Consider the following 230,686-nt stretch of genomic DNA (forward strand, 5'->3'; position numbering starts at 1 on the left):
TCCTGCTTGCTCTTTCCACCGCCAGCGCCGACTGGCCGACCTACCTGCACGACGCCTCACGCGTCGGAGCGACCACGGAAAACATCCGGCTCCCGCTGCAGTCCGCATGGACCTTTGAATCCGCCTCCTCACCGCAGATGGCCTGGGCCGGTGAGGATGGCAGAGTCTTTGAAAGTCACGTGACCCTGAACCGCATCCGCTTTGATGAGGTGTTTCATGTCGCCATCAGCGCGGGGAAGATCTTTTTTGGCTCATCCGTGGATGGCCGCGTGATCTGCCGCGATCTCGCGACTGGCAAGGACCTGTGGTCGTTCTTCACCAATGGCCCCGTGCGTCTGGCACCAGCCATCGCAGATGGAAAAGTCTATGTGGGCTCCGATGACGGCTACGCCTACTGCCTCGACGCCCAAACTGGCAGCCTTGTGTGGAAGCTCCGCGCCGGACCGCACGACGAGCGCATCCTCGCCCGTGGCCGCATGATCTCACGCTGGCCGGTGCGCACGGGATTGCTGGTCGATGACGGCATCGCCTATTTCGGTGCGGGCGTGTTTCCGCATGAGAAAGTCTTCATCTACGCCGTCGAGGCGGCCACCGGGAAGATCATCTGGAAAAACGACGCGATCAGCGAGAAGGACGCCGGTCGCAACGACCTCTCTCCCCAGGGCTACCTGCTCGCGACGAAGGACATTCTTTTTGTTCCTTCCGGCAGATCACTCGCGGTGTCGATTGATCGCAAAACAGGCGAACTCATCGCCAAACCCGAACCCGGCTGGCGTGGCGATGCAGGCGGCCCCATCGGCGGCACGCAGGCCTTTCTGGCCGACGATCAAATCTACGCCGTGGGCGAGCATCACATCCTCGCCTTGGATCAGGAGAAGCAAAAATCAGGCTATGCCTGGTTTGCTGGCACTCAGATGACCTTGGCCGGCGACATGGGCTACATGGCCAACGGCACCAAAATCATCGCGGTGGACCGCACCAAGCACGCCGAAGGCACCCGCATCCGCCACGCCCATGAAGTGGCCATTTCCAAGCTCAGCGCCGATTTGAAAAAACATCCTGCGGTCGCCGCAGCAAAGAAGTTCCAGGCAGCCGAAGCCGCTGCGCGCAAGGTGAAGGACGATCCTGCGGCCTTTGCCACGGCCCAGGCGGATCTCGCCGCCATCGCCGAGAAATACGAACCGCTGCGCATTGCCTACAAAGCAAAGCAGGACGAGATCGCGAAACACAAGGCCGACCTGGCCGCATCCACGGATGCCGGTGTCAAATGGTCGCTCGATACACCTCATCAATCCGCACTGATCATCGCGGGCAAAACCGTCATAGCAGGCGGAAAAGGTGAAGTGATCGCGATTGATGCCGAAACCGGCAAGCAGGCATGGAAAGCAACCTTGGATGGCGAAGCGCGTGGTCTGGCTGCCTCAGACGGTCATCTCGTCGTCAGCACCACCACGGGCCGCATTTACGTCTTTGGCACCAAAGCAGCAGACATGATCGCTGAGAAGAAGCCGAATGATTTCCCTTCGGACAAAGCCCATGCAGAAGCAGCAGAAGCCATCTTGAAACAAACCGGTATCACCAAAGGCTTCTGCATCGTGCTAGGCAACGATCAAGGAAAGCTCGCCTATGAACTCGCCAAACGCAGCGAACTCGTGATCTTCGGTGTCGATGCCGATGAGAAAAAAGTCGCCGCCGCACGCCGGGAACTCCTCGCCACGGGCCTCTACGGCACCCGCATCACGGTGGATCACCTCGATCTCGCGGTGATGCCGTATTCAAGCTACTGCGCGAATTTGATCGTGAGCGACAGCTCAGAGCCGCTGGGTGTACCTGCAGATGTCGCACGGCACTTGAAGCCCATTGGCGGCAAGTTCTGCTTCAAGGCGACACCCCAAACCGCAACCTGGCTCGCCGCAACAAAACTGACGGATGAAAAAGCCACCGTTTCGAGCAACGATGGCTGGAGCGTGCTCACGCGTTCCTCCCTTCCTGGCGCGAGCTCCTGGTCTCACCAGTATGGCAATGCAGCGAACACTTCGAGCACCGACGACCACCGCATCAAAGGCGGCCTGAGCGTGCTCTGGTACGGCGATCCCGGCCCCGGCAAAGTGGTCAATCGTCACGACGGAGCCGTGGGGCCGCTCTCGGTGAACGGCCGCCTGTTTGTGCAGGGAGAAGACAGCGTGATGGCCTACGACGCCTACAACGGCCAGCTGCTCTGGGAGACCAAGAACCCGGGTGCCATGCGCATCGGCGTGTACAACGCCCGCGAACCCGGCAACATGGCCGCGAGCGACGACTACCTCTTCATGCTCATGGAGGATGAGTGCATCCAGTTTGATGCGGCCACGGGCAAGATCGTGCGCACCCTGAAAATCCCCGGCGCAGGCACCAAAAAAGATCTGCAGTGGGGCTACATCGCCTATCAGGATGGCCTGCTCTATGGCACCGAAACCGAGCGCGTCGAAAAGGCTGCCGAAGTGGCACGCCGCGGCAAGAGCGGATCAATCTCGACCGACCGCATCTTTGCCTTCGACGTAAAGACCGGCGCGCTGAAATGGACTCATCAGGGCAAGCACATCTCCCACGTCAGCATCGCCATTGGAGACGGCCGCCTGTTCTTCATCGATGCCTCACTCACCCCCGAACAGCGTGCCCTCATGCTGGCAGAGGACAAGACCGCCCTTGCCAAACTCACCGGCAAAGAGCGCGAACTGGCCGAGGACCGCGTGAAAAACAACGACCTGCGCATGGCCGTGGCGCTCGATGCCGCCACCGGCGTCCAGCAATGGGCCAAACCCGTCGATGTGACGGACTGCAGCGAGATCGGCATCGGCGGCGGTGCCCTGACCCTCATGTATCACAACGGCCACCTCGTGCTCGGTGGTGCCAACGCCAACGGCCACTACTGGGAGCAGTTTTTGAGCGGTGAGTTCAAACGCCGTCGCCTCGTCGTGCTGGATGCGAACAAAGGCGACAAAGTCTGGGCCAAGGACGCGAACTACCGCCACCGCCCGGTGGTGATCGACAACGAAATCATCGCCGAACCCTGGAGCTACGATCTTTACACCGGAACACAGAAAACGCGCAAACATCCCATCACAGGCGAGGAGTCCGCATGGATGTTCGCCCGCCCCGGCCACCACTGCGGCGCGATTTCGGCCACCCCCAACATGATGTTCTTCCGCTCCAAGTTCACCGCGTTCTATGATCGCGACAGCGACAGCGGCACCGAGCATTTTGCCGGCCATCGTCTCGGCTGCTGGATCAACACCATCCCCGCCAACGGTCTCGTCATGATCCCCGAGGCCAGCGCAGGCTGCGTCTGCCTCTTCTCCATCGCCAGCACCGTGGTGTTTGAACCGCGTGAAGACCGCATGAACTGGGGCGTCTACAGCGCCGACGGCCCTTCCCTGCCTGTGCAGCACATGGCTTTGAATCTCGGAGCACCAGGAGACCGCCGCGATGCACACGGCAAGCTCTGGCTCGGCTACCCACGCCCCAGCAGCCGTGCGGGCATCGATCTGCCGCTGGACTTCAAACCGCAATACTCCAGCAAAACCGGCGGCGCGTATGCCTTCAACTCCGAAAGCCCTTCCATCGCAGGCCACGACACTCCCTGGATCTTCACCAGCGGTCTGCGCGAACTGACGAAGCTCGACATCCCGCTTCTCGCCAAAGGCCAGCCGCCCGCGACCTACACCGTGAAACTCATGTTTGCAGCGCTGCCAGACGATAAGCCCGGAGAGCGCGTCTTCGACGTCAAGCTCGGTGACAAGATCGTGCTCAAAGCCTTTGACCCCACCACCCGCAAGGGAGCCATCGTGGAGCAGTTTGAAAACATTCCAGTGACCGACAACCTCATGCTGGAGCTGATTCCCGCATCTCCCACCAGCGCCCCCATCCTCAATGGCATCGAAATCCTGCGCACCAACGCCAAGGAAATCACCGCAGGAGTGGCGCAAAGGTAAGGCGTCCCCCATGAAGCACTTCATCCTTCCTCTCATCCTCTGCGCGTCGTCCTTCGCCGCAGACACCCGCGACGCCATCTTCCAAAAGAGCATCGCAGAGATGTTTCCGCAGCTCGTGCAAATCAGGCGGGACATTCACATGCACCCGGAATTGTCGAACGAGGAGGTGCGCACCTCAAAGCTGGTGGCGGATCGCTTGAAGGAGCTCGGCTTCACCGACATCAAGACCGGCGTGGCCAAGCATGGCGTGGTGGCGCTTCTCAAAGGCGCCAAGGACGGCCCTTGCGTGGCCGTGCGTGCGGACATGGATGCCCTGCCCATCAAGGAACTGCGCAGCGTGCCCTACCGCTCACAAAACCCCGGCGTCATGCATGCCTGCGGTCATGACGTGCACGTGACCTGCGCTCTCGGCGTGGCAGAGCTCCTTTCCAAGCATCGCGATCAAATCAAAGGCAGCGTGAAGTTCCTCTTTCAGCCCGCTGAAGAAGCCATGCCCGCCACTTTCAAAGGCGACTGGGGTGCCAAGCTCATGGTGGCTGAGGGCGCGATGGAAAATCCAAAGCCTGCGGCGGTTTTCGGCCTCCACACCACAGCCGTGGTGCAGCCTGCGGGAGTCACGGATGATGCCGTGCATTATCTGAAGGCCGGACAGATCGGCTACACACCCGGCATCGACAATGCGAACAGCGACCGCTTCCACATCACCATTCATGGCAAGATGGCGCACGGTTCCGCGCCGCACAAAGGCGTGGATGCCATCGCCGTGGCCGCAGAGGCCATCATGGCGCTGCAGATGATCAAAAGCCGCCAGACCAACACCCGCCAGCCGCTCGTCATCAGCATCGGCACCATCAGCGGTGGTGACCGCGAGAACATCGTCGCGGAGAAAGTCGAACTCGGCGGCACCGTGCGCACTTACGATGCAGCTTTTCGTGACGGCATCATCGAGCAGATGGAGCGCATCCTCAAAGGCATCACTTCAGCCCACGGCGCCACCTACGAGATGGAGTATCGCAAAACCTACCCCAGCATTCTGAATGACCGCAAGCTCATCGATGCCACGCTGCCAGCCTTCAAACGAATCGTCGGTGAGCAGAACGTCGTTGAACTCATCCCCGGCATGGGCGGTGAAGACTTCAGCTACTTCGCGCAGGTCGTGCCCGGCTTCTACTTCCGCCTCGGTGTCGCGAATGAGGAGAAAGGCATGACCTACGGCGGCCACACGCCCATGTACGACTGCGATGAAGAGAGTCTCAAAACCGGCGTGGCCGTGATGGCGGCGGCAGTGTGTGATTTTCTGGATGCAAGCAAATGACCATCGCGGCGTTTCAGCATGACCATGCAGGCCAACCACCTCCACCGCCTCATAGTCTGTATCATCGCACTGTGCGACTGATTACAACTCACCCTACAAGGTCGAATTCACCTTCAAAGAGGAGGAGTTGATCGGCGACCTGCTCCAAGGACCACGCGGCGAATGGAAGGAAGAGGTTAGCATGCCGTACCTCGACTGGCAGGACGTCGCAAATTAGAAGCGCATCGAGCTTCCTGCCCGCTACGCGGATTTTGAAACAACGCTCCTCACCGGCGACCTGCTGTTCGTGAAAAACAACAGCGGCGAAGTTTCACACGTGGTGCTTTGGGTCGGCAAGATCAGCCGCAGCCCCGACGGCGTGCCGCTGATTCTCGACAGCACAGGCACCGGAACCAAAGTCTGCAACGGTGTGGTCATCCCCAACGGCATCCAACTGCGCCCCTTCAAACGCGGCTGCTGGTGCGCCAGCAAAGCCAGCCATGTCCTGCGCATCATTCCAGAAGGAAAGTAAAGCTGGAGAGCGGTTAACAAGCCTGGCCTTGATTGCTCAAACAGGTGGTTGTTCCCAAGCATCTCGCGAGCAGCAACCCTTTTCACTTCACCCTGCCTTTCAAGCTCGTGGTAATTGACGTGGCAGGCGCTGATTTCTGAGCACGGACGCATCAGCGGCAAACGGAAGGCAAGTAGGGTTTCACCCCATGGCAGCGCGATCACGATTCACCTATGCAGCCCCGAACGCGCGGAATGAAACCCGCACGCTCAATGCGAAAGAAACCAAACAAACATCAAATACGTGATCATGAACAAACTCACATTGAAGAAAAATAAATGGCGAAACAAGGGCTCCTGCAGTGGCCTTTCCGCCGCAGCACTGCTGGCCCTCAGCAGCCTTTGCCAGCAGGTAAAAGCGGACCAAGTCTGGGATGGTGGTGGCGGGAACGCCTTGTGGTCAAATAACGTAAACTGGGGCGCTGACACGGTGCCGAATTATGCCATTGGCCTTCAGTTTGGGGGGCTTGTGAACCTTACCCCGTCGAATGACGCCACGGCCACCGCTGCTGGCCTCACCTTCAATCTAGGTGCGGGCGCTTTCAATCTTATTGGGAATGCCATTACTCTCACGGGAAGTATCATCAACAATTCGGCCAACGTGCAGACAATTGGCTTTGGTGGTACGGGCATCACTCTGGGCGCAGGACAGGCGTGGGATTCAGGGGCTGTCCCATTGGGGGGGCTGAATGTGGGCTCTGCGGTCAATCTGTCAGGCCAGGCACTGACGGTCGATGGCACCAACAATACGACCATTTCGGGCGCGATCTCTGACACGGGTGTCGGCGGCTCACTGGTCAAAAATGGTGCAGGAACGCTTCTTTTGAGCGGCACGAACACTTTCACTGGTCCAACCACCGTCAATCTGGGCGTTCTGCAGCTTCAAAACGGCTCAGCCATTGCAGATACTGCTGCAGTGACCGTGACGGCACCGGGTTCACTCGAGCTGCTCAATGATGAAACCATCGGCAGCCTTGCGGGCAGCGGCAACACCACCCTCAACGCCAACACACTGACAACAGGCGGTGACGGCACTTCGACCACCTACAGCGGTGTTCTGAGTGGTGTCGGCGGCTCACTTGCCAAAAATGGTGCTGGAACGTTCACGACATCGAACCTCCTCCCCAACACCTATACGGGCACCACGGCAGTCAACGCGGGAACTCTCAACGTTCTGGGGACTCACCTCGGTGGCGGAGATTACACGATTGCCGCAGGCGCCACGCTTGCAGGCACGGGAACCATCACAGAGGCACCGGGTGCTTCCATCAACAACAACGGGGCGATCATTGTGGGCGATGCCACTTTGGTGATTCCTGTCGCATCCACGCTCACGATCTCCACCTCAGGTTTAGGCGCGATCAACATGGGCCTCGGCAGCTCTTTGGCCGTCGATCTCTTCACTGGGGCTGGTCTTGGTAACAACACCCTCGTTCTGGGTGCTTCTGACACGTTCATCCTGGGCGGCAATCTGAATTCTATTGCAGGCGGCACCTTGGTCATTGGCAACCCAACGGCCCTGACGGGCTTCACGGGTGGAGACAGCTGGCAGGTGGTGACTCTCCTTCCAGGTGCCACCATTACGGGCAATCTGGGTCTCACCGGCAATCTCAACACCACCGCTCTGAATCTCACGGCGACTCAGGTGGGTAATTTCAACCAGAATTCCGGTGTCTTTACGGTCATCGACACCATCACCGGTTTGCAAATGGCCAACGCCATGGGGCAGGCCGTGCTCGCAAGCACTCAGAGTGTCCTTACGGATGTGAATGGACGCCTCTTCTTCCTCCGCGCTGGCCAGGGTGACCTGTCCGAAGACAATGAATACAACGGCGGCGTGGTCGAAGGTCAGGGCGACGGTCCCGGCAAGAACCCGGCTCCGAACCCGGTGGCACAGCGCCGCACTCCTACCAACCAATGGGAGGTTTTTGCCTCGATGAATTACAACAACGCCCGGCTCGGTGCTCTCGGCAATCAGGCGGGAGTCCAGTCTGACAGTTGGAGCCCAGGAGTCGGCGCTGAGATTCATGTCACCCCGAACGTGGCCATCGGTTTCGCCCTCAACTGGCTGGAGTCCAATCAAACCTTCGCCAACGGCGTCGGCAACATGGACATGAATGGTTATGCTTTGAGCGCCTACACTTCCTACGTGAAGAAGGCCTTTTGGGCTGATTTGCTTTACAACTTCGGCAGCTATGACATCGAAACGAACCGCAACCCCATCGGCTTCGGCAATGCTCGCGGCGACACAGACGCCTACACCAACACGGTGCAGTTTAACTCGGGCTGGAACTTCCGTTTCCAGAACAACAGCCTGGTGACCGGTCCGTTCATCGGCCTCGACTACACCCACGTCTCCATTGACGCCTTTGGAGAGTCCAGCGGTGGCCTCGCAGCCCTGGCCTACAACAAAAGTACCGCCGAGTCCCTCATCTCCCGCATTGGCTGGTCGGTGAGCAAGTATGTCAAAACAGACTTCGCAGTCATTACGGCACAGGCCCGTCTGAGCTACGAGCGCCAGAATTTGAGCAACAACAACGGCACCACCGTTGGCCTCATCAACCAGCCATTCGTGGTAAGCGGCGGCAGTCAGAGCTATGGCCAGGATTACATGGTCGCAGGAGCTGGCCTGAACTTCCAGTTCACGCCAAACCTCGGTTTGCTGCTCAACTACCAGGGGCAGTTCTTCCGTCAGTCAGTGGAGGCTCATTACGTGGGCCTGCGCCTCAGCTACAAGTTCTAAGTCATTAACGTTCACCGTTAAATCCCGGGAGGCATTGCTGAAAAGCAATGCCTCCTTTTTTGCGGATCTAAAGTACGGCGCGTTTCGCCCGCAGCACTTCCTCCACCTCACCCAGCGGAAGACAGTTGATCACGTCTTTGCGCGTGAGCCAGCCTTTGCGCGCGGCTTTGATACCATAGATCACCGCCTGCAATCCGTGCGTGCTGTGGGCGTCAGGGTTGATGCTGCATTTCACGCCCTTGGCCTTCGCGAGCTTCCACCAGCGCCAGTCCATGTCGAGGCGCCAGGCACTGGCATTGAGCTCAATGATCGTGCCGGTTTCCGCTGCGGCATCGATCACCGCAGCCACGTTGACATTGTAAGCCGGGCGCTGCAGCAGCAGCCTGCCCGTGAGATGCCCCAGCATGGTGACATGTGGATTTTCAATCGCGCGAATGATGCGCTTCGTCATCTCCGCCTCGGGCAAATTGAAGACGTTGTGCACGGAGGCGACCACATAATCGAGCTGGCCCATAATCTCGTCACTGAAATCGAGGCTGCCATCCTTGAGAATGTCCACCTCGCTGCCGGCGAAGACGCGGAAGCCCTCTTCGGCCATCTCCTCATTCAGCGCCTTGATTTCTTCGATCTGTTTCAGCAGGCGCTTTTCATCAAGCCCATTCGCCTGGAAGGACGACTTGCTGTGATCGGCGATGCCGAGGTACTGCAGACCCAGCTCATGCGCCGCCTCCGCCATCTCGCGCAAGGTCGCGCCCCCGTCGCTGGCGGTAGTGTGGTTGTGGAAAACACCGCGCAGATTTTCAAGCAAGACGAGGCGCGGCAGGCCGCCGTGTTCGGCCGCGTCGATCTCGCCCGTGTTCTCACGCAACTCAGGATCGATGAAGTCGAGATCCAGTGCTCGGTAAAGCTCCGCCTCATCATGAACCGGTGGAATGACCGGCGCATCCGCATGATCCGGCACTGGAGTGAAAGCATACTCATTGAGCGACCAGCCACGCGCCAGCGCACGCTGGCGGATGGCCACATTGTGCTCCTTGCTTCCGGTGAAGTAGGCGAGTGCAAAGGGGAACTCCTTGCTCGATACGGCACGCAGATCACACTGCACCCCGTGAGTCACATGCACACTCGCCTTCGTTGGCCCTTTGGCAATGACATCCACCACCAGCGGCAGTTGCACAAAAGACTCGATCACCAGCTCCGGCTTCCGTGTGGCCACAAGGAAATCGAGATCATGCACCGTCTCCTTGCCACGGCGGAAACTGCCGCACACCTCGGCGTGCGAAACGTTCGGGTGCTGACGCAGCGCCTCTAAAATCTCCTGTACCAATGGCTGCACCAGATCCAGACGAAACTCCGCCGCATGCTGCTCACGGAAGGCGATGCTTTCGAGAATCTTCTCCACCGTTTTACCACCAAACCCGGAAAGCTTTGCCGCCTCGCCGCTCTCGCAGGCTCGCTTCAAATCGGCGATGGATGACACACCAAGCTCCGCATGCAACGCGGCCACCTTCTTCGGCCCGAGCCCCTGCACATCGAACAACTCAAACAGCGTGTCAGGAAATTCGGCCTTGAGCTTCTCGTAGAATTCCAGCTTCCCCGTCGTGGCCATTTCATGCAGCTTGTCACGCAGCGCTTCCCCCAGTCCCTTGATGCCTGCCAGCTGGTTCTCCGCCGCCAGCTTCATGATGTCCCCGCTGTAGCTTTCCACGATCTCCGCGCCGGTTCGGTAGGCGCGTACTTTAAAGCTGTTCTCCCCCTTCAGCTCCAGCAGCAGGGCGATGCGTTCGAAAATAGTGGCGGCGTCTTCGCGGGTCATGCCCCCATCATGGCGTGAGTTGCCACGAGGTGAAGCGCGAAAAAGGCCATTAAGCCTCTTTGCTGCCGTTCATCCGTTTTTCCAATGTTTTCAGCCGCCGCAAAGCTTCCGGCATCTTGGAAACGGCAATCCACTGGCGCTTCGCCTGCTTGTCCGATGCTGAAGGATACCCCAGCACGGTGTCACCCGCCGCAACGTCGCGCATCACACCCGATTTCGCACCAATGGTGGACTGCGCTCCAAGCTTGAGGTGTCCACCAATACCCGACTGCGAGGCGATAACGACATAGTCAGAGAGATGCGTGCTCCCGGCAAAGCCCACCTGGCCCATGATGAGGCAGTGGCACCCCATGACCACATTGTGTGCCACGTGCACCAGATTGTCGATCTTCGTTCCCTGCCCGATCACCGTGGAGCCCAGCGCACCGCGATCAATCGAGGTGTTGGAGCCGATCTCCACATCGTCATGAATCACGACGTTCCCCACCTGCAGCATTTTGCGGTGGTGGCCCTGGTCAAAAACATACCCGTACCCATCCGAGCCGATGGTGGTGCCCGCATGAATGTTCACGCGGTTGCCGATCTGCGTCCTGGCATACAGCACCACATTGGGATGTAGGCAGACATCCTCTCCCACCTGACTGTCCCGGCCGATGTGGTTGCCACCCATGAGCACCGAGTTCTTCCCCAGCTTGACACCGGCCCCCACGACGCAATGAGGACCGACGCTCGCAGTCACATCAATTTGCGCCGTGGCATCGACCACCGCGCTCGCATGGATGCCCGCGGCAATCCTTTCTGGCGGAAAGAACAGTGGCAGCACTTTGGCGATGGCAATTCGCGCATCCTTCACCCGGATCAGGACTTTCGTCGCAGACTCAAACCCTCGGGGCACCAAGATGGCGCTGGCCATGCCGGCTTCGGCCGCAGCCAGGTAGCTGGGCTTCTCAGCAAACGTGAGATCCCCACTTGCAGCGACATCCGCAGGAGCGATGCCCGTGAGAATGACAGATCCATCCCCCACCACTTCACCACCGATCAGCTCTGCAAGATTTGATGCGGTAAACATGTGGGGATCGGTGAGCCGGAGTCTGTTACCGTGTAGGCAGCGGCACCATGCGTTGCAGTTCTGTGTCCCAGACCTTGAGTCGCAGGCAGCGCAGGATGTCGCGCGGGCTCAGGGTGGTGACCTTCGGCTTCTGCAGTTCAGGCATGGCCTTCAGCACCTCAGGCAGGCGGTAGAAGGGAATGCGTGCGTTCAGATGATGAATATGATGGTAGCCAATGTTGGCGGAGAACCAAGCCATGAGCTTGCTGGTCTTCATGTAGCTGGAAGAATCCAGTGCGGCGCGCTCATAGGTCCAGCCCGCCTTGTCATAGAAGGCCACATCTGGAAAGTTGTGCTGCGCATAGAAGAGGTAGGACCCGATGGCATACGTGATGAAATGCGGGATCACCTGCACCAGCAGCCACATCTGCCAGCCAAAGAAATAAATCAGTGCCGCAGCGATGCCTCCGTGCACCAGCAGGGCCAGCAGGCAGTCCAGATGCTGCCGGGGCTTCATGACAAACGGCCGAAGGCACATGCCGTGCAGAAACACAAACACGTAGCCAAAGAGAATCGTCAGCGGATGACGCATGAAGAGGTAGATCAACCTCGCGGACTTGGATGCCTTCAGGTAGTGCTCCTTCGTCATGATCGGGAAGGACCCGATGTGCGACCCCTTGATCTTGGAGTTGTGATTGTGATGATGATTGTGAGAACTGCGCCAGATGCTGCTGGGACTGAGGGCGAGAATGCCAAAGCCACGCATCATCCATTCTGCGAGCTTGGAATTCGGCAGGATCGCGTTGTGCTGCTGGTCATGATAGATGACAAACAAACGCAGCAGCAGCAGTCCTGAAAGCACGCTCAGCGCCAGCTTCGCGGCAAGGTACGGAATCCACAGCGTGCCGGCGATCACAGCCAGCCAAAGCGCGGCCGTAGAAAGGATGTACCACCAGCTTTTGACGGGGTCGTCCACGGTGAAAGGCTTGGTGGCCAGGATAAGCTCGGTGCCCGTCCTGTTTCTGCCGCCAAGATTGATGGTATCGGCTAAAGCCAGGCCACTAGTCATGTGAGTTATACATGACCATCACTATGGTTCAAAAGCAAGCCTTCTTTCCTGCCTTCTAAGCAGAATGCAGGCCAAAATAAGGTGCATCAAACCCAGCCAGCGATGCGATAAGCCCACCAACCAATCATTTCGTGCATCCAGGTCTCAAAATGACACAGGTTCGTGGCATTTGGGACATTCAGCCATTTCACTTGGTGCTCACGCAAGGACTCGCTGTTGTAGTTGCAGGGCACAGCCACAACCGAGGTGCCAGCGGCTTCAAAAACAGCTCTGGCGCGGGTCATGTGGTAGGCGGATGTCACCAGCGCAACCTTCTGCCAGCCATGTTTGACCGCCAAAGCAGAGACTTTGACGGCCTCATCATGAGTATCCAGGCAGTGGCCCAGACTTTGCACCGGAATAGGTGAGATCTGCCACTCCTCCAGCCAGAGTTTGACGGCATCCGCCTCAGACTCTGTGCCACAAGACGTCTTCAGACTCCCCCCGCCAAGGACCAGCAGCTTTCCTTTGCCCTTTTTCGCAAGCATCAAGCCGGTAAACAATCGGTCCGCTCCTCCCTTCAAATGAATGCCCGCCGGCTCGTTGTGGGAGGGCTCCATGCCGCCACCAAGGACAATGACTGCGTCGCACACAGGCAGGGCGGCCACATCCACCGGAGCCCACTGAGACTCCAAGACTGCCAGCAATGAATGTGATAAGCCGGTGGCGGATGTGAGCGTCAGCAGCAGCCACGCGGTGCCCGGCAGGATCAGTGCCCGCCATCGGCGACGACGGATCATGACCCCCACCCATGCAGAAAGCATGAGCCAGATGAGTCCGGTGGGTTCCAGGAAATCAGCCAGGGATCTGAAGAAGGAGGTCATAAGCGGCGTTGAAGGCGAGAACTGCACACGGCAATCAGGAAGGTGCTGGCAATGAGCAGCGTGCTGAGCGCGTTGATCATGGGAAGACTGCGGCTGGTTTTCATCATGCTGGCGACGCGCAATGGCAGCGTGGTCGTACCGGGGCCGGAGACAAAGAAGGTGATGACATAGTCATCGATCGAAAGCGTGAAGGCCAGCAACCCGCCGGCCAGCACACCAGGCAGCAGGAGAGGCACCAGCACTTTTTTCACGGCCTTGGCCTGGGTCGCACCCAGATCACGGGCGGCATCCAGCAGGGTGAAATCGAAATCCTGCAGACGGCCCAGCACCACCATCGTCACGAAACTCAGGCAAAAGGTGACATGCGCAATCCAGATGGTGAGCATCCCGGTTTCAACGCCCGTGAGCACAAACAAGGCCAGCAGAGACATGCCCATGAGAATGTCCGGCATCACCAGCGGCAGCGTGATCAGCATGTGGTGCACGTTTTGCAGCCAGGAGCGGAACCGATGCAAAGCATAGGCCGCCAATGTGCCAAGGACCATCGCCGCCAGCGAGGCGGAGACGGCGATCTTGAGCGTGATCCAGAGCGATTCCCAGACCTCTCCCGCAGCCCAGAGCTTCTCGTACCAGTTCCAGGTGAAGCCTTCCCACTCACCGCCAAAACGCGAAGCATTGAATGAATTCACCACCAGAACTCCCAGTGGCGCGAACAGAAACAGGATCACACCAATGGTGATCACTGCAGGCAGCCAGGAGCGCTTCATTCCGCCTCCTTTCTGCCAAACTGCTGCCAGAGCACGATCACGACCATGGGCACCAGCACCGCAAGCATCAGCCCGCCCGCCAGGGCGCTCGCATGCGGCAGATTGCGGTCTGAAAACACGCGTTGGGCGATCTTGCTGCCGAGCATTTCATCCGAGGTGCCGCCCACCATCTGCGGGATGACGTACTGCCCCAGGCAGCACACAAACACCATGCCCGCCGCAGAGATGATGCCGCGGCGCACACCAGGAACGAACACCTTGGAAAACGCACGCCACGGCCCGGCTCCGAGATCCCTCGCCGCATCCAGCAGCCCAAAGTCAAACTTCTCCGCCGCAGCATAGAGCGGCAGGATCGCGAACGGCAGCTGCGTGTAGACGAGCACCAGCAGCACCGTCCCCCCATGGTTCAGCAGCACGGCATTCTCTGGAATAAGATGCAGCCCGATCAGCAGCTTCGTCAGCGGTCCTTCGGGATGCAGCAGGGATTTCCACGCAAAGATGCGGATCAGAAAATTCGAGAGAAACGGGATGACCACCAGCAGCAGCAGCACCTGCCGCATGCGCTGCCCGGCACGCGCCATTTGAAAAGCCATCGGCAGCGCCAGAGCCAGACAGACCACCGTGGTCGCCCCGCTGAGCCAGAAAGTTCGCCACAGGATGGGCAGGTAGGCAGGATCCTCCACTTCTCGCAGCGTGGCCAGCGTCCAGCCAGGCCCGACTCCTCCCTGCAAATCAGCCGGTCGAAAAGCGGTGATGATCACAAGGATGGCAGGGATCACAAAAAACACGGCAAGCCATGTGAGTGAGGGCAGTGAAATCATCCACTGCCTGGCAGTCCGGGATTCGATGCTCATGCCGCCTCCTCCAGCCGTACGACGCGGCCTTCATCCGGATGAAAACTCATCCACACTTCCGCACCGCGCGCGGGATCAATCTCTCCGCCGCTGAAGCGGCTGCGCTGCAGCTGGGCCAGGATGCTGTGCTCGCCTGCACGAATGCGGTAGCGGGTGTGTGATCCGAAATAGGCCATGTCCTCCACCACCCCAATGAAGGCATTCACCCTCTCGCCACTCGGCGGGCGGGTGAGTGTGAGGCTTATTTTTTCCGGCCTCACCATGAGCCGCAGTGTTTGGTTCGCCGAGACCGCTCCATGGCTCAGCACTAGCGGACTGCCCAATCCGTCCACCAGCACACGCACGTAGCCTTCGTGCTGCACTTCGACTGCGACCCCCGTGAAAAAATTGGCATCCCCAATGAAGGAGGCCACAAAGCTGCTGCGCGGTGTTTCATACAGATTCTCCGGCGAATCCACCTGCTCCACCTTGCCCGCATTCATCACGGCGATGCGGTCGCTCAGGCTCATCGCCTCGCCCTGATCATGGGTCACATAGATGAAGGTGGTGCCGACCTGCTCGTGAATCGTGTTCAGTTCCATGAGCATGTGCTGGCGCAGTTTGAGATCCAGCGCCGCCAGCGGCTCGTCCAGCAGCAGCACCTGGGGTCGGTTCACCAAAGCGCGCGCTATGGCCACCCGCTGCCGCTGCCCACCGCTGAGCTGGGCAGGGCGCTTTCTCGCGTGCTCGCCGAGTCGCACCAGTTCGAGCATGCGCTCCACTCCACTGCGAATTTCCTCACGCGGACGGCGGCTCATGCGCAGCCCGAAGGCGATGTTTTCCCACACGCTTAAATGCGGAAAAAGCGCGTAGTTTTGAAACACCGTGTTCACCGGACGCTGTTCGGGAGGCAGCTCGGTGATGTCCCTCCCCCCCACTAAAATCCGCCCATGGTCAGGCCGCTCGAATCCCGCAATCATCCGCAGCAGCGTGGTTTTGCCGCAGCCGCTGGGCCCGAGAAGTGAAAACGATTCCCCCTGCGCCACGGTTAACGCCACATCATCCACGGCACGCTGGGTGCCGAAGGTTTTGGAAACGTGATCAATAACGAGAAAATCTTCCATGCAGGGATGGGTCGGCACTTTAGCGTGGAAATAATGGATGTGGCAAGAAGCTTGCGGGATTCGCTGGAACGGGCCAGCTTTATCGGATGTCCTCCCGCTTTGAAATTCTGCGTCCTCTGGAAGAGGACACCGCCAGCAAGCTATTGCTCGTCCGCGACAACAAACGCGGCGATGAATTGCGGCTCAGACGCTTCAAAACCAACAAACCAGAGGAAATCGAGGGCCTGCAGGAATTGTTCCGCCAGCTTGCCCCCCTGCAAAACCCGCACCTCGACCATTTGATCGATTTCGGTGCCGATAAAGACGGCTTTTACACCATTGTGGCAGGGATGCTGCCGGGAGAAACCTTGACCGAAGTGCTGGAACGCGGACCTCTCACCGAAAAGGAGTTTGAAACCGTCGCTCGGCAGCTCCTGGAGGCGGTTTCCGCCCTTCACGAGGAGGCCATTGTCCACGGCAGCCTGCGGCCTGATTATGTACGCATCTCCGGCAAATCCGCTGCAGACTGGCAGGTGACACTGCACGGCTTTGGCCAGGGCTTCGCCGCTCGGAATGACAGCAAGGAGGAACAAATCCGCTCCTACCGCTGCACCGCCCCCGAACAGTGGCAGGACGGCACCACCCGCCGCCGCACCGATGTCTACGCTCTTGGCTGCATCCTGTATGAAGCACTCACCGCAAGACCTCCCTTTGACGGTCGCGTTCTGAAGGAACTGCGGCTGAAGCACCTCGGCCACGATCTGGCCCCCCTGCAAAAACTCGCCTCACATGTCCCGAGCTGGATGTGTGCTTGGGTGATGCACCTCATGGCGGCAGACCCTGAGCAGCGTCCGCGCAAGGCGGGTGCGGCCATGGAGTTGTTCGAGCGCCGTGAAGCGCCCAACCTGCCGGAACTGCCATCAACCCGCGCCGAACTCGCAGAGAGCGCCCCTCCCCCGCCGCCAGTCAATCTCGTCCAGCCGCAGGTTTCCGCGCCTGTGGTTCTGCCCAATCCCCAGCAAGGCGCGCGCAATGCCACTTCAAGCACGATCCCCATTTCCCCTGGAATGCACGTGGCGGCCAACAGGTCCCAGCGCCCCACCGCTGCTTTAATGCCCGCACAGCGCAAAATCTCAGCGCCTATGCCCCGCAAGCCGACGCCTCCAGCAGCCCAATCCACGGCTCTGGCAGACGCACTGGCCAAAATCAAAAGCCACAAGCCCATCGCCATCGCCGCTGCGGCTTTAGTACTCCTGCTGGCCATCTTTGTTCTGCCGCGCTGCGGCCAGAAGACCACCCCGGCGAAAAGCGGTGCGACACAGAAACAGCGTTGAGCTGAGCTTGTCATCTTTACTTAGAGGCGAATGCAGGTGTCGTCTTTGTGCCTATTTGTGCCCAGTCAATGACAACGAATGAAGCAGGCATTGCTGCCTGCTTCACACATTCCAACCCTCACACAGACACACTCCATCAAATGGACATGAGGAAATCGATAAGCTGCTGCACCTGCTGCTTGTTAAGCTTCATGTAACGGTCCTTGGAAGCCTTCGCTTCGCCATCGTGGGCTTTGATCGCTTCGTCGGTCGTCGCAGCACGGCCATCATGGAGATAAGGGGCGCTGGCGCGCAGGCCCCAGAGCGGCGCGGTCTTCATGTCACGCACATCCGCTGTGCCCTGGGCGATGCCGTCTCCCAGAGAGCCCATGTCATGCAGCAGCAGATCGGAGAAAAGCCAGACCTCCTGCTGATTCAGCGCAGTCACTTTGTTCGGCCCGGTGATCATCAGCGGCACATGACAGACAGCGCATCCGGTGTTTTGAAACACGCTGCGTCCGGCAGCCGCAGAATGGGTCGGAGGCAGGCGCGGTGGCGCACCGAGGAAGCGCATGAAGTCGGCCACGCGATCAATGTCTCCCCTTCCCGTGGCCCGATCGACCACATCTTCAGGATCGACCACCGTATCATACTGCGCGAGAAGCAGGGCGTTGCCGTTCGGGGCGTTTTCCACCGGAAAAAGGCGGCTGGTGATGCCCATTTCATTCAGGTAAGCATCACCCGCAAAGCTCAGCAGCGTGGCCTGCTGGGCCTTCCAGCCGAAGCGCCCGATGAGGGTCTTGCCAGTGGCCGCGTCCGCCACCTTGGCCACCTTCCCCAGCACGCCATCAAGCGGCGTGCGCCGCACATTGCGCAGGATTTCCTGGTCAGGGATCGCCTCGATCAGTCCAAGGCCGAAGAGAGGGGTTGAGTTGCGATGCGCCACCACATTGGCCTCCGGCGGGACCATCTCGTGCAACGCAGAATTGATCTCCACCTCCTGCTGCAACGAACCACCGAGCGAGGCGAGTGGATTGAACACGCCGTTTTCCGTGCGGCCAAAGCGCGTGACATTGATGGGGCCCGCGCCGCCTGTGGCCGGCGCGTTGTGGCAGGTCACACAGGAGGAGCGGTTGAAGATGGGACCCAGCCCGCCAGCCTCGGTTTCCGTGTCTTCGAAATCATCTTTGCCATCGAGGAAGGTCGCCACCTGCGCCTTCGTGAGTCCCGGCAGCGGATCCCCAAACTGCGGTGGCTTCATGCCGTTCGGTGGCGATCCTGGCGGATGAGGCGGATGCTGCGGGCGGTTTGGTGGATGCTTGGGTGGCTGTGCCATGACATGCAGCGCGAAGGAAGACGCCAGGGCAAGTGCGAGATAAGAGGTGATGCGGATCGCTTTCATGACAAGATTGGGTTGGCTGCTGTCACGCTTGTGCGTGATCTCGTTGACCGGAGTAATCCCGCGCACCGAAAATCGTTACTCACATTTTTATTACCCACCCACCGCAATGACTCTGAACATCATCCTCAAATACCTGCTCAGCGCGGGCATCATCACCCTGGTGAGCGAGATGGTGAAACGCAGCGACAAGCTCGGCGCGCTGCTGGCCGCTCTGCCGTTCGTCAGCCTCATCACTCTCTTCTGGGTGCACTACGAAAGCGCGCCCGAAGTGCGGGCGCAGAAGACAGCAGACCACATGTACTACATCTTCTGGTATGTACTTCCCACGCTGCCCATGTTTCTGCTCTTTCCGCTGTTCCAACGCTGGTGGGGCTTTCACGGTGCCCTCGGCGGCAGCGCGGTGCTGACGCTTCTGCTCTTTGCAGTGCTGCGTGCCATCACCGCACGTTTTGGTTTGATGCTGTGAGCCGCTTGACTGGACATGAAGGCGCATGCTTGATCCGGCATGAACAATCACAACCACTGCCGCTGGGGCATCCTCGGTGCCGCTTTCATCGCCCGTAAAAACTGGCAGGCCATTCGTGATGCCGGCAATGCCACGCTCATCGCGGTGGCCAGCCGTGACCTCTCACGCGCACAGGCCTTCATTGCGGAATGCCAGAGCAGCGCGCCACATGCTGCCCTGCCGGACGCGATGGACGACTACGCGGCGCTCCTGGCACGCACGGACATCGATGCCGTGTACATCCCCCTCCCCACGGGCCTGCGCAAAGAGTGGGTGATCCGCGCCGCACAGGCCGGCAAGCATGTGCTGGTGGAAAAACCAGTGGGCGTGACAGCGTCAGATGTGGCGGAAATCATCGCCGCCTGTGAACAGCACGGAGTGCAGTTCATGGACGGAGTGATGTTCATGCACGGAAAACGTCTCAAGCGCCTGCGCGAAGTGATGGACCGCGACGTCGGCAAGGTGCGCAACATCGCCACGCAGTTCAGCTTCATGAGCGATGACGAATTCCAGCGCAGCAACATCCGCGCACATGGCAAACTGGAGCCGCTGGGCTGCCTGGGTGATCTCGGCTGGTACTGCCTGCGTTTCACCCTCTGGGCCATGAACTACGCCACGCCCTTTCAGGTGACGGGCCGCATCCACACGGAAACTCAGCAGACGGCCGATTCACCTGCCGTGCCGCTGGAATTCTCCGGCACGCTGAGCTTTGCAGACGGCGCGAACGCCTCCTTCTACTGCTCCTTCACCACAACCAATGCACAATGGGCCATCGTCAGCGGTGACAAGGGACTGCTGCAGGTCTCCGACTTTGTGCTGCCCTTCTCCGGCCCGCAAACAAAGTACAGCCTCACGCGCTCCGAGTTCGCACTCGATCGCTGCCAGGCCCACATGCACGAAGGCCGGCAAATCGAAGCCCTCGATGAACCCAGCAACAACGCGCCCGGCTCGCAGGAGGCAGGTCTGTTTCACACGTTTTCCCAGCTCGTGATCGATGGTAAAATCGACTCGCACTGGCCCAAGATCAGTCTGCTGACCCAACGCGTGCTGGATGCATGCCTGGTTTCAGCCAGAGAAGGCTCGCGCGTGATCTCTCTGAACGACTGATCAAAGATCAATCACGGTCCCTTCACTGGGTGACCTCGGTGGGCAGCATCAGCCACCAGCTTCATGCAGGAAAAAACGTCATTCAGTTGAGGTGGCGCAGGCATGATGCCACCGGCGAGCGCGCGCAATGTCTACATCCAAAGTGCGGAGTACATTTCACCTCATCTTGGTGACATCCTCAGCCAACCAACTCCCGCATCACTCCTTCGCACGCTTCAGGCAAGTCGGCTCAGACCAGCTCCAAAACTGCGGCTCCAGCAGCTTCTCATAGTTGGCGGGACTGGAGTCGAGATGGCTGTGGGCACCGTCCTTGTCGGGCTTGACGCTGCCTTTGAGCTGGCCCGCTTTGATGGCTGCGGCGACGGCATCGTGATTGATTCCCCAAGTGTAGATCACACCGCTCTCAGCAGTACGCATGAGAAACAGTGAAGCGGCACCAGGCTTTTTGGCATCCCTCTCTTGGGCGACGGCAAAGCACAGCTTGATCTTGGAGTCAGTGCTGGCGCGGCGAATGCGGAACTCGATGGGCTTGGCGTCCTTTTTGCCAGGCTCGGTCAGCACGAGGAGCCCTTGGTCCGCGTTGGCAACGTTGAACTGCACTGCGTCGTCATCGCCCTCATCCACCGGCGTCCAGCTGCCATTCCAGTCTGCAGCTTTGAGCACGGCGGGCTTCAGTCCGAAGTCCTCGTTAACGGTGGTCTCCGGGCAGGCGGTGAGTACGCAGGCGAGCAGTGCAGCGGCAAGGCCACGAAACAATGTCTTCATCGCGGTGGTGGTGCAGGTGAATTTCCCCCAGGGAGCTGATCGCGCAGTTGGTTCGTAGCCCCTGACGGTAAAGTGAGTGAGACGCCGCTGCCGCGTGGCACACTGCTTTCCGGTGGTGCGGTGACTTCCAGCGGAGGCGTGGGCACAGGGACCGGAATCGCCTTGGGCACATTAGGCTCGACAGCAATAGCCTTTGGCGCTGGCGCAGGCTTGGCGACCGCAGCAGCGCTGGCGGGCTGGCTTGGGGCGGTGGCCTCCACCGGGGCTGGCGTGTGCTTTTTCTGCCAGAGCGCGGAGCCGGAAAGATGCGCGCACATGGCACCAATGACCATGGAGCCGCTGAGAAACACCGCAGCCTTCAGCCAGATGGGCACTTCCTCACGCACGACGAGATGCGCGGGCAGAGTAGGTGACGCGCTGGCGGCAGCGAGCGCCCAGTCGGGCGCTTCAGGAGGTGAGGGTTCGCCTCCATTGCGGAAGAGCAACTCAGCAAAGCCGATCGTGGGCTCGTCCCCGCCTCTGGCCGCACCACCTGAGGTGAGTGCAACCGGCGATGGACGGGAGGAATCGATTCCCAAGGGCGCGGAAACTTCACGCTTTACCGGTGCCTGTGCTTTGGAGACAGGAACTGTCTGGGGACGTGACTTCAAGCCAGGGCTCACCGCAGGTTCCGTGCCCCCTATGCGCACAGGTTCGCTGGGTTTGGCGAGGTCATAATGCTGGATGATGCGCGCATAGCGGGCCAGGAAGTCGCTGCGCTGGGCCGGCTTGGTCTCGGCCACTTTGGCGATCTCATCATCCAGCAGACGCGCCACAGTTTCGCGCTCGCGCGCACCTCCTGTGTTTTCCACGTGAATACCGAGCGGGGGCTCAAAACCAAGGAGGAATTTGCACAAGGCCGCAAGCCATCCGCCATGCCATGCCGTGGTAGTCTCTCCATCGCGTGCAGGCGGCAGGAGCACCGCAGGATCGGTGCCGCGCCCGGACATGGAGGCGAGCGTGGGATGAGCACGCACGATGATGTTAAAAGCAGGCCATTCATTAAGCTTTGAAACGAGCAGCTTGGTGCTGCGCGAATCTTCGCGGGCAAATCCAGTGAGCAGGAAAATATCCTCCAGCCGCAGCTTGTTGGTGGGCAGCGTGGATTTGTCCAGCTGCGTGAGTGCGGTGTCCAGCCCTGCCAGAACGAGGTAAGCCTCCTGCACTTCCAGGCAGTGACGTTCCCGCATGAGCTCGGCAAGGCTGATACCCTCGGCGATTTCTTCCGCAAGGCACGTGATGTCTTCCGACTCATTGACCAGCGCGAGGGTGATGAGGCTCGGATTGTCGCGCTGCTTAGTGATCTTGAAGGCAGCATCATCCGCCTCCTTCACGCGCGTATGCGAAATACGCGCGGGCGGCACCTGCTCGATGAGCACGGATCGCCCCGTCTTCGTCAGCGTCCCGCGCATGCTGTAGGGATTGGCCATGTCCAGGCGCTGGCTTTGAATGCGCACCAGATTGACCAGCCCGCGTGCCACATCCTGATACCCGGCCAGCAGCGGGGCCAGCAGCGCGCGCGGTTTCTGCGCCGTGGGGATCTCCCCGGAAAGCTGCGCTGGCGCGAGCTTTTGCAAACTGGTGCGCAGCTCGCGCATGGCGGCGATGACACCCACCCCCGCGCTGGAAAGGCAGGCGCCCAGAAGTTCGGCAAAATCCGCCACCGCCAGGGCGTGGTCCGGCAGTGTGCCACCCTGCTCCACGAGGAAGGTGCGCAGAAATTTGGCCTGCTTTTCAAAGCTGGTCTTCAAAGACCGCTTTTTCCCGGCAGGGGTCTCGATGACATGATAATCCGCCGCCAGCACCTGCACGGCCTGCGGCGCGGTCTGCACAATGCGCAGTCCATCCAGCGGAGACTCAGAGAGAAACTCGCCTCGCTCACACAGCGCCACGGCAGTCTCCATCGCACGCGTGGCGATCATGATGGCAAGCCATCCTGGAATGTCCTGCAGCCGGGCGAGATAGGGCCGCAGAGCCTCGCCGTCCACATTGCTGGTGATGTAAAATGGATTCCCCTCGTCTTCGCCAAACTCAATCATGCGCGCCAGCGCGGGGTGGCCGCGCTTCTGCAGCAGTTTGCAGGACTCCTCAAATACAGCACGGTTTGCCAGGGGCTCCAGCAGCACGTGGCAGTGCACGTATTCCAGCCGTTCTAGGTCAAATGCCAGCACCGCCACCTGTTCGGAATTCCGAACGAGCTCGACGTTGTTGCCGTCGGCGTCTTGAACGATTTGATAATGTCTGAATAGACTCGGCTCCGACATGGGGGGCGCTGTGTAGGGGAAGGATGCTGGACTATCCTGCCATGCGACAGATGTTCAAGCCAGCGTTTACTCTGGAGAATGAATAACATACCCCGTGCCAATACTTGTCAGTTCGGACTGTTTCTGGCACATTTTTTGGCAATGCGCCGCTCATTCACCGCCCTGCTTGCAGGCCTGGCCCTCTTCTTCCACCCTGCCATTGTCGCGCAAACGCCCCCTGCGGGCGAAGCTCCGGCCAAAATCCGTGTGTCCCTGCTGTCGGGTGTTCCCACCATCGATGCCGCCACGCAGGGCGACTTGGTGAAGTGGCTGTCCCAATTCCAAAACGTGGTTTACCAGATGCGCATCCGTGACTATCTGCAGATGGTCAATTGGGACGCCCTGATCGAGGCCACTTACTCCGGGGCATCGGAACAGCCATCCGATGCCAAGAAGCTCCGGCTGAAAAATGCCATGCTGCTGACCAGCGAACGCATGTTCCCCATCATGCGCCCGTTTTTTCTGTTCCTTGATGCCGAAATACGCCGCATCGATCTCACCGGCGACAAGGCCGTGATCATCGCAAGAACTCACGATGAGGACGGCGTCGAATTCAAGCTGCGCTGGTGGCTGTTGCGCCGCGACGGACAATGGCAGCTGACAGACTTCGAAAACATCACAGTCAACACGCGCTTTTCCGCACTCTTGCTGATGGGCTTTCAGGCAGCCTCATCGCAGGAAGGAATGAGCAAGGAGCAGTCTGCGAAATTCATCCAGCTGGGCGTCGCTGTTCAGGATGGTGAAACCGACAAAGCCTATGCGCTCATCAAAGAGCTCGAAGCCTCCGGGCTGCCATCAGTGCTCTCCGAAGTATTCCTGGCGACCAAGCTGGGAGTACTTTCTCAGATGGATGACAAAAAGGAGGAACTGGAAACCTCATTGAACGATCTGGAAAAAATCGCCCCGACCAATCCCGTTCTCTACTTGATGCGTGCAGCCAGCAGTTACGACGCATCCGACTACCAGAAAACCATCGTGTGGGCCAAAAAGATCGGCGCATCTGTGGGCCATGACGAGGACTCCTGGTCCATGCTGGTAGACTCCCACCGCGAACTCAAACAGGACAAGGAATACCTGGCCGCCGTCGAAGGCTGGGCTGCAGATTATCCCAACTCGGTCGCCGCTCTCTGGATCCTCTGGCAGGCCCTGCCAGAAGAGCAGCGCGACACCAGAGTCAAACCTCTGCTTGAGCAACTCACCCCTGCTGAAGAAAAACTGACAAGTTTTGCTGAGTACGCATCCGATGAAGATGCTGTAGGAGCTTTAAAACTCGTACTCGACGTCATGAAGGCACGCAAGGTGCCAAAGGAAACTTTGAAGGATTACCAATCGGCACTTCAAGACGCCTTGGAGGTCCAGAAAAGTGCTTCGAAGGACAAGAAGTAAGCATGCTCACGACGGCGGCTTCCATGCCGCGATGGCGTCTGGAGATCGTGATTTCATCCCGAGACGCTGTGTGGTGAACTCATCAGGCAGGAGGATTTCGGTGTTCGAACCGTAATTGAGCGAGCCCAGAAAGTGAGTCTCCGTGCGTTCCGCAGATTCCGCCAGCCAGGAAAAGGCGCGATGGTAGTGACTTAGAAAGGCTTCCACATAGGGGGCGATGGATTCGGAGGCCCGCGAAGCCATTTGCTCGCCGATGCCGCGCATGCTGGCGGCATCCATCAGAGTCATCGAAACCCCCGGCATCTCAGGCAGCGGCCCAGGCATGAGATGCTGGTTCAGGGTGACTGTTTTTCCATTGTCCGTGAAGGGAAACGGCGCACCGTCCATGGTGGCGGAGATCTGCCGCAGGAGATTGAGCATCTTCGGCACCACGGACTGCAGCGCGGTGAGGAAGGCGCTGGGATCATCCACGGTGGCAAACTTCGCATTCAGAGTCTGGAAGGCAAAAAAGGTGGTGAGCAGCTCACGAAAGGACGGCAGCGCCCCGCTCATTGCCTCATAGATCGTCACCCAGGCAGGGAGGTCACGGCGCCGCACGCGCAGCCATTCACTGAGGTCTGCGGGATCACTCCACCAGAGCATGCCGAGTGCGGCGGCAAAGCGGCGCTCCAGCACTCGCTCGCGCTCCTGCAGCGGGCCCTCCATGTGCTCCATGACCATGCGCTGGCAGTAGGCCTCGTCGCGCAGGGACCCGGGGGTGGAGTCACGCGTGCCAAACTGCATGCGCGAGACGGTGAAGCCCGCGATGCTGAGCGTGGCCGCAGCTTCGAGATCTCGCCGGCGCTGCCACGCATGGTTCCACTCCTGCAATGCCACTTTGAACTGTGGCCCCCAGGCAATGATTTCTTCGCGCACCTGCAGGATCTCGCGCTGCAATTCCGGCAATGCGGTGGAACTCGTGGGCGTGCTGCCCAGACCGCACATCGCCCGCTCCGGATGCGCCAGCCCGCCAAAATAACGACGGATGACGAGCAGCGCCTCTTCCTCGCCCCTGTTTTCATGAATGGCCTCCTCGTCCCCCACCATGCGGTGCTCATGCAGGTTCAAGCCCAGCCCGTGCTGGTAGTAGAAACAGCTGACCTGCCGCGAGAGATCAACGAACTGCCTCAGCAACGAGGCAGCCGGCTGCGAGTGAGATAAATGGGCGACAATGGCCGCGCCCTTGACGACTTCACCTGATCCCTTCATGAATTCGCCAGCAGGTTTCGGTTCGCCGCCCGCAGCCGCCTCCGCTTCCGCACGAGCAGAGGCGCGCTCCTTGGCTTCATTGGCCACGTGACGCGCCATGAGCAATGAAAGATTCTCCGGCAGCCGATGCTGGGTGATGCCTTCCTGGATCTCCTGCTGCGCTGCCTCCCACGCTCCGCTGAGCAGCGCGAACTTGTGCTGCATGCGCCGGCATATGTCCTTGCCGATGACATTGGCCCCGCAGCGTTCCGCCGATCGTCTGACAAGCCATAGCGTGGGCGCGCTGACCACCCGGGAGACAATCGCAAAAACCATGAACGGCACTTTGGCCGCCCACATCCATCCGCGCATGAGCCTGCGGCCCAGATGGTGCCACTCGGCCTCGCGCTGCGGCTTCAGGTGCGCGTAGATTTCCCACGGATCACGCTCCAGCGCGGCACGGAAAAACCAGGCGTTCATCTCCCGCACAACATGTACAAAAGGGGTGCCGATTCCGCCGGCATTGCAGCTAAGTTCCTGCGCCAGCAGGCCACCGAGCTCACGCGAGGTGATGACGGACACCACCGGCAGGCCCAGATGCAGCACCGTCTGCCCGCTGAGGATGCCGCTCAAACCACCCAGCATGGCGCTGCGCACCCGGATGGTGGAGTCCAGCCAAACCTGCACCGGTGCCTGCGCGCGGAGGTGCCAGCAAAGCAGGTGGATGATCTCAAAGAGCTGCGGCTGTGTGGCTTGGCTGACCTGCACCGCCACCTGCGCGCGCTTGGGCCTGGGCAGCAGGGGCCGGACCATGAACCCCCAGGTGACCCCCATGAAGAGGAACTTGAACAGCACCGGAACCATGCGCCACTGCAGCAGATCACTCCACGCCTTGTGCCCGGTCATCAGCCACGCCTCCCTGCCCATCCATACCAGCAAACCCACCACCAGTGAAAGATAGCAGAGCAGCAAAGCCAGCGTGCAGGCGGCGGTGAAAACCAGAAGCCCAAAATGCAACGGCCCCCGCCACGGTGCGATGCGCACTGGCTTGTCGGGTAATTGCTGGGAAACTGGGGGGGCGGGCATGAAAAATCCGAAGTACCTGAAAACGGCACAGACGAGCATAATAAACCCTGTTTAATATGGTAATTCTAGTTAATTATTGGTGTTTAGGGATGCTTTAGAAAAAGAGCTAAACACAGGTTCAGCATTCAGTGCCCATTTCCCTTCCATGCATTCCCATCGGGATCGGGAGGGAAAGAAACGAAACTCTCCCTTGAACGGGAGAAGGAATAAACCACCGCCATAATCAAAAGGGTGATCCGCTCACCTTTGAACCCTGAGCATTTTTTACATCAGCGTTTTATGCAAGTAGCTTGAATTGAGCACGTCATTTGCTTTATCATATTACAAAATTTGATTGACACACCACCCCGAATTCGTGCAGTATCACCGCACTATGGCAGACACACCCCTCAAAAATGTTTGGGACTCCATCAAGGAAGTGGCCGTTGATCTCGTGACCCTCGATGTGACGACTTTCAGTGCGCCGAGTGTGACGCTTGATCTCAGCGGCGGAAAGGCTTTCAAACTCGACGAGCTTTTCAAAGAAATGCAGGCCAAGGTGAATGATGGCAGTTCTCTGACGCTGGTGGCCCACACTCATGTCGATTTTGATCTGGACTCGGTCATGATCGCCAAGGAGGACGCCAATGCGGGATTGATGGAGGCTCATAACAAAGCCGTGCAAACGGCGGTCGAGGCCAGGCAGTCCTTCATCAAGGCACTGAAGGGCCTGTTCTAAAGCCCCACCGCCACGCATGACGCGGGATCTGGCAGTGGCGGGAAAGGATCTTTGGGCGGATCTTGACAGGACGCTTTCGAGATCTGCCGCAGGTGAATCCGAGGTCTTTTCCCCGGATTTCTGCGACCTCAGGGAGGAACTCAAAGATCCGGAAAGCGATCCGCTTCGGGAAGTGGTGCAGCACCTGCGTGATTTGGGCTACCTCAAGCCCCTGCTGGATGAGAATGGAAACGAGATCATGCCTGGTCCGGAGGACGAGGAGAAACTGGCCAGGGCGCTGGAGCTCTGCTACGCTGATCTGGACAGTTTTGAAATTCTGTTTCGCTACCATCTCAGCCCCGGAGAATCCGGCGAGCCGAAAAACGTCTTTCGCGACGCGGTGCTGGAAAATCGGCTCAAAGAGCCGCTGGTGGTGAAGTTCTCCACCATTGTTCGACTCCGGGCGCTGACATCGCTGGATGGGAAGGTCGAGTTCCTCGGCGAACCCAAAATGGGAGAGACGAGCCTCCGGACTCGCGTCCTTCACTATCTGCTGCGGATCTATGGCGTGCTGCCGGACGATTTCGATGCCTCCTCTGCCTACACCGGGAGTTCGCTGCGCGCCCTGCGGAGCCTGCGTTCACTGCGGGGGGTGAAGGCCGACGAGACAACCCTCCTCAATGTCATGAACGAACTGAACCAGTTCGATGCGGTGGTTGAGACGTTTGCGAAGCAGTTTGAGGACGCGAGCATTTGGATTCCTGCGCCCAAAACAGGAGATGATTGGAGCGATTCCCTCAAAACTCAGATGGAACAATGGAAAGCCATCAGGGAAAAACCGCTGCCGACCCGTGTCGTGGAGGTCGGCGCATTTGAGACAAACGACGGGGCCGCGTGGTCGCCGCCGAACTGGAATCTGTTCGGGATCCGTTTTCTCCAGGTCTATCTCTGGCACCGGGGCCACTATTTTGGAGAAATCGACGGGCTGTGGGGCCCCCTCAGTCAGGCGGCTTTCATAAGCGCGCTGGAAGCCCACCATCTGCCGGCCGAACCTTTGAAGAAATGGCGGGACAGTAACCACGAAGGCTACTGGATGGCCTCACGGGACTACTACTACCTGGACGGGTCCTCCTTCATACGTGCCTCCAGTCAAACCACGGCACCCCAGAATGCGAAATCCCCGGACGACATCTTCAAGATGCAGGAGGCGATCGATGATCGCCTGGACAAGCTTGGGGCAACCGAGGCGGAGCGGCGAAAGGCCTGGGAGCAGGTGTTTGCCAAAGTGGCTGAAGATGAGGACAGCAGTAGTGGGCGGCGCAGGTGGAACTTCTCGCTGGGCATGATCGGCCGGGGCATCCAGCGGATACTGAACGTGGTGCAGCGCGCTTGGAAATATGTGGAAAATTTCGTCAAGACCGTGTTGGAAACGATCCGGGGTGCCGTGCGGCAAGCCTTCCGGTTTTTGCAGCGCATCCTCGAGCCTGCCCTCAACATAGCGAAGCTGACTGCTCAGCGGGTGATCCGCATGTTCACCGGGGCGCCCTACGTGCATGCCGCATCAGGCTCGCGCTGGGTGTTGACGAAGTTTTCCTTGGATCAGGACGCGATGACGCTGGGAGGCCCGGCTCTGCTGGCTGAGGATGTGGAGGCGCATTTTGCCCTGATCCAAGATGAGAACCGTGCACTTGAGGTGGTGGTGCGGCTGGGGGTGAAGGTGCTGGAAATGGTGAGCTTGTTCACACCTCCGCTGACGGGGCTGGCAGCCATGGCACTGGTATGGAAGGTGCTCCGGACCGTCTGGGACATCTTCAGGGATCTACAGGCACCGTTTGAGAGAGAGTCCGCGCCGTGGCGCACGGGAATGCTGATGGCCACATGATCAAGGGGCCTTCCAGAACCGTGGAGGTGACGCTGGACGCCGCGAGCGAGGCTCTGCTGATGGCGCGCGGTCCGGCGTTCCGACTGACTGGAGTAAAAGAAAGCTTCCTGCAGCACTTCAAGCCGCCAATTGCAGCAGAGCTAGCCGCCAGCCCCGGTGTCAAATGGCTCAAATTTGCAGCCTCCGTGGTGGGCGGGGTGCTCCGGTTGCTTCGCCGCTGAAGCCTTCCGCAACCCTCTGCATCATACAGGCCGCTGCTTCAGCACGCCGCGTGGCGGTGCCTCTGCCTGGCGTTTTCTCCGGCATTTGATCCGGCCGGGGCAAGTTCGCCCCGCATGACCCGTTTTGCATGCATGTCTGCCGCTGTAAAGACATGCTGTCTGCTTGCCCTGGGAACTCTATGCATGGCCTCCGCCGCAGCGCCGCGTCCCCCCAATCTCGTCTTCATCCTGACGGACAACCAAGGAGCCTGGACGCTGGGCTGCTATGGGAATCCGGACATCCGCACGCCGAACATCGACCGCCTCGCGGCGGAGGGCGTGCGCTTCACCCATGCGCTGAGCAGCAACCCGGTGTGCTCGCCCACGCGGGCGACGTTTCTGACGGGGCTGATCCCCTCCCAGCACGGCATGCATTCCTTTCTCGATCCCAAGTTCATGATGGGGCCGGAGGCCTACAACACGCTTCAGGAATTCACCTCGTTGGGCGAGGTATTGCGGGATGCGGGCTACACCTGCGGTCTCAGCGGCAAATGGCACCTGGGCGCAAACATGACGCCAAGCGAGGGCTTCACCACCTGGACCACCAAGCCCGATGGCAGCACCATGGAGTTCTACGACCAAAAGGTCATCGAACACGGCCAGCTCCGCGTGGAACCCGGCTACACCACGGATTTCTGGACTCGCAAAGGGGTGGAGTTCATCACCGCGAACAAGGACAGGCCCTTCTTCCTCTATCTCGCCTACAACGGCCCTTATTCACTCGGCAAGCTCATGCTCAATGAGTCCAAAAACCGCCACGCAGCCTACTACGCAGACAAGCCGCTGCACTCCTTCCCGCGCGATGCCATGCACCCCTGGCAACATGACAACAAAGCCTTCCATAACACCGACGCCGCTCGCCGCCGCATGGCCAGCGAAGTCAGCGGTGTGGACGACGGCGTGGGTGAGATCATGGCCGCGCTGAAGGCGAACGGCCTGGAGGAAAACACCCTTGTCGTCTATTCCAGCGATCAAGGCTGGATGGGCGGCCAAAACGGCATGTGGGGCATGGGCGATCACTTCCGTCCCATCGGCGCGCATGAGCTCATGATGCAGATCCCCCTCATCTTCCGCCAGCCCGGCACCATCCCGCCCGGGCAGACCTGCGATGCCCTCGTGAGCAATTACGACTTCATGCCCAGCGTGCTCTCCCATCTAGGCCAGGGCGACAAGATGCCGCAACAGCCGAAGTCCCCCGGTCGCGACTTCTCCCCTGCCCTGCGCGGCCAGCCCCTCCCGAACTGGGACAACACCGTCTTCTACGAAATGGAAACCACCCGCGCCATCCGCACCGCCCGCTGGAAATACGTCGCCCGCTTTCCCTCCGGCCCCTACGAACTCTACGACATGCAGACCGACCCGCAGGAACGCTTCAACCAGTACGGCCAGCCCGGCACGGAAGAGATCAAAGCAGATCTGGCCAGGCAGCTCGATGCGTTCTTCAACCGCTATGGCGACCCGAAGTACGACATCTGGAAAGGCGGCGGCTCGAAAGCGAAGCGGCACGTGCCGTGAGGCGAGATGCAGCTCTGGAGCGCATGACTGCGCTCACTTCCCCTCAAACCGCTTCCGCAATTCGTTGAAGTAACGCCGCACCTGCTCGCGGCGTGCGGGTGGCAGGGCCGCTTCATCCAGAGCAGCTTCTTCGGCTTGAATCGCATCAAGCGCAGTCTGCGTGGATGTGCGGGTGGACTGTTCATTGCGCGCACCACCTTCGACGCTACGCACGGTGCTCTGGCCCTCGCTGTTCTGCTGAGCGCGCACCACGCTTTGTTTGTCGGTCGTTTGTTTGGCGGTGGGCGTGTTGTTGAGATCGGCTTTGCCTTTGCCGGGCGGCAGCCCATTGCCGGGCATGCTCAGCATGGGGCTGTTGGGATCAGGCGGCGGGCCGTCCCCGGTGATGATGATCGTGGGGGCCTTGTCATCAGGCTTGGGTCCGCCGGGGATGGGGGCCAGCAGCATCGGCTGGCCATCGCTGGGCTGCCCCTGCTTGCCAGCCTGTCCCGGCTGCCCCTGGCCCATGCTCATCATGGGCTGCTGTTGCTGGCCCTGCCCTTGTCCGTCCTGAGGCTGCTGCATTTGGTTTTGCTGCGCACCTTGCCCCATGCCTGGAGGATTCATCTGCTGCCCATTCTGCGCCTGCCCTGTCTGCGGTGCACTCTGCTGCCCCTGCTGCCCCTGCTGCTGGGAGGACTCCCCCTGCCCCGCCTGGCTCATCTGCTGCATCGCCCCATTGCTGCTGTCCTGTTGTCCGGCGATGTTGCTGCCAGAATCACGCAACTGCTGGGCCAGCTGCTGCAGCTCCTTGCGCGACTGCTCACGCAGCGCGAGTTCGCGCAGCTTGTCGGCGAGTTTTTGAAATTCTTCCCCTGCACCGGCCGCTTTGCCCTGCTGCATCTGATCTCCCGCCGCGAGAACGTTCTGGCCCACGGCGCGTTTGCGATCATCCTGATCCGCCTGCTGCTGCGCATCCTTGAGCGTTTCGTTCATGCGCTCCTTCGCTTCCGCCGCGAGCTGGGGTGATTTAAGCTGGCTCGCAAGCGCCTCGGCCGCCTGCGATGAGGCTTGGGCATTCTTCGCGGCCACGGCATCGCCGAGGTCCGCCGTGTCGGCATGCTGGCGCAGTGCATCGATGAGTTTTTCGGAAGCCCAGGCTTCCTTGCCGTTGCCGAGTTCATCCGCCAGCTTCTCAGCCTCACGCGCACGCTTTTCCAACTCGGCCAGCACATCACGTGCGTCCTTGCCTCCTGCCTGGGCGAGATCTGCGGCGGTCTTCTGCAGCTTCTGTTTCAGGTCTTCCACCTGCTTGGATTCTTCCTCCTTAAGCCCCGCGAGCTTTTTCTTTTCCCAGTCGGTCTGCGCCAGTTTCTTCGCCTCTTCGGCGGCCTTCCGCGTCATGTCCTGATCCATTACCACCACATCGGATGGCGGAGCCGTGATGATGCTGATGAAGCTGCCGAGAATGGCAATGAGCAGCGGCAAGGCAAGCCAGCGGTCCGGCCGCAAGGGTAGGTCTCGTTTCAACGATGCGGGCCATGCCTGCGCCAAAACTTCACGCTGCGCGTCGATGTGTGCACGTGCCTTCTCACCTTCCTCAGCGTGCTTCTCAAACCACCAGGCGGAGGCGAAGGCCTCCCGCCGTCCTGCCGCCTGGTCCCACAAGGCCAGTGCGCTGAACTCACCTGGGCGCTGCCACCACACATAGCCAAGACAGCCCACCAGCCACACAACCAGCCCAAACCACGGTGAAAACACCGCACCCGAACCACGCAACGCAGCCAGCATCAGGAGCACCAGCACTAACGACGCAGGAATCAGCGTCATGCGCAGCACCGCCAGCCAGCGCCGCAGCGCCACCCACACCTGGACACGCTGTGCCACGAGGGCAAAGGCCGGGTTTTGGTTAGCAGTCTGGCTCATGCCTGGCATTACACCTCAAAACGCAGAGGAGGCCAAGTCTTTTGACAGCATCCAATTGAATTCCGCAACGGTTGGATCAACGCCGATCAATCACTATTTGATTTCTGCATCCCCCGCACTCAGGTGATTAAGCTGCAGCACATGCGTCACCACCTAGTCCGCATCCGGCAGTTCATCGGCACGTTCTGCGCAGGTTAAGCAGCAGCAGATCTCCGGCTTTGATGAGTAGATGGCCGCCACGTCGATGCCGGATTCCGCGAGCTGGCGTGCGCGCATCATGCTGGTGCGGGCCTGCTGCATTTCGCTATGCTCCCGTGACATGGCTGCTGTGGTGATGATCAGAAAGGAAAGCACAGCGAGCAGACACAGCACCGCGAGCAGCACCGAACCGGAAGCCTCGGCTTGCTATTGAAATTGACCGGCACTTTTCAAGAGCCTGAATGGGCATGCATAGCGTGAGATGCTCAAGTTACGGAATCTTCGCATTCAAACGATGGCCGTGGTGTCCGGCAACCTGGCTGCGATCTATGTCCGCCCGAGGATCGGCAGCGGTTTCGTTACATTTACACTCAATCCCTCGCCTTCAGGACGCCGACCATGTCCAGCTTGCGCAGCATGCGGCTGACAACGATGAAGGAGGCGCTGGAGGCCGCTGCGACCACGAGGACGGCCATGGTGTAGGTGTTCAGGCTGATGACCAGAGGCATGCGGATGGTTTCAGTGCTTACTTTGGCAATGATGAAGGTGGCCAGGCCTTTGCCAAACAGGAGGCCCACGGGGATGGCGGTGGAGATGAGCAGCAGCAGTTCGCCCAGCAGCACACCAGCGACTTCGCGCTGGGTGAAGCCGATGACGCGCAGGGTGGCCAGATCACGGCTGCGTTCGGAGAGCGCGATGCGGGCGCTGTTGTAGACCACGCCAAAAGCCACCACGATGGCGAGCACGAGGTAGAGCTTGCGCAGGATGCCGATGCTCTGCCCGGTGGTGCTGCGAAAGGAATCGAGCTGGTCCTGTTTCACCAAGGTGATGGCGATTCGCGGCGTGTCTTTCACGGCGCGCATGAAGTCACTCCAGCGAGCCTGGTCCACGGTCATGTAGGCTCCGCTCACGGTGCCCCCTTCACGCATGAGGCGATGAAGCGCCTGGATGTCCATGAAGGCGGAGATGCCGGCGAAGTCCTGCATGAAACCACGGATAGGGACGCCCACCGTTTCGCGCCGGCCTTCGAGCGCTTCCACCTGAACGACATCGCCAATGCGTGCGCCGAGGATTTTGCCCAGCTGTGCGGACATCACGATGCCTTCCTCCGGCAGTACGATGAGCCGCCGTTCCGCATCCAGCAGGCGATTCAGGTCTGCATCACGCGGCAGTCCGGTCACAGCGATCTTGCGTGAATGGTGGCCGTAGTGGATGCGCGCCTGCACGGCACGCACGGGCTCGGCGCGCTGCACGCCCGGCAGTTGCTCCAGATTGTGCAGCGAATCGGCCGATCCGGGCTCGGCGAAAAAGGCCACTACATCCTGCCGCTGTACGTCGTTCCATTGATAGGTGAGCATGTAGTCAATGCTGTCCGCCATGGAGCCGGGCAGCACCATCAGCCCCGTGGCCAGGGCGAGACCGAAAACCGTGAACAGAGCCTGCACCGGGCGACGCTCGATGTTTCTTAAGGCCATGCGCAGCGCAGGACTGCTGCCACGGGTGAGACCCATGCGCTCGAGCGCCGAAGGCTTGAAGTCCGCCGGTGGCTCTGGCCGCATGGCCTCGGCAGGCGGCAGCTTGACCGCCATCCAGACGACACTGATGACGCCAAGAAACGAGGCGGCTGTGCTGACGACCAGTGCAATGACCAGCGCACTGTAATCCATGCGAAAGTTCAATGAGGGGAAGCGGAAAAAGATGTCGTAGATTCTTATCAGAGCGCCCCCCATCCAGCGTCCCACCACGCTTCCAATCAGGGTGCCCAGCACGACAATGACGAGGGCATAGTTCAGGTAGTGCCGGCCCACCTGCCAGGAGGAATAGCCCAGTGCCTTGAGCTGCGCGATCTGCTCCCGCTGCAAGCGCACCAGCCGTGCGAGCACCGCATTGACCATGAACGCCGCCACGCTGAGAAAGACCAGGGGGTAGGCCACAGAGAGAGCACGCACCACGCGCAGTTCGTCATCCAGCCGTTGCGCGCTGTTGTGCTCACGCCGCGTGTAGGCCCCCTGCGCGCCATAGTCCAGCAGAAGGCGGTCGATTTCCGCCATCACCGGCCCGGCCTGGGCACCTGGGGAAAGATCAATGCAGAGATCGTTGAACGCGCCGTCAAGATCGTAAGGCACGGCGATGGCCTCATAATTCATCCAGAAGACGCCATAGCGTTTGTTGTCAGGCAGAGTCTGCCCGGGCCGGGCCTCAAAGACAAATTCAGGCGACAGGCCGATGCCGCAAATGATGATGATGTCGCGGTGGCCGTTGATGATAGCCACGAGGCTGTCGCCAATCTGCAGCTTGTTCGCCAGTGCGAAGGATTCACTCACCACCGCCTGCCGCCGTTCATCGGGCTGCGGCAGCCGGCCCTGCCGGATGAAGGTCTTGTTGAGTATCTGCGGCCGTCCTTCCGGAAGTGACACCAGATGCGCCGATGCAGGCTCGGTCATGCCCACGAGATCGAGCGTGGCATCGACCACGACGCGCGCCTCCACCGCAGCCACGCCGGGGATTTCTGCCACGCGCTCGGCCAGCGAAAGCGGCGCCCGTTTCAGGGAGGCAAAGACATCCGCAAGGCGATAGCGCTGGTAGTAGGCATCCCGCGTGCCTTCCAAAGTGAGCACGATGCTGCGCGTCATGATCATCATCGCCAGTCCGCAGGCCATGACGAGGCTGACCGCAACGATCTGCCCCTTCATGCGACCGAGGTCGCGGAAGAGTTTCAGATCGAGAGGCGTGAGCATGCGGCAGTATGAATACGTTCATGCGCGTGCTTTGCAAAAATAGATGCGATTATGCAGCGCATGAACGGGACCAAGCATGGCTTCACCTCAGCCCGGCGCGTAGTGCGCTGCCGCGCGGCATACCAGGCCGCGCTCATCAAACCAGAAAAACTCGGCGGCGGTGAGGTTCTGCACGGACTGGTAAAGGAGGCACAGGGAGTGCGCGCCTGCGAGCACGTGGAGCAGCTCAAAGCGCAGGTCCGGGTAGTGTGTCAGCGCCTGGCTCCAGTAGCCCGCCACGGCGGTCTTTCCCACCAGGTGGTTCGGGATCTGTGTGGCCCCCTCTCCCAACACGCGGGAGATGAAGGGCGACTCAAACTCCAGGTCATCCGCGTAATGCGAAAGGATGCGGGGCAGGTCATGGGCATTCCATGCGGCAATCCATTCCTGGGCGAAAGCATGCGGATCGGGGGGCTGTGACATGGCAGACGATGACTCAGCCGCTGGAAAATGACAACGGGCAGGTGTCGTGATCCGATGAGAAAACACACGCAAAAAATATTGAATGTCTGGTATGAATGGCACTCAGTTAAGGGTGTTGATCGTGAATTTTGAGCTGGCGACGCGCAGTCCGCGCGGCGGAGCTTATGGCAGACGCTGCTGGTTGCCGTATTGTGTGGCGAAGACGCTGGATTTGCTTTCCTGTCGTGTGGTGCCATACCCAGAGTCGCCTCGCTCAGGCTCGGCTGACACTGGGCTGTAATCCGCAGCCCCTTTGGGGCTGGTGTGGGCAAGGTGGCGAAAAGATGAAAGAGCAAGTCTTCCCTGCAAGAACGCGCAGAGTGTCCAGCATCCCGGACCGACGACAACTCGCCTTAACTGAGTGCCATTCATGCCTGGTATTATTTTGGATAGCGGCTGAGGCCGGAAAACGTTCTTCACTACGCGAAAGCGGTGGCTTCGATGCAGGCTTGCGCCGTGCATCTGCGCGACAGCAGTCCAAAAACTGTCGCGTGGCCTTGTGTAGCGAATCGAAAACCCACGATGCATGCGCTTAACTGAGTGCCGTTCCAGCCGGACATCAGATCCAAAGTTCAAGAGGTGACTGAGTGACGTGGCTTGGGGATGTTCGTCCGGAACCGCCTAAAGGCGGGACTACAATACGTGCGCTGGGTTTGCGATGTCGTGGAGCAACGGGGAAGAGATTGTGTGCGGCTGATAGGGAGGGGCTTTGTTCAGTCGCGTGCTTTGAGAACGCTTACGAGATCGAGCTTGTTGAGCATGAAGCCGACCATGGCGAAGGAGGCGCCTGAGGCTGCGAGGACGACGAGCACGGATTTGGCATAGGTGATGGTGCTGATGTACTGCGGCAGACGCACGGTTTCATTGCTCACGGCACTGATCACGTAGGAGGCCAGGACGCTGCCAAACACGAGGCCCAGCGGGAGCGCCACGAGCACGAGCAGGGTCAGCTCACCCAGCAGCACGCCGGCCACTTCGCGTTTCGTCAGGCCGACCACCCGCAGGGTGGCGAGGTCACGCCCGCGCTCGGAGAGGGCGATGCGCGCGCTGTTGTACACCACCCCGAAGGCGACGATGACCGCCATCCACAGAAACAACTGGCGCAGGGTGCCGATGCTCTGACCTGTGGAGGCACGAAACGCGGCCAGCTCATTTTTCTTCACACTGGCGAATTCGATCTTCGGCTGTTTTTTGACCTCGCGCATGAAGTCGTCCCAGCGATTGGTGTCCACGGTGAGGAAGGCTCCTGTCATGGTGTCGCTCTCCCGCAGCAGCTGGCGCACCGCATCGATGTCCATGTACGCGGCCATGCCATAGAAGTCCGCCATGAAGCCGCGCACGGTGACCTCCCGGTGTTCGCAGCGTCCTTCCAGCACCTGGACATGCAGACGGTCCCCGATCTTGACCCCGAGGACCTCCGCCAGTTTCTGCGAAACGACCAGCCCCTCACCCGGCAGCACGAGGGGCCGTCCCTGCGCGTCCCGTGGATTGATGAGCTTGTGCCCCTTGGCGAAGCCGAGGATGAACAGCCGGCGCTCGTGGTGCGCATTGCTCACAGTGGCCACAAAGCCGCGCAGCGGCTCCACCCGAATGGCCCCAGGCAGATGCTCCAGATCATGCATTGTATTGCGGGAGACGGGATCCCGCATGTGGATCACCACGTTCTGCCGGAACTGGTCATTCCACTGATAGGTGAGCAGCTGGTCCACGCTGTCCGCGAGGGCGCCCGGCAGCACCAGCAGGCCGGTGGCCAGCGCCAGCCCCGCCACGGTGAAGCCGGCCTGCACCGGGCGACGTTCGATGTTTCTCAAGGCCATGCGAAACACGAGCCCCGTGCCCCGCGTGACGCCAAGGCGCTCCAGCAGCGATGGCTTGAAATCCGCCGGGGGTTCCGGCCGCATGGCCTCCGCCGGGGAGAGCTTGACCGCCAGCCATACGGCCCCAGCCACCCCCAGGACTGCCGCCGCGATGCTGATGACCAGGGCCATGACCATGGCGCTCTGATCCAGCTGGAAGTGCAGCTCAGGGAAATGAAACAGCAGGGTGTACACCGCCAGCATGGTGTGGCCCAGACGCCAGCTGGCAAAAATGCCCACTGCGGTGCCTGCGGCCACGATCACCAAGGCATAGTTCAGGTAGTGCCGGCCCACCTGCCAGGAGGTGTAGCCGAGCGCCTTGAGCTGGGCGATCTGCTCCCGCTGCAGACGCACAAGCCGGGAGGTGACGGAATTTACCATGAAGGCCGCCACGCACAGAAACACCAAGGGATACGCGAGGGAGAGCGCTCGAACGATCCGCAGTTCGTCACCCAGCCGCTTTGAGCTGGAGTGATCGCTCAACGCATACGCGCCGGGGGCACCGTAGGTGACCAGCATCTGGTCCACCTCCTCGATCACCTCCTTGGGCGGTGTTCCGGGAGACAGATCCATGCAGAAGTCATTGAAAGCGCCATCCAGATCAAAGGCGGAGGCCAGGGACTGGTAGCGCAGCCAGAAGATGCCGTAGTGCTTGTTGTCCGGCAGGGTCTGCCCCGGAGGCGCTTCAAACACGAACTCCGGCGACAGCCCGATGCCGCAGATGTCCAGGTGGTCGCGATGCCCATTGAGGATGGCGGTGATGCGGTCACCTATCTGAAGCCCGTTTGCCTGCGCGAAGGCCTCGCTCACCACGGCCTCCCGCTGGGCCCCCACTGCGGGGAGCCTGCCCCGCCGCAGAAAGATCTGGTTGAGATTGAGCTTGCCGTCATCCGGCAGGGAAACCAGCCGCCCCCTGACCGGCTCCTGCACGCCTTCCATGTCCAGCAGAGCGCCTTCCACCACGCGGAGCTCCACCGCCGCCACACCGGGGATGTGGCTAAGCCGGTCCCGCAGGGACAGCGGCGCGCTCTTCACCTGACCGAACACATCCGGCATGTGGTAACGCTGGTAGTAGCTGTCCCGTGTTCTTTCCAGGCTCAGAATCACGCTTTGGGACACGATCATCATGGCCACGCCGCAGGCCATGACGAGGCTCACCACCAGTACCTGCCCTTTCATGCCGCCGAGGTCGCGGAGCAGTTTGCGGTCAAGTGTGGTGATCATTCAGAATGAATATGCAACGGCGGCCATGAAAAAGGGTCACACACTTTTCAAGCCCCAGCTTGATGAGTTTGCAACGCCAGAGAACATGCTATTTCCAAGCCGGTTTGTTGACAAGCCGCACCGTGAGCAAGTAAGCAAGTAAAACCCATGCCAGAACCAACCTCTGCCGCCCCCATCGCCATCATTGGAATCGGATGCCGCCTACCCGGAGGAGCCACCAACGCCCAAACTTTCTGGCAGATGCTCATGGGCGGGGTGGATGCCATCCGCGAAGTACCGCAGGACCGCTGGGACCACCTCTTTTACTACGACCCCGAACCTGGCAAGCCGGGCAAGACCTATTCCAAGTGGGCGGGGCTGATCGATGAGATCGACACTTTTGACCCGGGCTTCTTCGGCATCACGCAGCGTGAGGCTCCTTTCGTCGACCCGCAGCAGCGACTGCTGCTTGAGGCCACCTGGGAGGCTCTGATGGATGCGGGCCAGCAGGTGGACATCGTCAAAGGTGAAGACACCGGTGTCTTTGTGGGCATCTCCACGCATGATTACGGGGACATTCAGCAGAATTCCGCAGGTCGTGGCCTGGCCTATCCGCATTCCGCCACGGGAGTCGCGGCCAGCATCGCGGCCAACCGCATCTCCTACGCGCTGAATTTCCAAGGACCCAGCGTGGCGGTGGACACGGCCTGCTCCTCCTCCATGGTGGCGGTGCACATGGCCTGCCAGGCGCTGTGGAACAAGGAATGCTCACGTGCCATCGCCGCCGGGGTGAACTGCATCATCACCCCCTTCCCCTTTGTTGCCTTCTCCAGCATGGGCATGCTGTCTGCGGACGGGCGCTGCAAAGCCTTTGATGCCAGCGCCAACGGCTTCGTCAGGGGTGAAGGCGTGGGTGCGGTGTGCCTGAAACCGCTCTCTGCCGCGCTGGCGGATGGCGATCCCATTTATGCCGTCATCCGCAGCACCGCCGTCAATCAAGACGGACGTACGTCCGGGATGACGGTGCCAAGCCGAGGCTCCCAGCAGGAGCTCATCGCCACGGCCTGCCGTCTCGCAGGCGTATCTCCGAATGAAATTCAGTATGCCGAAGCCCACGGCACAGGCACCACCATCGGCGATCTCATCGAAGGCAGCGCTCTGGGCACGATCCTTGGCGTCGGGCGTCAGCCCGGAGATGACTGCCTGCTCGGATCGGTGAAGACGAACATCGGCCATCTGGAGGCGGGCTCAGGCATCGCGGGGCTGATCAAAGTGGCCCTGTGCCTGAAGCACGGCATGGTGCCGCCGAATCTGCATTTCAACACGCCGAATCCCTCGCTCAACTTTGAGCGTCTGCGGCTGAAGGTGCCGGTGACCGCCACGCCGCTGAAGCAGGACGCGAAGCACCGCCTGCTGGCCTGCATCAATTCCTTTGGCTTTGGCGGAACCAATGCCCATGCCGTGCTGGAGGCTGCACCGCCACGTCCAGCGCCGGCTCCCGTCCCGGCACCCGCTGGCGATGAGCTGGAGCTCATCCTGCCAATCTCCGCACGCGGCACGGATGCCTCACTGGTGGCCGTGGCCAAGTCCTTCCACGATTTCCTGGAGTCTGCGGATGAATCCCTCTCTCTGAGCGACATCTGCGCCGCGGCGAGCCGCAGGCGCACGCACCATGAATTTCGTCTCGCAGCGGTGGCAAGCACACGTGCCGGGATGAGCGCCGCACTGTCCGCCTATTTGAGCGGAGAGCAGACCCCCGGACTCAACGTTGGGCAGCCAGTCAAAAACGCCCGCCTCGTCTTTGTCTTCAGCGGTCAGGGGCCGCAGTGGTGGGCGATGGGGCGTGAACTTCTGGAGCAGGAGCCGGTGTTCCGCGAGATCATCCAGACCTGCCATGAAGAACTGCTCAAGCTCGGCGGCTGCTCGCTGCTGGATGAGCTGCGTCGTGATGAAACGACCACGCGGCTGAACGAAACGCAGATCGCGCAGACGGCGCTCTTTGCCCTGCAGGTGGGACTGGCGGCGCTGTGGCAATCGTGGGGCGTGCGACCGTATGCTGTAGTAGGACATAGCATGGGAGAAGTCGCCGCGGCGCATGTATGCGGTGCGCTGTCTCTGCCCGAGGCGGTGCGTGTCATCCACCATCGAGGACGCTGCATGGAGAAGACACCGCTGCGCGGCAAGATGATCGCCGCCGCGCTGACGCGAGAGGAGGCCGAAGCCCTCATCGCCCCGTATGGCGACAGAGCCTCGCTCGCGGCTGTGAACGGGCCGAAGATGGTCTCCATCTCGGGTGACAGCGATGCGGTGGATGAGATTTTCCAGGTGGTGGAGCAGCGCGCGCTTTTTGTGCGGTACGTGCCGGTGAACTATGCGTTTCACAGCGCCCACATGGACCCGGTGAGGGAAGAACTGGCCGAGTCACTGGCTGGTCTGCAGCCCCAGACGGGCAGCGTCAAAATCTTCTCCACCGTCACCGGAAAGCTGGCCGAAGGCACGGACTATGACGCGGAGTACTGGTGGCACAATGTGCGGCAGAGCGTGCTCTTTGCTCCGGCGATTGATGCGGTGATCGCCGCAGGACAGACGCATTTTCTTGAGATCAGCCCGCACCCCGTGCTGTCCAATTCGATGTCCGAATGCCTCACCACGGCGGAAGCCATCGGGCTGGTGCTGCCATCCCTGCGACGCCAGAAGCCGGAGCGCGCCACGCTGCTGGGCACACTGGGGGCACTGCATGTGAATGGTCATGAGGTGGACTGGCAGGGACTCTACACGCAGGCGAGCTCCGCGATTCGCCTGCCGGAATACCCCTGGCAGAAGGAGCACTTCTGGCATGAGCCCGCGTATTCGATGAATTTGCGGACGCGTCCGCAGCTGAATCCGCTGCTCAAGCTGGCACTGCAAAACTTTCAGCCCACCTGGGAAACTGCGCTGAACAAAAACGTACTGACCTGGCTGAAGGACCACCGAGTGGGCCAGCACCTCATCTTCCCCGGTGCAGGCTATGTGGAGATGGCGCTGGCCGCCGGCCGTGAGCTGCACCTGGAAAAGCCGGTGCTCGTTGAAGAACTCGAAATCCATCGCGGCTGCATCCTGCCTGCAGGGGATGATGTGCCGCTGGTGCAGATCTCCTGCCAGCCGGAGGAAAACACCTTCGTCATCAAGAGCACCCTCACCGAGGACCCGCCGAACTGGACGCAGCACGTCACCGGACGCATGCGCGCCGAGCCCGAGCGCCGACAGCCTGCGCCGTTTGATCTTGCCGCGATCCAAAAGCGCTGCGTGTCGGAACTCGATGGCAAAACTTTTTATCAATCTGCCGCCACTGCGGAGCTGCACTACGGCCCGCAGTTTCAGGCGCTGACGCATGTCTGGGCGGGCCAGGATGAAGCCCTCGGCCGAATCGAACTGCCTGCCGCTGTGGTGGCGGAGATGGACCGCTACATCGTCCATCCCGCACTGCTGGACGCGTGCATCCATCCCACGATCGCGATTCCTGCGGATGGACTTTACCTCCCGGCGCGCATGGAGCGCATCCGCTGCTACTCCAGGCCCGGTGCCAAGGTGTGGGCCTATGTGCGCAGGACGCAGGCGATCGCGAAGAAGATCATCGTCATCGATCTTTTCATCCTCGACGACGAGGGCAATGTGCAGTTGGAGATCACCGATTTTCTTTGCAAGCACACCGCCATGAACAGCGCACCCGGCTCCGGCGCACAGGCAGACTGGCTGTACCAGTCCGAGTGGCAGCTGAAGCCGCTCTCTGCAGTGCCTAGCGTGCGCACGCCTGCTGACTACCTGCCAGACAACGCCAAGCTGGCCGCAAAGCTGCGAGAGAGCGCTGCTGATTTCAGCACGGCGCTGGGCATGAACGTGCGCTATCAGGAATGGGAGCCGCGCTTTCTGCAGCTGTGCCGCAGCTCGATTCTCGCGGTGTTCAAGCAGCTCGGCTGGCGCCCCAAACCGGGCGAGACTTTCACGCTGCCCGCCTTGCTGAAACGCACGAAGGTGCAGCCCGCGCATGAGCGCTTTGTACACCGCCTGCTCATCTTGCTGGAGCCGGACGGCTGGCTGCAAGCTGTGCCATCTGCTGAAGCACCTGCATGGACGGTCACGGCAAAACCGGCATCACTGAATCGCGACAAGCCCTGGCAGGACTTCGTCTTCCATTTCCCGGCCTTCCATCCCGAGCTCATCCTGCTGGACCGCAGCACCGACGGACTGGCTGATTTACTGCGCGGCAAGAGCGATGCCGCAGGCGTGCTTTCCGCGAACATGCTGGAGCACTTTGAGGCGGCGTCCGTCTTCACGCGAGTTTACAACCATGTCATTGGTGAAGCGGTCAGCGCAGCGCTGGCGAATCTTCCCGAGGGACGGCGCGCGCGCATCCTGGAGATCGGCGCACGCACCGGCGGAGTGACCGCCAGCGTGCTGCCATGCCTGCCGCAGTCGGGTGTGGAGTACTGCTTCACGGATGTCTCGGACCGCCACTTTGATCAGGCCGGGAAAAAATTCAGCGACTACCATTCGGTGCAGTACCGCGTGCTGGATCTAGATCTCGCGCCGGCTGAACAGGGTTTTGCTGACGAGCGTTTTGACATCGTCCTCATTTCCAATGCGCTGTCATTGACACAGAACGTGCAGCAGTCGCTGGGACATGTGCGCCAGCTGCTGGCCTCCGGCGGACTGCTCATGGTCCTGGAGCTCGAGCGAGCCACACCCTGGCATGATCTGGTATGCGGCACGGACGCACGCTGGTGGAACTTCCAGGACTCGGCGCTGCGCGCGCATCATCCTGTGCTGCCTGCCATCGACTGGCTTCAGATCATCGCCGCAGCAGGCTTTGCCAGCGTGGAAGCGGTGGCTGATGCCTCCAACCAAAGCCAGAGCGGGCAGGTCGTCCTGCTCGCGCGTGGTCCGGAACTGCCGCAACTTGCCGGCGTCGTGGATGAAGCGCCTGCGGAGGCTGGCCACTGGCTGATCCTAGCCGATCAGCAGGGCCTTGCACCATCACTCGCGGAGGAGTTGCGTCAGCGAGGCAACACCTGCCGCGTGGTCACCGCTGCGGACACCTTCGAGCGAATTTCTGCTGATGACGTCAAGCTCCGCGCATCCGCAGCCGAAGACTACACACGCCTGCTTTCCGACCTGCCGCCAACCGCGCCCCTGCGAGGCGTCATCCATCTCTGGAGTCTCGACGCACCGGCGGGTGCGGACATCACGACGGATGAGATTGTGCAGTCTCAGGCACTCGTCTGCCACAGTGCGCTCCATCTGGTGCAGGCGCTGATTGCAGCAGGCCATGTGACGCTGCCCGGCCTGTGGTTCGTCACGCGTGGAGCGCAGCCTGCTGGTGTGAAAACGTCTGCGCTCTCGCTCACGCAATCGCCGCTGCACGGCATGGCCCGCGTGATTATGAGCGAGCATCCGGACCTGCACTGCCGCAGCATTGATCTCGATGCCGCTGCTGGCGCGCAGGACCGTGCGATTTTGCTCAACGAACTACTCCATGCCGATGAGGAAACCGAGATCGCCTGGCGCGGTGAGGCGCGGTATGCCCACCGTCTGGTGCATGGCTCGCTGGATCATCTTGCGCAAAGCAGCACGTCCACGCTCAACGCTGAGCAGTGCTTCCGTCTTGAGTCTGCCAAACCTGGCTCCTTGGACAAGCTAGTGTTCCGCGCCAAGGCGCGCCGCGCGCCGGGCCCGAATGAGGTGGAGATCGAAATCTGCGCCGCTGCACTGAACTTCCGCGATGTGATGAAGGCGTTGGGCATTTATCCCGCCGAAGCTGCGGATGCGATGCTGCTTGGCGATGAGTGTGCCGGACGTATTGTACGCGTGGGCAGCCATGTGACGCAGTTCAAACCGGGAGACGAGGTCATGGCGCTCGCGGCCGGGTGCTTCGGCACGCACGTCACCACGGTCGAGTATGCGGTATTGATCAAGCCCGCGCACCTCACGATGGAAGAGGCGGCCACGATGATGGTGACGTATTTGACCGCCTCCTATGCGCTCACGCATCAGGGGCGCATGGCGAAGGGTGAACGTGTGCTCATCCATGCCGCCACGGGCGGTGTCGGTCAGGCGGCGGTGCGCATCGCCAAGGCCACTGGGGCGGAGATTTTTGCCACTGCCGGCAGCGCGGAGAAGCGTGCGTTCTTGAAGAAGATCGGCGTGGAGCATGTGCTGGATTCACGCACGCTGGCCTTTGCGGGCGAGGTCATGCGCATCACGAATAATGAGGGCGTGGATCTTGTGCTGAATTCGCTGGCGGGCGAGGCCATTCATCAGAGCCTCTCGCTGCTGCGCCAGTACGGGCGCTTCCTTGAAATCGGCAAACGGGACATCTATGGCAACACGAAGGTGGGGCTCTTCCCCTTCCGCCATAATCTTTCGTATCACGCGATCGACCTTGGTCATGCGCTCGATCCGCGGAATTCGAAGTCCATCATGGGCAGCCTGAAAAAGCTGTTTGGTTCGCACAAGCTTCCTGCACTCCCCTATCGCTCGTTTGCGCTGGCGGATGCGGCGCATGCGTTCCGCTACATCACGCAGGCAAGGCAGATCGGCAAAGTGGTGCTCACCATGGCGGATGCCAAGGTCTCGCTCAGCGCCGACACAGCGGATGGGGCGCTCCAGTTGAATCCTGATGCCACCTACCTCGTGGCGGGCGGACTTGGGGGCTTTGGCCTGGCCATGTCGCAGTGGCTTGTGAAGCAAGGCGCGCGACATCTTGTTCTCTCCAGCCGCAGTGGTGCCTCCAGTGATGAAGCCCGTGCCGGCGTGGCCGCCATGCAGGCCGCGGGTGCCGAAGTGACGGTGATCAAGTCCGACGTGAGCGATCCTGCCAGCGTGACCGCGCTGCTGCAGGAGATCGCGCAGTCTCACCCGCCGCTGCGGGGTGTTTTCCACGTTGCGATGGTGCTGGATGACGGGCTGATCTCGCAACTGAATGCGGAGCGATTCACCAAGGTCACCACGCCGAAGATCAACGGCGCGTGGAATCTGCATTTGCAGACGCAGGGACTGGAGCTCGATCATTTTGTGATGTTCTCCTCGGTGGCGTCCATCATTGGCAGTCCCGGCCAGGCGAACTACGCTGCGGCGAACGCCTTCCTGGATGCCCTGGCAAACCATCGGCGCATGCAGGGCCTGCCGGGTCTCACCATCAACTGGGGCGTCATGGCGGGTGTCGGTTACGTGGCGCGTCACAAGAAGCTTGAGGAGCACTTTGCCCGCATCGGCTGGTCTGGCATCACACCTGTGGAGAGCCTGCCCATTCTGGGCCGTCTCATGCAGCAGCCTGCCATCTGCCAGATGATGGTCTCGCGCATTGACTGGTCCAAGTGGGCCTCCGTCACACCAGCCATCATCGCGACGCCGCGCTATGCGCTGCTGACCACGGAAGATGCGCTCAGGCAACATCAGTCCGACGATTCCAACTGGCTGCGCGAGGCCGTGCTTGCCGCCGCGCCCGCAGAGCAGCTGGGCATTTTGGACACCTTTTTGCGCGAGCAGGTGGCCAAGATCCTCCGCACCACTCCCGGCAAGATCGACTCCAAGCGTCCGCTCAATGAGATCGGCATCGACTCGCTCATGGCGGTCGAGCTCATCCATCAGATCGAAGGTCAGACCGGCATCGCCATCCCCACCGGGCAGCTCATGGGTGGTGCGCCAACGGTGCAAAAACTCGCCGAGATCCTGCTCAACTTGATGACCGGCGGCAAAGCCGAGCCTGCCGCGGCCACGTCGGAATCTGCGGCGCTTGTCCCTGCTGAAAATGACATGGTGCAGGATGCAGACCTCGCCCGTTGGAACATTCCTTTCGCCACGGGGCATGTCTCGGCAGCACAGATCCAGCAGCCGCAGTGCCTCTTCCTTACGGGAGCGCTGGAATTCCTCGGCGCCTATCTGCTGCGTGATCTTTTGCTGAAGACCCATGCCAAGGTGTACTGCCTCATTGGCGCAGCAGACACTGCCGACGCCGTGCAGCAGATCGAGGCGCATTTGCAAAAGCATGGCTGCTGGGAGGAGTCCTTCCGCGCCCGCATTATCCCGGTCCTGGGAGACCTCGCGCTGCCCTTGCTCGGTCTTGAACCCGCCGCCTTTGATGAACTCGCCACCACGGTGGACAGCATTTATCATACAGCGTCACACATCAACCACATTGCCGCCTATGCACAGCTCAGGACGATCAATGTGAGCGGTTCGGTGGAGATCATCCGTCTGGCCGCCCAGGGCAGGCTCAAGCCCGTGCACTACCTCTCCAGTGTCAGCATTTTCGCCGCCGGTGAAGCCATGGATGGACAGCCGCTGCGCGAAGATTCGCCGCTCCCGCTGCATGAGAAACTCGTCGTAGGTTACAGCCAGAGCCGCTGGGTTTCCGAGCAGCTGTTTGCGCAAGCCCGTGAGCACGGCCTCCCGGTCCATGTGTACCGCCCTGGCCTGCTCGTGGGTGATGACCGCACCGGCATCTGCCCCGCTGACAATATCATCTGGACCTTCCTCAAAACCTGCCTGGCCGCAGGCGTGGGGCCAGACTCAGGAAACAGCACCCTTCTAACACCCGTCGATTTCGTGGCCGCAGCCATCGTGCGGCTCTCGCTCAATCTCACCGGTACCGGACGCAACTACCACCTCATCAATCCCGCCGCCCCGGGCTTCCGTGAGGTGCTGAAACTCACGCGTGACTTCGGCTACTCCATCCAGGAAGTGCCAGAGGCGCAATGGGAGGCAACACTTGCCGGCGGCCTGGGCGTACAACAAAACCCCATTGCCGTGTACCAGCTCTTCATTCCGCGCCAGGTGCTCTTCAATCTGACTCAAGAGCGCTCCTCCGAATTCTGCCACAATGCGCTGCAGGATCTTGAGGGCAGCGGAATCACCTGCCCGCCGATCAATCAGGCCCGCATGAACCTCTACCTCCAGCACCTCTCAAGCATCGGCTTCCTGCCACCCGCCGGGACCTGAAGTGCTCCAATTGCGACTACCGCTCCGTAAAGCGGCGCCTATTGAACCTTGCGCAATGGACTGACAAGCAGAGCATTTCTGCTGGAAGTGGACTCAGTGCCTGAATGCGGCAAACTCGCAGCGGGGCTCATTGCAGACGCTGCTGGCGGGATAAAAGTGTGGCGGAGTACTGGGTTTGCTTCCCAGAGTGGCTGCCGGAACCCAGGGGAGCACTCGCTAAAGCTCGCCCCCCCTAGGCTATATGACGGAAGGCCGTTGGCCTTCAAGGCAAGGAAGTCAGTCTATCGCACAAGCCTCAAATAGGTCCGCCTTGATAGTTGGAACGCGAAGTGCGACACAGCGCCGGCATGAACGAGATCACCAAGCGCAAAAACTTCATCCCCGTCACCGATGAGCTGATCGAGTACCTCGATCAGTTCGGGCGCTGCTACTCGCTGCCCACGCAGTATGATGAACTGCGCAACTTCTCCGAAAGCTACCCTCTCTTCGACAAGGAGGGCAATGCCACCTACTGGAGCAGCGTACTTTATCCGCGCGAGCTGCAGAAGGAGCTCTATCCCAAGCTCACCAGCATCTACTCGCAGCTCCGCACGGGGGACTTCCATGCGGTGCCGCACCTCTTCGTGGAGCGTGTAGACTACTGCGAATTTGGCAACTCCCGCCCCTTCCGAGTCCGGGTGGTGAACCAGTACAATGACAACTACGACCACTTCTACGTGAAAACTGCGGACGCCTCCCGCGTCTATGGTCTGGAGCTGGAGCACCTGCTCTCCCCGAACCGCATCAACTATCTGATGCACCGGGGCGGCACCCTGGTGGAGGAGCACATCGCCGGTGTGCCGGGAGACGCCTTCATCCGCGACTACCTGCAGCGTCCTGACTTCAACGGTGTCCGTCTGGCCAAGGAGTTCGTGAAATTCAGCGAACGCTGCTTCATCCGCCTTCTGGGCGACATGCGCAGCTACAATTACGTGGTGGACATGACGCCTGACTTTGAGGAGGTGCAGTACCGCGTGCGTGCCATCGACTTCGACCAGCAGAGCTATGAAGGGCGCAAAAGCCTGTACCTCCCGCAGTTCTTCAAAGAGAACAACCCGGTGGTGCAGCTCTGCTCCTCCTGCCTGAACTACCCCACGATGAAGCAGTACCAGGAGGAGGAGCGCAGCCTCATCTCCCGCCGCTACCTCTCCGAGCACCAGCGCATCACCTCCCTGCTGCACTGCATGAAGAACAATGCGGTGGAGCCCTTCGAAAAGGTCGTGCAGCTCCGCTCCGAACTGGGTGAATACCACAACTCCCATCTGTTTGATTCCTGCAAATCCATGGGTGAAATCGTGGAACGCAATCTGGACCTGATGCTGGGACGGCACCTGGAATAAAGCGAGATCGTGCTTGCCGTAGACGCAGTCCTGATTTCTTCTGAACGTTCCATGGCTTTCAAACTTGTCATCATCACCGGCGCTCAGATGGGCGTCGAACGCGCCGCTCTGGAGTGGGCGTTGAAATACGAATGTCCCCACGGCGGCTGGTGCCCGAAGGGCCTGCTCGGATCTGCGGAAACGCTGGACCCGCGCTACAAGCTCAAGGAAGGCGAGACGGAAAACGTGCTGGAGGCTGTCAGTTCCAACGTGCGTGATGCGGAAGCCACCCTGGTCTTTACCCTCGCCGCCAAGGCCGCAGGCACCGCCCAGAAGGCCGTCAGCACCGCCCGAAAGTTGAAAAAGCCCGTCCTTCACGTGCACCGCGGCATCCTCGGTGTTTCTGAGAAGATCGTGGCGTTCATGGACAAGTATTACATCCGGCGCATGCACATCACCGGGTCCGCAGACACCGATGAACCCGGCATCAGCGACTGGGCGATCGGCGAACTTGAGAAAGCCAAGGGCATGCTGGACCGTCGTCCGGAGTAAGCTCTCCCCAGCCTCTTTCCCGAGGATTTTACAGCTTTCGGCCCACCGATTGCGTCTATCCACCTGTACATATCTCCAGCCATTCCCTGCTGCATGTTCATCCTCGCCAATGCCCCCGCCCACGCCGCACTGCCCCCCATGGGCATGCTGGCACCATTTGCCATCCTGCTGCTCTGCATCGCCCTGATGCCGCTCTTTGCGGCGCACTTTTGGGAGCATCACTACCCAAAGGTCGCCGTGGGGCTGGGCCTGGTCACCACCGCCTACTACGCCTTTGTCCAGAACGACTGGCACCCGCTGCACCATGCCGCGCATGAATACGTCAGCTTCATGGCCCTGGTGGGCTCCCTCTTCGTCATCTCGGGAGGCATCAACATCCGAGTCAAGGGCGAAGCCACCCCGTTCGTCAACACCCTCTACCTCCTCATCGGAGCCGTGCTGGCCAACTTCATCGGAACCACCGGAGCCTCGATGCTCCTGATCCGTCCGTGGATCAAGATGAACAAGTTCCGCATCACCCATTTCCACATCGTCTTCTTCATCTTCATCATCAGCAACGTCGGCGGCTGCCTCACACCCATCGGCGATCCGCCGCTCTTCCTTGGCTTTTTGCGTGGCGTTTCCTTCTTCTGGGTGCTGCAGCACTGCTGGCAGGCCTGGGCGCTTGCCGTCACCCTGCTGCTCGTCGTCTTCTTCATCTTCGACACGCGCAACTTCTCCCGCATCCCCAAGGAAATTCGTGAAATGGAAACAGCGCATGAAGACTGGCTCTTCCGCGGCCTGCTGAACATCCTGTGGCTCGGTGTGGTGCTTGCGGCGGTCTTCCTGCCCAAGAGCGTTCAGGAGACCACCCTGCTCGGTGTCTTCTCCATCCCCGCCCTGATCATGTTTGGCGCGGCCGTGGCCTCCTACTACACGACCAAGCCGGAGGTGCATGACGCAAATGACTTCAATTTCGGCCCGGTCAAGGAAGTCGGTTTTCTCTTCGTCGGCATCTTCCTCACCATGATCCCCGCGCTGCAGATCCTGCAGAGCGGCGAGGCGCTGCAGATCAACTCGCCCATGCAGTATTATTTCACCACGGGTGCGCTTTCCGCCTTCCTGGACAACGCCCCCACCTACCTTTCCTTCCTCGCCGCCTCGATGGGCCAGGAGCATCTCTCCGTCGATTCCCCCGCCGACGTGATAAAGTTCGCGGCCGAGCATGCGGCGCATCTCATCGCCATCTCACTGGGCGCGGTGTTCTTCGGAGCGGGCAGCTACATCGGCAACGGTCCCAATTTCATGGTGAAAGCGATCGCGGACAAATCCAAGGTCCATGCGCCCTCTTTCCTGGCCTACATGTTCCGCTTCTCGATTCCCATCCTGCTGCCCATTCTGATCTTGGTGGGATGGGTCATGGTGAAGTGAACCGAAGTTCCAAGGTAACTATCCAGGTCCCTGAGGAGCCAAGGTGAGCTCCCGAAATTTCTCCCCTCACCCAGCCTCTCCCCGAAAGAGATATGGAGCAACGGAGCCGTGGGCGGGGAGAGGAGATTCGCGCTGGAGCACTTGGAAACTTCATCGGAGCCGCAATGCGTCCCCTTCTCCCCGTCGAGGGTATGGCTTGGGGCATGTCTTCTTCAGGGAACCATAGCGAAGCGAAGATAGACGAAGTCAAAGGCTGGGTGAGGGGCAACAGAAAACGTCGGGAGCGCACCTCGGCCTCCCCGCTAGCGAATCCACCCCCCTTCCCCTTGCCGACTTTTGAGGGGGACTGAATAGTCACCTACCATTTCGGTTCCCGCTCACCGAACTTGGAAGTTCGGTTTACGTTCCGGATTCGAAGGGGCTACTCGTTCAAATAGATCGTGGCACCGCGTGGGGGTCTGCGAGTCCATTTGAACCATGAAGGCTTGCTGGCATCCACAATCGCCCGGCGCACCGTTGTTTGGGGCTTTGCTGCTGACTTCGGCTTCGATTCTGCAGCCGCTGCAACTTTCGCCTTTTTGGCAGGACGTTTGGGCTCCACCGTAGCTACATCGGGAATCGTGTCGACGCCGATAGGGATCGCGCTTTCGGTGGCGGCGAGCGAGCTTTCACCAATGATTTGGACTGGTGTTCCCGGCGGCGTTTCCTTGAAGAAGATGGCGGCCATTTTGGTGGGCAGGCGAATGCAGCCGTGAGAGGCCGGATACCCCGGGAGATACCCCTCATGCATGCCGATGCCGCCGACGATGCGCATGAAGTAGCGCATGTTGGCTCCGATGTATTTAGTCCCCGGGGGCGCAGGGTCGGTGCGGGTGTCCACATCTCCCTGCACAACATTACCTTCCTTGTCCACGTAGGAGCCGAAGAGCGAGGAACGATGGTCGATGTCTTTGTCCAGAATGCTGTATGAGCCGGTCACCGTACCATGGCTCTCACGACCTGAGGAGATCGGCGAGACTCCGACGAGTTCCTTGCCCTTGTAATACTGCACGCGCTGGGTGCTGAGATTGATGACGATCCGGGGACTGCCCACGACGCCATCGCCCTTCCACCAGGCGCGGCTGCTGAGTGGATTCTCCGCGACGGGCTTCGAGCTTGAACAGCTGAGAGCGGTCAGGGACCATCCCAGCAGCAGCAGCCATCTGCAGCAGCGGGCGAATGGAGTCTTCTGATTCATTCTGGGGGGGGACTTGCATTTAGCGCGCCATCTTCCAACCGGAATTTGGCGCAGCGATCGCGACCTCATGCATAGGTGACCGGAGTGCCGGTGCTGTTTGCCAGCGCCTTGAAGCGCTTGGTCAGCTCCTGTGTCAGCTTGCCGGGGGTGCCGTCGCCAATGGGGCGGCGGTCATACTTCACGGCGGGGATGACTTCAGCGGCGGTGCCGGTGAGGAAGCATTCGTCGGCGGTATAAATGTCAAAGCGGGTCATGACGGCCTCGGTGCAGGGCTGGCCCATTTCCGCGAGGATTTCCATGACAGCACGGCGGGTGATGCCATCCAGGGCGCCGGAGGAGATCGGCGGGGTGGTGACCTTGCCGTTTTTCACGATGAAGACGTTGTCGCCAGTGCATTCGGAGACGAAGCCCTGATCGTTGAGCATGATGCCCTCATCGCAGCCGGCCTGGAGACATTCGATCTTGGCCATGATGTTGTTGAGGTAGTTCAGGCTCTTGACCTGGGGGCTGAGTGCGGCGGAATTCGGACGGCGGGTGCCGCAGGTGATGAGCTCCAGACCCTTCTCATAGCGCTCTGCCGGATACAGCGTGATGCTGCTGGCGATGATGAACACGCTGGCCTTCGGGCACTGGTAGGGATTCAAACCAAGGGAGCCCACGCCGCGTGTGATGACGAGGCGGATGTAGCCGTCTCGCAGATTGTTGGCGGCCACGGTGTCGAGCGTGGCTTTTTCCATTTCCTCAAACGGGATGGGCACGGTGAGGCAGATGGCCTTGGCGCAGTCGTAGAGACGGTGCAGATGCTCGGTCAGGCGGAACACGCGGCCATTGTAAATACGGATACCCTCGAATACGCCATCCCCATAAAGCAGGCCGTGGTCGAAGACGGAGATCTTCGCCTCGGATTCAGGAACAAGCTTGCCATCAAGGTAAATGAGTAGATTCGCGGACATGGGGCGCGTAGAATCCACAGGCAGAAGGGTTTTGCAAGCTCTGGCAATGTGCTTGCGCAGGACCGATTCGCGCTCATCCTGAGCGCCCCGTTTAACCCGTACCCCTGAAATTACCATGGCCGACATCCAAACCAGCGCTGCAGACAAGAAGGAAAAGGAATTCTTCACCGACGTCCCCCAGGAGGCCCCCGGCTTCTTCCTCAAGGGCTGCCACCAGTACGACTGGGGCCTCAAAAACCGCCTCGCCAAGGTCTTCAACCCCAAGGACGGCCGCACCGTCATGCTCGCCTTTGACCACGGCTACTTCCAGGGCCCGACCACCGGCCTGGAGCGCGTGGACCAGACCATCCTCCCCCTGGCCCCCTACGCTGACTGCCTGATGCTCACCCGTGGCATCCAGCGTTCCGTGATTCCTGCCTCCACGACGAAAGCAATCGCCCTGCGCGCCTCCGGCGGCACCTCGATGATCAGCCCCATGGAAGAGTGGGAAGGCGAAATCGACGGCAAGAAGGCCAAGTTTGTCCGCCCCGGCTTTGAGCCCCTCTCCAACGAAAGCACCGCTCTCAACATCGAAGAAGCCATCCGCCTCAATGCCAGCATCCTCGCTGTGCAGGTGTTCATCGGCAGCGCGTATGAGCGCCAGTCCCTCAAGAACCTCACCGACCTCGTCGATGCCGCCAGCCGCTACGGCATCGCCGTCATGGGCGTGACCGCCGTGGGTCGTGCGATGGCACGCACCCCGCAGTATTTCCGTCTGGCCACCCGCATCATGGCGGAACTGGGCGCGAACGTGGTGAAGTGCTACTACACGGAGAAGGAATTCGACACGGTGACGAGCTGCTGCCCGGTGCCAATCGTGATCGCCGGTGGCAAGAAGCTGCCGGAGCTCGATGCGCTGAAGATGTGCGCCAATGCCATCAAGCAGGGTGCGAGCGGCGTGGACATGGGCCGTAATATTTTCCAGAGCGATGCTCCTGTCTCCATGATGCAGGCCGTGCAAGGTGTGGTGCACGGCGGGCTGAATGCGAACAAGGCCTTCGAATTGTACAACGACCTGAAGAAGAAGGAGCTGCGCAAGAAGTAAGCTGTCTTCGAATTCGTTTCAAAACTCCGATCGTCGCAAGGCGGTCGGAGTTTTTGCTTTCGAGAAATTGAGAACCCGTGCTACAGCCCCCTTGATGAAACACCCTGTCTCCTTTCTGCGCAGCGTCGGCCTGCTCGAAGCCATTTCGTATTTGATTCTGCTCTTTGTCGCCATGCCGTTGAAGTATGCCTGGGGGATGCCACTAGCGGTCAAGATCGCGGGTTCGGTGCATGGCGGGCTGTTTGTGCTTTTCTGCATCGCGCTGTGGCGGGTGCTGATGCACACGGGGTGGCCGTTTAGCCGGGCTGTGCTGGTGTTCATCGCCTCGCTGCTGCCGTTTGTGCCCTTTTTCATCGACCGCCGCATGCGTGCATGGGCGGCGGCGGACTCCACCCAGACGCCGGCGTGAAGAAGGTGCTCATTCATTCCGACGGCGGCTGCCATGGCAACCCCGGCCCCGGTGGCTGGGCGGCTGTGCTGGCCTATGGCAAGCATGTGCGCGAGCTCAAAGGGGGCGTGCCTGCCACCACGAACAACCGCATGGAGCTGCAGGCTGCGATCGAGGCGCTGCGCATTCTCAAAGAGCCATGCCAGATCGATTTTCACACCGACTCGCAGTATGTGCGCCAGGGCATCAGCCAGTGGATCTCCGGGTGGAAGCGCAACGGCTGGCGCACCAGCAACAAGCAAGCGGTGAAAAACGCCGACCTCTGGCGCGAACTCGATGCTGCAACCGCCATGCACAAAATCGAGTGGCACTGGGTCAAGGGCCATGCGGGACATACGGAAAACGAACGCTGCGACGAACTGGCGAACGAGGCCATCGCGGCTGTCAAAGCACGTTACACATCGCAGCAATTGAAGGCTCTGCTTGAGAAATTTAAGGCGGAGACAGAAGCGCAGCTGCTCTGACGGCTGCTTGCACTGCGGTGGGCATGAACTAAACACTCACACGCATGTCCGCCATCACTCCAGAACATGAACGCCTGCGCGCTGACCGCGAACGTCAGGGCAACTGGAAGCGCTGGGGGCCGTATCTGGCCGAGCGGCAGTGGTCCACCGTGCGCGAGGACTACTCGGCGGATGGGGATGCGTGGGCTTCTTTTCCGCATGAGCAGGCACGTTCGCGCGCCTATCGCTGGGGCGAGGACGGACTGCTGGGCATCACGGATCGCCAGTGCCGACTGTGCTTTGCGCTGGCGCTGTGGAATCACCGCGACCCCATTCTCAAAGAGCGTCTGTACGGCCTGACCGGGCCGCAGGGGAATCACGGCGAGGATGTGAAGGAGCTGTACTACTACCTCGACTCCACGCCGACGCACTCTTACATGAAGGCGTTGTACAAGTATCCGCAGGGTGAGTTTCCCTACCAGCAACTGGTAGATGAAAATGCGCGGCGCGGGCTGGCGGATCCTGAGTTTGAAATCACCGACACGGCGGCGTTCGCCGAAGAGCGCTACTTTGATGTCTTCGTGGAGTATGCCAAGGCAGCGGCTGAGGACATCTGCATCCGCATCACGGTGCACAATCGCGGTCCGGAGGCTGCGGCGCTGGACGTGCTGCCCACGCTTTGGTATCGCAACACGTGGTCCTGGGAAGAAGGCTCGGCCCGGCCGCAGCTTGCTCTCGTGAACGGCGTGGTGGAAGCGACGCATGTTGGCATGAAATCTCCGATGGCGAATGATCTCGGCCAGCATCGTTTGCAGGCGTTGACCTCGAGTGACGGTGTGCAGCCGCAGTGGCTTTTCACTGAGAACGAGACGAATCAGAAGCTGCTGTTTGATTCGCCCAATGCATCGCCCTACACCAAGGATGCGTTTCATCGTTATGTGATCGGGGGCGAAGCTGGTGCGGTGAATCCGGCGCAAACGGGAACTAAGGCCGCCGCATTGTACCGGCTGAACATTCCTGCGGGTGGAAGTGTGACGCTGCAGCTGCGCCTGTGTGAGCGAGCGATGACAACGGCCACGGAGTTTGATGCTGTCTTTGCGCAGCGCATTCTGGAGGCGGATGCGTTTTACCAGACGATCATCGCTTTGAATCCGGTGCAGGCGCAGATCCAGCGACAGGCGCTGGCGGGGCTGCTGTGGTCGAAGCAATTTTATTATTACGTGGTGTCGGAGTGGCTGCAGGGAGACCCAGCGTTTCCGCCGCCACCCGAGGAACGGCTGTCTGGGCGCAACCAACACTGGCAGCATTTGTATGCGCGCGATGTGCTGTCCATGCCGGACAAGTGGGAGTATCCGTGGTTTGCGGCATGGGACGCCGCCTTTCACATGCTGCCGTTTGCGGAGCTGGACCCGGACTTTGCCAAGGAGCAGCTGCTGCTCTTTCTGCGCGAGTGGTACATGCACCCGAACGGCCAGATCCCGGCCTATGAGTGGAAGTTCAGCGATGTGAATCCGCCGGTGCATGCGTGGGCCTGCTGGCGTGTGTATAAAATCGCAGCACCTGCCGGGGAGCGTGACCGCGAGTTTTTGGAGCGCTGTTTTCAGAAGCTGCTGCTCAACTTCACGTGGTGGGTGAACCGCAAGGACAGCGAAGGGCACAACCTTTTTGCCGGTGGTTTTCTAGGTCTGGACAACATCGGCATCTTTGACCGATCGCAGCCGCTGCCGGACGGGCAGCGGCTGGAGCAGGCGGACGGCACGGCGTGGATGGCCTTCTACGCGCTGACCATGCTGAACATGGCGCTGGAACTCGCGCAGCGGCCCGACGGCACGGTGAACACGGCGTATGAGGACATGGCCTCGAAATTCTTCGAGCACTTTGTGCAGATCGTCGATGCCATCAACAGCATCGGTGACGAGGGGCTGTGGGATGAGACTGACGGCTTTTATTACGATGTGCTGCATGATGATGGCAGGCCCACGATCCCGCTGCGCACACGCTCGCTGGTGGGCCTGCTGCCGCTCATCGCGGTGGAGCTGCTGGATGAAGGACGCATCGCCAAACTGCCGGGATTCAAGAAGCGCATGGACTGGTTTTTGCATCATCGCGCGGATCTTGCCCATCACGTGAGCTATTGTATGAAGGGTGGTACGCATGGGCACCGACTGCTGGCGATTCCTTCGCGTGAGCGTCTGGAGCGACTGCTTGGCTACCTGCTGGATGAGAAGGAGTTTCTGTCACCTTTCGGCATTCGGTCCCTCTCCAAATATCATGAAGCGCATCCTTACACGCTGCGCCTCAATGGTGGCGATCTGACTGTGAGCTATGTGCCAGGGGAAAGCGATAGTCACATGTTTGGCGGTAACTCCAACTGGCGCGGTCCGGTGTGGTTTCCCATCGCTTATCTGATTGTTGAGGCCTTGGAACGTTACCATCATTTCTATGGCAGCGACTTCACCGTGGAACTGCCGACTGGCAGTGGTAAACGGGTGACACTGCAGGGTGCGGCCAATGAGATCTCGCGGCGTTTATGCCGCCTCTTTGAGCCGGACGCCAACGGCCACCGCCCCTGCCACAATGGCGATGCCCGCTACGCCAGCGATCCCGCCTGGAAGGACCTGCTCCTGTTCCATGAATTTTTCCACGCGGATAGTGGACGTGGCTGCGGGGCCTCGCATCAGACGGGATGGACGGCGCTGGTGGCGCGATTGGTGAGGAAGAGCTAGAGTCGCTTGTCTCCGCAGACCGCACGCACATGAGTGCGCAGCCAGCGATGAGCAGCGTCCGCATCGAGCCGGGGGTGCCAGAGCATCGAGACTGTGAACTCAGGCGTGGCGACCGGCAAGGGGAAGGCATGCATGCCAGTGCGCAGGCTTGCGGTGTGGCGTTCAGGAACACTGGCGATCAAATCGCTGTCCCGGGCCAGGGCCACTGCGGTCGCAAAGCCGCTGACAATCGTGGCGATCTCCCGCTGCAATCCGAGTGGTTTCAATGCGTCGTCTATCGGGCCGGTTTCGTGTCCTTCGCGGGATACCAGAATGTGCTTTCCGGCAGCGTAGCGGGAGGAAGTGATCCGCCCTTTGCATAGCGCGTGTCCCATGCGAACGACGCCCACGAGGCGGTCACGGAACAAGGCCTGTGTGCGCAGCTCGGGCCCCGTGGTTTCGTCCACCACGCCTGTTTCCAAATCTACCGCCCCTTCGCGCAGGGGTGCGCTGTCTTTGTCTGGCTTTGGCACAAAGCGTAGGCGCACACCGGGGGCTTCTGCTCCGCAGCGGGCAATGAGGGCGGGGCCGAAATTTTCCACCCATCCCTCGCTGGTCCGAAGGGTGAACGTGCGGACCAGACGTTTGAAGTCCAGTTTCGCGGCGGGGCGCAGGACTGCGGCTGCATCTTCCACGAGCTGCCGGACTCGTTCGCGGAGTTCGAGTGCGCGAGGAGTGGGGACCAAACCGCGTCCAGCGCGGACCAGCAGAGGGTCGCTCGTTGCATCACGCAATCTTCCCAGCGCACGGCTCATCGCTGAGGGGCTCAGCCGCAGCCGCTTTGCCGCCCGCGCAACGCTGCCTTCTGCAAGCAGCGCATCGAGGGTGAAGAGCAGATTGAGATCGGGGTTCGACATGGACGATGCCATCATGCCTTGATTATGACATGGCGTCAAACGCACGAATAAAGTGCAAACCGTGCGTCTTCCGCATGTCTGGCCAAGGGCTATCCGTCTCGTGCCTCTCAGAAATCACGAACCCTATGAAGACGTTGATTGAATCCCAAGATTTGAAAATCGCTGCAACCGCAAAACAGCGGCCGTCCGTGCGTTGGGCGCTCACCGGCCTTTCGTTGAGCATGCTGCTGTCATCGCTTGGGACGAGCATCGCCAATGTTGCGCTGCCGTCGTTGACCCGGGCGTTCAGTGCATCGTTACAAGAAGTCCAGTGGGTGGTCCTGGCCTATCTGCTCGCCATCACCACGCTGATCGTCAGCGCCGGGCGTCTTGGAGACCTCGTGGGTCGGCGGCGTCTGCTGCAGGCGGGCATCTTGATTTTCACCTTGGCGTCCATCGCAGGAGGAGTGTCCACCACACTCTGGATGTTGATCGCCGCCCGTGCGGTGCAGGGGCTTGGTGCAGCCATCATGATGGCGCTGACGATGGCGTTTGTCGGTGAGATTGTACCGAAGGAAAAAACCGGCCGTGCCATGGGGCTGCTGGGCACCATGTCCGCGATTGGCACGGCTCTTGGCCCGTCGCTCGGTGGTGTTCTGATTGCTGGGTGGAGCTGGCGTGCGCTTTTCGTCATCAATGTCCCGCTTGGTATCGTGGCCTTGCTGCTGGTGAGCCAGCACCTGCCAGGGGAGCGCCGAGGGCCGGAAAAGAAACTCCCTCGTCTGGACCCTCTGGGCACGCTGCTGCTGGCGATGACTCTCACGGCCTACGCGCTCGCCATGACACTTGGGCGTGGTCAATTTGGAACGATCAACATTGCCCTGCTGCTGGGGGCGGCGGTGGGATTTGCTCTATTCCTGCGTGTGGAGTCGAGAGCGACTTCGCCTTTGATCCAGTTGTCTCTATTTCGTGATCCACAGCTGAGTGCCAATCTGGCCATGAGCGGGATTGTCTCCACGGTGGTGATGACGACACTTGTGGTCGGGCCGTTTTATCTTTCACGCGCACTGGGGCTCGACTCGGCCGTGGTGGGCATGGTGATGTCTGTCGGGCCGCTGGTCGCAGCGCTGACGGGGGCGCCCGCTGGTCGCATCGTGGACAGGTTTGGGACCCAACGGATGACTCTCGTTGGGCTCATCGGCATGACGGGTGGTTGTTTGATTCAATCCTTGCTTCCCATGGCGGCTGGGAGCAGCGGCTACATCACGGCCATCAGCATCATCACCGCAGGATACGCCTTGTTTCAAACGGCGAACAACACGACCGTCATGAGCACGATCTCTGCGGAGAATCGAGGTGTCATTTCCGGCATGCTCAATCTTTCGCGCAATCTGGGGCTCATCACCGGGGCCTCCGTCATGGGGGCGCTGTTCGCATTTGCAGCGGGAAGCATTCACCTCACGCAGGTGCCTCCCGCCGACGTTGCCTCGGGCATGCGGTTTACCTTCGCCGTTGCGGCAGAGCTGACCATCCTCTCACTCGCCATCGATATTGGCAGCCGAATCATCGCAAGACGCACCAAGGGTTCAGAAAGCTGTGGGCAGCGGAGGGACCAAGAGGATGCCTCCTGCCTTCCAATCATCTCCCAAAAATATCGGCCTCTGCGCCCCTCCTCACATCAAGCTCCATGGCTTGACGAGTTTGTTACCTGCGTCTTCAGGCATCACCAAACATCCTCTCCAGCCTGCGCCAGACCCGTCAATATTTCCCACTCACCAGACGGCGGTTCCGCATGATCAGAAAGAGACCGCTCGCGGCAACGATCAAGACGGCGCTGCCAGGCTCGGGAATGGCAGCGGTGTAGCCTTCATAGGCGTAGGCCATGGTGCTGTTGCTGTCCGGAAGATGCACTTCAGCAGAGGTGGTCAGGCTGTTCGCCACCACAAGTCCGTCGATGTTTGAGGAGGTCGTGATGGATGCGTAGGGAGCTAGGATGGCGCCATTGAAGTTGTGAGCATTGAAGTTGATGGTGGTGGCCTCGTAGAAGTTCCACAGGATGTGCCCCTGCCAGTAGTTGCTGTTAAAGTTGCCCACCATGTTGCCGTTGCTCCAGTTCACGGAGGTGCCGCTCACATTGATGATGATGTTGAAGGTATTGGCATCCACGTTCAGATCGAATTGCTGGCCATTGGGATTGTCAAAAATGGAGGCCGCAGTCACAGCGAAGACCGCCACACCGTCGGCACCTGCCGTGGCATTGAACGTCGTGGGGCCGGGGGAGCCTGAAGGCAGGGTAACGGTGCTGTCCACCAGCATGGTGCTGAGGGCCTGTGACTCCGCGATGGAGTAACCCCGAATCTCGTTCAGCGACGCATCAATGCTGTGGTCTGCCACCACGGAGCCACCGCCGTTGAAGTTGATGGCGCGACCATTGGTGCTGCCGTCAATGTAGAGGCTGCCGCGCTGCAAATTCAGCGGGTTGCCACTGACGAGATTGTTCCCCACTACGAATGAGCGGTCGCTGGACAGCACCGTGTTTTTGAGGTGGATGCCCAGATTGGCAGAATTCATTCCCGTGAAGTCATTGCCCACAAACGTCCGTCCCTCGATGTCAGAGGTGGTATAGAGGTTGTTAAAGATTATCGCGTTGTAGTTCCGGTAATCCAGACTCTGAGCTTGAACCGAAACCCCTGCCAGCGCAGCAAAGAGGAGGCTAACGATTGAGGCCGTGTGACGATAGATATTTTTCATACAATTCACAAATTAATCACAAAGATGATAATTTGTGATGATTCGATAGTAGTAATAAGTAATATCCTTCGGCAATCAACCGCATTTTGATAATTTTTTCATATTTGAATATTAAATATGATAATTTATTACAATACAAGAGCCCTAAAGAATCATTTACCTCCAAATGGAGGTAGCGGCCCACCTCAAAGTCTGGAGGAGAATCACCTAGATACCCTTGGTTCGGGGGCAGTGATTGAAGGCAGAGCGGGTGGGATCAGGAGGCCCCATCCCCTGTTCAAATCATCCCACGAAACTCAGCCTCGCTCACGATCTTCACGCCGAGCTTTGTGGCTTTGTCGAGTTTGCTGCCGGCGTCTTCACCCGCTAGGAGATAGGTTGTTTTGCCGCTGACGCTGCCGCTGACTTTGCCGCCGTTGGCGCGGATGGTGTCGGCGATGGTTTCGCGGTCTTCGCTCAAGGTGCCGGTGATGACCCAGGTGGTGCCGTTGAGTTTTTCGGAGGCGGCGGTGACGGTCTTTTGAGTGAAGTTAAGACCTGCGGCGCGCAGGCGGTTGAGGAGGGTGACGTTGTGCTCCTCGCGGAACCAGGCGTGAATGCTCGGCGCGACGATGGCACCGATGTCGGGGCATTGGGTGAGGTCTTCCACGCTGGCATTGGCGACAGCGTCGATGCTGCTGAAGTGTTCGATGAGCTTGCGAGCGCCACCGGCGCCGACATGCAGGATGCCGAGGCCGAAGACGAGCCGCCAAGGGTCCTGCTGCTTGCTGGAGGCGATGGCTTTGAGGTAGTTGTCGATGCTCTTGGTGCCGACGCGTTCGAGGCGGGCGAGCAGCAGTTCGTTGAGGTCGTAGAGATCGGCGACATCTTTGACGAGCTTGAGCTCGACCAACTGAGCGATGACGGATTCGCCGAGGCCGCTGATGTCCATGGCACCGCGGCTGACGAAGTGCTCGATGCGGCGTTTAACGACTTCGGGGCAGTGCGGATTGGGGCAGCGGATGACGACCTGCTCTTCATCGCGATGCACGGCGGTGCCGCAGACGGGGCAGTGCGTGGGCACGGGCACGGCGGTTTCAGTTCCAGTGCGCAGCTCCTTTTTCACGGAGACGACGGCGGGGATGATCTCGCCAGCTTTTTCGATGATGACGGTGTCGCCGACGCGGATGTCCTTGCGCTCGATCTCCTCGTAGTTGTGCAGGGTGGCGTTGCTGACGGTGCTGCCGCTGACGAGGACGGGCTCCAGGCGAGCCACGGGTGTGAGAGCGCCGGTGCGTCCCACCTGGATGTCGATGGCGGTGATTTTGGTTTCCGCCTGCTCGGGCTGATACTTGTAGGCGATGGCCCAGCGGGGAGCTTTGCTGGTGGCACCGAGTTCGCGCTGATCGGCGAAGCTGTTGACCTTGATCACTGCGCCGTCCGTTTCGTAGGGCAGTAATTTGCGTTTTTCGTCGAGCTCACGGATCGCGTGCAGCAAACCTTCGGCGCTGTCAGCATGCCAGATGAGATCGGCTTTGCGCAGTCCGGCGGCATCAAGCAGTGCATAGACGTCTGTCTGCGAGTCCACCGCGCTGGCTTCGACTAGGCCGTAAAAGACAATGTCGAGCGGCCGCTTCGCGACGATCTTTGGGTCCAGCAGCTTCAAGGTGCCAGCGGTGGAGTTGCGGGGGTTGGCAAACAGGGCCTCGCCGGCTTCTTCGCGTTCCTGATTGAGTTTGGCAAAGCCTGCCTTGGGCATGAAGACCTCGCCACGCACTTCGAAACTCTGCGGGCCGTCTTTGGGGAGTCGCAGCGGCAGGCGGCCGATGGTTTTGAGATTGTTGGTCACATCATCGCCGGTTTGGCCATCGCCGCGCGTCGCGCCGTATTTCAGAATGCCGTTTTCGTAGCGGATGGTGATGGCGACGCCGTCCACCTTGGGCTCGATGACGCAGTCCACTTTTTCGCGGCCCAGGCCTTTCTGCACGCGGGCGAAGAAGGCGCTGAGCTCCTCCTCCGAATAGGTGTTGTCCAGGCTCATCATGCGCACAGTGTGCGTGATCTGCGTGAAGCCTTCGAGGGGCGCGCCACCGACGCGCTGGGTGGGAGAATCGGGCGTCTGGAGATCGGGGAATTTCGCCTCGATGTCCTGGAGTTCGCGCAGGAGGGCATCGAACTGCTGATCGCTGATTTCAGGACGTGCCTCGACGTAGTAGAGGCGGTTGTGGCGGTGAAGTTCGGCGCTGAGAAAGGCGGCGCGGCTGGCGGCTTCGGCGTGGGTCATGGTATCGCTTTGAATAGCCGCAAAGCAGCGCAGGGAAACGAAAAAACGATCAGAGAGATTGTGTGAGCTTTGGGCTGGCGCAGATAATTAATTCAAATCGCCCTCTGAGCGGCACAAGCGTGCATGAACTGGCTGATCAGCTTGGTTCGGAGTAGCAGGGGATTGCGGAGCGCCGCACAGAGGATTGCCTTCGGCGCGCTTCGCGAGGTGCGGACCACTTTGCTGGCGCCTGATGCGGCGTTCCAGACATTGCGGCTGTGCTATCCTGACTCTCTGCTTTACTCTGGCTGCGCCACCCAGGGGGTGTCGCGCATGAGGTATTTCATGAGGACGGTGGCTCCGAGCATCACCAGGGCTTCCAGAGCGAGGAAGATGGCGAAATGGCCGATGTGCCACATCCAGCTTGAGAGACCGCCGATGATGCCGGCGGCGGCCATGGAGGCCCCCATCATGAGGCAGCCGGCGCTGGTGTTCTTGACGTCTTCGGATGGTTTTGAAAATGGCAGCCACTGGCCCATGAGGCCGGTCACGAGGGAGAAGGTGGGCAGAAACATCATGGCTGGCAGGCTGAGCGCCAGTGGTGTCCATGAGCGCTGCAGGCCGCAGATGAGGGCGGTTTGCAGGATGAGCACGGGGAAGCTCAGCCAGCAGAGCACGGCCTTGCGTGAGCCATGAAAGAGCGGGCTCCAGTGCCGCAGCGGTGCCACATAGAAAAAGGCCGCCGCACGCCAGTGCTCGGAGCAGCCGAGGAACATCATGGCCTGCAGGGATACCATGCCGAGAAAGCAGGTGGCAAAGCCCTGCACCATCATCGCGCCATCAGCGCCGCCCTTGCCGCCGGAGAAGAGCATGACCAGCGGCATGATGAGCATGGGCGCGATGCCGGGGTAGAGCCGCAGCTTGATCTCACGATCACGAAAGAGATAGGCCGTGGTGAGCTTGAACGACTCGCGCTCCACGGGATCCCGCAGCCACCAGTGCAGCAGCGGAAGTTTGACGATGGCCGCCAGCCAAACGCCGCGTGGCTTGGTGCGCTCTTTGGTCGTGCCGGCAGACTCATTCAAATTCATCAATCCCTGGCCGTAGGCGCTGCCGAGCTTTTCCAGCGCCAGCCAGCTCGTCAGCGCCGTCACGGCCACTGCGAGCCCGGCAGGCAGCCACATGGTGGAAGTATTGAGCGTGGTGCCGCTGAGCAATGCATCCAACGCACCGAACCAGATCGGCGGCAGCGCCAGCATCCAGCCGGTGATGTGGTCGAAATGCTTGAATGCCTCCAGCTGCATCACCCGAGGCATGATCTGCCCGCCCAGGATCATGACCACCGTGAGGAGTGACTGGACGGTGGCGAGCAAATTGTCCAGACGCTCGCGCCCGAACCATTTGAGACAGGCATTGTACACCAGCACGATGCTGGCGGCGGAGAAGAGCATGAGCAGCGCGGTGGAAAACAGATGCGCAGGGAGGAAGCGCCACGTCCCGCCTTTGCTCCATGGGCCGGCGACGAGTCCGGCGAGATTCAGCGCCAGGGCGAGCAAGAAGGCAAAGCCCGCAAGGACCGCACATTTGGCGCGCAGCATCTCCTGCGGAGTCACGGGGCGGTGCAGCAGGATCTCCGCCTCCTCTTTCATGAAGAGCATGGTGCCCGCGCTGGAGGCCAGCGTGAGCGAGGCAAACATCAGCGTGAAGCCATGCAGCGTGCACGCAAAAACAAAGGTGTCCGTGAATTTTGAGAGCATCGCGGGCATGAGGCCGACCAGCGCGTAAATGAACAGGGTCAGGCCCAGGCTCATCTGCCGCCGCGTTTTCTGCATGCCTGCCTGCTGCGCCGCACGGCCACGGAAGAGCAGCTTCCAGAACAGGCTGCGCAGCACCTTCGCCGGCGAGGGGGGCCGGCGGCCATGAGTGTGCGGCATGTTTTCGGCGGCGGTGCTCATGACAGCATGCTTTTGGCAAAGGTCTCGGCGCGTGCCTCCAGACCACTGAGGCCGGTGAGCTGGGTGAAGAGCTGCTCCAGCGTGTCCGCCCCGTGCTGGTGCTGCAGGTCGTGCGGCGAGCCTTCCACGAGCAGTTTTCCCTGCGCCATGATGGCCACGCGATTGCACACACGCTCCACGACATCCAGCACATGGGAGCTGTAAACGATCGTCTTGCCTTCGCGCGCGAGGGTTTCCAGCAGGGCTTTGAAGCCGACAGCGGCATTTGCATCCAAGCCGTCCAGGGGCTCGTCCAGCAGAACGACCTTGGGATTGTGCAGCAGCGCGGCGGTGATGACGACCTTGCGCCGCATGCCCTTGGAGTATGCGCCCAGGAGCTTGGTGGTGAGCGTCTGCTCATCGAGCTCAAAGAAATCCAGGAACTGCCGGATGCGCGGCCGGGCCTCGTCCTCGTAGATGCCGTAGAGAGCCCCGATCATGAGGAGAAATTCCAGCCCGGTGAGAGATTCATAGACCGCGCCGGAGTCCGGCACGAAGCCGAGCAGGCGCTTGGCCTCCACGGGATGGGTGGAGACGTTCACGCCGCAGATCAGCGCCGTGCCTTCGTCAGGCTGCAGCATGCCGGTGACCATTTTCAGGGTGGTGGTCTTCCCTGCCCCGTTTGGCCCTAGCAGACCCACGATCATGCCCGGCGGTACCTCCCAGGTCAGATGATCGACGGCGGTTTGAGCGCCGAAGCGCTTGGTGAGACCCTGAATGGAGATCATGGGAGGCGATCATCCATGGCCTGCGGGCGCTTGCAAGGCAGCAATGAGCCCCCCGCGAGAAGCATGAATTTTAATAGATATTAACTAAAACCCTTGCCGCTAAGGCTAAATTCAATATACTGACTGTAATTTCAATAATATGTCGCAATTCCCTTCCCAGCTCCCGACACGCCTGCGCTTCGCCGTGTTGTTGGTGCTTTTGATTCTCGGCATGCGCCAAGCCACGAAGGCTCAGGCCCCTGCCGCGCCGCTGCCTGCGGCCGGAACTTACGTCCCGGTGGGTGAAGGTGCCAGCATCAAGGTCAACTTTCCCAGCGCGCCCATCCAGGCGATCATTCCCTTTTACACCCAGCTCACGGGCAAAAAGCTCATCCTCGACTCCGCCCTCCAGGGTGAGATGCTGCGCATCATTTCCCCGCAGATGCTCACCAAGAAGGACGCCATCGCCTTCATCGAAGCCACCCTGCTGCTCAATGGCTACGCCATCATCAATGTGGATGCGACCACGGCGAAGCTGATCAACCAGGCCGGAGGCAAAAGTCCCACGGCCGATGGCTTGAAGGTGTACAATTCCCTGCGCGACCTGCCGCTGAACGAGGAGATCTGCCACTATGTGCTGCCCCTGCAGTTCGTCTCGGCGGATGAAGCCTCCAAGGCTTTTCAGCAGGTGATCAAACTTCACGGTTACGGAGCCATGACGGGTGTCTCCAATGACACCGCTCTCATCATCACGGAAAACAGCACCACCATCCGCAGCATCTGCGAGATCGCCCAGATCATCGACGTCCCGCCGACGGAGACCTCGAATGAAATGATCAAGCTGGAGCGGTCCGACGTGGAGCTGGTGGCTGAGATCATCAATGAAATCTTTGAGCAGGAGGAAAAGGCGAAGAGCTCCACGACCGCTCCTGCCGCCGCCATGCCGAATGCGGCAGCACGCCCCGGAGTGCCTGCCGTGCCTACCAGCCCTGCAGGAAACGCCAGCACCACCGCGACGAATCCCGCCGCTGCACGCGTCAAAGTTTTCCCGTACCGCCGCACGAATGAACTGCTGGTCATTGGCCGCCCGGTGGACATCACCTACATCAAGGGACTGGTCGAAAAACTCGACAAGCAGAGCGACGGCTCCAATTTTCTCAAGCGCCGCCTGAAGTACCTCGACGTGCTGGACTTTCTCACCGTGGCCTACAATGCGCTGGCGAAAGACACCGACATTCAAGGCAACAACGACGGTGCCATCGCAGGATCTCCGGGTGGGGGAGGAAGCCCACGCCGCAAATCCGGCGCCTCATCTGACTCCTCAGATGACAGCAGCCGGAACAACTCCAACGGCTTCGGCAGCAGCAACAACTCGGCCTATGGTGCGAACACCGGCCTGGGTGGCAGCTTCGGCAACTCCTCCGGGAATTCCAATTCGAACCGCAGCCTGCTCGACAATCCGGAAGACGTGGGCGCCCCCGAGTCCATGGTCGTCGGGAAAACGCTGCTCATCGGCGATCCTCAGTCCAACAGCCTCATTGTTTCGGGCTCCCCTGAGCACATTGCGCGCATCGATCAGCTGCTGGAGGAGATGGATATCCGCCCCCAGCAGATCTATATTTCCGCCATCATCGGCCAGTTGAGCCTGGGCAAGAACTTCAACTACGGCGTCGATTTCCTGCAACTGCTGTCGGATTTCAGCATGAACCGCAACGGGGCGCATGGTTCGTCCACATCGGGAAGTTCCACCACGACGACCGCGTCCAACATCATCGAGTTTCCTGCGAAATTCGGGCAGCTGAATTTCTACGGCCAGATCGGCGCGCTGAGCAACTACATCAAGGTCATCGACAGCAACAACAACTTCAAGGTGCTGGCCACGCCAAGCATCTACGCCAAGAACGCCGCCAAGTCTGTGATCTCCTCGGGTCAGAGCATCGCGGTGCCGGCCAACATCCTGACCAACGGCGCCTTCACCGGCGGTGTTGCGAGCAACAGCGTGAGCGTGACTTATCGGGATGTGCTGCTCAAGCTGGAGGTGATTCCCCTGATCAACTCGGATGACGAAGTGACCCTGAAAATCGCCCAGGTGAATGACAACATCGTCGGTTCGCAGTCCATCGGCGGCAACACCGTGCCCACCATCGGCACGCAGAAGCTGCTCACGGAAGTGGCGGTGAAAAACGGAGCCACGGTCGTTCTTGGCGGGCTGATCACCGAGCGAGTCACCAAAGGTAAAAACGGAGTCATCGGTCTTCGGCGCATTCCGATTCTGGGCAATCTCTTCGGCACCACGCAGAATCAAACCACCCGCGAAGAGCTGCTTATTTTTATCCAGCCCCGCATTGTGCGCTCGGATGATCCGCTCGACACGCCTAATAACATCGAAAGCGGTCGCAGCAAAGTGTATGACGAAGCCATGCAGTTTGGCTCACCTGGACTGGAAAACATTCCACGGGCGCTGCCTGCGCGGTGAGTGAAGGTGGGCGGACTTGGGAGAGGCTTTTTGCATAGGCGTGTCCAAGACGGTCTGCGTGCGGCGATTTGCGGAACTGATTTGTGAAAAGAGAACCAAGGAGACGCTCGGCGGCGGTTGGAGGACCAACCGCCCTACCTAAGCGCAGGAAGTCTGACATGCCTGGGTGAGGCGGGGCTTGCTGCTCGTGGAGGTGAGGCCCCGATTATCGAGCCACATCGGTCCCATGGTTGATGAAGACAGGTCTGCGGACGCAGGGGAATCCTCAACGTGCGGGAACGCTGAGCGATGTGGAAGCGTGAGGGATCGGGACGATCACTCTCCTTCAGCACAAGCTCCGAGCAGGCCGCTCAATTCTTGATGGCTTCAGTACGACTCTGGGTGTAGGCGCTGCGAGCGGAGAGATATGGATCCACGGCATCTTTTGTGATCGTGTCATACCGGTCCAGCTGACCAGGAATGGAGCGCAGAGTGTTGGACAGAGGGGGAACGATGACCCAGTCATGCTTGGAGCGGCTGCCGAACCAGTAGAGGTAGGGCCAGTTGACCGGATTGAGGGCATAGTCTCCGGCGAGGCCCACGGTGTCGCGCACGCTGCTGGGTCCCAGCAGCGGCAGCACCAGGTAAGGGCCGTTTGGAATGCCCCACTTGCCCAGAGTCTGAGCCGTGTCTTCATCCGGCACATTGGCAAGAGCCGGGATATTTTCCGCAGGACGGAAGATGCCGACGACACCACCCACGGTGTTGACGACGAATTTGCCAGTCTCCTGCCCAGCACGCTTGAACTTGCCCTGGAGCGTGCAGTTCACGAACCGCACTGGGTACTTCGCATTCTCAAAGGCGTTGTCGATGCCCTTGCGCACCGGCCTTGGCAGGATGAGTTCATAGCCCTTTGAGATCGGACGGAAGAGGAAGGTGTAAAACTGGTCGTTCACCCAGAAGGTGCCGCGATTGAGCTTTTCAAGCGGGTCGGAGATGTCAGACGCCGTGGCATATTCATCCACTTCGTCATCGCTCTTCGCGGGTTTGTCGGCGGCCTTGCCCTTGACGGCGGCTTCGGTGGTGGGTTTTGCAGCGGTCTTAGTCGCTGGGGTACTGCAATCAGTCAGCAGCGGAGTGGCTGCCAGCAACAACAGACGGAGTGTGAAGACGTGGTATTTCATTGAGGGCGGGAGACAGACTGCGTAAGAGAGCTGATGACGGCATTCGCGCCACCTTTTTTAAATTGCGCATCCAACTGGCTGCGGTAGTTGGCGATGAGGCTCACGCCTTCGATCACCACATCGGTGATGAGCATCTGCTCCATGCGATAAATCACGTTATAATGGCTGCCTTTGTAGACCATGCTCGTGGGCACATCCACACGTCCTGATGCCGGCTCTGTGGCCGCGTGGTAAGTGATGTCCGGATGCTCTCCCGGTGTGAACTTGCTGCTGTAGCTGCGGATGATGAGCGTGGAAAAGAGCTTGGAGGCCTGCTGCTGTTGCGCGGGTGTGAACTGTCTCCAGCCCGGACCCACGGCACGCTTGGTCATGGTTTCAAAGCTGACGTACTTTTGCAGCACAGGGCGCAGTTTCTCCGGCAGGGCGTTGCGGTTTCCGGTGCGGTCGGCCACGGCCAGCACCTCAGTCACGGCGGTTTTCAGGCGGGTCTGGGCTTCGGCGAGCTGAGCGGACACGGCCAGTGGCGCGGCGGCCAAGAAAAGCGGGAACAGAAAACGTAGGGTCATGGGGCGGGGGGTGGGGAGTCTTTGCCTTTTTCAACACTGCCAAAAGCCATTTTGCCAATTAACGACTCCAGATCGACCGAGGACTCAGTCATCGTGATCCGGGAACCAGCAGAAAGGTAAGTTTCATCCGCTCCAGGTGCAAGCGCCACGTATTTGTCTCCGATGAGTCCGGTGGTTTTGATGGAAGCCATCGTGTCGGTGGGCAGTTTCAGCCCGGCCTCCACGCGGAGGGTCACCATGGCAGTGTAGTCGGTGCCATCCACACGGATGCCTTCAACCCGTCCCACGGGGACGCCCGCCACCAGCACACTGCTGCCAGCATTGAGCCCCCCTGCATTGGTGAAGCGTGCCTCCATGACATAGGTGTCTCCACCGAGCATCGATTTTGAGCCGAGCTTCACCGTCAGGTAGACGATGGCGGCGATCCCCAGGAGGACGAAGAGACCAACGTAAAGTTCCAGCTTGGATTGTTTCATGAGTCTTCAGATTGCAGGGCTTCGCCACGCCGTATAGCAGCAAGTGTACGGCCAAGTGCTTCCGCGCTGTCGCGGAAATCCTCCACCATGGCGACGGTGGAGGACGAGAATTCAGCAGGGGTGCCTTCAAAGCACATGCGCCCTTTGTCAAGGAGGGCCACGCGGTCGCTGGCGATCAGCGCTTCGGTCAGATCATGCGTGACCACCAAGGCAGTGAAGCCAAACTGACGTTGATATTTCGCGATCATGGCGAAGACCGCGTTGCGTCGCAGGGGGTCCAGGCCGGCGGTGGGTTCATCAAACAGCACGAGTTCCGGCCGCGTGACGATGGCGCGTGCCAGGGCCAGGCGCTTCTGCATGCCGCCGGAAAGCTGGCTGGGATAGCGGTCCTGATGCGCTTCGAGCTCGATCTGCCGCAGCGCCTCGAGACTGCGTTCGCGGATTTCCTTGTCGGAAAGATCCGTGGTCTGCTCCAGCGGCAGGGCCACGTTTTCCAGGGCGGTCAGGGAGTCGAACAAGGCATTGCTTTGAAAAAGGAAACTGCAGCGACGGCGGAAATCGGCCCGTGCCGCCGCATCGCCGATGCTGAGCAGTCTGCCGTCAAAGTGAATGCTGCCTGAGTCCGGACGAATGACATCGGCCAGGCATTTCAAGAGCACCGATTTACCAGCGCCACTGCGGCCCAGGACGGTCACGAGACTGCCGCGCGGCACATTGAGGCTGGCGCCATCCAGCACGACGTTCTCTCCAAAGCACTTGTTCAAGCCCTCGATGCGCAGCAGCATTGGATTGGAATCAGCACCCATGATCAGACGAGGAAGGAGGTGATGATGTAATCCGCGGCCAGCACAATGATGCTGGACTGCACCACGGCACGGGTGGTCGAGGCACTGACGGCACGCGCGCCGGTGGCGGAACTGCAACGGTGCGCGTTAAAGCCATGGTAGGCGCACAATGAGATGGTCAGCAGGCCAAAAGTGACCGCCTTGATGATGCACTCCCGCACATCCTGGGCTTTGACCGCGTGCTCCACGGAGGACCAGTAAACGCCTGGCTCCAAGCCCAGCAGCAGTGAACCTGAAAGGCTGCCGCCCCACAAACCCACCGTGACAAACAGGGCCGTCTGCATGGGATAGACGACCAGCGCGGCGAGCAATCTCGGGGTGACGAGGTAGGCATGGCTACTCACACCCATTGTTTCAAGTGCGGCGATCTGCTCTGTGTTGCGCTGAATGCCCAGCTCTGCCGCCAGGGCGGACCCTGCCTGCCCAACCAGCATCAGCGCCGCCAGGGCGGGCCCCAGTTCACGTATCAGACTGAGGGAGACGAGGGTGCCCAGCAAACTTTCGGAGCCGAAGCGGTTCAGGACGTAATACCCCTGCAGGCCGAGCACCAAGCCGGTGAACATGCCCACGATGAGGATCACCGGCAGGCAGCGCACGCCCTGCTCAAAACCGGCGCGCGCAATGCGCCTGCCAAGCCGCCGCGCACCCACTGCGGAACGAAAAGACTGCCCTGTAAAGAGAGCAAAGTCGCCCAGTTCATGAACAATGGAGAGTGAGTAACGACCTATGGCGCGCAACATTCGGTGCGGGAACCTTCACCCACGCACCGGAGTTGCGCAACGCCGTAGCGCCTTCCGCCTCAAGATTCTTTCGGGCGCATCCTCAAAGATCGCCAACCGGCAGCCACTTGCGCTGCTCCCAGCTTTGCAGGCCGAGCTCAGCGAGTTGCACGCCTTTGGCACCTTCACGAAGGGTCCAGGGGAAGGGTGTGTCCAGCACCACGTGCTTGAGAAATTCCTCCCACTGGATCTTGAAGGCGTTGTCATAGGTCGTCGTGTCAGGCACCTCCTGCCAGCCGCCGAAGAAATCGATCGGCTGGTCGATGTCTGGATTCCACGTGGGCCGTGGCGTGGTGCCGATGCTCTGCACCCAGCATTTGCGCAAACCTACCACAGCGCTTCCGTGCGTGCCGTCCACCTGCATGGTGAGCAGGTCATCGCGCCGCACGCGCACCGTCCAGGAACTGTTGAACTGGCAGATGACACCGCCTTCGCACTCAAAGGTGGCGTAGCATGCGTCATCGCTGGTACAGGCGTAGGGCTTGCCGCGCTCGTCGATGCGCTTCGGCAGATGCGTGGCGCCTATGCAACTCACGGCTTTCACCTTGCCAAAGAGATTGTCCACGACGTAGCGCCAGTGGCAGAGCATGTCGACAATGATGCCGCCGCCGTCTTCCTTGCGGTAATTCCATGAGGGACGCTGCGCGGGCTGGTCCCCTTCCTCGCCGGTGAAGACCCAGTAACCGAACTCACCGCGCACGCTGAGGATGCGGCCAAAGTAACCCTGATCCCGCAGTGTGCGGAACTTGCGAATGCCGCTGAGCCAGAGCTTGTCCTGCACGACGCCGTTTTTCACACCGGCATCTTCGCAGAGCTTGGCCAAACGTAACGCCTCGCTCGTTTCCACGGCGGTCGGTTTCTCGCAGTAGATCGCCTTGCCTGCCTTCACCGCCTTTTCCACAAAACCTGCACGCTGCAAAGTGCCGGAGGCATCAAAGAAGATCTCGTCCTCCTTTTTGGCCAGCGCCGCATCGATGTCTGTGGTGTAGCGCGTCACCCCCGTGCGCTCTGCCAGGGCCTTGAGCTTGTCATGATTCCGCCCCGTGAGAATCGGGTCGGGCATCAGCGTGAGATCATCGCTCACCTTGAGTCCGCCTTGATCGCGGATGGCCTTGATCGAGCGAATCAGGTGCTGGTTGGTACCCATGCGTCCCGTGACGCCGTTCATGATGATGCCGATTCGTTTGGTTTCCATTGTTACTGAGTTCCAAGTTTAAGGTTTAAAGTTTGTTATTTGCTCGTGGCGTCTGGATAAAGCGCCGCATAGCTCTGGCTGATTTTTTCAAGAAACACCTGCTGGTCCATGGCCCAAAGGCGGTTCGAAAAGATCTCCACCTCGCGATAACCCGCGAAGCCGGTGGCATCCACCCAGTCGCTGATTTCTTTGATGTTGATGCAGCCTTCGCCCATGAGGCCGCGATCATTCAAGAGATCAATGGTCGGAGTCCTCCAGTCACAGATGTGAAAGGCCTGCAGGCGGCCGGTCTGACCTGCGAGATCAATCTGCGACTTCAGCTCGGGATCCCACCAGACATGGTACACATCCAGCGCGATTCCGACCGATTTCGGCGAGCCCAGCACATCGCAAATCTCGTGGGCCTGGCGCATGGTGTTCACGGCGCTGCGATCATCCGCATACATGGGGTGAAGAGGTTCAATGGCAAGTTTTACGCCCGCCTGCTCAGCTGCCGGCAGCACCGCAGCGATGCCATCGGCGATCTGCTTGCGCGACTCCACCAGCGACTGCCCGGGCACGGCACCGCAGACCAAGACGATGAGTGGAGCGCCAATGGCGTGCGCCTGCTCGATGGCCTTCAGATTGTCATCAATGGCCGTCTGCCGCCCTGCTGTGGTCGCGGCTGGAAAAAAACCGCCACGGCACAGGCTCACGACTTCCAGCCCTGCGTCCTGCGTCTGACGCGCCACAGAACCCAGATCACGCCCTTCCAGGGCCTGCCGCCAGATGGTGATGCCGCTGACGCCGCGCTGCGGGAACTGCACGAGGCATTCTTCAAGGCTGAGCGGTTTGGTGGTGATGGTGTGGACGCAAAGTCGGCGCATGAGAAAGATCATGGCAGCGCCTGCTCATAAGAAAAAGATGATTTTACGATACCCTGGATCAGAAATATCAATGACGGGTCATGGAACTCTACCAACTCGGCTACTTCATCGAAATCGCCCGCCAACGCAGTTTCACCCGGGCGGCCGGGCGGCTGCACATGGCGCAGCCTGCGCTGAGCCAGCAGATGAAAAATCTCGAGGCGGAGCTGGGCACGCCCCTTTTCAACCGCAGCCGCAAAGAAGTGCAGCTCACCGCCGCCGGCAAAGCTTTCCTGCCGCGTGCCGAAGGTCTCCTCACGCAGGCTGAAGCCGCCAAAGCGATCGTCTCCGATGTGGCCCACCTGCGGGGCGGCAAGCTGACCATCGCCGCCATCCCCAGTGTGAGCGCATGCTTGCTGCCGGAGGTGATTGAAACCTTCAGCCAGCAGCACGATCAGGTGGCCCTGCATTTGATCGAGGACAGTTCTGAAAGTGTGGCCGACTGTGTGGAATCCGGGCGAGCCGACATTGGCTTTCTGCAACTCCCGGCGAGCAAGGCGGCTTTCAAGTCACAAACTCTCCTTATCGAGCCTTTCGTACTTCTGGTGGGCAAAAGGCATGCGCTTGCCGGACAGAAAACTGTGCTGCTGCGGCAGTTGTCCGCTGAATCCTTCATCTTCTACAAAGGCCGCGCCCGCGACACCGCGTTGGAGGCCTGCCGCAAGGCCGGTTTTGAACCCCACATCGTGTGCGAGAGCGGAGAACTGGGAACGGTGCGTGCGCTCGTCTCCGCAGGGCTGGGACTCGCCATTGTCCCACGGCTGGCGGCAGGAAACCTGCCCGCGACCATTCTTACCGTGGCCATTCGGGAACCCAAAATGCAACGCCAGATCGCCGCCGTCTGGCAGAAGGGCAGTGAGCTCTCTCCTGCGGCGGCATCACTTCTGGAGCTGGCCAACGAGCTGCTTTCACATGGGAACCACAACTCAAACGCGTGACTAACATACCTTCGCGGGCGGCATTGTGCCCTGCCCCGTTAGCGGCTTAAAGAATCATGCAGCACCGGCTCGAGCTGCATCAAATCAGGACTTCGCGGCGGCAGGTTCAGCAGCCTGCTGCGGATTGGTCTTGGTGGGCGCGTAGTAGTAGCTGGCGTAATTGTAATAGGTGTACTCTTTCAGGTTCGAGCTGGAGCGGTTGAGAATGACACCCCCGATGTTGACCTGGCGCTCATAGAGCAGATCCAGAGCCTTGCCTGAGAGACGGGCCATGGTGGAGGACATGCGCACCACGAAGAGCACCGAATCAAGTTTCGGCGCGAAGCTGGCGGTGTCATCCGCCACGAGGACAGGAGCACTGTCGAAGATGACGTAATCGTATTCCTCACCCATCTCACGCAGCATCTCTTCGGCTGTTTTGGAGAGCAGCATTTCCGAGGTCTGATCAAAGACGTCACCGCGGGCGAGCAGGTCCAGGTTTCGTGTGCTGGTTTCCTGAACGGCATCACGCCAGTGCAGTTTGCCACGCAGGGCTTCGCTCAAGCCTGGAGTGGAGGGAAGCTTGAAAAGCTCGCTCACACCACCACGGCGCAAGTCGCAATCTGCCAGCAGGACACGCGCTCCGGCCAAGGCCATGGTAACAGCCAGATTGGAGGTGACGGTGGTCTTGCCTTCATTGGGAACCGCACTGGTGATGAGAATGGTCTTCGGCGGCTTGCCCTGCCAGTTTTTGAAGAGAATGGAGGAACGAATATTGCGGAAGGCCTCGGCGTAGAGATGGCGGTCGTCATTTGGACGAAGCAGGGCCACATCACCGCGATTTCTCTGTTCCGGCACCTGCCCAAGAACCGCTTCCCCGGGGAACAAGGTCTGGAACTCACTGTAGGAATTCATCCGGTCGTCCAGACGGTCGAACAACAGCAGGATCACAATGCCAATCCCCATGCCGCCAATGAGACCGACAACGATGGGCATCACCCAGTCTTCCACATTTTCATAGGCTGGGATGGCACGCTCTTGAATGGCCACAAAGTCTGCCTGGGAATTGAAGACGCTCTGAATGCTCTCCACTTTTTCAAAGAGCTTGTCGTAAGTCAACTTGGCCGACTCGGCGGCTTTCTCCAGTTTGTCGTGCTCTGCGATTTTACCGCCGAGATCGAGGGCCTCTTTCTGCTTCTCAAGAATCTGAGCGTCCAAGACCTGCACGCGACGCTGAATATCCGCCATCTGAGTCACCATCTCCTGCTGAATCTGCTCTGCATAGGAAGCCAGCAGCGCCTTCTGCGCCGCCAGTTCTTCGGTAACATCCTGCACCATCGGGTGCTGCTGTTTGAACTGGATCAGAAGAGAGTCCAGCTTGGTCTTGAGTTCAGTGATTTTCGATTTGGTGCGCAGGTAATCCTGCTCCGCCATGGTCATGCCATTGCGCCCGGGCGAGGTCTCAGTTGCCTTGATTGCGCCTGATGGCTGGGTGGTTTCGGCACCTTTGGAACCTGGAGCACCAGGCGTTGCCGCGGCTCCGCTCAGCATGCGTTCACGCGCCTCCATGGCGGCATTGACGTTGGCGATTGCGAGCTTCAAATCGTCAAGTGTCGTGCGTTGTGCTATCCGCTGCGCTTCCAGGTTTCCAAGGTACTGTGCGGCAAGATTGTTGCCATTGGTGATCGTGAGGATGTTGTTGGCGGCCTTGAATTTGGTGAGACGCTCAAGGCTGTCCTCCATGAGCTTCTGCTTGTTCACCACCTCGGTGAGGAACTGCTGGAGCACCTTGCCCTGAGCCTGCTCGCGGATGCTCTGACGAAACGCGATGAACTCGTCCAGCAGGGCGTCCAAAAAGATCTTCGTGTACTTAGGCTCAGAGCCTGTCGCAAGGATGTTGAAAATGGCCGAACCCTTGGTCTGAGCCACGCGGATTTCCACGTCCGAATCCTTCACATCCGGGTTCAATGCTCTGACGCGATCCAGCGCGCGTCGTTTCATTTCGGCGCTCTCGATCGTTTCGATGATCGTTCCGTAGAAGTCCGCCTGCTGTTCACGCCAGGTCACGTTGTCGTTGAACGCCAGCTGACCGCCGGCCACGAGTTTAGCCAAGGAGCGAAACTCCTGAGGGCGCCCGGTAATGCGCAAGGCCTGAACACAAACACCAATGCTGGCCGTCAGGAGCAGGAACCACCAGCGGCGGCGGAGCAGGATCTTGTAACGCTGGAATTTGGCGGATGCCTCGTGAATGCGACTCAGCGTGCTGGATTGCGCCGGGCCTGGGAGGGTGAGGTTTTGTTCCATGATTTCAAAAATCCAAATTTGTTCTGTCGGGCTGCCAAAGGCTGCTGCTGTCTCCCGTCATTTTTTGGGCAGGCAGAATCGCTCAAAAACACAACTTAAGCCATTGGATTTATTTGGCCGCGCCTCTGTTCGATTTTAAATCAAATTTCACCTCATTTGATTCCGAAATGCCTGTGAGAAACCCGGGTATTTTAGAAATTAACAGTCTTTTCTTCGACGATGATGACGTCATCCTTGCGAATGAACACGTCACGCTCGAGGTCTCCCTGACGCATGATCCCGTCCACATTGACCAAAATGGTTTTGTTTCCCTGAGGGGTTTTGCGGATGATTTTCACTTTTTCCTTGTTGGCGAACTGGGCAAAGCCACCTGCACGAAGAATGGCCTGGCTGATGGAAATGTCTTCATTGGCCGGCAGATCGTATTTTCCCTGTCTGGCCACGATGCCGAACATGACGTAGAACTCCAGGTCCACCTCCCGCTCCTCCATCTGAGTTTTTTCGTTCAGTTTGTCGATCGCGATGACCACGGTGGCATTTTGGAAAAAATTCTTTTCCAGCTCCCGCTTGATGGTGAAAGCCAGATCACGGCAGGTTTTTCCCCGGGCATTCACCAAACCCACGTAAGGGGCCTGGACCTCCCCTGTCACTGCAACAACCTGCTGCAGCGCATCACGGCGGTCTTCCAAAATGCGGATACTGATGGTATCCCCTACCGAGATGGGACGATTGTTGTCCAATACGTCCATCGAGTTCAAGACTGCCGCACCAGCGTTGGCCGGACCACCAGTGGAAACAGCTGCCTGGCGCGATGACCTTGAGGACTCAGGGATGCGAAAGCCAGGATCTTGAGCTTTCAAAGCCGGGAGAGCAAAGGCAAGCAGAAGCAGCGACAGTGATATCTTTTTCATGATGATAGTGAATGAATTTTGAATCCCTCATGCGCCAATGCCGATCACGGCCAGGCTGAGATCAAAAGTCATAGACCAATTACGATCCGTTTCGTTAGAAATTGTAATTGAAGCCCAAAATCACGCGTGTCTGCGTGGAATCCGCATTGGATTGCTTATAATTGGTAACGAAATAGCGGTAGCCCAAGTTAAGCCCTGCCTTGGCGGTCAGGTTGTAGTTCAGGTCAAAGGAGAAGCCGCTCTGGTCCGCATCTCTTCCGGCCACCCCCAAGTAGTCGGCACGCCCAAAGTGATAGCCGGTTCCTGCCCGCAGCTTTGAGGTCAACTGGTGAGTGTAATAGAGATCCACACCGAACTGAGTCAGCTTGTACCCAGTGCCTGGAAAAGCAGGGTCGGTAAGCGAGGGCTTTGCGTTTTCATAGTATCCTGAGATGGAGAAGCGACCGCCCTTCCAGGCAACCATCGAGACCCCATAGTTGACGAAGTCGGCGGTAATGTAGTTCGAAGCCAGGTTGATGGAGGATTCATGCCCAACGGTCAGCGTGTGGCTGAAGCGAGCATTGAGCTGGTTGGTAATGCTGAGGTTGTAGTAATAGCTGTTCAGGTCGGAACTGTCTCCTGGACCATTCGGGGCGAAAACCGTTGGCGAGTCGAAATTGAAGGCCTGCAGACCGCCAGCCAGTTTGATAATGGTTGATTTGCCCAGAGGCACACTGACAAACGCGCCCCAGTTGAAGAGAACGCCGTCGTTCAAAGTAGGATTCACGTAGTTCAGGAACGAAACCCCGCCTTCCGTGCCCAAAATCCAAGTCGCCGTCGGGCTGTATGTGAGGGAGGCATGCAGGGTGTTCATCGTCCGACTGAACTGCTTGTTGTTGCTGCCCAATGCCTCGGAGATGGTGTTTGTGTAGTTGACAGCCAGAGCCCAGGCCGAATTGATCTGCCAGTTGGCGGCGACACCAAAATCGTTCTGGAAGACACCGAAGCTCGAATTATTCGCAGCACCGACAAAGGCATTGTTCAGCGCAGGACGCATGGACATGCGGTCATAAATGGTGAAATTCACAGGGCCGGCCTTGATATCAAAAGCAAGCGTCGTTCCTGGCAAGACGTTGATCAGGTAATTGCCGTTTCCGTAAGCTGCCAGTTCTGGATGATTGAAATAATGATCCACGCCGAGACCGCCGGTGAAACTCAGGACATTGTTTTGTGAAACGCGATAGTTGGCGCTGACGTTGAGCAGCGTGCTGCTGATGACGTCTGACACCGGAACGGCGGTGCGGCGAATGTTGCTGTTGTATTCAAACCCCTGGTAAAGGCCAAAACCAATGTTCACAGGACCAACCTTCAGATTGCGCTTGCCCGTAAGGAAGGGATCTGAGGTGTAGGTGGGAGCAAAATAGCTCAGTGACTGTGAATACTGGCCGGAGTAGGTGGTGTAATCACCCACAGCACGAGCGGCGAATGCGGAACTGCCGCTGCGCACGGAAGGCTGTGAAATTTGACGGTCAGAACGCAGCAATTGCTGAAGACTTTGATACCCCTCCTGGTCTTCCTGGCTGACGTATGCCCCTTTTTCGTAGTCGTACACCACGTCTCCACTGCGTGCGGACGACTGGGTCGTCTTTTTCATCTGACCGGTGCGGGACCGAAGGTCATTGAAAAAGTTGCTGGTTTGTGAAGGTGAAACACCAAATTGAGCGTTGGAACGTTGCGGCAACAAACAGCCGGTCGTGAGGGTAATCACCATCAGGAGAGCACTGATGGGGATGGGGCGAGAGTTGTTGATCAGCATGACGGGAGAGAGTGGGTCGGGAATTAAAACAACGATACAAGCAATTCTACTTGGTTTTGTCTATACCAAATTTCTCTCGATTTCGCCACATACTCTCCCTTGATTCACAATAATTTGGCGTTCGCCGCTACACGCGGCCAGCCAATTCCCCCCCTTCAGTTCTTGAAGGCGACCACTGAAACGGCATTCCGCGTTTCACGAACGCGTTTTCTGTGTTCAAAATCAAACTCGAGCTGGATTTCTCTCGAGGATGCCCTGTCCCACGATCTGTGAGGACTGTTGGAAGGGGGAGCCAGGGCGATCAAACTGCGTAATTTGCCGAACAATTTACCGATCGGAAGCCGCTTGGAATTGAAAGAGTTCATGGTTTGAGTTTGATAATTAGGACAACTTTCCGAAAGCTATATAGTGTTCATTGTAACATGTTCAAATGAATTTTAAGGCGGCTGAAAAATGCATGCCTTCACCGCTCCTGTTTGACTCAGCAGGTTTAAAAGTTCATGTGCGGCCATGTCCATTGAAGCCCATCCTGCCCCGGCAGCGCGGTTGACCATCCCAGAATACGCCATGGCGCTTGCCCACGTGGCCAGCCTGCGTTCAGAGGATCCCTTTCGGAAGGTTGGGGCGGTGGCCATTGACTTTGACAACCGGGTGATCGGAACCGCCTACAATGGCCTTGCGCCCGGCTACGATGCAGGTCCTGATTTTTGGGCAGATCGGGATGCACGACGTAAATACATGCTGCATGCCGAGGTGAACCTTTGCAGCCTGTTCACCCGTGGCAATGTGAAGCTCGTCGCCTGCACCACGAAACCCTGCACCAGCTGCATGCAGATGCTCTGCGCCTATGGCGTCAAAGAAGTCTATTTCCGCGACGATTACCCTGAGTCGGAGGCAGATGCCATCGCCGGGCGTTATGGCATCCCGCTGATCCAGCTTGCCGATTACCCGCAGATCGTTTCTACCGCAGCCAAGTAGAACACTACGTAGAGGCTTGCTGACGCGGCACCAAAGCGCGTGAAGAGCATGCAGCTTGTGTGAAGCGAAGCCCGTCTCGAATTCTCCCAGGTTGCATAGCAGACCGGTCCGCCCGCAATGTGACTTCGTGCGCACCAGCGCACGAAATCACCCATTTTATCCCGGCCGGGCTCCAGCCAATCAGGCAGCTTTGACGTTCTTCACCGCCAGTTCATGCTTCGCGAGCTGCAGATCAGCCTCCACCATGATCTTCACCAGTTCCTTAAATTTCACCTTCGGCTCCCAGCCCAGCTTCTTGCGGGCCTTGGCCGGATCCCCGATGAGGAGTTCCACCTCCGCCGGGCGTTCATAGCGGGCGTCATATTTGACGTGCTGCTCCCAGTCGAGATCCAGCGCGCCGAAGGCCTCCTGGACGAATTCCTTCACACTGTGCGTCTCGTTCGTGGCGATCACATAGTCATCCGGCTGATCCTGCTGGAGCATCATCCACATCATTTCCACATAGTCCTTCGCGTAGCCCCAGTCGCGCTTCGCATCCATGTTTCCTAGGAAAAGCTTGTCCTGCAACCCCATTTTGATGCGGGTGGCAGCGCGGGTGATCTTGCGGGTCACAAAGGTCTCCCCACGGCGTGGCGACTCATGATTGAAAAGAATGCCGCTGCTGGCATGCAGGCCGTAGCTTTCGCGGTAGTTCACCGTCAGCCAGTGGCCATAAACTTTCGCACAGGCGTAGGGCGAACGGGGCCAAAAAGGCGTGGTCTCCACCTGTGGAACCTCCTGCACCTTGCCAAACATCTCTGAGGAGGAGGCCTGATAGAAGCGGACTTTGCCCACCAGGCCAGTTTCGCGAATGGCTTCCAGAATGCGCTGTGTACCAAGGCCCACGATGTCTCCGGTGCTCTCCGGCACGTCAAACGACACACGTACATGGCTCTGTGCCCCGAGATTGTACACTTCGTCCGGTTTCAGATCATAGAGCAGCTTTACCAGTGCCACTGAGTCCATCAAATCCCCGTAATGCAGGTGCAGATTCTTTGACGGCAGGTGGGATTCCGGCTCAAACAGGTGCTGAAGACGCCCGGTGTTGAAACTGGAAGCCCGGCGGATGATCCCGTGCACTTCATAGCCTTTTTCGAGCAGCAATTCCGTGAGATACGAGCCGTCCTGTCCTGTGATTCCGGTAATGAGAGCTTTCTTCATGAGTCAAATCGAGCGCCGATGAGACAATACCGCCCCCCATTCCGCAAGGGGAAAAGCAGGAACATAACAGTTGCACCCCACGAGTCTCCCCTTATTCTCTGCCCCCCCAATCCCAGCCCCGATTTCAATTTATGAGAGCTGACCTCGTCGAACAAGCCGCGCTAATCGTCAAAGATCACCCCATCCTGATCAACATGGTCTCCAAGCGAGTCCGTCAGATCGCCGCGGGCCATGCGGTTCTCGTCGAGCGCCGCCCCGGCCTCCGTGAAGCCGACCTCGCCCTCCTTGAAATCATTCAGGGCAAGATCACCATCGCCACCATCGACAAGAGCTAGGCCACCCTGCCCTTCCCGGCAGAACCGCCAGTTTTTCGTTAACATCTGCGGTTCCCCGCGCGACCCATGTCCGAGATCGCCACGAACCGCAAAGCCCCGCGCGACTACCACATCCTCGAAAAATACGAGGCTGGCGTCGAACTCCGCGGCACCGAGGTGAAATCCATCCGCCTCGGCAAGCTCAACATCTCAGACGCCTTTGCCCGCGTGGATCGCGGTCAGGTCTGGCTCTACGGCTGTGACATTCAGACCTACGAGAAGGCCAGCCACACCACTCACGAGCCCCGCCGCACGCGCCGGCTCCTGCTGCACAAGAACGAGATCATGAAGCTGCTGGCCCAGACGCAGCAAAAGGGGCTCGCCCTGCCCATCCTGCGGGCCTACTGGAAAGGACACCACATCAAGATCGAGATCGGTGTCGGCAAAGGCAAAACCCATGGGGATCAAAGACAGGATCTGAAGGAGAAGGCCGAAAACCGCGAAGCAGCCCGGACGGTGGCGAATTTTAATCAGAAGAACAAGCGGTAGAAACGGAGCATGCATCCGGTAGCTGGGGGCGATCCGCTATGCGGTGAGTGTAAGGAGTCCAACTAGCGTGTGACTGAACCCGCGTAAAAACTGTACAAACACTCTTGAAGAAATCCCAGGCAATAACCGCCCGCTTTTTTGGGCCCTGATACCTCATCGTCCTCAGAACTGGAAGCACGGCTCTGAGTCGAGGCACAGCTTGTGCATAACAGAAGCGAGCAATAGAAGCAGAGAATGCGCATGGTTTTCAGCGTGTAATTATCTGACAGGAAAGCGGAGAATGTTTGCTGTGCAGGTATGCCACGATTGTGCTGATCCTGTCGAGATGAGTTCGAGCAAGACGTGAGCAGCTGGGCTGGCCGCGCCAGCATTCAGTGCCGGGTGTTCAATTCGATCTGGCGCTGGCAGAGCGCCATTTGGGCTTGAACACGCAGCGAGAATGCACGCGACTGACCGATGAGGTAACCCACGATGCTCCCGAGCACGACGCCAATGATGGCCCCGGTTGCAGACTGGTGCGAGGCGGACAAACCGAATAATCCACCGGCCACGAAACCGATGAGCGTTCCAAGCACGATGGAGGTGTTCGCCTGGCTATAAAGCTTGTCCGCCAGTTTTTGAATTAATTCGGGATTGTATTCGGTTGCCATGGGATGGAGGCGGGTGGTGTCTTGGATGTTTGGGTGCGTTGCTTGAGAAAGTTGGCAGACCTGCCCAACTCGCTGATGGAAAACAATTCCATCTTAAATGTCTGATCTACACGACAGACTCTTGTTTTGTCGAGCACCAAGAAAGCCTGGCCATGTGATCTCTTCTTTTTCCAGGAAGGAACGAGGCATTCACGTGACGCTTTCGTGTTTGCCCATCAGGCCTCCTGCTTTAGCATCCGCCCCATATGAATCGCAAACGCCTTGGCCGCACGGGTATCGTTGTCACTGACATCTGCATGGGAACCATGACCTTTGGTCTGCAGGCGGACGAGAAAACGTCGTTTGAAATCATGGACCGCGCGCTTGAAGCGGGAATCGACTTCTTCGACACCGCCGAGCTCTATCCCGTGCCGCCGAGTGCGGAGCTGTTTGGGGTGACGGAGCAGATCGTCGGGAAATGGCTCAAGGGGCAGAAGCGTGGGGAGATCATCATTGCCTCGAAGGTCACGGGGCCGGGGCATGGCTGGTTCCGGCCGCCGGTGCGTGGTGGGTTCACGGCGCTGGACCGCCGCCAAATTTTCCAAGCCTGCGAGGACAGTCTGCGCCGACTCCAGACGGATTACATCGACCTCTACCAGACTCATTGGCCGGACCACGGCATGCAGCAGGAGGAAACGCTGGGAGCGCTGACCGATCTCATCGATCAGGGCAAGATCCGCGCGTGGGGCAGCAGCAATGAAACCTGCTGGGGTGTGATGAAAAATCTGTGGGAGGCCGAGAAGCATGGACTGGCCCGCATGGCCACGGTGCAGAACAATTTCTCCCTCATCAACCGCCGCTGCGAGAGCGAGCTGGCCCAGATCTGCCGCAAGGAAGGCGTGAGCCTGCTGCCCTACTCACCGCTGGGTGGCGGTGTCCTGTGCGGCAAATACAACGGCGGCGCCCTGCCGAAAGGGGCGCGCTTCACCGACTACATCCAGAACGGCGGCCCGCGTCAGAAGAAGATGGCGGCGCGCTTCGTCAATGAGCGCAGTCTTGAGACCACCGCGCGCCTGCAGGTCATCGCCGCCGACCTCGGAGTCAGCGTCACCGCGCTCGCGCTGGCCTGGAGCAAGCAGCACAACTTCGTGGCCTCCACCATCGTCGGTGCCACGACGGTGGCGCAGTTGAATGAGAGCCTGGCCGCTGCGGATCTGGTGCTGAGTGCTGAAACGCTGGCCCGCATCAATGAGATCGATGAAGCGATCCCGTGCGCGATGACGGAGGATGGGTTGCGGAGGTTGTAGGGGCTCTGCGGTGCAAACTGAGATTCCCACTCAAGAGGATTATGAGGTTATTTTTCGAACCGGGAAAAAGACGTTGCGCTGTGAGGCGGCTTTTGCTGGAATCGCGCACTCCCTGACCGATCCCCTCCCACGCCATGACTCAGACCACCTCCGGCAAAGCCGACATGAAACTCTTCTGGGCGTGCTTCATCGCCCTGGTCGCCACCTCGTTTGTATTTGGGGTGAGAGCCAACACGATTGGTGAGTTGCAGAACAGCTTCAATCTGTCTGAGTCACAGAAGGGAGCCATCAATGGCGCGGGTATGTGGCCGTTTGCGCTGAGCATCATCTTCTTCAGCCTGATCATTGACCGCATTGGCTACAAAACGGTCGCGCTGTTTGCCGCAGGTTGCCATGTCGTTTCGCTGGTGCTCACCCTGCGCGCCTCCGGGTATGAAGACTTTTACTGGAGCTCGCTGCTCGTTGCCGTGGCGAATGGGACGGTGGAGTCGTTCATCAATCCGGTCGTCGCCACGATCTTCAGCAAGAACAAATCAAAGTGGCTGAACATCCTGCATGCAGGCTGGCCCGCAGGACTGGCGCTGGGCGCGCTGTTTTGTGCGCTGCTGCCAGAAACGAAACTGTTCTTCAATGCCGTGTGGCAGTTCCGCTTTGCGCTGTGCTTCATCCCCGTGGTACTTTACACGCTGCTGATCCTCCCACGGACATTCCCAGTGAATGAGCGCGTGGCCGCCGGTGTGAGCTACCGCGACATGCTCAAGGAAGTGGGTGCGGTGGGCTCCTTCATCATTGGTTCCCTTGTTTACTGCGCGGTCATGCAGATGATCGGCTACGAGGCCTCCCTGCGGGACTCGCTCGTTGCCGGGCTGGTGCTGGGGGCTGCCACTGGTTTTTACACCCATTCACTGGGCAACTGGCTCTTCATCGTCGTTCTCATCACCATTGGACCTCTCGCCACGACCGAACTCGGCACCGATGGGTGGATGCCGGAACTGCTCAAGCTCAGCGGCCCGGATTTCCCGAACTTCGCCACGTGGATCTTTGTGTATGTCTCCGTCATCATGACGGTGCTGCGCTTTTACGCCGGCCCCATCGTGCACAGATTCTCCCCCATCGGCCTGCTGGTCATCAGCGGGGCCATTGCCATCACCGGGCTGATCCTCCTCTCCCATGCCACTGGCTGGGTTATCCTCGCGGCAGCGACGGTGTATGCTCTGGGCAAGACCTTCCTGTGGAGCACCACGCTGGGCCTCACCGCCGAGCAGTTCCCCAAAGGCGGGGCCCTCACCCTCAATGGCGTCTCCGCTGTGGGCGTACTCTTCCTGGGCGTGCTGGGCAGCCCCTACATCGGTCACAAGCAGGATCTCGACATGGCCGATCGTCTCTCCGCGACTGAGCACAGCGCTCTGTACTCCCAGATCAAAGGCGAGCCCAAGGCTGGCATCTTCGGCAATGCGCCAACGCTGAACCAGGAAAAAATCAAGGCCCTCCCTGCCCCTCAGCATCAGGAACTCGAGAGCGTGCAGGCCGCGAGCAAGCGCAGCGTCTTCACCACCATCGCTATTCTCCCCAGCTTCATGCTGGCCTGCTACCTGGGCATGTTCTTCTGGTTCAGGTCCCGCGGCGGCTACCAACCTGTCGTCATTTCCGAAGGAGATGCCGGCCCGGCCCACTGACCCGCACGCAGAATCGAGAGCCCCTGCATTCACTGCAAGATCGTCTGACTTTGCAGCGATAACAGGTCCGCCCGCCCGAAAGCGCTCACAGCAAAGGTCTTTTTCTGGACGCGACTTGCGGACCTTTCCGCTGCGTGTTCTGGCAACTTCTCAGTCTTGAGAACACTTTTTCCTTGTCGCTCAGAGGCGTGGCACCTAAAACACGCCCGTTCCCGCAACCATCACTCCAACCAACACACACTCCACTCCCTCCTCTATGAGCGAAAACAATCGAATGAGACTTCTCTGGGCCGGCTTCATGGCCATTCTCGCGGCCGGCGTCGGCTTCGCCATCCGCGGCGGCATCTTTGACAACTGGGCGAAGGAGTTCGGCTTCACGGGCGCGCAGCTCGGAGCCATCGGCGGCATGGGCTTCAACGGCTTCTGCTTTGGCATCATCCTTGGCGGTGTCGTGGTGGACAAGATCGGCTACGGCAAGCTCGTCGTGGTGGCCTTCCTGCTGCACATCGTCTCCGCGCTCGTCACCTTCACCGCCAGCGGCAGCAGCGCCTTCATGGTGCTCTCTCTGGGCATGTTCATCTTCGCCTTCGCGAATGGCACTCTGGAAGCCGTGGCCAATCCTCTCGTCGCCACGCTGTTCCCGGAAAACCGCACGCATTACCTCAACATCCTGCACGCCTCCTGGCCTGCCGGCATGGTGATCGGTGTGATCATCGGCTGGTTCCTTGACGACAAGATGGAGATCAACTGGCGCATCCAGCTCGCGCTGTATCTCATCCCGACCATCATCTACGGCCTCATGTTCATGGGCCAGAAGTTCCCCCAGTCCGCCGCTGCGGCCAAGGGCGTCAGCTTTGGCAACATGCTCAAGGACGTCGGCATTCTCGGCGGTGCCGTGGCCTGCTTCCTCCTTTCCTTCTTTGCGGAAGGCTTCTTCAAGGACGTGCTCAGCGTTGAGCCTGCTCTGGCCAAGAACCTCGGCTACGCCACGGGCGGCATTGTGCTGATCGCCGTGGGTGTGCTCACCAAGTTCTCGCTTGGATCGCTTGTGCTTTTCATCCTCTTCGTCACTCACGCCCTCGTCGGTGCGGTCGAGCTGGGCACGGACGGCTGGATCCAGAACATCACCGGTAACCTGTTCACCCCTGAGCAGGGCAAGGCCCTCTTCCTCTGGACCTCCGCCATCATGTTCGGCCTGCGTTTCTGCGCTCATTGGATCGAAAAGACGCTCAAGCTCTCCCCTGTCGGCCTGCTCTGCATTTGCGCAGCCCTTGCCTGCGGCGGTCTCACACTGGCCTCCGGCATGAACACCTTCGGCACTGCGCTCGTCGCTCTGGGCGTGTATGCCTTTGGCAAGACCTTCTTCTGGCCCACGATGCTGGCCGTTGCTTCTGACCGCTTTCCAAGCACGGGCGCTGTGGCCATCTCCATCATGGGTGGCATCGGGATGCTCTCCGCTGGTATCATCGGTGGTCCTGGCCTCGGCTATACGAAGGACCGCTTCGCTGGTGAGTCCCTGAAGGCCTCCAACCCCGCCCTCTACGAAACCTACAAGGCGGAAGCTCCGAGCAAGTTCCTCAATCTGGAAGCGACCGCTGCCATCGGTCTTGATGGCAAGAAGCTCTCCGAAGCCAAGGAAGCCAAGGAAAAGACTGCTGATCAGAAGGCCGTGGTGCTGGCCGATCAGCAGGGCGACCGCAAGACGCTGAAGTTTGACTCCTACATCCCCGGTACGATGGCCGTGATCTACCTTCTCCTGCTGGTCTACTTCAAGTCCATCGGCGGCTACAAGCCTCTGACCATTGAGGAGGAGATGGCTGCGAAAGCCTGATCTATCCATCCATTACTCCCACGCGGCGTCCCTTTACGGGGACGCCGTTTTTATTTCCTGCCTTGCGCAGCTTCATTCATTCGGCATTCGTATTTCGAAAATTCGACATTTCTGATCATGCCCACCTACGTTTACGAAACCATCCCCCAGTTTGAAGGTGAACCCACCAAGCGCTTTGAAATCCGCCAGAGCATGAAGGATGCCGCCCTCACGCAGCACCCGGACAGCGGACAGCCGGTCCGTCGCGTGCCGATTGGTGGCACCGGATTGATGGGCGGCAGCAGCGGCGGCTCCCAGGCATCAAGCGGGGGTGGCTCCTGCGGTACGGGGTGTGGCTGCCATTAGTGAATGACGAATGGAATCCCGAGCTCGAAGGCCGAGCGCGTTTTAAGGTATTTTGCAGCCCTCTTGGCCCATGCCATCGTGCGGGAACAAAGCCTTCCCCCTCACCCCACCCCTCTCCCCGAAGAAAAAGATTCGATGCCGTCGCGTGTCAGGGGCGGGGAGAGGGAGAACCGCTTTGGCTGCCCGCGATTCAGCGGACACGTCATTATTTAAACCGCTCTAAACGGCTGGAGCAGCCGGAACAGCTTCGTCATTCGGAGCTTCTTCGGCATTCGCCACTTGGGGTTCTTCATTCTTTACGGCCGTTTTTCGCTGCAAGCGTGCCGCATAGAATCCGTCAAATGCGCCGGTCTCTGGCGTGCGGTGGAGTTCCTCTTCGAGGGTCCATTCCTCACCGTGTTTGGCCAGGAAAGCCTGGACCTGGAGTTCGTTTTCGCTGGGCAGGATGCTGCAGGTGGCATAGACGAGTTTGCCGCCGGGGGCGACCATGCGGCTGTAGCTTTCGAGAATCTCGGCCTGGAGGGCGATGAGACGATCGATCTCGGTATCGCTGAGTTTCCACTTCGCATCCGGATTGCGGCGCAGCACGCCCATGCCGGAGCATGGCACGTCTAGGAGGACACGATCCGCTTTTTGCGCCAGACGCTTCACGGTCTTGGAGCCTTCGATCTCGCGTGCTTCGATGATGTCCACCCCGGCACGTGAGGCGCGCTTGCGCAGCTCCGCCAGCTTCCAGGCATGAATGTCCAGCGCCAGCAGGCGGCCCTTGTTGCGCATGATAGCCGCGAGGTGCAGCGCCTTGCCACCGCCACCAGCACAGGCATCGATGACCCGCATGCCGGGTTCAGGCTGCAAAAACGGTGCGATGAGCTGAGAGGCGGCATCCTGCACCTCAAACAAGCCGGCTTTGTAGGAATCGGTGCCAAACAAATTCGCCCGCTGCTTCAGACGCAGGGCGCTGGGCACCTGATCCACGGCTTCGGTTTCATAGCCTTCCTGGCCGAGACGCTCGCGCAGGGCACGGCGGTCGTTTTTGAGCGTGTTCACGCGCATGAAGACATCCGCAGGCAGATTCAGCGACTCACGCAGGGCGGGCCATGCAGCACCGAGTTCACGAGTGCCGCGTGCTTCCAGCCAGTCCGGGATTGCGGCACGGATCGCAGGAGACGCGCCTGCTTTGGCACGTTTCATCACATCCTCCGGCTTCACCTCGGGCGCGGTTTCATCCTTGGGCAGATCACGGCCATTGGAAATCCAATAGGCGGCCCATACACGCCAGAGACGCTCCGGGGTAATGTTCTCCGGCTGCGTGTGCTCTTCGTCCGGCAGACCGGCGAGATACCAGAACCAGCGCCACCAGCGCACGCATTCATAGATGGACTCGGCGAAGATGCGCCGGTCCCGGCTGCCCCACTTGCGGTGTCGTTTGAAGGTGAACTCGATCACCTTGTCCGCATAGCGTTTGCCCACAAAGACCTCTCCGAGTGAGAGGATGATTTCGTCGAGCAGGTGGGGCGGGAGCTTCATCCTACGTCGATAGTCCGCCCGCAGTCACGTTGCAAGCTGACAAGCCATGGTGGAATGAATCAACTCAGCGCCGCCGGCGCAGCCCCAAACCCAGCAGGCCGAACAGCAGCAGGCAGGCACGCCCCGGCTCAGGCACCACGACAATGATGCCGTAGGTCTGAAAGGCGCTCACATCCCAGCCGAAGCCGGCGCCGAGCGCCGCCAGATCCAGATCTCCTGCAATGGCATTGCCGCTGGCATCCACAAAGGTCAGACCACCCACGTCGAAATTCCCGCTGATCGCCGCACCGTTCCAGTCGATCAAATTGAAGACCTGGCCGACCACCACTGAGCCCAGGCTGGAATTCACCACCACCGATCCCTGTCCCCAGGCACTGCCGGTACGGTTGCCGATGCTCAGGGTGCCCGTGGCATCCGTGAGTTTGATGAAGTCGTGATTGCTGACGCTGCTGGTGCCGGTATTCCAGGTGGTGAGCGCACCCGACTCACCGCTGAACAGAGAGAGCGCACTGCTGTAGTCATGGCCATTGTAATGGAACAGTCCGTTCGAGAAGGAGATCACGTTGGAGGTCAGCGTGGGGCTGGAAATGCCGAGGCGGATCTGCGCTCCGTCATTCACGGTGAGGGCTGTATTCGCTGCGGTGAAGGTGAGCGTGTTGTTGCTGGTCACCGTCGTGCTTGTGGTGCCGCCCGTTGTCACATCTCCCGGCTGCAGCACTGATCCGGCGTTCATCACCGTGGCCCCCTGCACGACGCCAGAGCCCGCGAGCGTGGCACCGCTGGCCACCTTTACCGCGCCGGTGCCCGAAGTGCCCGTGCCATTGGCACCCACCTGGAGCGTGCTGCCATTCACCTGGGTGACACCGGTGTAGGTGCTGGTGCCAGACAGCACCACTGCACTGGGGCCGCTGCCCGCGATGGTCAGGCCGAGATTGTTGCCACCATCGCCAATGCTGCCGGAAAAGACGGTGTTGGCACCCGAGCTCTGAGTGAGGGTGCGTGCGCCTCCCGCCAGCGTCACATTCCCGGTGAACGTGAGCGTCTTGTCGTTGCTGGCAGCGCCGCTGCTCACAAACGTGGTGTCCGCATTGAACTGAATGTTGTTGCCGATGGTGATCGCATAAGAGGAGGTGGCGCGGATGGAGGAGCCGTTGAAAATCACCGTCCCCTGCCCAAACGGACCGCTCGAGGGCGCACCCGCCGGCCCCATGGAACTCGACTGCGGAATCACCAGCGCGACCTGCAGCATCGTGTCACCTGTGTACGTGTTCTGCTGTGTCGCCAGCACCAGGGTGCCTGTGCCATAATAACTGACCCCGGCGCTGCCTGTGACCACGGAACTGATGAAGGTGTTGCCCACGGAATTGATTGTGATCAAGCCTTCGCGGGCGCCAAAGTCGAGCGTGCCGCCATTGATTCCCACACCATTGCCTGAGGCGAACAAGATGGCTCCGCTGCTCACCGTCAGTTTCTGCCCGCTGGCAATCGTTGCGCTGGCACCGTCGAGAATGAGCGAATTGATCGCAGCCGTAGTGCTGATGGGCGTGTCTGTGGTAAGGCGCGTGTTGTTCCCGGCCACGATCGCGTTCTGCGTGAACTCATCCGAGGGATTCAGCGGGCGCAGACCGGTCGTCGCATTGTAAGTCATGAAGGTGTTGGGCGTGGTGCTGGCGGTTCCCACACCGCCGCTTGTCACCGTGGCCGCACCGAGCAGATAGGGGACGATTTTGGTGTTCTGCGCCGCGGCATTGATGCCCGTCGAGAGCGCATCCGCACCGCCCACCAAGTCTGGAACGACCGTGAAAAAGACCCGCGCCACACTGGCCGTGCTGAGTGAGTCCATGCCGAGGTTCACGCCATTGACCAGGAGAAGGCCGCCCTGCGCCGGGCGCGTGATCTGGTTGGCCGTCAGCGTCGCCGTATTGGTGCCGCCGAAGATCACGCTGAGTGTTTTCAATCCTGAGTTCAGGGTGAGATTATGAATGGTCTCGCTGGAGTTCGTGGCCGCTTGATCGGAGCCTTTGTAGATGAAAGAGCCGCCTTTGAAGGCAAAGTCCGCCGAGTCCGCCAGGCGGTTGGCGTTGTTGTTGCTAGCACCGGTGTTGTCGATGGAGAAAGTCCCACCATTCAAGATGAAGCTGGTGGAGGCCAGGGAACCACTGGCACCATAGGTGGACACCGCAAAGCCCACCTGCAAGATGCCGGAATTGACGGTGGTGGAGCCGGTGTATGTATTGGCGCCAATGAGCACCTGAGTGCTGATGCCGCTCTTCACCAGAGACAATCCCCCCGCCCCGCTGGTGCCATCCTTCAGGATGCCGGCAAAGTAGGTGGTGTTGGCGGCGGGATCCGAGATTGTGAGCACGGAGGCTGCGGTGGTCGAGTTGTTGGCCACAAACAGGAACGCGCCAGTGGCATGATTGCCGGACGTGTCCAGGCCGCGCAGCGTGAGCACATGACCGTTGAGATCCAAGGTGCTCGCCTTGGTGGCGGCGGTGGCGATGACGGACAGGCGGCTCGCGGCATTGATCGCATTGTCCACGCCGATGATGAGGTAGGAACTGGTGAGTGAGCCGCTGCTGTACATCTGGGTGTCGCCCGTGTAGGTGTTCACGGCTTTCAGGATGGTGGTGGCGTTGTCCGCCCGGTTGAACAAAATCGTTGAGCTGCCGCTGATGACGCCGGACACGATCAGAGTGCCGCCGACGCCGCCGCCAAGACGGGCGCCGCCGCCTGTAACGATGATGTTTCCAGCCCACTCTGCCGTGGCACCAGAGGCGGTTTGCAGTGCCCCATTGTTGTTTCCACCATTGTCCGTGATGGTGATGGTCTCACCCGTCACGACAACACCATTTGCCAGCACCACGCGAGCGCCAGCATTCACGGTCGTGCCGCCCGCCGTGCCGCCCAGCGCGGTGTTGCTGGCCACCACGAGCGCGGTATTCGCAGCCGAAAGAGTTGTGAACCCCGTGTAAGTGTTGGCACCAGAGAGAGTGAGACTGCCGCCACCGCTCAGCGCCAGATTCACCACCCCGAGACCATCCTGAATGACGCCGCTGTAGGTCGTGGTGCTGGTGGAGGACGCGGTGAGAGTTGCCCCCGTGCTACTGCTGTTGGTGATGTAACTGCTGCCGGTGCCAAAACCCGCACCAGTGCGCTGCAATGCGGCGATCGTTTGATTGAATCCGTTCAAGTCAAAGGTCGCGTCATCGTTCACTCCAGCCGAGCCCAGGGAGTCCACATCCAGCACCGTGGCCGTCGGCAGGGCATTGGTGGAGCCCAGCTTTAAAATGCCGCGAATGATCTGCGTGACTCCCGTGTAGGTGTTGCCCGTGCCGCTGATGAGCACCGTGCCGGTGCCAACCTCACCGGAGATGGCCAGATTATTTGACGCGCCATTTTGAATGCCACCGCTCACGGTCAGCACGCCGCCCGCCTGAGCGCCCAACCGCGTGCCGCCAGCCTCGATCGTCACCACACCGGCCCATTCCGCCGCACCACCGGCCACTGTTTGCAGGGCACCCATGCTGTTGGCACCGCTGCCGATGATGCCCACAGTCTCTCCTGTCACCTTGACGCCGTTGGCCAGCACCAGGGTACCGCCTGAGGCCACGCTCGTTCCGCCGACGGTGCCACCCAGCGCGGTATTGCTGCCCACCACGAGAAAACCGGCACTCACCGTGGTGAGCCCCGTGTAGCTGTTTGCGCCTGACAGAGTGAGAGTGCCTGTGCCCGTCTTGATCAAGGCACCGCCAGCGCCGCTGATGATGCCAGCAAACGCCGTGCTGGCATTGCTCCCGCCCAGAGTCAGCGTCGCACTGCCCAGCGTCACCTGCCCGCCTGTGCTGCCACCGCCAGCCAGCGAACCCACCGTTTGATTGAAACCGTTCAAGTCAAGCACGACGCCCGCTGCATCAGCCAGAGAGATGGCCGAATTCACACCAAACACGGAGCCCCCGCCCGCAGCTCCAGCCTGGAGCGTGCCGGCCAGAATGCTCGTCGCCCCGGTGTAGGTATTGGTGCCGGAAAGCGTCAGCACGCCTGCGCCTGTTTTCGTCAGGCCGAAGTTGTTTTCATTCGTACCCGTTCCCCCCAGCACTCCGGCAAAGATGTCCGACACATCAATGCTGAGCGTGAGCGTGGCGGCAGTGGCGTTGCCATTGACCACGCTGTTGCCGGTCCCCGTTCCTGACGTCAGCAGTCCGGCGAGCCGCTGGCTGTTTGAGTCGAGTTTCAGCACGCCGCTGTCATTGGTCGTGCCATCGCCGAGAGTGACCACTGTCCCCGTGGGCAGGCGGTCATTGCCAGCACTCAAGATGAGCTTTCCATTTTTGATGAAGGTGCCGCCGGTGTAGGTGCTGGCACCGGCCAGTGTCAGGGCACCCGTGCCCACTTTTGTCAGTCCGCCATCCACGGTGGCTCCCAGCGCCGTGTCATGCACCAGAGGTGCTGCGATGGTGACATTGAAGGCCTGTGTGTCGATCACCGCCCCACCCGCCTGCACATTGGCGGTGAATTGTGCGAGATTCGCCAGAAACGTGGTGCTGTCCTGCCGTGCCTGCAGCGTGCCGCCATTGAAGTTCAGCGCTGCATCGATGCCTGCTGAAACCACGCTTCGAACGATGGTGCCCACGGACAAAGTGCCGCCGTCGAGATTGACGACCGATTCATAAACTCCAGCGGCCTGGGTGGAACTCCCGACATTGTTCTGCAGATCCAGCGTCGTCACTTCAAACGAGCCGCTGTTGATGTCGAGCGTTGACTGAGTATTGCCCGTGCCGCCGTAGAACAAGGCAAAGGTGGATGCGGCACCGGCGCCGGTGATCTTCCTGTAGGTGCCGCCGTCAATGCTCAGCAATCCCACGGCATTGGCACCGTTGACCATGCCGTCTGCCGCCGAACTCGTGCTTTCGAAAATGCCGCCGGTGATGGACATCGAGCCGTTGGCACCGTTCGCGATGAAGAGGGACCGGCCCAAGCTGCCGCCGCTCAGCACTGTGTGCCCCTGGGCGTCGGCGTAAACCAGCGTGCGCGATCCCGTTACATTGAGCCGCCAAGCCACCGGAGAGGACACATCACCGCCTGTGGGCGCAGGTGCTGTGCCACCCGTCCAGTTCGTGCCAACGGCAAAGTCCGAACTGGTCGTACCCGTCCAGGTGAAATCCGTCGCATGCAGAGGACCTGCCAGCAACACGGCCAGCAGACAGAGCGATAAATTACGGAGATCACGCTGACGAGCGCTGAGGGAAGGCGCTGAGTCGCTAATCATAAGGTTGGTTTTAGTTAAATAGAGCCCAGCCAAGTCCTGTCAACCTGCATGCCCTTCCGACAAAAATGCTTACTTTCGAGTCATTTCAGCATAGGCATGACAAGTCACCCGAATCTCCCGTTAAGCAGGTTTCTGATTATCCAGCTTATCTGGCACACGCGATCCCGCCATGGGCGGGCTTCCCAAAAGCTCAGCCTGCTTTTCGGCGGAATCCGGCCAGTTCCTGTCATCTCCGAGACCCCAAGAAATCACTGGCCCCTGCGTGGAAGCAGCTTAGTCTCAGCCACCCCCAAATCATGCCCACCGAGTTCGATATTCAATACGCCCTGGAAAACACCCAGGTGCTCCATGAGCCGGACCGCCGCATCGACACCTTTGGCAGCACCCATTTCGAGTTTCAGATCGTCACCGAACTCATGGATACCGTCGGTGCCGTGCGCGTGCGTGAAGGCCGGATCGAGGCCGAGAAGCCTCTCATCCTGCGCCCGGAACTGCCCGGCCAGTTTGACTTTGAAGGCTTTGGCCCCGAAGTGGCCGGGTTTGGCGAATTCCTGCGGGACAACCTGCATAAGCTGGCCATCCTCAAATACGGCTTCAAATTTCGCAAAGGCGACATCAGCGAGCAGATCATCCATGAATCCATGGAAGAAGTCACTGGCAAGCTGCTCGCCAACATCCGCTCCTCGGGCAATCCGATGCGTGCGGTCATTCAAGGCGTGGACGACACCTGGGAGATCTGCCTGCTGAAGTTCACCGTCGAGATGATCGAGAAGTCCCAGAACATCAACCTCTTCGATTTCAAACGCCGCGGCCTGCTGGGCTGAGTGGTAGTTTGCAGGTTCACGCAATGGCCAAGACCCAGATCAAACTGCTGATTTTCCTCATCACCGTGGGCTTGGTGGCAGGCACTCTGGCGATGGGGTACTGGGTTTACATGAACATCCTGCTCAAGGAGAGCCAGGTGGAGCAGGACATCGCCTCCATGAAGGCGAAGGACCGCCCGCGTGTGGACCCCGGCATCCGGCGCTTCGAAGCCGCCGTGGAGCTCATTCACCAGGGCAAAATCGACGACGGTCGTGATGCGCTCTACAAGCTCTGCCAGCAGTTTCCCGAATCCAAGACCTGCGCCGAGGCCATGCGCATCATTGGTGAAATCAACATGGACCAGCTCTACTCGGCAAACTCCACCGCCGGGAAGAAGGACTACATCGTGCAGCCGGGCAATTCGCTGAACTCCATCGCCACCAAGTTCGACACCACCGTGGACTCCATCATCCGCTCCAGCGGTTTGATGAGCTTCAATCTGCACCCCGGCGACCATCTCACCATCATCCCGATGGACTTCCATCTGGGGGTCAGCATCTCCAAAAAGCAGGTCATGCTGCTGCGCAAAGTGGGTGAAAAAGAATACCTCTTTAAAGTTTACAATGCGAAAGACATCCGCCTGCCCCCCGGCATGCGCCTGCCGGTGGAAATGACGATCGCGGGAAAAAACTCCATCTTTGACGGCAAGCCCGTGGTCTCCACCGACCCCAACTACGTCGATGCAGAGAAATGGTTTGCCGGCACAAAATCCGGCATCAGCCTCCGCACTCCCCCGGTGGCCCGAGCCCTAACTGTTGAGGAACCAAAAGTTCCGGCACCTGCTCCAAAAAAATCTGGCGCTCCTGCCGCCATGCCCGCTCCAGCACCCGCCCCAACGGCGGAAACCGGCATCTTCCTCGCCCGTGAAGACATCGAAGAACTCTTTGCGCTCGTTCGCAAAGGGTCAAAGTTGAGCCTCGTGAGATAATCCCTCCCACCCCTTTCCCAACCAGACCGCCATGAAACAAGTTTTGGAATTCGAAAAGCCCATCGTCAAAATCCGCGAAGAAATCGAGGAGGCCAAAAAGAAGCTGGCCGCCAAGCCCAGCGACAAGCTGGCCCAGCAGATCGCCGATCTCGAAACGAAGGCCGAAAACTTGCAGCGTGACATTCACGCCAATCTCTCCCCCTGGCAGCGCGTGCAGATCTCCCGCCACATTGGCCGGCCCTTCATGCTCGACTATGTGAAGCACATCACGGATGAATTCGTGGAACTGCATGGTGACCGCCACATCGGCGATGACAACGCGATGCCCGCCGGATTTGCCACCATCGGTGGTCAGCGCGTGGCGATCCTCGGCCACCAGAAAGGCCGCGACACCAAGGAAAACCTGCTGCGCAACTTCGGCAGCGCCCATCCCGAAGGCTACCGCAAAGCCCTCCGCCTCATGCGCATGGCCGAGAAATTCAGCCTGCCTATCATCACTCTGATCGACACCCCCGGAGCCTTCCCTGGCATCGGCGCGGAAGAGCGCAACATCGCCGAGGCCATCGCTTTCAACCTGCGTGAGATGATGACCCTGCGCACGCCGGTCATCGCCATCGTCATCGGTGAAGGTGGCAGCGGTGGTGCTCTCGGGATTGGCATCGCGGACCGCGTGCTCATGATGGAGAACGCTTATTACTCCGTCATCAGTCCAGAAGGCTGCGCCGCCATTCTGTGGAAACACCGCGAGCATGCCCCTGAAGCCGCATCTGCGCTGAAGCTCAGCGCCCAGGATCTCTCCAAACTCGGCATCATCGACGGCATCATCCCCGAGCCTCTCGGTGGTGCGCACAACGACCACTTCGCCGCTGCGAATTCACTCAAAGACGCGGTGCTGGCCACGCTCAAGGAGCTCAACACCCTGCCGACCGCCCAGCTGCTGGAGCAGCGCTATCAGAAGTTCCGCGCCCTGGGTCAGTTCACGGAAGGCTGAGGTCCAGCCTCAGGCCGCACCCCGCCACTGCGGAAGAAGCCAGTTTTGAAGCTTTACAGCGCCTGATCCCCCGGGAAAGCTCGCGGCCTATGAAGTGGCTCATCCGCATTGTCGTTGTTCTCGTTTTAATCATTGGTGCCGGACTTTGGTTTGGCTGGTCACAGCTTGGCAATCTGGTCAAGTTTGGCATTGAGCAAGGCACGCCTCCGGTGGTTCAGACCAGCGTGTCTGTCCGGCATGTGAACGTCTCCCCATTCTCCGGCAGCGGCGTTATTGAGGACTTCCAGATCGGCAATCCCAAGGGCTTCACGGGGCCCTATGCCGTTCGCATTGGTCGTGCGGAGGTGGGTTTGGACTTGAACAGCGTCAGCGCGGACAAGGTGGTCATTCAGCACATCCGCATCACGGACCCAGAGATCAATCTCGAAGCGGGCCTTGGTGGCACCAATCTCAAGCACATCGCGGACAACGCGATGAACTTTGTCTCCCAGCAAACCGCGCGTGCTGGCAATGCCGCCCCGAATGCAGCCGCGCCCCCCGCCGACGGCAAGCCGAAGAAGTCCGTCAAACTCCAGGTGAATGAACTGCTCATCACCGGGGCCAAACTCAGCGCCAGTGCAGCGGGTGTTGTTCCAGGCGCAGACGCCAGGATGGCGCTGCCTGAGATCCGCCTCACCAATCTCGGCACTGGTGCCGCCGGCATCAGTCCTGCGGAGTTGACGGCACTGATTCTCCGACAGCTCAATACCGAGGCCGTCAAAGCCAGCGCCAGCGGTGCCCTCAAAAACATGCTTCAAGGTGGCACCGACAAACTCAAGACCGATGGCATCAAGGGCCTGTTTGGGAAATAGGAGCCATTGAGTCATGGGCGGCGGGTGAAACTTGCTCAGCCTCCAGCGTGGACTTCCTTTCGGACGAGTTTGCACCTTCGTGCCTTCCGATTCCGTCTCGATGCCAAAATGGACACTATTTGTCCATTCATCAATTCATCGGCAGCCCGTGGATGACAAAAAATTAGCTGATGTTTGGTTGGCATTCCGCCTATCAAACCCATGCGCCGATTCTCCCTCCCACTTCTGCTCGTCTTCTCCACTGCCAGCTTCGCCGCCGAGGTAGCGGAAGATAAAAAGAAAAAGCCCACCAAGACCGCTGACCTGCCCGAGGTGGTGATCACGGCAACGCGCAGCGCGACTCCGCTGTCCCAAGTGCCTGCTGCGGTGAAGACACTGGATAAAAAGCAGATGGAGGAGCGCCTGACACGCACCTTCCCCGAGGCACTGCAGGAAACTCCCGGCGTTTCGATTCAGAAGACCTCCAACGGGCAGGGCTCCCCTTTCATCCGCGGCTTCACCGGTTTCCGCAACCTGATGATGGTCGACGGCATTCGCTTCAACAACTCCACCTTCCGTGACGGACCGAACCAGTACTGGAACACGATCGATCAGTATGGCATCGACCGCGTGGAAGTGCTGCCTTCGCAAGGTTCCGTGCTGTATGGCAGCGACGCCATCGGCGGTACGGTGAACGCCTTCACCAAGGGATCGGGCTTTCTCAGCGAAGCTGAAGGCAGCTTCTTCTCCCATGGCCGGGCGGATTATCGTTACTCCACGTCGGAGCACAGCAATGTGGAGCACCTCGAAACCAGCATCGGCGAGGGGCAGAAGTGGGGTCTGCATGCCGGTGTCACCTTGAGCCAGTTTGGCGATGTCACCGATGGCAGCGGACGGCGGCAGCGACACACCGGTTACGATCAATGGGCCTTTGATGTGAGGCTGGACATAGCGCTGGACGACCAGTGGACCTTCACCGCCGCGCATCAGCAGGTGCGCCAGAACGATGTGTGGCGCACGCACTCCACCAACTCAGGCGTTTCCTTTGAAGGCACCGCCGTTGGCACCGACCGCGTGCGACTCTTCGACCAGGAGCGCAGCCTGACGTATGCCCGCCTCGCCGGGAAGGACCTGAACAGCTTCATCGACAACGCCAGCCTCACCGTCTCCGTGCAAACCGCAGGCGAAAACCAGTTCCGTGTCACCGGAGGCGGCACGAGATCCTATAACATTGTGGATGTGGACACCCTCGGTGCAGATCTCCAGTTCACCAGCGAGTCACCCATCGGCACCTTGGTCTATGGCGTCGATTTTTATGAGGACTTTGTGCAATCACACGCCTCGGACAATCCTTTTCAGGGAGCCGTCGCGGACAACTCTACCTACAGCCTGCTGGGGGTTCACATTCAGGACGCCATCGACTTCGGCGAACGCGTGCATCTCTTCCTCGGAGAGCGTTACACGCATGCCACGGCCAGGCTCGGCAGCTTCCAGAATCCCACCACCCTCGCGCAGCAGTCTTTTACCAACAGCTGGGACAACTTCTCCGGCAGCGTGCGTTTCGTGATCGATCTCGATGAAAGGGACCGCTATTCGCTGTATGGCGGCGTGTCGCAGGCCTTCCGTGCGCCCAACCTCTCCGACCTTTCCCGTTTTGATGTGGCTCTGTCAGGTCGCAAAGAAACACCGGCCACCGACCTGTCCCCGGAAAAATACCTGACCTATGAGATCGGTCTCAAAGCAAACACCGAAAGCCTCACCGCCAGCCTGGCCTACTTCTACACCAAGCTGGACAATCTGATCATCCGGCGCTCCACCTCCGTGCCACTGCAGGACACCAAGGCGAATGGCGGCGACGGTTACATGCAGGGCTTCGAGTTCGCCGCACGCTGGCGGATCGACAAGCACTGGAGCCTCTTCGGCCATCTGGCATGGGTGGAAGGTGAGGCGGATCAGTTCATCGGCACCACCACGCAGAAACGCCGCGAGCCGCTGGGCAAAATCTCCCCTCTCGTGGGCTACGGTGGCGTGCGCTGGCAGACCACGGATCAACGGTTTTGGACAGAGTTCGTCTGTCTCACCTATGGCGAGGCCGGGCGCTTGAACACCTCTGACCAGCTCGACACCCAGCGAGTCCCGCCCAACGGCACGCCTTCTTTCTGGCTGCTCACGCTGCGCGGTGGCTACTCCGTCACCGAGAACCTCATCCTAACCGCCTCTCTCGACAATCTGCTGAACAAAACCTACCGCTACCACGGCTCCGGCTCCAACGAGCCCGGTTTCGGTGCGAACCTTGGTGTGACGGTGAAGTTTTAGCAGTGACGCGTTGATTTGCAAAGACGCCGGAATTCACGCATCCACCACCCGCAGCGCGGACTCGCTTGAGGCATCGCTCATGATGCGGCTCGTGATTCCGGCGATGCTGAACTTTCCGGCGTAGGGCACATGCAGATGCGAATCACGCGCCGCCATGTCCCATTCCAGCCGCAGGTATTCGGCGATGACATTGGTGAGGCTGAGCTGGAAAAAATGCCCGACCGCCGCCCACACGATGGCGATGTGGCTGTCGCATCTCCCCTGCTCCACCGCCTCACGCAGCCGACCCAGCACACCTTGATAACGCGCATGTTTCGTGGATTTGAGCAGCACCGCGCCCGCCTGAAGGCTGCGCTGGCAGGCAGCGGGTGAAAGCTGGGAAGAGAGTCTGGAAGAAGCCGCGATGAGACCAGCCAGATCATTCGCATGCGCGCTCTGCCACGCGGACTTGAGCGCCGGACCGCTGGCTTCACGCAGCACACTTTCAGCCGCGGCATTCCAGTCGCCCACATCTTCCACCAGCAGGACCTCCACGCGGGCGCGCACGCTGCCCAGCAGCCACTTCACCCAGTCCAGTCCACGGGACCAGTCCTCGATGACCCGCTGATCATCCGCCGTGTCTTGCGGCGCGGGCAGCAGAGTGATGGTGGGAAGCAGATGCAGTTTCATCGCGACAGCCACTGACGCCGCAGCCATGGGCGGCGATTTTCAAACCTTCGTTGCATAGACCCGTTCATCGCACGAACTATGCCTCCAGCGCAGCAATGCGCGAACAGAATACTTTTCATGAGCGAAGCCTCCCCACTTGACACCTCCACGCCGTGGTATGCCTGCCAGCGCTGCGGCAACTGCTGCCGCTGGCCCGGAGATGTGCGCGTCACGGACGATGAGATCACGCGCATCGCCGCGTATCTGGACATGCCGCGCATCGAGTTCGTGGAGCAATGCACGCGGCTGAATGCCAACCGCACCGGCCTGAGCATCATCGACAAGGCCAATGGCGAGTGCCTCTTCCTTGAAGGCGTGAATGTGTGCCGCATCCAGCCGGTGAAGCCGGTGCAGTGCGAAGGCTTTCCCAACACCTGGAATTTTCCCGGCTGGCGCGAGAAGTGCGAGGCGGTGGAGGCACCGCGCCCTGCATCCCACTAGGCTGCTTCCGGCACCGATTTGTCCCAAAGCACGGACTTCGTGTAGGCGTAGGGTTTGCACAGCACGACCTTGCTCACATCCGTGCGGATGACGGCAAATTTGTGATAGTCCTCCGTCTCGCAGTACTTGCGGTAGTAGGCCTTGGATTTGCCGGGCATCTGATCCCAGTAGCGCTTTGCTGCATCTCCCTCGATCAGCCGCGTGCGTCCGGAAAGATACACGATGGTCTCCATCGAGGGTGAGGCAAACATCCACTCCGCCTGCGGATTGGCACGTAGGATGTCGGCCTTCAGCGAGTTCGGCGCGGTGATGGAAATGATCTCCTCCATGTCCGTGGTGACCTGCGTGGTCATCCAGGCCGAATGCGGATGCCCCTCGGCGTCTGACGTGGCCAGTACGGCATTGCGGCAGTTCGTCACCAGCTGGGCGGCATTTCGAGTGACTTCGTTTTCGATTTTCATGTTCAAACAAACGCCAAATTTTCGACAGCGTCTCCGCGTGGCTTGCCCGCATGTGCGCCTTTTTTGAAGATCGCTGCTTTACTGGAGGAGCGGCCCGTGCATGACATCTCCCCACATGAAGCAGCAGACCATCGTCACCCTCGACCTCGAAGGCGTTCTCGTCCCCGAAATCTGGATCGCCTTTGCCGAGAAGACCGGCATCCCCGAACTGCGCCGCACCACGCGGGATGAACCTGACTACGATGTGCTCATGAAGGGCCGCCTCAAAATCCTCGATGAGCACGGCCTGAAGCTGCCGGACATCCAGCAGGTCATCGGCACGCTTTCCCCCATGGAAGGTGCCAAGGCTTTCCTCGATGAACTGCGCTCCATCACCCAGGTGATCATCCTGAGCGACACCTTCGCCGAATTTGCCCAGCCGCTGATGCGCCAGCTCGCATGGCCGACGATTTTCTGCCACCAGCTCGATGTCGCCCCAGACGGTCGCATCGTGGACTACAAGCTGCGCCAGCCGAACCAGAAGCAGAAGTCCGTGGCTGCGTTCAAGGCGCTGAACTACCGCGTCATCGCCGCAGGTGATTCGTTCAACGACACCACGATGCTCGGCGAGGCCGATGTCGGTTTCTTCTTCCACGCCCCGGCCAGCATTCAGGCGCAGTTTCCGCAGTTCAAGCCCTTCGACGACTATGGCGAGCTCCTGGCCGCCATGCGCGCGGTGCTTTGAAGCATCATTGCCACAACGCGATTCCGCGTCCAGAATGCGTGCTCGTTTCACGCCCCGCATGCCACAGCTCCATCTTCAGCCCGACTTCGCCACCTTTCAGACGCTCGCGCAGCAGGGCAATCTCGTACCGGTGATGGCGGAACTCGCCGCCGACTACGAAACCCCGCTCTCTGCATTCCAAAAGATCCATGATGGCCGCTGCGCCTTCCTGCTGGAATCCGCAGAGCTCACTCAGCACTCCGGGCGCTACTCGCTGCTCGGCAGTTCACCGCGCATCATCTTCACCGCGCGCGGTCGTGAGATTGAAATCGAGGAGCGCGGCAAGAAGCGCAGCTACACCACTACCGGCGATCCGCTGACGGAACTGCAGGAGCTGATGAAGCCCTTCACCCCGCTGGAAACGCAGCCGCTGCCGGTCTTCCACGGCGGTGCGGTTGGCTACCTGGCGTATGACATGGTGCGCTTCTTTGAGCCAACGCTGCCGCCACCGCCGAAGGACGAACTGGGTCTGCCGGATATGGTCTTCATGGTCACTGACACTGTGCTGGTTTTTGATCACCGCACCCGCCGCCTGTCCATCGTGGCCAATGTCCACACTGATGAGCATGCCACGCTGGAGGCTGCCTATGATTGGGCTCGGGAGCAGATCGCGGATGTCATTGCCAAACTGGAGAAGCCGCTGGCTGCCCGACCGCTGCAAACCTTTGCCCCAGTGGGGCAGTTGCCACCGCCGGTGAGCAACACCACGCAGGAAGAATACGAGGCGATGGTGCTCAAGATGAAGGAGTACATCGGCGCCGGTGACATCTTCCAAGGCGTGCCCTCCCAGCGTTTTGAAACGGACTATCAGGGCACCACGCTGGATCTCTTCCGCGCACTGCGGCATGTGAATCCGAGCCCCTACATGTTCTGCATCGACTTCCCGCAGGGCTTCGCGCTCGTCGGCAGTTCGCCGGAGGTGCATGTAAAGTGCATGAACGGCCGCATCGACATCCGCCCCATCGCCGGCACACGCTGGAGAGGCAAAACTCCCGCCGAAGACGATGCTCTGGCCCAGGAGCTGCTGAATGATCCCAAAGAACGCGCCGAGCACATCATGCTCGTCGATCTCGCACGCAATGATGTCGGACGTGTGGCCGACTATGGTACCGTCCGCGTCAGTGATCTGATGATCATCGAGCGCTACTCGCACGTCATGCACATCGTCTCCAATGTGGACGGCCATCTGCGTGAGGACAAGACTGCATACGACGTCATGCGCGCCACCTTCCCCGCCGGCACCGTCAGCGGCTCGCCCAAGGTGCGCGCCATGGAGATCATCAACGAGTGTGAGAAGAGCAAGCGCTGCGCTTATGCCGGCGCGGTGGGTTACTTCGGCTTTGATGGCAACCTTGATTCGTGCATCGCGCTGCGCACCTGCGTTGTGAAGGATGGCAAAGCCTATGTGCAGGCTGGTGCGGGTGTTGTGGCTGACTCTGTTCCTGCCGCCGAGTATCAAGAAACGATCAACAAGGCCACCGGCATGCTGCGTGCGATTCAATGGGCGCGTCAGTTGAGTGCACCGTGAGCTGATTGAGTTGCTCACACACTAATCACAGCGAGCTAACAAGCTAATCACACAGTTGCTCACAATGCGCGAATGCATCACCCAGAAACAGAGAACCCCCCGGCATGCGAAGCCGGGGGGTTCCATTGGCGATCCAGCAACCAACAACGATAGAGGACCGATTGGCACGAAATGCTTTAGCTGAGGAAGCTTGCAAACGTGGCCCGCAGGTTGCCCCACAGACGACCGCATGTTAAAAAGTTTTGCCCCTCCCGTCAACCTGCCCACCCTTCTTTTGCAAAAAGAAACCGCTGAGTCGCAATCCTGAGAGCCTAAAACGCCCAATTGTTATCAAAATTTTAGCAAAACGCGTCTTGACACCTGATCTGTCACTTTCGACCAACCACTACTCAACCGAACACACCCCATCATGCCCACCTCCCAAGACCTCGGCCAGCTCCTCCTCATGGGTGTCCCCGGTGCCGAACTGACTCCAGAAACCGCAGCACGGCTCAAAAAACTTCAGCCCGGTGGCTTCATTTTATTCGGGCGCAACATCCAGACCCCCGAACAGGTCCGCAAACTCATCGATGACCTGCGCGACATTTCCAACGTCGAACCATTCATCACGATTGATCAAGAAGGTGGCCGCGTCTCGCGTCTCCGCCTGATTGGTGAAGAACCACCGAATGCTCAAGCGCTGCGTGACAAGGGCGATCCCGCGCTGATCAAACGTCATGGCAAGCTCACCGGGCAGATTTTGCGCCTCTTCGGTTTCAATCTCGATCTCTGCCCTGTGCTGGACATCTCATATGATGATGCGGCGGACAATTCTCTCAAAGGCCGCACCTATGGCAAAGATCCACAGCAGGTGATCGACAACGCCGGTGTGTTCAATCGTGCCATGCGCGCAGAAGGCATCCTGAGCTGCGGCAAACACTTCCCTGGCTATGGGCCTGCGGAATGTGATCCGCATGAGTTCCTGCCCGTCATCACCAAAAGCCGTGAAGAAATGGAGCGCAGTGAACTGCTGCCCTACTCCGCGCTGCTGCCGGAACTCGACAGCGTGATGACCTGCCACAGCAACTACACCGCGTACGATCCGGACCGTGGCCGCTGGCCTGCCAGCCTTAGCCATAACATCGTGACGAAGCTGCTGCGCCATCAGTACGCCTTCGACGGCCTGGCCATGACTGATGACCTCGACATGGGTGCGATCCTGAATGAAGTCACCTTTGAGCAGGCCATTCAGGAAGCCGTGCGCGCCGGCAATGACCTCGTCATGATCTGCCACCGCGTGGAAATGGTGGAGCTGGCCCGTCAGCACCTTGAGGGTGTCGAAGCCCCGGCCCTGCATGATGCTTTGATGCGGATCGAGAAAACCAAGAAGCGCCTGGTGAAGCCGGACTCGTTCAATCTCGACCGCTTCGCCGCCATCAATCGCGACATCTGGCAGCTGCGCGTCGATACGCTCGGCGAAGAGGCGGCCAAAAATCTCAGCGTCGAAGACGGCAAACGTTCCCCTGTGGAGCTGTATTGAGATCCTGATTTGTTGAAAACAGGTGTGCAGTCGGAAGGGGGCATCCTAATTCCCCATCACGAGAGTTTCAGATGTTCGCACCTGCTGGGCGATATGTGAACGTGAGGGATCGGGACGATCCCACTCCTCCAGAAAGCTGACGCGTTCGCAGAGCAACGGCGGAGTGTTCTTCCCGATGGATTCACACGCAGCCCAGAGTTTTTTAACTGCGACTGCCGGCCACCATTTACAAGCTCTTGTCGATCAGCAGCGAGGCTGAGCGCCGGGGATTCGGGTGGTAGCCGTTCATGGCGGCGCGGATGCGCTTGGCGCGATCCACACAGGCCTCGGCCTTTTGGAAATCTCCTGACGCCTTGTACACCGCCCCCAGATTGATGAAAGTCTGGGAGAGGTCGGCAGGGTCCATCTGCCCTTCATTGAGATTCTGCCGGATGGCGAGCGCCCGCTCATGCATGGCCTGCGCACGATCCACATCCATGCTGCTGTAGTAGAGCACCCCGAGATTGTTGTACACGGAAGCCACGCGTGAGCTCTGCTCGCCATCGATGCGCTGAAAAGTTTCCAGCGCTTCGCAGTAATAGCCCTCGGCCTTTTCAAACTGCCGCAGCTGTTTGAAAATCATGGCCAGGTTGTTTTTGATCGTGGCCACCTTGTCGCTGTCCTCCAGACCGTTGTTAGCACTGATGGTCAACGCCTGCTCATAGAACTCAGCCGCCTTGTCCATGCGCCCCCAGCGATCGTACAGATGCGCGAGGAGCGAGTAGATGCCGGTCAGCAGGTCTGGGTCCTGCTTGCGCAGTTCCTGTGCACGAAAGAGCGCCTCACGATAAAGCGACTCGGCCTTGCGGAAATCCCCCTCCTTCTGCCGCAGATCCGCAAGAACACTGATCTGCTCAACCAAAGCACCTACGCGGACGGGATCATGGTACGCAAGCCTCCGCGCCTCCTCGACGCTGCGGGAGGCGGAGGCTATTTGGCGCTCCAATGCGGTATCCACGTTGGGTTGAAGAATGTTTCACGAAACCGGCTGAACTCCGGCTAGCTGGCGTCGCGATAGGACTGGGCGAGATTGACGATGGTGTTGCGTGCATGGGCCATCATTTCGCGGGAGACGCCGTTGTTCTCATACCAGTGCGTGTAGGCATGGTTGTCGAACATGATGTCAAAGTTGGTGATGAGGCGCTCAAACACGGCGGCGATGCCGGTGTGATTGACCAATGCGAGGCCGCTGGAGGCAAAGCCTTCGGGGGCGGTTTCAGCCACACCCATTTTGATGCCAGTCGGTACGTAGCTGGCGAAGTTCAGGCTCTTGCGAATGGCCGCCATGTTTTCCTCCACTTCCTTGGCTTTCACATCCCCACGGAACAGGGCGCAGGCGGAAAGGTACACGCCGTTGGTCCAGTCGATGGCCGCGGTGAAATTGTCTTGGGAGAACGTCTCACGTGCAACGTCGGGGAAGTTGATTCGGACCTGTCCTTCCTGACCGGGACCACGCATGGGAGCAAACGAGGCCGTGAGGAAATGATTGCCGGGGAACGGCACCAGATTGGTCACATATTCGCTGAGATCGGTGTTGAGTTTTCCAGGAAAGCGCAGGGATGCAGTCACCGAACTCATGATGAGAGCGATGATGTGGTTGAGGTCCATGTAGTTCGGGCTGCGGTGCAGCTTCGATTTCGCAATGCGGAAGAGCGCCTCGTTGTCCAGCAGCACGGCGGCATCCGCGTTGTCGAGGATGCGCTGCAGCGTGAGGATGGCGTTGTAGGGCTCGACGGCAGAGTCGGAGATCAGCGGGGAAGGAACCACGGAGAACGTGAAGATGCGCTTCTTGGGATAGGCCTGGCGCAGACGCTCCAGAATGAGCGAACCCAAGCCCGAGCCGGAACCACCACCGATGGAGTGGGTCATCATGAAGCCCTGCAGAGACTTGGTCTTTTCGACGGCGGCGTCGATCACATTCATGATCTGGTCGATAATGCGCTCACCTTCGACGTTGTAACCACGCGCCCAGTTGTTGGCGGCACCGGGGATTTTTCGAATAATGCAGCTCTCGTCAAACAGCTGCGCCATGTCACCGCCTTCGATTCGGGCGATCACCCCGGGCTCAAGGTCCACCAGAATGGCGCGCGGGATATATTTCCCATCACGGACCTTGTGAAAGAACACCTCCATGTTCGTGTTGGCGGCGGCAGTCGTGTTGCCATCCTTCAACGTACCCGCCTCGGTCAGGCCATGTTCACGCAGCAGGAGCCGCCAGTAACGGTCGGCGATTTGATTGCCACATTGTCCGACATGAATGCTCAGAATCTCTCTCACGGTTATTCCTCCAAACGGTTGTTTTATCGATTGCCTGATTTGCTGTTCTTAACGACGACGGTCAACGAGGTCACGCAGACTCATGCCACCGCCGCGGCTGTCATCCACGCTGGCGCTGCTGCGCGGGAAGTCAGATGCGCTGTCCTGCACCTTGGCTTTGGCACCGCTTTCCTCGGCCACCTGATAGCTCTGAATGAGTTCCTGAGCGGAAGCACGGAGCTCATTGATCTGCTCTTCGGACATGCCTTCATTGAGGTACCAGTTGGCGAAGGCCTTGCGCTGCCAGAGCTTGTCGAAGTTGTGGCAGATCCGGTCCAGCACACGGGCGATTTCGGTGTTGTTGGCCAGCAGCACCATGCTCTTGCGATGGGAGATGCCGGGCTGCTCGACGTAGCCGATCTTGAACGCGGTGGGAATCCAGTAGGTCAGCGGCAGCTGCTCACGCATCGCGGCGAGGGCGGCGTCTGCCAGCGGCTTGTCGTCCATGATGCCACGGTAGAGCACCGCAGTGCTCAGGAAGCGGCCTTCCATGGGGGAGCAGGCGGCAAAAACGGAGGCGTTGTCAAACAGGCTGCGAATCATTTCCTCGACGCCCATTTCTTCAAACTTGCTGCGGTCAGGCGGTGTCAGCGGAGCAAAAGCGCACATGAGGAAGTGCAGCGAAGGCTGCGGCACCAGATTCGTGAGCAGCTCACGCAGGCTGATTTCCACGGTCAGGAAGCCGCTGAAACGCATGGAAGCAGTCAGACCGGCAAGCGCCTCGGTGATGAGCAGGTTGAGGTCATCCACCGTCGGGCTCTCGATGTTCCATTTGCGATGGGCGAGTTCGAACAGCGCTTCATTGTCGAAGATGAGGCAGGCGTCGGCAGAGCGGCGCAGCGTGTTGAGCGTAAACACCGTGTTGTAGGGCTCGGTCACCACCGAGGAAACCTGCGGGGATGGCAGCACCGCGCAGCTCAGCACGGGGAATTCGGGATACTTTTCTTTGACGGATTCAATGAGCAGAGCACCAAAGCCGGAACCGGAACCACCGCCCGTGGCGTGCAGAACAAGAATGCCGCCGACGTTGTCGCACTTGTCGATTTCGGCATCGAGCCGACCCATGACTTCTGGCAGAACTTCACGCCCTGCACCGAGATAACCCACGGCAAAATTACCACCGGCACCTTCCGTGCGGCTGATGAGGTTGCCAGGGTTGAAGAGCGAACCGGAGGTGGCCTTGATGTTGTCGATCACGCTTGGCTCCAGATCGACCATCACCGCACGAGGCACATAGCTGCCGGAAGAGGATTCGCCGAGCTTGCTGAAAAACGCGCTCCAGTTTCCGCGAGGAGTCTGGCCCTGGGCGGTCTGACCTGTCATCGGATCAATGCCGTGCTCCTGACAGATGGTTTTCCAGAAAGACGCGGCAATCTGATTGCCTGCCTGACCGATTGAAATAACGATAGTGTTGTTGACCTTCATCAGTCTCTCCTAATTTTCGCGGTTTCTAATGTGATGTGTACTGCCTGCAATGGGGGGAAAGGCCACCAGCCTCAGCGTGCCGGTGATTCTCATCCGGCGTGCTCCGGACTTCGCAATCAAAGCGGCATTGTTTGCGGCGCTCATCTCCACTAAGGATAGTTTTACCTGTGAGTGCGCCGTGAGTCCAAGCAAATTCGGTGCTTTCGTGAGGAATCCCACGCCAAAATGGCTGCAATATTGAAATGCGGGCAATGGCTGGGATCACGGTGTTTCTTTGCGTTTCAGCGGCAAAGGTGCGGCGGTGGATATGGCCGGCATCTGCCCTGTACTGCTTTCCACCTGTCCCTGTTTCATGCGATCGATCTCCTCTTTGGAAGGAAGGATGGCACGACGAATGGTGATGGGCGCTTTCTCTGGCTGCTTCGCAGCAGCTGCAGAAGGGACAGCGGCATTTGCGGTTTGTGGCGGGTTGCTCGCAGCGGGCGTCACCACCGCAGGCGTCACCACCGCGGGCGTCACTGCATCTGCCGTCATGGGCTTCACTTCATTCACCGGGGCCTGCACGATGGGCGACGGAGCGGGAACCTCTGTCACTGAGGCCACCACTGCCGGCACCGGTTTGACGGATGGATTCGGCACAGCCTCCTTCATCACCGCCACAGGCTTGACGGCGGCGGCGGCAACGACCCGAGTGACAACAACGGGAGCAGGTTGCGGTTTGACAGGTGCAGCTTGAGCCGGAACCGGCTTGCTCTGGACAGCCTTCACGACCAGAGGTGGCGCGTCCTTTTGACTGACCGCAGGTCCTTCAGCTTCCGCCGAGGAAACCACAGGCTGCGCTGCAGCATACGGTTCCTTTTTACCGCCCATGAAAATCCATGCGCCAATGCCCAGTATCACTGCAGCAGCAGCCGCGATGGCCCCCACTGGCAGGCTGCGCTTTGGCTGGACCAACGAATTGAAGTCATGCGTCTTGATCCCGCGCTTGATGGGGGAAATGGGCTCGTCCTCAAAACTTCCAGCGGATGCCTCATTCGCATTCCAGTCATCGTCAAAATCAGACACGGAACCGACGCTTTCCATCTCCTCCAGCGCCACTGTGCTGCTGCCACGCAGGCGTGTGGCGAGATCAACCGTTGGAGCAGTCAGGAGCGCCTCAAACTTGTCGATGAAATCACCCGGACTTGGGGTCTTGCCTGCACGGCGGATCAGTTCAAGACACTCACGCACATAAGCGGCGGCGGCCTCAGGGATGGATTCAGGAAACTGCGGCACGCCTCCGGTCTGGCGCTCACCCGTGAGCAAATAACCTGCAAGCGCCACAAATGAGCGGTGCCGGAAATCACGATTCTGCAAATGCTCCTCCTGCTGCTGTCCTTCGGTGAGGTCCATGTCCACGAGGAGAGGCTCGTACAGGCTGCGCATGGTCATGTGCGGACGCAGCTTCACGACAAACGAAGGCCAGGCATCCAGACGCTTCTGCATCAGCCGTTCCAGCTCACGTGAAAGCAGCGGACCATTTTTACCCACACGCAGCAGGATGTTGGAAGGGTGCAAATCCACACGCTGCACGCCACACTCCACCGCCTGATCAAGCCCGGCCCGGATCTGTCGCATCAGCACATTCACTTCAGCAGGATTCAGCGTGATGCGTTCCGCCATGAGACGACTGAGTGCAAAGCCAGGCTCACGCTCCTCGGTCAGGAAGGTCCAATCAGGGCTTTCCCACAGGCTCAGGGAGCGGAGGATGTTCGGATGCCGCTCTGGATTGAAACGCCACATCTGCAGGGGCACCGCCTCGTAGCGGGATTTGTCCACGATACGCGAAGGCGGCAGCAGGTGCACCGTGACAGCCTGACTGAGCTTCGTGTTGATCGCAGGAATGGAGAAGGGATAGCGGCGTGCGTGATCCGCATCCTCCACACGAAACCGTGTTCCAAGAATGGTTTCGACCGGCACATCCTCCAGCAGGAGTTCCTGAAGCTGTGACTGTGGCAGCAGCGAAGAATTCACCACCAAGTGTTTGCGGAAATTGCGCGCTTTGATGTTGCTCGAAAGCGCGCTGAACGCCTCGCGCACATCGTCACGCAGTTTTTCGATCGATGCCGGAGCATTGTCGGGGTCGGTGAGCGCAGCTCTGACCGCTGTGCGCAATCCCATCGGCAGCTGTGTCAATGCAGGGAACCGGTCCGGATTTTCGCCAGCATAGGGCTGACCGGTCAGAAGAAGGAAAATAAGCCGGCAGGCCTCCACCACCAGCCGTGCACCGCTTTGCCCCTCGGTCCCTGCATCCAGCTGCGACAGACCGTAATCAAACACGCGGAGCTGCAGGAAGGTGTCTTCCAAGGTGGTGACCAGCACGCGGTCCAGATGCATGCGCGAGACAAGACGCTGAAATCCTTGCAACTGGAGCAGGTCATCCAGCAATTGATAAACGAGCGCCAGAGCCGTCGCGGGCGCCACTGCGCCGCGCCTTTGGGTGTAATGCTCGACAAACTCACCATCGTTGAGATTGCTGGTGTAATAGACCAGCCCCTGATCCTCACCCACTTCCAAAATGCGCATGAAGGCATGCCCGCGGATTTCTGAAGCCTGGCGGGCGCGATCAAACGCGGATCTCTTCATCGCCGCATCCAGAGTGCTGCCCCCGCGCAGCACATGCAGCTCCACTAGGCGGTGAATGCGGTTGTCGAAGGCTAGAAAAACCACCTCGTCTTTAGAACGCACCAGCTCGACCGGTGCACCACCGGTTCGATGAGCCACGGAAAGGCTGCCAAATTGCTGAAGCTCTTCAATCATAACAAGTTAATGACCATACAGTGAAACAATACCAACTTGAGAGTTTGGGGCAATGCTTCACCTATACACTCTAATTTATAAGGGTTGTGGCTCAAAATTGCAAAGTTTATTCTAAAAAATCTGGTAATTTTACATTGCTAATAAACCACCCTTTAGAGATTAAACCATAAAAGGCATAGTCCGTCGTGGCTATTCTAATAAAGCTCAAAGGATACCAACTGAGCTCACAAAAATGCAAGATTTGCATCCCTGAAACTCAGATTTGAGCAAGAGCACGTCCTTCGTTTTATTTCTTATCCCCACCTGCCGGCGTGGATCTGCTGGCAGGAACGCTGCCAGCAATAGCGCCTAGGCGCTGTTTCTCGGCATCGCTCCATTGATAGGCTGCGTCAGAGAGCACGTTGCGTGCCGCAGTTTTAATCTCTGCCGCATTCGGGGACCCCGGATAGTTCAACATCTCCCAAAGTGTGATGGCATTCCCCTTCACTCGATCCAGCAGCAGTTTGCACACACGCAGGCGGACGTCTTGATCTTTGGGCGGGTCTAGATGAAGCCAGACCAGCAGATTCAGGTACTGCGGACTCTCGAAGGGCAGTTCCTGGCTTTTTCCTGAGAGCACCTTTTCGTTCTCCTGCCAGCCGCCGGTTTTTGCCAAAGCATGCTGCGATTCAAAAGGCTTCATCTCAGCGGCCTTCTTTTGCAGTTCGTTTTTCCGCCATGCCTCCATCTCGGCAGGGGTCGAGATCGTCGCAGCGGGCTTTAAAGCATCCAAAATACCCAAGACAAATTCCCGTGGCAGCACCAGCACAGGCACCATCACGGTGAGCAGCATCGCCAGGCAACCGCAGAACCAGGGCAGAAAAAACCGCGCCAATGGCCCCGCCTGAGGATGCGGTGGAATTTCTCGGGTAACTCTCCCGGCTGCCGGAACCAAGTCAGGCATGGCCTTGGGTCCTCCCCCATTTTCTGTTTTCGCGGTCGCCAGCTTTTGGGTCACATCCACCAGCTTTTCCTGCTGCTGCGCAAATTTCACCGCCAACTCCCACCAGCATTCGGGCAGCACCGCCTTGAACAAGTCAGCGCCTTCCATGTCAGTCGTCAAACAATCCGACAAATGGTCCAGGGCATCGCGCTCCGCCTTGCTCTTCCATGTCCAGGCCGTCTTGGGTTTGCGCAGCCGCACGTCCCAGAAATCACGTTCGTCCTGCACTGCGCTGCACACGACGCGTCCGGCCGCCAGCCAGCGCTTGGCATCTGCCAGCGCCTCCTTGTGCTCCTCCCCTGCCAGTGGCAGAGCGGCATTGTACAACTGCTCTGCGCGTGAAAAGCGCGTCACCGCAAGTGTGGCGGCCAGCGCCAGCATCACATCAACGGCACAGGCGTTTCTGGAGGCATGGGACGCCACGATCGCATCGGCGAGTCTGGAAAGGCGGTGCGTCTCCCCGCGTGCAGCCCAGCGGGACGCGACCATGCACGTCACATTCACCTCTCCGCTGCCCATTTCGATGACAAGATCCGGGATGCGCGCGAGTTCTGCGAGCTGATCCTCGTCCTGCTCAAACATCTCGGCAATCAGCAGACTGCCTGCCGCCGCCCACTCCGGCTTTGAAAACGCCTGGCAGCAGAACGCATCAAAGTGCCCGGGAACGGCGACTTTGGCGGCCACCGCACGCAGCAGGCCTTTGGCACTGGCGCGCAGTTCCTCCGGCAGCCCATTGTCGATCATCACCTCGATGCGAAGCATCGTTTCGGGATCGATCGCACTGCTGGAAGAAGCATCCAGCACCTGGCTGGAGGACATCTTCAAGGCGGATGCTGAGGCGCTGTTTCCCATTTTCAGCGCCATTGATAAGGCGAATCACGCCAGATGCAACGCGTGCGTCACACAGGAGGCCAATTCGCTCAGGCGATGATCTCCTTCGCCACCGTACCGTAAACATCCGTAAGACGGAAATCACGGCCTGCATAGCGGAAGGTAAGCCGTTCGTGATCAAGGCCCAGCAGGGCCAGCACCGTGGCGTGCCAGTCATGGATGTGCATCTTGTTCAGTACGGCCTCGTAGCCGTAGTCGTCGGTCAGGCCATAATTCATGCCACCCTTCACCCCGCCACCGGCCATCCACATGGAGAAGCCTTTGTTGTTGTGATCACGCCCATCATCCCCCTGGCTGTGGGGTGTACGGCCAAATTCCCCGCCCCAGATGACCAGTGTGTCCTTGAGCAGTCCGCGCTGCTTCAGATCGGTGAGCAGACCGGCGATGGGCTTGTCGATCGCCCCGGTGTTGCGCTCTAGTGAGGCTTTCAGATTGAAGTGCTGATCCCAGTTGCCGTTGGTAAGTTCGATGAATCGGACGCCTGCTTCAATGAACTTGCGCGCCATCAGGCACTGCTTGCCAAAGGCATCTGTCTCCTGCTCATCAATGCCATACAGCGCCTTCGTGGCCGCTGTTTCCTTGCTCAGGTCCATCACCTTCGGCACCTCGGCCTGCATGCGAAACGCCAGTTCATACGATTCGATCACTCCTTCCACCTCGGCGCTGACACCGCCGTCCTGCTGCATGCGCGCTTTGTTGAGCGCCTGCACCAGATCCAGCTGCGTGCGCTGCTCCTCGGTGGTGTAGCGGTTGTTTTTGATGTTCGCCACCGTGGCCTGTTCTGTGCCGCCGAACCGCCGGCCTGCGGCACCACCGCCGGGAAGAGCGTTGCCGCCGATCTTGGTGCCCTGATAAATGGCAGGCAGGAATGCGCTGCCGTAGGTGCGTGTCGCATTGCCGGGTGGATTGACCGTGATGAATCCGGGCAGGTTTTCATTCATGGTTCCAAGGCCATACAGGGCCCAGGATCCCAGCGACGGTCGCACAAACTGAGTTGTACCGGTATGGAGCTGGGAAAACGCCTGCGGATGCGCCGGCAGATCTGTGGCCATCGAATTCAAAATGCACATCTCATCCGCATGCTTGCCCAGATTGGGGAACAACTCTGAGATGTACAGGCCGCTCTTGCCCTGTCGGTTGAACTTCCAGGGCGAGGCCATGAGCTTCGCGGTGCCGTAGCGTCCGGCAGCTGAGGGCGCGCCCTTCCCGTTGTCCGCGATCAGCTTGGGCTTGTAGTCAAACGTGTCCACATGCGACGGAGCCCCCTGCATGCAGAGAAAGATCACATGCTTGGCACGTGGCGCGAAATGCGGCGTTTTCGGTGCCAGCGGCCCGGTGGCGGCCTGGGGATTGGCGCGCAGCGCCTGCTGCTGCGCCAGTGCAGCGAAGGCCAGGTAACCGAAGCCGTTGGAACTGGTCTTCAAAAACTCGCGCCGGGAGAAGGGTGTCGTGTTCATGATGTGGGATGTGCTTTAATTGAGGTAACGAAACTCGGCGCTCGCGATCAGGCTCTGGCAGAAGGCGGACAACGCGGCAAAATCCGCCTGTGCCTTCGCCTCTTTGCCGGTGCCTTTGTCCTTCGCGATCTGCTGGGGGAAGCGCATCCAGAAATTGCTGATCGCAGCTTTCTCCTGCGGGGTCGGTTCACGGCCAAACGCCAGTTCATAGGCGTAGCTCAGGCGTTCGGCGGAGCTTCCCGGGTATTTGGCAATTCGTACTGCAAACGCATCCGCCGCGCTCTGCGCCTGCGGATTGTTCATCAGGTACAAGCTCTGCGAAGGCACGTTCGTGGTATCGCGATCCCCATTCACCAGACTCGCATCCGGATAATCAAAGACCGAGAGCATTTCAGGAATCTGATCCCGAATGATCGGAATGTAGATCGAGCGATAGGTGTAGGCCTTGCCCGACAGCTCTCCACGAAAGATCGAGAGCAATCCCTGACGGCCTTCACCCGCACGAGCCACCGGAGAACCATCCACCGGGTACAAATTCAGCGATCCGCTCACCGCGAGCATCGCATCGCGGATCGCTTCCGCCTCCAGCCTGCGCTGGTTCATGCGCCAGTGCCACTTGTTGTCAGGATCGACGGCATAGTTGGCCACATCGTAGCCTGATCCCATCTGGTAGGCGCGGCTCATCATGATCTCCCGGATCAGCTTCTTCACCGACCAGCCGTTCTCCATGAACGACACCGCCAGATAGTCCAGCAATTCGGGGTGGGAAGGCTTCTGGCCCATCGTGCCAAAGTTGTCCGGCGTCGGCACGATGCCGCTGCCCATGAGCTTTAACCACACGCGGTTCGCCATCACACGTGCCGTGAGTGGGTTGTCCTTCGAGGCGATCCAGTAGGCCAGATCGAGCCTGCCGCTGCCGCTTTGCGGGCTGATGTTCAGCGGCTCACCTTTCGCGCACAGCACCTCCACGAGTCCACGTGGCACCACATCGCCGGGCTGCTTGATGTCGCCACGGATGAGGATCGGGCTGTTGAACGGCACCGAGCGATCCATCACCCCCATGGCCAGCGTGCGCGGCGTGCCATCCTCATAAAAGAGATCCACGTCCGCCTTCACCTCTTCCGCACGATCACGCGCACCACGGATGCGCAGGAAGCTCGCAGCACCCGCCTTCTCGCGATCCTGCTGACGCATGGCGAAAACCTCCTTTTGCACCTCGGCGGCGGCGGTTTTCGCCCGCTCATAGTTGGCTTTAAGCTCTGCCACTTCAGACGGTGAAATCTTCGCCAGGGAGGCCGTCTGCCCGGCGGTACGATCCAGTTCGATCAATCCTGCGGTGTTGTTGTTCTGCAGCTGCTCATACGTGCCAAACAGCGTCTCGCTGCTGAGGAAGATGCCCGCCAGCGCGTAGTAGTCACGCTGCGTCACCGGATCAAACTTGTGATCATGGCAGCGTGCGCAGGCCAGTGTCAGACCCAGCATCGACTGCGACACGGCATCGATCTGCTCATCGACCACATCCATCGAGAACTGGCGGCGGTCGCGGTTGTTGTGCCCCTTGGAACCGATCGCCAGAAAGCCCGTGGCCACGATCTTGTTCGCCTGATCGCGCTTGCTGTCAAATTTCAGCAAGTCGCCTGCGATCTGCTCCTTGAGGAACTGGTCATAGGGCTTGTCCTTCTTGAACGACTCAATGACGTAGTCGCGGTAGCGCCACGCATGCGGGTAGAGCACATTCACCTCCTTGCCGCTGCTTTCTGCATAGCGCGCCACGTCCAGCCAGTGCCGCGCCCAGCGTTCGCCATAGCGTTCGGAGTCGAGATACATGTCGATAACACGCTTCACGGCTTCCGGCGACTGATCAGCGACAAACGCCTTCACTTCATCCGGCGTCGGCGGCAGTCCTGTCAGATCAAACGCAATGCGGCGGATCAGGGTGGGCCGGTCCGCGTCTCGCATGGGGCGCAGCCCGTTGGCTTCGATGCCTGCCAGCACAAAGGAGTCGATCTCCGTCTTCGCCCAGCCTTCTGTTTTCACCGCAGGAGGCGCAGGCTTCACCGGCTTTTGAAAGGCCCAGTGCTTGCGCCCTTCATCCATGTCGATCACGCGCTTGCCACCGCCCGCATTCACCACCTTGTTTTCACGCGGGTCAGGCGCGCCCATCTCGATCCACTTCTTGAAGTTCGCGATCACATCGTCCGGCAGCTTCTGCTTCGGCGGCATCTGCATGTCCTCGTTCTTCCAAGTCATCGCCTCGTACACGCTGCTCTGCGCGATGTTACCCGGAGTCACCCCCGGGTGCCCCGACTCCCCGCCCAGCAGAGTCGCCTGCTTGGTGTCCAGCGTGAGTCCGCCTTTGACCTTGGAGGATTCGGCGGAGTGGCACTTGTAGCAGGACTGCACCAGCACCGGCCGGATGTTCTTCTCAAAGAACTGCAGCTGATCCGCTGGAATGCCAGCATGCGCCGCCTCGGTGGCGTCAGCGGCACGCAGAGCCAAGGGAGCAAGCAGAAGGATGGAGCAGGTCAGAGTCTTCATGGGAGGTTGAAGCGGAAGACAGCGTGTAACACCCTGGTACTAAAAAGGTTTCTCCAAAGCTGCACCTGCCTGCCATCAACGCTGAAACTCCCCGCCGACGGGAGCCGTTTGCTCCATCCCCCGTTTCTTCCCGCCCTTCACACCTCATGCGCCATCTCATCACCTCCCTGCTGCTTGCTTCCACCCTTCACGCTGCGGAACTCGTCGTTCCAGATAACGTCACATTCACCCGCGACATCGAATTCGCCAACCCCGACAACCAGCATCTGCAGGTGAATCTGGCGCAGCCGAAAGACGGCAAGGGTCCCTTCCCCGCCGTGGTCTGCATCCATGGTGGCGGCTTCCGCGCTGGCAAGCGGGAGGGGTATGACAAGCTGCTGCTCACACTCGCCCAGCATGGCTACGTGGCCATCACCGTCACCTACCGGCTGGCCCCGGCCTACAAGTTCCCCGCCGCCGTGCATGACTGCAAAGCCGCCGTGCGCTGGCTGCGGGCGAATGCTGCCAAGTATCACGTGGACCCCACACGCATCGGTGCCATGGGCGGCTCTGCGGGCGGTCATTTGGCGCAGTTCCTCGGCGTGACCGCAGGCATCCCTCAGTTTGAAGGCGAAGGCAATCCGGAACAAAGCAGCGCAGTGAACTGCGTGGTCAATTTTTATGGGCCCAGCGATTTCACCAAGAGCTACGACAAGAGCGTGGATGCCAAGGACGTGCTGCCGCTCTTTTTCGGCGGCGACCTCAGCACCAAGCGCAAGGAGCACATCATCGGCAGTCCTCTCTATTGGGTGACTCCCAATGCCGCTCCCACCCTCTGCCTGCATGGCACGGCGGATGAATACGTCGCCTATGAGCAGGCCACCTGGCTCGTGGACAAACTCAAGGCCGCCACGGTGGAAGCCGAGCTCGTTGGTTTTGAAGGCGCGGGCCACGGTCTGAAAGGTGTGCCTCCTGAAAAGACCGAGCAGCTCATGCTGGCCTTTTTTGACCGTCATCTCAAGACTGCCAAGGCCCCATAACTGCTTGTTGATTGAGTTTGCTATGATTTATCAACCATGAAAACTCGTGCTTTTCTAAGCAAAAAGCCAAGTTAAGATCGACCTTAACGGGTTTATTTTTTAATTATCCCCTACCCATGACGCAACAGGCAAGAATGAACGGCAACCACAACTCACTCTGCATTTTAAACTGCATCACTGGAGAACGCTCCCGATTTGACGGCGGAACCTTTGTGATTGGCGCCGGGCCGCATTCCGACCTGAAAATGAACTCGCCGCAGTGCCCCCAGATGCTTTGCAAGGTGACAAAAACCGGCGACGCCATGGAATTTCAGTTCAGCTGCCCGGTGCTGGTGAATGGCTCTGAAACAACTTTTTTCAGAGCCCTGCCCGGAGAGGAGCACACCATGACTGGCGCCGGGCAATTGCTGGCCTTCAAATACAGCCCCCAGCCGGGCAACTGGATGGCCCTTGGGAACGACAACTCATGGTTCGTTTACAACAGTGAACAGCATGACTGGAATGGCCCCTTTGGCCCGGAGTTTTTGAAAACCTGGCTGGGCCAGTTTTCAACCAACGCCCGCAAGCGGCTGGTGTTGATTCCCAACGGAATGGAGCAAATGGGGTTTCATGTTCACGACTCCGTGGAGATCCTCAAAATACCGCCGCCCATGACCCCGCCGGCCGAAAAAACCGCTTGGTATGACCGGTACAGCTCCATGTCGGATGAAACCGCCGAACCGGCTCCTACTCGCAATCGTTCCCATGAACCTGCGATGGAGGCCGCGGAGGTGAACAGCGAATACGGCGAATTCACCTGCCCGATCTGCTGGTTCAAATTCGACCGGGGCGATGCGATGAACATCGCCGTGCACAACAGCCTGCGGGGTGATCCCATGCTTGGCGATGAAGCCATGCAGCGCTTCCATGCCACGCGTTTCAATGATCGTGGCCAGGCGCTGGATGCCATGGGCCTGGCCACCTCCGACCTCGCCTGCCCGCACTGCCGCCGCAAGCTGCCGCCGGGATTTCTCGACCTGCCCCATCACATCTTCTCCATCGTCGGCGCGCCTTCTTCAGGCAAATCGTACTACCTCAGCGTGCTGGTCAAAATTCTGCAGAGCGCCCTGTTCCAAAACTTTGGCATCACCTTCCGAGATGCTGATCCCTCCGAGAACGTCATCCTCACGCAGATGAAGACGCAGTTGTTTTCCTCTTCGTCACCGGAGGATGCCTTCCTCGCCAAGACCGATCTGGAAGGAGCGCTATATGAGACCCTGCCCCGCCAGGGACGCAAGGTGCGCCTGCCCAAGCCTTTCATCTTCAAGCTGTCCCATCCCGACACCCCGGACAACGGCTTCTCCGTCGTCTTTTATGACAATGCGGGCGAGCATTTCGAGCCGACCCGCAACAGTGCGGACTCGCCCGGTGCCCAGCATATCGCGGTGGCCTCCGGCATTTTCTTTCTCTTCGATCCTCTGCACAACACCGAGTTCCGCGCCATGATGAAGGGCGTCACGGATCCGCAGATCAAGACCCACCGCATCGATCAGCAGGATGTCATCCTCGCTGAAACGGAAGTCCGCATCAAAAGCCTGCTCGGGCTGGACTCCCGCCAGCGCGTCTCCACACCGTTCGCGGTGATGGTGGGCAAGTATGACACGTGGGCCTCTCTGCTGGGGGATGAGCCCCTGCTGCCGGTCATTGAGGATGGCGTGGTCAGACTCGACCACATCAAGGCAAACTCCAAGCGGGTGCGCAATCTCATGGTGCGCATCTGCCCCTCCATCGTGGCCAATGCAGAGGCCATCTCCTCCAATGTGTGCTACTTCGCCGTCAGTCCGCTGGGCTCATCCCCGGTGGAGTTTCTCGACCGGGAAGGCACGCCTCGCATCGGCCCGGATCCGAAGCAGCTCAATCCCCGGCATGTGGAGGCGCCCACGCTCTGGGTGCTGTCACAGGCGACGCCTGAAATGATCCCCTCCACCTCCGCAAACTGACCTCATGGCCTGGCAGCTCATCTACACCAGCGCCCCACGCCTGATCGAAGCAGGCCGCACCGGATTCGGCACCGTGGCCAGACATCGTGCCGTCAGTGGCATGCTCGCGTCCGCTGTGGAACGCTTCAGCCAGTTTGCCCGTCTGCCGGGTCACGATCCCCGGCGCGTCGTACACGCCCACCGCATCCTGACCGTGGGTTCGGGCACCTATCATGTGCTGAGTTGTCTGCAGGACGCCGGTTCGGACTACACGGGCCGCACCAATCACATCGCCCATCACCTCATCGCCGAACCTCGGGAGATTCGCGCCCTCTCCGCCGCAGGGCTGACACCGGCGGATGTGCTGCTCTCCATGGCATGGCGCACGTCATGGAACGAAGGCCCGCGCTACCTGGATCCATCCGAGGAGGTGAACCTGTCGTCCTTCACCCCTGCGGCGTCCCACGCCTGGGCCTCCGTCACCGGCAATCCCGCCACCGCCGGCATCCTCTGGTCCCGTGAGGCACAGAGGGGATGCTATCTCATCACACCTTCTGGCATCAATGTGCTGGAGCTTTTCCGCGAGTCGCTGCAGGTGGAGTCCGCACATGCCTGGCAGACCCGCTTCACCACCTGCCTGGAGCCCAATGACGATGTGACGGACTTCCGCTGGATCGCGCTCTCATCTTCCTCCCCCATGCGCGGACAGGTGGAGACCACCAACCGCCTCGTTCTTGATCTCACCCGCCCTGACACCCTGCCGGCACCGCCGCCACCTGAGGTTGCCCAGCCTTCATCTGAACCCGCGACCACGGCGGTGCCTGAGCCCGCGCACTCCGAGCAGGTGCCGGTCTATGAACCCATGCGTTCGTCAGATGCCGCGTCAGCCCCCGTCAGCCCCATGGGTGCCTGGTCGCCTGAGCCACGCCGCAAAGCTGCAAAATCAAACAAGAGCTTCATCGGCATCTCGCTCATCATTGCCGCCGTGATGACCGTTGTCGTGGTGGGGGCCTTGCTGCGGCAGAACAACCTGAAGGAGCAGGCGCGTGCGGACTATGAGCAAAAAATCGCCGCCACCTGGAAAAACCATCAGCTCGTCCTCAACGACACGCGCAAGCTGCTCGAAGAACAGCCCGACATTGAAGAAGGAACGGCTCTGCTGAAGTCACACGAAGACTTTTTCCGCAGCATGAAGCAGGTGCTGAAGCAGCCGGGCACTTCCATCGAACTTCCCCTTCCCGCACATACTGCGGACGATCTCGAAGATCTCAAAAAGCTGCTGGAGGAATGGGCGGAACTGCATGTGAAACCCTGGACGAAGCTGCAATCAGGCCAGACCACGGTGACGGCATTGGACATTTTGGAGGCCTATCGCAAATGGCAGGACTCACGCAACGCCACGTGGAAACAGCTCTCCCATTCTCTGAGCCTGAAAGAGATTCCGCCACCCGGCGAAGAACTGGTTCAATCCCTGAAGAACGCAGCCCGGGAAGTGCTACGTCAGTCGGAGCCTGCACGCGACACCCGCGCTCATTGGGAGGAAGTGTTTAAACTCCCCGGAGACCCGAAGAACAGCACCGTTCTCGAAGTGCAACAATGGCTGAAGCTTTGGGCAGCACTGGACGATGCAGGCCCCCAGTCCCAAGCCACAGCGCAAACTGCCGCCTCCAACCATTCACTGCCAGAATGGCTGCGCGAAAAGGCTGCAGGGGTGAAGCAGCTGCCTGACAAGAAAAACGAACCCAAGATGGCGGTCAAGCCTGACGAACCGCGCACTCAAGTGGTGCCAAAACCGGTGGTCATCATCGATGATGCAGATGCGATCTCCGCCACCAATCCAATCTTTCTTTGCCTGCTTCAGCCCAACGAAGATCCGGCAGGCAAAATCGCCGGACTGAAGGTCTCTGACGACATGCAGTTGTTTGTCGGCAGCGCTTGGGCATCGCATTCGCCTCCTGATGGAAAAACCGAGCCCAAAGAGGGCGAATTGAAGAAGTGGTTGGGAGCCAGTTCAGATGGCAGTGAGAAGCTCAAGTTCGGTCCCTCAATCGTGCAAAAACTGACTGACCTGATCGTATTCTCCAAGGACGGTGTGCTGACCGCCATCCCTGAAGAACTTCGCAAATCACCCGACGGCATCAGGATCGTAGCACGCAGCGAGGACGGATTACAGGTGCTGTTTGATCTGCGACTGATCCCAATCAGCAGCGCCTCTTCCCGCCCGATGCTGACACAGGCTATTGAAGCCACGGTGATCAATGCCGCCACCGTAACACTAACCCTGCCCGTAGGTTTCCTCAGCCGGTTGCACATCGTGGGGCAGCAGGAAGTGGGCTATGTCTTGAGGCATGACGGCCCCGCGAACCAGAAGAAGTTTTTCACACTGAAATCCACGGGAAATTCTGCATTCCAAGTCATCCCCCCCATCATTCAAACCGGCTCCATGCTAAATGTGAGAGAAATCGAGAAAGAGATCAAAGAACTCGAAGCTGGAATTGAAAAGGACGTTGCCGACCTGGCGGAGAATGAGAAGAGCACGGTGTCGCCTGCTCAAAAGGCAGAGAGGAAAGAGCGCTCTGAAAAAGGCAAAGCTGCCAAGGAACTCAAACTGCAAGAATTACAGACAAAGTTGCAAAACCTCAATGGGAATGCTCCCCCGCCTTTTGATCTCCTGCCGGGGAATTTCATCCTGGCGCTGGAACAGCCGAACAAGATCGAGCTTTGTAAACTCAAAGTGGTTCTGCCCTCTGGTCATTCCCAATCCAAGCCAATCAACCCGTGAAACCTCTCACTCAAGCCATCGAGGCCATCCGCGCCGCCCTCAAAGAGGAGGTGCCACCATCCGCCGTCGAAGATGCCGCCATCATCTACGCGCAGTTTTGCTCGGACGTGGAGCGTCGGCTGGACCTTGTGGCAGCCATGCTGCAAAAAGGCAGTGACTACCAGGCCCTGCAGGTGGCCGAGGAAGATCCTCCCCTGCTGGATCTCGCCGCAGCCGTGAGTTTCGGCGAAGAAAAGAACTGGCAGATCTATTGTGAAGCACGCGGGCTGAAGGTGGCCGCGCGCGTGGACCTCCGCATCATTCAGGATCTTGAGTCACTTTATTCCCGGGGCATCTCCGCCAATCATCCGCTTTACAAAGACTTTCGCGCGGCGGTGCTCTCACGCGATGACGCGAGGTCGCTGCGTATCGTCAAAACCATCCTCAAGCTCAACCCGCAGGACGACAACGCCCGCAAGGAACTCCAGCGGCTGGAGAACAAGGCCCTGCAGGAAAAAATCGATCTGCTGCGCGAGGCGCTGAAGACAGATGACGAAGAACACATCGCCACGCTCACGGAGGACATCAAGGCCGCCGCTCCACCATCCAAGCTGGAACGCCTGGATGTCTATGAGCAGGGGGAGAACATCCGTCAGGCGCTCCGCCGCAGGCAGGCCGAGGCCCGCGTGCCCGACATGCTAAGCACCATGCAGCGGCTCAAGGCCGAAGGCAGATGGCAGCAGGTGGGGCAGATGCTGAGCGTCGTCAACGCCATGTTCAAGGAGCACGGCTTCACGCCCGCCGATGCGGTGCAAAAAGCCACCCTGGCGGACCTGACGCAATTCCATCAAAAGGAAAGGGCTGCCGATGAAAAGCAGCGCAGCTTTGACCTCACGCTCAAGAGCTTTCTCTCCTTTGTGGGGGAGGTGGAAACCCGCCTGCTCACGGGGGCGGGCGTCACGTTTGAGGAGATTGCCAGCAAGGATGAAAGCTTCATCAAACGCTGGAAGGAGCTGGAAGGCTATCAGCTCCCGGTGGCCGCTGACTCGTTGCAGCGCCTGCGCACCGCAGGCCAGGAATTGCGCCACAAGCTGGAGCGCATGCAGCGAACCAAACGTGTGGGCAACATCGCGCTGGCCGCTGCCGCATTGGTGCTGCTCTGCGGCGTGTCCGCCATCAGCCTGCATGCCTGGAAGGCCTGGACGCTCACGCAGGAGCTCGCCTCGTATCAGGCCAAAGAAAACTACAGCGCCGCAGAAAATCTGATCAAGAAACTGCGCGGCGAAGAGGAACTGCTGCTGCGCTGGCCCTACCTGCAGGCCCGGATTGAAGAAGTCAGTGCATGGGCCGCCAAATCCCGTGTCACCGGCAAGCAGGCCGCCGAAGCGCTGCTGGCACTGGAAAATTCATTCCAGGGTGAGCAGAGCAAACTGACCGCCACGCAACTCGTCAGGCAGCTCAGCGATGCCGAGGCCTTGGTGAAACAACTGGGGGGCGATGTGGCTGCCGAGCCGAAAAACCGCCTCGCAGTATTGAAGACCAAGGCGGATCTTCACCTCGCGACGGTCCTGAAAAAATTTGTCGCCAGCACCTCCACCACCCTGGCCAAGCTGGAAAAGCGCAGCACCGCCGAGCTTTCGCACGAGAAGCTCGCAGCCAATGTCAGCACCAGTTGCACGGCCATCGACAAGGAGCTGCTGCCCCTCGAAGCCCTCCTCAAGCCCGAGGTGCCGGCGCTGGCCTTCCCGGCGGATCTGGAGACGCGGATTCGCGCCCTGCGCCAGCGGCTGACCACCTACCAGGATGATCTGCGCACCTTCGCCGCCATCCGCAAAGAAACCGCCGGCGCGGCTTCACTGGACGACTACCGCAAGGCCATCACCAAGTGGCAGACCGTCAAGTTTGCCGAGGCTGCGCCCTCCCTCAAAATGCTGGACACCCTGCCGACCGAAAAAGCCTTTCAGGCCGCCCTCTTCACCGGTGGAGACAAGGACCTGCTCCAGGCTGTTCTCGATGACAAGTCCAGGTACTACATGGCGCCCGACACACTGCTCGAAGCGGAGCTGAAAATGATCCTCTCCCTTCTGCACAACGAATATTTAAACAACATTTTCGAGAGCAGCGTGATCCATTATTCCAGCAAAAAAAGCGGCGGCACCATCTGGTCCATGGGCAAACCTGAAGCGACGATCATTGGTGGCTCCAGCCGCTGGAGCGCCAAATTCTACGAGCCCGACCCGACACAAACGTCGGTGATGTTTATCCAGCACAGCTTCACCCGCGCAGGAGAGGTGGGTGAATACCAGGGGGATGCCATTGCCACCACCCGCCTGAGTCAGACCAGCGAGTTCATGAACTCCTTGGATATCGGACGCATCAGTGACGAAAAAGGAGAGCACGTGCTCAAGCCGCTGCTGGAAGTCTGTGACAAGCTGGTGCTGGACACCCGTGGCAGCCCCATCGCCAAAGCCTACGTCCTGCTCAAGCTTGAAGACATGATGCACCTGAGGCCGCGTGAATGGGGATTGGTGCACTGCCCGTCCTTGCAGCAGGATCTGCGGGATTTGCATCGAACGCTCGGCACCACGCCACTGCGCAGCGAAGACTGGCTCGTGCCGGAAATGCAGGGAAAATGGCTCACGCCGCTCACCGCCTTTTTCAAACCTTTGAAATCACGCGCCTATCTGCGGGAGGCGCTCGCCCACCGGAACTACCTGCGCGCCGCCACCAGCGCCGGATTGAAGTTTGCCGGTTATGTGGAGACCGATCTGTCTCTTGTCCTCAACTCCCAGGGACGCAGCGCGGGTGAGCTTTGGATGATCAGCAGGGAGAACGGCAAGCCGCTCCTCGTGCCCAACCCTGCTGCTGGAAAAGCCGCGTCAGATGCGCCCAAAGCGATCGTGGCCTCCGCCTCCGTTCCTCTCAGCCCGGTGTTCTTCGTGACCGCCGACCGGCGCGCACTGCTGCAGCAGTATCAAGAAGCTCTTTCCTCCACCGGAGTCGATCTCAAGCCGCTCCCTGCTGAATCCCTCTTCCTAACCAACCCCTGATATGAGCAACACAACCTATTCTCTGGAATGGCGCGGCACTGTGAAGTCCGGCCTCACCTATGAAGACATTGAGGCCGGACTCGTCTCGGGTGATTTGCACACCTTGTACAAGATCCAGGTGAACGGCAGACGGCTCGTGCTGCGGGACTTCGTGGAGCAGCGGCGCCCCCTGCTTGCTCCGCCCCCTGTGAGGAATCTCCCGCCGCCTCCAGTGCCGCAGCTCGCCGGCGATCCCCTGCCACGGCCGGATTTGCACTCAGCCGCACCTCCACCGCCGCCCATGGGCAAGGCCGTCCCTTCATCTCTGCAGCTGCCCGCAGGTCACAAGGCGGCAAAGCCCGTCTGGTTCTGGCCAGCCATCATCCTCTCTTCCACCACCTGCCTGCTGCTCGGCGTCGTGTTCGTGTATTTCATCGCCAGCAGTTTTTCCGGCAACCGCAGTTCCAAGACCACAACGAACACCTCCTCAACAAGCACCAGTGCTGGCAGCGAGGGCAAGGGAGAGGCCAAAGCGAGGGTCTTGAAAATCCTCCCCTACTCCCGCGCCGGGAAAGAGTTCTTCCCCAGTGCGCTCGTCTCCACCTATGACGTGCAATGGAACAACCAAGAGCTGAACAGTTTCGACCCGGCCATCTTCGGCAATGAGGGCAGCTGGCTGGGCCTGGTACTGGAAGGGGTGAAAAAGGACGCCCATGTCAGCGTGGCGATCACCGTGGACGGCTTCACAAAACCCTCCAAATGGGAGGGGGAGATCACATCGGTAAGCGAGGACGGCGCGGCCATGATCATGCCCAAGCTCATCTGGGATTACGCGGCACTGCAGAAGGTCCGCCAGCAGCGGCCCGTCAATGTCAGCTTCACCGCCTCAGTCGATGGCAAGCCGCTGCCGGAAGTGACAGAAACCTACACGATGAGATCTATCAACGACTGTCCCCTGGTGCTGCTGAATGCGGATGGCAAAGGAGAAACAAACCTCTCCTTCCTCTTCGCCGCCTACGTCAATGAGGGCCACCCGCAGATTCAGAAAATCCTCAAAGAGGCGCAAGACACCGGCTTGGTGAAGAGTTTCAACGGTTATCAGGGCGATTCCGAGAAGCCAGAAGAGATCAGGATGCAGGTTAAGAGGCAGGTGTTTGCGATCTGGAACGCCCTCCAGCGCCGTGGTATCAAATACAGCAACGTTACCAACACGCCGCCCGGAGACCGCATGTTCTGCCAAAGCGTGCGTTTCTTGGATGAGTCCATTGATAACCGCTCGGCCAACTGTGTGGACGGCACGGTTCTCATGGCCTCTGTGCTGCAAAAGATCGGCATTCAGTCCTACCTCGTGCTAGTCCCCGGCCACTGCTTTCTCGCCTTCAATGAGATAGAGGACAGCGCGGCCCTTCCCACCGGCCTGGAGACCACGATGCTGGGCCGCGACAACATCACCAATGTAGAGAAGCTGGAGTTTCTCTCCGATGCGGAACAGTCCAAAGAAATCCAGGCCTCCGTCAGCACCTTCGTGGAGGCTATGAACGAGGGCAGTGGCAGGATTCAGGGCTGCGTCCTCAATTTGCAGGGGGGGGGCAGTTCAAAATACCGGCTCATCTCCATCAAAGAGGCCCGCAACCTCGGCATCAAACCGATCGCGTCGGAGCAATGAACTCTCCAGCCACGTCCTACCACAAATTCACAGATCCATGAGCCCCCCCCAGGTTCCGCCCTCCAGCCCGGCCCCCATCTCCGGCAATCCCTTCCAAGACCCGAAAAAAGTCCTCGACTGGTCACGCTCAGACATTGAGCGCAGGCTCGGTTTTCGCGGCGGGCGCTTCACCAGTCCGGGCAATACTTTGTCTTTGATCATCGCCCTGCTGCTGACCGCCGCCTTTTACACCGCCATCATTCTGGTGCAGCAGAAATGGCCGCAGACGCGGTGGTTCGCGGCCATGTTTCTGGAGCGCGGCCCCTGCCCCTACCCCACCATGCTGCTCTTCTTCTGGGCGCTGGCTTTGCTGCTGCTCAAATGGCGCAAGCTGGTCTTCCAGCGCAGGGTCTTCGGTCTACCCCTCATGCCGCAGGAGCCTGAATTTGTGCTGACCTCCGCCACCGCCCGCGAGGTGCGCGAGCGCATGAGCACGCTGGTGGACAACCCGCACAACTTCGTCCTCTTCAACCGCATCGATCTCGCACTCGCCAATCTCCACAATATCGGCCACACCGCCGATGTGGCTGCCATCCTCAAGGTGCAGGCGGAAAACGACGAAGCCCAGATCGCCTCCAGCTATGGGATCATTCAGGGCTTCATGTGGGGCATTCCGGTCCTTGGTTTCATCGGCACCGTCCTCGGCCTGAGCCAGGCCATCGGTGCCTTCACGGACACCCTTCAGGCAGGCGGTGATCTCACGGCCATTCGCGCCTCTTTGAAGACGGTTACCGGCGGACTCGCCACCGCCTTTGAAACGACCCTCGTCGCGCTAGTCTGCGCATTCATCCTTCAGCTCATCGTCAGTTTCATGCAGTCCCTGGAATCTCAATTCCTGGACAACTGCAATGACGTCTGCAGCAGGCAGGTCGCTGGAAAACTCCGTTTGCAGGAAACCTGATCAACCACCCGCATGAGAGGCCGGTTCCAAAAATCCCATGGCAGCACCGTGAGCTTCTTCGCGTTCCAGGACGTGATCACGGGCACCACCGGCTTTCTTGTCATCATCACCATTTTTCTCGCGCTCAATCTCGACGAGGTCATCGGTGTCAGCAGCAACACAGATCCCCATGCGGCTCTGGCTGTCACCCTCAAAGACACGCTCGCTGAAATCATGAAGCTCAAGCAGAAGGGCGTCATGGCCGAACTGAGCCCGAACGAAACGGAGGAAACCATCAGACGCATGATCGAGGAATTGAAGCGCTCCATTGAGCGGCTCACTCCCTCCACGCAGCCGGATGCCACCCAGAAGACCACCGAGGAGTCCCCCCTTCAAAGGGAGGTGCGCATTGAAAAGCAGAAGCTGCTGACCCTCATCGAATCACTCAAAAAACTCCTTCCTGAAACCACGGAGAAGGCTGCGAAGGCGGAGTCTGAGCTGGCCGCGCTGGAGAGCGAGGTCAAAAAAATCCAGAGCCTTCTGCAGATGAGCTATGACCAGCAGAACGTCCTGCGCCTGATTCCGGAAAAGAGCACCACCAACAAAGATCCCGTACTCGTCGTGGTCGATAAGACCGGCTTTCGCATCCAGCTTTTTGACGGCTCAAAATCGAAGTCCGCCAGCTCGCTGGAGGAGCTGATGCAGACTTTGACCGCCTTCCCATCAGCACAGCATTACATCGTGCTTTACTTCAAACCCTCGGGCGCGCTGCAGTTCGACGAAGTCACCCGGCGGACTCGGGGCGCAGGTTATGAAATCGGCTATGATCTCATCCCCGAACATATCCAGCTGGAGCCTGCTGTGACAACCAAGTAACCGGCCATGAGAAAACTGCGCCCCAAATCCGAAGAGAGCCTCGACCTGCTGCTCGACACCCTGTGCAATGTCTTTGGCGGCATCATCCTCATCTCCTGCCTGCTGGCGCTTCTGACCAATCAAAAGACTCCCATTCCGGGCGACCCCAGCGGCAACTCAGGCACCGAGGGCCGGCTGCTGGCAGAGCGGATCGAAGCCGCCAAAAACGAACTCGCGGGACTCCTAAAGATCAGCGAAAAAAAGAAGACCAAGGGGCAGGACGAGTTGCAGACCCTGATCAGCGAGCGCAACGAACTTCAGGCCACCCTGGACCGGCTGAGAAAACTACAGCCGACGAATTCCGACACCACTGTCTCCAAAGATCCGGTGGGAGACCTCACGGTGCTCCGCTCCGAGGTCAAGGCCCTCGACCAGCGCCTCGCGGATGCCAAGGCCAGAAAGGATGCGGCGGACAAAAAGGCGCGCGACCTCGCCGCCCAAATCCAAAGCCTTCGCAGCAAGATCACCGCCGAAGATGAAAAACGCATCGAGCATGTGCGCTTCCCCAAAGAGCGGCAGATCACCAAATCGGCCACGAACATCATCTTGAAGTACGGTGCGGTGTATCCGCTGCAGGACTCCTCGGGCGCCAATTATTCCGGCATCACACGTGTCATGAAGGGCCCGGAAGACTACGAAGCCATCCCCAAGAAATCCGAAGGCATCCCCATGACGGACCTTGCAACGTTGCGCAGACTCCTGGCCAGCTACAAGCGGGGAGGTGTTTACGTCAGCCTGTGCGTCTATCCCGATTCATTTGAAACCTTCCGCGCCATCAAAGTGCTGGTCCTTGAGGCAGGCCTTGAATACGGCTTCGACGTGTATCCCGAGCACTACATCATCACCTTCAGTCCCAAAGGCACCTCCCCCGCTCCGCTTTGATGGAGGAGGTTCGGGCGGCGGAGAAGACATCCCGCGCCACCTCAGCCAGCAAGTCGTCTCACTTCACCGGCCGCAGGTCAAAGCACACCAGCTTGTCTTTCTGCCGCACGATCAGCCTGCCATTCGCGATGGCGGGTGAAGAGCAGCCCATGGCATCCGTCTTGGCACGGCCCAGTTGTTCGTAGGCGGCATTGGTGGCCTTCACCATGCGCACATGCGTGCCGTTGTTTTCATAAACCAGCAGCTTGCCGTCAGCGAGCAGCGGGGAGGTGATGGTGCTGTTGATCTCATTCACCACCCACTTCTCCGCACCCGTTTCAAGGTCGATGCACTGATGCTTTTCACCGCAGCAGAGGTAGACGCTGCCTTCGTAAATGATCGGACTGCCCGCGTAGCGACGCGTCACCCAGAAGTGAGACCACGCAGTCTTCGGCGTGCCATCCGCCTGCATTTTGTACGCTCGCAGGCCCACGCCTTCCGTGCCGCTGTAAAGCACCAGCCAGTCGCCGCTGCTCACCGGGGTGCTCTGGCTACCGCCTTCGGCCTTCCATTTCACGCTTCCTGTTTCCGGATCGAGACCGTAGAGCGCGTTGTTGCCATTGATGACGAGCACGGGCTTGCCGCTGCTCGGCGCCCACCACGTGGGGCTGGCGATCAATCCCTTCGCCTCTTTCTGCTCCCACAGCAGCTTTCCATCCGCTTTCGAAAAGGCGCAAGTCGCACCCGTGGCCATGTAAACGCGATCCCCCATCACGAGCGGTGATGCCGCTGGCCCTTTGACGGAAAGCGGTGCCGACCACACAAGCTTGCCGTCGGCCTCGTTCACACAGAGCAGTTCCGAGCTGCACGCTGCATAGACCTTGCCATCCACCACCGCACAGGTGCTGGAGGACTGGCGGCCGCTGGGCTTGCCCGGCTGCGTGTATTTCCAAATCTGTTTCCCGGTGGCCAGATCCAGGCAGAGGATCACATCCTGCGCGGTCTTCACCGTGTTCGGCACCAGCGCGATCATCTTTTCCTTCACGTCCGCAGGGAAGCCTTCGTCATCCAGCCACTTGCTAAACACCGCCGCACTGGCAAACGGCTTGCCCTGGCGGCTGTTCATCTTGTCCAGCCACTCCAGAGCGATAGCATTTTTTCCCGCCTTGAACCGGCTGGCCACCCAGGTGCCGATGTTGATCTCCTCTTTCTCGTTCAGGTTGTCCTTGCGCCACTGCATCACCCATTCATCAAACTTCGCGCCGCGCAGCGCAGGCAGGTTGAGGCGGGTTTCCTCCAGCTTCTTCGCGAGTTCCGGTGAAGTGCCGCGATAGTTCAGCGACTGCATCACCTCCGTGTCGATCTCACGCGTTTCAGAGGGCACACGCTCATGCCACACCACGCTGAGAAACACCTTCTCCCCGCTGACCACCGGGCTGCCGTGGCCACCATACTCATTGCTGGGGATGAAATCGCTCTCCCAGACCTTTTTCAGCCCCTCCGTGGGAAAAGCATCCGCAATCGGACTCGTGTCCTGCGAAACTCCGTTGCGGTCCGGCCCGCGCCATTGATTCCAGTCACCTGCCCATGCAAAGGAGGCGAAGAGCAGGAAGTGCGCAGCAGCAAAAGCGTTTTTCATGAGCAGCCGTAAACGGCTTCGCGACGCCTTAAGTTTCACCAGTCATCACAGCTTGATGCATTGTGATGAATGGTACGCAGGGAGGGGATCGAACCCTCGACCAATTGGTTAAAAGCCAACTGCTCTACCGCTGAGCTACCTGCGCATTCCCGAATCGGGGGCGGGTATGTATTCATAAGACAGCTCAGTGCAAGCCTGAATATGCCCCGGCGCGGACTTTCTTCACCAGCACGTCGAGTCCGCTTTCAGGTCGCTTCACGTGAAAAGCATGAATTCCGCGGCTCTGCGCCCCGCCCAGATCACACTTTTTGTCATCGCCGATGTGCAACGCTTCCTGGGGATGGCAGCCTGCGGCGGCCAGCGCGGCCTCAAACATCCGCGCATGCGGCTTGGCGGCACCGACCTCGCTGGAGATGATGACCTGCTCAAAAAAGCGCAGCAGCTCATGCCCGGCCAGAATGCTGCGCAGCCGGCGGTCGAAATTCGACAGCACCAGCAGCCGGTGATCACGCGAGAGATCCTCCAGCGCCGGCACCACGTCCTCAAACACGCTCCAGGCCTGCGGCAGAGCGTAGTGCAGGTAAAGCTCATCAAACAGGCCATCCAGCACGTTTTCCGCCAGCGGTGCCCCCAGTACCCGGCCAAACACATTTTTCACCAAGGCATGCCACCAGCCACGGTCATCATCTGCGGGCGGCTGCCCCACTGCATGCAGCGGTGGTGCGGTATCCTTCCAGGCCAAGCGGAAGGACTGCATGATGGCCTCCGGCTCCGCCACGATGCCATGCCGCAACGCATGCTGCGCATACGTCAGCCCTACCGGCTCGGCAGGCCGGATCAGCGTGCCTGCCGCATCAAAAAACAAGGTTTGCAGCGGCATGAGGCTGAAAAACAAAAACGGGAGCGACCTTGCAGTCGCTCCCGTGGAGAAATCAGATGAAATTACTTGGAAGCAGTGACCGGATTCTTCGGATTCTTGCCGTAGGTCTGCTCCTGCTCAGGCTCCATGGGGAGCTGCGGCAGGCGGCAATGGTGGCCAGAACCGGGGAGGAGGTAGCCACCGTTGAGATCGTTCAGGCTGCCCACCATGTAGGACTTGGGCTCAGGGGGAGTGATGACGTCCACAGCACCAAAGAGGCCACGGCTGACGGTTTCACCGTAGGTGTAGAGAGCGCTCTGGTACACTTTCTTGGTGGAAACAAAGCCACGTTGCATCACGCCGGTGACAACCCCGGGCCAGCGGCGGATCGCGCGGGCACCAAAGCTGGCTCCGTCATCGACGGTGTCCATGCCGTAGTCGGCGTAGCGGTTGGTTTCACGGAAAGCGATGTCGTCAGTGCGATACACGGCATCCACGCCGATGTTGGTATAGTCACGGGCCTGGCGATCGCTCACCTTGCCGACGAAATTGCTGCCGTCATCGACGATGTCCATCGTGCTGGTTTCAACCTGACCGACGCCCTGGCTTGCATAGCCGAGGCCTCTGTTCACGAGGCCCGCATCACGGCAAGGCAGCACTGAAGAAGGACGCGGGTTGTTCACGACGTTCCTCGTAGCAGTGCAGGAAGCGAGTGTGGAGAGTAGAACAAGGGGCAGGAGCAATTTCATAGATTAATGCGTGATTCTGTCGGAAAGGACCATGGATTGTCAAAGCTAAAATCCGCCAATCTCCGACAAATGCACGCGGGAATGTCGCAGAATGTGAAAGACCCCTGCCAGCAGGGCGTTATCGCGCCATCCCCCTCTGTATGTTCATGAAGCTGAATCCTCTCTGTGCCGTTATTGCATCGCTCGCCACGTCGGCCCTGGTGGCCCATGCCGCCCCCGATCTGAAGGCCACTGCCGCCAAGATTGACGAACTCGTCAATGCCAAGCTCGCCAAGGAGAAAATCCAGCCCAACAAGCCCGCCAGCGATGAAATCTTCGTCCGCCGCGTCTATCTTGATGTCGCAGGCCGCATCCCCACGCTGCAGGAGACCAATGAGTTCCTCAAAAGCAGCGACGCCGACAAACGGGAGAAGTTGATCGACAAACTCCTCGCCAGTGACGGCTACGTGCAGAACTTCTACAACTACTGGGCCGACATCCTGCGCATGAAAAGCCAGATGGTCGGCGGCGGCCAGAGCCTGCCCGCCTTCTACGGCTACTCCAAATGGCTCAAGGACAGCCTGCGCGCCAACAAGCCCTACGATGAAATGGTGCGTGAAGTCGTCACAGCCAGCGGCAAGAGCTACGAAGACGGTGCCATCGGTTTCTACATCCGCGATTACAACATGCCGTTGGATAACATGGCGGTGACCACCCAGATATTTCTGGGCACCAGCATGGTCTGCGCCCAGTGCCACAACCATCCGTTCGATAAATGGACGCAGATGGACTACTACCAGATGGCATCCCACACCCATGGCATGACTGCCAGCAACGGCATCACCAATCCGTTGCTCGCCCAAGCCATCTACGGCGGCGGCGGCGCGGCCAAGAACAAGGCCAACCGATACGGTGGCGCCGTTACCAAATTTGATCTTCCTCCAGGCATCGAGCGCAAGGACGTCGGCCGTGCCATGACCGAAATCCTCCGCCCGCTGCGTTACAACACCGTGCTGGATCAGACGGACAAAAAGCCCCTCCTGCTGCCGCACGACTACCAGTACCCCGACGCCAAACCCAAGCAGAAGATCGAGCCCGTCATCCCCGCCGCCTTCAGCAAGGACGGCAAGATCGTGAAGGAGGGAGTGAAGCCCGTCGCCTCCTACGCCTCATGGATGACAAGCAAGGACAACCCGCGCTTCACCACCGTCATCACCAACCGCCTGTGGAAAAAGCTCATGGGTCAGGGCATCATCGAACCCGTTGACGAGATCACGGACAGCACCGTGCCGAGCAATCCGCAGCTCATGACCTTCCTCGAAGAAACGATGAAGGCAGCCAATTACGACATGCAGGCCGTTCTGCGCGCCATCCTGAACTCGCAGGCCTACCAGCGCGAAGCCTACACCAAGGACGTCGAACTCGGTGAGGTGTACCATTTCCCCGGCCCCCTCCTCCGCCGCATGAGCGCCGAGCAGATCTGGGACAGCATGGTCGCCCTTTACAAGCCCGCTGCGGACAATCCCAGCATCGCCACCAAGGTCGATGGCGAGATCGCGCTGCGCCGCATCGAGTGGTTGGATCGCGCACTGAACAGCCTCACTCCCCAGCAGCTCCAGGCCTGTACCATCGCAGTCGCTCAAAAGCAGAAGGAGCTGGCCGCCGAAGTGCGCGCCGCCCAGGAAACCATGGATGCCGCCGCCAAGGCCAAGGACGAAGCCGCCATCCGCGCCGCCCGCAAGGCCATCCAGAGCCAGCGCAAACGCATCGACGAAGCCGTGGACGCCGTGGTCTATGACGTCGGGTTCAAGCGCTTTGCCGAACTCGCCCGCGAAGGCAAGCTGGATGAATTTTCCAAGGACGAAGATTTTGCCAAGGAAGTGGCCGCAGCCATCAAGCTCAAAAAAGACGGTGAAGACCTCGGCATGGATGAGGCCCTGGACATTCTGGCCAGGCAGCGCCGCGCCAAGCTGAACCAGCAGGCCAAAGCCCGCCTCGAGGCAGACGCCGGACGCTTTGCCGTAGACGAAAAAAATGAAAAGACCTCCCTCGTCGCTTGGGAAAACTTCCGCGACACCTACATGCTGCGCGCCGCCGATCTGCGCAGCCCTGCACCCAACGGCCACTTCCTGCGCGAGTTCGGCCAGAGCGACCGCGAACTCGTCGAAAACGCCAACGACGATGCCAGCGTGAGCCAGGCGCTCATGCTGCTGAACGGCAAGATCTTCAGCCAGCTCATGAACCGCTACACCGTCATCGCCCGTGCGATGGACAAGGCCAGAAAAGAAGGCTCCGAAGCCGTCATCGACACCGTCTATCTCAGCCTCCTCAGCCGCAAGGCCACCCCCGAGGAAAAGGAACTGCTCAAGCCCATCGCCGACAACGCCGACACCACCGACCGCGGCGACGTCCTCTGGACCGTCCTGAACACCCGCCAGTTCTTCTTCATTCAGTAAAAAGTACGACAGACACTCCTGTCTGTCGATCAGCGCAACCGCCATCCCCTTGGCGTGCCCAAGTTCCAAACCGACCGAGGAAAGCGCCAGCCCGCTGGAGCGGCATGGAAGGTCGGCTTGCATGCGATTGGTCTTGGCAGAACGCTGGGCCGACAGACAAGAGAGCCGAGGCTTCGCGAACCGGAGCGAAGCGGAGATAGACGAAGTCAAACAGGCGAAGCCAATCTGTCGTACTTCCAGCAGCCCCCACCCTACGCCATCACGCCCTTCACCACCTCGCCAGCAATGTCCGTGAGCCGGAAATCACGTCCGGCGTAGCGGTAGGTCAGTTTCAAATGGTCCAGCCCCAGCAGATGCAGGATCGTGGCATGCAGGTCGTGAATGTGCACTTTGTCCACAGCGGCGTAGTAGCCGTAGTCGTCCGTCGCGCCGTAGGCCGTGCCGGGTTTGCAGCCGCCACCAGCCAGCCATACGGTGAAGCCGTGCGGATTGTGGTCTCGGCCATCGCTGCCCTGCGCCACCGGGGTGCGGCCAAACTCGCCGCCCCAGACCACCAGCGTGTCGTCCAGCAGGCCGCGTGATTTGAGATCTGCCAGCAGTCCCGCGATGGGCTTGTCGACTTCGGCCGCGTTCTTGGTGTGGCCTTTGAGAAGATCGCTGTGCTGATCCCACTGCACAAAGCTGTCGCTGTGCGTCACCTGCACAAAACGCACGCCGCTTTCGGCAAAACGCCGCGCCATGAGGCACTGGCGGCCAAAGTTTGCCGTCACCGGATCGTCGAGGCCATACATCTTGCGCGTGGCCTCCGTCTCACCGGAGATGTCCTGCAGCTCCGGCAGCGTCGATTGCATGCGGTAGGCCAGCTCAAAGGAATTGATGCGCGCCTCCAGCGCCGCATTCGCCCCTGCCGTGGCCAGATGCGACTGATTCATCTGCGACACCAGATCCAGCTGCGCGCGCTGCATTTCGGGTGTGAGCATCTTGTTGTGAATGTGCTTCACCACCGCCTGCTCCGCCGGGATGCTGGCATTGCCCAGCGGCGTTCCCTGGCAGTAGGCCGGCAGGAAGGCGGAGCTCCAGTTGCTCACACCGCCATGCGCCAGCGTCGGGCAGATCGTCACAAAGGACGGCAGGTCCGAATTCTCCGTCCCCAGGCCGTAGCTGACCCATGAGCCAAGGCTCGGCCGCACAAAGGTATCGCTGCCCGTGTGCAGCTTCAGCAAAGCCCCGCCGTGCGCCGGATTCGTGCCGTGCATGGAGCGGATGATGCACAGGTCATCCACATGCTTCGCCACATGCGGAAAGAGATCGCTCACCGGCAGGCCGCTCTGGCCGTACTGGCGGAATTTCCACGGCGACTTCAGCAAATTGCCCGTCTCGGCGAATTTCACGCGCGGCAGCGCAAAGGGCGGCGGCTTGCCGTGATCGCGGTCCAGCATCGGCTTCGGATCAAACGTGTCCACCTGCGAGGGACCGCCCTTCATCAGCAGAAAAATCACCCGCTTGGCCTTAGCCGGAAAATGCGGCTGCTTCGGTGCCAGCGGATCAATCACCGCCGCCTTGGCAGATTCCAGCCCCAGCACGCCCTGTAGAGCCAGATAACCAAATCCCGCGCAGGAGTTGCGCAGCATATCGCGACGGCTGAAAGGCATCATGGGGGGCATGGTTTTCACATAGCAACATACGGGCCTTGTTGGCCGACTCTTGCTGCCCAAGTACGCTGGATCGGCTTCGCCCGTGCCATTCCGGCTTCTACCGATCTGCCACCATCAATGACGAGCGGAAAGATTGGGCAGTGTCACCCCAAAGGATGCCCCCTTCCCCACCTCGGATTCAAACGTGATTTCGCCACCCAGAAGATGCGCCAGATGCCGTGTGGTGAGCAGCCCCAGCCTCAGCCCGGGAAAATGGGAAGCAGGAGCGTGATGCATCACACAAAACATCTGTCGTGCCTCCACCACGCTGATTCCATTTCCGTTGTCCGTGACCTTCAGCAGAATTCCCTCCGCCCCATCTCCTGAAACTTCGACTTGGACATCCCCCGTATGAGCTGCGCGAATGGCATTGCTCACCAGATTGTCGGCAATGGCATTGAGCTTCTTCAGGTCTGTTGTGATCGTCGCCGGCCCGCTGGTCCTCTGGCACGTCAGCCGAGTTTGCGTTGTCCTCGCCAAGGCGCGATGCCTCTGTTCCAGCGCTTCCAGAAAGGAATCCAAATCCACGCGATCACTCTGGGCCGGAGATTCGCCCGCCAGCAGGGGTGCATAGCTTTGCAGCCGGTCGAGAAGCCTCTGCAAGTGAGTGCCGTTCATTGCCAGCCTGTCCATGACCTCATTCACTCCAGGGTCTCTGGGCCCCTCCACCAGAGATGTTGCATTGAGCAAGACAGACTGCAGGGAGTTGCGCAGTTCATGGGTCACCCCCTGCAAAAGCAGCACCCGTGAATGAGCGGCCGCCCTGGAGATTTCTGATGCCGCCATCAGTCTCTCGTTCGCGTCTTTGAGCTGGCTGGCGTGCAAGGCAATCTCCGCCTCCTGCGCCGCCACAAAGTGCAGGCAGTAATTCGCGACCTTGACGTCAAAAAAAAGCCGCGCCTCTCGACAGGCTTCGTCCAGAGATGCGTCTGCAACGCATCCTTTCAACCGTAAAAGCTCCAGCACCACCACCTCGGTGATGCCGCCCAGCGCCTTGATGACAACATCAAGCCGATGCCCCGTCCGGCACTCCATCCCTGCCGCACGGATTGGCGGCATTTGTGCCTCCCCGGTCATCACGTGAGGAAGCACCAACATCAATTCGTCCAGCAGCAGCGGCAGATTCGTTTGAATCGAATCCAAGATGGATTGATGCCCCTGCCCCCTTGCTTCAAAAGCCACGGCGCATTCGGCCATGATCCGGGCGCTGTTTTCTTTCAGGCACTGCCCCAACACTCCGACATCTGAAGGTTGGTTTGGGTGGGGCGTGATCATTTGGCATGACTCTTCGCATCTGCTGGCATCATCAGATGCGTCTAAATGCGCCCGTGATTAGCGGAGGCCTCCACGATCGCTCTGAAGTCGTCCCGGGAAGGCAGCAACCGGGTTTTTATGATCATTGAATGCATGGTCGAAATCTACGCTTCAAAGCACACCAGTGCGCCAAAATTTCCCTCTGAAATATGCGCGCGACTTTGGGGGTGCACGCGATTTCACGGGGAATCCACTTAAAAGCCATGTCATCTCACATCACCGTCGAACGCGTTGAGACAAAGCAGACCCTCATTGAAGTTGCCGCCAAGACCGCGGAAGAGGCCTTCAACGAGGTGAAAGCCGGTCAAGGTCACGAATTGGGGACAGTCAAAAACTCCGAGCTCCTGATCCGTGACAAAGACCTGCCAAAGCGGTCGCGCAAATAAGCTGCCGGAGAAGCCAGGCGACAAAAATAAAGACATCACCTCATCAAAGCAGGACGATTCTTTAGTTAAGCATCAGGCTAGTACGATGGACACTCCTGTCGGTCGACCAGCGCTCACGCAGCGCCGTATCATACCGCGCCGGTGGAAGCCCTTCTGAGCCGGTTCCATCGCTGCGCAAAAGCACAAAGTTTGCAGCTGGCAAACCGGCGATCATGACTATTGAAGGCCGGTTTGGAGTGAAGCGTGAGCGAGACAGCCTGCACCGCCGCTGATCGACAGGCAGGAATGCCTGTCGTACTTTACGCCCGCCCCGTCGCCGGCGTCCCGCGCTTGGCATCATCGTGGAAGAACCTCTCCATGCGCTCGCGCAGGTCGGCGTAGAAGTTGCGTGACATTTCCTCGATCGCATCGGCCGTGTGGCTGACACCGCTCTTGGCGGCCAGTTCCCGCGCAATGCGACTCCGCTCTTCAAAGTCACGCTCCAGGTCCATGAGGTACACCAGGAACTCCTTCGCGGAACGCGCGCCGTCCACGCTGGTGACCAAAGAACGCTCCAGTGTCTTGTTGCGTGTGAGGTTCAGCATTTTGCTCCCCGCCAGTTCCTTCATCTGCAGACTGAAGCCTTCCATGAAGGCCTTGCGCTCGCCCTCAAAACCCATCTCCTCGCGGTCCAGCAGCGTGTCATACGGGCCGGGTTTGGAAAAGAATTTCATGATCAGCGGAATCGTGTCCACCAGCATGAAGAGCAGCGTCAGCACCAGGTAGGCGACGAGTGCAAACGTGCCGCCCTGCGCCCCCTGCTCAAACAGCTCATGCAGCGCCAGCGTCTGCGTGAGGATGTCACGGCGCGGCTCCGCGCGGATGCCGGTGATCCGTGTGTCCTCGTCCTTGATGAGCTGGGTGATCTCCGTGTGCAGATTCTTCTGCTGCAGCAGCAGCGCGTCGATCTGCGTTTTGAGCGTCTCGCGGATGGCGTTCTGCTGGCCCACAAACTGGTCCGCCTGCTCCGTCTGCACCTTCTGCTTCAGCGCGGCCACGCGATCCCGCTCCGCTTTGTTGAGCGCTGCTTCTTCAGCGGCCTTGGCATCCAGCGCGGTGTTCACGCCATCCTCAGCTGCTTTGATCTCGGCCACCACCGCCACGCGGGTCTTCGTCATCGTGTCCAGCACGCCACTCAGACGCGCGGACTCCGCACGCCGCCACGTGAGCTGGTCTTCCTGAATGCTCTTCGCACGCGGCCCCAGGCCGATGATGCCGCTGCGCTGGCCATTGACCTCGCGCTCAAATTCTGTCTGCCAGTGGTTCAGCTCCTCGGCGATCTTTTGGTACTCCTTGCTCAGCGTGGCCATCTCCGTGTCCAGCTTCGTCAGGCGTTCTTTGCCCGGAGCCACCGCCTCGGCGATCTTCGCCTCGCGCTCCGCCTTGGCCGCCTTCTCATCTTCCGTCAGCGGCTTCTCGATCGGCTTGCCGCTCTCATCCAGAAACTTCGCCTGGAAGGTCGCGTTCCAGTTCTCACGTTGTTTGGCGATCTCCTCTTCCAGCGGCACCAGTCGCGCCTCCACGGCGACCTTCTGCTGCTTGGAAACTTCACGCGCCGCTTCGATCTCGCTCTGCCGGTGTTTTTCGATGACCGAGGAAATCGTGTCCTTGAACAGCAGCAGCGTCAGCGGATGCGAAATCGTCACGCCCATCAGCGCGGCCACCACCAGGCGCAGTGAGAACTGCGAGATCTTGCGGAAGAAGCCCTGGTAGGCGCGATACGTGGCCAGCAGCGCACGGTCCACCGTCAGGATGATAAACGACCACACCAGCGACACCGGCGCGATGATGTACCAGTTGTCCGTCAGCGTGCTCAGCGCATACGCGCAGGCGATGATGGCAAACGTGGAGGGCACCAGCACCGTGGCGCCAAAGGCCACGTACTTGCGCCGCTCCCACGCCGGACAGGCATCGAGGTTGTCGGAGGAGGCTGCAGAGAGCCAGAAAAAGACGCGTTCGATGCGTTGCAGGAGGTTCATGGGCGTGTGGGGCTGCCGGATTCGGAGTGTGCGGGCGGGCGCGAGATTGTCAATCTGCGGGACTGGATTAATAAGGCCCACCCTATGACGCCAGTGTTCGACGAAGCATTCATCTGTGATTCCGTGCCTGCGGAAATCATGGATCATGCCTGGGCGTTAGGCTGGCGGCATTTTGGCAGGCATTTCTTCCGCTACAGCACCCAGCGTGCCCAGGACGGCGGCCTGCAGACCATCACCCCGCTGCGCATCGATCTCGACTGCTGCACCTTCTCCAAAAGCCAGCGTCGCGTGCTGAACAAGAACGCCGACCTGCGCACCGAGATCTCCCCCGCCGCCATTGATGCCGAACTGCGCGCCCTCTTCCAGCGCCACAAGCAGCGCTTCACTCACAACATCCCCGACACCCTCGAAACCTTCCTCGGCCCCGATCCCACCCAGGGCCCCTGCGAGTGCCGCATGATCCGCGTCTTCGACGGCCCCAGACTCATCGCCGCCAGCTACCTCGATGTCGGCCAGCACGCCGCCTCCAGCGTCTACGGCCTCTTTGAGCCGGAGCACTCAAGGCGCAGCCTCGGCATCTTCACCCTCCTGCTGGAGATCCAGCACTGCCGCACCGCCGGCCTCCGCCATCTCTACTCCGGCTACGCCACCCGCGAGCCCAGTGTGTACGATTACAAAAAGCAGTTCCGCAGCACCGAGTATCTCGACTGGACCCAAGGTGAGTGGCTGCCATTGTTGCCTTGACGCCCCATGTCGGGTGGATGCCCACTACTGCCAAGATAGCAAATGATCTCTTGGCGGCGGAGAAGCAGCCTACTTGCCGTCCAAGAGCGGCTGCAAGACGGGACCATCCATGTTTTTCACCTTCAAGCCGAGCAAGGCGCCAATCGTCGGTGCCACGGAGGTGTTGCTGACCGTGCCGCACCGGGCGCCCGCCTGGATGCCCGCGCCCCAGGCGACAAACGTCGCGTGCATGTCCGGCTCTGCGGCGTCAGATCCGTGTGAGCCCTTGGTCACCCCATCCGCAGGCGTCACCACCACGTCGCCGATCGGCGAGTCCACGAAATTGAAACCGCTCGCCGCCGACAGCACGAGGTCAGCCATCTGCGGATTCTTCGTTGGATCAGGCAGCCCCTGGGCGGCGAAGTCAGCCTGAGAGATCACGGCTCCCACGCCTTCCAGCTGGCGGAACTGCTCGGCGAGCTTCGCCACCTGTGCCGCACGACCTTCATCCCGCAGCACATAGATAAAACAGGCCCCACCCTGCGCCACTGCGCGGACACTGCCGCCCGTGATGCGCGTCCCGAGTGCGGTGAGCAAGCCCTCCTGCCGCAGCAGCACATTCGGCAGAACTCGCCGGCGGTAGGACACGAAGCCATGATCAGACACCACCACCAGCGTCGCGCGCCCGCCATGAGTGCGCTGCAGCTCCTGCCAGAGCTCGGCCACGCACGCGTCCTGATTTTTCAATGCGGCATAGGCCTGCGGTGAGCGGGGACCAAACCGGTGCTGCGCGTGATCGAGCTCCACAAAATGCATGAGCAGCAGATGCGGGCGATGAAGGCCCATCACATGCTTCCCCATCTGCGCAAACATGCGGTCCCTTTCCGCGATGCGCCCGGTGTTCCACCACTCCTCCTGCATGCCCCAAGGGATGCCTTTCGCGGTGAACTCCTCCAGCAGCGAGGGTGTGGCGAACTGCTTCACCAACGCCATCGAGCCCACATCCGGAATGGTCCAGTCCAGCGTACGCGCACCGCGAGTCGCAGGCCAGATCAGCGCTGCCGTCTTTAATCCCGCCTGTTTCGCGAGGTCGTAGATCGTCGGCACCTTCACAATCTCGTCCTTGTTGAAAATGGGATCGACCACCAGCGGCACGATCTCGTTCTTTACGCGATCAAGCACGCTGTTGCCAAGCACCCCATGCTTTCCGGGATGCACGCCCGTGACCAGCGTGGTGTGGTTGGGCCAGGTGACCGTGGGCATCGAGGCGATCATGCCCTGCGCACGCGCCCCCTCGGCGACCAGCCGGCGCAGCGTCGGGATCTCCGCCACGGGATCGTCGAGGTAGAAGTTCGCCAGGCCATCCACGCTCACCATCAAGACCATGCGCTCGGGAGTTTCCGCATCCACGCGGGCGGCACCAAGCAGCATGAAGAGAGCAAGCGGGAGAATGGAAAGACGGAACATCCCTGCGATGTAGCCTGCCTGCTCCGCGTTTCAAGCGATGCTGCACAACGCTGAAACCTCCAGCCTGACGCCGTGCCGGTGCTGTCCTCCCGTCAAGGCCGCGCCACAAACGGCCAGAACAGCGGGATGAAATAAACGGACAGGCCCCAGAAGAGCAGGTTCAAGGGCACCCCCACACGGACGAAGTCACTGAAGCGATAACCGCCCGCGTTGTACACCATCGTATTGGTCTGGTAGCCCACGGGGGTGGCAAAGCTGGTGGAGGCGGCAAACGTCACGGCCACAAGGAAGGGCTTGGGATCAAGGCCGATGCTATGCGCCGTGGCGATGGCAATGGGGGCGATCAGCACGGCAGCGCCGGTGTTGCTCATGAACTCCGTGAGGATCGCGGTGACGAGATAGATGGCGGCAAGCAGAGCCATGGGATCATCCCTCCCGGCAAGGCGGAGCACCACATCCGTGATGGTCTGCGCGGCGCCGGTCTTCTGCATGGCGATGCCCAGCGGCAGGATGCCCGCCAGCATCACCAGCACTCGCCAGTCCACCGCACCATAAGCCTGCTCCGGGCGCAGGCAGCGCAGCATGATGAGCAGCAGCACTCCCGCGAGCGCCCCCACAAGAATGGGCAAAATTTTCAGCGCGGCGAGCACGACGACAAGAACGAACACCCCCAGCGCCAGCGCAGCCTTGCCACGTTGTCGCACCGGTGCCTCCAGCTCATTGAGGACGAGCAGCCCGTCCTCCGCACGCACGCGGTCGATGCCCGCCTGCTCTCCCAGCAGCAGCAGGGCATCCCCAATGCGCAGCCTCACGCTGGAGAGCTTTTCACGCAGCACCTGGCCGGTGCGCTGCACGGCCAGGGCGATGACGCCGGTTTTCTGGCCAAAGCGGATTTCCGCCAGCGTGCGCCCGATGAAGGGCGAACCTGGAGGGACGATGGTTTCACAGAGCTTCACCTCCTTGGAGCGGATGGTTTCATCCCGCAGCTTGAACTCGGGCTCGATTTCAAGCTTCAGCTTGGTGGTGACTGCCAGCAGCTTGTCCGGCCTTGCGCGAACGAGCAGAAGATCCTGCTCCTGCACGCTCTCACCCACGGCGGCCATGATGGTGTGGGTGGCACGACGGATCTCCAGCACGGTGACGTCATGCTCACGTGACAGCGGAGTCTGGCCAATGCGCTGGCCGATGAGCGGCGAGCCCGCCATGACGCGCAGCTCCGTGACATACTCGCCAAGCTGATAAACATCCGTGAGCTGCTCCGCGCGGCGCGCCGGCAGCAGCCAGCCGCCGAAAAACACCAGGTAGGCGACCCCGGCCAGCGTCAGCAACAGGCCCAGCGGAGCAAATTCAAACAGGCTGAAGCTGCCGAGACCTGACTTCTCGTAGATGGAGTTCACGAGGAGACTGGTGGAGGTGCCGATGAGCGTGCACACGCCGCCGAACTGGGAGGCAAAGCTCAGCGGGATGAGCACGCGTGAGGCGGGGATCTTTCTAGCGGCGGCAGCGGCGATGACCAGCGGCAGAAAGACGGCAACGGCCGCCGTGTTGTTGACGAAGGCGGAGACGGGCACCACGCAGAGCATGACGAGCATGCAGAACATGCCCGGGCTGCTGCCGCCGCTTTTGGCAAGCAGCCTGCCCAGGGCATCCAGCGCACCCGTCTTCTGCAAGGCTGAACTGAGCACGAACATGCAGCCCACGATGATGACGGCGGGATTGGAAAAGCCCGCGATTCCCTCCTCCACCGTGACCACCCCTGTGATGAGCAGAACGGCCGCAGCCAGCAGCGCGACGATGTCCACCGGCAGCTTTTCCGTGGCGAAGAGCATGACGGCTCCCAGGAGCGTGATGAGGGTCACCCAGAGATCAAAACTCATGCGGGCAAATGATCATGGAAGGATGCGCCCGCGCGGCGGGACCTTCGGATGAGGTGAGGATGTTTCATAGGGGGGCGTAAAGAGAAACGCAGCAATGGAGCCAAGGCAAGATCAGGCTACGAGCGCCCCCCGGTTCATGAGAGAAATTTCGGATGATTTCTGCTCCAGTGTCCATGAATGCAGCCAGAGTCTCGACAACGACACGGCCGATGAATGCACTTCATGCGTTTGCCGGGGTAAATGGGCGGCTGATTCAAGCCGCAGAAGCGCACGACAAAGCCAGTTTCGCTGGTTAATTCACCCATCCTCCGCCAGGCTGCCAAACAAATATCTGCCATTGCCTGACACCTCCAAAGCATGACCGCCTCCCCCATCGAAATCCTCGCGACCACGCTCTTCGCACTCGCCGTGCTGCACACCTTTGCGGTCAAGCGCTTCGCCCACTGGGCCCATCGCTATCCCGAAGGCTCCATCATGGAGAACATCCTGCATTTCCTGGCCGAAACCGAAGTCGTCTTTGGCCTTTGGGGGGCGGCGCTGTTCGCGGGAATCGCCGTGCTGAAACACTCGCTCCATGACGCGGTGGTCTACATCGAGGGGCTGAATTTCACCGAGCCCAAGTTTGTCTTTGTCGTCATGGTCGTCGCTGCGACCCGTCCCGTGGTTCAGCTCGCTGAAACCTGCATCTCAGGCCTCGCACGCGTGCTGCCGTTTCAGGCCAGCGTGGCCTACTACTTTGCCGCCCTGTCCTTCGGCACCCTGCTGGGCTCGCTCATCACCGAGCCAGCGGCGATGACCCTGATCGCCATCCTTCTCAAACGCCGTTACTTCGACTGCGGCATCGGCACAGGCCTCGCCTACGCCACGCTCGGGCTGCTGTTTGTGAACATCTCCATTGGCGGCACGCTCACGCATTTTGCCGCGCCGCCCGTGCTCATGGTCGCCTCCAAGTGGCAGTGGGACTCCTGGTTCATGCTCACCCACTTTGGCTGGCGTGCCGTCGCCAGTTGCATCGTCGCCACCGCTATTGTGACCTTTTTCTACCGGGCCGAGCTGAGCCGGGTGGAAGTGGTGGAGCAGCCCGCGCGGCCCCTGCCCGCATGGCTCACGCTGCTGCATGTTGTCTTCCTGGCGCTGGTCGTGTTGTTCGCGCATCACCCGGATGTCTTCTTCGGCGTTTTCATGCTCTTCCTCGGCATGGTCAGCGCCACGCAGGAATTCCAGGATGATCTGCGCCTGCGTGAAGGCCTGCTCGTCGGCTACTTCCTCGCCGGTCTCGTCACCCTCGGATCGCTGCAGTCCTGGTGGCTGCAGCCGCTCATCGCCGGGCTGGATGGTTCCAGCATGTTCTTCGGCGCCACCGGCCTCACCGCCCTCACCGACAATGCCGCCCTGACCTATCTCGGCTCCTTGGTCGAAGGCATCTCCCCCAAGCTCCAGTACGCCCTCGTCGCCGGTGCCGTCACCGGCGGCGGCCTCACCGTCATCGCCAATGCGCCCAATCCAGCCGGCATCGGCATCCTGCAAAGCTCCAAAGCCTTTAACAACGAAGGCATCAGCCCCCTGCGGCTCTTCCTCGGAGCCTTGCTGCCGACCGGCATCGCCATCGTGTTCTTCTGGTTGGTCTGACGCCGGCAGACGGCTCCCAGCCGGATTTGATGCCAGATGCCACGCCTAAGCACGGCATCACGGCATCTTTTTTTGGCCACCACTCTCAATAAGCCCACTTCATGGCACAAAATAGCAGATGATGGCAATTGATGGAATCCTGCGACCGCCAAAGAACGCGTGAACGGCATCTTTTCGCCCTGCCTTGAATGCCGAAGAGCTTGTTCACCACCCAGGGGTCTGCCCGCCACAACAGAGCGGAAACTTCCCCAAATTCCCCAAATACCTCGGGGGTGGTGTACGCGCGCCATTGCTGAAGATCCCAGGAGGAGGCGGAGCGGGCCTACGCGCCCGGGAGCTTCGTTTCCCGTTTCCACCTCTAGAGGCACAAATGATTTCAAAAAGCGCCCGATAACGATGCTGCTATCGTGTCAACCTCAAATGCAAATGTACCACCTACTGGAAATGCTCGTTCTAAAAACGAGCACTCATATACCCTTCCATTGTTTGAACGAACCATGCACCTTCACGATTAGTTCCAATGTGAAACACTCTTTGATCTGTGCCGTCCGGCATTAATTTGCTTGTGTAAACGTAGTCTAGGTGGACTGACCATCTGCCCGGTCCAACACGCTCAATTCGGAAACGGCGGACTTGCCCTATAGTGGCCTTCCCAGCCCACTCGCCACGTTCATTGTAGAATGCAATACATGCCTTCACAAGTGCATCATCGGATGGAGAGGAATGATCTGAATTGCTCACAACTTTTCCAGCCTTATACCCCTTCAAATAATCCGTTCGTTCTTTTAACAACGATATCATTGCCTTCTGGTGATCCATTGCGTAGGAGTTGGGACCACTTACGAAAGTTCGGGCCATTCGTTCAGCTTGAACGTCCCGCCATTTTATCCATGCACGCTGCTCGTCACGAAGAGCTTTTTGCTGTGACGGTGATAACGACATCATCAAAGCATCATACACTCGACCGATTTTCTCATGAGCTTGCTCAAGGGTGAGAGGTCTATTTTCGCCAAACATGGGTAGCTGCGTGGGCTGGGCCACTTCACCAGCTTTATATTCTCTTAGATAATCTGTTCGCTCTCTTAACAACGATATCATCGCGTTGCTGTAATCCTGAGCGTAAGAGTTTGGCCCTGTCATAAATGTGCGTGCCATGCGCTCAGCTTGGGTGTCCCGCCATTTTATCCATTCACGCTGCTCATCACGAAGAATTTTCTGCTGTGTTGGCGTTAAGGACTTCATCAAAGCGCCGTAAACCTCCCCGATTAATTCGTGTGCCTGCTCGATGGTGCGAGGTTCATTCACTCCCAGCGTTTGAAGGTGCGCTAAAGGGACGATCTGTTTCGATATTGGTGATATGGTCTGTTGCGGGTTCGGATTTGCAACCGGTCGGCTGGCCTGACTTCTCGACGATAAATTAAAGATGAAAATGACCGCGCCGGCCAACATCGCCAGAATCATGACGCACCCTAAGGAGCTTGAAGATGAACCACCAGAATCGGACCCTGAGGAATCAGAGCTTGTCGAGTCGTAGGATTTGCTATCGAATGTTGCCGTCTCAGGTTTTGAAGGGTTGCGCGTCCCGTTGTCATAGCCCGCATTGTAAGCGGAAGACTTGAAAATGTTGCCTACAATGCCATGTCCCATCTGATCTAAAAAACCAGCTTTTGAACCGTCTTTTTGCCCTTCTTCATTATCGTCCATCGACCTTTTGGAATCGGAATCGAAAATGCCCATGGCTGGTTATGGAAAATTGAATTGAGAAGCTCTGTAAAAAATAGGGGTGTAAATACAGTTTAAATGAAGAATGCCCTGTGCGCCAGTTCATTTCTCAGGCCAAAATCTTATGTTCTTCATGTTATCCACTCATCGTATGAGACGCACCGAGGACGGCGGCACACGCCCTCGCTACGATGAAAAAACACGCCTCAGGCTGGAGCGCTGCCGCAGAAACGGAATGATTGCTTGGTGCTCCTTGTATCTCCTGCTTTGTCTCTATTTAAAGCTGACGATTCCACGGCTAAAATAAAACACACAACGGCAAATGCCTGTCATCCAGCATTCACAGACAAGGTGATTTGACGATCCCGTCCCTTGCTCACTCACCCTTTTGACTTTGCCACCCCCCCTACCGCCGGATGTGCAAAAACAGATTCACGCCCTCAGGCTCCCACATCACCTCGATCGAATCCGCCGGCGCTCCCGCCTCCAGCGCCAGGGCGCGCAGATGATCCCGCGTGCGGTGCTGCAGCACCCAGTCGCCCAGCAGCTCCATGTAGTCTCGGCTCGGATTGTGGTCGGAGAAATTTCCCACCACCACCTCTCCGCCCCGCTTCGTCACGGCCATCAGTGCCTTGAGCAGAAAGACAAACGTCCGGTCCGTGAGGTAGTCAAACAGCCCCGCCGACCACACCAGCTCGTAGCCCTTGGCCGGCAGAAAGCGCAGCACATTGCGGTGGTAAAACTCCACCCGCTTGGCAAACGGCACGCACAGCTTCTTCGCCCGCTCGATGGCGTGGATCTCGGCGTCCACGCAGTCAAAAAACACATCGCAGTCCGGGTTGTCCAGCACCCACTCACGCACGTCACGCGCCGGGCCGCTGGCCACGTTAAGCACGCTCAGCGGCGCCTTGGTGCGCCCGGCGGCGTGTGAATTCAGCAGCTGGTGAAAGTAGGCCTTCCGGTTTCGCACCGCATTCGGCGCCGCCTGGGAGTGAAAGTAGAGATCCCAGCGCCGCAGGTGCGGCTCTTGGGCGATCTGCATCGTGTAGATGGCCTCAATGATCTCAAAATCACCGCTGTAGCCGTATTTCTTCCCCAGCGCCCGCGCCTGCATCGTCCCTTCCAGATGCCTATTTGTAACGTCTTGAGCGTAAGCAAGCACATCATCCCGGGCGATCACCTTGGCGCGTACAGCATCTCCCAGCAGCCGCAGCGTACGGTTCATCTGCGCATAGTCATTCGGCATCGGACCGCCCTGCGCCATGAGTTCCCGCAGCAGCTCGTCACACTCAATCAAAGGCGCAAATTCGTTCTTACGAACTGAATGGCGTTCTTGGCGGACAGGGGGCGGCATGCGCAGGGGGTGGCAGATTGAAGCCTCGATAGGCGTAATGGGTTGATAATAAGCGTTTATTTACATTTCGGGAAGCAAAAAATAACAGATCCCGCCTGCAAACCTCTGTTTTGGGTCAATTCACATTCATCCGTAAAATCAGCACTTCTGGCGGAGATAAGAACATAAGCCCACTCATGTCTCCCTCCGAAAACGAACGCCACCACCGCTTCCTGCGCAGCTTCACCGCGCATGAGCCCGCCATCCGCGCCCATGTGCGGCGGCTGGTGCCCGCACGCGCAGACGCGGATGATGTGATGCAGGAGATCAGCGTCGTCCTCTGGGAGAAGTTCGACTCCCTGCATGAGGGCGCAGATTTCAAAGCCTGGGCCTTCGGCGTGGCACGCTATGAGGTCCTCGCCTGGCTGCGAGATCGCGGTCGCGACCGCCTCGTTCTCGATGAAGAAGTCATCACCAAGATCGCGGAGGAAACCGCCGCCATCGAGCCCCTGCTGGAGCGCCAGCGCGAGGCCCTGGAGCTCTGCATGCAAAAAGTGCCCGAGGACCAGCGCGGCCTCCTCATGCAGGCCTACCAGCCCGACTCGAGCATCCAAACCGTCGCTCAAGGCAGCGGTCGCACCGTCCCCGGCTTTTACCAATGGCTGCACCGCATGCGCAAGCTCCTGCTCGACTGCATCCGCCGCGCCATGACTCAGGAGGTGGCCTTATGAAAGCCGAGCTGGAAGTCCTCACCACCGCCTATCTCGACGGCACCATCACGCCGCCGCAGCTGCAGCAGCTCAATGCCCTGCTGCTGGCCGATGCCGCAGCACGTCGTGAATTCGCCGAACTGCTCAATGTGGACTCCGCCCTCGCTGCTCTGGCCGCAGACTGGACACCACCTCAAGTCACTGCGAAGCCCACCCGCTGGCTCACCGCTTCGCCACGCTGGCTCGCCGCCGCCGCCTGCCTCTCCCTGTTCCTCGGTGCCTGGTTTTGGCAGGACACCCATCGCGCCTTTGCCACCGTGGGCAAAGCCGCCGGCGTGGTGGAACTCGCAGATGGCGCGAGCCTGCGCGGCGAATCCTACCACATCGATGCAGGCAGCATCTCCCTCACCACCGCACGCGGCGCACGCATCGTCATCGAGGCACCCGCAGAGTTTCGCTTTGAGTCCGCGCAGCGTCTGCACATGAAGCGCGGCCGCCTTGCTGCCGATGTACCACCTTCAGCCAAAGGCTTCACCGTCATCACCCCCACAGGAGATGCCGTGGATCTCGGCACGCGCTTCGGTGTGGATGTGCCTTCTAGCGGCTCCGCTGAAGTCCACGTCTTCCAGGGCGAGGTCATCACCAAGGCCTCCGGCGCTCATGCCAATCAAAGCCTGCGCGGTGGTGATGCGGTCTCCTTTGCTCAAGGTGCCAGCACCGCACGCGAGCTACGCTCCTCCGCCTTCATCCAGCCGGATGAACTCCCCGGCCTCACCGCCGGTCTCGCCGCCGGTCAGCGCGCGCGCTCCGCCGCAGCCACCTCCGCTTTGAAGCAAGACCCCGCCCTCATTGCGCTGCACGATTTCGAATCCGCCGAAGAACTCCCCGGCGTTTACCGCCGCGTGCAGGGCCGCTGGCCGGGTTCCCACGCGCCGGAGTTTGTGAATGTGGGCGATCACTTGAAGCTCGATGTCGGCGGCGGCCGCGACTGGCCGCAGCTCACGCTCGCCGCCTGGGTGCGCATTGACCGCCTCGGCGCGCCCTACCAGTCCCTGCTACATACGGATGGCTGGAGCGGCAACAATCCCGGCCAGGTGCACTGGATCATCAACCGCGACACCACCATGCGCCTCGCCCTCATCGGCAACACCCTCGCCCCCGGTTCCACCGAGCGCCAAGGCCACCCCGACTCCCGCACCCCCGTGCTGCCGGAGCAGGGCCGCTGGGTGCACCTAGCCACTGTCTATGATTCCACCCGCGGCACCGTGCGCTTTTATCTCAATGGTGAGTTCGACAAAGAAACCAGCCTGGACATTGCGCACCCCGCACGCCTCGGCCCCGCGCAGATCGGCAACTGGAACCAGCAGGACCGCAAGCTCAGCGGCCGTGTCGATGAACTCCTCCTGCTCGGTCGCGCCATGTCGGACGATGAACTCCGCGCCCTGCACGCCGCAGGCAATCCCTACCGCTGATCCCACTTCATGAAGCTGGCCGCTCTCATTTTACTCATCTCCTCCAGCCTTGCCGCTGCCGTTGACTTCGTTCGCGAGGTCCGCCCCATCCTGCAGAAGCACTGCTACAGCTGCCACGGCGAGAAAAAACAAAAGTCTGGCCTCCGCCTCGACATCAAAGCCTCCGCATTCAAAGGCGGAGACAAACACTCGCCCGACATCATCTCCGGCAAAGCGAAAGACAGCCCGCTCATCCACTTCATCACCACCGATGACGACGACGAGCTCATGCCCCCCAAAGGCAAGCTCCCCGCCAGCGACATCGCCACCCTCACCACTTGGATCAACGAAGGCGCCCCATGGCCCGACGGCGTCGATCTCGCCAAACTCGAAGACCGCCGCGATCACTGGTCCTTCAAGCCGCTTCAAGTTCCAAGTTCTCCTCAAAGCATCGACTCCTTCATCGACGCCAAGCTCGCCGAAAAAAACCTCCACCGCTCCCCTCCCGCAGATCCAGTCTCACTCATCCGCCGCATCACCTTCGACCTCACCGGCCTGCCACCCACACCCGAAGAAACCACCGCCTTCGAAAAAGAGTTCATCCATGATCGAGCATCCAGCATCCAGCATCTAGTGGACCGCCTGCTGCAAAGCGAACGCTACGGCGAACGCTGGGCCCAGCACTGGCTCGATGTCGTGCGCTATGCCGACACCCACGGCTTTGAGGTCAACACCGAGCGCCCCAACTCCTGGCCCTACCGCGACTACGTCATCCGCTCCTTCAACAACGACACACCCTATGATCGCTTCATCAAAGAGCAGATCGTCGGCGATGCCATGGGCCAGGACGCCGCCACCGGATTCCTCGTCACCGCCTCCGTGCTGCTGCCCGGCCAGATCGGCAAGGACGATGCCTCCAAGCGCCTCGCACGGCAGGACTCCATTGATGAGATGGTCATGAACATCGGCCAGACCTTCCTCGGCCTCAGCGTCGGCTGCGCACGCTGCCACGATCACAAGTTCGATCCCATCACGTCCAAGGACTACTACGCCATGCAGGCCTTCGTCGCCGGTGTCGAATATGCCGACCGTGATCTGCACACACCCGCAGCCGAAGCCTCACGCGCGGAGGAAAAACAGCTCAAAGCACGCCTCGCAGAGATCGACAAAGAACTCGCCCACTTCGTGCCCATGGCGAAATCCGGCGCCGAGCGCCCCATGATCAACGCCCGCGAAAACTCGGACCGCTTTCCACCGGTGAAGACTCAGCGCCTGCGCTTCACCATCAAGGCCACCACCAACCTCGAGCCCTGCATCGATGAACTCGAAGTCTTCAACACGCGCGGCGAAAACGTCGCTCTCGCCACCACCGGCACCAAGCGCAAATCCTCCGGCGACATCGGCGTGGCCGAACGCCACGAGCTGAAATTCCTCAATGACGGCCGCTACGGCAACTCACGCAGCTGGCTTTCCAACACACTCGGCAAAGGCTGGGTGGAACTCGAGTTCCCGCAGGAGCAACAAATCGAGCGCGTCGTCTGGAGCCGCGACCGCGACGGCAAATTCACCGACCGCCTCGCCACCGATTACCAAATCGAAATCAGCGACGCTGAAGGCCAATGGCACACCGTCGCCGATGCCAGCGACCGCCAGAAATTTGACCCCAAGAACAAGAAGCTCGCGAAGCCCACCCTCAAAGGCCTCACCCCCGCCGAAAACAAACGCGCACGCCCGCTCTTCGAGGAAAAGTCCCGCACCGAGAAACAAATCGCCCAGGCCGTCAACCAGCAGAAAGTTTTCGCCGGCACCTTCCGCACCCCGGACGATATTCACCTCCTCAATCGCGGCGATCCCGAGCAGCCCAAGGAAGCCGTCACCCCCGCCGTGCTCAGTGCCCTCGGCAACGTGACACTCCCCAAAGAATCCGCCGAACAGGACCGCCGCCGCGCCCTCGCCGACTGGATCGCCAGCGCACAGAATCCCCTCACCGCCCGCGTCATGGTGAACCGCATCTGGCAGGGCCACTTCGGCACCGGCTTCGTGCAAACCCCCAGCGACTTCGGCCGCATGGGCATGAAGCCCACCCACCCCGAACTCCTCGACTATCTCGCCGCGGAATTCATCCGCAGCGGCTGGAGCGTCAAACACATGCACCGCCTCATCCTGCTCTCAGAAACCTACGGGCAGTCAAGCCAGACCTCATCCCGCACGACAAGCAGCGAAATCGTAAATCAAAAATCAAAAATCATAAATGAAGGCCCCCTTCTCGATTCCGACGTCCGCTACCTCTGGCGCTACCCATCACGCCGCCTCGAAGCCGAATCCATCCGCGACTCCATGCTCGCCGTCAGCGGTCGTTTGAATCTGCAGATGTATGGCCGCGGCTTCAATCTCTTCGATCAACGCGGCGGCCTCAGCGGCTTCGATCCCATCGAGACCTTCAACGCCGACAACCAGCGCCGCATGATCTACGCCCACAAAGTGCGCCGCGAACCCGAAACCGTCTTCGGCGCCTTCGACTGCCCCGATGCCGGACAGAGCACCGCCCGCCGCATCGAAAGCACCACCCCCATCCAGGCCCTCAATCTCTTCAACAGCATCTTCACCCTCGAACAATCCGCCGCCTTCGCCACCCGCGTCCAGCAGCAAGCCGGCACCGACACCGCCAAACAAATCACCCTCGCCTACCAGCTCTCTCTCAGCCGCAATCCCACCGCCGCAGAACTCACCGACACCACCCCTCTTGTCCAAAGCCACGGCCTCACCTCCCTCTGCCGCGCGCTCTTCAACAGCAACGAATTCCTCTTTGTGCCATGAGTCCCCTCTCCGAACACCTCTCCCCCGCAGGCCACGCACTGCTTGATCGCCGCCGCTTTCTCGGCAGCAGCGCCACGGCTCTCGGCTCCATCGCATTGACGAATCTCCTCGGCCTCGATGGCCTGCTCGCTGCAGACAGACCCATCATCGACCCCGCACGCCCCTACGCCCCACGCCAGCCTCATTTCCCGGCCAAGGCCAAAAACGTAGTCGTCATCTTCTGCGCAGGTGCCGTCAGCCAGCTTGAAACCTGGGACTACAAACCCGAACTCATCAAGTGGGACGACAAGCCCCTGCCCGGCGGCCCCGCCGTTACCTTCCAAGGACCCGCAGGCAATCTCGCACGCCCGCAGTACACCTTCCGCCAGCGCGGCCAGACCGGCAAGTGGGTGAGCGACATGATCCCGCATCTCGCGGAACTCACGGATGATTTCGCCTTCGTCCACTCGCTCACCAGCAAGTCGAACACACATGGCCCCGCCGAGAACTTCCTCTCCACCGGCTTCAATCTCGATGGCTTCCCCTCGCTCGGCGCATGGACGACCTACGCGCTCGGCAGCGAGAACCAGGACCTGCCTTCCTACGTCGCCATTCCCGATCCACGCGGCGTGCCGCAGAACGGTGCCAACAACTGGGGCCCCGGCTTTCTCCCCGCCGCGTTTCAAGGCACCACCATGAGCTCCAAAGCCCCCGTGCGCCATCTCGCCGCCCCGGGTGTCTCTCCAGCCACGGATCAAGCCGCACGCACCCTCCTCCAGCGCATGAACGCCCGCCATCTCGAAGCCCACCCAGGCGATGGCAAGCTCGCCGCACGCATCGCCAGCTACGAGCTCGCCGCGCGCATGCAGCTCAGCGTCCCGGAGATCAGCGACCTCAGCACCGAGCCCGCACACATCCTCAATCTCTACGGTGCCGACGATACGCAAAACCCCGACAAAGCCGCCTTCGCCAAGAACTGCATCCTCGCACGTCGCCTCATCGAAAAAGGCGTGCGCTTTGTGCAGCTCTTTAACGGCGCCTACGCCAGCGGCGGCAAGCTCAACTGGGACGGCCACAACGCCCTCAAAGAACAGTACGACGTTCACGCCCCCATCCTCGATCAACCCGCAGCCGCACTCATTCGCGACCTCAAAGAACGCGGCCTGCTCGAAGACACCCTCGTCGTCTGGTGCACCGAATTTGGCCGCATGCCCTTCTTCCAAAAAGGAGCCAAAGGCCGCGACCACAATCCCGACGGCTTCACCTGCTGGATGACCGGCGCAGGTGTGAAACCCGGCGTGAGTTGTGGCGAGACCGACGAACTCGGCCAGAAAGCCGTGAAGGACATCCACCCCCTCTACGACTTCAACGCCACCATCCTCCACCTCCTCGGCCTCGATCACGAACGCCTCACCTTCGAACACAACGGCGTCCAGCGCCGCCTCACCAACGTGGAAGGCCATGTGATCAAGCAGATGCTGGCGTGATGCCAAAAGACCGCTCAAAGGAGGATTGCTGAAAACCGGCATTGAGGTTAAAATGCGGCCATGAAAGCGACGACTGAAACCAAACCAAGCGATGCCGCACTCACGCGGGAGCTGCTTGAGATTGGTCTCGAAATGCAGGATCGCTTCTCGGCAGAGCCCATCTACGCCAAGACCGGCAAAGGCTTCCTCAAGAGCGCAGGCGTGGAAGAGTTGAAGAAGATCAAAGCAGTTGGGACGAGCGCAATAGCCTAGAAGTAGAGTGAACCGACAACACAATGCAAAATAGTCAGGTTTCTGGCTCCTGAAGGGAGCAGAGAAATTAGCCGGTGGTGAAGCGAAACCGCGAAGCGGTGCAGCGGGAACCACCGGACTTGGAACACGCGGCATTTCGTTCAAGGGTGCATGCCGGAGGTATGCGAGAAGCCTTCAGCCACCCAGCGTGCGCGAGGAGTTTACCCGCGGTCCCAGCGTGCCTCCTTGATCTTGAATCCATCGTCAAGCAGCCTCTCCCACAAACCCCTCAATCTCCCCCCGCGTCGGAATCGCAGGCTGCGCTCCCGCCTTCAGCGTCGCCAGCGCACCCGCCGCATTCGCAAAACGAATCGCATCCACCCTGCCCTCGCTGCTCGCCACGGCAAACGCCCCCGCAAACGTATCTCCCGCGCCCACCGTATCCACCGGCGTCACTTTCGGCGGCGCGATCTCCGTCATGCCATCTTCAGTGATGCTCAGCGTGCTCTCCGCACCACGCGTGATGATCAAATGCCGGCACATCGCCTCGCTCAAATTTCGATTCGGCGTGATCTGCGCCGCCTCACCCTCGTTCACAATCAACACATCCACCGCAAATCGCGCGGCGAGATACGCCGCACTCAAAGGCGATGGATTCAAAACCACCCGCACACCTGCCTCACGCGCAATTTCCGCCGCCCGTTGCACCACCGCCAGCGGACACTCAAGCTGCAGCAGCAGCGCATCCGCCCCACGAATCAGCCCAGCATGCTTCTCAAGATCCTGTGGTGTGATCGCATGATTCGCCCCCGCATTCACGATGATGGAATTCTCTCCCTGATCATCCACCGCAATAAACGCCGATCCCGTGGGCATCGCCGAACGCAAAACGCCCGTCGTATCAATGCCCTCCCTCTGCAATTCCTCGATATAGCGTGCGCCAAAATCATCTTCGCCGACACACCCAATCATGCTCACCGCACCGCCCGCACGCGCTGCCGCCACGGCCTGATTCGCACCTTTGCCACCAAAGCACGTCAGTATGCTGCTCGATGTGAGCGACTCCCCCGGCGCAGGAATGTGCGGCACACGCAGCGTGTGGTCCACATTCAGTGAACCGACAACGACAATTCTAGGGCGCTTCTCTGCCATCACTTCTTGGCGGCTGGAGGTTCCACACTGAGCTGCACAATCGCCTCGCGCACACGCGCGGTTTGCTCCGGACTCATCACCAGAAAGCGATGCTTCCCTTTGCCGCCTTTGCCCGCACGAAACAACGTGGCCGAATCATTTTCCACCACGACGTTCCCCGGCGGCGAGAGATCAAAGTAGCCGCGCTCCGGCAGCACTGCATACAGCACCGCCGTCGGGTCCCAAGTCGGGCGATCATGCGGCGGCGGATTGTACAAATAGTAAGCCTCCTTCAGCGGATGATGCGGGATGTAGTTGAGATCTTCTTCGATCACGACATGCGGAAACGCCGCCGCCACACCGATCTCATAGCCACTCCACACCACCGGCGTGGGCCACTCCTTGGCAAGCTTCTGCGCCGCCGGCACATCCAGTTTCACATTATACTCCAGGTGCCGCGTGTCCCACTGCACCGTCTGAAACGCACCCGCCATGATGCTCAAAAACTTCACCTTCTTCGCGATCAATTCCTTCCCGCCCGGCGAGTCCAGCAGACGCGACAGATTGGTAAAAAAGCCCACCTGCGCAATGACCACGCTGCCATCCGGCTGCTTTGCCAGGATGTCCTTGATCAAACAAACCGCCTCCGGCGCATCCGCCCCACTTTTCAAATCATGCGGGTAGCGCAGGCTGCCATCCGCATTCTTCTCATCCGCCAGCAGATTGAACTTCCCCGCCTCCTTCGCCGCTCCATCACGCACCACTCCGATGGGCGTATCGGGATAACCATACAACGTATTCACCGCATCCACAAAAGCCGCCGCCTGCGGATGATCCTTCGTGATCGTCACGGCCAGCAGTTCACACGCACCGCGCTTTTGCAGATTGTGAATCATCGCCAGCGCCATCATGTCATCGACATCATTGCCCATGTCGGTGTCGAAGATGAGTTTGACCGGCGCTGCCGGAGACAGGCCGCAGAGCGCGCAGAGGAATAGGGTGATGAGTTTTTTCATTTCTTGGGTGGTTGCACAGTGGTTTGGACGATGGCCTCCAGCACGCGTGACTGCTGAGCTGAAGTCAGGGTGAGAAATCGGTCACGTTTGCCGCCTTTGCCATCTTTGCCAGGCGGCATGAATCGCGTGAATCCATCGGCACCCACACGTACGCGCCCCGGGGCAGAGAGGCCAAAAAATCCACGCTCTGGAAACACCGCCTGCAGCACGCTGCTCTCGTCCCAGCACGGTCGGTCATGCGCAGGTCCGCTGTGCAGCAAATAAGCCTCCTTCACGATGTGATGCGACACATAGCCAAAATCCTGCGCGATGCTTGCTCGCGGAAACGGCAGCGCCTCGCCGATCTCATACCCGCTCCAGCACACCGGCACCTCCTCCGGCCATTCATTCGCCACCGCCTGCATGAAGCCGATGCCGTTGATGACGTTCGCCTCCAGATGGTAGTTCGTGTGGTTACAGAACGCGAACGCCCCCGCCATGATCGACAGCATCTTCACCTTCTGCCGGATCAATGCCGGACCATCCAGCGTCGAATGCTTATCCGCCTTCGATTTCAGCAGGTTCGCCATGTTCGAGGCAATGCCCACGCTGATGATCGAAACACTCCCATCCGGCTGCTTCGCCAGCAGCTCACGCAGCAGATCCACCGCCTCCCGTGCATCATCATTGCTCTTCAAATCGTGCGGATAGTCCGGCGAATCCGCCAGCTTCAAATAACTGCTCGGACGCTTCTGTGCCGTCGGATCACGCGTCACACCGATGGGCAGATCAGGCCTCCCATAAAACGTATTCTGCGCATCCACAAAACTCGCCGTCAGCGGATTGTCCTTCGAGATCGTCACCCCGAGAAATTCGCACGCACCACGATCCGCCAGCGTGTGGCACATCGTCAGCGCCAGCACGTCATCCACATCTCCGGTGATGTCAGTGTCAAAGATGATGCGCGGCTTCTCAGCGAAAGCCGACGCACCAAACAGCAGTAAAAAAACGAGTGATCTCATGCCTGTTATTTTCTCCTCCAAGTATCCGCCAGCACAGCAGCCACAATGACCAAGCCCGTGACCACACGCTTCACCGGCTCCGTGGCCCCCACCTGAATGAGCCCGGCCTCCAGCGTGGCGATGATCAGCACTCCCATGAAGCTCTTCACCACCGATCCACGCCCACCCATCAAACTCGTCCCACCCACGACCACCGCAGCAATCGCCCCCAGCTCAAAACCCGTCCCCGCATTCGGATCAGCAGACCCAAGCCGCGAGCAGTTGAAAACCGCCGCCAGTCCCGTCAGCGCCCCCAGCAGCGCATGCGCAAAAATGCGCGGACGATCCACCGAAAGCCCCGAAACCAGCGCCGCCTCACGATTCGCACCAATGGCGATCAAATGCCGCCCGATGGCCATTTGTGACAGCATCACCTGCCCCGCCGCCACCACCAGCAAACTGATCACAAACGCAGGCGAAATCACCAGCCCGCCAAACGGTGCCCCCAGTGCCTCAATGTCCGCACCAATGTACTTCGTCTGCGAATTCGTCGTCAGGAATGCCAGGCCGCGCGCGATCTCCAGCATGCCCAGCGAAACGATAAACGAAGGCAGCCGCAGCTTCACACTCACCGCCCCCGTCGTGCTGCCGATCACCACTCCGACAGTGACACTGGCAAGCACCGCCAGCGCCAGCCCCCAGTGCTGATCCGCCATCAGCACACCTACCACCGCGCCACAAAATCCCAGCAAGGAACCCACCGAAAGATCAATCCCGCCCGTCACCATCACCAGCGTCATCCCCGTCGCCACCAGCGCCAGCGCCGGAATCCGGTTCGCCACCGTCCCAAGCGTGCCCATGCTGAAAAAGCTGTCCCGCATCAGCCCAAACAGCACGATCATTGCCGCAAGCACGGCAATGAGTATGAAGAAATCGGTCCAGCGGCGCATGATGAAAAAGAGAGATCACTTCACCACCACATCCACCGGCGTCTGCTGATCCGCAGGCGTCGTCTTCTCCTTCAGCACCTTCAGCGCCGCCTCAATGCCAAACACCGCGAGCTTGTCTCCATGCTGATCGCACGTCGCCAGCACGCGACCATCCGCCAGCAGCGGCTTGAGCGCGGCGATGTTATCAAAGCCGATGATCTGCACCTGCCCCGCTTTGCCCGCAGCTTGCACCGCAGCCGCAGCGCCCAGCGCCATGTTGTCATTCGCACACAGCAGCGCCTTCACATTCGGATTCGCAGCCAGGATTCCCGCTGCCACGCCATTCGCCTTCTCCATCTCCCACTGCCCGCTCTGGGACGCCACAATCTTCATGCCCGCCGCATTCATCGCGTCTTCAAAGCCCGCTTTGCGCTGTTGCCCGTTGAAGGCTGTCGTCACGCCTTCGATGATCGCCACCTCATCACCTGCCTTGAGCTTTTTCGCCAGCACCTCACCCACAGCCTTCGCTCCCGCACGGTTGTCTGGTCCCACAAACGGAATGCTCAGCCCCGCCTGCTTCAGCGTGTCCGCATCCAGCTTGTTGTCGATGTTGATGACGAGCACGCCCGCCTCCTTCGCCCGCTTCAGCACCGTGACCAGCGCCTTCGAGTCCGCCGGCGCAATGACGATCACCTGCACGCCCTGCGACACCATCTGATCCACCAGCCCCACCTGCTCTGCCAGGTCCGTCTCGTTCTTGATCCCATTCACCAAAAGCTCGTAGTCACCCGCATGCGCCGTCTGGTGCTTCTTCGCCCCTTCGGCCATCGTTTGGAAAAACTCATTCGCCAGCGACTTCATCACCAGCGCCACCTTCGGCTTGCCGGAGTGAGAGGAGGCGGTCTCGCCCGCAGGCTTGCAGGAAAGCAGTGCCAGGGCGGCAAAAAGGAGTGGAATGAGGCATTTCATGGCAGGAAAAGGTGATTTTGCGCAAACGATTGTGCAACAGGAAGCCTTTCGGTCAATCTTTCTTCTTTCGCCCAATGGACGCACGCTCGATCAGCCGCACCGGCAGCGTCGTCAGCGCCTTCCGCGAAGCCTTGGCCCCCTGCTTGATCTGTGCGCACAATCTGTCCACCGCCACAGTCCCCATCTCCTCCACCGGCTGCGCGAGCGTCGTGAGCGGCGGCGAGAGCAACGACGCCCAGGGCTGCTCATCAAAGGCAATGAGCGAAAGATCATCCGGGATCACCAGCCCTCGTTCACGCACCGCCTCCAGGGCCCCAAGTGCAAGCTGATTACTCAGTGCAAGAATCGCCGTGGGTCGCGGGTGCGCGTCCAGCAGCTTCAGCGTGTGCTCCCGTGCGATGGCCAGGGAATGCTCCCCACCGACCAGAAACCTCCTCTCAAACCTCACCCCCGCTTCTTCTAATCCCGCACAATACCCACGCACCCGTTCGGCAATGACCGAGCTGTCCTCCCTGCCCTGCAGGCACGCGATGCGTTTGTGCCCCAGCTTCACCAGCCTTCGCACCGCTTCACGAGCTCCAGCAAAGTTGTCCGCCACCACCGCCGCAGTTTTCAGTGCGGTGAGAACACGGTCCACTTGCGTAAGCGGCAGCCGGGAATCGATGAGCGTCTTCAGATGCTTGGAGTCACCACCCACTGGCGCAAGAATGAGCCCGTCGATGCGCCGGTCCAGCAGCATGCGGATGCATTCAGCCTCCACTTCAGCGGACTCCTGCGAATCAGCCAGCAGAACGGTGTAGCCCAGTGTGCGTGCCCTCCGCTCCACCGCTCGGGCCAGCGCGGCAAAGAACGGATTGGAAATATCCGGGATCACCAGCCCCAGCGTGCGTGTGCTTTGCAGCCGCAGGCTGCGCGCCAGCTCATCCGGTCGCACCCCCATCGCCGCAGCTTCTTCGAGAATGTGCCTTTGAGTTTCCTTCGCGATCCGAAACTCATCACCGCGCCCCGCCATCACACGTGAGACCGTGCTGGCTGAAATGCCAAGATGCTGGGCGAGAGATTTGAGATTCATGCAAGGCGGACGTCCGGTCTTTCAGCACAAACTGGCGATAAACCGCTCCCACCGCAACGTCCCCTTCTTCATGTTCCATGCACGCCATCTGCCGCTCACCCTTGCACGGCCCCACAACTGACGCACAGCCTCCTCTCCGCCACTATTTTGGCACTGCACCACCCACCGCCGGGAATACACTGTACCAATGCCAGACTCGCCCTCCTCCACCGAAACCCTCGTCCTCCTGCTCACCCAGCATCAGGAGCCGTTGTTTCGTTACATCTTCAGCCTCGTCCCGCGTGAGGCAGATGCCCGCGACATCCTGCAGGAAACGAGTCTCGCCCTCTATCGCAAGTTCGCCGAGTACGACACCACCCGCCCCTTCCTCCCCTGGGCCTACCGCTTCGCCTATCTCCAGGTACAAAAACACCGCGAGAAATCCGCACGCTCCCCGCTGCTCTTCAGCGAAGACGTCATGGACCTGCTCGCCAGCGAGCGCAGCCACATCGAACCCCGCCTTGATGAACGCCTCCGCCTTCTCGATGCCTGCCTGCAAAAACTCACCGCGCAGGATCAAGAGCTCATCACCAGCCGTTACGCCATGCGCCAGAGCGCCGAGGAAATGATGAGCCGCTTCTCCCTCACGCGCCGCACCCTCTTCCGCAATCTGGAGCTCCTGCGCCAGCGCCTGCATGAGTGTGTCACGCACCAGCTTCAAGTGGAGGGCCTCGCATGAATCTCGACTCCCTCATCCATGCCGAGATCGATGGCGAAATCACCCCTGAGCAGCACGCCCAGCTCGAAGAGCTGTTGCGCTCAGACTGGCAGGCACGCCAGCGTTACCTCGAACTCGTCGATCAACACGCCCGCCTGCTCCAGCAGCCAACCGTAAACACCGGTCGCCTGCAAAAATCCACGCCCAAGCTTCCCGCCAGCCGGTGGCTTCCCGCCCTCACCGCAGCCGCCGCAGTCATCGCCTGCGCCTTCATCTTCTGGCCATGGCACTCCGCTGAAACAGAAGCCATCTCCAACGGCGTCGCCATGCTCAGCCAGACCATGGATGCCAGGTTCACCACCACACTCCGCAGTGGCGACACCCTCAAACCCGGCACCATCCAGCTCACTCAAGGTCTCGCGCAGATCGAGTTCTTCAGCGGCGCCACAGCCTTGATCGAAGGCAGCGCTGAAATCGAAATCCTCTCCGCCTGGGAAGCGCGCTGCCTGAGCGGCCGCGTGCGCGTCCATGTGCCACCTGCTGCCAAAGGCTTCCTCATGCACGCCCCCGGCATGAAGCTGGAAGATCTCGGCACCGAATTCGCGCTCAATGTGAAGGACAACACCAGCTCTGTGCATGTCTTCGAAGGCGAAGTTATCGCGCACACAAATGCACAGACGTCCGCCAGTTTGAAACAAGGCATGTCCTTGTCCTCGCTCAAAACCAATAACGTCTCTCCGCAGGATTTCCTCTCCATCAGCGAACTCCACGGCCTCGTAAAACAACGCGACACCCAGCGCTTCGCCGACTGGCAGCAATGGTCACTCACCGCCTGCAAAGATCCGCGCCTCATCGCCTACTACACCTTCAAACATATGGAGGACGATCGCTGGGACCGCCTCGTGAAAAACGTCACCGAACCTCGCCATCCTCAGCGCGACGGAGGTGCCGTCGGTGCCGCCTGGACCCAAGGCCGCTGGCCCGAAAAAACCGCGCTGGAGTTCAAACGCCCCGGCGACCGCGTCCGCCTGAATCTCGACGGCACCTATCACGCCCTCACCCTCGCCTGCTGGGTGAAGGTCGATTCCGTGGACAAGAAGTACAACTCACTCCTCCTCACCGACGGCTACGACAACGGCGAGCCCCACTGGCAGATCTACGAAGACGGCAGCCTCATGTTCTCCGTCATGTATCGACCCGCAGACGCCGCCAAGAATGCCAAATACAACCAGATGTACTACAGCAAGCCCGTCTTCACCGCAGACAGCCTCGGCCGCTGGCACCACCTCGCCGTGACCTATGACAACACCAGCGGCACGGTCATCCAATACTTCGATGGTCAGCCCGTCGGCCACGAAATCTCCCCGCTCCACCAGCCCGGCCGCGCCATCGTCTTCGGCCCCTGCGAGATCGGCAACTGGGGCCTCCCCACCCAGGGCCACCAGTTCCCCATTCGCAATCTCAACGGCGCCATCGATGAATTCGCCATCTTCAGCAACGTTCTGAGCGCCTCTGAAATCAGCACCCTCTACAACCATGGCAAACCCGACTGACACGCATGCCACTTCGTTAAGGCGGGGCTTCGCTCATCTGCTTGGTCTGCCACGTCGCTCGGACCAGCGCCCACTGGGAGCGCCGATATTTTATCGGCTCTGGGCGAACGTCCCTGCCGCCTCGTCGCGCTCCACTCCGTTCCGCCACACATCAGCCCCAAAGGGGCTGCGGATTTCAGCCCAGGGTCAGCCGAGCCTCAGCGAGGCGACCCTGGGTATGACAACACACGACCGGGAAGCAAACCCATCACTTCGCCGCACCCAGCCTTCACCAGCAGCGTCTGCAAAAAGCGCCGCCGCACATCGGGGCCGAAATCTCACAACACGCCTAGATACTCGATTGGCCCCTTAACCATTTGTACCTGCACATCTTTGAATTCACAACCATGACCGGCAAAGCACTCCTCATCTTCCTGCTCGTCGCCTCCTCCCTCCAAGCCGAAGACGCTGAAGCCCTCTTCGTCCGTCGGGTCTGGCCCCTCTTCCAAGAGAAGTGCCTCGCCTGCCACGGCAATGACGAACAGAAGATCAAAGGCGGCTTCGACATGCGCACGCTGGAAACCACGCTCAAAGGCGGCGAGAGCGAGAAGCCATCCATCATCCCCGGCAAACCCGAGCAAAGTCCCCTCTACCTCGCCTCCACACGCCAGCACGAGGCCGACTGGGACCCCATGCCACCCAAGGAAGCCGACAAACTCTACGCGGAGCAACTGAACTGGATCAAAGCATGGATCACTGGCGGCGCCCCATGGCCCGATGAATCAAAGCGCAACGCCATAGCGAAAGCCAACGCCGACAAATGGAGCGCCGAAGACGGCATCACCATAAAAACCACTGGGGCCCTCTCCCCCGAATGGGCCAATCGCCGCTACAAACCCGAAGGCCTCTGGGCATACCAACCGGTGAAGAAGCCAGCGACAAAAAGCCCCACCCCCATCGACGAACTCATCGCCCTGCACATGCCCGATGGCATGCACCCCGCACCCGCCACTGATGCCCGCACCTTCATCCGCCGCGCCACCTTCGATCTCACCGGCCTCCCTCCCACCCCCGAAGAAATCACCGCCTTCGAGCAAGCTTACAGCCAGGATCCAGCATCCAGCATCCAGCATCTGGTCAACCGCCTCCTCGCCTCCCCTCACTACGGCGAGCGCATGGCCCGCCACTGGCTCGATGTCACCCGCTACGCCGACAGCAGCGGCTTTGCCAATGACTACGAACGTGGCAACGCCTGGCGCTACCGCGACTACGTCGTCCGCAGCTTCAACGCCGACAAACCTTATGACCAGTTCATCAAGGAGCAGATCGCAGGCGATGAGATGCAGCCGGACAACTCCGAACACCTCATCGCCACCGGCTTCCTCCGCATGGGCCCTTGGGAACTCACTGGCATGGAGGTGGCCAAGGTCGCCCGTCAACGCTTCCTCGATGACGTCACCAACAGCGTCGGCGAAACCTTCCTCGCTCACTCCCTCCAATGCGCCCGCTGCCACGATCACAAGTTCGATCCCGTGCCCACGCATGACTACTACTCCATGCAGGCCTGCTTCAGCACCACCCAGCTCGCCGAACGTCCCGCGCCATTCCTCCCTTCGGAAAACACCGCCGGCTTCGAAGAAAAGAAATACCTGGAACCACGCCGCATCGAGCACATGACCATGCTCGCCCGTCTTGACGACAAGATGCTCGCCAACGCGGAAAAATGGTTCGCCGAAAAGAAGCTCGACCGCAGCACCTGGAACAAAGCCGTGACCTCCGCTCGCGACTTCATCGCCAGCGGCGGCAAGATGAAGAAGAACCGCAGCTTCACTGGCGTGTTCGAAACCGCCCGCGCCATCCTGCAAAAGCAAAATATACCCGAAGACCAATACCCGCCCAAGCTCGTCGGCTTCGCACCCGAAGACTACGGCAACGAACGCGTCGCCCGCAAAGGACTCGAACGCCTGAAGTGGGAGTTCGAACGCTACGAACCCTTTGCCTTCAGCGTCTATGATGGCCGCACACCACAGGTCACCAGCATCTACCAGCCCATCCGCATGCCGCAGGATCGCATGACAGCCGGCGAACTCGAGCAAACCGCCATCCTCGGTGGTGGCGACCCCTTTTCACCCACGCAACCCGTGAAACCCGGCGTCCTGTCCGTGCTCGGCGGCGTCGAGTTCCCCGACGCTATTGAAGGCCGCCGCACCGCTCTCGCCAATTGGATTGCCAGCAAGGACAACCCGCTCACCACTCGCGCCATAGTCAATCGCCTCTGGCTCTGGCATTTCGGCCAGGCCATCGCCGGCAATCCCAACAACTTCGGCAGCACCGGCAAAGAGCCCACACATCCCGAACTGCTCGACTGGCTCGCCGCCACGCTGGTGGAGAAGAAATGGTCCATCAAAGAAATGCACCGCCTCATCATGACCAGCGCCGCTTATCGTCGCAGCTCCGAGTTCAAAGCCGAAGGCCCCAAGCTAAGCCACGAAGAAGCCACAAAGTCCTACGCCGTCTTCAAACCCCGCCGCCTGATGGCCGAAGAAATGCGCGATGCCATGCTCAGCATCACCGGAGAATTAAATCCCACACTCGGCGGCATCCCAAACCGCCCCGAGATCAACATCGAAGTCGCCATGCAGCCACGCCAGGTCATGGGCACCTTCGCCTCCGCCTGGGTGCCAAATGCAAAGCCCGCACAGCGCCACCGCCGCAGCCTGTATGCCTTGAAGATTCGCGGCGTGCGCGATCCCTTCATGGAAGTCTTCAACGAACCCGGCCCCGACTTCTCCTGCGAAGCCCGCGAAGTCTCCACCGTCACCCCCCAGGTCTTCAGCCTCTTCAACGGCCAGGCCAGCTACGACCGCGCACTCGCACTCGCAAACCGCGTCATGCAAGAAAAGCCATCAGACGCCATCACCCGCGTCTTCCAGCTCGCGTATGGCCGCCCTCCATCCGCCGATGAGAAATCCACCTGCACCACACACTGGCACACCATGGTATCCAGACAGGCTGCCATCGCCTTCAAGCAACCCCAGCCCCCTCTCAGCGTGAAACGCGATGCCGTGGAGGAAAACACCGGCGAAAAATTCAGCTTCCACGAAAAACTCCCCGGCTACGCCGACTTCATTCCCGATCTCCAGCCCGCCGATGTCGATGCTCAAACACGCGCTCTCGCAGACGTCTGCCTGGTCCTGCTGAACTCGAACGAATTCGTTTACCTCTACTGAACCATGAACCAGACCTTCTTTCCCTGCGCCGGAGCTCGCGCAATGCATTCGCCCACACGCCGCGAATTCATCTACGGCCTCGGCACCTCCCTCGGCAGCGTAGCCCTCACTTCACTCCTCGCCGCCGAACAAACCGGCCCCCTCGCACCCAAGGCCCAGCAGATTCCCGCAAAAGCCAAAAACTGCATCTTCCTCATGATGGAAGGCGGCCCCTCCCACATCGACACCTTCGATCCCAAGCCCGTCCTCGAAAAGCTCCACCTCAAGGAGTTCACCCGCGAAGGAAAGCAGAAGTCCGCCATGGAAAGCGGCAAGCGCTACTACGTGAAGTCCCCCTTCAAGTTTGCCCAGCATGGCCAGAGCGGCGCATGGATGAGCCAGCCCTGGCAGCACCTCGCTGGCGTTGCCGATGAGCTCTGCTTCTTCCGTGGCTGCCAGGTGGACTCCGTGAATCACCCCACCGCCATGTATCAAATGAACTGCGGCAATCGCTTCGGGGGCGATCCCGCCATCGGTGCCTGGGTCACCTACGGCCTCGGCTCCGTGAATCAGGACCTGCCAGGCTTCATGGTGCTGCCTGAAATCAGCTATCCACAAGGCGGCAGCGCAAACTGGAGCAACGGCTACCTCCCCGCCCAATTTCAAGGCACCCCCCTGCGCCCCAAAGGCTCTCCCATCCTCGATCTGCAACCACCCCAAGGAATCGCATCCGACCATCAACGCGCCAACCTCGATCTCCTCGCTCAGCTAAACACCCGCCACGCCGAAGCCCACCCATGGCACGACGAACTGCGCGCTCGCATGCACAATTACGAACTCGCCTTCCGCATGCAGACGCAGGTGCCGGAGACCCTGGACCTCAGCAAAGAAGACGAAAAGACCAAAGCCATGTACGGCATCGGCAGCGATGCCACCGACGCCTTCGGCCGCAAATGCCTGCTCGCCCGCAAGCTCGTGGAAAAAGGCGTGCGTTTCGTACAGCTCTACGCCGGCACATGGGACAGCCACGACTACATCGAGCGCGCCCACGGCAATCTCATCCATCAGGTGGACCAGCCCATCGCCGCACTCATCAAGGACTTGAAGCAGCGCGGCCTGCTGGAAGACACCCTCATCGTCTGGTGCGGTGAATTCGGCCGCACCCCGGACAATGGCGTGCGCGGCGGCACCGCCTATGGGCGCGATCACAATCCAAAGGCGATGACCGTCTGGCTCGCCGGTGGCGGCGTGAAGGCCGGCCACACCATTGGCAGCACCGATGACCGCGGCATGGAAGCCGTCGAAGAGGTTCATCACGTCCGCGATCTCCACGTCACTCTCCTGCGCCTGCTCGGCCTGAACGACAACAAGCTCACCTTCTACCACGCGGGCCGCTTCAAGCAGCTCAGCCAGTTCGGCGGCCAGGTCATCGAGAAATTGATCGCGTAGTATTTGAGCGATGCCGCCTTTCTGGCACGTTCTTCCCTCATGCTGAAAAAATTTGTCATCGTCCTCTGCCTCGGAGCCGCCGCCGGTGCCACATGGGTGGCACTGAAACCCGCCAAGACCAGTTCTGCGTCACTCACCGTCTTTTGCGCCGCCGGCATCAAGAAGCCGGTGGAGGAAATCGCCGCCGCTTACCAAAAGGAAACCGGCACCGAAGTCCGCCTGCAATACGGCGGCACCGGCACCCTGCTGAGCCAGCTCAAGATCACCAAGCAGGGCGATCTCTTCATCGCCGCTGACGATGGCGCCTTGGCAGATGCAAAAAAGCTGGGCGTCACCCGCGAGGAGTTCACTCTCGTCAATCAGCAGCCGGTGCTCGCCGTCGCCAAAGGCAATCCCAAACACATTGACAGTCTCGCCGCCCTGAAGCGCCCGGATATCAAACTCGCCCTGGCAAATCCCGAAGCCGCGAGCATCAGCCGCGTGGCAAAGAAGCTCCTCGGCCCCGAATGGGATGCCTTGGCCGCGAAGGCCGCCGTGATGAAACCCACCGTCACTGAAATCGCCGCCGATCTCTCCCTCGGTGCCGTCGATGCCGCCATTGTCTGGGACTCCACCGTCCCCCAATTCAAAGGCCTGGAGATCGCGCCGCTGCCAGAGCTCGCAAAGCACGACGAACATGCCACCGCGACTATCCTCTCATCGAGCCAGCAGCCCGCAGAGGCGCTGCGCTTTGCGCGCTACCTAACCGCCCCGGAAAAAGGCGGCACCGTTTTCCAAAAGCAGGGCTTCAAACCCGTGCCCGGAGACAAGTGGGCCGCACGCCCTGATCTGATCATCTACAGCGGCGGCGTGAATCGTCTCGCCATCGAAAAACTCCTCCAGCAGTTCGCCACCCGTGAAGGCATCACGCTGACCACCGTCTTCAATGGCTGCGGCATTCTCTGCGCATCCATGAAGACCATGCAGGACAGCAGCAATCCCAAGTTCCCAGACGTCTACTACGCCTGCGATGTCTGTTTCGTCCCCCCCGTCGCGGAGCAATTCCCTGAAGCCATCCTCCTCACCGAGGCGGAAATCGTCATCGCCGTCCCCAAGGGCAATCCGAAGGGCATCCACACGCTCGCAGACCTTGCCCGCCCCGGTCTGCACGTCGGCATCTGCAATGCGGAGCAGTCCACCATCGGCTTTCTCACACGCTCCATGCTGAAGTCCATGAACCTGTGGGAAAGCGTGAGCAAAAACGCATCATCCCAGGTGCCCACCGCAGATTTCCTCGTGAATCAGATGCGCACCGGCTCACTCGACGCCGCCGTCGTTTATGGCATCAATATCAACAACGACAAAGCCCACTTCGATGCCGTGCCGCTGCCCGCAGACAAGTCCAAGGCCGTCCAGCCCTTCGCCGTTCGGCATGATTCCCCGAACCAGCAGCTGGGCCGCCGCCTCCTCGCCTTCCTGCGCGAGCAGCGCACCACGTTCGAAAATGCCGGCTTCGTCTGGAAAGGCGACACCGCTCCCGTCAAAAGCGCGGACATCGTCCTGCCAGACTGGTTGAAGCAAAAATAGCTGTTAACTGCAGGCACAGCGCCGCGTCCGTAGGTCGGGTGTGTTTGGCGTCCATCACATCCTCGCCCTCACAACCTCCTTCGCCAAACCGCCCGACTTCGAGCGCGTTCGTACGCCATGGCGTCTGCCACACACGGATAGACGGGGCGTGCTTGCGCCACCCCCTTCTACTCCGCCGTCTGCAGCACCTGCTCCAGCCCACCCGCCATCAGATCATGCTGCCAGTTCATCAGATGACTCGATGGATTTCCGTCCACGACGAGTTCTTCGATGGTCGCACGTGACCCGAGCAGCGAGGGCTCGATCTCAAGCTCCTGCGCCACTTTTTCGCGATGCGCACAGAGCTTGTCGATCTGATCACGCTGCGTGTCACTGAGGCGCCCTTTGGTCTTCTTGGCGCGCTGCGGCCAGTCGGCGGCAGTGGATGCCATGATCGCCGCCACGATGTCAAAAAACTCCTTCTTCCAGCGCGGACGCCAGCCATTCGGCGGATTCAGCGGCTGGCCGGCTTCAAACTGCTCGGCGTAGGCCACCATCTGCTTGTTGGACATGATCTTGAAGCACGGCGTGTCACGCTCTTTCGCGATGCCTTCACGCCATTCCCACATGCCTTTCAGGATGGCCAATCCTCTGGGGTGCAGCCTGCCGCAGCCCTGCACACGCCACGGATCTTCACGCGCCACGTTGTCACGCGCGGCCACATCTTCCTGCAAAGACAGGCAGCTCTGATGAAACCAGTCTTCCCGACCCTTCGCTTTGAGTTCAGCCACGAATTTATCCGCGATCGGCAGCAGATAGCGCACATCATCCACTGCATACGAAAGCATGTTCGGTGGCAGCGGCCGGCGGCTCCAGTCAGCCTTTTGTGAGGCTTTGCACAGATCCAGATCAAAAGCGTTCTTCACCAGCGCCGCGAGGCCAAACTGGCGTGCGCCAAGCAGGCGCGCAGCGATCTGCGTGTCACGAATCACCTTCGGATTCCAGTCATAGGTCCTCCGCAGCATCGTCAGGTCGTAGTCAGCCCCGTGAAACCACAGCTCATGCGCATCCAGCAGTTCCAGCAGCGGCGTCACATCTGAAATCGCCAGCGGATCCACCAATGCATAGCGCCCGGCGCAGTTCACCTGCAGCAGGCAGAGCTTCTCATGGTAGTGGTGCAGGCTGTCCGCCTCCGTGTCCAGGCAGCAGCGCTTGTCCGGGCTTTCTGCCAGCCAGACTCGCATCTTGCCCACCCATTCATTGAGGTGCTCCGGGGTGTCGATGAACTCGTAGTCCTTCGGTGGTGATCCTTCCTCGTTCATTTCAGGCCCATGAGGAGGATTTCCGCATTGTTGCTGGTGCGGTTGATATTGCGAATAAGCATCTCAAGTGCCTCCACAGCCGGGACTGCAGCAAGCTGTTTGCGCACCTGCGTGATGCGCCGGAATTCGTCCGGGTGGTAGAGCAGGTCGTCACGCCGCGTGCCCGATTTGAGCAGGTGCAGCGCGGGGTAGATCCGCCGCTCGGAAATTTCTCGGTCCAGCGTGGCCTCCATGTTGCCGGTGCCTTTGAACTCTTCAAAGATCACTTCATCCATGCGGCTCTCGGTTTCGATCAGCGCCGTGGCAATGATCGTCAGGCTTCCGCCTTCCTCCACATTGCGGGCAGAACCGAAGAATTTTTTGGGCTTTTGCAGCGCCTTGGTGCCGACACCGCCGGCCATGTACGCTCCACCCTTGCTGCCCTGCGATGAGTTATAACCACGGGCCAGACGCGTGATGCTGTCCAGCAGGATCACCACGTCCTTCTTCATCTCCACCAGTCGGCAGGCGCGCTCACGCACGATCTCCGCCACCTGGCTGTGCCGCTTCGGACTCTCATCAAACGTGGAGCTGTAAATCTCGCAGCCGCTCACCGTTTCTTCGAAATCGGTCACTTCCTCGGGGCGCTCATCCAGCAGCAGCACGATGAGCGTGATCTCCTTGTGATTCTGGGAGATGGATTTGGCAATGTCCTTCAGGATCACCGTCTTGCCCGAACGAGGCGGCGCACAGATCAGACCACGCTGGCCTTTGCCCAGCGGTGCCACGATGTCGAGAATGCGGGAGCTGACCGCGCACGGCTTGGCCGTTTCAAGAATGATGCGCTTGTTGGGAAACGTCGCCGTCAGCTTGTCGAAATCCGTCGGTGTCTCCCATTTGTCGATGGTAATCCCTTCGACTTCGGTGATCCGGTCGATCGCCAGGTACTTGTCCCGGTCCTTGGGAGCCTTGGCAATCCCTGCAATTCTCTGGCTGGGGCGCAGATTGAACTTCCTGACCAGAAACAAAGGAACGAAGACGTCCTCTGGCAGGGGCATGAAACTGTACTTCGGATAACGGATGAGGCCGTAGTTGTCCGAGCCGATCTCCAGCACACCTTCCACCTTGAGGCGGGTTTTGTGTTCCCCCATCCACGAACAAAGATCGTAAATGAGCTGATGCTTCGTGCGGCTTGCATTCAGGCGGAAACCCACCTTTTCCGCAAGCTCCAGCAGATCAGCCAGCGAGGAGTTCTGCAGTTCGTTGATGGAGATCTCCTCTGGAAACGGTGGCTGCGCGCCATCCGTCTTCTGGGGCTCGGCAGGCGTCTCGCCTGAAACGGCGGGAGGTTGAGCAGGAGATGCAGTTTCCTGCTGCGGCTCGGGATTCTCCGGGGGGAGAGTGGCAACGGGGGTGGGGTCCGACACTGGGGAGGCGGGGGGGGCCGCAACCGTTGCGGGGGATTCGGTAGATGGGTCGTTCATGCTTGCAAGAGTGGACTTGCCAGCGTCAGCACCTGGGCTTCAAGAGAGGCCAGAGAACCATCATTCCAAATGACGGCATCTGCTCTTTCTACCTTGGCTTCGATGGGCCATTGGGCCTCCAGGAACTTGTGAACGGTCTGTTCGTCGAGTCCCCGGGTTTCCATCATCCGCCTGACTTGCACCGACCGGCTGGAAGCCACCACGATGACGAAGTCTGCTGAAACTGTACCTCCAATCTCATAGTGGAGGGGGACTTCCGCAAGGAAAAGATTCACCCCGGCCTTTTCGGCCTCCCTGCGGGCGTTCTCCAGAGATGCCAAAACGGGGGGATGCAGCAGGCCCTCCAGCTTTTTGCGCAAACCCACATCCGGCAGCACCACATCACGCAGCCACTGCCGGTTGATCTCGCCTGCATTGCCCAGAACCCTCGCGCCAAAGGCAGCCACCAACCCCTGAATCGTAGATTCACGTTTCATCACCTCTGCCACCATCAAATCGGCAGAAAAGACACGGTGCGTCTTGGGAAGCTGCTCAATCAGCAACGTGACTAGCGAACTTTTGCCGCATCCTGCTCCGCCGGTGATCAGCCAAGATTTCATCGAAGTATTTGGCCGGTGCTTGGCCTGTCTGCAATCGTAAGTCACTAAAACAAATCAGGCAGGATGCTTTCGCAATCCTGCCTGATAGTAATTAAGCTAAGAGATTTTAAACTATTAGTTGGCTGGTGCCACCGCTGGCAGGAGAGTTCCCACAGAGCCAGGGCCGGCTGCAGCATCCGCACCTGCTGCTGCCTGTGTAGGGTTGACCGGCTTGATACGCTGACCCGAAGGGTCGATCAAATGGGCCGTCACGAAGATCATCAGATTGCGCTTGTAGTGCTGCTCGGACTCACTCTTGAACAGGCGACCGATGAACGGAAGGTCGCCAAGGATCGGCACTTTGTCCTGAACGTCCTGCACGTCTTCGCGGATCAGGCCGCCGAGAGCAACGGTCTGTCCATCCCAGACGGAGACGCCAGTCGTGACCTTACGGACAGAGAATACCGGCTGATTGATGATGTTGGGCGTGATCACACGCTCAGGCTGGGACAGAGGAACGTAGCCCTCAACGTCTTTTGTTGTTTCTACTCCTAAAATGGTTTCTGTGATCGAGGAAGTAACGCTCAGCACGGACTGGCTCGAAGGCGAGTTAATCGGGGAACCATAATTGATGAACCCATCAAACTCCACAACTTCAGGGGCGAGGGTCAGTTCGATCGTGTTACCATCCGCACCCACCGTGGGTTCAGCCTCAAGGCGAACACCAGTCTGGCGCATTTCGAAGGCCGTCGGGGTCGTAGGAGTGGCAATCTGCTGGCCACCGCCACCGCCACCAACGTTCAGACCACCACCACCCTGAGGAAGACGTGGAGGATCAAATTCCGTTGGGTAGATGAATTCGCGAGTCACTTCCATGGTGGCACGAGTGCCGCTCTTCGTTGTCACGCTTGGGGCGCTCATCAAATCCACGCCTTTTTTCTGGCTCAAGCCACGGAGCACACTCTGGAACTGTGGGCTGGAAAAAATACCGGCAGTGCTGAAAATCCCTGGAGCAGAAGAGACCGCGCCGGTGGTGGAACCCGTGGTTAACAGATTGTCAATGCTATTGTTTCCAATGGCATAGCCGCCACTGCGATTCCCAGCAGTTACGGCGCCACCACCACCATAGGCACTCCCACCGGTAGCTCCTAGCGGGACCGTGCCGCCAAGAGCAGCAGCCACTGGAAGATCGGGAAACACCGTCGTGCCATCGAGCTTATATCCAGGTTGAGTCGAATTTGCGGTGAATGGATAGTCGGCGGTATTATACGTAGTTCCATTACCAGAACTCCCCCCGCCAAATCCGAGATTACCAACAGTGACCCCCCCGAGTAGCCAGTCAAAGCCGAGCTCCTCCGTGTTTTTCTGAGTCACTTCAACAAATTTGGAAGTGATGACCACCATCTTGGGAGCCAATTTCGTAATGGATTCCACATAGGCTTCCACCAAATCCAAGTTGGGCTGCGTATTTCTGACCACCAGCTGTGAGTTGGCAGGATTGTAACTTGCCGAAGCACCCTCTGGGAAAACGATTCCTGATGCTTCAAGGATCTGCCGGGCTGTTCTTCTAGCGATCAAACCACCACCTCCAGCCGCTGCGGCACCACCGCCAGCAGCGAAAGGATCAGCAGCTGCCGCCGGTGCAGCAGCACCAGGGTCTCCACCACCACCCGAGCTCAAGAAATCAGGCGGCACGCGGTAGCTGCGAGTATACTGCTCACTGGCATTTTCGGAGATTGGCACCACCAGAACGGCATGCGCCTCCACCTTGTATTTCATCTGCGCCAGCTCGGTCACGTAGCGAAGAGCCTCAGACATCGGCACATCTTTCAAATCCAAGCTGATGGATGCATTGCTTGGCGCATCACCCATGCGGAGAATGATGTTGACTCCTTTGACTCCGGATTTGTCGGTGAAGGTGTCCAAATCACGGCTTTTGACACGAAGGTATTCAATCGCCTCTTCAATGGTTGCCCCTTCGAATTGCACCGTCGGGAAAATGATCTTGTTCATTTTTTCCGTCAGATACGCACCTGGGCTGCGTCCCACACCATATTCAAAGATGACAGCCTGACCTTGCACAGGCACCTTGTCCTCCCAAGTCTCAGTCACCTGCGTCAGCATTTTGGCACGCTGGTGATCGTAGGCCGACTTGAAGTAGGCCTGACGCTTGCGCTCAGCATTCTCCATGCCGCGGCGGGCGGCGCTGTTGTAAGGGTCTGTCCGCAGAACATCCTGATACTGCGAAATGGCAGCATCATACTGGCCTGTTTCAACGGAACTGTTTCCAAGCAGGAGCCCCGCCTGAACCTTGCCAACGTTGGTCACATGCTCAGCCGTGAGCGATGGCGGCCAGCGGTCTGGATCTTCAAGCTGCTTCTGGAACGCCAGAGCGCCTTTGTGCCCTGGAATTAACACCAGCGCACCTTCCAGCAATTGACGGGACTCCTTGTAGTTGCCTGCCTTGGCACGTTCCTGGGCAACCGTGACGCTGCAATCGGCATACTTGAGCTGGGCCAGATCCAGCCAGTCACGGGTCAATGGCGCATTTGGCAGCGAATCGATGGCGGCTTTGTAGGAGCTAAGCGCACCATCATAATCCCCCTCGCTGAATAATTTGTCACCACGATCCATGGCCGTGCGTGCATCTTCAATGCGGGCATAACGACGTGCGATTTCGCGATTGGCCATTCCAGTGACGGTACTTTGACTTTGGGCCATGATCGATGGCGAGGCCGCAGTCAAAACGAGAAGGGAAAGGTTGAACACCAGACGAGAGTGATGGGTCATAGGGCAAACTGACAATATTTTGTGGTAAAGAGAGATTACTAACAGAAGAGGGCGAACTTTGGCGAGCTAATTTTTGTGCCGGGATGAAAATAGCGAAGGCTTAGCCCTGCTTAATTTCGATGGTTTCTTTCGTGGGTTTACCATCCGCCCCGAGAGGCGAAATAATGGCTTTGGTTTCTTCCAATTTGAGAATGTAGTACGTCTTGCCAAGGCCGGGAAGCTGGAACGAGCCCCCTTCTTTCACCCCAGGAATGACCTGACGCTTCTTCCAGCGGAATTCGAACTCAGCCTCATAATCGGCCAGATTCACTTCCTTGCCTTCCACCAGCTCAAATTCCTTCTGGGTGGACATATCGAGCATTTTCAGAATGTAGGCATCCTTGGGCCCAAACTTCGTTTCGATGGTCTTTTTATCGGCGGAGAGAATTTTGAAGCGCAGGGTGCCTTTGTCGAAACCAAACTCCTCGTTGAGAGGCTTGAAAACACTGGCGCGGGTCGGCACCAGACGCTGAATCTGGAAAGTGCCATCACTGCCACCCTTGAGCATCAGGATGTAGTCATGGCTGATGCGCTTGGTCAGGAACAGCTTGTCCGTATATGGCGGCATCGAGCTCGCATCCCGTGGATCAGTCTTGGCATTGAACTCTTCCAGGTTGGAAAACCCGTCGTTGTCCGCATCCAGCTGGCCCACGTTGGGCGAAAAGATGTTGGGGAGCTGTGCTTCCGGCGGGTTTTTCGTCAGATCTCCCGTGAGGAAGAGGTTGGTCATCGGTTCACGCAGCTTCGGCTCCGGCAGCAGAAGGTCGAAAAGCTTCCCGTCCTTCATCACCAGCATCACGGACTTGTTCAATGGCACCGCCTTCTCATTTCGCACCGGGGAAAGCCATGAATACTTCTTCTTGAAGGTTTCGGTGGCGTCTTTCACCTTCTGGCTTGCGGGTGCGTTCAAGTCATTCTTGGAGAACCCCTGTGGCAGGGTAAGACTTTCCTCAAGCCCTTGCGATTCGAGGATCAGAAACACGGCCACCCCAATCGCTAGAAGGGAGGAAATGATCAGAATGGTTTTTTCGTAGTTGCCCTGTCGGTTCTGCATGGTGGTGCTTTAAGGCTGCGGATTTTTATAAAGTGAGATCAACGTCCGGCGGGAGCCTGGGCCGCAACCCCTGCGGCGGCGTCCAAAAATTTGATCAGATCGATTTCGAGCCTGACTTTCAGAAGCTCATTCCCAAACACAGGAATGGCATCCACAAAAGCCGGCGGCGGCGGCTTGATCTCATCCGAGGGCGCCTCCTCCGTTTTGACAGGTGCATTCGGGTCACTAGTCCCTTCGGTCGGCAGTCTGACTTCAGAAACCAGCGGCCCATCCTGACGTTGATTCTCGATGCGCAGCAGCCGCAGGCTGGTGAAATACGGCATGTCAGTCGGGCTGGTCAGGCGGCTGATCAGCAGCTGCAATGGCCCCTGATCCAAGGTCAAAACCAGCGAAATCTGACGTTTCTCAACAATACCAGAGGGCACCTGCGCCCCTAACGCTGCGGCATTGTTGCTCCCCTGCGCGGCGGTGGAAGTTTTAGCGGAAGCAGCCTCGACGGGCAGCTTGGAGCGCTCCAGTAGATCCAGCGACTGCACTCCACATTTCATGAGGAGCTTCGTCAGCTCATCCATGGCGTCCAGATAACCGGAAAGCTCGGTGGCTTCGGCGCCGGATTTGGGCAGCGTGTGGGTGTAGTCATCAAAACCGAAGGCAAATTCTGCAGGGAGCTGCATCTTCGCCTGCACAGATGTCTTGCGGATTTCGGAGATCTTGGCTTTGAGTTTGTCCTGAAACTCAATGTCATTGATCGCCGCAACCTTCGGCTGAAGAATGAGCACCGTTTTGCCAAGGGTGTCCACCAGCTTCGTGTACTCGGCCACCGAGTCTTGTTTGGCCTTCAAATTGGCCTCCGTGGGTGCCAGTTGCGCGCCTTTCAGGCCGGCCACCTGGTTGCCCAGGCCCAGATAACCCTCCTTGGTTTCTGCATAGACACTCCATGCATCAAACAACAGATAGCCAAGGGCCAGCGAGCCGACGACGATTACGCCAAGAATGGCGGCCAATGGTTTATTTTCACGTATCCAGTCCATGATGCTTTATTGAAATTGCAGAGGATTGCGCAGAGGCATTTTAATTTCGAAGTGATAGGCGTAGCGCACTTCATCCACGCCACTGTCAACCTTCACATATGTGTCACGTTTGGCTTCAAAGTCCGGCGCGTTGAAGGCGTCCAGTTTCGCCAGCTTCGCGGCAAAATCATAGACCACCTTCTGCTCTCCTTTGTCGTTCTTACGATACAGCCCTTGCATGCGCAGTGTGTAGACCGGTGCAGCAGGCGCCCCTCTGGAGTTGCTGCTGTTATTGGGAGCAGGCCTGCTGTTGTTCTCTTCACCGCCCCACAGCGATTTGGTGATGGGTTTGTCATCCTTCAGCACTTCGATCACAGGCAGCCAGATCAGATCATTGTCGAACTGCTGATTGAGGTCATTGAGCAGATGCGCCCACCAGGAGCGGTCGGTCACCGCCTGCTCCAGCTGCGCGCTGCGAACTCGGAGCTCTTCCTGCTTGGCGTCAAGCTGGCGGATTTGATTGGCCAGACCACTGAGCTGCCCGCTTTCAGCCTGCAGGGCGGCAGCACGTGTTTCCACCACCGCAGTCGCGCTCTTGAACCAGAAGATCGAGGCAGCCAGTGCCCCCATGATGCAGATCCCGGACAGAATCAGGGCCGGTGCACGGCGCGCTGCGTCACGCGCCGCAGCCAGCTTCCCGGGGACGAGTTCGATTTCACAAGGGCAGGAGCCCATGCCACGCAGTGCCAGACCGATGAGTTCTCCAAGCGCCGGTGCATCCATCTGGGCCGCATCCGCGCTCACTCCACGATCCGTCTGCACACCACGCAGCCCGTTGTAAATTTCCACCGGCAGCTTCAGTTTTTCCGCGAAAAACTCCGCAATGTAGCCTGCACCCGAGCCACCGCCCGCGAGGAACACGCGCTTCGGCGCGCTGCCACCCTGCTGGCTGCGGTAAAAGGTGATCGTGCGCATGATCTCAGCATGGAGACGCGTCATCGAATTGCGCATGACCTTGGACATGGCGTTCACGCCTTCGTCCGGATGGTCTTCCACCGCTCCGCCAAGGGCCACAAAGCCCTGGGAACGCTTCTGGCGTTCGGCCTCGGCAAAGGAAATGCCGAATTCCTTGGCGATCGCATTGGTGACTGCAGCACCACCCACCAGCAGATTGCGGGTGAAAAAGCGATCTCCTTCAACAAACACCAGATTCGTGGAGCGGGCGCCCATGTCCACGATCAACGCAGGCTCATCCACATCAGGATAGCTGTAACGGAAAGCGTTGTAGAGCGCCAGCGGCCCCACATCCATCCCTACCACATTGACGCCACAGGAAGAAACTTCCTCGTGCATCTCGTTCAGCGGCTCGCACTTCATGGCGGCCAGCACCACTTCGATTTCGCCCAGATCAGACTTGGAGACCACTTCGTAGTCCCAGGAGACTTCATCCAGCTGCCACGGCACATTCTGCCGCGCTTCGAACTCAACGATCTGCGCCAGCTTGTCCCCCTGCACAGGAGGCAGCTTCACAAAACGGCTGAACACCGGATGCCCGGGGACGGAACACCAGGTCTTCTGCCCCTTGATCTTCACCTTGGAGACGAGCTCCTGCAGCGCCGACTTCAACTGGGGCAGGCGGCTGACATCCACAGAAGGATCGCCATCCAGTTCAATGATTTCGTACCGCTTCAGGATGAGATCCCCTCCCGACGTCTTGCCGAAGAATGCTCCGCTGACACGTTGGGAGCCGAGACTGATGACTGCAATGCTAGTTGGGTCTGCCATGCTGGGAAGGGTTTATATCACTGATCTGTTGAAAACTTGCGGCGAGTTCGGCGGCTTGGTTACTTGACTTTGACCGGCACATCGTAGTCGCCAAAAACAGCCGCGAAGGGCGTCTGCATCTTGTTAAGCACCATTCCTTGCATGATCGCAAAATTGTCTTTGTTCTCCCACCACGCATTCTTGCCAACGCTCGACTTGGCGGCAATGACTTTACCATCCACGACGATTTCAACGCCCCACCCCTGAATGTCGACAGAGGCCGTCACGGTGTCCTTCATGGTGAGGGACTTCATCGCGGCTGGAGAAATGTAACCCAGCGCGTGGCAGGGTTCATCCGCAGGGATGTCCAGCAGATCCAATGTTCCCTGAAGGACGATGCGTTTCGGTTTGGCATCCTTGGTCATTTCTTGCAGCGCCGCATAAATGTTCAGCTGCATGCCCGGGTAGCTCCCCTTTCTTCCGCCCGCCTCAACAGGAAGCTTGATGTCAAACTCCACATCAAATTCAATCCAGTTCTTCGGCGTCCAGCGCTTCATCTTGACGTTGGAGACGCTCAATTGCGGCGTCTGCTGCTCTTCGACCTGCACATTTTTGATTCTCACTTTCACATCAGGCAGTTTTTCACCAGTCGCCGGCGCCTGCGCCTGAACGACATTGGCAAGAAGGAGAGATGCGAGAATCAAGCTGAGAGGTTTCATTGTGTGGGCTGGTTGTTCCAATATTTAAAAGTTTTATCAGCAAAACACCCTGCGCATCAAGCAGGGATTCGAGAAAGTCGCGAAAATACGTCACTGTGCGAAAATTTCCGTCTTCATGCAATTCCTGCGATGGCAGGCGACAGAGGTCTTCTTGGGGTGGCTCATTACGGTCAGTTCAGGGGGCGGGGAGCGCGGAGTCTGTGGCAATCCCGTCAGAGTGCAAGCAAAAGACAGGCGGGGATTTCGTGAACATCTAAGGCTTGTGCAAGTCTGATTTCGAAGCCTAAACTCCCCTTCTTCATCATGACGTTCTCCTGCACTCGACCCGCCGCCCTCCTTTTGGGCATCCTTTCATTGGCCGCCTGCGATCAGTCGGATAGCCCCGTGGTGGAAAAAGCGATCAGCGATCTGGAAAAACAAAAGCAGGCAACTCAGGCTAAACCAGCAAGCGCCCCCGCTCCTCCTGCCAGCGCCCTGCCTTCCCCCGGCATTCTTGCTTCCACCGGCCTCGCAGCCAAGGATGAGCGCGCCGAAATCATCCTGCTTCTGCCTGACACACGCATCGCCATGCAGGAATTCCAGCGCAATGGCCTCGCCATGCTCGTCGGCAGGCAGGTGGGCTACCAGCTCACCACCAGCGACGCCGCCGGCAGCAGCGCCACGCAGATCGAACAGTTCCGCCAGGCCATCGCCACCAAGCCTGCCGCCATCATCATCAGCCCCATCGATCCCCCTGCGGTTGCGGCACTCATCGTCGAAGCACAGACCCTCGGCATCATCGTCATCGGCCTCGACAAACGCATGCTCAACGAAGGCTGCGCCAGCGTTGTCTTCACCGATCAGCGCAAAGTCGGGCGCATGGCCGCAGACACCATCATCGAAGCCCTCAAACGCAAAGCCGCCGAAGAAAAACGCACCGAGGTCACCGGCCGCGTCGTCCAGCTCCGCGGCACTGCAGACAGCTACTCCTCCAATGAGATCGCCGAAGGCTTCAGCGAAGGCCTCCGCACCCAGTCCGGCGTCATCCTCGTCCATGATGCCCCGGCCGATTGGAGCACCGATACTGCAACCAAGTGCACCACCGAAGCCTTCAACCTCCAGAAAAATTTCGACGCCATCTACGCCCAGAGCGATGCCATGGCCCTCGGTGCCGCCAAAGCCGCAGAAACCGCCGGCCAGCGTGAAAACATCTTCATTATCGGCACCGACGGCCTCTCCGGCCAGAAGCGCGGCCTCGAACTCGTCCGCCTCGGCGACCTCGACGCCTCCGTCGTTCAGCCCGCCCTCGTCGATCTCGCTCTCAAGATCATCATCAAGTTGCGCAGCGACAAAACCTTCAAACCTCAGCCCTCCTATGAAATTCAGCCCGTGGTGATCCTGCCCAAAAATGTGGATCAGATGCTCCGCACCGGCACCTACAGGCTGCCCAATCTGTGAACCAACAACACTCCCCATCCACCATGTTGCGCTCGCTCACCGCCCTCCTCTTCCTCCTCGCCTGCGTCGGCCTGCCCGCGCAAGAAACCGCAGAACCCAAGCCCGACGCCAAAACACAGCTCGAAGCCGCGCAAAAGCTCGTCAAACAGGTCTCCCCCGGCGTCTACGATCTCAACGGCATTCAAATCACCGCCGCCACCCGCGAGCTGCGCATCCCCTGCTCCATCCTCCATCAAAAGCTCCCCATCGAGTACGCCCTCTGCCATGAAAACGGCGAGAAAGTCCACGAGACCATCCTCGAGACCAAGGTCAAACCCATCCAGATCCAGCTCGCCCTCCTCCTCGCCAATTACCAGCCCGCCACTCTCGGCATTCTCGAAAAACTCGATCCCAAAGCCGAGCGCCCCTACAACGCCAAGGACACCGAGCCCAAAACCCCCGGCGCCAACCGCCTCGCCATCCACGTCGAATGGAAAGAAGGCGACAAAACCAAAAAAGTCCCCCTCTCCGACTTCATCCAGAACATCGAAAAACGCAAAACCCCCGACGACCTCGACACCTGGATCTTCAACGGCTCCATCATTGATGAAACCGGCTTCGCCGCCGAGCAGACCGGCTCCATCATCTCCACCTACGTGGATCGCGCCGCCATCATCAACTCCGCCGCCAAAGGCAACGAACGCGACGACCTCTGGATCAGCATGCCCGCCAACATCCCCGCCGAAGAGACCAAGGTCACCCTCATCATCACCCCAGGGAAATAGCACTGCCTCTCGGCCGAGCAACGCATGCCCCTCCGTAGGATGGGTGTGGCGACAGCCCGCCCGTCCATCAGCGCTAGGCAACGCCCCTGATTGCAAAATAAAATAGCCCCGGTCAAAAAGCGCCCGCCGCCGCCTCGGCATGGACAAGAATCGTCCACCCACCAAGACGCCCCCCTTGCCCGTTGACGCCGCCCTCTTTCCCTATCCAGTGCCCTGTACCATGAAAATCCCCGCCTTCCTCCTCGCCCTGGCGCTCGGCACCACCGCCGCCTTCCCCCAGGCCGCCACCCAGGCCTCGCGCAATGAATCCCTCAAGCAGGAACTCCGCCTCGGCGTCGAGCGCGGCCTCAATTTCCTCCGCAGCAAACAAAACCCCACCACCGGCCAGTGGGGCGAGGCCGAACCCGTCGCCATGACCGGCCTCGGCATCATCAGCTTTATGCTCGATCCCAATCGCAAGCCCGGCGATCCCGTCCCCGCTGAAGTCGAAAAAGCCACCAAGTTCCTCGTCGCCCAGGCACGCCCGGATGGCGGCATCTTCATCAAAGGCCGTGGCAACTACAACACCGCCCTCGCCCTCACCGCACTCCTCCTCAACAACAAGCCCGAGAACGAGGAAGTCATGCTCAAGGCCCGCCGCTACCTCGTCAACTGCCAGGTCGATCTCGATGAAAAAGGCAAGCAGGACAATCCCCTCGATGGCGGCATCGGCTACGGCGACGAAAAAGGCATGCACGCAGACATGTCCAATCTCACCTTCGCCCTCGAAGCCCTCTACTACTCCCAGTCCCTCCTCGCAGACAAAGGCGACGCCGCCAAGAACGAGCCCCAGCTCAATGTCAGCGCCGCCCTCGACTTCATCCAGCGCTGCCAGAACCGCCCCGAAAGCAACAAATCCGCCTGGGTCAGCAAAGACCCCGACGACGCCGGCGGCTTCATCTACAACCCCAGCGAAACCCGCGGCGCCAAAGTCACCAATCCCGACGGCAGCATCGCCCTCCGCAGCTACGGCAGCATCAGCTACGCCGGCCTCCTCAGCTTCATCTACGCCGGCGTGGACAAAGACGACCCACGAGTCAAAGCCGTCATCGAATGGCTCCAAAACCACTACAGCCCGGATGAAAACCCCGGCCTCGGCGCCGCCGGCCTCTACTACTACTATCAGACCATGAGCAAAGCCCTCAGCATCGCCAAGATCGACTACATCAAGACCAAGGACGGCAAGCTCATCGACTGGCGCAAAGACATCACCGAAAAACTCCTCAGCCTCCAGAAAGGCGACGGCTCCTGGTCCAACGCCGAAGGCCGCTGGATGGAATCCGACCCCGTCCTCACCACCAGCTACATCCTCATGGCCCTCGGCCGCATCCACCAGACCCTCTAAAAAGTTGCCCCGTTGCTGTGCAACAGGTGCCTCTTCCCACAAACGCCGCGCCCTCAAAAGCGCGGCGTTTTTTTTGTGCCCCCACGCCAAAGACACCCCGTCTGGCCACAGACCCCATTTGGACTGCGGTTGCGCAGCTACCGCTTTCGACGGCCTCACTGACTCACACATGCCAAAGAACACCCGAATGCGGGAGCCGGCAATTCATCGCCAGCCCGCCAGACCAAAGCCCACCACCAATCACGCGAAAGCCACTTCCACCACCCTCCAAACATCCTTCTCGACATCCCGCTGCCCCCTTCGGTAATCTCGCGCCATGCAACGCGCACGTCGCCTAGTCCAGCTTCTCACCTTTTTCTTTGCCACCTCTTTGTATGCCGAGTCGGCCGGGATGATCACGCGTGTTTTCCAAACACCGAACGACTACGGTGGAGAATACACTCCTGGCGACCCCACGCTGACACCACCCGGTGATCCATTTTCAGACAGGCCGCCGCCTGCACCCGCTGCGGTGCTGCCACGCAAAAGAGCCCGGGACATTCTTGAGCATGCAGGCATCCCCTTCCCTGAGGGAGCCATGGTCAGGTTCAATCCCAACACGGGCCTCCTCAGCATCACCAACACCCCCGCGAATCTTGAGCTTGTCGAGGCCTTCCTGGACTCCATTCGCGCCCAGGGGCCCACCACCATCACCTACACGCTCACGGTGATCGAAGGCCCGGGGGAACTCATCCGCCAGGCCAATGCCACCGCCGCGCGCAGCAGCAATGCCGCCGCCGAGCTGGCCCTGCTGCTGGAGCAGGTGAAAACTGCCGGGTCCAAGGTGCAGGTGGTGGGAGATGCCTTTCTCGAAACCAAGTCCGCCTACCGCGCTTCCTCCGAAGCCGTGTGCCAGCACTCCTATGCCAGCGAGTTCAAGATGGACTCAAAAAGCCGTGCCTCCGTGACCCGGGACACGCACCTGATCGGCTTGAAATTTGAGCTGGAGCCGACCCTCGGCAGCGATCACCGCACCCTTGAAACCACCCTCAGCATCGAGCTGCATCCCATGCCGCCAATCGAGCGTCAGATCAGCCTGACCGAACCCGCCTCCGGCCAGATGGCGGAGTTTCCAGCCAGCGACATCTGCGGTGCTCACTTCACCACCAGCTTTGCCTCCAGCAGCGGCACCACCAAGCTCGTGGGCATCACCAAGCCCGTCGGGACCAGCCAGGAAAAAGAGGACATCCTGTGGGCCGTCTTTGTCACCGGGACAGCACACCATGCAGAGCCCGTTCCCTTTTCAAAAGCAGTCACTCCCGCACAGGTGGCGGAGGCTCCGCCCGGACTGATGGCGGCCGCCTTCAATGTCCCGGAAGACCTGTTCGAAAGCCTGATGGAAAAGCCCGGGCCGCTGCAGCCTTGGTTTGAGGCCCATGGCATCGTGCCCGTAAAGGGAGCCACCGCCACACATGAGGGCGGTGTGCTGCAGGTCATCAATACCACAGACAACATCGAGCGTATCGCCGCTCTGACCGAGGAATGCCTCCGCCCCGATCTCAACGCCAAGACCGTGGCCTTCACCCTGCATACCGTGCAGGCACCTGCCGACCTCCTGCGCGATCTCACGCACCGCGCAGCGGCTGCCTCCAGCGATCAGACTGAAATGTGGGCCGCAGTGGAGCAGGCGATCTCCCGTGGTGAGGCGAAGATCATCGACTCCGCCTTTCTCGAAACCAAGCCCGGCACCCGGGCCACACACGCCGCCACCTGCGAGCACGAGTATGTTTCCGCGCTTGGCACCAGCGCCAAGGGCCAGCCCAGCATTGCCTTTGAGATGCGCCCTGTGGGCTCGGTCTTCGAAATCGAGCCCACGGTGGGCACCGATGGCCGCGATGTGCACATCAACTACAGCTATGAACTGCATTCCGCCGCGCCCATGGCGCGCCGCGGTCACTTCCGTAACCCCGGCTCCAAGAAGGCTTTTGAGATGCCAATGGAAGATTTTCATTACTGCAAAATCACCACCGGGATCATCATGCCCAGGGGAAGCATCAAGCTCCTCGCCCTCAACAAACCCACCGGCCGCAATGAGCCCGGCATGCTTTGGGCCACCTTCCTGAAATGCGACCTCGTGCCGCAAGTCGCGAAAGCCCGGCCCGACCCCGCCTCAGTAGGCAAGCCCAAGCCCCAGCTCGATCCCAAAGCCTGGAACACCCGGCAGTACCGCGTGCCGCCAGATTTTCTCTCCTCATCTGGCCCGGCAACTCCTGAGCCACGACCGCGCATCACGGCCAGATACATCCTCGAAGCCGTAGGCATTCCCTTTCCTGAAGGAGCCACCGCTTCCTACAATCCGGCAGCCTCCATCATGTTTGTAAAAAACACCAACGAGAACCTCGCGCTGGTGGACGCTTATGTGGAGTCCATCACAAGAACCGCTCCGAAGAACATCGTGTTCATCACTCACATCCTCCAGGGCCCCGGCCCGCTGCTGCGCCGCCTCACCGCCCAGGCCGCGAGCAAGAGCGACCACCGTGCCGAACTCGATGAACTCCTCGCCGCTGTGAAGGCAGGCAGCGTGCAGCATCTCAATACCGCACGCATAGAAACCCGCTCCGGAGAGCGCGCCACCACCCGGCAGGGCCGCGAGCACAGCGCCGTCTTCGGCGTTAGCGTGAACGACCAGGGCGAGCCATTCTTCAAGCAGGAGATGCGCAACGTGGGCCTCAAGATCGAACTCGAAGCCATCGTCGGCGCAGACGGCATCCTGGTGGAACTTGCACCGCTCATCGAATTCCACACCGCAGAGCCGCTCGAGCATCGTGAGGAGGTGATCGACACTCTGGGCGGCAAACTGGAACGCCCCCTCACCGACTACTTCACCTCCAAGCTCACCACCGGCATCACCCTCCCCGACGGCACCGCCCGCCTTCTCTCCCTCTACAAGCCCACCGGCAAACCCGAGTTCGAAAAACAAGACATCCTCCAGGCCATCTTCATCACCTGCGACATCCTCCGCCTCGAAGATCCGACCGTTCTCAAGTAGCCTCTTTCCGTAGCTTTCTCATCCCGTCATCTCACCGGCATGTCGTTCCACATCCGCAGTCTCATCCTGCTTCTCGCACTCGTCTGCACCATGGCTATGGGCGCAGAAAAGCCAGAGATGCAAACCCGCACCTACCAAGTCCCTCCAGATTTCCTCTCTATCGGCAACGCCTTGGGAGATACGCCTGTAGATCCCTTCGCCACCCCACCCCCCGCTCCACCTGCGGCGCAGGATGTCCCACCTCCCCAGCTCAGGACGGCCAGACAAATCCTCGAATCAGCAGGCATCACATTTCCCGAAGGAGCCGGCGCCATCTTCAATCCACTCACCAGCCAGCTCACTGTCAAAAACACGCTGCCAAATCTCGATCTCATTGAGGCTTATACAGTATCAGGCCATCGTGCACCCGCCCTTGTCGCCTACACTATCACCGTCCTCGAAGGCTCGGGCGATCTCATTCGTGAAGCCAATGCGCTGGCATCACAAAACGTCAATGCCGCGCCAGCACTCGCCACGCTGCTTGATCACTCGAATAAACCCGGCTCCACGGTCCGCGTCGTCGGCGATGCGTTTCTCGAAACCAAATCCGGCACCCGCGCCGTCCTCGAAGCCGTGTGTGAACACAGCTATCCTGCGAACTTCACGCTTGATGCCAAAAGCCGCGCCTCAGTGACAAAAGAAATGAAGCAGATCGGCCTGCATTTGGAAATCGAGCCCACGGTCGGCGCAGACGGAGCCACCATCGAGACCACGCTCAGCCTGACACTTAATGCGACACCTCCGACCCAGCGCCAGGTCAGCGTCAACGATCCTCTCACCAGCCACGCAGCAGAGTTTCCCGTCTCCGACATTCCAGGCACGCAAATCACCACTGGCCTCAGCCTCCGCGCTGGCACCACCAAGCTCATCGGCATCACCAAACCCGTCGGTACGCCGCAGGAGACCTCAGACACGCTCTGCGCCGTGTTTCTCACCGCTTCTCTGCGCCGCGTAGAAGCACTGCCCATGCCACAGCCGAAAGTCACTCCACCCACCTCCGTCCCACCCGGCATGACGTTCGCCGCCCTGCCAGCACCAGAAAGTTTGTTTGATGAAGTTCTGCATGGCACGAAGCCCCTCACACTCCAGGCATGGATGGCTTTAGCCGGCGTCACCTTTCCCTCTGGCTCCATCCTCGAACATCGCGACGGCATCCTGCGCTGCGTGAACACGCCGGACAACATCGCATTCATCATGGCGATTATTGACCAAAAGCTTTCCGTCACTCCCAAAACCATTGCCCTGACCCTCCACACCTTGGAAGCTCCCTCATCCTTCCTGCGTGATCTCACACGCCAGACGCTCACCTCCGCCGACGATACCGCGATGTTCGCCGCCGTCGAAGCAGCCGTTGCCCGTGGCGAGGCCACCTTCATCAACTCCACCTTCGTCGAAACCAAATCCGGTACCCGCGCCACCCATCATGCCGCCCGCGAGCATCGTTATCTCGAAAGCTTCAGCACGAATGCCCAGGGCCACCCCAAACTCAGCCTCGAGACACGGCAGGTCGGCTCCATCCTCGAATTTGAACCCACCATCGGTGCCGACAACCGCACGGTGGAACTCGTCTTCAGCCACGAACTCCATCCCACGCCGCCCATCCTGCGCCGCGACCACTTCCGCGATCCCGCCTCGCAGCAGCCCTTCGACGCCCCCGCCACCGATTTCAACATCCTCAAAACAACCACCGGCATCAGCCTCGCCAAAAGCAGCACCAAGCTCATCTCTCTCAATCGTCCCGCTGGCCTCACCAAAGCAGACATGCTCTGGGTCACTTTTCTGAAATGCGATGTGGTGCCCCAAGTCGCGAAGTCCCGCCTCACAAAAGCAGAACCTGCACCTGCTCCCAAACCATCCGCAGACCCCAAAGCCATCCACACCCGCAGCTTTCGTGTGCCTCCCGATTTTCTCTCCGCAGGAGGGGATATGTCCACCTCAGACGGCAAAACAGAACGCAGGACAGCAAGGAAAATTCTGGAAGCAGCCGGTGTGACCTTTCCTGAAGGAACGGCCGCCTATTACGGACCTGCAACTAGCCAGCTGGTCGTCACCAACACGAATGAGAACCTCGACCTGATAGCAGCCTATGTTGACTCTATTCTTTATTGCCCACAGGTCATAACCGCCTTCACCGCCCACATCCTCCAAGGCCCCGGCCCGCTCCTGCGCCGTCTCACCGCCCAGGCCGCCAGCAAGAGCGATCATCGAGCCGAACTCAATGAACTCCTCGCCGCCGTCAAAGCCGGCACTGTGCAGCATCTCAACACAGCCCGCATCGAGACCAAGTCCGGCACCCGCGCCACCACCACCCAGGCCACCAAACACACAGCCATCACCGACGTGAGTGTGAACGAAAAAGGCGAGCCCTTCTTCACTCAGCAGACGCGTGAAGTCGGCCTCACATTCGATCTCGAATCCACTGTCGGCGCAGACGGGGTCACCGTCGAACTCAACATCTCCCCCGAATTCCACACCGCCCCACCCTTCGAACACCGCGAGTACCTCACTGACACCCAGGGCCGCCGCCTCGAATTCCCCCTCACCGATTACTTCACCTCCAAGACCACCACCAGCATCACCATCCCCTCCGGCTCCGCCCGCCTCCTCTCCCTCTACAAGCCCACCGGCAAACCCGAGTTCGAAAAACAAGACATCCTCCAGGCCATCTTCATCACCTGCGACATCCTTCGCACAGGCGAGTAGCCCAGTTGCGCCGCAACTCGACTCCAGTCAGCCCCGCCGAGTTCGTAGTCCAGGGTTCGCTTCGCGGCAGCCCGTCTGGTCAAGGCATCGTCAAAGTCTATAGCAGTTCGCAAAACTCCTTTCCGTTTGAGTGCGCATGAGGTTCGGTTTGTCGTAGAGAGACAAAGGAGCAAAGACGGCAGAGATGGATTTCTTTCTCTGCTCCCTCTGCATCTCTGCCCCTTTGCGGCAAAATCGAACGTCTCAGCCACTTCGAAACGTCATGTCGCCGAGCGCCCTTTTAGGAAATCCGTTTTGGAATACGCTATATGCCATCAAAAGCGCCCAGCAGTCATCCGGCAGCGCCCCTCCATCACTTTTTTGCTTCTTTTTGCGCCTCTTTGCGGCCACCCCTCCGGCCTCTCCCCTCACTCCTCAAACTCCGTATAATGCCTCCTACGCGGCGGCTCCGTCACCATCGCCTTCTGCTTCCAAAACGTCGCCAGGTGCAGATCCTTCTCACAGCCCACACCTTCCAAATAACACTGGGAAAGGCTCTTCATCGCCTCCACCACGCCCTCCTCAGCCGCAGCCTTGATCGCCGCAAAACCCGTCCTGCGCTCCTTCGTCGTCTGCCCGTGATTCAGCAGCACCATGCCCGCCAGATTCTTCGCAGGCGGAAATTTCTCCACCGCTCGTGAGAGCGTGTCATACACATCCTGCCACAGCGCCGGATCATGCTCCGCTTTGCGCCACAGCAGATGTGCCGCCAAGTACGCCTCCAGCGGATGCTTGGACCGGCTCATAAACGCCAGCACCAGCGCCCCCGCCTTCTCGATGTCCTGCGGCACGCCTTGTCCCTGAAACAGCGCCTCCGCATAGTAGAACCGCGCATCACGCCGCTTCCCCGCCTCGAAGGCCTTCTGGTAAAGCGCCAGACTCTTGGCCGCATTCCGCACACACCCATAGCCCGCCGCATACAGATGCCCTTCCAGCAGCATCGCAGACACACTGCCATGCTCGGCAAAAGGGTGCACCTGCTCCGCCCACGCCACGTCCAGCCACTTGCCACTCATGAACAACTGCCGCGCCATGCGGTCACACAGCTTGTCCGCAAACGGCTGCCAGAAAGTGTCCTGCGGAAATTCATACATCGCGTTCATCAGCACCGTGAGCGCCGGCTTGAAGTCCTCCGTCGCCTCCAGCCCCCGCATCTGCTCCAGAATCTCCAGCCGCGCTTCATCCACCTGCTCCTCATGCGTGAAGGCAGGCTTCAGCTCGCGCAACGACGCAGCGCTCACAAACTGCTCCTTCGTCGGCAGCAGCTCAGTCACCTCAATGCGGTCGCTCGCATCCGTGATCCTCCAGTGGTCCGCCACATCACGCTGCACCGAGCACACAAGCACACCCTTCCCCCGCGCAATCCGTTCACCACGCTGCACTTCAAATTGAAACGGCTGGGTCACCTTGATCAAATCAAAGGTCTCCAGCTCCGCCTGCGCTCCCGCCACCACGCTGATGCGCCGCAGCGGCCAGCGGTCCCGCATTTCCTCCTCCTGGCGCAGCAGCACCTCCATCGGCGGATGATCCAGCGTGAAAAACTTCCCCTGCCCCGCCGCCACATGCTCCAGCAGCCTGGCCACCGACACCTCGTTCCAAGAGCGCACATACGCCGCCACACGGTCCAGCGCCCCCTGCTTGGCTGAAAGCTTCACCGCAGCACGCTTGTCTCCCGCCACCCGTGCTTTTTCAAAAGCAGCCAGCGCCAGCTTGATGTCAGGCTTTGTGCCATTGCCATACTCATAGCGTTCCCCCAGCGGCATCCAGGCCGAAGTCTCCCCGAGTTTCGCCGCCAGTTGCAGCTGCTTGAAAGCATCCTCCGTGTACCGCGCCGGATTCTCCTCATCATCCACCACACTCACAAAATCACGCAGCGCCTCACGCCGTCCGCCTTCGACCGCCTTTTGCAGCAACACCACCTCCTCCTCTCCAAATTGCCCCGAAGCCCGCAGTGCCAGCGCCAGCCGATGCATCGCCACCACATCCCCCTTCTCCGCCAGCGGCATCAGCATCGGCACAGCCAGCTGCAGAGCCCCGGCACGAATGAGGTCCTCGCACGCCCGCACCGTCGTCTCAGGCGAAAGAGCAGGAGCAACCATCGGCGGCAGCACCACCTCGGGTTTCGCCGCAGAGAGCTGATCCAGATGATGCGGCCAGTAAACCATGCCCGTGATCATCGCCCCGCAGAGAAGCAATCCCCCCAGCACTCGCTTGGGAGATTCCTCCTCTTCCTCATCCGCCGGCAGCGGCGTTTCCACCATCGCCTCCACCGTCAGAGCTGGCGGTGTGGCAGCCTGAGCCGGCATGGGCACCTCATTCTCCGGTGACGGACCAGACTCTAAAATCACCTCCCCCACCCGCTGTCCAGCGCGTGGTTTCAAGGTGATCGGCTTCAGCAAATACTCCCGCCGGCTTGTGCGCGGCCCAGCAGGTGCCCCTTCGGCTCCCACACCCGGTTCCGCCTCGGCTCTCTCCTGCAACGGCACCTCCTCTTTCCCCTCAGCAAGATCCACATCAAACACCTCCCCGCCAATCCCAAACTTGAACGGCACATTCACCTCCAGCTCGCTCGAAGTCACACCATTCACCGAGAACTGCGCCGCCGCATACACCCCGATGATTTGAAAAGTCCGCTCCCCAGTCCGATACAGCACGCAGTGCCGCGGCAGGATGCCCACCCCTTCAAACGTCACATCGCAGTCCGGTCCGCAGCCAAGCGTCAGCGACGTGTGCAGCGGACACGAAATCCGGTGCTCGCCGTCTAGATTACTCAATGTCAAAACCATCAGGGCCATCCATGCAGTATGCTAAATAAATCTTTAGCGTCGAGTCAGCATTGCATAAAAGAACCTAGGACATCCTTACTTTCCCGCACCCAATTCCTGATAGTAACGCTTCACCAGATCACGGAACTCTGCCGGCACCGGATCACGATCCACCGGCGCCAAGTTCTTGCCCGCATCCTTCTTCGAAAGCTCCTCCACCACACGATCCCGCAGCTCCATCAGCGGCTGCGTGATGCGCGTGTTCAGGTTGGCGACCTGCGGCGCCTCATTGCTCCGTTTGAGTTCAATGCGCAGCGCTCGCGCGTGATCCTGCACTTTCGCCGCCTCATTGCGCAGTTCCGGGTTGTTGAGAAGCTCCTCCACATTGCGCAGCCGGTCGCTCCATTGCTCGTAGCCGCTCCCGGTAAAGACCCCGCTGTCAGGCTGCTCCTTGCTGTCGTCAAAGAACAGCGCCTCAGGCACCGCCCCCCCGTTGATCTGCGGACGCCGGCGGTCATTGTCCGAATCACGATCTCCCGTGATGCCAAGCCCCATGTTGGAATCCGCCGTCTGCGCCTGTGCCTGCCCCCTGCCCTGCCCACGACCTTGATTCTTCCCTTCGCCAGGTTGTTGTCCCTGACCCGGCTGCTGGTCTTCTCCAGGCTGCTGCCCATTTTCCGCCGTCTGCGGTTCGCCCTGCCCTTGCCCCATTCCTTTGCCCTGCCCATCCTTGCCCGGCTGCTGCCCAGGTTGATTTCCCTTGGGCTGTTGCGCTGAAGCCTGCTGCTTTCCATCGCCTTCACCTTGGCCTTCAGGACCAGGCTTCTGCCCTCCCTGCCCCTTCTCCCCGGGTTGCATGCCCTGGCCCGGCTTCTGCCCGTTCTCAGCAGTCTGCGCGCCTTGGGCCTCACCTTGGCCCGCTTTGCCCTCCTTGCCTTGTCCAGACTTCGACTCCCCTTCGCCGGGTTTCTCACCTGCGCCAGCCATCTTCGGATCCTGCGGCGCGCCTTGGCCATTCTTGCCTTCGCCTTCTTTCCCCGGCTGCTGACCTTCCCCGGCCATCTTCGGTTCCTTCCCCTGACCTTGGCCATCCTTGCCCGGTTCCTGCCCTTGGCCTTCTTTTCCAGGCTGCTTGCCAGCACCCGTCTTCTCACCTTTCTCAGCAGTTTGGCCATCCTTGGGCTGCCCGTCTTTCCCCGGCTGCCCCTCTCCCGCCTTAGTCCCCTTCTCAGCAGCCTTCGGCCCCCCGGCATCCGCCGTCTTTTGTCCTTCTTGTCCCTTCTGTCCCTTCTGTCCTTTCTCAGCCGTCTCCTGCTCCTGCGCTTCCTTGATCAGCTTATCCAGCTCATTCTTCGCCACACGCAAAGCCTCGCTCTCACTGCCCAGCACGCTCTCAGCCGCCTTCTCCACGCCCTTCCTCAGCTCCTCCACCGCATTGGCCGCTTTGCGCTCCGCATCCTTGGCTTCCGCTTGTGATCCATACCGCAGCTGATCCCGCGTCTCCTTCAAATTCTCTTCCAGCCCGCTCGTCTGCGCCTTGCGCACAGCGTCGTAAAGATTGCGGTGCAGCAGCGGTTCGCTCTCCTCCGCCTGCTCGCTGAGCTGCCGCATGCTGTTGAGCAGTTTTTCCACCTTCTCCTGCTGCTCCGCCACCTGCCGGCTCTGCGCCGCATTCTGCATGTTCCTCTCGATGTCAGACCCCGCCTCCTTCTGATTCTCCAGCGCCTCGCTGATCTTCTTCTCGTTCTCCGCCGCATCACGCGCCTGCTGGCGGATCTGCTTCACCTCCTCGGCAAATTTCTTCGAAGTCTTCTGCCGGAAATCCTCCTGCATCTTTTCCAGCTCACGCTGCGCACGCGTCGCTGAGTTCGCCGCATCCGCCAGCTTTTCATCCTTCAGCTGCTCCGCCGCCTCGCTCACCTTCTCACGCGTCTGCTCCAGCTGCTCCTTCGCCTCCGCCATGTTCTGCGCGTTCTCCGGCTTCTCCATGCGCTCCTTGAGATCATCCAGGTCACTCAGCAGCTGCTCCTGCTCGGCCTGCAAACGCTTAAGCTGGTTGTCCAGTTCCTGCTTCTCCTCCTCCGTCTTCGCATTGGCGATCTGGTTCTGCAGCTCTTTGATCTTCTCCGCCAGCGCCTCCTGCCGCCGCGCCAGTTCCTTCAGCCGGTTCAGCACCTGCAGATTCTCCTGCTGCTCCGCCGTCTGCTCCTCAGTGGCGGCCTTCTCCTCTTCGTAGCGCTGCTCCTTCTGCTTCAGCTCCAGATCCATGATCTGGTTCTTGTTCGCCTGCTGCTGGCCCTGCGAGGGCTTGTCCTGCCGCATCACCTGGTGCTCACGGCTCTGCGCACGGTGCAGCCATTCCAGCGCCGTCTGTTCAAAAGTCAGCGCTTGATTCAGCGGCGAGCGCTTCTTCTCCGCCGATGCCTGCTGCAGCGGCCCCTGCGCATCCTTGAGACTCTTCCACGCCTCCGTCAGCGACTGCTTCACTTCCGCGTCCTCCACTTCCTCCATCGCTTCTTTGACCTTCTCCATCGCGATGCCCACGGACTGATCCACCACATCAATATCCGGCGTGGCAGCCTCAATCACACGCCCCGCATTCGTGTCGCGAATGATCTTCCAGGTCGCGTTGACGATCTGTTTTACCAGATCCACCAGCTTGTCGCTCTGCGCCTTCGGCTTCCCTGGTTCACTGGGCGGAGCCTCCATCTCACGAAAGATGTCTTCGTAATGACGCACGTCGGCAAAGAACATGTCGCTCATGCTCCGCCGCACCTCCCCCTTCGGCCCCGTGTCCTCCGCCCATAGATAATAACTCACCAGCTGCCTCGGCTCGGCGTGCTCCTTCTCCAGCGCCAGCTCCGTCCGCACCTCCTGCTTCTTCAGTGGCGCGGTCACCGGATGCTTGAAGATGATCTCCTTGCTGTTGCCGTTGATGCTGAAGACCGCCCCAGACTTCGTGACCCCAAGATCATCCGACACCTGCGCCTCCACCGGCAGTTCCTGAATGCTCGACACCTGCAGATCTCTCTTCGGAAACACCACCTCGATCTTCGCCAGCTGATTCGCCTGCACCGTCACCGTAAACCACGGCGGATTCTTGTTCCCGCGCTCCGCTTCATCCACCAGATGCAGCCGATACTTCTGCGTCTTCTCCGCCATCAAGGAACCCTCGAGCACCATGGCATCCTCCGCCGAGGGCGTCAGTGCGATCACACTCTTGTCCTCTCCAAAAAGCTCCGCCGCCGTCAGATGCGGAGCAAACGGTGACACCTCTTTCCGCTTTGGTGCGCCCGCTTCACCGGCAGCGATCAGCGGCTTGTTAACCTTGATCTTCCACACAATCTTCGATCCCTCCAGCGCAGTGACCTTCCGTGTGTTCTTCGTCTCCTTCGCAGGCAGTTTCGTGTACTCCGGCGGCGCCACCGTCACATCGCTGCCGACCAGCGCAGGAAAATCAAACACGGTCAGCGTGTGTACCTGCGATTTCTGATCCGCAAACTCCACGTGGTATTTCATATCACGCTCCACCTTGTTGATCATGCCGCCAAACACCTGCTCATCCACCGTCAGACGCATCGGCAGACGCTCCCGCTCTTTCCCATCCTCCTCGCTCACCACCAGCGTGGCATCCGCAGGCACCGGCCCATTGAAACGCGCTTCAATGATCAGACGCGAGCCGCGTTCCAGCTCCGCATCCCCCGGGGTCAGCGTCGCTTGAAACTCCGTCGGTTTGGCCTCCTCCTCCGTCTGCGCTTTGACAATCTCCGCCTTGCTGCTGCGGCGTGATTGCAGCCGCAGCGCCATGTCCGTGGCCAGAAAAGCGATGATGGCAATCACCGCGCCCACCGCCGCACGAGTGTAAGGCTTGTTGGCCACCGTGACCGGCCAGTTCTGCGTAGCCGCATGCGCCAGTGCACGATCAATGAGCCGTTCATGCAGGAAACCGGCAGGCTTTTCAGCCTCCGGTTCGTGCTCGATGGCCGTCAGCAGCAATGCGTTCAACGAAGGATGCTTTTGCTCAATGACACGGGCGATGTCACGATCACTCCAAATGTTACGCCGCCCTTGGATCCAGGCAATCAGCCCCAGCACGATGAGCCCAACCATCGACCAGCGATCAAGCCTCTTCGAAACAGGCAATCCATTCAGCGTGGCCAGCAGCAAGCCACCCCTCACCACAACCCCCAGCGCGAACACAACTGCGAGATGACGCATGAGCCGCGCGAGACGCAGTGCCTCACGAACTTCAGCAATGCGGGCTTCAAGAATGGTGCGTGCGATCATAAGCAGGATGAATTACGCGGTTTGCAGGGCCGTCTGTCGGGCGCGCCCTGCAAACCAAGTTTCGAGCAGGAGAACAGCCAGGAGGATAAGGAGAATATACCACCACGACTGCTGCCGCTGCTCCGTGTCAGTCGCCGTAAGCCGCTCGTCCGTGGTTTCACCGGCTGCCCCACTGTCAGCGCCGCTGGAAAGCTTGATGCCATATTCCGCCAGCTTCTGCGGAGCCAGCGGCAAAACACGCCCCTCATCCGGCGGGAGATTGACAGCCAGAATCTGGGTATGGCTGGCGCTTTGCACCTTGTAGAGACCGATCCCCGCCGTGGTAAAACTCTCACCAGCCTCGAGGCGGTGCGTCTTGCCTTCCGGCTCCGTGATGGTGTACGCGGAAGCGGCATCCAGTGGCAGGTCTTCACCCACCAGCAGCGTCGCCGCAGGATCATGGCTGAAACCAGCCGCCGCCAGCCAGCCATACAGCAGCGGCACAAACTTCGTGCTGAGCGCCAGCTGGCTGTCGCTCGGCTGCCAGCCGGAAGCCAGGACAATGAGCGTCCCTTTCCCAATGCGGGTGCTGAGGATCGCAGGCCGACCGTTGTCAAAGCTGGCCAGAGTTTCCAGCTTGTTGCCCGCATCTTGAATCCCGATCTCCCGGTGCTTCCAAAACCGCAGTTTCGTAAAGTCGCGCAGCTTCGGATCACCAAAAGGCTTGAGCAGCGGATGCTCCGTTTTGACATCGGCCAGCATGCGATAGTCGTCATTGCCATCCCCATCCTTGACGGTGATTCCAGGAATCCCAGTGAGCGTTTGAAGCAGGGCTGCATCGGCAGAAGAAGAGACGACCTCCACCAGAAACCCGCCCGCACTCACAAAGTCGCGCAAGGCGGCATGCGTCCCTGCAGACGGCGTGGTGCCCGAGATCACAAGCACGTCAGGCTTCTTCGCCGGCATCGCCTTCCCTGCGGTGAGTACCGGCGCCAGCGTGGCCGTGGGTTGCAGCGCACGTGCCAGATAATACAGCGGCGCAGCAGCCTCATCCCGCGTGGCCTCATCGCCCAAAAAATGAATCCGCACCGCACGCGGCTGCGGCGGCGCGATGAAAAGCCGGTTGTCGAAATCGTATCTGTCGCCCGTGAGAGTCAGCGTCGTCGCGCTGGTGGAATTCGGCGGAGCCGTGAGAATGCGCGAGGCCCCTGCCGGGATCTGCGCCGCGATGCTGTCCGTCAGCGGGCCTTTTTCCCACGCGAGCGTGAAGTCGCGCAAAGCCGAGTCACGCGTGTTGCTCAAACGAACGCGAATGAGCGCATCCGCATTCCCTTCCTCATCACGCGCAGCCAGAGCCACGGCAAAATTGTCATTCGTCACCGGATCCAGCCGATGCACATGGAGCGTAAGTTCAGCAGGCCACGCAATCGTGCGCAGAGCATCAAGGTGCGTCCCCTCCTGCAAATCCGTGATGAGATGAATGCGCTTCTTCAGCTTCGCCGTGCTCGCATCAAACGACGGCACCGCAGCGATCAGCGCCCGATCAAGCTGCGTGCCGCTCCACGTCGGTGCCAGCGCAGCCAGACGGCTTTGCAGCGCCGCACTGCGATTCGCCGGCGTGTTGCGATCTTCCTCAAAACTCCACACCTGCGTGAGCTCCCGGTCAAACACCGCCAGCGCGATCCGGTCCGTAATCTTCGCCGCCTTAAAAAGCCTCTCCGCTTCAGCCAGACCACGCTTCCACAAATCATCCCGCCGCATCGAAGCACTGCGATCCAGCAAGATCAGCGTCGCCTGATCCGCCGATGACGAAGCAGCACTTTCACTCTGCAAAAACGGCCGCGCAAACATCAGCGCCAGAAGGATCAGCGCCAGACACCGCAGCAACAGCAGCAGCCAGTTCTCCAGCCGCCTCTTGCTCACCGGCACCGGCGTACTCGCATCCAGAAACATCAACGTGCTGAACTCCACCCGGTCCTGCGGCGGCCTGCGTCTCAGGTGCAGCAAAATCGGCGCAATGATCGCAGCGGCACCAGCGAGGTAGAGTGGAAAGAGCCAGCTCATGCAAAATAAAAGGTTCGAACATCAGAAAGCTCACTCCTCAGGAATCGTCCTCGTCCTCCTACTCGAACTCGTCCTCGATCACATGACTTCGACCACAACGAAATGCGCCGATTCAGAAAAAGAAGTGTTGGCATGGATTGGAAAGTCATGGGTTTGATAATTGAAAAGCAAGCTATCCCGCCACCCTAGCCGCCGCAGACTTCGAAGCCTTCTTCCTCTGCCGCGCACTCAGGAAATTGAACAGTACCTCTTCCAACGGCTGATCCGTCGGACAAAAATGGTATTCCACATTATGGCGGTCCGCCGCCATCTGGATCGTATCACGATGCGCCTGCAGCCGCTTCAGGTAATTCTCCCGCACCAGCTGCGGATCAATGAACCGCTCCGCCCCAGTCTCCGCATCCCGAAAGTGCGCCGACTTTTCAAAGGTGAAATCAATCTCCGCCCGGTCCATCAGGTGAAACAGCACCAGGTCATGCCCCATCGCGCTCAGCAGCGCCAGCTGCTTCTCCAGATGCTCCACTGGCGCCAGCAGATCCGTGATCAAACAAATCATCCCACGCTTCCGCAGCAGATCCGCCAACTGCCCCACCGACAGCGCCAGCGACGTCCCCGCCGCCTTCGCCGGCCGCTCCAGCTCCGTGATGATCCGCCGCAGATGCCCCGGCCTGTTTCGCGGCGGCAGATGCTCCTCAATCCCTTCCGCAAAAGTCGTCAGCCCCGCCGCATCCCCCTGCTTCATCAAAAACGACGCCAGCGTCGCAGCCAGCGTCGCCGCATAATCCGCCTTCGAATATCCCAGCGATCCAAACCCCATCGACTTGCTGTGATCAATCACCAGCTGACACCTCAGGTTCGTCTCATCCTCAAACTTCTTGATATAAGTCCGGTCACTCCGTGCCAGCACCTTCCAGTCAATGTATCGCGGATCATCCCCCTGTACGTACGCCCGATACTCCGAGAACTCCACCGAGAACCCATGATACGGACTCCGGTGCATCCCCTTCCAAAGCCCCTCCACCACCACCTTCGCCCGCAGCTCAAGCGACTTGATGCGCATCAGCGCGGCAGGATCTAGAAAGGTGGTGGCAGCAGTCATGTAGTTTGGGTTTATGGCTGTTCAATTCTGATGCCATCAGGTCCATCACTATGGCGCAATGCCACATTCAGCAGTTTCAAAAAGACTGGAGCAACAAACTCCTTAGGACCGCCATAGTCGCAAAACCAAATGTGGTCGTCTTGCAAATGGACCGACGCATCTGGCATCGCGGAAGGCGGCTTATCGTCGCGGTTGCTAAATTCAAATGTAGCCAAATCCCCGCTTTGGTGCGTTCCACCCAGGCGCAGGCAGAGTGCCTTCAGCTCTTCTAAAGCTGAAGCCCGACTGCTGATGCGATATTCCTGTCCCATTCGATTGATCGTTTAATTTCCGCTTGGCGGTCCTCCTTGGCACTGATGAGTCCCAATGGCAGCCCACTGGCAACCCTTCGAGCGATGCCAATTGCCGAAGCCCCCTGCCATTTCTGGATGGCGTAGCCATCTCAGCCTGTAGCGAGGGGTTGAGCGAAGCGACACCCCTCGTCGCCGCACATCTCGCCCCCTGACGCATTCGCATCGCGTAGCGATGCCAGCACCCATGTCCCTGCCGCGCTCTTCGTGGTGCCCTCCGCATTCCCGCCAGCTTGCAGCACACGAAACGAATCGTTCACTTCGTGCGAAACCGCCTTGTCCATGTGACACCACCTTCCGCCACTTCGCTCCGCCCCACACCAACCCCAACGGGGTTGCGGAATTCAGCCCAGGGTCAGCCGAGCCTAAGCGAGGCGACCCTGGGTATATTCGCACAAGTCCGGGAAGCAAACCCAGCACCCCGCCGCACAAAGCGTCCACCAGCAGCGTCTGCAAAGAGCCCCGCCACGCGTTCGCTCCGCAACGACACATCACTCCAAGCCAACCCAGTCCCCCGACGACCGCCCTTCTGAACTGAGTGCTCTTCATAGTAGTCATGGGATTGCGAAATGTATCGTCTTTCGGGCTTAGTCACTCGTCTTTCCTCACACCTAGGCCTTCACATGCTCAATCAACCTCCCAATCACCTTCTCCACCGTCACCCCCTCCGCTTCCGCCTTGTAATTCACCAAAATACGATGCCTAAAAACCGGTAACGCCATCGCCCGAATATCCTCCACCGTCACATGCGTCCGGTTATGCAGCAGCACCCGCGTCTTCGCCCCCAGCACAAGGTTCTGACTCGCACGTGTCCCCGCTCCCCAGCTCACCCACTGATTCACAAAATCAGGCACGCCCTCTCTTCCAGGCCTCGAAGCCGCCGAAAGCCGCACCGCATACCGCGCCACATCTTCCGCGATCGGCACCTTCCTCACCACCTTTTGGAACGCCAGCAGCTCCTCTCCGGTAAACAGCCGCTGCACCGGCTCGCCTTTCCCCGACGTCGTCTTCGTCACCACCGCCACTTCATCATCCTCGCTCAGATAATCGATCACGATGTTCAGCATGAAACGGTCAAGCTGCGCCTCAGGCAGCGGATACGTCCCCTCCTGCTCAATCGGATTCTGCGTGGCCAGCACAAAGAACGGCTCCGGCAGATGCATCGTCTTCCCATTCACCGTCACCTGATGCTCCTGCATCGCCTCCAGCAGCGCGGCCTGCGTCTTCGGCGGCGTGCGGTTGATTTCATCCGCCAAAATCATGTTCGCAAACACCGGCCCCCGGCTGAACACCAGCTTCCGCCCCTCCGGACTGTCCTCCAAAATCTCCGTCCCCGTGATGTCAGACGGCATCAAATCCGGCGTGAACTGAATCCGCTGGAAGCTCAGATGGCACACATCCGCCACCGTCTTGATGAGAAGCGTCTTCGCCAGCCCCGGCGCCCCCGTGATCAAACAATGCCCCCCGCTCAGCAGAGCGATCAGCATCTCATCAATCACATGCAACTGCCCCACAATCACCTTCCCCACCTCCGCAAACAGCCTCTGGCGGGCGGTGGAGAGCAGTTCGACAATCTGACGTTCAGTGAGTGGGGCGGATGACGGCGGAAGGTCGGAAGGAGCGCTCATGGAGTGTGTGTTGTATCAAACAGCGCCCACGATGCCAAGTTTTCATCCACCACGCAGGAACCCAAGATTGATCGTCCGAGTGCGCGACAGCGTCCTCGGAGTGCGGCGCTTCAGCGCCGCTTTCGAGCGTCCCCGCCCTCTTCTTCCTTCTCAGCACCCCCCAAGCCACTCACACCTCGTCATCCAGCATCCAGCCCCCTACTTCGACCAAGCCGGCTCCGGCTCCCAAGTCTTCTCGCCGTGGCCCACGCCAATCAGCTCCGCTTCCTCTTCCTCCTCCGTCTGCTCCAGCAACGGCGCAAACCTCTCCGATCGGAATCCCAATTCCTGCTTCACGCTCGAGTGCGGATCATCCGGATTATTCAGCTCCTTCAACAGCAGCAGCAGGTCAAACTCCGCCCCCGCCAGCTTGATCTCCGCATCGTCATTCACCACAAACTGCGGATTCGAGCGCCCCGCACGCAGCGCACGCACCGTGTAAATCTCATCCTTCTTGGGCAATGACTTGTACAGATCAAAGACCCAGGGATCGAATTGATCATCAATGCAGACAACTTGCTGGCCGGTTTTAAACATGCAGGTAAAACGAAAAAGGGAGAGATTACGGGTGTACAAAATGAATGCCATGCTCGCCGGCAATCGCAACGAGACGCTCCATATCCGGAGCCCCCGGTTTGGCAAATTCCTCCGCACAGCGGTCAAAGAAAGTCTCAAAGCCGGACGGCACCGTGGTGATGAGCATTTTCAGCGGCGTGCTGCCCGCATTGCGAAACGCATGCACCACGCCCTTCGGCATGAACACCGCTGTTCCCGGCGGCACCGCCGTCCACTGCCCGTCTTGGAAAAACTCCACGCTGCCCTCGATCACATAAAAATTCTCGTCCTCCCGCGTGTGGTAATGCGGTGGCGGCCCGCCCCCGGGATGCGTGGTCTCAATCCACTGGGTAAAACGACCACCCGTCTGCTCCCCGGTGATCACAAACTCGACTTCATCTCCAAAAACAGACATGCCCCGCCCCTGTCCGGGTAGAGTGATCACAGGAATGGCAACGCTGGCTGAACTCATGCCCGCGATCGTAGCATACCCCGTGCAGCAGGCAAGGCATTGACATACCACACCGATTCCGACGTACACTGCACCTCGCCATGAAAATATTCCGCCTCACCACCTGCCTGCTGCTTTCGCTGTCTCTCACCCTCCGTGCCGAGGTGAAACCAGCCGCGAAATCCATTCGTGAAAGCATGGAGTCCTTCGTCAAAGAGGGCACCCTCTCCGGCGCCGTGACGCTGTTTTCCCACAACGGCAAGATCCTCAACGAAGAGGCCGTCGGCCTGCGCGACATCGCTTCAAAGTCCCCCATGACCAAGGACAGCCTCTTCTGGATCGCCTCCATGACCAAACCCATGACCGCACTGGCAGTCATGATGCTTCAGGACGAGGGCAAGCTCAGCATTGACGATCCCGTCATGAAGCACCTGCCCGAGTTCAAAGGCCAGATGCTCCTCAAGGAAAAAACCAAGGACCAAACCGTGCTCGTCAAACCAGCACGCCCCATCACCATCAAAGACCTCCTCACCCACACCAGCGGCCTCGTCAGCAATTCGCCGCTCGACGGCAACGCTCTCGACGTTCTCACCTTGAAGGAAGCCGTGATCACCTACGCACTCTCTCCATTGCAGTTCGAACCCGGCTCCAAATGGTCCTACTGCAATCCCGGCATCAACACCCTCGGCCGCATCATCGAAGTCGTCAGCGGCCAGGACTACGCGAAATTCATGGAAAGCCGTCTCTTCCACCCCCTCGGCATGCACGACACCACCTTCTGGCCGAACCCGAAGCAGCTCGCACGTCAGGCCACCAGCTACCAGCCCTCGGCAGACGGCAAAGGCCTGGAGCCCACCACCATCCGCTATCTCACCGCGCCCTACTCCAGCAAAAAACGCTCTCCTTTGGCTGCAGGCGGACTCTTCTCCACCGCCGCAGATCTCCTCAAATTCTACACCATGGTGCTCAACGGCGGCGAAGCCGGCGGCAAGCGCTACATCTCCGAAAAATCGCTCCAGCAGATGACCACAAATCAAACCGGCGATCTCAAGGCAAGCTTCACCGAAGGCATGGGCATGGGTCTGGGCTTTCACATTGTGCGCCAGCCCACCGGTGTCACCGCCATGCTCAGTCCCGGCACCTTCGGCCACGGCGGCGCTCACGGCACACAAGGCTGGATCGATCCCATGACCAAATCCATCTACATCCTCCTCATCCAACGCGCCGGATTAAAAAACGGCGACGCCTCCCCCATGCGCCAGGCCTTCCAAGAAGCCGCCGCAGCAACTTTGGTCACCCCCTGAGGTTTGAAGTCCAAGCTCACACCTCTCCGCCCATGCTTCGCCATCTCTGTTTCCTGCTCTTCCTGCTGGCCCTCGTCGCCACCAGCCCAGCACAACTTCCAGACAACGTCCAAACGCTCGACCTCACCGTCGATGGCATCGCACGCAGCGGCTTCGCCTACACTCCTTCCACCGCCAAGGAAACTCCCGCCCCCGTCATCTTCGTCTGGCACGGCCACGGCGGCACCGCGCAAAATGCAGCCCGCAGCTTCGCCATGTACCAACACATGCCCGAAGCCATCTCCGTCTATCTCCAGGGCCTCAACACCCCCGGCCAGCTCACCGACCCCGAAGGCAAAAAGCCCGGCTGGCAGCACGCCGCAGGCGCGCAGGAAGACCGAGATTTGAAACTCTTCGATGCCACGATCGCCTACCTCAAAGAGCACTACAAAGTCGACACCAAGCGCATCTTCTCCACCGGCCACTCCAACGGCGGCGGCTTCACCTACCTCCTCTGGCAGACGCGCCCGGATGTCCTCTGCGCCGTCGCCCCATCCGCAGCACTCTCCACACGCCTCAAAGACACCCCCTTCAAACCCAAGCCCTGCATGCACCTCGCCGGCACCGCAGATCCGCTCGTCAAATACGCCTGGCAGGAGCTCGCCATGACCAAGGTCAAAGAGATCAATCAATGCGCACCCGAAGGCACCCCCTGGGCCAAAGACTGCACCCTCTACCCCTCCAAAGTCGGCGCCCCCTTCATCGCCTTCATCCAGCAAGGCGGCACCCACAAGTTCCCCCCAGAAGCCCCGCCCCTCATCGCCAAGTTCTTCAAAGAACAATCCGCCGCTGTGAAGTAGCGCGCGCCAGCGTCCCCGGAGTGCGGCGCTTCAGCGCCGCTTTCGGGCGTCCATCGGCCCACGCAAACCTCCAGCGCTCCCTCCAAAACTCCCCGCCTTGTCAGGATCACCCCAGCACCTTCTCCCACTCCCCCTCCTTAAACCCCACAAGGAACACCTTCTTCCCCGCATCCACCGCAAACGGCCGCTTCACCAGATTCCCATTCCCCGCCAGCAGCCCCAGCGCATCCTCCGTGCTCATCCCCGGCAGCGTGTCCTTCAGCCCCAGACTCCGGTAGTCCATCCCCGACACATTAAAAAGCCGCCGCAGCTCCCCTCCCTGCGCCGCCACCATCCCCTTCAGCTCCCCCACCGACGGCGGCGTCTCCCGAATCGCAATCTCCTCAAACGCCACGCCCCTACCCTTCAGCCACTTGATCGCATTCTTGCAGGTGGAACATCCGGTGTAGGCATAGACTTTGAGCATAATAGAGGGAGCTAATACCCAAGATTGGAAAATCAACAACCACCGAGAACACACAATCGCAGGCGGCTCAGCCTTCCGTGTATTCAGTGTATTCCGTGGTCAAACAAAAGGCACTGATCGCGCCCCAGCATCCAGCATCCAGCATCCAGCATCCAGCATCCAGCATCCAGCATCCAGCCTACCCCTCCACCAGCCTCATCCACGCCCCATACTCCTCCGGCACCTTCGCCTCAAACGCCATCGGCTGATCATGGATCGGATGGTTAAACGAAAGCCTCCACGCATGCAGCATCAGCCGCGGCACACGCACCCGCTGCTTCGCCGGATTCGCATAGATCGGATCCCCCAGGATCGCACACTGTAGCGACTCCCGCATATGCACCCGGATCTGATGCGTCCTCCCCGTCAGCAGTCGGCACTGGATCAGCGCACACCCCTCATCCACCGACAGCCGCTTCCACTCCGTCACCGCATTTTTCCCCGCTCCATCCAGCAGATTGCTCATCCGCTTTCGGTCCACCGGATGCCTCCCGATCGATGTCTCGATCCGCCCGCTCTCCTCCTTCGGCACTCCGTTCACCACCGCCAGGTAGATCTTCGAGATCCGCCTCTCTGAAAACGCCTCCGTCAGCCGCCGGTGCGCGATGTCATTCTTCGCCACCACCATGCAGCCGCTCGTATCTTTATCGAGCCGGTGCACAATCCCCGGCCGCATCTCCCCACCGATCCCGCTCAGATCCTCGATGTGGTGCAGCAGCGCGTTCACCAGCGTCCCGTCCGGATTTCCCTCCGCCGGATGAACGACAAGCCCCGATGCCTTGTCCAGCACTACGATGTCGCTGTCCTCATACAAAATCGTCAAAGGAATGTTCTGGGCCTTGATCTCCACTTCCGCTACATCCGGCACCGTGAGACTCACCGCATCCCCGCATTTGAGCGTAGCACCCGCCTTGACCGCCTTCCCATTCAGCGTTGCGTGTCCCTCCTTGATCAAGTCCTGCAATCGCGAGCGCGACATATCCGGCAAACGCCTCGCGAGGTGTTTGTCGAAACGATCACCTATATCCACTGTTTCACTGATGAGCCAATCCACCGTACAAACTCAAGATTCAAATTAATAAGGCAAACTGTAATTTCTGGCATATGGCATGCGTCCCCTTACAGCATAGCACCCCCTCACCTTGATCCTCGCCCCTCCAGAACAGTCTTTTTTGAGCACCTGCCCGGTGTGTCAGAAGCAGATTGATGTCACCTCCCTGGAGCCCTTCACCAAGCTCAAGTGCCCCTTCTGCGGCCAGATGGTCCGCGTCCGCCGCCGCTTCGATCAGTTCATGATCGTCCGCCAGATCGGCGAAGGCGGCATGAGCCGCGTCTTCGAAGCCGAAGACGAAACCCTCGGCCGCCGCGTCGCCCTCAAAATCCTCAACCGCCAGTACTCCCGCGACTCCATCCGCCTGGAGCAGTTCCGCCGCGAAGCCCACATCACCGCCAATGTGACGCACCCCAACGTCATCAAGCTCTACTCCGTCGGCTATGACCAGGGCTACTTCTACATCGCCATGGAGCTCGTCGGCGGCGGCTCCCTCGAGCAGCGCATCCGCCGCGAAGGCCACCTCAAAGAAGACGAAGCCCTCCGCATCGGCCGCGAAGTCGCCGAAGGCCTCCGCGCCGCCCAGCAGCTCACCCTCATCCACCGCGACGTCAAACCCGCCAACATCCTCTTCACCGAGACCGGCACCGCCAAAGTCGTGGACTTCGGCCTCGCCCTCTTCGTCGATCGCGGCGGCGATCAATCCGGCGAAATGTGGGCCACCCCCTACTACGTCGCCCCCGAAAAAGTCATCGAAAACAAAGAAGACTACCGCAGCGACATCTTCTCCCTCGGCGCCACCCTCTACCATGCCATGACCGGCAATCCGCCCCACAAGGCGGACACCGCCGCCATCGAAGACCTCCGCCGCATCAAGTCCAAGCGCGTCACCCTCGGCGAATCCGGCCTCCGCTTCTCCCCCCGCACAGAGCACGTCATCAATGGCATGCTCTCCTTCCATCCCGAAGACCGCTTCGCCAACTACTCCGAAGTCGTCGATGAAATGCGCCTCGCCGAAGGCCTCCTCGATCGCGGCAGCGTCCGCCGCCGCCTCGTCAATCGCCGCACCCGCCTCATCGGCCTCATCGCCGCCGCCATCATCATCGCCTACGGCATGGGCTGGCTCCTCCGCGAAGGCGGGGAGCGCCGCAACGTCCGCGCCATCCAGCTCGCCACCGCCAATGAGCGCGAGCTCGATGGCTCCGGCGTCACCCTCACCGCAGACAAAGCCAACAAAAAAACCGTCTCCGAGCGTTTCACCGAAGCCCGCCAGGCCATGCTCGAAGGCCGCCAGTACGCCACCGCCGAAGACAAGTTCATCACCCTCGCCAAATCCAAAGACGTCCTCCAGCCCACCGCCAACTGGGCCCGGTTTAATGCCGCCCTCTGCAGCATCATGCTCGATCGCAAAAAAGACGCCGCAGAACAGTTCGCCAAGCTCGCCACCACCCCGGATCTCAACGGCCTCGCCCCCTTCTTCGCCAAAATACAGGACCGCATGTCCCACGACTTCGGCCTCGGCACCCCGCTCCACGCCCTCGACTACAAAACCACCAACGAAGAAATCCTCGGCTACCTCGTCCACGGCCTCGCCGAATGGCACTTCGGAGACGCCCTCCTCGGCGCCCAGGAGCTCGAGCACTTCCAGCAGCACCTCGCCGATACCAAAAAGCCCCCCGCAGACGCCTCCGCCGCCACCCTCGAATGGCTCACCCTCTACAGCCCCCTCGTAGACCGCTACAAGCCCGACTTCGCCCTCGTCCGCGGCGCACTCCAGCCCAAGCGCTCCGGCACCATCCCGGAGCTCCGCACCGCCCTCGCCGAAGTCCAGCAGGTCCGCAAAAACCTCAAGACCAGCGGCGCCTTCCTCCGCTTCATCACAGACCTGGAGACCAGCTACCAGCGTGAGATCTCCAGCATGACCCTCGAAGAACAGCAGCGCCAGATGGAGGCCGACAAAAAACACCGCCAGGCCGACCTCGAGCTCCTCGCCGAAGTCAACGCCCTCGTCCCCTCCCTCGTCCAGGGCTACGACTACACCCGCGCCATCGACCTCCTCAGCGGCACCCGCCTCCAAACCGCAGACGTCCGCACCGCCCTCGACGGCCGCCTCTACCTCTACACCCAGTCACGCGACTTCATCCGCCAGCTCACCGCCGATCTCACCACCAAAGGCTGGACCGGCACCATCACCCGTCGGGAGGGCGGCCAGCTCACCGGCCGCATCACCTGCAACACCGCCGGCACCCAGATCAGCGTCACCCTCGATCGCGGCACCCTCACCCTCCCCTTCGAAAGCCTCACCCCCGAGACCCTCGTCGAAATCGCCCAATCCCTCGGCACCCAGGTCACCGACTCCACCGACTACTACCGTCGTCAGGAAAACACCGCCGCCTTCGCCCGCCTCACCGGCCTCACCCAGCTCTCCACCACCATCGCCGCCCAGCTCATGGAAGAGAACAGCTCCTTCCGCATGCGCTGGATGAAAGTCATGGCCGCCGGCATCTAGTAGCACAACCGTCCAGGTTGTGAAGCATTCTCCCCGCACTACACGCTCTCAGCCGGAACACTGTTCCAAATGCCATGCGGCACATTGTTGAATAGCGTTGTTGTAGCGGAACCAATGTGTAGGGTTAGAAACGCCTTCACCCTTCATCCCGCCTACGCTTTATCATGCCCCGCCGCCCGTTTAACCGCCAGGAACACGTTTACCGCAACGACGCTTTTGCAGAGCTAGTCAAAGACGGCGTGCGGTTCTTCAACGGCACTCCCGTTTTGCCCTTACCACCAGAAGAACGCTTCGCAGGCACGGGCGTTTACGCCATTTATTACACGGGCAAATCCAAGCTTTACGCCAAATATGCTGAACTGAATCGTTTATCCTATGGCTACCCCATTTACGTGGGTAAAGCTGTGCCGAAAGGTTGGCGGCAGGCGAGGACATCTCATATTGAGACAGATCAATCAATGGAGTTGCATCACAGATTACGTCAGCACAGCAGCAGTATTGGTCATTCGTCGAATCTTAGGCCCGCCGATTTTATGTGCCGCTTCGTTATATTCGAGGGTGACGGCTCAGACATGATTAGCACCGTTGAAGCTGCGCTAATCAAGATCACTCGCCCACTCTGGAATATGGTTGTTGATGGTTTTGGCAATCACGATCCTGGCAGAGGTCGTTATGAGCAGGCGCTCAGCGATTGGGATGTGATTCACCCTGGCCGACCATGGGCAGAAAAGTGCAAGGGAATTGCTGCACAACCAGTTGAAATCACTGCACGAATAAATGTACACCTCGACACTTTGGGAGGATCAGCCGTATGAAGTGCGTGGAGATATTTTCCGGCGCTGGTGGACTCGCTAAAGGCCTTGATTTAGCAGGTTTCGATCATGCCGCCTTTGTTGAGTGGAATAAAGACGCCTGTGCATCGCTTCGATTAAATTTTGCGCCTGAGAAGGTCTATTGTGGTGATATTCAGGCCTATGATTTTAGTAAACTAAGCGATGTGGACGTCGTGGCTGGCGGTCCTCCCTGTCAACCGTTCTCACTGGGTGGCAAACATCAAGCTGATTTGGATCAACGAGACATGTTTCCTTACGCAATCAAGTCCATCGAAGTCCTCAAGCCGAAACTCTTCATTTTTGAAAACGTAAAGGGGCTGCTCCGTGAATCTTTCGCAGACTATTTTTCTTACATCCTCCGCCGCCTCGAAAACCCTTATCGGCCAGCATCGCACGAGGTCGATTGGCGGTCACATCTACGCGAGCTTAACTCTGATAGAGGGAAAGAAAAAGGCGGACCAAAATACCGAGTCGCTTATCGCCTGTTGAATGCTGCAGACTACGGCGTACCTCAATGCCGCGAACGCGTTGTGATCGCTGGAGTAAGAGAGGATATTCAAGAATCTTGGCGTTTCCCCAAAGCGACCCACACCGAAGAACGACTGCTCTACGATCAGTATGTGACAGGAGAGTACTGGGATCGGCATGAAATCGCAAAGAAGAAGCGTCCATTACTCGCACCCGGACTCAGCGAGCGGATCGAGGCGATCAAGCGTGACTACATCCTCTTCGCGCCTGAGGGCAGGCCTTGGAAGACAGTGCGTGATGTATTGAGTGACTTGCCTCATCCGAGCACGAATCACGGCATTGCAGATCATATATTCCGAGATGGCGCACGTAGTTACCCAGGACACACAGGAAGCTGTTACGACTTACCCGCTAAAACGATTAAGGCAGGAGGGCATGGTGTTCCAGGAGGTGAAAACATGATCCGTTATGCGGATGGCAGCATCCGTTACTTCACTGTCTTCGAAGCCAAACGCATCCAAACATTTCCTGACGAATATACCATCTCCGGAGCTTGGGGCGAAGCGTTAAGGCAAATTGGCAATGCGGTTCCTGTCAAGCTAGGCGAACAACTTGGCATTGCAGCAATGACGCTTTTAAAGCAAGTCGGAATCAGCCCCGAACCACTAGTAGTTCACTCGCGTTCTAGAGTTAAATCTCGAACAACTGTTGCAGCACATTAACATCACATAAACCTGGCATCAGGCACAATGAAATGCTCCCGCTCCTCGAAGCTATTAAAAAAGATAAAGATGACGGCCTATTCAAGACCTACATCGACTATATTCGCTTCCCGCGTTTCAGAAACTTAGCATCTAATGCACGCGTTGATTTTGAATTTCCGATCACAGCATTTGTGGGACAAAATGGTTGCGGCAAGAGTTCAGCATTGCAGGCCCTTTTTGGCGCACCCAAAGGTAAATCCGTTTCCACATATTGGTTTAACACGGAACTTGATCCAATAGTTGACTTAAATTCCGAGGATCGTCACAGTTTTATTTATTCATATGATGGCAGTGGAAACGAAGTCGTAAAACGCAGAATCAACAAAGCTGGACAGCCTGATCTCTGGGATACAAGCGAGCCAATTGCAGCTTATGGCATGCAAATGGGAACACGGCATGCGCCAGTTGAGAAGGAAGTGATATATCTAAATTTCAGGGCAGTTCCGAATGCGTTTGAAAAGGCGTTTCACAGCGAACGCCCTCCCGCATCGGGAGTTCAAGACTACCTGCGGTGGAGGTCGCGTATCCTTCGGAACGCACTTGACAAACAGTTCGATTATCGATTCTCCGGAGTCGAAAACTGTAAAGAATTCCCAATACGGCCCGACCTTCTTGAGGTTGCGCGACGAATTCTCGGAAGATCCTACAAAGCCGCAAAGATTGTGAATCACTCACTTTTTGGGCAGCCTGGACATGCGGTTTTCTTGGAAACGGGAGCCGCTAAATATACAGATGCATTTGCAGGCAGTGGTGAATCGGCCGTCATGCTCTTGCTTCACGAAATAAGCCAGGCTAAAGCAAATTCCCTTCTTTTACTTGATGAGCCGGAAACATCTCTGCACCCAGGGGCCCAAGCTGAACTCATTTCATATCTAACCGAACTTTGTTTAGCGAAAAAGCTCCAAATAGTTTTTTGCACTCACTCTCCAACTTTAATCAATGATCTCCCTGCTTCCGCGATCAAAGTTTTTTCACCCGAACCAGGTGGAAGTTTTCGAATCGTTCAAAATATTAGTCCAAGAGAAGCCTTTGCATTTATTGGTCACCCTGTCTCAGACAAGACAACAATAAGAGTCGAGGATCGCCTGACCAAACTGATTCTGGAAAAGGTGTTCTCTGAGTCTCTATCGTCGTCAACAAATCTTTTTGATGTCACATTCATACCGGGCGGATGCGATGAGATGAAGAAAGATGCCGTCGTGTTTTCAAGTCATCCCAACTCCCGTGTCGTGCTCTTGCTCGATGGTGATAAAAAGCCAAATACTGAGGTGCTGAACACAGGTGAAATTGGACTGTCGGACTATGAGAATTTGGAATACGTGAACAAGGTCTTCGACGAGAACATTGAAGCAATTACGGGTTTGAAAATGAAGACCCTTTGCCTTCCATCCGATGGCGGTAATGCAAATAAAAGAACCAAATTAACCCAGCAACGCGACACAAAACGGGAGTTTTTGAACTACTACCGGACAAATGTGTACTATTTTCCGACAGCAACACCAGAAGAAGCAATTTGGGATGACGAAACAGCCTCTGGTTTGTGCAGTGCTGCACTCGAACAATCAGAGTTTAGTCACTTCAAAAGCAAGGTTCAAAACCTAGCTGCTAAAGATAAGTTTGAACTCTTAACTCGGGTATTATGTGACCACTCGGGAGGTCTTACATTAGATGCTATCTATCGAATCTTCATCAAGAAGTGGGCATTAAAAAAAACCTCTTCATACCTCAATCTTGTAGGTATTTTGGAAGCCATTAAGGCTCTTTGTTGAAGTGGGAATCTGTATCCATTACACTGGAAAATGGGCCCAGCCTGCAAATCCTTTACAAAACATCGCATTGCCAAGGTCCTAATTCAGCCCATTCCTTTGCCAAAACCAAGGCCCCACATGTGCGCCCTCGCTGCCGGATAAACACCTATCTCCCTCCAGAATTTCTGAATGGCTTGATCCGCGTCTCTTTCGCCCTGTGTAGTTTCAGCGAAGGGTGGATAGATCAGCCTCAAATCGCCGGTTAAAAACTCTGCTCTTCCGTCAATTCATTTCCGCACAAAGAAGGCCGCACCATTCAATTCAATCTCTGCCCCTCTGCGACAAAAACGAACGTCCCCAACGCCATCGCCTTGCCCAATCCTTCCGTCCGCGACTCCAGCAAGACCTACATCAAAAAAATATCCGCCTCAGGATACGTGGAAGCCGCCAGTGCCGCCCACAACGGATCACCGATCACAATCACCGCCGTCATCACCCCAAACGCCGGCAGGCGATGGCTCAACGGCAGATACCGCACCCCCGACGGATCATCCTCCATTTCCTTCTGATTGGAGCGCGCCACATACGCATAGCCCTCTTGGTTCAGATGCCGCGCCAGCTCCAACACCTTCTCATTCGGCACAGTGGCCGCTCCCACAGAACCCGGCGCCACGATGAGAAAATTCCGATACGATGACTGCGTCTTCGCCTCAGGCTCTGCCTCAGTTTCGGAATCAGCAGAAGCACGCGCCGCGAAAACCTGCAGAGCCTGGAGCATAGGAAGAGAAGTATTCATGGGAATGAGAGGTTCGAATCACCAGCAGCCGCTCGTCATGAGCCAGCATCAGTCACACTTCGCATCCCATCAGCCATTGGCCGGGTCGAAAACACAACCTCAACCCCCTCCTCATTTTCTGAGACAAACCCCACTCAGATATTCCTCATCAACATCAGTCAGCAGTTCAAATCCCATTCCCCATTCCTCTGCCAATCCATTCCCCTGCCAAAAATCACAACCTCACCCCCACCTCCCATCACCATCACACCTCCGTCTTTTTTCCGACTCCTTGTTGCGGCCATCCCTCCGGCTCCCCAAACCACCTCCGCGTTGACCGCGCTTCGCCAGCCCTACCGGCAGCCTTCCACGATCTGCCTCACTGGGTTCGGTTCCGTGTATTCAGTGTATTCCGTGGTCAATTTTCAGCCAAAAACAAAGCAACCCATCTCCCAAGCCCCCAAGCTCAGCCCATTCCTCTGCCAATCCATTCCCCTGCCAAAAAACAAAGCTCCGCATCCACATCCCATCACCGTCACACTACCTCTGTTCCGATTCCTTTATCAGCGTCTTATGAGCGTCAAATCAGCGGTTAATAATCCGATCTATACACCCAGCACGCCCGCACTCCATCCCCCTCCGGAATCAGTCATTTTTGCCCCCTTTTTGCGCCCCTTTGCGGCCATCCCTCCGGCCCCACAAAAAACCCCGCCTGCCTCACGACAAACGGGGTTCTCAAAACTCACGTCACCGATCCGTCGCTCTCAGTTAGTTCAACCAGGAACCAAGAACAACGAACCAGGAACACTCAGTCACTTGATCTCCTGCGCCCAGAAGATGTGCCAGTCGTCCAGGTTGTTCAGATCCACCGCACCCGGATTCACGCTGCCGTCATCCGCGATGCCATCCGCATCCAGAATCGTCTTGCGCGTCTCATCGCTGTGGATGTAGCCCGAGATCGCCTGGTTGTGCTTGAAAATGTTGCCCTTCGTCAGGTTCACGCCCGGCTGTGCCTTCACCCAGCTCTCCAGCTGCGGATAGCTCGGCTTCGTCGCGATGAACGTCCTGAACGTCTCGATGTTGATGCCCAGCGCATCCAGCGTCATCTGGTCATACCCGCAGCCAATGCCCGGATAGTCAGCATGCAGTTTGCCCGCAGCAGCCAAAGAAGCCTTCTGCCAGAGGCGCGGAAGATGAAGAACACCAAGGGGCCCGGCAATGCCGGAACTGATAAGAGGAACGATCTGACTCATGGATAAGAGATGGGTTGGATTTAATTCAATGACATTCGCGACTGCGAAAGAGCTTCCAATTTAGGAGGCCCCGCGCAGCAGCATCAAGAACAAACGCACCAGCCAGGTTTTTTGAACGCGAATATCAAAAATGAACCTCGATTTTTCACGCATCCAAACGCCCCATGCCAAAAAATTCGCGGCTCTTCGCGCCCATTCGCGTTTGAACCCCTCCCTCCTCCACAAAATCTTTCTGCCCTTTCCCCCTCTTCTCCTCCACTCCAGACCTCTGAAATGATTTTACCCCTCATTATTCTACCTCAATTCCGGCCATCCACCTCCGCCCCTTTGCGGCAAACGTACGTCCCGCCCCCTCCTCTCCAACCACTCTGAAATCATAAATCGTAAATCATAAATCCCCCCACGTTCCTCCCTTTCCAGTCACTCTTTTCAGAATCAATCTCTGCGGCGTTCCAATCTCTGCGGTGTAAAATCAGTGGATCCGCCCCCGTCCTCCGCTCGAAAAGCCCGCCTTCATTTTTTGCCCTTTTTGCGCCTCTTTGCGGCCATCCCCTCCGTTCACCTTTTGCCCCCACGTTCCCCACTTTCGGCCAACCAAATTCTGCTCCACAGATCGCCACCCCCTTTTCATGAAAAACCTCTGTCACCTCGCCCTCGCCGCGCTCCTCGCCCTCCCCTGCGCAGCCGCTGAGAAAAAGACCGCGAAATCAGCCCCAAAGCCAGAACTCAAATCCCCCCTCGAACTCCACCGCTGGTCCGGCACCCTCAACGTCCCCGACCCCGTCGCCGTCACCGTCGATCCCCAGGGCCGCATCTACGTCTCCGCCACCACCCGCCGCAAAGTCGCCGACCTCGACATCCGCGAACACCCCCAGTGGATCCCCGACGACGTCGCCCTCACCAGCGTCGAAGAAAAAGAAGCCTTCCTCAAACGCGAGCTCGCCCCCGGCAAAACACGCCTCCCTCGCGGCGGCCTCACCGACCACAACAAAGACGGCTCCATCGACTGGAAGGACCTCACCGTTCACAGCGAGCGCATCTACCAGCTCCGCGACACCGACCACGACGGCACCGCTGACAAGCTCACCGTCTTCGCCGAAGGCTTCAACAGCGTCGTCACCGGCATCGCCGCAGGCATCCTCTACCACGACGGCTGGGTCTACGTCACCGTCGCCCCCGACCTCATCCGCCTCCGCGACACCAACGACGACGGCGTCGCCGACGAACGCGAAATCGTCGCCCACGGCTTCGGCATGCACATCGCCTACGCCGGACACGACATGCACGGCCCCCGCATCGGCCCCGACGGCCGCATCTACTGGAGCATCGGCGACAAAGGCGTCAACGTCACCAGCAAGGAAGGCAAACACTGGTACTACCCCCACGAAGGCTGCGTCCTCCGCTGCGAACCCGACGGCACCAATTTCGAAGTCTTCGCCCACGGCCTCCGCAACGTCCAGGAAATCGCCTTCGACAACTACGGCAACATCTTCGGCGTCGACAACGACGCCGATCTCCCCGGCGAACGCGAACGCTTCGTCTACATCACCGAACGCAGCGACTCCGGCTGGCGCTGCAGCCACCAATATCAAAAAGAAACCAGCCGCTGGATCCGCGACGGCATCTGGCAGCCCGCCCATCCCGGCCAGCCCCTCTTCATCACACCCCCGCTCGCCAACTACTCCAACGGCCCCGCCGGATTCATCCACGAACCCGGCACCGCCCTCGGCGCTTCATTGCGCAATCACTTCATCCTCGATCAATTCCCCTCCGGTCAGATGACCGCCTTCCAGATCATCCCCTCCGGCAGCACCTTCAAGATGCAGAACGAGCGAGTCATCCACTCCGGCCTCATGGGCATCGGCCTCGCCCTCGCCCCCACCGGCGAACTCATCATCGCCGACTGGGACGGCGGCTACCCCCTCGATCAAAAAGGCGCCATCTGGTTCGCCGACGACCCCACCGCCAAAAACAGCACCGAGCACCAGGAAACAAACAAACTCCTCAACTCCGACAACCTCACCGCCACCCACCTCTCCCACCCCGACCAACGCGTCCGCCTCCACGCCCAATTCACCCTCGTCAAAAAAGGTGATTACACCCTGCTGCAAAAAACAGCACACGACAAAAAAGCCCCCCAACTCGCCCGCATCCACGCCATCTGGGGACTCGGCCAGGGCATGCGCGCCGGAAAGGTCGAAGCCACCGTTCTGACCCCGCTTCTTGCGGAATCCGATACAGAAATCGTCACTCAGTCCACCAAAGTGCTCGGCGATGTCAAAACCTCCGGCACCCCAATTATTCCACTCCTTGCACATCCTTCCCAACGCGTGCGCTTTCACGCCGCCATTTCCCTCGGCAAGCTTCAAGAATCCACCGCTGTCACAGCATTGCTAAAACTTGCCCCCAAAGAAAGCGCCGATCCCTACATGCGCCACGCCATCGTCACCGGCCTCGCCGGTTGCGCCGATGAAGCCACCCTCGCCTCCCACACCAACGATAAGCAGTCCCTCTGCTGCCTCCTTGCACTCGCCCGCCAAAATTCGCCACGCGTTGCCGATTTCCTCACAAATCCGACCCTCGCCCCCGAAGCCGAACGCGCCATCCACGACGACACCGGCATCACCGCCGCCCTCCCCAAGCTCACCACCCACCCCACCAGCCGCGGCCTCAACACCTGCCTCCGCCTCGGCATCGCCGAACCCATCATCAAAACCGCATTACAGCGCAACCCGCTGCAAGCCGAAGCACTCGATGTCCTCCTCACCTTCACCAATCCCCCACGCCTCGACCGCATCGACGGCATGGCTCACCAAAACTCGCCACGCGATGCCAAAGCCTTCGCCAATTTGCTACAACCCCACCTCGATGCCCTCCTCGCCATCCAGGACGGCGCACTCAAAGCCAAAGCCGTCGAACTCCTCACCCAGCTTCAGCTAAAAGTCGCCGCTCCCGTCCTCCAGCAGATCATCTCAGATGCCACCGCTCGCGCCACCTTGCGCGCCGAAGCACTGAAACTCATGGCTTCGCAGCACGCTGCCACACCCGAATTCGCCACCACCCTCGATCTCGCGCTCGCCAAAACCTCCCCCGCCGAACTCCGCCGCGAGGCCCTCAGGCAACTCTTCAACCACCAGCCCGACCGCGCCATCACCGAAGCCGCCACCGTCCTTGCCAACGGTGACACCACCTCGCAGCAACTTGCACTGTCTCTCCTTTCCACGTCCGAAGACGACACCGTCATCACCCAATGGCTGGACCGCCTCATCGACAACAAAGCCCCCGCCGCCATCCAGCTCGACATCCTCGAAGCCGCCGCCACCCGCGAATCTTTGAAACCCAAACTCGCTTCCCTGCAACTCAGTGCATCTGAACTCCTAGAAGGCGGCGACGCCACCCGCGGCAAAGACATCGTCACCAACAACCTCGGCGCCAACTGCATCGCCTGCCACACCGTCGAGGCCAAGGAAGGCAGCCAGGTCGGCCCCAACCTGAAAACCATCGGCAGCCAGAAAGACCGCAAATACATCCTCGAATCCCTCCTCAATCCCCTCGCCCAGATCGCCCCCGGCTTCGGCATTGTCACTATCACCACCAAAGACGGCAAATCCCTCTCCGCCATTTTGGGGAAAGAAGACGCAAAACAAGTCACTTTACGTCTGCCTGATGGCAAAACACAGACAGTGCCCCGCGACCAAATCGCCACCATCACCCCACCCATGACCGTCATGCCCCCCATGCTCGGCATCCTCACCAAACCACAAATCCGTGACGTCGTGGCCTATCTGGCAGGATTGAAAGGGAAGACCAGCAAGAAAGCGGTGGCTCCATCTCATTGAAGCTCAAGCAGGGAGCAAAGCACTCCCACCAGCCTGCGAGTTTTTGATTGCTCCGCAGATGCCGCTCATGCCAGCATCGCGGAGTTATGAAATGCCCGTTCACCATTCACACCCTCTCCCTTTTCCTTTTCAGCTTGGTGGCAGTCATGCCCCTTTCAGCGCAACAAGTGGCAAAACAGGGTCAGGAAGCGCAGGGAGAATGGTCACTCCGCGTTTACCGTTACCCGTCCTCGGAGTTGCTCGGCGGCTTTGTCTCCAGCGAACAGGGACAGCTCACGGCTCCCGCGCTTCCCGCTGTCAATGCGAGCGCGGAAGATGTCGCCAAATTCCTGCGGCGCTCTCATTTCGTCATCGACCAGCATCTGAAAATGATGGGCGTGACGCTGCCCCCGGGATCGCTTGCCACATTCGATCCGAAGAACAAAACGCTGGCTTTGCGCAGCACCGAGCTGACGCATCAGCGCATGGCGGCGCTTGCTGCGCAAGCCGAGCGCGCCATGCCCAAGCTGGTGAGCATCAATTTGCAGATCATCGAGGCGGAAGCGACCGCCGTAAACGAGGCGGTCAAGCAGGTGAAGGCGCAGGCGGACCACTCCGCCGCTTGGACTGCGCTGGATGCGCTGGTCTCCCAGAAAAAGGCCAGCTATGTGGGCGATCTGCGCATGGAAACGAAGAGCAGCAACCGTGCGACGGTGGTGCGTGGAGAGGGGCGCACCTACGTCACTGAAATGACGGTGGATGAAACACGGCGCTCCAGCATCGCCGTGGAGGAGCGTGGCGCCGGCACCCGCCTGGAACTGGAGCCCACCATCGGTGCCGATGGCGAGACCATGGAGCTGACCTATTCTCTGGAGCATCACTACCGTACGCCGCAGGAGCACTGGGACAAAATCAGCGCCACAGGAGAGCGGGTTGTGGAAACTCCAAACATTGACTTTTACAACGCCCATGTGACCACCGGCATCACGTTGCTCGGTGGCATGACCAAGCTGCTTGGCATCTGGAAGCCCGAAGATGTCGCGGAGCCGGAGCGCGCCAGCCATCTGCAGGCCGCTTTTCTGAAAGCCCACATCGTTTCGCTGCTGCCGGCCTTGGACAGGCGGGTGGAGCAATTGCTGCGGGAGGAAGGCGAAAAGATCGAGAAGACCCCCACCGCGCCGCCGCCAGAACCACCGGGCGCCACGAAGGGCATCATCACGCGCAGTTTCCACATCACCGAAGAGTTGCTGACTATGGGAGATGCAGCCGGTGGAGCACCTGCCGCTGCCGCCGATCCATTCGCGGCAGGCGGAGCCCCGGCAGCCCCGATGGCAAACGAAGCACGGCTGACCATGCGCATCACCGCCGTGGAGATTCTGAAGTCCAAGGGCATCCCCTTTCCTGAAGGTTCCTCCGCCAACTACAAACCGAGCACTGGCGAACTCCTGGTGCGCAACACGCCGGAAAACATGAAGCTGGTGGAGGCCTACATCGCTTCCTTGAAACTCCATGCGCCGCACAATCTCGCGACGACTGTGCACATCATTGAGGCGGATGCCGCCACCATCCGCCGGCTGGTGGCCAGCACCGCCCCCACCACAGACCACACCGCTGCATGGCAGGAGGTGGAGCAGGGCATTGCGCAGAACAAGATCCGCCTGCTGCGCTCCGCCTTTCTTGAGTCCAAATCCGGCATGCGCAGTACTTTTGAATCCGGCCGCGAGCTTGTGTATGTCACTGAAACGTCCAGCGGCGCACAGGAACATTCTGCCAGCACCAGCAACGCTCCGGGCGGCAATGACAAAGATGCGAAGCCCTCGCAGACGAGCATCAGCAACGTTCATGTCTCCAATGTCGCAACGCCACACTTTTCATCTGCCGCTGAAATGCGCATGGTCGGACTTCGTTTTGAAATGGAGGGAACTGTCGGCTACTCCGAACCGGACGCGGTCGAACTCAACACCGTCATCAATTATGACTACACCAGCCCGGTGGTCACCGATTCTTCCGCACAGCCGGATGCTAAAACGATCCGCCCTTTGAACCACAGCATTCAGTTTCACCGGGCCGAATGCACCGTGAGCACCACCCTAGCCAGCGGCACCCATCGTCTGCTGAACGTGTGGAAACCAGAGGGGTCACCTGAATTTGAGAAGGCTGACGTCCTCCAAGCAGCCTTCCTGAGCATTGACATCGTGCCGGTGGAACGCGCAGCAAAACCCTGACATCACATCGGCCCCGGCGGGCGCTCTTGTTCCAGCATTGGCACAGGCGGTGTAGATGGTGCACCGGAGCCTTTGCCGAGGCGTCCGCTGTAGAGGTCGATGGCGCGCTTGGCGATGATGTCGATCACGGCAGGTTGCAGCGTGCGCGCGGCGACGTTGGAGACGGCCATGCCGGCCCACATGATGGGGGATTTGAAGCGCAGCACCTGCCAGTAGGGCAGCAGGCGTTTGTACCATTTGTTCGCTGTCTGCAGTTTTTCGTGTTTGGCGATCTTGTGGGTCATTTCCCAGGTTTTAAGCGCGGTGCTGGCACTGACATCCACGAGGCGGCCAATGGATCGAGTTTGCAAAAAGTCCGCCACATCCATGGCTGCCAGATGCACGGCGCGGGAGAACTGGCTGAGGCCCGGGGCCAGCAGCGCCTCCTGCTTGCCGGGATGGTAGATGGCCGCGATTTCGCGCACCAGCTTCGGTACCTCATCCACCAGCGGCGGCAGCCACTCGGGGTTGAGGTTCTTCTGCCAGCGCAGGCGGTTTTTGCAGGCTTCGACGGCTGCATGGGCTTTTTCGTCCGCCAGACCGCATTCGGGATAGACGAAACTTGCCAGCGCATGCCGTGCCGCGCGCAGATCGGCGGCGAAACGCAGCAGCTTCCAGATCACAATCGAGGCTGCGCCGATGAGGACGCCGGCAAGGAAGGTCAGGATGTGGCCCCAAGGCATGCTCGTACGGGAGAGCACCCCGGGCAGGGTGTCAAGATGACGAAAGTGGCGAGACAGCCTGCTTGCGGCGGCTGGATGACACGCCATAGATGCGCTCCACACCATGTCCTCCATTTTCGAACTCTTCTCTCTTCAAGGCAAAACCGCTGTCGTGATCGGCGGCACAGGCGAACTCTGCGGTGCCATCGCAGAAGGCTATGCATCTGCGGGTGCGGAGGTCGTGCTCGTCGGGCGGGACCAGTCCAAGGCTGACAAACGACTGGAGACCATTCAAGCCGCAGGCGGACAGGCCTATTTCGTTTCCGCAGATGCCAGCCGCAAAGCCGATCTGCAGATTCTGCTGGATCAGGTGCTGGAGCGTTCCGGCGGCTGCCATATTCTGATCAATGGTGCGGGCGTGAATTCTGCAACGCCGTTCCTCGATATTCCAGAAGAGGAATACGACCGGATCATGAACATCAACACCAAGGGCGTGTTCCTGGCCTGCCAGGTGTTCGGCAAATACTTCGTGGATCACAAGATCCCGGCCTCGATCATCAATCTCGGTTCCATGTCCGGCCTGCTGCCGCTGAGCCGTGTCTTCACTTATTCCATGTCCAAAGGTGCTGTGCACAATCTCAGCAAGAACCTCGCCCGCGAATGGGCTCCCCTCGGCATCCGCGTGAACACCTTGGTGCCCGGCTTCTTCCCTGCCGAGCAGAACAAGAAAGTGCTCACGCCTGACCGCGTGGCAAAGATCATGGGCCACACGCCGATGAACCGCTTTGGCGAGGCCAAGGAACTCGTCGCCGCAGCTTTGCTGCTTGCGGGTGCAGGCAGTTCCTTCATCACCGGCCATGAGATGGTGGTGGATGGTGGGTATTCGTCGCAGACGATCTGATGGGCGCGGCGGGGCTTGTTGCAGACGCTGCTGGTAATCGCTCGGTGTGGCGGAGTGCTGGGTTTGCTTTCCGATTTGCTGCGAGGTGACCCAGGGTCGCCTCGCTGAGGCTCGGCTGACCCTGGGCTTAATTCCACAGCCCCGATGGGGCTGGTGTGGCGCGGAGCTTCGTTGAGAAAGATTGAGCTGTGTTTTCTCGGAGCGTTCCTGGTCGGGGCAGCACTGCGGTCCACAGTCGTTTTATTTCTTCGACTCGACTGATAAAAACCTCAGCATCTCCTCGTAAAGACCAGTGGTAAGACCTCTAACCACATGGCTTTTTCATCCATCAAACCCCAGCGCAGCCTTGTTGAAGAGGTGTGCGCACGCATTGCATCAGAAATTCGGGACGAAGGCGGTGGTGGGGGGAATGGGTGGCTGCCGCCGGAGAGGGATCTGGCGCTGAAACTTGGGGTGAGCCGGCCCGTGGTGCGGGAGGCGACGAAGCGGCTGGAGTTGCAGGGGCTGCTGGAGGTGAAGCATGGGGTCGGCACGAAGGTGGTGGACAAGCTGCACAAGCCGCTGAACGGCTCGCTGGCATTGCTGATTCCCGATGACAAGGAGCGGCTGCGGCAACTCATTCAGGTGCGTTTCATGCTGGAGCCGGAGAACGCGCGGCTCGCCGCCGAGAACGCCACACCGGCGCAGATTCGCAGGCTGCGCGCAGCATTGCAGGAACTGGCGGAGACGCAGGATTTTGAGACTGCGGTGGAGGCTGATATGGCGTTTCATCGGGAGCTGGCGGCGGCGTCGGGGAATCAGATTGCGAACCTGCTGCTGCATTCACTCTCCGAATTGATTCAAACGAGCCTCAAGCATGGCTACAGCCGCACATCGACGGACAATGCGGTGCGGCAGCATGCTGCGGTGCTCAGCGCCATTGAGAAACGAGACCCCGCCGCCGCTGCGAAAGCGATGCGCGAACATTTGATCACCGCCGAGGCCGATCTGGCCCTGCCAAAAGCCAAGAAAGCCGCATGAAATCACTCTCTTATTTTTCCTTCGTCCTTGCGAGCAGCAGTGTCTTTGCCGTCGAGCCTGATGCAGCCAAGCTGTTTCATGAGCAGGTGGCACCGATCCTGGTGAAGAACTGTGTGGAATGCCACAATGACGTGACGACCAAAGGCGGCCTGAACATGAGCACGCTGGCGGATGTGCTCAAAGGTGGTGACGACGGAGCGGCCTTGGTTCCGGGCAAAGCTGCGGAGTCAGCGCTCTACACGATGATCGTGCCGGAGAGCGCAGGCGAGAAAGCGGAGATGCCGAAGAAGAAGCCCGCACTTTCCACCGCCGAAACCGACCTCATCAAACGTTGGATCGACATGGGTGCGGCGTGGCCGCAGGAGATCGTGCTCAAGGAGAAGCCCAAGGGGGATATCACGCACTGGTCGCTGCTGCCGCTGAAGTCATCGAAGCTTGCATCCATCGACGAGTTTATTGGTGAAAAGCTGAAGGAGAAAAACCTCACGCTGAATGCGCCGGCAGATGCCCGGACGTTCATCCGCCGTGCCAGCTTTGATCTGACCGGACTGCCGCCCACGCCGGAAGAAGCGGCTGCTTTTGAAAAGGAATTCAGCCGGGATCAAACAACGGCTGTTAAGAGCTTGATCGACCGCCTGCTGGCTTCACCGCGCTATGGCGAAAGATGGGCGAGGCACTGGCTGGACGTGGTGCGCTTTGCGGAAAGCCATGGCTTTGAGATGAACCGTGTGAGGCCCAATGCGTGGCCGTATCGCGACTACGTCATTCGTGCGTTCAATGAGGACAAGCCGTATGACCAGTTTGTGCGTGAGCAGATCGCAGGCGACCAGCTGGGCACGGATGAAGGCACGGGATTTCTTGTGGCCGGTTCGTGGGATCAGGTGAAGGGCCAGGACCCGGTGCTGCGGGCGAATCAACGGGCGGATGAAATGCATGATCTCGTCAGCACCACGGGCAGCACATTCCTCGGA

At 59.6% G+C, this 230,686-nt stretch carries 160 protein-coding genes and 1 tRNA gene (2 of these 161 only partly in view); 77 read left to right on the top strand and 84 right to left on the bottom strand.

The genetic code is table 11. The features are described 5' to 3' along the window. The 4 genes from AC24GY_RS08600 to AC24GY_RS08615 form a co-directional block, all read left to right on the top strand. Nucleotides 1–3,971 carry the 3' portion of an outer membrane protein assembly factor BamB family protein gene (locus AC24GY_RS08600; protein WP_487682009.1) on the top strand. Its footprint begins 19 nt before the window's first position, so only the last 3,971 of its 3,990 coding nucleotides appear in the window; its start codon lies off the left edge, out of view; it ends in the stop codon at nt 3,969–3,971. Nucleotides 3,972–3,981: 10 nt separating this feature from the next. Then, nucleotides 3,982–5,286 (top strand): M20 metallopeptidase family protein, encoded by a 1,305-nt coding sequence (locus AC24GY_RS08605; RefSeq protein WP_487682011.1) that lies wholly within the window; start codon nt 3,982–3,984, stop codon nt 5,284–5,286. A gap of 286 nt (nt 5,287–5,572) precedes the next feature. After that, nucleotides 5,573–5,797 (top strand): hypothetical protein, encoded by a 225-nt coding sequence (locus AC24GY_RS08610; protein WP_487682013.1) that lies wholly within the window; start codon nt 5,573–5,575, stop codon nt 5,795–5,797. Between the two features lie 288 nt (nt 5,798–6,085). Next, complete coding sequence (locus AC24GY_RS08615; RefSeq protein WP_487682015.1) at nt 6,086–8,578, top strand: autotransporter domain-containing protein; 2,493 nt, start codon at nt 6,086–6,088, stop codon at nt 8,576–8,578. A gap of 67 nt (nt 8,579–8,645) precedes the next feature. Here AC24GY_RS08615 and polX read toward each other — a convergent pair whose 3' ends face one another. The 7 genes from polX to AC24GY_RS08650 form a co-directional block, all read right to left on the bottom strand. Then, nucleotides 8,646–10,394 carry a DNA polymerase/3'-5' exonuclease PolX gene (gene polX, locus AC24GY_RS08620; RefSeq protein ID WP_487682017.1) on the bottom strand — a complete coding sequence of 583 codons (1,749 nt, stop codon included), beginning with the start codon at nt 10,392–10,394 and terminating at the stop codon, nt 8,646–8,648. Nucleotides 10,395–10,443: 49 nt separating this feature from the next. Then, nucleotides 10,444–11,463, bottom strand: a complete 1,020-nt coding sequence (gene lpxD / locus AC24GY_RS08625) for a UDP-3-O-(3-hydroxymyristoyl)glucosamine N-acyltransferase (protein WP_487682019.1) — start codon at nt 11,461–11,463, stop codon at nt 10,444–10,446. A 25-nt stretch (nt 11,464–11,488) separates the two neighbouring features. Continuing rightward, nucleotides 11,489–12,511 carry a fatty acid desaturase family protein gene (locus AC24GY_RS08630; RefSeq protein WP_487682020.1) on the bottom strand — a complete coding sequence of 341 codons (1,023 nt, stop codon included), beginning with the start codon at nt 12,509–12,511 and terminating at the stop codon, nt 11,489–11,491. An 86-nt stretch (nt 12,512–12,597) separates the two neighbouring features. After that, a complete protein-coding gene (locus tag AC24GY_RS08635; RefSeq protein WP_487682022.1) occupies nt 12,598–13,374 on the bottom strand; it encodes a YdcF family protein in 777 nt (258 codons plus the stop codon). Beyond that, the gene (locus AC24GY_RS08640; protein WP_422322621.1) at nt 13,371–14,141 is read right to left on the bottom strand and encodes an ABC transporter permease; all 771 of its coding nucleotides are present in this window, start codon (nt 14,139–14,141) and stop codon (nt 13,371–13,373) included. The genes AC24GY_RS08635 and AC24GY_RS08640 overlap by 4 nt, the downstream gene beginning before the upstream one ends. After that, nucleotides 14,138–14,995 carry an ABC transporter permease gene (locus AC24GY_RS08645; protein WP_487682024.1) on the bottom strand — a complete coding sequence of 286 codons (858 nt, stop codon included), beginning with the start codon at nt 14,993–14,995 and terminating at the stop codon, nt 14,138–14,140. Before AC24GY_RS08645 ends, AC24GY_RS08640 begins: the two co-directional genes overlap by 4 nt. Continuing rightward, nucleotides 14,992–16,098, bottom strand: a complete 1,107-nt coding sequence (locus AC24GY_RS08650) for an ABC transporter ATP-binding protein (protein WP_487682026.1) — start codon at nt 16,096–16,098, stop codon at nt 14,992–14,994. The genes AC24GY_RS08645 and AC24GY_RS08650 overlap by 4 nt, the downstream gene beginning before the upstream one ends. Nucleotides 16,099–16,184: 86 nt before the next feature. Between AC24GY_RS08650 and AC24GY_RS08655 the strand changes: the two genes are divergently transcribed. Next, nucleotides 16,185–17,411, top strand: a complete 1,227-nt coding sequence (locus AC24GY_RS08655; protein WP_487682028.1) for a serine/threonine protein kinase — start codon at nt 16,185–16,187, stop codon at nt 17,409–17,411. Nucleotides 17,412–17,547: 136 nt separating this feature from the next. Here the strand turns inward: AC24GY_RS08655 and AC24GY_RS08660 are convergent, their stop codons facing one another. Beyond that, entirely contained in the window at nt 17,548–18,792 is a 1,245-nt protein-coding gene (locus AC24GY_RS08660; protein ID WP_487682030.1) for a di-heme oxidoredictase family protein, read from the bottom strand. Between the two features lie 106 nt (nt 18,793–18,898). Between AC24GY_RS08660 and AC24GY_RS08665 the strand changes: the two genes are divergently transcribed. Continuing rightward, nucleotides 18,899–19,258 (top strand): DUF3147 family protein, encoded by a 360-nt coding sequence (locus AC24GY_RS08665; protein ID WP_487682032.1) that lies wholly within the window; start codon nt 18,899–18,901, stop codon nt 19,256–19,258. 39 nt (nt 19,259–19,297) lie between these two features. Then, nucleotides 19,298–20,404: a Gfo/Idh/MocA family protein gene (locus AC24GY_RS08670; RefSeq protein WP_487682034.1), complete on the top strand. Its 1,107-nt coding sequence runs from the start codon at nt 19,298–19,300 to the stop codon at nt 20,402–20,404. Nucleotides 20,405–20,602: 198 nt separating this feature from the next. On the opposite strand, the gene AC24GY_RS08675 is transcribed toward AC24GY_RS08670, so the two are convergent. Both AC24GY_RS08675 and AC24GY_RS08680 read right to left on the bottom strand, forming a co-directional pair. Continuing rightward, complete coding sequence (locus tag AC24GY_RS08675) at nt 20,603–21,169, bottom strand: hypothetical protein (RefSeq protein WP_487682036.1); 567 nt, start codon at nt 21,167–21,169, stop codon at nt 20,603–20,605. Beyond that, complete coding sequence (locus AC24GY_RS08680) at nt 21,166–23,472, bottom strand: hypothetical protein (protein WP_487682038.1); 2,307 nt, start codon at nt 23,470–23,472, stop codon at nt 21,166–21,168. Before AC24GY_RS08680 ends, AC24GY_RS08675 begins: the two co-directional genes overlap by 4 nt. A gap of 141 nt (nt 23,473–23,613) precedes the next feature. Between AC24GY_RS08680 and AC24GY_RS08685 the strand changes: the two genes are divergently transcribed. Then, nucleotides 23,614–24,897, top strand: a complete 1,284-nt coding sequence (locus AC24GY_RS08685) for a tetratricopeptide repeat protein (RefSeq protein WP_487682040.1) — start codon at nt 23,614–23,616, stop codon at nt 24,895–24,897. A 6-nt stretch (nt 24,898–24,903) separates the two neighbouring features. On the opposite strand, the gene AC24GY_RS08690 is transcribed toward AC24GY_RS08685, so the two are convergent. Then, a complete protein-coding gene (locus tag AC24GY_RS08690; RefSeq protein WP_487682042.1) occupies nt 24,904–27,210 on the bottom strand; it encodes a hypothetical protein in 2,307 nt (768 codons plus the stop codon). Between the two features lie 373 nt (nt 27,211–27,583). Here AC24GY_RS08690 and AC24GY_RS08695 point away from each other — a divergent pair, with 373 nt between their 5' ends. From AC24GY_RS08695 to AC24GY_RS08710, 4 genes are all read left to right on the top strand, one after another. Continuing rightward, nucleotides 27,584–27,928: a hypothetical protein gene (locus tag AC24GY_RS08695; RefSeq protein ID WP_487682044.1), complete on the top strand. Its 345-nt coding sequence runs from the start codon at nt 27,584–27,586 to the stop codon at nt 27,926–27,928. Between the two features lie 172 nt (nt 27,929–28,100). Beyond that, nucleotides 28,101–29,789 carry a hypothetical protein gene (locus AC24GY_RS08700; protein ID WP_487682046.1) on the top strand — a complete coding sequence of 563 codons (1,689 nt, stop codon included), beginning with the start codon at nt 28,101–28,103 and terminating at the stop codon, nt 29,787–29,789. Beyond that, the gene (locus tag AC24GY_RS08705; protein ID WP_487682047.1) at nt 29,786–30,010 is read left to right on the top strand and encodes a hypothetical protein; all 225 of its coding nucleotides are present in this window, start codon (nt 29,786–29,788) and stop codon (nt 30,008–30,010) included. Before AC24GY_RS08700 ends, AC24GY_RS08705 begins: the two co-directional genes overlap by 4 nt. Nucleotides 30,011–30,193: 183 nt before the next feature. Further along, nucleotides 30,194–31,564, top strand: coding sequence for a sulfatase family protein (locus AC24GY_RS08710; RefSeq protein WP_487682049.1), 1,371 nt, complete (start codon nt 30,194–30,196; stop codon nt 31,562–31,564). A gap of 33 nt (nt 31,565–31,597) precedes the next feature. On the opposite strand, the gene AC24GY_RS08715 is transcribed toward AC24GY_RS08710, so the two are convergent. From AC24GY_RS08715 to AC24GY_RS08735, 5 genes are all read right to left on the bottom strand, one after another. Further along, entirely contained in the window at nt 31,598–33,469 is a 1,872-nt protein-coding gene (locus AC24GY_RS08715; RefSeq protein WP_487682051.1) for a hypothetical protein, read from the bottom strand. 153 nt (nt 33,470–33,622) lie between these two features. Further along, a complete protein-coding gene (locus tag AC24GY_RS08720; protein WP_487682053.1) occupies nt 33,623–33,790 on the bottom strand; it encodes a hypothetical protein in 168 nt (55 codons plus the stop codon). Nucleotides 33,791–34,038: 248 nt separating this feature from the next. Then, nucleotides 34,039–36,405 carry an ABC transporter permease gene (locus AC24GY_RS08725; protein ID WP_487682055.1) on the bottom strand — a complete coding sequence of 789 codons (2,367 nt, stop codon included), beginning with the start codon at nt 36,403–36,405 and terminating at the stop codon, nt 34,039–34,041. Between the two features lie 87 nt (nt 36,406–36,492). After that, on the bottom strand, nt 36,493–36,867 hold the full coding sequence (locus AC24GY_RS08730) for a nuclear transport factor 2 family protein (protein WP_422322653.1): 375 nt from the start codon (nt 36,865–36,867) through the stop codon (nt 36,493–36,495). 752 nt (nt 36,868–37,619) lie between these two features. After that, nucleotides 37,620–39,986 (bottom strand): ABC transporter permease, encoded by a 2,367-nt coding sequence (locus tag AC24GY_RS08735; RefSeq protein WP_487682058.1) that lies wholly within the window; start codon nt 39,984–39,986, stop codon nt 37,620–37,622. A 147-nt stretch (nt 39,987–40,133) separates the two neighbouring features. Here AC24GY_RS08735 and AC24GY_RS08740 point away from each other — a divergent pair, with 147 nt between their 5' ends. The 4 genes from AC24GY_RS08740 to AC24GY_RS08755 all read left to right on the top strand — a co-directional run bounded on the left by AC24GY_RS08740 (nt 40,134) and on the right by AC24GY_RS08755 (nt 52,261). Further along, nucleotides 40,134–48,941 carry a thioester reductase domain-containing protein gene (locus AC24GY_RS08740; protein ID WP_487682060.1) on the top strand — a complete coding sequence of 2,936 codons (8,808 nt, stop codon included), beginning with the start codon at nt 40,134–40,136 and terminating at the stop codon, nt 48,939–48,941. 347 nt (nt 48,942–49,288) lie between these two features. Then, entirely contained in the window at nt 49,289–50,320 is a 1,032-nt protein-coding gene (locus AC24GY_RS08745; protein ID WP_422320788.1) for a hypothetical protein, read from the top strand. A 51-nt stretch (nt 50,321–50,371) separates the two neighbouring features. Next, on the top strand, nt 50,372–50,851 hold the full coding sequence (locus AC24GY_RS08750) for a YpsA SLOG family protein (RefSeq protein ID WP_487682062.1): 480 nt from the start codon (nt 50,372–50,374) through the stop codon (nt 50,849–50,851). A gap of 93 nt (nt 50,852–50,944) precedes the next feature. Then, on the top strand, nt 50,945–52,261 hold the full coding sequence (locus AC24GY_RS08755; protein ID WP_487682064.1) for a sodium:proton antiporter: 1,317 nt from the start codon (nt 50,945–50,947) through the stop codon (nt 52,259–52,261). Nucleotides 52,262–52,682: 421 nt separating this feature from the next. On the opposite strand, the gene AC24GY_RS08760 is transcribed toward AC24GY_RS08755, so the two are convergent. Further along, nucleotides 52,683–53,498, bottom strand: coding sequence for a L,D-transpeptidase family protein (locus tag AC24GY_RS08760; RefSeq protein WP_487682066.1), 816 nt, complete (start codon nt 53,496–53,498; stop codon nt 52,683–52,685). Between the two features lie 65 nt (nt 53,499–53,563). Further along, a complete protein-coding gene (ilvE, locus tag AC24GY_RS08765; protein ID WP_422320279.1) occupies nt 53,564–54,451 on the bottom strand; it encodes a branched-chain-amino-acid transaminase in 888 nt (295 codons plus the stop codon). 115 nt (nt 54,452–54,566) lie between these two features. Here ilvE and AC24GY_RS08770 point away from each other — a divergent pair, with 115 nt between their 5' ends. From AC24GY_RS08770 to AC24GY_RS08785, 4 genes are all read left to right on the top strand, one after another. Next, nucleotides 54,567–55,535 (top strand): 3-hydroxy-5-phosphonooxypentane-2,4-dione thiolase, encoded by a 969-nt coding sequence (locus AC24GY_RS08770; RefSeq protein ID WP_487682068.1) that lies wholly within the window; start codon nt 54,567–54,569, stop codon nt 55,533–55,535. A gap of 94 nt (nt 55,536–55,629) precedes the next feature. Then, entirely contained in the window at nt 55,630–55,944 is a 315-nt protein-coding gene (locus AC24GY_RS08775) for a DUF3817 domain-containing protein (RefSeq protein WP_487682070.1), read from the top strand. Next, complete coding sequence (rnhA, locus tag AC24GY_RS08780) at nt 55,908–56,447, top strand: ribonuclease HI (RefSeq protein ID WP_487682072.1); 540 nt, start codon at nt 55,908–55,910, stop codon at nt 56,445–56,447. Before AC24GY_RS08775 ends, rnhA begins: the two co-directional genes overlap by 37 nt. Nucleotides 56,448–56,491: 44 nt before the next feature. After that, nucleotides 56,492–59,152: an MGH1-like glycoside hydrolase domain-containing protein gene (locus AC24GY_RS08785; protein ID WP_487682074.1), complete on the top strand. Its 2,661-nt coding sequence runs from the start codon at nt 56,492–56,494 to the stop codon at nt 59,150–59,152. Here AC24GY_RS08785 and AC24GY_RS08790 read toward each other — a convergent pair. Continuing rightward, complete coding sequence (locus tag AC24GY_RS08790) at nt 59,149–60,048, bottom strand: LysR family transcriptional regulator (RefSeq protein ID WP_487682362.1); 900 nt, start codon at nt 60,046–60,048, stop codon at nt 59,149–59,151. The genes AC24GY_RS08785 and AC24GY_RS08790 overlap by 4 nt on opposite strands. A gap of 125 nt (nt 60,049–60,173) precedes the next feature. Here AC24GY_RS08790 and AC24GY_RS08795 point away from each other — a divergent pair, with 125 nt between their 5' ends. Further along, a complete protein-coding gene (locus AC24GY_RS08795; RefSeq protein WP_487682076.1) occupies nt 60,174–61,823 on the top strand; it encodes an MFS transporter in 1,650 nt (549 codons plus the stop codon). On the opposite strand, the gene AC24GY_RS08800 is transcribed toward AC24GY_RS08795, so the two are convergent. From AC24GY_RS08800 to AC24GY_RS08815, 4 genes are all read right to left on the bottom strand, one after another. Further along, nucleotides 61,786–62,778 carry a choice-of-anchor A family protein gene (locus AC24GY_RS08800; protein WP_487682078.1) on the bottom strand — a complete coding sequence of 331 codons (993 nt, stop codon included), beginning with the start codon at nt 62,776–62,778 and terminating at the stop codon, nt 61,786–61,788. The two genes, AC24GY_RS08795 and AC24GY_RS08800, sit on opposite strands and share 38 nt — an antisense overlap. A gap of 277 nt (nt 62,779–63,055) precedes the next feature. Then, a complete protein-coding gene (gene ligA, locus AC24GY_RS08805; RefSeq protein WP_487682080.1) occupies nt 63,056–65,041 on the bottom strand; it encodes an NAD-dependent DNA ligase LigA in 1,986 nt (661 codons plus the stop codon). A gap of 278 nt (nt 65,042–65,319) precedes the next feature. After that, complete coding sequence (locus AC24GY_RS08810) at nt 65,320–66,975, bottom strand: hypothetical protein (protein WP_487682082.1); 1,656 nt, start codon at nt 66,973–66,975, stop codon at nt 65,320–65,322. Then, entirely contained in the window at nt 66,972–67,742 is a 771-nt protein-coding gene (locus AC24GY_RS08815) for an ABC transporter ATP-binding protein (protein ID WP_397385986.1), read from the bottom strand. Before AC24GY_RS08815 ends, AC24GY_RS08810 begins: the two co-directional genes overlap by 4 nt. A gap of 139 nt (nt 67,743–67,881) precedes the next feature. Here AC24GY_RS08815 and AC24GY_RS08820 point away from each other — a divergent pair, with 139 nt between their 5' ends. Further along, the gene (locus AC24GY_RS08820) at nt 67,882–70,197 is read left to right on the top strand and encodes a secretin N-terminal domain-containing protein (protein ID WP_487682085.1); all 2,316 of its coding nucleotides are present in this window, start codon (nt 67,882–67,884) and stop codon (nt 70,195–70,197) included. A gap of 350 nt (nt 70,198–70,547) precedes the next feature. Here AC24GY_RS08820 and AC24GY_RS08825 read toward each other — a convergent pair whose 3' ends face one another. The 7 genes from AC24GY_RS08825 to AC24GY_RS08855 form a co-directional block, all read right to left on the bottom strand. Continuing rightward, entirely contained in the window at nt 70,548–71,360 is an 813-nt protein-coding gene (locus AC24GY_RS08825; protein ID WP_487682087.1) for an MlaA family lipoprotein, read from the bottom strand. After that, the gene (locus AC24GY_RS08830; protein ID WP_487682088.1) at nt 71,357–71,926 is read right to left on the bottom strand and encodes an MlaC/ttg2D family ABC transporter substrate-binding protein; all 570 of its coding nucleotides are present in this window, start codon (nt 71,924–71,926) and stop codon (nt 71,357–71,359) included. Before AC24GY_RS08830 ends, AC24GY_RS08825 begins: the two co-directional genes overlap by 4 nt. Continuing rightward, the gene (mlaD, locus tag AC24GY_RS08835; RefSeq protein WP_487682090.1) at nt 71,923–72,402 is read right to left on the bottom strand and encodes an outer membrane lipid asymmetry maintenance protein MlaD; all 480 of its coding nucleotides are present in this window, start codon (nt 72,400–72,402) and stop codon (nt 71,923–71,925) included. Before mlaD ends, AC24GY_RS08830 begins: the two co-directional genes overlap by 4 nt. Continuing rightward, on the bottom strand, nt 72,399–73,208 hold the full coding sequence (locus AC24GY_RS08840) for an ABC transporter ATP-binding protein (RefSeq protein WP_487682092.1): 810 nt from the start codon (nt 73,206–73,208) through the stop codon (nt 72,399–72,401). Before AC24GY_RS08840 ends, mlaD begins: the two co-directional genes overlap by 4 nt. Nucleotides 73,209–73,210: 2 nt before the next feature. After that, entirely contained in the window at nt 73,211–73,987 is a 777-nt protein-coding gene (locus AC24GY_RS08845; protein ID WP_487682094.1) for an MlaE family ABC transporter permease, read from the bottom strand. 82 nt (nt 73,988–74,069) lie between these two features. Continuing rightward, entirely contained in the window at nt 74,070–75,221 is a 1,152-nt protein-coding gene (locus AC24GY_RS08850; protein WP_487682096.1) for a Gfo/Idh/MocA family protein, read from the bottom strand. Nucleotides 75,222–75,256: 35 nt separating this feature from the next. Further along, complete coding sequence (locus AC24GY_RS08855) at nt 75,257–76,099, bottom strand: sugar phosphate isomerase/epimerase family protein (RefSeq protein ID WP_487682098.1); 843 nt, start codon at nt 76,097–76,099, stop codon at nt 75,257–75,259. 68 nt (nt 76,100–76,167) lie between these two features. On the opposite strand from AC24GY_RS08855, the gene AC24GY_RS08860 reads away from it, so the two are divergent. Continuing rightward, a complete protein-coding gene (locus tag AC24GY_RS08860; protein WP_487682100.1) occupies nt 76,168–77,064 on the top strand; it encodes a LysR family transcriptional regulator in 897 nt (298 codons plus the stop codon). Between the two features lie 84 nt (nt 77,065–77,148). Here the strand turns inward: AC24GY_RS08860 and AC24GY_RS08865 are convergent, their stop codons facing one another. From AC24GY_RS08865 to AC24GY_RS08875, 3 genes are all read right to left on the bottom strand, one after another. Further along, a complete protein-coding gene (locus AC24GY_RS08865; RefSeq protein WP_422318941.1) occupies nt 77,149–79,347 on the bottom strand; it encodes a polysaccharide biosynthesis tyrosine autokinase in 2,199 nt (732 codons plus the stop codon). A gap of 191 nt (nt 79,348–79,538) precedes the next feature. Further along, nucleotides 79,539–80,258 (bottom strand): polysaccharide biosynthesis/export family protein, encoded by a 720-nt coding sequence (locus tag AC24GY_RS08870; RefSeq protein WP_487682101.1) that lies wholly within the window; start codon nt 80,256–80,258, stop codon nt 79,539–79,541. A 94-nt stretch (nt 80,259–80,352) separates the two neighbouring features. After that, the gene (locus tag AC24GY_RS08875) at nt 80,353–82,053 is read right to left on the bottom strand and encodes an outer membrane beta-barrel protein (RefSeq protein WP_487682102.1); all 1,701 of its coding nucleotides are present in this window, start codon (nt 82,051–82,053) and stop codon (nt 80,353–80,355) included. 510 nt (nt 82,054–82,563) lie between these two features. On the opposite strand from AC24GY_RS08875, the gene AC24GY_RS08880 reads away from it, so the two are divergent. Further along, entirely contained in the window at nt 82,564–83,031 is a 468-nt protein-coding gene (locus AC24GY_RS08880) for a deoxycytidylate deaminase (protein WP_422317761.1), read from the top strand. Nucleotides 83,032–83,211: 180 nt separating this feature from the next. Here the strand turns inward: AC24GY_RS08880 and gmd are convergent, their stop codons facing one another. Beyond that, nucleotides 83,212–84,231, bottom strand: a complete 1,020-nt coding sequence (gene gmd / locus AC24GY_RS08885; RefSeq protein WP_422317763.1) for a GDP-mannose 4,6-dehydratase — start codon at nt 84,229–84,231, stop codon at nt 83,212–83,214. Between the two features lie 131 nt (nt 84,232–84,362). Here gmd and AC24GY_RS08890 point away from each other — a divergent pair, with 131 nt between their 5' ends. Further along, entirely contained in the window at nt 84,363–84,566 is a 204-nt protein-coding gene (locus AC24GY_RS08890) for a DNA-directed RNA polymerase subunit omega (protein ID WP_422317765.1), read from the top strand. Nucleotides 84,567–84,632: 66 nt separating this feature from the next. Continuing rightward, nucleotides 84,633–85,094: an SsrA-binding protein SmpB gene (gene smpB / locus AC24GY_RS08895; protein ID WP_422317767.1), complete on the top strand. Its 462-nt coding sequence runs from the start codon at nt 84,633–84,635 to the stop codon at nt 85,092–85,094. Nucleotides 85,095–85,465: 371 nt separating this feature from the next. On the opposite strand, the gene AC24GY_RS08900 is transcribed toward smpB, so the two are convergent. Next, nucleotides 85,466–85,744 carry a hypothetical protein gene (locus tag AC24GY_RS08900; protein ID WP_487682105.1) on the bottom strand — a complete coding sequence of 93 codons (279 nt, stop codon included), beginning with the start codon at nt 85,742–85,744 and terminating at the stop codon, nt 85,466–85,468. A gap of 245 nt (nt 85,745–85,989) precedes the next feature. On the opposite strand from AC24GY_RS08900, the gene AC24GY_RS08905 reads away from it, so the two are divergent. The 4 genes from AC24GY_RS08905 (at nt 85,990) to AC24GY_RS08920 (ending at nt 90,882) form a co-directional block, all read left to right on the top strand. After that, complete coding sequence (locus tag AC24GY_RS08905; RefSeq protein ID WP_487682107.1) at nt 85,990–87,030, top strand: aldo/keto reductase; 1,041 nt, start codon at nt 85,990–85,992, stop codon at nt 87,028–87,030. A 134-nt stretch (nt 87,031–87,164) separates the two neighbouring features. Next, nucleotides 87,165–88,706, top strand: a complete 1,542-nt coding sequence (locus AC24GY_RS08910) for an MFS transporter (RefSeq protein WP_487682109.1) — start codon at nt 87,165–87,167, stop codon at nt 88,704–88,706. A gap of 274 nt (nt 88,707–88,980) precedes the next feature. Beyond that, on the top strand, nt 88,981–90,537 hold the full coding sequence (locus AC24GY_RS08915) for an MFS transporter (RefSeq protein WP_487682111.1): 1,557 nt from the start codon (nt 88,981–88,983) through the stop codon (nt 90,535–90,537). Between the two features lie 117 nt (nt 90,538–90,654). Continuing rightward, nucleotides 90,655–90,882: an FmdB family zinc ribbon protein gene (locus AC24GY_RS08920; RefSeq protein ID WP_422317777.1), complete on the top strand. Its 228-nt coding sequence runs from the start codon at nt 90,655–90,657 to the stop codon at nt 90,880–90,882. Between the two features lie 219 nt (nt 90,883–91,101). Here the strand turns inward: AC24GY_RS08920 and AC24GY_RS08925 are convergent, their stop codons facing one another. After that, nucleotides 91,102–92,409 carry an RsmB/NOP family class I SAM-dependent RNA methyltransferase gene (locus AC24GY_RS08925; protein WP_487682113.1) on the bottom strand — a complete coding sequence of 436 codons (1,308 nt, stop codon included), beginning with the start codon at nt 92,407–92,409 and terminating at the stop codon, nt 91,102–91,104. A 64-nt stretch (nt 92,410–92,473) separates the two neighbouring features. Next, the gene (locus tag AC24GY_RS08930; protein WP_487682115.1) at nt 92,474–97,678 is read right to left on the bottom strand and encodes a beta strand repeat-containing protein; all 5,205 of its coding nucleotides are present in this window, start codon (nt 97,676–97,678) and stop codon (nt 92,474–92,476) included. A gap of 296 nt (nt 97,679–97,974) precedes the next feature. Here AC24GY_RS08930 and AC24GY_RS08935 point away from each other — a divergent pair, with 296 nt between their 5' ends. From AC24GY_RS08935 to AC24GY_RS08955, 5 genes are all read left to right on the top strand, one after another. Beyond that, nucleotides 97,975–98,502, top strand: coding sequence for a hypothetical protein (locus AC24GY_RS08935; RefSeq protein ID WP_461525483.1), 528 nt, complete (start codon nt 97,975–97,977; stop codon nt 98,500–98,502). Nucleotides 98,503–98,525: 23 nt separating this feature from the next. Further along, nucleotides 98,526–99,470 (top strand): LysM peptidoglycan-binding domain-containing protein, encoded by a 945-nt coding sequence (locus tag AC24GY_RS08940; protein ID WP_487682117.1) that lies wholly within the window; start codon nt 98,526–98,528, stop codon nt 99,468–99,470. A gap of 31 nt (nt 99,471–99,501) precedes the next feature. Beyond that, nucleotides 99,502–100,461: an acetyl-CoA carboxylase carboxyltransferase subunit alpha gene (locus AC24GY_RS08945; RefSeq protein ID WP_422322309.1), complete on the top strand. Its 960-nt coding sequence runs from the start codon at nt 99,502–99,504 to the stop codon at nt 100,459–100,461. Between the two features lie 89 nt (nt 100,462–100,550). Further along, on the top strand, nt 100,551–101,312 hold the full coding sequence (locus tag AC24GY_RS08950; protein ID WP_487682120.1) for a hypothetical protein: 762 nt from the start codon (nt 100,551–100,553) through the stop codon (nt 101,310–101,312). 201 nt (nt 101,313–101,513) lie between these two features. Further along, nucleotides 101,514–103,607, top strand: coding sequence for a TonB-dependent receptor plug domain-containing protein (locus AC24GY_RS08955; protein ID WP_487682122.1), 2,094 nt, complete (start codon nt 101,514–101,516; stop codon nt 103,605–103,607). 33 nt (nt 103,608–103,640) lie between these two features. On the opposite strand, the gene AC24GY_RS08960 is transcribed toward AC24GY_RS08955, so the two are convergent. Beyond that, the gene (locus AC24GY_RS08960) at nt 103,641–104,303 is read right to left on the bottom strand and encodes an urease accessory UreF family protein (protein WP_487682124.1); all 663 of its coding nucleotides are present in this window, start codon (nt 104,301–104,303) and stop codon (nt 103,641–103,643) included. A 90-nt stretch (nt 104,304–104,393) separates the two neighbouring features. Here AC24GY_RS08960 and AC24GY_RS08965 point away from each other — a divergent pair, with 90 nt between their 5' ends. Next, a complete protein-coding gene (locus tag AC24GY_RS08965; protein ID WP_422322317.1) occupies nt 104,394–104,756 on the top strand; it encodes a YkgJ family cysteine cluster protein in 363 nt (120 codons plus the stop codon). Here AC24GY_RS08965 and AC24GY_RS08970 read toward each other — a convergent pair. Continuing rightward, a complete protein-coding gene (locus AC24GY_RS08970) occupies nt 104,753–105,217 on the bottom strand; it encodes a pyridoxamine 5'-phosphate oxidase family protein (RefSeq protein WP_487682126.1) in 465 nt (154 codons plus the stop codon). The genes AC24GY_RS08965 and AC24GY_RS08970 overlap by 4 nt on opposite strands. Nucleotides 105,218–105,317: 100 nt before the next feature. Here AC24GY_RS08970 and thrH point away from each other — a divergent pair, with 100 nt between their 5' ends. From thrH to AC24GY_RS08985, 3 genes are all read left to right on the top strand, one after another. After that, a complete protein-coding gene (gene thrH, locus AC24GY_RS08975) occupies nt 105,318–105,941 on the top strand; it encodes a bifunctional phosphoserine phosphatase/homoserine phosphotransferase ThrH (protein ID WP_487682128.1) in 624 nt (207 codons plus the stop codon). Nucleotides 105,942–105,999: 58 nt separating this feature from the next. Continuing rightward, the gene (gene trpE / locus AC24GY_RS08980; protein ID WP_487682130.1) at nt 106,000–107,508 is read left to right on the top strand and encodes an anthranilate synthase component I; all 1,509 of its coding nucleotides are present in this window, start codon (nt 106,000–106,002) and stop codon (nt 107,506–107,508) included. 409 nt (nt 107,509–107,917) lie between these two features. After that, nucleotides 107,918–109,027, top strand: coding sequence for a glycoside hydrolase family 3 N-terminal domain-containing protein (locus tag AC24GY_RS08985; RefSeq protein WP_487682132.1), 1,110 nt, complete (start codon nt 107,918–107,920; stop codon nt 109,025–109,027). 226 nt (nt 109,028–109,253) lie between these two features. On the opposite strand, the gene AC24GY_RS08990 is transcribed toward AC24GY_RS08985, so the two are convergent. From AC24GY_RS08990 to AC24GY_RS09020, 7 genes are all read right to left on the bottom strand, one after another. Then, nucleotides 109,254–110,024 (bottom strand): tetratricopeptide repeat protein, encoded by a 771-nt coding sequence (locus AC24GY_RS08990; protein WP_422322327.1) that lies wholly within the window; start codon nt 110,022–110,024, stop codon nt 109,254–109,256. 41 nt (nt 110,025–110,065) lie between these two features. After that, nucleotides 110,066–111,343: a tubulin beta chain gene (locus tag AC24GY_RS08995; RefSeq protein ID WP_422322329.1), complete on the bottom strand. Its 1,278-nt coding sequence runs from the start codon at nt 111,341–111,343 to the stop codon at nt 110,066–110,068. A gap of 48 nt (nt 111,344–111,391) precedes the next feature. After that, nucleotides 111,392–112,807 carry a tubulin beta chain gene (locus tag AC24GY_RS09000; RefSeq protein WP_487682135.1) on the bottom strand — a complete coding sequence of 472 codons (1,416 nt, stop codon included), beginning with the start codon at nt 112,805–112,807 and terminating at the stop codon, nt 111,392–111,394. 261 nt (nt 112,808–113,068) lie between these two features. Next, nucleotides 113,069–115,606, bottom strand: a complete 2,538-nt coding sequence (locus AC24GY_RS09005; protein WP_487682137.1) for a hypothetical protein — start codon at nt 115,604–115,606, stop codon at nt 113,069–113,071. Between the two features lie 286 nt (nt 115,607–115,892). After that, on the bottom strand, nt 115,893–117,407 hold the full coding sequence (locus AC24GY_RS09010) for a hypothetical protein (protein ID WP_422322334.1): 1,515 nt from the start codon (nt 117,405–117,407) through the stop codon (nt 115,893–115,895). Nucleotides 117,408–117,508: 101 nt separating this feature from the next. Beyond that, nucleotides 117,509–118,936: a DUF1501 domain-containing protein gene (locus AC24GY_RS09015; RefSeq protein ID WP_487682139.1), complete on the bottom strand. Its 1,428-nt coding sequence runs from the start codon at nt 118,934–118,936 to the stop codon at nt 117,509–117,511. 15 nt (nt 118,937–118,951) lie between these two features. Continuing rightward, a complete protein-coding gene (locus AC24GY_RS09020) occupies nt 118,952–121,474 on the bottom strand; it encodes a PSD1 and planctomycete cytochrome C domain-containing protein (protein WP_487682141.1) in 2,523 nt (840 codons plus the stop codon). 146 nt (nt 121,475–121,620) lie between these two features. Between AC24GY_RS09020 and AC24GY_RS09025 the strand changes: the two genes are divergently transcribed. The 8 genes from AC24GY_RS09025 to AC24GY_RS09060 all read left to right on the top strand — a co-directional run bounded on the left by AC24GY_RS09025 (nt 121,621) and on the right by AC24GY_RS09060 (nt 134,623). Next, complete coding sequence (locus AC24GY_RS09025; RefSeq protein WP_422322341.1) at nt 121,621–122,493, top strand: alpha/beta hydrolase fold domain-containing protein; 873 nt, start codon at nt 121,621–121,623, stop codon at nt 122,491–122,493. Between the two features lie 302 nt (nt 122,494–122,795). Beyond that, on the top strand, nt 122,796–124,472 hold the full coding sequence (locus AC24GY_RS09030) for a hypothetical protein (RefSeq protein WP_422322343.1): 1,677 nt from the start codon (nt 122,796–122,798) through the stop codon (nt 124,470–124,472). Between the two features lie 4 nt (nt 124,473–124,476). Next, a complete protein-coding gene (locus AC24GY_RS09035; protein ID WP_487682143.1) occupies nt 124,477–127,233 on the top strand; it encodes a GAP1-N2 domain-containing protein in 2,757 nt (918 codons plus the stop codon). Beyond that, nucleotides 127,230–130,262, top strand: coding sequence for a hypothetical protein (locus AC24GY_RS09040; RefSeq protein ID WP_487682145.1), 3,033 nt, complete (start codon nt 127,230–127,232; stop codon nt 130,260–130,262). Before AC24GY_RS09035 ends, AC24GY_RS09040 begins: the two co-directional genes overlap by 4 nt. Nucleotide 130,263: 1 nt before the next feature. Then, nucleotides 130,264–131,907 carry a hypothetical protein gene (locus tag AC24GY_RS09045; RefSeq protein ID WP_487682147.1) on the top strand — a complete coding sequence of 548 codons (1,644 nt, stop codon included), beginning with the start codon at nt 130,264–130,266 and terminating at the stop codon, nt 131,905–131,907. Nucleotides 131,908–131,944: 37 nt separating this feature from the next. After that, nucleotides 131,945–132,847 (top strand): MotA/TolQ/ExbB proton channel family protein, encoded by a 903-nt coding sequence (locus AC24GY_RS09050; protein WP_487682148.1) that lies wholly within the window; start codon nt 131,945–131,947, stop codon nt 132,845–132,847. A 12-nt stretch (nt 132,848–132,859) separates the two neighbouring features. Continuing rightward, entirely contained in the window at nt 132,860–133,702 is an 843-nt protein-coding gene (locus AC24GY_RS09055; RefSeq protein ID WP_487682150.1) for a hypothetical protein, read from the top strand. Between the two features lie 6 nt (nt 133,703–133,708). Continuing rightward, nucleotides 133,709–134,623, top strand: coding sequence for a hypothetical protein (locus tag AC24GY_RS09060; RefSeq protein WP_487682152.1), 915 nt, complete (start codon nt 133,709–133,711; stop codon nt 134,621–134,623). 58 nt (nt 134,624–134,681) lie between these two features. On the opposite strand, the gene AC24GY_RS09065 is transcribed toward AC24GY_RS09060, so the two are convergent. From AC24GY_RS09065 to AC24GY_RS09080, 4 genes are all read right to left on the bottom strand, one after another. Further along, nucleotides 134,682–136,241: a PQQ-binding-like beta-propeller repeat protein gene (locus AC24GY_RS09065; protein WP_487682154.1), complete on the bottom strand. Its 1,560-nt coding sequence runs from the start codon at nt 136,239–136,241 to the stop codon at nt 134,682–134,684. A gap of 70 nt (nt 136,242–136,311) precedes the next feature. Beyond that, nucleotides 136,312–136,386, bottom strand: a tRNA-Lys gene (locus tag AC24GY_RS09070). A 39-nt stretch (nt 136,387–136,425) separates the two neighbouring features. Then, nucleotides 136,426–137,136: an HAD-IA family hydrolase gene (locus AC24GY_RS09075; RefSeq protein ID WP_487682156.1), complete on the bottom strand. Its 711-nt coding sequence runs from the start codon at nt 137,134–137,136 to the stop codon at nt 136,426–136,428. Nucleotides 137,137–137,183: 47 nt separating this feature from the next. Next, entirely contained in the window at nt 137,184–137,732 is a 549-nt protein-coding gene (locus AC24GY_RS09080; protein ID WP_487682158.1) for a hypothetical protein, read from the bottom strand. A gap of 263 nt (nt 137,733–137,995) precedes the next feature. Here AC24GY_RS09080 and AC24GY_RS09085 point away from each other — a divergent pair, with 263 nt between their 5' ends. Beyond that, nucleotides 137,996–140,284: a DUF1549 domain-containing protein gene (locus tag AC24GY_RS09085; RefSeq protein ID WP_487682160.1), complete on the top strand. Its 2,289-nt coding sequence runs from the start codon at nt 137,996–137,998 to the stop codon at nt 140,282–140,284. 251 nt (nt 140,285–140,535) lie between these two features. Here AC24GY_RS09085 and AC24GY_RS09090 read toward each other — a convergent pair whose 3' ends face one another. Together AC24GY_RS09090 and AC24GY_RS09095 are read right to left on the bottom strand one after the other, a co-directional pair. Beyond that, complete coding sequence (locus AC24GY_RS09090) at nt 140,536–141,936, bottom strand: DUF1501 domain-containing protein (RefSeq protein ID WP_487682364.1); 1,401 nt, start codon at nt 141,934–141,936, stop codon at nt 140,536–140,538. Nucleotides 141,937–142,053: 117 nt separating this feature from the next. Continuing rightward, entirely contained in the window at nt 142,054–143,037 is a 984-nt protein-coding gene (locus tag AC24GY_RS09095) for a sensor histidine kinase (protein WP_487682162.1), read from the bottom strand. Nucleotides 143,038–143,495: 458 nt separating this feature from the next. On the opposite strand from AC24GY_RS09095, the gene AC24GY_RS09100 reads away from it, so the two are divergent. After that, entirely contained in the window at nt 143,496–143,678 is a 183-nt protein-coding gene (locus tag AC24GY_RS09100; protein WP_487682164.1) for a hypothetical protein, read from the top strand. Nucleotides 143,679–143,977: 299 nt separating this feature from the next. On the opposite strand, the gene AC24GY_RS09105 is transcribed toward AC24GY_RS09100, so the two are convergent. Then, nucleotides 143,978–145,696 carry a DUF4407 domain-containing protein gene (locus tag AC24GY_RS09105; RefSeq protein WP_487682166.1) on the bottom strand — a complete coding sequence of 573 codons (1,719 nt, stop codon included), beginning with the start codon at nt 145,694–145,696 and terminating at the stop codon, nt 143,978–143,980. An 84-nt stretch (nt 145,697–145,780) separates the two neighbouring features. Between AC24GY_RS09105 and AC24GY_RS09110 the strand changes: the two genes are divergently transcribed. Beyond that, the gene (locus AC24GY_RS09110; RefSeq protein ID WP_487682168.1) at nt 145,781–146,440 is read left to right on the top strand and encodes a GNAT family N-acetyltransferase; all 660 of its coding nucleotides are present in this window, start codon (nt 145,781–145,783) and stop codon (nt 146,438–146,440) included. Nucleotides 146,441–146,509: 69 nt separating this feature from the next. On the opposite strand, the gene AC24GY_RS09115 is transcribed toward AC24GY_RS09110, so the two are convergent. Beyond that, nucleotides 146,510–147,886, bottom strand: a complete 1,377-nt coding sequence (locus AC24GY_RS09115; protein WP_487682170.1) for an alkaline phosphatase family protein — start codon at nt 147,884–147,886, stop codon at nt 146,510–146,512. 92 nt (nt 147,887–147,978) lie between these two features. After that, the gene (locus AC24GY_RS09120) at nt 147,979–149,763 is read right to left on the bottom strand and encodes an SLC13 family permease (protein WP_487682172.1); all 1,785 of its coding nucleotides are present in this window, start codon (nt 149,761–149,763) and stop codon (nt 147,979–147,981) included. Nucleotides 149,764–150,120: 357 nt separating this feature from the next. Between AC24GY_RS09120 and AC24GY_RS09125 the strand changes: the two genes are divergently transcribed. Further along, complete coding sequence (locus AC24GY_RS09125) at nt 150,121–151,392, top strand: putative Na+/H+ antiporter (RefSeq protein WP_487682174.1); 1,272 nt, start codon at nt 150,121–150,123, stop codon at nt 151,390–151,392. 453 nt (nt 151,393–151,845) lie between these two features. On the opposite strand, the gene AC24GY_RS09130 is transcribed toward AC24GY_RS09125, so the two are convergent. Both AC24GY_RS09130 and AC24GY_RS09135 read right to left on the bottom strand, forming a co-directional pair. Then, nucleotides 151,846–153,129, bottom strand: coding sequence for a lysozyme inhibitor LprI family protein (locus AC24GY_RS09130; protein WP_487682176.1), 1,284 nt, complete (start codon nt 153,127–153,129; stop codon nt 151,846–151,848). 391 nt (nt 153,130–153,520) lie between these two features. Then, nucleotides 153,521–154,468, bottom strand: coding sequence for a class I SAM-dependent methyltransferase (locus AC24GY_RS09135; RefSeq protein WP_487682178.1), 948 nt, complete (start codon nt 154,466–154,468; stop codon nt 153,521–153,523). Nucleotides 154,469–154,644: 176 nt separating this feature from the next. Between AC24GY_RS09135 and AC24GY_RS09140 the strand changes: the two genes are divergently transcribed. The 5 genes from AC24GY_RS09140 to AC24GY_RS09160 are packed head-to-tail and all read left to right on the top strand — an operon-like array spanning nt 154,645 to nt 161,143. Continuing rightward, nucleotides 154,645–155,178: a sigma-70 family RNA polymerase sigma factor gene (locus AC24GY_RS09140; protein ID WP_487682180.1), complete on the top strand. Its 534-nt coding sequence runs from the start codon at nt 154,645–154,647 to the stop codon at nt 155,176–155,178. Further along, nucleotides 155,175–156,629: a LamG-like jellyroll fold domain-containing protein gene (locus AC24GY_RS09145; protein WP_487682182.1), complete on the top strand. Its 1,455-nt coding sequence runs from the start codon at nt 155,175–155,177 to the stop codon at nt 156,627–156,629. The genes AC24GY_RS09140 and AC24GY_RS09145 overlap by 4 nt, the downstream gene beginning before the upstream one ends. A 9-nt stretch (nt 156,630–156,638) precedes the next feature. After that, entirely contained in the window at nt 156,639–159,425 is a 2,787-nt protein-coding gene (locus AC24GY_RS09150; protein WP_487682184.1) for a PSD1 and planctomycete cytochrome C domain-containing protein, read from the top strand. Next, nucleotides 159,422–160,891 carry a DUF1501 domain-containing protein gene (locus AC24GY_RS09155; RefSeq protein WP_487682186.1) on the top strand — a complete coding sequence of 490 codons (1,470 nt, stop codon included), beginning with the start codon at nt 159,422–159,424 and terminating at the stop codon, nt 160,889–160,891. Before AC24GY_RS09150 ends, AC24GY_RS09155 begins: the two co-directional genes overlap by 4 nt. A gap of 60 nt (nt 160,892–160,951) precedes the next feature. Further along, the gene (locus tag AC24GY_RS09160) at nt 160,952–161,143 is read left to right on the top strand and encodes a hypothetical protein (protein WP_487682188.1); all 192 of its coding nucleotides are present in this window, start codon (nt 160,952–160,954) and stop codon (nt 161,141–161,143) included. 243 nt (nt 161,144–161,386) lie between these two features. Here AC24GY_RS09160 and AC24GY_RS09165 read toward each other — a convergent pair whose 3' ends face one another. The 6 genes from AC24GY_RS09165 to AC24GY_RS09190 are packed head-to-tail and all read right to left on the bottom strand — an operon-like array spanning nt 161,387 to nt 167,219. Then, on the bottom strand, nt 161,387–162,274 hold the full coding sequence (locus AC24GY_RS09165; RefSeq protein WP_487682190.1) for a ribokinase: 888 nt from the start codon (nt 162,272–162,274) through the stop codon (nt 161,387–161,389). Next, the gene (locus AC24GY_RS09170) at nt 162,274–163,269 is read right to left on the bottom strand and encodes a nucleoside hydrolase (RefSeq protein WP_487682192.1); all 996 of its coding nucleotides are present in this window, start codon (nt 163,267–163,269) and stop codon (nt 162,274–162,276) included. Before AC24GY_RS09170 ends, AC24GY_RS09165 begins: the two co-directional genes overlap by 1 nt. After that, nucleotides 163,266–164,270, bottom strand: a complete 1,005-nt coding sequence (locus AC24GY_RS09175; RefSeq protein ID WP_487682194.1) for a nucleoside hydrolase — start codon at nt 164,268–164,270, stop codon at nt 163,266–163,268. Before AC24GY_RS09175 ends, AC24GY_RS09170 begins: the two co-directional genes overlap by 4 nt. 5 nt (nt 164,271–164,275) lie before the next feature. Continuing rightward, a complete protein-coding gene (locus tag AC24GY_RS09180; RefSeq protein WP_487682196.1) occupies nt 164,276–165,199 on the bottom strand; it encodes an ABC transporter permease in 924 nt (307 codons plus the stop codon). A gap of 15 nt (nt 165,200–165,214) precedes the next feature. Continuing rightward, nucleotides 165,215–166,147, bottom strand: coding sequence for a substrate-binding domain-containing protein (locus AC24GY_RS09185; RefSeq protein ID WP_487682198.1), 933 nt, complete (start codon nt 166,145–166,147; stop codon nt 165,215–165,217). Nucleotides 166,148–166,199: 52 nt separating this feature from the next. Beyond that, nucleotides 166,200–167,219 (bottom strand): LacI family DNA-binding transcriptional regulator, encoded by a 1,020-nt coding sequence (locus AC24GY_RS09190; protein WP_487682200.1) that lies wholly within the window; start codon nt 167,217–167,219, stop codon nt 166,200–166,202. Nucleotides 167,220–167,406: 187 nt separating this feature from the next. Between AC24GY_RS09190 and AC24GY_RS09195 the strand changes: the two genes are divergently transcribed. The 5 genes from AC24GY_RS09195 (at nt 167,407) to modA (ending at nt 175,672) form a co-directional block, all read left to right on the top strand. Beyond that, nucleotides 167,407–167,937 carry a sigma-70 family RNA polymerase sigma factor gene (locus tag AC24GY_RS09195; RefSeq protein ID WP_487682202.1) on the top strand — a complete coding sequence of 177 codons (531 nt, stop codon included), beginning with the start codon at nt 167,407–167,409 and terminating at the stop codon, nt 167,935–167,937. Next, the gene (locus tag AC24GY_RS09200) at nt 167,934–169,469 is read left to right on the top strand and encodes a LamG-like jellyroll fold domain-containing protein (RefSeq protein WP_487682204.1); all 1,536 of its coding nucleotides are present in this window, start codon (nt 167,934–167,936) and stop codon (nt 169,467–169,469) included. The genes AC24GY_RS09195 and AC24GY_RS09200 overlap by 4 nt, the downstream gene beginning before the upstream one ends. Before the next feature lie 386 nt (nt 169,470–169,855). After that, nucleotides 169,856–172,678: a PSD1 and planctomycete cytochrome C domain-containing protein gene (locus tag AC24GY_RS09205; protein ID WP_487682206.1), complete on the top strand. Its 2,823-nt coding sequence runs from the start codon at nt 169,856–169,858 to the stop codon at nt 172,676–172,678. 3 nt (nt 172,679–172,681) lie between these two features. Further along, on the top strand, nt 172,682–174,106 hold the full coding sequence (locus tag AC24GY_RS09210) for a DUF1501 domain-containing protein (RefSeq protein ID WP_487682208.1): 1,425 nt from the start codon (nt 172,682–172,684) through the stop codon (nt 174,104–174,106). Between the two features lie 39 nt (nt 174,107–174,145). After that, nucleotides 174,146–175,672 (top strand): molybdate ABC transporter substrate-binding protein, encoded by a 1,527-nt coding sequence (modA, locus tag AC24GY_RS09215; RefSeq protein WP_487682210.1) that lies wholly within the window; start codon nt 174,146–174,148, stop codon nt 175,670–175,672. A gap of 167 nt (nt 175,673–175,839) precedes the next feature. On the opposite strand, the gene AC24GY_RS09220 is transcribed toward modA, so the two are convergent. From AC24GY_RS09220 to AC24GY_RS09255, 8 genes are all read right to left on the bottom strand, one after another. Further along, complete coding sequence (locus tag AC24GY_RS09220) at nt 175,840–176,973, bottom strand: ribonuclease D (protein ID WP_487682212.1); 1,134 nt, start codon at nt 176,971–176,973, stop codon at nt 175,840–175,842. Continuing rightward, nucleotides 176,970–178,436: a transcription termination factor Rho gene (gene rho / locus AC24GY_RS09225; protein WP_487682214.1), complete on the bottom strand. Its 1,467-nt coding sequence runs from the start codon at nt 178,434–178,436 to the stop codon at nt 176,970–176,972. Before rho ends, AC24GY_RS09220 begins: the two co-directional genes overlap by 4 nt. Continuing rightward, nucleotides 178,433–179,080, bottom strand: coding sequence for a dephospho-CoA kinase (coaE, locus tag AC24GY_RS09230; protein ID WP_487682216.1), 648 nt, complete (start codon nt 179,078–179,080; stop codon nt 178,433–178,435). The genes rho and coaE overlap by 4 nt, the downstream gene beginning before the upstream one ends. 69 nt (nt 179,081–179,149) lie before the next feature. Further along, the gene (locus AC24GY_RS09235) at nt 179,150–181,804 is read right to left on the bottom strand and encodes an Amuc_1098 family type IV pilus outer membrane protein (protein ID WP_487682218.1); all 2,655 of its coding nucleotides are present in this window, start codon (nt 181,802–181,804) and stop codon (nt 179,150–179,152) included. Between the two features lie 100 nt (nt 181,805–181,904). Further along, a complete protein-coding gene (locus tag AC24GY_RS09240) occupies nt 181,905–182,897 on the bottom strand; it encodes an Amuc_1099 family pilus-like system protein (RefSeq protein WP_487682220.1) in 993 nt (330 codons plus the stop codon). 38 nt (nt 182,898–182,935) lie between these two features. Continuing rightward, on the bottom strand, nt 182,936–183,928 hold the full coding sequence (locus AC24GY_RS09245) for an Amuc_1100 family pilus-like protein (protein ID WP_487682222.1): 993 nt from the start codon (nt 183,926–183,928) through the stop codon (nt 182,936–182,938). A gap of 6 nt (nt 183,929–183,934) precedes the next feature. Next, nucleotides 183,935–185,692, bottom strand: a complete 1,758-nt coding sequence (gene mul2B, locus AC24GY_RS09250; RefSeq protein WP_487682224.1) for an Amuc_1101 family PilM-like pilus complex protein — start codon at nt 185,690–185,692, stop codon at nt 183,935–183,937. Nucleotides 185,693–185,751: 59 nt separating this feature from the next. Further along, nucleotides 185,752–186,390 carry an Amuc_1102 family pilus-like protein gene (locus AC24GY_RS09255; protein WP_422319727.1) on the bottom strand — a complete coding sequence of 213 codons (639 nt, stop codon included), beginning with the start codon at nt 186,388–186,390 and terminating at the stop codon, nt 185,752–185,754. Nucleotides 186,391–186,693: 303 nt separating this feature from the next. On the opposite strand from AC24GY_RS09255, the gene AC24GY_RS09260 reads away from it, so the two are divergent. From AC24GY_RS09260 to AC24GY_RS09280, 5 genes are all read left to right on the top strand, one after another. Then, nucleotides 186,694–187,827: a sugar ABC transporter substrate-binding protein gene (locus AC24GY_RS09260; protein WP_487682226.1), complete on the top strand. Its 1,134-nt coding sequence runs from the start codon at nt 186,694–186,696 to the stop codon at nt 187,825–187,827. 23 nt (nt 187,828–187,850) lie between these two features. Beyond that, nucleotides 187,851–188,591 carry a YdjY domain-containing protein gene (locus tag AC24GY_RS09265; protein ID WP_487682228.1) on the top strand — a complete coding sequence of 247 codons (741 nt, stop codon included), beginning with the start codon at nt 187,851–187,853 and terminating at the stop codon, nt 188,589–188,591. A 220-nt stretch (nt 188,592–188,811) separates the two neighbouring features. After that, entirely contained in the window at nt 188,812–189,975 is a 1,164-nt protein-coding gene (locus AC24GY_RS09270) for a prenyltransferase/squalene oxidase repeat-containing protein (protein ID WP_487682230.1), read from the top strand. Between the two features lie 316 nt (nt 189,976–190,291). Next, complete coding sequence (locus AC24GY_RS09275) at nt 190,292–193,003, top strand: hypothetical protein (protein ID WP_487682232.1); 2,712 nt, start codon at nt 190,292–190,294, stop codon at nt 193,001–193,003. Between the two features lie 39 nt (nt 193,004–193,042). After that, a complete protein-coding gene (locus AC24GY_RS09280) occupies nt 193,043–195,745 on the top strand; it encodes a hypothetical protein (RefSeq protein WP_487682234.1) in 2,703 nt (900 codons plus the stop codon). A gap of 407 nt (nt 195,746–196,152) precedes the next feature. Here the strand turns inward: AC24GY_RS09280 and AC24GY_RS09285 are convergent, their stop codons facing one another. From AC24GY_RS09285 to AC24GY_RS09320, 8 genes are all read right to left on the bottom strand, one after another. Beyond that, nucleotides 196,153–198,558: a hypothetical protein gene (locus AC24GY_RS09285; protein WP_487682236.1), complete on the bottom strand. Its 2,406-nt coding sequence runs from the start codon at nt 198,556–198,558 to the stop codon at nt 196,153–196,155. 87 nt (nt 198,559–198,645) lie between these two features. Further along, nucleotides 198,646–202,836, bottom strand: coding sequence for a hypothetical protein (locus tag AC24GY_RS09290; protein ID WP_487682238.1), 4,191 nt, complete (start codon nt 202,834–202,836; stop codon nt 198,646–198,648). A gap of 12 nt (nt 202,837–202,848) precedes the next feature. Continuing rightward, nucleotides 202,849–204,879: a vWA domain-containing protein gene (locus AC24GY_RS09295; protein WP_487682240.1), complete on the bottom strand. Its 2,031-nt coding sequence runs from the start codon at nt 204,877–204,879 to the stop codon at nt 202,849–202,851. 172 nt (nt 204,880–205,051) lie between these two features. Further along, nucleotides 205,052–205,978, bottom strand: a complete 927-nt coding sequence (locus AC24GY_RS09300; RefSeq protein WP_487682241.1) for a DUF58 domain-containing protein — start codon at nt 205,976–205,978, stop codon at nt 205,052–205,054. An 11-nt stretch (nt 205,979–205,989) separates the two neighbouring features. Continuing rightward, nucleotides 205,990–206,289 (bottom strand): hypothetical protein, encoded by a 300-nt coding sequence (locus AC24GY_RS09305; protein WP_487682243.1) that lies wholly within the window; start codon nt 206,287–206,289, stop codon nt 205,990–205,992. A 650-nt stretch (nt 206,290–206,939) separates the two neighbouring features. Beyond that, a complete protein-coding gene (locus AC24GY_RS09310; protein ID WP_487682245.1) occupies nt 206,940–207,956 on the bottom strand; it encodes an AAA family ATPase in 1,017 nt (338 codons plus the stop codon). Nucleotides 207,957–208,154: 198 nt separating this feature from the next. Then, on the bottom strand, nt 208,155–208,532 hold the full coding sequence (locus AC24GY_RS09315) for a hypothetical protein (RefSeq protein WP_397383688.1): 378 nt from the start codon (nt 208,530–208,532) through the stop codon (nt 208,155–208,157). Between the two features lie 25 nt (nt 208,533–208,557). Beyond that, nucleotides 208,558–208,965 (bottom strand): dimethylsulfonioproprionate lyase family protein, encoded by a 408-nt coding sequence (locus tag AC24GY_RS09320; RefSeq protein ID WP_487682247.1) that lies wholly within the window; start codon nt 208,963–208,965, stop codon nt 208,558–208,560. 137 nt (nt 208,966–209,102) lie between these two features. Between AC24GY_RS09320 and AC24GY_RS09325 the strand changes: the two genes are divergently transcribed. Further along, nucleotides 209,103–210,305, top strand: a complete 1,203-nt coding sequence (locus AC24GY_RS09325; protein ID WP_487682249.1) for a serine hydrolase domain-containing protein — start codon at nt 209,103–209,105, stop codon at nt 210,303–210,305. Between the two features lie 32 nt (nt 210,306–210,337). Next, nucleotides 210,338–211,144 carry a CE1 family esterase gene (locus tag AC24GY_RS09330; RefSeq protein WP_487682251.1) on the top strand — a complete coding sequence of 269 codons (807 nt, stop codon included), beginning with the start codon at nt 210,338–210,340 and terminating at the stop codon, nt 211,142–211,144. A gap of 106 nt (nt 211,145–211,250) precedes the next feature. Here the strand turns inward: AC24GY_RS09330 and AC24GY_RS09335 are convergent, their stop codons facing one another. Together AC24GY_RS09335 and AC24GY_RS09340 are read right to left on the bottom strand one after the other, a co-directional pair. After that, nucleotides 211,251–211,610, bottom strand: coding sequence for an arsenate reductase family protein (locus AC24GY_RS09335; RefSeq protein WP_487682253.1), 360 nt, complete (start codon nt 211,608–211,610; stop codon nt 211,251–211,253). A 178-nt stretch (nt 211,611–211,788) separates the two neighbouring features. Continuing rightward, nucleotides 211,789–212,703: an RluA family pseudouridine synthase gene (locus AC24GY_RS09340; RefSeq protein WP_487682255.1), complete on the bottom strand. Its 915-nt coding sequence runs from the start codon at nt 212,701–212,703 to the stop codon at nt 211,789–211,791. A gap of 88 nt (nt 212,704–212,791) precedes the next feature. Between AC24GY_RS09340 and AC24GY_RS09345 the strand changes: the two genes are divergently transcribed. The 4 genes from AC24GY_RS09345 to AC24GY_RS09360 all read left to right on the top strand — a co-directional run bounded on the left by AC24GY_RS09345 (nt 212,792) and on the right by AC24GY_RS09360 (nt 219,043). Next, nucleotides 212,792–215,209, top strand: a complete 2,418-nt coding sequence (locus AC24GY_RS09345) for a serine/threonine-protein kinase (RefSeq protein ID WP_487682257.1) — start codon at nt 212,792–212,794, stop codon at nt 215,207–215,209. A gap of 164 nt (nt 215,210–215,373) precedes the next feature. After that, complete coding sequence (locus AC24GY_RS09350) at nt 215,374–216,024, top strand: Eco29kI family restriction endonuclease (RefSeq protein WP_487682259.1); 651 nt, start codon at nt 215,374–215,376, stop codon at nt 216,022–216,024. After that, complete coding sequence (locus tag AC24GY_RS09355) at nt 216,021–217,232, top strand: DNA cytosine methyltransferase (RefSeq protein ID WP_487682261.1); 1,212 nt, start codon at nt 216,021–216,023, stop codon at nt 217,230–217,232. Before AC24GY_RS09350 ends, AC24GY_RS09355 begins: the two co-directional genes overlap by 4 nt. 32 nt (nt 217,233–217,264) lie before the next feature. Continuing rightward, nucleotides 217,265–219,043 carry an ATP-dependent nuclease gene (locus tag AC24GY_RS09360; RefSeq protein ID WP_487682263.1) on the top strand — a complete coding sequence of 593 codons (1,779 nt, stop codon included), beginning with the start codon at nt 217,265–217,267 and terminating at the stop codon, nt 219,041–219,043. Between the two features lie 385 nt (nt 219,044–219,428). Here AC24GY_RS09360 and AC24GY_RS09365 read toward each other — a convergent pair whose 3' ends face one another. Both AC24GY_RS09365 and AC24GY_RS09370 read right to left on the bottom strand, forming a co-directional pair. Beyond that, a complete protein-coding gene (locus AC24GY_RS09365) occupies nt 219,429–219,818 on the bottom strand; it encodes a hypothetical protein (RefSeq protein ID WP_487682265.1) in 390 nt (129 codons plus the stop codon). Nucleotides 219,819–220,609: 791 nt separating this feature from the next. Beyond that, nucleotides 220,610–221,050 carry a DUF5069 domain-containing protein gene (locus AC24GY_RS09370; RefSeq protein WP_422320330.1) on the bottom strand — a complete coding sequence of 147 codons (441 nt, stop codon included), beginning with the start codon at nt 221,048–221,050 and terminating at the stop codon, nt 220,610–220,612. Between the two features lie 629 nt (nt 221,051–221,679). Here AC24GY_RS09370 and AC24GY_RS09375 point away from each other — a divergent pair. Both AC24GY_RS09375 and AC24GY_RS09380 read left to right on the top strand, forming a co-directional pair. Beyond that, nucleotides 221,680–224,889 (top strand): PVC-type heme-binding CxxCH protein, encoded by a 3,210-nt coding sequence (locus AC24GY_RS09375; RefSeq protein ID WP_487682267.1) that lies wholly within the window; start codon nt 221,680–221,682, stop codon nt 224,887–224,889. 146 nt (nt 224,890–225,035) lie between these two features. Further along, a complete protein-coding gene (locus AC24GY_RS09380; protein WP_487682269.1) occupies nt 225,036–227,093 on the top strand; it encodes a hypothetical protein in 2,058 nt (685 codons plus the stop codon). Nucleotides 227,094–227,095: 2 nt separating this feature from the next. Here the strand turns inward: AC24GY_RS09380 and AC24GY_RS09385 are convergent, their stop codons facing one another. After that, complete coding sequence (locus tag AC24GY_RS09385; protein WP_487682271.1) at nt 227,096–227,815, bottom strand: hypothetical protein; 720 nt, start codon at nt 227,813–227,815, stop codon at nt 227,096–227,098. Nucleotides 227,816–227,918: 103 nt separating this feature from the next. Between AC24GY_RS09385 and AC24GY_RS09390 the strand changes: the two genes are divergently transcribed. From AC24GY_RS09390 to AC24GY_RS09400, 3 genes are all read left to right on the top strand, one after another. Next, nucleotides 227,919–228,695: an SDR family oxidoreductase gene (locus tag AC24GY_RS09390; protein WP_422320334.1), complete on the top strand. Its 777-nt coding sequence runs from the start codon at nt 227,919–227,921 to the stop codon at nt 228,693–228,695. A 312-nt stretch (nt 228,696–229,007) separates the two neighbouring features. Beyond that, complete coding sequence (locus AC24GY_RS09395) at nt 229,008–229,715, top strand: FadR/GntR family transcriptional regulator (protein ID WP_422320335.1); 708 nt, start codon at nt 229,008–229,010, stop codon at nt 229,713–229,715. Continuing rightward, on the top strand, nt 229,712–230,686 hold the start of the coding sequence (locus tag AC24GY_RS09400; protein ID WP_487682273.1) for a DUF1553 domain-containing protein. It continues 2,376 nt past the right edge of the window; 975 of the gene's 3,351 nt are visible here — the first part of the coding sequence; its start codon is at nt 229,712–229,714; the stop codon falls past the right edge of the window. Before AC24GY_RS09395 ends, AC24GY_RS09400 begins: the two co-directional genes overlap by 4 nt.

Source organism: Prosthecobacter sp. Pr1, from assembly GCF_057652315.1.

What these genes read in the sequence shown, in the direction of transcription:
- AC24GY_RS08605 (WP_487682011.1), top strand. Translation starts at nt 3,982, where the DNA reads ATGAAGCACTTCATCCTTCCTCTCATCCTCTGCGCGTCGTCCTTCGCC.
- AC24GY_RS08615 (WP_487682015.1), top strand. Translation starts at nt 6,086, where the DNA reads ATGAACAAACTCACATTGAAGAAAAATAAATGGCGAAACAAGGGCTCC.
- polX (WP_487682017.1), bottom strand. Translation starts at nt 10,394, where the DNA reads ATGACCCGCGAAGACGCCGCCACTATTTTCGAACGCATCGCCCTGCTG.
- lpxD (WP_487682019.1), bottom strand. Translation starts at nt 11,463, where the DNA reads ATGTTTACCGCATCAAATCTTGCAGAGCTGATCGGTGGTGAAGTGGTG.
- AC24GY_RS08630 (WP_487682020.1), bottom strand. Translation starts at nt 12,511, where the DNA reads ATGACTAGTGGCCTGGCTTTAGCCGATACCATCAATCTTGGCGGCAGA.
- AC24GY_RS08635 (WP_487682022.1), bottom strand. Translation starts at nt 13,374, where the DNA reads ATGACCTCCTTCTTCAGATCCCTGGCTGATTTCCTGGAACCCACCGGA.
- AC24GY_RS08640 (WP_422322621.1), bottom strand. Translation starts at nt 14,141, where the DNA reads ATGAAGCGCTCCTGGCTGCCTGCAGTGATCACCATTGGTGTGATCCTG.
- AC24GY_RS08645 (WP_487682024.1), bottom strand. Translation starts at nt 14,995, where the DNA reads ATGAGCATCGAATCCCGGACTGCCAGGCAGTGGATGATTTCACTGCCC.
- AC24GY_RS08650 (WP_487682026.1), bottom strand. Translation starts at nt 16,098, where the DNA reads ATGGAAGATTTTCTCGTTATTGATCACGTTTCCAAAACCTTCGGCACC.
- AC24GY_RS08655 (WP_487682028.1), top strand. Translation starts at nt 16,185, where the DNA reads ATGTCCTCCCGCTTTGAAATTCTGCGTCCTCTGGAAGAGGACACCGCC.
- AC24GY_RS08660 (WP_487682030.1), bottom strand. Translation starts at nt 18,792, where the DNA reads ATGAAAGCGATCCGCATCACCTCTTATCTCGCACTTGCCCTGGCGTCT.
- AC24GY_RS08665 (WP_487682032.1), top strand. Translation starts at nt 18,899, where the DNA reads ATGACTCTGAACATCATCCTCAAATACCTGCTCAGCGCGGGCATCATC.
- AC24GY_RS08670 (WP_487682034.1), top strand. Translation starts at nt 19,298, where the DNA reads ATGAACAATCACAACCACTGCCGCTGGGGCATCCTCGGTGCCGCTTTC.
- AC24GY_RS08675 (WP_487682036.1), bottom strand. Translation starts at nt 21,169, where the DNA reads ATGAAGACATTGTTTCGTGGCCTTGCCGCTGCACTGCTCGCCTGCGTA.
- AC24GY_RS08680 (WP_487682038.1), bottom strand. Translation starts at nt 23,472, where the DNA reads ATGTCGGAGCCGAGTCTATTCAGACATTATCAAATCGTTCAAGACGCC.
- AC24GY_RS08685 (WP_487682040.1), top strand. Translation starts at nt 23,614, where the DNA reads ATGCGCCGCTCATTCACCGCCCTGCTTGCAGGCCTGGCCCTCTTCTTC.
- AC24GY_RS08690 (WP_487682042.1), bottom strand. Translation starts at nt 27,210, where the DNA reads ATGCCCGCCCCCCCAGTTTCCCAGCAATTACCCGACAAGCCAGTGCGC.
- AC24GY_RS08695 (WP_487682044.1), top strand. Translation starts at nt 27,584, where the DNA reads ATGGCAGACACACCCCTCAAAAATGTTTGGGACTCCATCAAGGAAGTG.
- AC24GY_RS08705 (WP_487682047.1), top strand. Translation starts at nt 29,786, where the DNA reads ATGATCAAGGGGCCTTCCAGAACCGTGGAGGTGACGCTGGACGCCGCG.
- AC24GY_RS08710 (WP_487682049.1), top strand. Translation starts at nt 30,194, where the DNA reads ATGGCCTCCGCCGCAGCGCCGCGTCCCCCCAATCTCGTCTTCATCCTG.
- AC24GY_RS08715 (WP_487682051.1), bottom strand. Translation starts at nt 33,469, where the DNA reads ATGAGCCAGACTGCTAACCAAAACCCGGCCTTTGCCCTCGTGGCACAG.
- AC24GY_RS08720 (WP_487682053.1), bottom strand. Translation starts at nt 33,790, where the DNA reads ATGTCACGGGAGCATAGCGAAATGCAGCAGGCCCGCACCAGCATGATG.
- AC24GY_RS08725 (WP_487682055.1), bottom strand. Translation starts at nt 36,405, where the DNA reads ATGCTCACGCCTCTCGATCTGAAACTCTTCCGCGACCTCGGTCGCATG.
- AC24GY_RS08730 (WP_422322653.1), bottom strand. Translation starts at nt 36,867, where the DNA reads ATGTCACAGCCCCCCGATCCGCATGCTTTCGCCCAGGAATGGATTGCC.
- AC24GY_RS08735 (WP_487682058.1), bottom strand. Translation starts at nt 39,986, where the DNA reads ATGATCACCACACTTGACCGCAAACTGCTCCGCGACCTCGGCGGCATG.
- AC24GY_RS08740 (WP_487682060.1), top strand. Translation starts at nt 40,134, where the DNA reads ATGCCAGAACCAACCTCTGCCGCCCCCATCGCCATCATTGGAATCGGA.
- AC24GY_RS08745 (WP_422320788.1), top strand. Translation starts at nt 49,289, where the DNA reads ATGAACGAGATCACCAAGCGCAAAAACTTCATCCCCGTCACCGATGAG.
- AC24GY_RS08750 (WP_487682062.1), top strand. Translation starts at nt 50,372, where the DNA reads ATGGCTTTCAAACTTGTCATCATCACCGGCGCTCAGATGGGCGTCGAA.
- AC24GY_RS08755 (WP_487682064.1), top strand. Translation starts at nt 50,945, where the DNA reads ATGTTCATCCTCGCCAATGCCCCCGCCCACGCCGCACTGCCCCCCATG.
- AC24GY_RS08760 (WP_487682066.1), bottom strand. Translation starts at nt 53,498, where the DNA reads ATGAATCAGAAGACTCCATTCGCCCGCTGCTGCAGATGGCTGCTGCTG.
- ilvE (WP_422320279.1), bottom strand. Translation starts at nt 54,451, where the DNA reads ATGTCCGCGAATCTACTCATTTACCTTGATGGCAAGCTTGTTCCTGAA.
- AC24GY_RS08770 (WP_487682068.1), top strand. Translation starts at nt 54,567, where the DNA reads ATGGCCGACATCCAAACCAGCGCTGCAGACAAGAAGGAAAAGGAATTC.
- AC24GY_RS08775 (WP_487682070.1), top strand. Translation starts at nt 55,630, where the DNA reads ATGAAACACCCTGTCTCCTTTCTGCGCAGCGTCGGCCTGCTCGAAGCC.
- rnhA (WP_487682072.1), top strand. Translation starts at nt 55,908, where the DNA reads ATGGGCGGCGGCGGACTCCACCCAGACGCCGGCGTGAAGAAGGTGCTC.
- AC24GY_RS08785 (WP_487682074.1), top strand. Translation starts at nt 56,492, where the DNA reads ATGTCCGCCATCACTCCAGAACATGAACGCCTGCGCGCTGACCGCGAA.
- AC24GY_RS08790 (WP_487682362.1), bottom strand. Translation starts at nt 60,048, where the DNA reads ATGTCGAACCCCGATCTCAATCTGCTCTTCACCCTCGATGCGCTGCTT.
- AC24GY_RS08795 (WP_487682076.1), top strand. Translation starts at nt 60,174, where the DNA reads ATGAAGACGTTGATTGAATCCCAAGATTTGAAAATCGCTGCAACCGCA.
- AC24GY_RS08800 (WP_487682078.1), bottom strand. Translation starts at nt 62,778, where the DNA reads ATGAAAAATATCTATCGTCACACGGCCTCAATCGTTAGCCTCCTCTTT.
- ligA (WP_487682080.1), bottom strand. Translation starts at nt 65,041, where the DNA reads ATGACCCACGCCGAAGCCGCCAGCCGCGCCGCCTTTCTCAGCGCCGAA.
- AC24GY_RS08810 (WP_487682082.1), bottom strand. Translation starts at nt 66,975, where the DNA reads ATGAGCACCGCCGCCGAAAACATGCCGCACACTCATGGCCGCCGGCCC.
- AC24GY_RS08815 (WP_397385986.1), bottom strand. Translation starts at nt 67,742, where the DNA reads ATGATCTCCATTCAGGGTCTCACCAAGCGCTTCGGCGCTCAAACCGCC.
- AC24GY_RS08820 (WP_487682085.1), top strand. Translation starts at nt 67,882, where the DNA reads ATGTCGCAATTCCCTTCCCAGCTCCCGACACGCCTGCGCTTCGCCGTG.
- AC24GY_RS08825 (WP_487682087.1), bottom strand. Translation starts at nt 71,360, where the DNA reads ATGAAATACCACGTCTTCACACTCCGTCTGTTGTTGCTGGCAGCCACT.
- AC24GY_RS08830 (WP_487682088.1), bottom strand. Translation starts at nt 71,926, where the DNA reads ATGACCCTACGTTTTCTGTTCCCGCTTTTCTTGGCCGCCGCGCCACTG.
- mlaD (WP_487682090.1), bottom strand. Translation starts at nt 72,402, where the DNA reads ATGAAACAATCCAAGCTGGAACTTTACGTTGGTCTCTTCGTCCTCCTG.
- AC24GY_RS08840 (WP_487682092.1), bottom strand. Translation starts at nt 73,208, where the DNA reads ATGGGTGCTGATTCCAATCCAATGCTGCTGCGCATCGAGGGCTTGAAC.
- AC24GY_RS08845 (WP_487682094.1), bottom strand. Translation starts at nt 73,987, where the DNA reads ATGTTGCGCGCCATAGGTCGTTACTCACTCTCCATTGTTCATGAACTG.
- AC24GY_RS08850 (WP_487682096.1), bottom strand. Translation starts at nt 75,221, where the DNA reads ATGGAAACCAAACGAATCGGCATCATCATGAACGGCGTCACGGGACGC.
- AC24GY_RS08855 (WP_487682098.1), bottom strand. Translation starts at nt 76,099, where the DNA reads ATGATCTTTCTCATGCGCCGACTTTGCGTCCACACCATCACCACCAAA.
- AC24GY_RS08860 (WP_487682100.1), top strand. Translation starts at nt 76,168, where the DNA reads ATGGAACTCTACCAACTCGGCTACTTCATCGAAATCGCCCGCCAACGC.
- AC24GY_RS08865 (WP_422318941.1), bottom strand. Translation starts at nt 79,347, where the DNA reads ATGGAACAAAACCTCACCCTCCCAGGCCCGGCGCAATCCAGCACGCTG.
- AC24GY_RS08870 (WP_487682101.1), bottom strand. Translation starts at nt 80,258, where the DNA reads ATGAAAAAGATATCACTGTCGCTGCTTCTGCTTGCCTTTGCTCTCCCG.
- AC24GY_RS08875 (WP_487682102.1), bottom strand. Translation starts at nt 82,053, where the DNA reads ATGCTGATCAACAACTCTCGCCCCATCCCCATCAGTGCTCTCCTGATG.
- AC24GY_RS08880 (WP_422317761.1), top strand. Translation starts at nt 82,564, where the DNA reads ATGTCCATTGAAGCCCATCCTGCCCCGGCAGCGCGGTTGACCATCCCA.
- gmd (WP_422317763.1), bottom strand. Translation starts at nt 84,231, where the DNA reads ATGAAGAAAGCTCTCATTACCGGAATCACAGGACAGGACGGCTCGTAT.
- AC24GY_RS08890 (WP_422317765.1), top strand. Translation starts at nt 84,363, where the DNA reads ATGAGAGCTGACCTCGTCGAACAAGCCGCGCTAATCGTCAAAGATCAC.
- smpB (WP_422317767.1), top strand. Translation starts at nt 84,633, where the DNA reads ATGTCCGAGATCGCCACGAACCGCAAAGCCCCGCGCGACTACCACATC.
- AC24GY_RS08900 (WP_487682105.1), bottom strand. Translation starts at nt 85,744, where the DNA reads ATGGCAACCGAATACAATCCCGAATTAATTCAAAAACTGGCGGACAAG.
- AC24GY_RS08905 (WP_487682107.1), top strand. Translation starts at nt 85,990, where the DNA reads ATGAATCGCAAACGCCTTGGCCGCACGGGTATCGTTGTCACTGACATC.
- AC24GY_RS08910 (WP_487682109.1), top strand. Translation starts at nt 87,165, where the DNA reads ATGACTCAGACCACCTCCGGCAAAGCCGACATGAAACTCTTCTGGGCG.
- AC24GY_RS08915 (WP_487682111.1), top strand. Translation starts at nt 88,981, where the DNA reads ATGAGACTTCTCTGGGCCGGCTTCATGGCCATTCTCGCGGCCGGCGTC.
- AC24GY_RS08920 (WP_422317777.1), top strand. Translation starts at nt 90,655, where the DNA reads ATGCCCACCTACGTTTACGAAACCATCCCCCAGTTTGAAGGTGAACCC.
- AC24GY_RS08925 (WP_487682113.1), bottom strand. Translation starts at nt 92,409, where the DNA reads ATGAAGCTCCCGCCCCACCTGCTCGACGAAATCATCCTCTCACTCGGA.
- AC24GY_RS08930 (WP_487682115.1), bottom strand. Translation starts at nt 97,678, where the DNA reads ATGATTAGCGACTCAGCGCCTTCCCTCAGCGCTCGTCAGCGTGATCTC.
- AC24GY_RS08935 (WP_461525483.1), top strand. Translation starts at nt 97,975, where the DNA reads ATGCCCACCGAGTTCGATATTCAATACGCCCTGGAAAACACCCAGGTG.
- AC24GY_RS08940 (WP_487682117.1), top strand. Translation starts at nt 98,526, where the DNA reads ATGGCCAAGACCCAGATCAAACTGCTGATTTTCCTCATCACCGTGGGC.
- AC24GY_RS08945 (WP_422322309.1), top strand. Translation starts at nt 99,502, where the DNA reads ATGAAACAAGTTTTGGAATTCGAAAAGCCCATCGTCAAAATCCGCGAA.
- AC24GY_RS08950 (WP_487682120.1), top strand. Translation starts at nt 100,551, where the DNA reads ATGAAGTGGCTCATCCGCATTGTCGTTGTTCTCGTTTTAATCATTGGT.
- AC24GY_RS08955 (WP_487682122.1), top strand. Translation starts at nt 101,514, where the DNA reads ATGCGCCGATTCTCCCTCCCACTTCTGCTCGTCTTCTCCACTGCCAGC.
- AC24GY_RS08960 (WP_487682124.1), bottom strand. Translation starts at nt 104,303, where the DNA reads ATGGCTGCGGCGTCAGTGGCTGTCGCGATGAAACTGCATCTGCTTCCC.
- AC24GY_RS08965 (WP_422322317.1), top strand. Translation starts at nt 104,394, where the DNA reads ATGAGCGAAGCCTCCCCACTTGACACCTCCACGCCGTGGTATGCCTGC.
- AC24GY_RS08970 (WP_487682126.1), bottom strand. Translation starts at nt 105,217, where the DNA reads ATGAAAATCGAAAACGAAGTCACTCGAAATGCCGCCCAGCTGGTGACG.
- thrH (WP_487682128.1), top strand. Translation starts at nt 105,318, where the DNA reads ATGACATCTCCCCACATGAAGCAGCAGACCATCGTCACCCTCGACCTC.
- trpE (WP_487682130.1), top strand. Translation starts at nt 106,000, where the DNA reads ATGCCACAGCTCCATCTTCAGCCCGACTTCGCCACCTTTCAGACGCTC.
- AC24GY_RS08985 (WP_487682132.1), top strand. Translation starts at nt 107,918, where the DNA reads ATGCCCACCTCCCAAGACCTCGGCCAGCTCCTCCTCATGGGTGTCCCC.
- AC24GY_RS09000 (WP_487682135.1), bottom strand. Translation starts at nt 112,807, where the DNA reads ATGAAGGTCAACAACACTATCGTTATTTCAATCGGTCAGGCAGGCAAT.
- AC24GY_RS09005 (WP_487682137.1), bottom strand. Translation starts at nt 115,606, where the DNA reads ATGATTGAAGAGCTTCAGCAATTTGGCAGCCTTTCCGTGGCTCATCGA.
- AC24GY_RS09010 (WP_422322334.1), bottom strand. Translation starts at nt 117,407, where the DNA reads ATGTCCTCCAGCCAGGTGCTGGATGCTTCTTCCAGCAGTGCGATCGAT.
- AC24GY_RS09015 (WP_487682139.1), bottom strand. Translation starts at nt 118,936, where the DNA reads ATGAACACGACACCCTTCTCCCGGCGCGAGTTTTTGAAGACCAGTTCC.
- AC24GY_RS09020 (WP_487682141.1), bottom strand. Translation starts at nt 121,474, where the DNA reads ATGAAGACTCTGACCTGCTCCATCCTTCTGCTTGCTCCCTTGGCTCTG.
- AC24GY_RS09025 (WP_422322341.1), top strand. Translation starts at nt 121,621, where the DNA reads ATGCGCCATCTCATCACCTCCCTGCTGCTTGCTTCCACCCTTCACGCT.
- AC24GY_RS09030 (WP_422322343.1), top strand. Translation starts at nt 122,796, where the DNA reads ATGGAATTTCAGTTCAGCTGCCCGGTGCTGGTGAATGGCTCTGAAACA.
- AC24GY_RS09035 (WP_487682143.1), top strand. Translation starts at nt 124,477, where the DNA reads ATGGCCTGGCAGCTCATCTACACCAGCGCCCCACGCCTGATCGAAGCA.
- AC24GY_RS09045 (WP_487682147.1), top strand. Translation starts at nt 130,264, where the DNA reads ATGAGCAACACAACCTATTCTCTGGAATGGCGCGGCACTGTGAAGTCC.
- AC24GY_RS09050 (WP_487682148.1), top strand. Translation starts at nt 131,945, where the DNA reads ATGAGCCCCCCCCAGGTTCCGCCCTCCAGCCCGGCCCCCATCTCCGGC.
- AC24GY_RS09055 (WP_487682150.1), top strand. Translation starts at nt 132,860, where the DNA reads ATGAGAGGCCGGTTCCAAAAATCCCATGGCAGCACCGTGAGCTTCTTC.
- AC24GY_RS09060 (WP_487682152.1), top strand. Translation starts at nt 133,709, where the DNA reads ATGAGAAAACTGCGCCCCAAATCCGAAGAGAGCCTCGACCTGCTGCTC.
- AC24GY_RS09065 (WP_487682154.1), bottom strand. Translation starts at nt 136,241, where the DNA reads ATGAAAAACGCTTTTGCTGCTGCGCACTTCCTGCTCTTCGCCTCCTTT.
- AC24GY_RS09085 (WP_487682160.1), top strand. Translation starts at nt 137,996, where the DNA reads ATGAAGCTGAATCCTCTCTGTGCCGTTATTGCATCGCTCGCCACGTCG.
- AC24GY_RS09090 (WP_487682364.1), bottom strand. Translation starts at nt 141,936, where the DNA reads ATGCCTTTCAGCCGTCGCGATATGCTGCGCAACTCCTGCGCGGGATTT.
- AC24GY_RS09095 (WP_487682162.1), bottom strand. Translation starts at nt 143,037, where the DNA reads ATGCCGCCAATCCGTGCGGCAGGGATGGAGTGCCGGACGGGGCATCGG.
- AC24GY_RS09100 (WP_487682164.1), top strand. Translation starts at nt 143,496, where the DNA reads ATGTCATCTCACATCACCGTCGAACGCGTTGAGACAAAGCAGACCCTC.
- AC24GY_RS09105 (WP_487682166.1), bottom strand. Translation starts at nt 145,696, where the DNA reads ATGAACCTCCTGCAACGCATCGAACGCGTCTTTTTCTGGCTCTCTGCA.
- AC24GY_RS09110 (WP_487682168.1), top strand. Translation starts at nt 145,781, where the DNA reads ATGACGCCAGTGTTCGACGAAGCATTCATCTGTGATTCCGTGCCTGCG.
- AC24GY_RS09115 (WP_487682170.1), bottom strand. Translation starts at nt 147,886, where the DNA reads ATGTTCCGTCTTTCCATTCTCCCGCTTGCTCTCTTCATGCTGCTTGGT.
- AC24GY_RS09120 (WP_487682172.1), bottom strand. Translation starts at nt 149,763, where the DNA reads ATGAGTTTTGATCTCTGGGTGACCCTCATCACGCTCCTGGGAGCCGTC.
- AC24GY_RS09125 (WP_487682174.1), top strand. Translation starts at nt 150,121, where the DNA reads ATGACCGCCTCCCCCATCGAAATCCTCGCGACCACGCTCTTCGCACTC.
- AC24GY_RS09130 (WP_487682176.1), bottom strand. Translation starts at nt 153,129, where the DNA reads ATGGGCATTTTCGATTCCGATTCCAAAAGGTCGATGGACGATAATGAA.
- AC24GY_RS09135 (WP_487682178.1), bottom strand. Translation starts at nt 154,468, where the DNA reads ATGCCGCCCCCTGTCCGCCAAGAACGCCATTCAGTTCGTAAGAACGAA.
- AC24GY_RS09140 (WP_487682180.1), top strand. Translation starts at nt 154,645, where the DNA reads ATGTCTCCCTCCGAAAACGAACGCCACCACCGCTTCCTGCGCAGCTTC.
- AC24GY_RS09145 (WP_487682182.1), top strand. Translation starts at nt 155,175, where the DNA reads ATGAAAGCCGAGCTGGAAGTCCTCACCACCGCCTATCTCGACGGCACC.
- AC24GY_RS09150 (WP_487682184.1), top strand. Translation starts at nt 156,639, where the DNA reads ATGAAGCTGGCCGCTCTCATTTTACTCATCTCCTCCAGCCTTGCCGCT.
- AC24GY_RS09155 (WP_487682186.1), top strand. Translation starts at nt 159,422, where the DNA reads ATGAGTCCCCTCTCCGAACACCTCTCCCCCGCAGGCCACGCACTGCTT.
- AC24GY_RS09160 (WP_487682188.1), top strand. Translation starts at nt 160,952, where the DNA reads ATGAAAGCGACGACTGAAACCAAACCAAGCGATGCCGCACTCACGCGG.
- AC24GY_RS09165 (WP_487682190.1), bottom strand. Translation starts at nt 162,274, where the DNA reads ATGGCAGAGAAGCGCCCTAGAATTGTCGTTGTCGGTTCACTGAATGTG.
- AC24GY_RS09170 (WP_487682192.1), bottom strand. Translation starts at nt 163,269, where the DNA reads ATGAAAAAACTCATCACCCTATTCCTCTGCGCGCTCTGCGGCCTGTCT.
- AC24GY_RS09175 (WP_487682194.1), bottom strand. Translation starts at nt 164,270, where the DNA reads ATGAGATCACTCGTTTTTTTACTGCTGTTTGGTGCGTCGGCTTTCGCT.
- AC24GY_RS09180 (WP_487682196.1), bottom strand. Translation starts at nt 165,199, where the DNA reads ATGCGCCGCTGGACCGATTTCTTCATACTCATTGCCGTGCTTGCGGCA.
- AC24GY_RS09185 (WP_487682198.1), bottom strand. Translation starts at nt 166,147, where the DNA reads ATGAAATGCCTCATTCCACTCCTTTTTGCCGCCCTGGCACTGCTTTCC.
- AC24GY_RS09190 (WP_487682200.1), bottom strand. Translation starts at nt 167,219, where the DNA reads ATGAATCTCAAATCTCTCGCCCAGCATCTTGGCATTTCAGCCAGCACG.
- AC24GY_RS09195 (WP_487682202.1), top strand. Translation starts at nt 167,407, where the DNA reads ATGCCAGACTCGCCCTCCTCCACCGAAACCCTCGTCCTCCTGCTCACC.
- AC24GY_RS09200 (WP_487682204.1), top strand. Translation starts at nt 167,934, where the DNA reads ATGAATCTCGACTCCCTCATCCATGCCGAGATCGATGGCGAAATCACC.
- AC24GY_RS09205 (WP_487682206.1), top strand. Translation starts at nt 169,856, where the DNA reads ATGACCGGCAAAGCACTCCTCATCTTCCTGCTCGTCGCCTCCTCCCTC.
- AC24GY_RS09210 (WP_487682208.1), top strand. Translation starts at nt 172,682, where the DNA reads ATGAACCAGACCTTCTTTCCCTGCGCCGGAGCTCGCGCAATGCATTCG.
- modA (WP_487682210.1), top strand. Translation starts at nt 174,146, where the DNA reads ATGCTGAAAAAATTTGTCATCGTCCTCTGCCTCGGAGCCGCCGCCGGT.
- AC24GY_RS09220 (WP_487682212.1), bottom strand. Translation starts at nt 176,973, where the DNA reads ATGAACGAGGAAGGATCACCACCGAAGGACTACGAGTTCATCGACACC.
- rho (WP_487682214.1), bottom strand. Translation starts at nt 178,436, where the DNA reads ATGAACGACCCATCTACCGAATCCCCCGCAACGGTTGCGGCCCCCCCC.
- AC24GY_RS09235 (WP_487682218.1), bottom strand. Translation starts at nt 181,804, where the DNA reads ATGACCCATCACTCTCGTCTGGTGTTCAACCTTTCCCTTCTCGTTTTG.
- AC24GY_RS09240 (WP_487682220.1), bottom strand. Translation starts at nt 182,897, where the DNA reads ATGCAGAACCGACAGGGCAACTACGAAAAAACCATTCTGATCATTTCC.
- AC24GY_RS09245 (WP_487682222.1), bottom strand. Translation starts at nt 183,928, where the DNA reads ATGGACTGGATACGTGAAAATAAACCATTGGCCGCCATTCTTGGCGTA.
- mul2B (WP_487682224.1), bottom strand. Translation starts at nt 185,692, where the DNA reads ATGGCAGACCCAACTAGCATTGCAGTCATCAGTCTCGGCTCCCAACGT.
- AC24GY_RS09255 (WP_422319727.1), bottom strand. Translation starts at nt 186,390, where the DNA reads ATGAAACCTCTCAGCTTGATTCTCGCATCTCTCCTTCTTGCCAATGTC.
- AC24GY_RS09260 (WP_487682226.1), top strand. Translation starts at nt 186,694, where the DNA reads ATGACGTTCTCCTGCACTCGACCCGCCGCCCTCCTTTTGGGCATCCTT.
- AC24GY_RS09265 (WP_487682228.1), top strand. Translation starts at nt 187,851, where the DNA reads ATGTTGCGCTCGCTCACCGCCCTCCTCTTCCTCCTCGCCTGCGTCGGC.
- AC24GY_RS09270 (WP_487682230.1), top strand. Translation starts at nt 188,812, where the DNA reads ATGAAAATCCCCGCCTTCCTCCTCGCCCTGGCGCTCGGCACCACCGCC.
- AC24GY_RS09275 (WP_487682232.1), top strand. Translation starts at nt 190,292, where the DNA reads ATGCAACGCGCACGTCGCCTAGTCCAGCTTCTCACCTTTTTCTTTGCC.
- AC24GY_RS09280 (WP_487682234.1), top strand. Translation starts at nt 193,043, where the DNA reads ATGTCGTTCCACATCCGCAGTCTCATCCTGCTTCTCGCACTCGTCTGC.
- AC24GY_RS09290 (WP_487682238.1), bottom strand. Translation starts at nt 202,836, where the DNA reads ATGATCGCACGCACCATTCTTGAAGCCCGCATTGCTGAAGTTCGTGAG.
- AC24GY_RS09295 (WP_487682240.1), bottom strand. Translation starts at nt 204,879, where the DNA reads ATGAGCTGGCTCTTTCCACTCTACCTCGCTGGTGCCGCTGCGATCATT.
- AC24GY_RS09300 (WP_487682241.1), bottom strand. Translation starts at nt 205,978, where the DNA reads ATGACTGCTGCCACCACCTTTCTAGATCCTGCCGCGCTGATGCGCATC.
- AC24GY_RS09305 (WP_487682243.1), bottom strand. Translation starts at nt 206,289, where the DNA reads ATGGGACAGGAATATCGCATCAGCAGTCGGGCTTCAGCTTTAGAAGAG.
- AC24GY_RS09310 (WP_487682245.1), bottom strand. Translation starts at nt 207,956, where the DNA reads ATGAGCGCTCCTTCCGACCTTCCGCCGTCATCCGCCCCACTCACTGAA.
- AC24GY_RS09315 (WP_397383688.1), bottom strand. Translation starts at nt 208,532, where the DNA reads ATGTTTAAAACCGGCCAGCAAGTTGTCTGCATTGATGATCAATTCGAT.
- AC24GY_RS09320 (WP_487682247.1), bottom strand. Translation starts at nt 208,965, where the DNA reads ATGTCTGTTTTTGGAGATGAAGTCGAGTTTGTGATCACCGGGGAGCAG.
- AC24GY_RS09325 (WP_487682249.1), top strand. Translation starts at nt 209,103, where the DNA reads ATGAAAATATTCCGCCTCACCACCTGCCTGCTGCTTTCGCTGTCTCTC.
- AC24GY_RS09330 (WP_487682251.1), top strand. Translation starts at nt 210,338, where the DNA reads ATGCTTCGCCATCTCTGTTTCCTGCTCTTCCTGCTGGCCCTCGTCGCC.
- AC24GY_RS09335 (WP_487682253.1), bottom strand. Translation starts at nt 211,610, where the DNA reads ATGCTCAAAGTCTATGCCTACACCGGATGTTCCACCTGCAAGAATGCG.
- AC24GY_RS09350 (WP_487682259.1), top strand. Translation starts at nt 215,374, where the DNA reads ATGCCCCGCCGCCCGTTTAACCGCCAGGAACACGTTTACCGCAACGAC.
- AC24GY_RS09355 (WP_487682261.1), top strand. Translation starts at nt 216,021, where the DNA reads ATGAAGTGCGTGGAGATATTTTCCGGCGCTGGTGGACTCGCTAAAGGC.
- AC24GY_RS09360 (WP_487682263.1), top strand. Translation starts at nt 217,265, where the DNA reads ATGCTCCCGCTCCTCGAAGCTATTAAAAAAGATAAAGATGACGGCCTA.
- AC24GY_RS09365 (WP_487682265.1), bottom strand. Translation starts at nt 219,818, where the DNA reads ATGAATACTTCTCTTCCTATGCTCCAGGCTCTGCAGGTTTTCGCGGCG.
- AC24GY_RS09370 (WP_422320330.1), bottom strand. Translation starts at nt 221,050, where the DNA reads ATGAGTCAGATCGTTCCTCTTATCAGTTCCGGCATTGCCGGGCCCCTT.
- AC24GY_RS09375 (WP_487682267.1), top strand. Translation starts at nt 221,680, where the DNA reads ATGAAAAACCTCTGTCACCTCGCCCTCGCCGCGCTCCTCGCCCTCCCC.
- AC24GY_RS09380 (WP_487682269.1), top strand. Translation starts at nt 225,036, where the DNA reads ATGCCCCTTTCAGCGCAACAAGTGGCAAAACAGGGTCAGGAAGCGCAG.
- AC24GY_RS09385 (WP_487682271.1), bottom strand. Translation starts at nt 227,815, where the DNA reads ATGCCTTGGGGCCACATCCTGACCTTCCTTGCCGGCGTCCTCATCGGC.
- AC24GY_RS09390 (WP_422320334.1), top strand. Translation starts at nt 227,919, where the DNA reads ATGTCCTCCATTTTCGAACTCTTCTCTCTTCAAGGCAAAACCGCTGTC.
- AC24GY_RS09395 (WP_422320335.1), top strand. Translation starts at nt 229,008, where the DNA reads ATGGCTTTTTCATCCATCAAACCCCAGCGCAGCCTTGTTGAAGAGGTG.